Source organism: Dyella tabacisoli (assembly GCF_003350925.1).
Classification (GTDB): Bacteria; Pseudomonadota; Gammaproteobacteria; order Xanthomonadales; family Rhodanobacteraceae; genus Dyella_C; species Dyella_C tabacisoli.
Genome location: NZ_KZ857175.1, coordinates 115344 through 336327, shown reverse-complemented (window position 1 = coordinate 336327; position 220984 = coordinate 115344). Strand labels below are relative to the sequence as shown.

Annotated in this window: 185 protein-coding genes (1 of these 185 running past the window's edge); 85 read left to right on the top strand and 100 right to left on the bottom strand. The window is 61.3% G+C overall.

What is annotated here, in order from left to right:
• The first annotated feature begins 196 nt into the window (after positions 1–196).
• The 4 genes from DVJ77_RS08365 to tal all read left to right on the top strand — a co-directional run bounded on the left by DVJ77_RS08365 (position 197) and on the right by tal (position 6527).
• Complete coding sequence (locus DVJ77_RS08365; protein ID WP_114845026.1) at positions 197–1408, top strand: DUF3667 domain-containing protein; 1212 nt, start codon at positions 197–199, stop codon at positions 1406–1408.
• Positions 1409–1913: 505 nt separating this feature from the next.
• Entirely contained in the window at positions 1914–4082 is a 2169-nt protein-coding gene (locus DVJ77_RS08360; RefSeq protein WP_114845025.1) for a primosomal protein N', read from the top strand.
• Between the two features lie 158 nt (positions 4083–4240).
• The gene (locus tag DVJ77_RS08355; protein WP_380038992.1) at positions 4241–5527 is read left to right on the top strand and encodes an NAD(P)/FAD-dependent oxidoreductase; all 1287 of its coding nucleotides are present in this window, start codon (positions 4241–4243) and stop codon (positions 5525–5527) included.
• A 46-nt stretch (positions 5528–5573) separates the two neighbouring features.
• Positions 5574–6527 carry a transaldolase gene (tal, locus tag DVJ77_RS08350; RefSeq protein ID WP_114845023.1) on the top strand — a complete coding sequence of 318 codons (954 nt, stop codon included), beginning with the start codon at positions 5574–5576 and terminating at the stop codon, positions 6525–6527.
• 200 nt (positions 6528–6727) lie between these two features.
• Here the strand turns inward: tal and DVJ77_RS08345 are convergent, their stop codons facing one another.
• The 17 genes from DVJ77_RS08345 to DVJ77_RS08265 form a co-directional block, all read right to left on the bottom strand.
• A complete protein-coding gene (locus DVJ77_RS08345) occupies positions 6728–7222 on the bottom strand; it encodes a hypothetical protein (protein ID WP_162791415.1) in 495 nt (164 codons plus the stop codon).
• Between the two features lie 8 nt (positions 7223–7230).
• On the bottom strand, positions 7231–8118 hold the full coding sequence (locus DVJ77_RS08340) for an FAD:protein FMN transferase (RefSeq protein WP_162791414.1): 888 nt from the start codon (positions 8116–8118) through the stop codon (positions 7231–7233).
• Positions 8099–8629, bottom strand: a complete 531-nt coding sequence (locus DVJ77_RS08335; RefSeq protein ID WP_114845020.1) for an FMN-binding protein — start codon at positions 8627–8629, stop codon at positions 8099–8101. The genes DVJ77_RS08340 and DVJ77_RS08335 overlap by 20 nt, the downstream gene beginning before the upstream one ends.
• An 8-nt stretch (positions 8630–8637) precedes the next feature.
• On the bottom strand, positions 8638–9567 hold the full coding sequence (locus DVJ77_RS08330) for a DUF6662 family protein (protein WP_114845019.1): 930 nt from the start codon (positions 9565–9567) through the stop codon (positions 8638–8640).
• Positions 9568–9702: 135 nt separating this feature from the next.
• A complete protein-coding gene (locus DVJ77_RS08325) occupies positions 9703–11163 on the bottom strand; it encodes an efflux transporter outer membrane subunit (RefSeq protein WP_114845018.1) in 1461 nt (486 codons plus the stop codon).
• Positions 11147–12370 (bottom strand): efflux RND transporter periplasmic adaptor subunit, encoded by a 1224-nt coding sequence (locus DVJ77_RS08320; protein ID WP_114845301.1) that lies wholly within the window; start codon positions 12368–12370, stop codon positions 11147–11149. The genes DVJ77_RS08325 and DVJ77_RS08320 overlap by 17 nt, the downstream gene beginning before the upstream one ends.
• Positions 12360–15566: an efflux RND transporter permease subunit gene (locus tag DVJ77_RS08315; protein WP_114845017.1), complete on the bottom strand. Its 3207-nt coding sequence runs from the start codon at positions 15564–15566 to the stop codon at positions 12360–12362. The genes DVJ77_RS08320 and DVJ77_RS08315 overlap by 11 nt, the downstream gene beginning before the upstream one ends.
• 148 nt (positions 15567–15714) lie before the next feature.
• Positions 15715–17133, bottom strand: a complete 1419-nt coding sequence (locus tag DVJ77_RS08310; protein WP_114845016.1) for a sensor histidine kinase — start codon at positions 17131–17133, stop codon at positions 15715–15717.
• Positions 17134–17137: 4 nt separating this feature from the next.
• Positions 17138–17830: a response regulator transcription factor gene (locus tag DVJ77_RS08305; protein ID WP_114845015.1), complete on the bottom strand. Its 693-nt coding sequence runs from the start codon at positions 17828–17830 to the stop codon at positions 17138–17140.
• Positions 17831–17932: 102 nt separating this feature from the next.
• Positions 17933–18790 (bottom strand): RNA polymerase sigma factor RpoH, encoded by an 858-nt coding sequence (rpoH, locus tag DVJ77_RS08300; protein ID WP_114845014.1) that lies wholly within the window; start codon positions 18788–18790, stop codon positions 17933–17935.
• 414 nt (positions 18791–19204) lie between these two features.
• Positions 19205–20194, bottom strand: a complete 990-nt coding sequence (locus DVJ77_RS08295) for an alpha/beta hydrolase family protein (protein WP_114845013.1) — start codon at positions 20192–20194, stop codon at positions 19205–19207.
• Positions 20195–20407: 213 nt separating this feature from the next.
• On the bottom strand, positions 20408–21319 hold the full coding sequence (locus DVJ77_RS08290) for an SPFH domain-containing protein (protein ID WP_114845012.1): 912 nt from the start codon (positions 21317–21319) through the stop codon (positions 20408–20410).
• Between the two features lie 369 nt (positions 21320–21688).
• Positions 21689–22390, bottom strand: coding sequence for a uracil-DNA glycosylase (ung, locus tag DVJ77_RS08285; protein ID WP_114845011.1), 702 nt, complete (start codon positions 22388–22390; stop codon positions 21689–21691).
• Positions 22387–23229, bottom strand: coding sequence for a response regulator (locus tag DVJ77_RS08280; protein ID WP_114845010.1), 843 nt, complete (start codon positions 23227–23229; stop codon positions 22387–22389). The genes ung and DVJ77_RS08280 overlap by 4 nt, the downstream gene beginning before the upstream one ends.
• Before the next feature lie 162 nt (positions 23230–23391).
• Positions 23392–24366 carry a permease-like cell division protein FtsX gene (ftsX, locus tag DVJ77_RS08275; RefSeq protein ID WP_380038806.1) on the bottom strand — a complete coding sequence of 325 codons (975 nt, stop codon included), beginning with the start codon at positions 24364–24366 and terminating at the stop codon, positions 23392–23394.
• Complete coding sequence (ftsE, locus tag DVJ77_RS08270; protein WP_114845009.1) at positions 24363–25040, bottom strand: cell division ATP-binding protein FtsE; 678 nt, start codon at positions 25038–25040, stop codon at positions 24363–24365. Before ftsE ends, ftsX begins: the two co-directional genes overlap by 4 nt.
• Positions 25041–25247: 207 nt before the next feature.
• Entirely contained in the window at positions 25248–26981 is a 1734-nt protein-coding gene (locus DVJ77_RS08265) for a DEAD/DEAH box helicase (RefSeq protein ID WP_114845008.1), read from the bottom strand.
• A gap of 439 nt (positions 26982–27420) precedes the next feature.
• On the opposite strand from DVJ77_RS08265, the gene trxA reads away from it, so the two are divergent.
• The 5 genes from trxA (at position 27421) to DVJ77_RS08240 (ending at position 33390) form a co-directional block, all read left to right on the top strand.
• Positions 27421–27747: a thioredoxin TrxA gene (trxA, locus tag DVJ77_RS08260; protein ID WP_114845007.1), complete on the top strand. Its 327-nt coding sequence runs from the start codon at positions 27421–27423 to the stop codon at positions 27745–27747.
• A gap of 151 nt (positions 27748–27898) precedes the next feature.
• The gene (rho, locus tag DVJ77_RS08255; RefSeq protein ID WP_114845006.1) at positions 27899–29701 is read left to right on the top strand and encodes a transcription termination factor Rho; all 1803 of its coding nucleotides are present in this window, start codon (positions 27899–27901) and stop codon (positions 29699–29701) included.
• A 149-nt stretch (positions 29702–29850) separates the two neighbouring features.
• Positions 29851–30516: a response regulator gene (locus DVJ77_RS08250; protein WP_114845005.1), complete on the top strand. Its 666-nt coding sequence runs from the start codon at positions 29851–29853 to the stop codon at positions 30514–30516.
• Positions 30503–31927 carry a sensor histidine kinase gene (locus DVJ77_RS08245; RefSeq protein WP_114845004.1) on the top strand — a complete coding sequence of 475 codons (1425 nt, stop codon included), beginning with the start codon at positions 30503–30505 and terminating at the stop codon, positions 31925–31927. The genes DVJ77_RS08250 and DVJ77_RS08245 overlap by 14 nt, the downstream gene beginning before the upstream one ends.
• A 95-nt stretch (positions 31928–32022) precedes the next feature.
• Positions 32023–33390, top strand: a complete 1368-nt coding sequence (locus tag DVJ77_RS08240; RefSeq protein ID WP_114845003.1) for a glutamate--cysteine ligase — start codon at positions 32023–32025, stop codon at positions 33388–33390.
• A 170-nt stretch (positions 33391–33560) separates the two neighbouring features.
• On the opposite strand, the gene DVJ77_RS08235 is transcribed toward DVJ77_RS08240, so the two are convergent.
• The gene (locus DVJ77_RS08235) at positions 33561–34022 is read right to left on the bottom strand and encodes a DoxX family protein (RefSeq protein WP_225427899.1); all 462 of its coding nucleotides are present in this window, start codon (positions 34020–34022) and stop codon (positions 33561–33563) included.
• A 275-nt stretch (positions 34023–34297) separates the two neighbouring features.
• Between DVJ77_RS08235 and bufA2 the strand changes: the two genes are divergently transcribed.
• From bufA2 to DVJ77_RS08215, 4 genes are all read left to right on the top strand, one after another.
• The gene (bufA2, locus tag DVJ77_RS08230) at positions 34298–34576 is read left to right on the top strand and encodes a BufA2 family periplasmic bufferin-type metallophore (protein WP_114845002.1); all 279 of its coding nucleotides are present in this window, start codon (positions 34298–34300) and stop codon (positions 34574–34576) included.
• A gap of 50 nt (positions 34577–34626) precedes the next feature.
• Positions 34627–35478, top strand: coding sequence for an MNIO family bufferin maturase (gene bufB / locus DVJ77_RS08225; RefSeq protein WP_114845001.1), 852 nt, complete (start codon positions 34627–34629; stop codon positions 35476–35478).
• A complete protein-coding gene (locus tag DVJ77_RS08220; protein ID WP_114845000.1) occupies positions 35475–36257 on the top strand; it encodes an HvfC/BufC N-terminal domain-containing protein in 783 nt (260 codons plus the stop codon). Before bufB ends, DVJ77_RS08220 begins: the two co-directional genes overlap by 4 nt.
• Before the next feature lie 73 nt (positions 36258–36330).
• Positions 36331–37248 (top strand): helix-turn-helix transcriptional regulator, encoded by a 918-nt coding sequence (locus DVJ77_RS08215; protein ID WP_114844999.1) that lies wholly within the window; start codon positions 36331–36333, stop codon positions 37246–37248.
• Positions 37249–37255: 7 nt separating this feature from the next.
• Here DVJ77_RS08215 and dcp read toward each other — a convergent pair whose 3' ends face one another.
• The 4 genes from dcp to DVJ77_RS08195 all read right to left on the bottom strand — a co-directional run bounded on the left by dcp (position 37256) and on the right by DVJ77_RS08195 (position 41352).
• The gene (dcp, locus tag DVJ77_RS08210; protein ID WP_114844998.1) at positions 37256–39445 is read right to left on the bottom strand and encodes a peptidyl-dipeptidase Dcp; all 2190 of its coding nucleotides are present in this window, start codon (positions 39443–39445) and stop codon (positions 37256–37258) included.
• A 117-nt stretch (positions 39446–39562) separates the two neighbouring features.
• Positions 39563–39913 (bottom strand): hypothetical protein, encoded by a 351-nt coding sequence (locus DVJ77_RS08205; RefSeq protein ID WP_114844997.1) that lies wholly within the window; start codon positions 39911–39913, stop codon positions 39563–39565.
• A 57-nt stretch (positions 39914–39970) separates the two neighbouring features.
• On the bottom strand, positions 39971–40663 hold the full coding sequence (gene bioD / locus DVJ77_RS08200) for a dethiobiotin synthase (protein ID WP_114844996.1): 693 nt from the start codon (positions 40661–40663) through the stop codon (positions 39971–39973).
• Positions 40660–41352: a TMEM175 family protein gene (locus DVJ77_RS08195; RefSeq protein ID WP_114844995.1), complete on the bottom strand. Its 693-nt coding sequence runs from the start codon at positions 41350–41352 to the stop codon at positions 40660–40662. The genes bioD and DVJ77_RS08195 overlap by 4 nt, the downstream gene beginning before the upstream one ends.
• A gap of 67 nt (positions 41353–41419) precedes the next feature.
• On the opposite strand from DVJ77_RS08195, the gene DVJ77_RS08190 reads away from it, so the two are divergent.
• Complete coding sequence (locus DVJ77_RS08190) at positions 41420–41914, top strand: GAF domain-containing protein (protein WP_114844994.1); 495 nt, start codon at positions 41420–41422, stop codon at positions 41912–41914.
• Positions 41915–41976: 62 nt separating this feature from the next.
• Here the strand turns inward: DVJ77_RS08190 and DVJ77_RS08185 are convergent, their stop codons facing one another.
• Positions 41977–44160 carry a TonB-dependent receptor gene (locus DVJ77_RS08185; protein WP_114844993.1) on the bottom strand — a complete coding sequence of 728 codons (2184 nt, stop codon included), beginning with the start codon at positions 44158–44160 and terminating at the stop codon, positions 41977–41979.
• A 219-nt stretch (positions 44161–44379) separates the two neighbouring features.
• Here DVJ77_RS08185 and DVJ77_RS08180 point away from each other — a divergent pair, with 219 nt between their 5' ends.
• Both DVJ77_RS08180 and DVJ77_RS08175 read left to right on the top strand, forming a co-directional pair.
• Complete coding sequence (locus tag DVJ77_RS08180) at positions 44380–45021, top strand: EcsC family protein (RefSeq protein ID WP_114844992.1); 642 nt, start codon at positions 44380–44382, stop codon at positions 45019–45021.
• 65 nt (positions 45022–45086) lie between these two features.
• Entirely contained in the window at positions 45087–45833 is a 747-nt protein-coding gene (locus DVJ77_RS08175; protein WP_114844991.1) for a pteridine reductase, read from the top strand.
• 34 nt (positions 45834–45867) lie between these two features.
• On the opposite strand, the gene DVJ77_RS08170 is transcribed toward DVJ77_RS08175, so the two are convergent.
• The 4 genes from DVJ77_RS08170 to tsaD all read right to left on the bottom strand — a co-directional run bounded on the left by DVJ77_RS08170 (position 45868) and on the right by tsaD (position 49095).
• Positions 45868–46725, bottom strand: coding sequence for a DUF6159 family protein (locus DVJ77_RS08170; RefSeq protein WP_114844990.1), 858 nt, complete (start codon positions 46723–46725; stop codon positions 45868–45870).
• 84 nt (positions 46726–46809) lie between these two features.
• Positions 46810–47301, bottom strand: coding sequence for a 2-amino-4-hydroxy-6-hydroxymethyldihydropteridine diphosphokinase (folK, locus tag DVJ77_RS08165; RefSeq protein ID WP_114844989.1), 492 nt, complete (start codon positions 47299–47301; stop codon positions 46810–46812).
• A 293-nt stretch (positions 47302–47594) separates the two neighbouring features.
• On the bottom strand, positions 47595–47954 hold the full coding sequence (folB, locus tag DVJ77_RS08160; protein ID WP_114844988.1) for a dihydroneopterin aldolase: 360 nt from the start codon (positions 47952–47954) through the stop codon (positions 47595–47597).
• Positions 47955–48018: 64 nt separating this feature from the next.
• Positions 48019–49095: a tRNA (adenosine(37)-N6)-threonylcarbamoyltransferase complex transferase subunit TsaD gene (gene tsaD, locus DVJ77_RS08155; protein WP_114844987.1), complete on the bottom strand. Its 1077-nt coding sequence runs from the start codon at positions 49093–49095 to the stop codon at positions 48019–48021.
• A 211-nt stretch (positions 49096–49306) separates the two neighbouring features.
• Here tsaD and rpsU point away from each other — a divergent pair, with 211 nt between their 5' ends.
• Positions 49307–49522 carry a 30S ribosomal protein S21 gene (rpsU, locus tag DVJ77_RS08150; RefSeq protein ID WP_055999514.1) on the top strand — a complete coding sequence of 72 codons (216 nt, stop codon included), beginning with the start codon at positions 49307–49309 and terminating at the stop codon, positions 49520–49522.
• A 198-nt stretch (positions 49523–49720) separates the two neighbouring features.
• Positions 49721–50167: a GatB/YqeY domain-containing protein gene (locus DVJ77_RS08145; protein WP_114844986.1), complete on the top strand. Its 447-nt coding sequence runs from the start codon at positions 49721–49723 to the stop codon at positions 50165–50167.
• A 184-nt stretch (positions 50168–50351) separates the two neighbouring features.
• Here DVJ77_RS08145 and DVJ77_RS08140 read toward each other — a convergent pair whose 3' ends face one another.
• Positions 50352–50993, bottom strand: coding sequence for a GNAT family N-acetyltransferase (locus DVJ77_RS08140; protein ID WP_114844985.1), 642 nt, complete (start codon positions 50991–50993; stop codon positions 50352–50354).
• 88 nt (positions 50994–51081) lie between these two features.
• On the opposite strand from DVJ77_RS08140, the gene dnaG reads away from it, so the two are divergent.
• Both dnaG and DVJ77_RS08130 read left to right on the top strand, forming a co-directional pair.
• Positions 51082–52818, top strand: coding sequence for a DNA primase (dnaG, locus tag DVJ77_RS08135; RefSeq protein ID WP_114844984.1), 1737 nt, complete (start codon positions 51082–51084; stop codon positions 52816–52818).
• Positions 52819–52914: 96 nt separating this feature from the next.
• Complete coding sequence (locus DVJ77_RS08130) at positions 52915–53550, top strand: DedA family protein (RefSeq protein ID WP_114844983.1); 636 nt, start codon at positions 52915–52917, stop codon at positions 53548–53550.
• Positions 53551–53597: 47 nt separating this feature from the next.
• Here DVJ77_RS08130 and DVJ77_RS08125 read toward each other — a convergent pair whose 3' ends face one another.
• From DVJ77_RS08125 to DVJ77_RS08095, 7 genes are all read right to left on the bottom strand, one after another.
• Positions 53598–56333 (bottom strand): Ig-like domain-containing protein, encoded by a 2736-nt coding sequence (locus DVJ77_RS08125; protein WP_114844982.1) that lies wholly within the window; start codon positions 56331–56333, stop codon positions 53598–53600.
• Positions 56334–56535: 202 nt separating this feature from the next.
• Positions 56536–58017 (bottom strand): efflux transporter outer membrane subunit, encoded by a 1482-nt coding sequence (locus tag DVJ77_RS08120; RefSeq protein ID WP_114844981.1) that lies wholly within the window; start codon positions 58015–58017, stop codon positions 56536–56538.
• A gap of 2 nt (positions 58018–58019) precedes the next feature.
• On the bottom strand, positions 58020–61115 hold the full coding sequence (locus DVJ77_RS08115) for an efflux RND transporter permease subunit (protein WP_114844980.1): 3096 nt from the start codon (positions 61113–61115) through the stop codon (positions 58020–58022).
• Positions 61108–62235, bottom strand: a complete 1128-nt coding sequence (locus tag DVJ77_RS08110) for an efflux RND transporter periplasmic adaptor subunit (protein WP_225427898.1) — start codon at positions 62233–62235, stop codon at positions 61108–61110. Before DVJ77_RS08110 ends, DVJ77_RS08115 begins: the two co-directional genes overlap by 8 nt.
• A 331-nt stretch (positions 62236–62566) precedes the next feature.
• Positions 62567–64231, bottom strand: coding sequence for a Na/Pi cotransporter family protein (locus DVJ77_RS08105; RefSeq protein ID WP_114844979.1), 1665 nt, complete (start codon positions 64229–64231; stop codon positions 62567–62569).
• Positions 64232–64406: 175 nt separating this feature from the next.
• Positions 64407–67064: a magnesium-translocating P-type ATPase gene (gene mgtA, locus DVJ77_RS08100; protein ID WP_114844978.1), complete on the bottom strand. Its 2658-nt coding sequence runs from the start codon at positions 67062–67064 to the stop codon at positions 64407–64409.
• A 139-nt stretch (positions 67065–67203) separates the two neighbouring features.
• On the bottom strand, positions 67204–67464 hold the full coding sequence (locus DVJ77_RS08095; RefSeq protein WP_114844977.1) for a hypothetical protein: 261 nt from the start codon (positions 67462–67464) through the stop codon (positions 67204–67206).
• Between the two features lie 470 nt (positions 67465–67934).
• Here DVJ77_RS08095 and DVJ77_RS08090 point away from each other — a divergent pair, with 470 nt between their 5' ends.
• The 3 genes from DVJ77_RS08090 to DVJ77_RS08080 all read left to right on the top strand — a co-directional run bounded on the left by DVJ77_RS08090 (position 67935) and on the right by DVJ77_RS08080 (position 70985).
• Entirely contained in the window at positions 67935–68954 is a 1020-nt protein-coding gene (locus DVJ77_RS08090) for a radical SAM/SPASM domain-containing protein (RefSeq protein WP_162791413.1), read from the top strand.
• Between the two features lie 6 nt (positions 68955–68960).
• Positions 68961–70040, top strand: a complete 1080-nt coding sequence (locus DVJ77_RS08085; protein ID WP_114844975.1) for an amidohydrolase family protein — start codon at positions 68961–68963, stop codon at positions 70038–70040.
• Between the two features lie 63 nt (positions 70041–70103).
• Positions 70104–70985, top strand: coding sequence for an alpha/beta fold hydrolase (locus tag DVJ77_RS08080; RefSeq protein ID WP_191983676.1), 882 nt, complete (start codon positions 70104–70106; stop codon positions 70983–70985).
• 21 nt (positions 70986–71006) lie between these two features.
• On the opposite strand, the gene cyoE is transcribed toward DVJ77_RS08080, so the two are convergent.
• Genes cyoE through DVJ77_RS08060 form a run of 4 tightly spaced genes read right to left on the bottom strand, consistent with a single transcriptional unit; the run spans position 71007 to position 74425 of the window.
• A complete protein-coding gene (gene cyoE, locus DVJ77_RS08075) occupies positions 71007–71942 on the bottom strand; it encodes a heme o synthase (protein ID WP_114844974.1) in 936 nt (311 codons plus the stop codon).
• 1 nt (position 71943) lies between these two features.
• Positions 71944–73110, bottom strand: coding sequence for a COX15/CtaA family protein (locus tag DVJ77_RS08070; protein WP_114844973.1), 1167 nt, complete (start codon positions 73108–73110; stop codon positions 71944–71946).
• A complete protein-coding gene (locus tag DVJ77_RS08065; protein WP_114844972.1) occupies positions 73110–73679 on the bottom strand; it encodes a hypothetical protein in 570 nt (189 codons plus the stop codon). Before DVJ77_RS08065 ends, DVJ77_RS08070 begins: the two co-directional genes overlap by 1 nt.
• Complete coding sequence (locus DVJ77_RS08060) at positions 73676–74425, bottom strand: SURF1 family protein (RefSeq protein WP_114844971.1); 750 nt, start codon at positions 74423–74425, stop codon at positions 73676–73678. Before DVJ77_RS08060 ends, DVJ77_RS08065 begins: the two co-directional genes overlap by 4 nt.
• A gap of 59 nt (positions 74426–74484) precedes the next feature.
• On the opposite strand from DVJ77_RS08060, the gene DVJ77_RS08055 reads away from it, so the two are divergent.
• Positions 74485–74700 (top strand): twin transmembrane helix small protein, encoded by a 216-nt coding sequence (locus DVJ77_RS08055; protein WP_114844970.1) that lies wholly within the window; start codon positions 74485–74487, stop codon positions 74698–74700.
• Between the two features lie 132 nt (positions 74701–74832).
• On the opposite strand, the gene DVJ77_RS08050 is transcribed toward DVJ77_RS08055, so the two are convergent.
• The 6 genes from DVJ77_RS08050 to DVJ77_RS08030 form a co-directional block, all read right to left on the bottom strand.
• Complete coding sequence (locus DVJ77_RS08050) at positions 74833–75720, bottom strand: cytochrome c oxidase subunit 3 (protein WP_114844969.1); 888 nt, start codon at positions 75718–75720, stop codon at positions 74833–74835.
• Between the two features lie 114 nt (positions 75721–75834).
• Complete coding sequence (locus tag DVJ77_RS21600; protein WP_263853818.1) at positions 75835–75966, bottom strand: hypothetical protein; 132 nt, start codon at positions 75964–75966, stop codon at positions 75835–75837.
• A gap of 47 nt (positions 75967–76013) precedes the next feature.
• A complete protein-coding gene (gene ctaD / locus DVJ77_RS08045) occupies positions 76014–77630 on the bottom strand; it encodes a cytochrome c oxidase subunit I (protein WP_114844968.1) in 1617 nt (538 codons plus the stop codon).
• A 57-nt stretch (positions 77631–77687) separates the two neighbouring features.
• Positions 77688–78662, bottom strand: coding sequence for a cytochrome c oxidase subunit II (coxB, locus tag DVJ77_RS08040; RefSeq protein WP_114844967.1), 975 nt, complete (start codon positions 78660–78662; stop codon positions 77688–77690).
• Positions 78663–78682: 20 nt separating this feature from the next.
• The gene (locus tag DVJ77_RS08035; RefSeq protein ID WP_191983675.1) at positions 78683–79183 is read right to left on the bottom strand and encodes a DUF2244 domain-containing protein; all 501 of its coding nucleotides are present in this window, start codon (positions 79181–79183) and stop codon (positions 78683–78685) included.
• A gap of 269 nt (positions 79184–79452) precedes the next feature.
• Positions 79453–80490 (bottom strand): YiiG family protein, encoded by a 1038-nt coding sequence (locus tag DVJ77_RS08030; protein ID WP_162791412.1) that lies wholly within the window; start codon positions 80488–80490, stop codon positions 79453–79455.
• Positions 80491–80642: 152 nt separating this feature from the next.
• Here DVJ77_RS08030 and putA point away from each other — a divergent pair, with 152 nt between their 5' ends.
• The 6 genes from putA to DVJ77_RS08000 all read left to right on the top strand — a co-directional run bounded on the left by putA (position 80643) and on the right by DVJ77_RS08000 (position 91594).
• Positions 80643–83795 carry a bifunctional proline dehydrogenase/L-glutamate gamma-semialdehyde dehydrogenase PutA gene (gene putA / locus DVJ77_RS08025; protein WP_114844965.1) on the top strand — a complete coding sequence of 1051 codons (3153 nt, stop codon included), beginning with the start codon at positions 80643–80645 and terminating at the stop codon, positions 83793–83795.
• A 144-nt stretch (positions 83796–83939) separates the two neighbouring features.
• Positions 83940–85043 (top strand): AraC family transcriptional regulator, encoded by a 1104-nt coding sequence (locus DVJ77_RS08020; protein WP_225427897.1) that lies wholly within the window; start codon positions 83940–83942, stop codon positions 85041–85043.
• 132 nt (positions 85044–85175) lie between these two features.
• The gene (locus tag DVJ77_RS08015; protein WP_114844963.1) at positions 85176–86426 is read left to right on the top strand and encodes a parallel beta-helix domain-containing protein; all 1251 of its coding nucleotides are present in this window, start codon (positions 85176–85178) and stop codon (positions 86424–86426) included.
• Positions 86372–87622 carry an SO2930 family diheme c-type cytochrome gene (locus DVJ77_RS08010; protein WP_225427896.1) on the top strand — a complete coding sequence of 417 codons (1251 nt, stop codon included), beginning with the start codon at positions 86372–86374 and terminating at the stop codon, positions 87620–87622. The genes DVJ77_RS08015 and DVJ77_RS08010 overlap by 55 nt, the downstream gene beginning before the upstream one ends.
• Positions 87623–87700: 78 nt before the next feature.
• The gene (locus tag DVJ77_RS08005) at positions 87701–90157 is read left to right on the top strand and encodes a TonB-dependent receptor (RefSeq protein WP_114844962.1); all 2457 of its coding nucleotides are present in this window, start codon (positions 87701–87703) and stop codon (positions 90155–90157) included.
• 30 nt (positions 90158–90187) lie between these two features.
• Positions 90188–91594: a coniferyl aldehyde dehydrogenase gene (locus DVJ77_RS08000; protein WP_114844961.1), complete on the top strand. Its 1407-nt coding sequence runs from the start codon at positions 90188–90190 to the stop codon at positions 91592–91594.
• 82 nt (positions 91595–91676) lie between these two features.
• Here the strand turns inward: DVJ77_RS08000 and DVJ77_RS07995 are convergent, their stop codons facing one another.
• Positions 91677–93113 (bottom strand): OmpP1/FadL family transporter, encoded by a 1437-nt coding sequence (locus DVJ77_RS07995; RefSeq protein WP_114844960.1) that lies wholly within the window; start codon positions 93111–93113, stop codon positions 91677–91679.
• 412 nt (positions 93114–93525) lie between these two features.
• Between DVJ77_RS07995 and DVJ77_RS07990 the strand changes: the two genes are divergently transcribed.
• Positions 93526–93819 carry a YcgL domain-containing protein gene (locus DVJ77_RS07990; RefSeq protein WP_114844959.1) on the top strand — a complete coding sequence of 98 codons (294 nt, stop codon included), beginning with the start codon at positions 93526–93528 and terminating at the stop codon, positions 93817–93819.
• Positions 93820–93904: 85 nt separating this feature from the next.
• Positions 93905–97369: an ankyrin repeat domain-containing protein gene (locus DVJ77_RS07985; RefSeq protein WP_114844958.1), complete on the top strand. Its 3465-nt coding sequence runs from the start codon at positions 93905–93907 to the stop codon at positions 97367–97369.
• Positions 97370–97451: 82 nt separating this feature from the next.
• Here the strand turns inward: DVJ77_RS07985 and DVJ77_RS07980 are convergent, their stop codons facing one another.
• From DVJ77_RS07980 to DVJ77_RS07955, 6 genes are all read right to left on the bottom strand, one after another.
• Positions 97452–98561: a polysaccharide deacetylase family protein gene (locus tag DVJ77_RS07980; protein ID WP_114844957.1), complete on the bottom strand. Its 1110-nt coding sequence runs from the start codon at positions 98559–98561 to the stop codon at positions 97452–97454.
• An 84-nt stretch (positions 98562–98645) separates the two neighbouring features.
• Complete coding sequence (locus DVJ77_RS07975) at positions 98646–99836, bottom strand: tetratricopeptide repeat protein (protein WP_114844956.1); 1191 nt, start codon at positions 99834–99836, stop codon at positions 98646–98648.
• A gap of 105 nt (positions 99837–99941) precedes the next feature.
• Complete coding sequence (locus tag DVJ77_RS07970) at positions 99942–101036, bottom strand: glycosyltransferase family 9 protein (RefSeq protein WP_225427895.1); 1095 nt, start codon at positions 101034–101036, stop codon at positions 99942–99944.
• A 24-nt stretch (positions 101037–101060) separates the two neighbouring features.
• Complete coding sequence (locus DVJ77_RS07965; protein WP_114844955.1) at positions 101061–102173, bottom strand: glycosyltransferase family 9 protein; 1113 nt, start codon at positions 102171–102173, stop codon at positions 101061–101063.
• A 236-nt stretch (positions 102174–102409) separates the two neighbouring features.
• Positions 102410–104260 (bottom strand): monovalent cation:proton antiporter-2 (CPA2) family protein, encoded by a 1851-nt coding sequence (locus DVJ77_RS07960; protein WP_114844954.1) that lies wholly within the window; start codon positions 104258–104260, stop codon positions 102410–102412.
• Between the two features lie 94 nt (positions 104261–104354).
• Positions 104355–105251 carry a LysR substrate-binding domain-containing protein gene (locus DVJ77_RS07955; RefSeq protein WP_114845293.1) on the bottom strand — a complete coding sequence of 299 codons (897 nt, stop codon included), beginning with the start codon at positions 105249–105251 and terminating at the stop codon, positions 104355–104357.
• Positions 105252–105356: 105 nt separating this feature from the next.
• Between DVJ77_RS07955 and DVJ77_RS07950 the strand changes: the two genes are divergently transcribed.
• From DVJ77_RS07950 to DVJ77_RS07940, 3 genes are read left to right on the top strand one after another with little or no spacing between them, the layout of a single operon-like run.
• On the top strand, positions 105357–105686 hold the full coding sequence (locus tag DVJ77_RS07950; protein ID WP_114844953.1) for a carboxymuconolactone decarboxylase family protein: 330 nt from the start codon (positions 105357–105359) through the stop codon (positions 105684–105686).
• Positions 105683–106255, top strand: coding sequence for a DUF4865 family protein (locus DVJ77_RS07945; RefSeq protein WP_114844952.1), 573 nt, complete (start codon positions 105683–105685; stop codon positions 106253–106255). Before DVJ77_RS07950 ends, DVJ77_RS07945 begins: the two co-directional genes overlap by 4 nt.
• A 41-nt stretch (positions 106256–106296) precedes the next feature.
• Positions 106297–106677: a tautomerase family protein gene (locus DVJ77_RS07940; RefSeq protein WP_114844951.1), complete on the top strand. Its 381-nt coding sequence runs from the start codon at positions 106297–106299 to the stop codon at positions 106675–106677.
• Between the two features lie 93 nt (positions 106678–106770).
• Here DVJ77_RS07940 and DVJ77_RS07935 read toward each other — a convergent pair whose 3' ends face one another.
• On the bottom strand, positions 106771–107637 hold the full coding sequence (locus tag DVJ77_RS07935) for a TorF family putative porin (RefSeq protein WP_114844950.1): 867 nt from the start codon (positions 107635–107637) through the stop codon (positions 106771–106773).
• 3 nt (positions 107638–107640) lie between these two features.
• A complete protein-coding gene (locus tag DVJ77_RS07930) occupies positions 107641–109269 on the bottom strand; it encodes a BCCT family transporter (protein ID WP_114844949.1) in 1629 nt (542 codons plus the stop codon).
• Between the two features lie 436 nt (positions 109270–109705).
• Between DVJ77_RS07930 and DVJ77_RS07925 the strand changes: the two genes are divergently transcribed.
• From DVJ77_RS07925 to DVJ77_RS07910, 4 genes are all read left to right on the top strand, one after another.
• On the top strand, positions 109706–110872 hold the full coding sequence (locus DVJ77_RS07925) for an acyl-CoA dehydrogenase family protein (protein ID WP_114844948.1): 1167 nt from the start codon (positions 109706–109708) through the stop codon (positions 110870–110872).
• 1 nt (position 110873) lies between these two features.
• Positions 110874–112976 carry an acetate--CoA ligase family protein gene (locus DVJ77_RS07920; protein ID WP_114844947.1) on the top strand — a complete coding sequence of 701 codons (2103 nt, stop codon included), beginning with the start codon at positions 110874–110876 and terminating at the stop codon, positions 112974–112976.
• Positions 112973–113413 carry a thioesterase family protein gene (locus DVJ77_RS07915; RefSeq protein WP_114844946.1) on the top strand — a complete coding sequence of 147 codons (441 nt, stop codon included), beginning with the start codon at positions 112973–112975 and terminating at the stop codon, positions 113411–113413. Before DVJ77_RS07920 ends, DVJ77_RS07915 begins: the two co-directional genes overlap by 4 nt.
• A gap of 73 nt (positions 113414–113486) precedes the next feature.
• The gene (locus DVJ77_RS07910) at positions 113487–114281 is read left to right on the top strand and encodes an SDR family oxidoreductase (protein ID WP_114844945.1); all 795 of its coding nucleotides are present in this window, start codon (positions 113487–113489) and stop codon (positions 114279–114281) included.
• On the opposite strand, the gene DVJ77_RS07905 is transcribed toward DVJ77_RS07910, so the two are convergent.
• Positions 114217–115215, bottom strand: coding sequence for a GlxA family transcriptional regulator (locus DVJ77_RS07905; RefSeq protein ID WP_114845292.1), 999 nt, complete (start codon positions 115213–115215; stop codon positions 114217–114219). The two genes, DVJ77_RS07910 and DVJ77_RS07905, sit on opposite strands and share 65 nt — an antisense overlap.
• 115 nt (positions 115216–115330) lie before the next feature.
• On the opposite strand from DVJ77_RS07905, the gene DVJ77_RS07900 reads away from it, so the two are divergent.
• Together DVJ77_RS07900 and DVJ77_RS07895 are read left to right on the top strand one after the other, a co-directional pair.
• Positions 115331–116116 (top strand): enoyl-CoA hydratase-related protein, encoded by a 786-nt coding sequence (locus DVJ77_RS07900; RefSeq protein WP_114844944.1) that lies wholly within the window; start codon positions 115331–115333, stop codon positions 116114–116116.
• A gap of 222 nt (positions 116117–116338) precedes the next feature.
• Positions 116339–117505: an acyltransferase family protein gene (locus DVJ77_RS07895; protein ID WP_114844943.1), complete on the top strand. Its 1167-nt coding sequence runs from the start codon at positions 116339–116341 to the stop codon at positions 117503–117505.
• 3 nt (positions 117506–117508) lie between these two features.
• On the opposite strand, the gene hemB is transcribed toward DVJ77_RS07895, so the two are convergent.
• From hemB to DVJ77_RS07860, 7 genes are all read right to left on the bottom strand, one after another.
• Entirely contained in the window at positions 117509–118501 is a 993-nt protein-coding gene (gene hemB / locus DVJ77_RS07890; protein ID WP_114844942.1) for a porphobilinogen synthase, read from the bottom strand.
• Positions 118502–118726: 225 nt separating this feature from the next.
• Positions 118727–119545 carry a heme ABC transporter ATP-binding protein gene (locus DVJ77_RS07885; RefSeq protein WP_114844941.1) on the bottom strand — a complete coding sequence of 273 codons (819 nt, stop codon included), beginning with the start codon at positions 119543–119545 and terminating at the stop codon, positions 118727–118729.
• Entirely contained in the window at positions 119542–120594 is a 1053-nt protein-coding gene (locus DVJ77_RS07880) for a FecCD family ABC transporter permease (RefSeq protein WP_114844940.1), read from the bottom strand. The genes DVJ77_RS07885 and DVJ77_RS07880 overlap by 4 nt, the downstream gene beginning before the upstream one ends.
• Before the next feature lie 5 nt (positions 120595–120599).
• A complete protein-coding gene (locus DVJ77_RS07875; RefSeq protein ID WP_225427919.1) occupies positions 120600–121424 on the bottom strand; it encodes a heme/hemin ABC transporter substrate-binding protein in 825 nt (274 codons plus the stop codon).
• 88 nt (positions 121425–121512) lie between these two features.
• Positions 121513–122601 carry a hemin-degrading factor gene (locus tag DVJ77_RS07870; protein WP_225427894.1) on the bottom strand — a complete coding sequence of 363 codons (1089 nt, stop codon included), beginning with the start codon at positions 122599–122601 and terminating at the stop codon, positions 121513–121515.
• Between the two features lie 15 nt (positions 122602–122616).
• A complete protein-coding gene (locus DVJ77_RS07865) occupies positions 122617–124932 on the bottom strand; it encodes a TonB-dependent hemoglobin/transferrin/lactoferrin family receptor (protein ID WP_162791410.1) in 2316 nt (771 codons plus the stop codon).
• Positions 124933–125222: 290 nt separating this feature from the next.
• Positions 125223–126314 (bottom strand): ABC transporter ATP-binding protein, encoded by a 1092-nt coding sequence (locus tag DVJ77_RS07860; RefSeq protein ID WP_114844937.1) that lies wholly within the window; start codon positions 126312–126314, stop codon positions 125223–125225.
• 185 nt (positions 126315–126499) lie between these two features.
• Between DVJ77_RS07860 and DVJ77_RS07855 the strand changes: the two genes are divergently transcribed.
• From DVJ77_RS07855 to DVJ77_RS07840, 4 genes are all read left to right on the top strand, one after another.
• Positions 126500–127867 carry a GH1 family beta-glucosidase gene (locus DVJ77_RS07855; protein WP_114844936.1) on the top strand — a complete coding sequence of 456 codons (1368 nt, stop codon included), beginning with the start codon at positions 126500–126502 and terminating at the stop codon, positions 127865–127867.
• 65 nt (positions 127868–127932) lie between these two features.
• Positions 127933–128952 carry a glucokinase gene (gene glk, locus DVJ77_RS07850; RefSeq protein WP_114844935.1) on the top strand — a complete coding sequence of 340 codons (1020 nt, stop codon included), beginning with the start codon at positions 127933–127935 and terminating at the stop codon, positions 128950–128952.
• Between the two features lie 91 nt (positions 128953–129043).
• Positions 129044–129727: an HAD family hydrolase gene (locus DVJ77_RS07845; protein WP_114844934.1), complete on the top strand. Its 684-nt coding sequence runs from the start codon at positions 129044–129046 to the stop codon at positions 129725–129727.
• 79 nt (positions 129728–129806) lie between these two features.
• A complete protein-coding gene (locus DVJ77_RS07840; protein WP_114844933.1) occupies positions 129807–130127 on the top strand; it encodes a hypothetical protein in 321 nt (106 codons plus the stop codon).
• A 14-nt stretch (positions 130128–130141) separates the two neighbouring features.
• Here DVJ77_RS07840 and DVJ77_RS07835 read toward each other — a convergent pair whose 3' ends face one another.
• The 3 genes from DVJ77_RS07835 to secB all read right to left on the bottom strand — a co-directional run bounded on the left by DVJ77_RS07835 (position 130142) and on the right by secB (position 134837).
• The gene (locus DVJ77_RS07835; protein ID WP_114845290.1) at positions 130142–133171 is read right to left on the bottom strand and encodes a DEAD/DEAH box helicase; all 3030 of its coding nucleotides are present in this window, start codon (positions 133169–133171) and stop codon (positions 130142–130144) included.
• 124 nt (positions 133172–133295) lie between these two features.
• The gene (locus DVJ77_RS07830; RefSeq protein WP_114844932.1) at positions 133296–134324 is read right to left on the bottom strand and encodes an NAD(P)H-dependent glycerol-3-phosphate dehydrogenase; all 1029 of its coding nucleotides are present in this window, start codon (positions 134322–134324) and stop codon (positions 133296–133298) included.
• A gap of 9 nt (positions 134325–134333) precedes the next feature.
• A complete protein-coding gene (gene secB, locus DVJ77_RS07825) occupies positions 134334–134837 on the bottom strand; it encodes a protein-export chaperone SecB (RefSeq protein WP_114844931.1) in 504 nt (167 codons plus the stop codon).
• 303 nt (positions 134838–135140) lie between these two features.
• Here secB and rpmB point away from each other — a divergent pair, with 303 nt between their 5' ends.
• Positions 135141–135377: a 50S ribosomal protein L28 gene (gene rpmB / locus DVJ77_RS07820; protein WP_114844930.1), complete on the top strand. Its 237-nt coding sequence runs from the start codon at positions 135141–135143 to the stop codon at positions 135375–135377.
• Between the two features lie 10 nt (positions 135378–135387).
• Positions 135388–135552: a 50S ribosomal protein L33 gene (gene rpmG, locus DVJ77_RS07815; protein WP_114844929.1), complete on the top strand. Its 165-nt coding sequence runs from the start codon at positions 135388–135390 to the stop codon at positions 135550–135552.
• A gap of 173 nt (positions 135553–135725) precedes the next feature.
• Here rpmG and DVJ77_RS07810 read toward each other — a convergent pair whose 3' ends face one another.
• The gene (locus DVJ77_RS07810) at positions 135726–136919 is read right to left on the bottom strand and encodes a DesA family fatty acid desaturase (protein WP_114844928.1); all 1194 of its coding nucleotides are present in this window, start codon (positions 136917–136919) and stop codon (positions 135726–135728) included.
• Positions 136920–137101: 182 nt separating this feature from the next.
• Between DVJ77_RS07810 and DVJ77_RS07805 the strand changes: the two genes are divergently transcribed.
• The 6 genes from DVJ77_RS07805 to mutM all read left to right on the top strand — a co-directional run bounded on the left by DVJ77_RS07805 (position 137102) and on the right by mutM (position 143251).
• Entirely contained in the window at positions 137102–137890 is a 789-nt protein-coding gene (locus DVJ77_RS07805) for an ABC transporter ATP-binding protein (RefSeq protein ID WP_380038745.1), read from the top strand.
• Positions 137887–138672, top strand: a complete 786-nt coding sequence (locus DVJ77_RS07800) for an ABC transporter permease (protein WP_114844926.1) — start codon at positions 137887–137889, stop codon at positions 138670–138672. Before DVJ77_RS07805 ends, DVJ77_RS07800 begins: the two co-directional genes overlap by 4 nt.
• Entirely contained in the window at positions 138672–140042 is a 1371-nt protein-coding gene (locus DVJ77_RS07795) for a GldG family protein (protein ID WP_114844925.1), read from the top strand. The genes DVJ77_RS07800 and DVJ77_RS07795 overlap by 1 nt, the downstream gene beginning before the upstream one ends.
• Positions 140039–140533, top strand: a complete 495-nt coding sequence (locus DVJ77_RS07790) for a hypothetical protein (RefSeq protein ID WP_114845289.1) — start codon at positions 140039–140041, stop codon at positions 140531–140533. The genes DVJ77_RS07795 and DVJ77_RS07790 overlap by 4 nt, the downstream gene beginning before the upstream one ends.
• Before the next feature lie 450 nt (positions 140534–140983).
• The gene (gndA, locus tag DVJ77_RS07785; RefSeq protein ID WP_114844924.1) at positions 140984–142393 is read left to right on the top strand and encodes an NADP-dependent phosphogluconate dehydrogenase; all 1410 of its coding nucleotides are present in this window, start codon (positions 140984–140986) and stop codon (positions 142391–142393) included.
• Positions 142394–142423: 30 nt separating this feature from the next.
• Positions 142424–143251, top strand: coding sequence for a bifunctional DNA-formamidopyrimidine glycosylase/DNA-(apurinic or apyrimidinic site) lyase (gene mutM / locus DVJ77_RS07780; RefSeq protein WP_114844923.1), 828 nt, complete (start codon positions 142424–142426; stop codon positions 143249–143251).
• A 16-nt stretch (positions 143252–143267) separates the two neighbouring features.
• Here mutM and DVJ77_RS07775 read toward each other — a convergent pair whose 3' ends face one another.
• Both DVJ77_RS07775 and DVJ77_RS07770 read right to left on the bottom strand, forming a co-directional pair.
• A complete protein-coding gene (locus DVJ77_RS07775) occupies positions 143268–144035 on the bottom strand; it encodes a hypothetical protein (protein ID WP_114844922.1) in 768 nt (255 codons plus the stop codon).
• A gap of 63 nt (positions 144036–144098) precedes the next feature.
• Positions 144099–144731 carry a thymidine kinase gene (locus DVJ77_RS07770; protein ID WP_114844921.1) on the bottom strand — a complete coding sequence of 211 codons (633 nt, stop codon included), beginning with the start codon at positions 144729–144731 and terminating at the stop codon, positions 144099–144101.
• Between the two features lie 139 nt (positions 144732–144870).
• Between DVJ77_RS07770 and DVJ77_RS07765 the strand changes: the two genes are divergently transcribed.
• Both DVJ77_RS07765 and DVJ77_RS07760 read left to right on the top strand, forming a co-directional pair.
• The gene (locus DVJ77_RS07765) at positions 144871–146853 is read left to right on the top strand and encodes a UvrD-helicase domain-containing protein (protein WP_114845288.1); all 1983 of its coding nucleotides are present in this window, start codon (positions 144871–144873) and stop codon (positions 146851–146853) included.
• A 91-nt stretch (positions 146854–146944) separates the two neighbouring features.
• Entirely contained in the window at positions 146945–147442 is a 498-nt protein-coding gene (locus DVJ77_RS07760) for a lysozyme (protein ID WP_225427893.1), read from the top strand.
• Positions 147443–147454: 12 nt separating this feature from the next.
• Here DVJ77_RS07760 and DVJ77_RS07755 read toward each other — a convergent pair whose 3' ends face one another.
• Positions 147455–148486, bottom strand: coding sequence for an AI-2E family transporter (locus tag DVJ77_RS07755; protein ID WP_114844920.1), 1032 nt, complete (start codon positions 148484–148486; stop codon positions 147455–147457).
• A 523-nt stretch (positions 148487–149009) separates the two neighbouring features.
• Between DVJ77_RS07755 and DVJ77_RS07750 the strand changes: the two genes are divergently transcribed.
• The 3 genes from DVJ77_RS07750 (at position 149010) to plsB (ending at position 153841) form a co-directional block, all read left to right on the top strand.
• On the top strand, positions 149010–149891 hold the full coding sequence (locus DVJ77_RS07750; protein ID WP_114844919.1) for a 5'-nucleotidase, lipoprotein e(P4) family: 882 nt from the start codon (positions 149010–149012) through the stop codon (positions 149889–149891).
• 290 nt (positions 149892–150181) lie between these two features.
• The gene (locus DVJ77_RS07745; protein ID WP_114845286.1) at positions 150182–151129 is read left to right on the top strand and encodes a hypothetical protein; all 948 of its coding nucleotides are present in this window, start codon (positions 150182–150184) and stop codon (positions 151127–151129) included.
• A 99-nt stretch (positions 151130–151228) separates the two neighbouring features.
• Positions 151229–153841, top strand: coding sequence for a glycerol-3-phosphate 1-O-acyltransferase PlsB (plsB, locus tag DVJ77_RS07740; RefSeq protein WP_114845285.1), 2613 nt, complete (start codon positions 151229–151231; stop codon positions 153839–153841).
• Positions 153842–154172: 331 nt separating this feature from the next.
• Here the strand turns inward: plsB and DVJ77_RS07735 are convergent, their stop codons facing one another.
• Both DVJ77_RS07735 and DVJ77_RS07730 read right to left on the bottom strand, forming a co-directional pair.
• Positions 154173–155765, bottom strand: a complete 1593-nt coding sequence (locus DVJ77_RS07735; protein WP_114844918.1) for a T6SS phospholipase effector Tle1-like catalytic domain-containing protein — start codon at positions 155763–155765, stop codon at positions 154173–154175.
• A gap of 17 nt (positions 155766–155782) precedes the next feature.
• A complete protein-coding gene (locus DVJ77_RS07730; RefSeq protein WP_114844917.1) occupies positions 155783–156313 on the bottom strand; it encodes a hypothetical protein in 531 nt (176 codons plus the stop codon).
• Between the two features lie 496 nt (positions 156314–156809).
• Here DVJ77_RS07730 and ubiE point away from each other — a divergent pair, with 496 nt between their 5' ends.
• Genes ubiE through DVJ77_RS07715 form a run of 3 tightly spaced genes read left to right on the top strand, consistent with a single transcriptional unit; the run spans position 156810 to position 158891 of the window.
• Positions 156810–157577 (top strand): bifunctional demethylmenaquinone methyltransferase/2-methoxy-6-polyprenyl-1,4-benzoquinol methylase UbiE, encoded by a 768-nt coding sequence (ubiE, locus tag DVJ77_RS07725; RefSeq protein WP_114845284.1) that lies wholly within the window; start codon positions 156810–156812, stop codon positions 157575–157577.
• A gap of 13 nt (positions 157578–157590) precedes the next feature.
• Positions 157591–158238: a Pr6Pr family membrane protein gene (locus DVJ77_RS07720; RefSeq protein WP_225427892.1), complete on the top strand. Its 648-nt coding sequence runs from the start codon at positions 157591–157593 to the stop codon at positions 158236–158238.
• A gap of 23 nt (positions 158239–158261) precedes the next feature.
• Positions 158262–158891 (top strand): glutathione S-transferase family protein, encoded by a 630-nt coding sequence (locus DVJ77_RS07715; RefSeq protein WP_114844916.1) that lies wholly within the window; start codon positions 158262–158264, stop codon positions 158889–158891.
• Between the two features lie 34 nt (positions 158892–158925).
• Here DVJ77_RS07715 and DVJ77_RS07710 read toward each other — a convergent pair whose 3' ends face one another.
• The 3 genes from DVJ77_RS07710 to DVJ77_RS07700 form a co-directional block, all read right to left on the bottom strand.
• Positions 158926–159609 (bottom strand): glutathione S-transferase family protein, encoded by a 684-nt coding sequence (locus tag DVJ77_RS07710; protein WP_114844915.1) that lies wholly within the window; start codon positions 159607–159609, stop codon positions 158926–158928.
• 626 nt (positions 159610–160235) lie between these two features.
• The gene (locus DVJ77_RS07705) at positions 160236–160532 is read right to left on the bottom strand and encodes a cupin domain-containing protein (protein ID WP_225427891.1); all 297 of its coding nucleotides are present in this window, start codon (positions 160530–160532) and stop codon (positions 160236–160238) included.
• A gap of 7 nt (positions 160533–160539) precedes the next feature.
• Positions 160540–161466, bottom strand: a complete 927-nt coding sequence (locus DVJ77_RS07700; protein WP_114844914.1) for a DMT family transporter — start codon at positions 161464–161466, stop codon at positions 160540–160542.
• Between the two features lie 122 nt (positions 161467–161588).
• Here DVJ77_RS07700 and DVJ77_RS07695 point away from each other — a divergent pair, with 122 nt between their 5' ends.
• From DVJ77_RS07695 to DVJ77_RS07665, 6 genes are all read left to right on the top strand, one after another.
• Positions 161589–162080 carry an Lrp/AsnC family transcriptional regulator gene (locus tag DVJ77_RS07695; RefSeq protein ID WP_114844913.1) on the top strand — a complete coding sequence of 164 codons (492 nt, stop codon included), beginning with the start codon at positions 161589–161591 and terminating at the stop codon, positions 162078–162080.
• 42 nt (positions 162081–162122) lie between these two features.
• Entirely contained in the window at positions 162123–162977 is an 855-nt protein-coding gene (locus DVJ77_RS07690) for a LysR family transcriptional regulator (protein WP_114844912.1), read from the top strand.
• Positions 162978–163368: 391 nt separating this feature from the next.
• Complete coding sequence (gene pip, locus DVJ77_RS07680) at positions 163369–164319, top strand: prolyl aminopeptidase (protein ID WP_114844910.1); 951 nt, start codon at positions 163369–163371, stop codon at positions 164317–164319.
• Positions 164320–164537: 218 nt separating this feature from the next.
• A complete protein-coding gene (locus DVJ77_RS07675; protein ID WP_114844909.1) occupies positions 164538–166403 on the top strand; it encodes a M1 family metallopeptidase in 1866 nt (621 codons plus the stop codon).
• Positions 166404–166637: 234 nt separating this feature from the next.
• The gene (locus tag DVJ77_RS07670) at positions 166638–167627 is read left to right on the top strand and encodes an alpha/beta fold hydrolase (RefSeq protein WP_114844908.1); all 990 of its coding nucleotides are present in this window, start codon (positions 166638–166640) and stop codon (positions 167625–167627) included.
• A gap of 90 nt (positions 167628–167717) precedes the next feature.
• Positions 167718–168689 carry a hypothetical protein gene (locus DVJ77_RS07665; RefSeq protein ID WP_225427890.1) on the top strand — a complete coding sequence of 324 codons (972 nt, stop codon included), beginning with the start codon at positions 167718–167720 and terminating at the stop codon, positions 168687–168689.
• 26 nt (positions 168690–168715) lie between these two features.
• On the opposite strand, the gene DVJ77_RS07660 is transcribed toward DVJ77_RS07665, so the two are convergent.
• Positions 168716–169486 (bottom strand): M48 family metallopeptidase, encoded by a 771-nt coding sequence (locus tag DVJ77_RS07660; RefSeq protein WP_114844906.1) that lies wholly within the window; start codon positions 169484–169486, stop codon positions 168716–168718.
• 286 nt (positions 169487–169772) lie between these two features.
• A complete protein-coding gene (locus DVJ77_RS07655; protein WP_114844905.1) occupies positions 169773–170690 on the bottom strand; it encodes a recombination-associated protein RdgC in 918 nt (305 codons plus the stop codon).
• 462 nt (positions 170691–171152) lie between these two features.
• On the opposite strand from DVJ77_RS07655, the gene DVJ77_RS07650 reads away from it, so the two are divergent.
• Positions 171153–174188 (top strand): outer membrane beta-barrel protein, encoded by a 3036-nt coding sequence (locus DVJ77_RS07650; protein WP_114844904.1) that lies wholly within the window; start codon positions 171153–171155, stop codon positions 174186–174188.
• A 42-nt stretch (positions 174189–174230) separates the two neighbouring features.
• Here the strand turns inward: DVJ77_RS07650 and DVJ77_RS07645 are convergent, their stop codons facing one another.
• Positions 174231–175433, bottom strand: coding sequence for an amino acid aminotransferase (locus tag DVJ77_RS07645; protein ID WP_114844903.1), 1203 nt, complete (start codon positions 175431–175433; stop codon positions 174231–174233).
• Positions 175434–175480: 47 nt separating this feature from the next.
• On the bottom strand, positions 175481–176344 hold the full coding sequence (gene ttcA, locus DVJ77_RS07640; protein ID WP_114844902.1) for a tRNA 2-thiocytidine(32) synthetase TtcA: 864 nt from the start codon (positions 176342–176344) through the stop codon (positions 175481–175483).
• A gap of 112 nt (positions 176345–176456) precedes the next feature.
• Here ttcA and DVJ77_RS07635 point away from each other — a divergent pair, with 112 nt between their 5' ends.
• From DVJ77_RS07635 to DVJ77_RS07625, 3 genes are all read left to right on the top strand, one after another.
• Complete coding sequence (locus DVJ77_RS07635; RefSeq protein ID WP_114844901.1) at positions 176457–176663, top strand: YdcH family protein; 207 nt, start codon at positions 176457–176459, stop codon at positions 176661–176663.
• 11 nt (positions 176664–176674) lie between these two features.
• Positions 176675–177316, top strand: coding sequence for a GNAT family N-acetyltransferase (locus tag DVJ77_RS07630; protein ID WP_114844900.1), 642 nt, complete (start codon positions 176675–176677; stop codon positions 177314–177316).
• Positions 177317–177459: 143 nt separating this feature from the next.
• Positions 177460–178047, top strand: a complete 588-nt coding sequence (locus tag DVJ77_RS07625) for a YdcF family protein (RefSeq protein WP_225427889.1) — start codon at positions 177460–177462, stop codon at positions 178045–178047.
• 6 nt (positions 178048–178053) lie between these two features.
• Here DVJ77_RS07625 and DVJ77_RS07620 read toward each other — a convergent pair whose 3' ends face one another.
• The 4 genes from DVJ77_RS07620 to DVJ77_RS07605 are packed head-to-tail and all read right to left on the bottom strand — an operon-like array spanning position 178054 to position 181904.
• Complete coding sequence (locus DVJ77_RS07620; RefSeq protein ID WP_114844898.1) at positions 178054–179049, bottom strand: HlyD family secretion protein; 996 nt, start codon at positions 179047–179049, stop codon at positions 178054–178056.
• Positions 179050–179059: 10 nt separating this feature from the next.
• Entirely contained in the window at positions 179060–179275 is a 216-nt protein-coding gene (locus DVJ77_RS07615; RefSeq protein ID WP_225427888.1) for a DUF1656 domain-containing protein, read from the bottom strand.
• The gene (locus DVJ77_RS07610; protein ID WP_225427887.1) at positions 179265–181394 is read right to left on the bottom strand and encodes an FUSC family protein; all 2130 of its coding nucleotides are present in this window, start codon (positions 181392–181394) and stop codon (positions 179265–179267) included. The genes DVJ77_RS07615 and DVJ77_RS07610 overlap by 11 nt, the downstream gene beginning before the upstream one ends.
• A gap of 3 nt (positions 181395–181397) precedes the next feature.
• The gene (locus DVJ77_RS07605; protein ID WP_114844897.1) at positions 181398–181904 is read right to left on the bottom strand and encodes a MarR family transcriptional regulator; all 507 of its coding nucleotides are present in this window, start codon (positions 181902–181904) and stop codon (positions 181398–181400) included.
• A gap of 228 nt (positions 181905–182132) precedes the next feature.
• On the opposite strand from DVJ77_RS07605, the gene DVJ77_RS07600 reads away from it, so the two are divergent.
• A complete protein-coding gene (locus DVJ77_RS07600) occupies positions 182133–183101 on the top strand; it encodes a hypothetical protein (protein ID WP_114844896.1) in 969 nt (322 codons plus the stop codon).
• 733 nt (positions 183102–183834) lie between these two features.
• Here DVJ77_RS07600 and DVJ77_RS21080 read toward each other — a convergent pair.
• On the bottom strand, positions 183835–184032 hold the full coding sequence (locus DVJ77_RS21080; RefSeq protein WP_162791409.1) for a hypothetical protein: 198 nt from the start codon (positions 184030–184032) through the stop codon (positions 183835–183837).
• Positions 184016–184804 carry an N-acetylmuramoyl-L-alanine amidase gene (locus tag DVJ77_RS07590; protein WP_114844894.1) on the bottom strand — a complete coding sequence of 263 codons (789 nt, stop codon included), beginning with the start codon at positions 184802–184804 and terminating at the stop codon, positions 184016–184018. The genes DVJ77_RS21080 and DVJ77_RS07590 overlap by 17 nt, the downstream gene beginning before the upstream one ends.
• 112 nt (positions 184805–184916) lie before the next feature.
• On the opposite strand from DVJ77_RS07590, the gene DVJ77_RS07585 reads away from it, so the two are divergent.
• Positions 184917–185159 carry a DUF6868 family protein gene (locus tag DVJ77_RS07585; RefSeq protein ID WP_114844893.1) on the top strand — a complete coding sequence of 81 codons (243 nt, stop codon included), beginning with the start codon at positions 184917–184919 and terminating at the stop codon, positions 185157–185159.
• A gap of 14 nt (positions 185160–185173) precedes the next feature.
• Here the strand turns inward: DVJ77_RS07585 and pgaD are convergent, their stop codons facing one another.
• From pgaD to DVJ77_RS07550, 7 genes are all read right to left on the bottom strand, one after another.
• Positions 185174–185635 (bottom strand): poly-beta-1,6-N-acetyl-D-glucosamine biosynthesis protein PgaD, encoded by a 462-nt coding sequence (gene pgaD / locus DVJ77_RS07580; protein ID WP_162791408.1) that lies wholly within the window; start codon positions 185633–185635, stop codon positions 185174–185176.
• Positions 185632–186879: a poly-beta-1,6-N-acetyl-D-glucosamine synthase gene (gene pgaC, locus DVJ77_RS07575; protein WP_114844891.1), complete on the bottom strand. Its 1248-nt coding sequence runs from the start codon at positions 186877–186879 to the stop codon at positions 185632–185634. Before pgaC ends, pgaD begins: the two co-directional genes overlap by 4 nt.
• A 10-nt stretch (positions 186880–186889) precedes the next feature.
• Positions 186890–188776 carry a poly-beta-1,6-N-acetyl-D-glucosamine N-deacetylase PgaB gene (pgaB, locus tag DVJ77_RS07570; protein WP_225427886.1) on the bottom strand — a complete coding sequence of 629 codons (1887 nt, stop codon included), beginning with the start codon at positions 188774–188776 and terminating at the stop codon, positions 186890–186892.
• 65 nt (positions 188777–188841) lie between these two features.
• Positions 188842–190926, bottom strand: coding sequence for a tetratricopeptide repeat protein (locus tag DVJ77_RS07565; RefSeq protein WP_114844889.1), 2085 nt, complete (start codon positions 190924–190926; stop codon positions 188842–188844).
• Positions 190927–191346: 420 nt separating this feature from the next.
• Complete coding sequence (locus tag DVJ77_RS07560) at positions 191347–191604, bottom strand: HigA family addiction module antitoxin (protein ID WP_225427918.1); 258 nt, start codon at positions 191602–191604, stop codon at positions 191347–191349.
• Between the two features lie 425 nt (positions 191605–192029).
• Positions 192030–192899 (bottom strand): DUF7687 domain-containing protein, encoded by an 870-nt coding sequence (locus DVJ77_RS07555; RefSeq protein ID WP_114844887.1) that lies wholly within the window; start codon positions 192897–192899, stop codon positions 192030–192032.
• Positions 192896–193132, bottom strand: coding sequence for a helix-turn-helix domain-containing protein (locus DVJ77_RS07550; RefSeq protein WP_114844886.1), 237 nt, complete (start codon positions 193130–193132; stop codon positions 192896–192898). The genes DVJ77_RS07555 and DVJ77_RS07550 overlap by 4 nt, the downstream gene beginning before the upstream one ends.
• Positions 193133–193187: 55 nt before the next feature.
• Here DVJ77_RS07550 and DVJ77_RS07545 point away from each other — a divergent pair, with 55 nt between their 5' ends.
• A complete protein-coding gene (locus DVJ77_RS07545; RefSeq protein WP_225427885.1) occupies positions 193188–194078 on the top strand; it encodes a DNA adenine methylase in 891 nt (296 codons plus the stop codon).
• 98 nt (positions 194079–194176) lie between these two features.
• Here the strand turns inward: DVJ77_RS07545 and DVJ77_RS21075 are convergent, their stop codons facing one another.
• The 5 genes from DVJ77_RS21075 to DVJ77_RS07530 all read right to left on the bottom strand — a co-directional run bounded on the left by DVJ77_RS21075 (position 194177) and on the right by DVJ77_RS07530 (position 209424).
• A complete protein-coding gene (locus tag DVJ77_RS21075; RefSeq protein ID WP_162791407.1) occupies positions 194177–194446 on the bottom strand; it encodes a hypothetical protein in 270 nt (89 codons plus the stop codon).
• Between the two features lie 431 nt (positions 194447–194877).
• Positions 194878–195165 (bottom strand): hypothetical protein, encoded by a 288-nt coding sequence (locus DVJ77_RS21070; RefSeq protein WP_162791406.1) that lies wholly within the window; start codon positions 195163–195165, stop codon positions 194878–194880.
• Between the two features lie 282 nt (positions 195166–195447).
• Complete coding sequence (locus tag DVJ77_RS07540; RefSeq protein WP_114844885.1) at positions 195448–195717, bottom strand: antitoxin Xre/MbcA/ParS toxin-binding domain-containing protein; 270 nt, start codon at positions 195715–195717, stop codon at positions 195448–195450.
• Positions 195717–207503 carry a hemagglutinin repeat-containing protein gene (locus DVJ77_RS07535; RefSeq protein WP_162791405.1) on the bottom strand — a complete coding sequence of 3929 codons (11787 nt, stop codon included), beginning with the start codon at positions 207501–207503 and terminating at the stop codon, positions 195717–195719. Before DVJ77_RS07535 ends, DVJ77_RS07540 begins: the two co-directional genes overlap by 1 nt.
• Before the next feature lie 196 nt (positions 207504–207699).
• Positions 207700–209424 (bottom strand): ShlB/FhaC/HecB family hemolysin secretion/activation protein, encoded by a 1725-nt coding sequence (locus tag DVJ77_RS07530; RefSeq protein ID WP_162791404.1) that lies wholly within the window; start codon positions 209422–209424, stop codon positions 207700–207702.
• Positions 209425–209791: 367 nt separating this feature from the next.
• Between DVJ77_RS07530 and DVJ77_RS07525 the strand changes: the two genes are divergently transcribed.
• The 3 genes from DVJ77_RS07525 to DVJ77_RS07515 all read left to right on the top strand — a co-directional run bounded on the left by DVJ77_RS07525 (position 209792) and on the right by DVJ77_RS07515 (position 212590).
• On the top strand, positions 209792–210178 hold the full coding sequence (locus tag DVJ77_RS07525; RefSeq protein ID WP_114844882.1) for an HU family DNA-binding protein: 387 nt from the start codon (positions 209792–209794) through the stop codon (positions 210176–210178).
• A gap of 201 nt (positions 210179–210379) precedes the next feature.
• On the top strand, positions 210380–211747 hold the full coding sequence (gene glmU / locus DVJ77_RS07520) for a bifunctional UDP-N-acetylglucosamine diphosphorylase/glucosamine-1-phosphate N-acetyltransferase GlmU (protein ID WP_114845278.1): 1368 nt from the start codon (positions 210380–210382) through the stop codon (positions 211745–211747).
• A gap of 42 nt (positions 211748–211789) precedes the next feature.
• Positions 211790–212590 carry a DUF4850 domain-containing protein gene (locus DVJ77_RS07515; protein WP_114844881.1) on the top strand — a complete coding sequence of 267 codons (801 nt, stop codon included), beginning with the start codon at positions 211790–211792 and terminating at the stop codon, positions 212588–212590.
• 14 nt (positions 212591–212604) lie between these two features.
• Here DVJ77_RS07515 and DVJ77_RS07510 read toward each other — a convergent pair whose 3' ends face one another.
• The gene (locus DVJ77_RS07510; protein ID WP_114844880.1) at positions 212605–213597 is read right to left on the bottom strand and encodes a chorismate transformation FkbO/Hyg5 family protein; all 993 of its coding nucleotides are present in this window, start codon (positions 213595–213597) and stop codon (positions 212605–212607) included.
• Between the two features lie 120 nt (positions 213598–213717).
• Here DVJ77_RS07510 and DVJ77_RS07505 point away from each other — a divergent pair, with 120 nt between their 5' ends.
• The 5 genes from DVJ77_RS07505 (at position 213718) to DVJ77_RS07485 (ending at position 216364) form a co-directional block, all read left to right on the top strand.
• Positions 213718–213987 (top strand): phosphopantetheine-binding protein, encoded by a 270-nt coding sequence (locus DVJ77_RS07505; RefSeq protein WP_114844879.1) that lies wholly within the window; start codon positions 213718–213720, stop codon positions 213985–213987.
• 16 nt (positions 213988–214003) lie between these two features.
• Complete coding sequence (locus tag DVJ77_RS07500) at positions 214004–214354, top strand: ApeI family dehydratase (protein ID WP_114844878.1); 351 nt, start codon at positions 214004–214006, stop codon at positions 214352–214354.
• On the top strand, positions 214351–215322 hold the full coding sequence (locus tag DVJ77_RS07495) for a lysophospholipid acyltransferase family protein (protein ID WP_114844877.1): 972 nt from the start codon (positions 214351–214353) through the stop codon (positions 215320–215322). The genes DVJ77_RS07500 and DVJ77_RS07495 overlap by 4 nt, the downstream gene beginning before the upstream one ends.
• A 7-nt stretch (positions 215323–215329) precedes the next feature.
• Positions 215330–215776, top strand: a complete 447-nt coding sequence (locus DVJ77_RS07490; RefSeq protein WP_114844876.1) for a hotdog family protein — start codon at positions 215330–215332, stop codon at positions 215774–215776.
• 81 nt (positions 215777–215857) lie between these two features.
• Positions 215858–216364: a hypothetical protein gene (locus tag DVJ77_RS07485; RefSeq protein WP_114844875.1), complete on the top strand. Its 507-nt coding sequence runs from the start codon at positions 215858–215860 to the stop codon at positions 216362–216364.
• A gap of 109 nt (positions 216365–216473) precedes the next feature.
• Here DVJ77_RS07485 and DVJ77_RS07480 read toward each other — a convergent pair whose 3' ends face one another.
• A complete protein-coding gene (locus DVJ77_RS07480; protein ID WP_114845277.1) occupies positions 216474–217235 on the bottom strand; it encodes a glycosyltransferase family 2 protein in 762 nt (253 codons plus the stop codon).
• Between the two features lie 238 nt (positions 217236–217473).
• On the opposite strand from DVJ77_RS07480, the gene hemF reads away from it, so the two are divergent.
• Positions 217474–218376, top strand: a complete 903-nt coding sequence (hemF, locus tag DVJ77_RS07475; RefSeq protein WP_114844874.1) for an oxygen-dependent coproporphyrinogen oxidase — start codon at positions 217474–217476, stop codon at positions 218374–218376.
• 53 nt (positions 218377–218429) lie between these two features.
• On the opposite strand, the gene DVJ77_RS07470 is transcribed toward hemF, so the two are convergent.
• A complete protein-coding gene (locus DVJ77_RS07470; RefSeq protein ID WP_114844873.1) occupies positions 218430–219089 on the bottom strand; it encodes a DUF4097 family beta strand repeat-containing protein in 660 nt (219 codons plus the stop codon).
• 142 nt (positions 219090–219231) lie between these two features.
• Between DVJ77_RS07470 and gpmA the strand changes: the two genes are divergently transcribed.
• Together gpmA and DVJ77_RS07460 are read left to right on the top strand one after the other, a co-directional pair.
• A complete protein-coding gene (gene gpmA / locus DVJ77_RS07465; protein ID WP_114844872.1) occupies positions 219232–219975 on the top strand; it encodes a 2,3-diphosphoglycerate-dependent phosphoglycerate mutase in 744 nt (247 codons plus the stop codon).
• Between the two features lie 118 nt (positions 219976–220093).
• Entirely contained in the window at positions 220094–220627 is a 534-nt protein-coding gene (locus DVJ77_RS07460; RefSeq protein ID WP_114844871.1) for a CcdC protein domain-containing protein, read from the top strand.
• Positions 220628–220663: 36 nt separating this feature from the next.
• Here DVJ77_RS07460 and glnK read toward each other — a convergent pair whose 3' ends face one another.
• Positions 220664–220984, bottom strand: partial view of a P-II family nitrogen regulator gene (gene glnK, locus DVJ77_RS07455; RefSeq protein ID WP_114844870.1) — the 3' portion only. 18 nt of this gene lie beyond the right edge of the window; the window shows 321 of its 339 coding nt (coding positions 19–339); its start codon lies beyond the right edge, outside the window — the gene reads right to left on this strand; it ends in the stop codon at positions 220664–220666.

Here is a 220984-nt window from a genome sequence, read left to right as displayed (position 1 = left end):
GAACGGGGAACGGGGAACGGGGAAAAGCCTAAAAAGCAGGAGCAAAAAAGCAAGAGCAAAAACAAAGAAAGGTCAAAAAAGAACGCAGACCCACCATATCCCCTCGAACTTCATGTTCCCCGTTCCCCGTTCCCCGTTCCCTGCCCTACAGCCCTTATGCCAAGATCGCGCGCTTCGGGGGATGGAAAAGCACCAAATGAAAGAACTGACCAGCGCCAGCGAGTTGTGCTGCGCGAACTGCAGCACCTCGATGCGAGGCGACTTTTGCCACGACTGCGGCCAGTCGATCCATAGCGTACTCAAGCCGGTGCATGGCGTCGTGGAAGACGCGCTGGAAATGGTGCTGCACGTGGATGGCCGCATCGCACACACCGTGCCACCGCTGTTCATTCGGCCGGGCTTTCTGACGCTGGAATATTTCTCCGGCCGTCGGGTGCGCTATGTAACGCCATTTCGGCTGATGTTCATACTGTGCCTGCTGGCGTTCTTTGTGGGCCACATAGCGCTGGATCAGGTCTCCAGCACTACCGACAGCATCGGCCATATCTCGGTTGGCGAAGGCGAGAATGCATTCGCCAAGGCAACCACGCCCGCCGAAGTGCGCCGGTCCCTGAAGGGGCAATTGGCCGGACTTGAGATTGCGCGTCAAACTGGCGTCACTGCCGGCCTGGACACCGCCGAGCAAGCCTTGCGCAGACAAGCGCGCGAGCGTCTGATCGCCTTGGGTGAAGCACCCGCCGCAAGCACCTCTGCCGCCACGCCGGCCCATGCCAGCTCCACCGCAGCAAGTAACAGTCAGCCGGCCACGGAGGAGCTGAGCAAGGACGATGGTGCATTGAATAACCATGACTGGGGCAGCCGCCACGACCCGGTATCCATTGCCTGGCTACCGGATTTCGTCAACGCCAAACTGGATCGTGGGCTGATGCACCTGAAAGCGAATGTGCAAGCCCTTCGTGCCGGCGGCGATTCCAAGCGTGAAGCTATTGAACGCTTTAAAGCCGGCACCTTCGCTGTGCTGCCGATGACCATGTTCATTCTGATGCCGGTATTCGCCTTGCTGCTGAAGGTGGTCTATCTGTTCCGGCGTCGGCTGTATATGGAGCACCTGATCGTGGCGTTGCACAGCCACGCTTTCCTGTTTCTCACCTTGTTGCTGATATCGCTGGTCAGCATGTTCGGCGTCTGGTTGGTGCCTCATGCCGCATGGCTGGCTGCGCCGCTGCGCTGGATCGAAGCCGGGCTGGGCCTGTGGGCGATGGCCTACCTGCTGCTGATGCAAAAGCGGATCTATCGCCAGGGCTGGATCATGACCGTGCTGAAATATCTTCTTGTCGGCTGGTGCTATCTCTGGCTCCTGACGATTGCCTTGGTCATCGCCATAGCATTCGGGGCTGCGAGCTACTAGAGGCGAACCGACCTGCTTGGCCTTCCGCCCCTCTGCGGGGGCGATTTATTCGCCGAACAGTTAAGGATTCGTCGGCGTATGGTGAAAGGCCTGTTGGTGCGGCTTTTCGTCACATACAAGCGGCCCGAATCAGGGTTTTTCACAGCGTCGCAAAACTGTCAAGAGTTGTAACGACTTGATGGCAAGCAGATGAACGCCAGCCAAGCGCCAATTGCAACATATTGAAATAAAAGACTATTTCAGCATGGCTAAAACTTGCACACGCTGTCAGGAAAGCCGTTCTTATGCGCCTAAAGACACCCTCTCCAAGCTGCATCCACAGACTTATCCACAGGGTCTGTGGATAAGCGAAAAAGCCCCGCCCGAAGAGTCACTTACCTGTGACTCCTAGATGACAGGGCAGCAAACATGCGCAAGCACACCTGTCACCTGCCATTCGCCGCCGCATGCCGGTTCGCACGCTTGACTCTTTGGATAAGTCTTGACGCGGTTACACTGTTTCTCCATGCCCGCCGTACTCCGTGTCGCCCTACCCGTACCTTTGCCCACCCTGTTCGACTATCTGCCGCCTGCGGTAGGTAAGTGCGACGCCGGTAGCCGAGTGCTGGTGCCATTTGGCCGCGGCAAAATGGTCGGTGTCGTGGTCGCCGCCGATGTCGAAGCCAGTGTTGGCGGCAACCGGCTCAAGCGCGTACTGCGTCTGCTCGACGACACTCCCTTGCTCGACCCTGAGTTGATGAAGACCTTGGCCTGGGCCGCCGACTACTGGCTGGGCGCACCCGGCGAGGCCTATGCCAACGCACTGCCGTTAGCGCTGCGTGAAGACAAGCCCCTGCCCGCCACCGGCGAAGAAATCTGGACCCTGACCGTGGCCGGTCAAAGCGCGCGCGACGCCGGCAGCCGGCGCGGCAGCAGCAAGCTCTTGTTGGATGTCCTGGCCACCGGCCCGCTCGCTGCCGGTGAACTGGACGTGCATCTGCCGAGCTGGCGCACCGCCGCCCGCCGCCTGGCCACCAGTGGCTTGATCGAGCGTGGTGAGCGCATCGCCGCCGTCGATCAGCAGATCACCACGCCGTGGCCGCTGACCGAAGAACAGCAGCACGCCGCCAGCGAAATCAGCGCTACGCTCGGCAGCTTTCAGCCGTTTCTGCTCGATGGCGTGACCGGCAGCGGCAAGACCGAGGTCTACCTCGCCTTGATCGAACAGGTGCTGGCGCAAGGCAAGCAGGCGCTGCTGCTGGTACCGGAGATCGGCCTGGCGCCGCAGACGATGCGCCGCCTGCGCGAGCGCCTGGGCGTAGCGATCGAAGTGCTGCATTCCAACCTGGCCGAAGGCGATCGGGCACGCGCCTGGTTGCGCGCCCGCTCCGGCGAAGCCAAGGTCATTCTCGGCACTCGCTCAGCGGTGTTCACCCCTTTGCCGCAGGCCGGCATCATTATCGTCGACGAAGAACACGACGGCGCCTACAAGCAACAAGATGGCTTTCGTTATCACGCGCGCGATCTGGCTCTGCTGCGCGCGCGCGCGCTGAATGTGCCGGTGCTGCTCGGCTCGGCCACGCCCTCGCTGGAATCACTGGCCAATGTCGAAGCCGGCCGTTATCGCGCACTGCATTTGCGCGCACGGCCAGGCACGACACGACCGCCGCAAGTGCAAATCATCGACATGCGTGCGCAGCGCCTGGAACACGGCTTGTCGCCGGCGCTGCTCAGCGCGGTCAGCGAAACCGTGGCGCGCGGCGAACAGGTGCTGGTATTTCGCAATCGACGCGGCTATGCCCCGGTGTTGCTGTGCCATAGCTGTGGCTGGCACGCCGAATGCCCGCGCTGCGAACATCCGATGACCTTGCATGTCGGTCGGCGCCAGCTAATCTGCCATCACTGCGATTACCAGACGCGGGTGCCGGAAACCTGCCCGGCTTGCAACGCGCCCAATCTAAAACCGCAAGGCCAAGGTACCGAACGATTGGAAGAAGCGCTGGTCGCGCAGTTTCCCGATGTGCCCGTGCTGCGTATCGACCGCGAAACCACCCGTCGCCGCGACGCTTTTGAAGATTTGCTGGAGGGGTTGCGTGCCGATGGGCCGGCGATCCTGGTCGGCACGCAAATGCTGGCCAAAGGCCACGACCTGCCTAACCTCACCCTGGTCACCATTGTCGGGGTGGACGAGGGTTTGCTCAGCGTCGATTTCCGCGCCAGCGAACGACTCGCGCAATTGGTGGTGCAAGTAGCCGGCCGCGCTGGCCGTGCACGCAAGCCCGGACGCGTGCTGTTGCAAACCCATCATCCCGAGCATCCGCTGTTGCGCGGCCTGCTTGCGCAGGGCTACGCCGCCGCCGCGAAAGAGTTGCTGACCGAGCGCCGCCTGTCGCAACTGCCGCCCTATAGCCATCAAGTCTTGCTGCGCGCCGAAGCCCATCAGCGCCCTCATGTCGACACCTTTCTCGCCGAAGCGCATGCCGCGCTGAATGTCGATCAATTGCAGATTGCCGGGCCAATGCCCGCACCGATGCCGCTGCGCGCGGGCCGCTATCGCGGTCAGTTGTTGATCGAAGCCCCTAGCCGCAGCCTGCTGCACAACGCGCTGCGACCTTGGCAACGACTGCTGTCCGCGATGCCGTCGGCACGACGCGTGCGCTGGTCGCTGGATGTGGATCCGATTGATTTGTATTGAGCCCTTTTTTTGCACACAGAACGCGCTCCCGCAAATCACACTAGGTCATCCCCACATCACATCACAGCACCTCTCCCCTCGAATGGAGGCATGACATGGCAGACCTTGGAACACGGCCATCTGATTCAATTCAATCTGATTCAATTCAACCCGATTCAATTCCGCCCGACGCCAAACCTCACGTAGTGATCCTCGGCGGCGGCTTCGGTGGCCTTGCCGCCGCCAGCCAACTCGCCAACGCCAACGTGCGCATTACCGTTATCGATCGGCGCAACCACCATCTGTTTCAGCCGCTGCTGTACCAGGTGGCCACCGCCGGGCTCTCCGCCCCGTCGATCGCCGCCCCGCTACGACAGATTCTGCGCAAGCAACGCAACGTCACCGTATTGCTGGATGAAGCGCTCGATGTGGATTGCACACAGCGCCGTGTAAAACTCGCCAACGGCACGCTCGATTACGACTTTCTGATCGTCGCCACCGGCGCCACGCATGCTTACTTCGGCCACGACGACTGGGCGGCTTACGCCCCCGGCCTGAAGACCATGGACGATGCCTTCACCATTCGCCGCCGCGTGCTGCTCGCCTTTGAACATGCCGAGCGCGAAGACGACCCCGCGCGCCGGCAAGCCTGGCTCAATTTTGTCATCGTCGGTGGCGGCGCCACTGGCGTGGAACTGGCCGGCGCCCTGGCCGAAATCGCGCGGCATACCTTGCCGCGCGAGTTTCGCCGCTGCGATCCGCGTCAAGCCAACGTCTTGCTGGTGGAGGCCGGGCCACGCCTGTTGCCTGGGTTCGACCCCACACTGTCGGCCAAAGCTCAGCGCCAATTGGAGCGCCTCGGTGTGCAGGTACGCACCGGCACCGCAGTCACCGCGATTGACGATAGCGGGGTGATGTTGGGTGAGCAGCCCTTGACCGCACGCACGGTGCTGTGGGCGGCCGGTGTCGCCGCTTCGCCGCTGGGCCGTTTGCTGGGCGCACCGGTGGATCGCGCCGGCCGGGTACAAGTGAGCGCCGACCTCAGCCTGCCTGAGCATCCAGACGTCTTTGTGATTGGCGACCTTGCCAACGTGATGCAAGACAACGGCAAGCCGGTCCCCGGCGTGGCGCCTGCAGCCAAGCAAATGGGCCGCCATGCCGCCAGCCGTATTCGTGCGCGCCTGAACGGCGACAACCGGCCGCAACCCTTTCGCTATCGCGACGATGGTGCCCTGGCGACGATCGGCCGGATGGCTGCGGTAGCGCAGTTCGGCCGGGTGAAGTTCGCCGGCGTGGTGGCCTGGTGGATCTGGCTGACCGCGCACGTCTATTTCTTGATCGGCTTTCGCAACCGCCTGGTGGTGATGCTCGATTGGGCCTGGGCGTACTGGACCTATCAACGCCACGCGCGCATTGTCACCGGCTCGGATGATGCAAAAAATACCCATTTATCCAACGACGCATAGCGGCACAATAGGCTGCTATACACCCACGCCCCTGACGGAATTCAACGTGTCTTCCCAACTCGAACAACTGCGCCAATACACCACCGTAGTCGCCGATACCGGTGACATCGAAGCGATTGCCCGTTACCAGCCGGTCGATGCGACCACCAACCCTTCGCTGCTGCTGAAAGCGGCCGAGCTGCCGGCGTATGCGCCGCTGATCGACGAGGCGGTGGCATGGGCCAAGAGCCGGGCAAAAACCCGGCAGGAATACCTGGCCGACGCATCGGACAAACTCGCGATCAGCATCGGCAAGAAAATCGTCGGGCTGGTGCCTGGCCGCGTGTCCACCGAGGTGGATGCGCGCTTGTCATTTGACACCTCGGCCACGATCGCCAAAGCCGAACGCTTGATTGCGCTCTATGACGACATCGGCGTGCCGCGCGAGCGCATCCTGATTAAGATCGCCTCCACCTGGGAGGGTATTCGCGCCGCCGAGCAGTTGGAGCGCCGCGGCATCCACTGCAATCTCACCTTGCTGTTCTCGTTCGAGCAAGCGGTGGCTTGCGCCGAAGCCGGTGTGTTCCTGATCTCGCCTTTTGTCGGCCGCATCATGGACTGGTACGTCGCCAACACCGCAACCAAGTCCTACACGCCCAGCGACGATCCCGGTGTGCAATCAGTGCGTCGTATCTATGCCTGGTACAAACAGCACGGCTTCAGCACCGTGGTCATGGGCGCCAGCTTCCGCAATCTCGGTCAGATCCAGGCCCTGGCTGGCTGCGACCGTCTCACCATCAGCCCGGATCTGCTGGAAAAGCTTGCGGCCGACCACACCGAACTGCCGCGCGCACTGCACGACGAAAGTATTCGCGAGGCCAAGCCGGCACCGATCAATGAAGTGGCTTTTCGCTGGGGCCATAACGAAGATGCGATGGCGACAGACAAGCTTGCCGACGGTATTCGCAAGTTCGCTGCCGACCAACGCAAGCTGGAAACCTTGCTGGCGGCAAAGTTCTAGAGCACTACACGAAAAGCCCCCCCTCCCAACCTGCCAAGGGGGAGGGGCAAAGCGCTGCCACCTCAGCCGTGATGGCGAGTGCGCCATATGTTCGATGACCACCCAGCCCACGCGACCTGCCCCATCCCCTGCTCGCAGGGGAGGGCTGGGGAGGGGTGCGGACTGGCGAAAAACTTCACCCCGCTCCCTGCGTCACCGGCTCAATCGTTATGCCGAGCAAAAGCGGGACGCTGTCGCGGGGCGCGGCGGCGACCGAGTATCACGTGCGCCACGAAAATCGCCGGCAGACTCAAACCCACGGCCCAATGCGCCACCGAAGTGATACCGCGCCAGCGTTCGTCGCCAAGGTAGTAAAGCAAAAAGCCGGTGACGATCAGCCACACCAGCAGTGCTACCGACAGGCCACCGGACACGCGCTGGCGGTTGGTGCGCCAGCCGGCAACGATATGTACGCCCCAGACCAGGCCAAAGCTCCACAGGGTGGCGAAAGCCATCGCCGCATGCAGCCGCAGCCACCACGGCTCCAACGGATGCGGCGTATCGCCGAATTCGCCCTTGCTCATCAGCAGATAGTGGAACAGCAGCCATAACGCGCCGCTCAACCATAGCGTCCAACCGATGCCATAGACGGTGTAACGGCGTTGCCGCGACAACCGCAACGGCGTGCGATGTCCAACGACCGCGTGAGGGTTCACATGGGGGCTCATGCAGCGGCACCGAGGCTGCTCTGACCGAGCGCGCTCCAGTTGCCGTGGGCATCTTGGCAGTAAGCGGCCGCTCCGAAATGCTCAAGCAGATCAACGCTGGCCGCACCGCGCGCCATGACCAGCTTGGTCAGCGCATCGGCATGCATGCATTGCGGGGCGACGACGGTGACGCAGTCGTGGCGGCCGATGCTGCTGCGGGTCAGGCCGTGCACGTGCGGGCTCGCGCGGTGATCGTCGGTGACATGCGCCCGTCCGCTGCTGGTCGCCACCGCCGCCTCGCCAAGCTCAAGCAACGGCCGATGCGATGGCGCCGTCTCGCCGGTATCGATGGCAATGATGTGCGGGCCTTCGCCGAGGGTGCGCAGATCGCCACCGGCATTCACACAGGCATGTTCGATGCCATGGGCGCGCAGCCTGTCGATGGCGCAATCCACCGCATAGCCCTTGGCGATGCCGCCCAGGTCGACCCACAACGGCTGCCCCAGGCGTACGCCGTTATCGTCGTCGATATGAATATCCCGCCAGCCGGCGCCGGGAGTCGGCCATATCGCACCCGGTGGCGGCGGCAACAAATCCCAGGCCACCAATTGCGCGGCGACGGTGACATCGAAAACTCCATCGCTGAGCGCGGAGAGCGCCAGCGCCGCCCGCAGCACGTGGGCGGTTTGCGCATCGACGATGACTCGCGCACCAACCGGCGCACTGTGCAACCGCGTGAGATCACTGTCCGGCTCATGAAAGCTCATCAGCGTGTGCACGCGGGCGATATCCGCGAACGCTGCGCTGATGGCGTCATGAGCAAGCGCGGCGTCCGCTGCCTGGACACGGATAGTTACCGTGGTGCCAAGCAGCGGACGGGCGCGCTCAATCGTGTTGATGGGCAAGCACGAGAGCATGGGTGGTAAGCAACCGTTTGACACCGTCGGTAATGTGCCGGCTCGACAGTGTGGCACCGGACAGGTTCTTGATGTCGTCGTTGAGCTTGAGCGGCGCATCGTGTGTCTTGCCGGTGAACTGCGCACGCCATGCCGGATTGCGCACCTGATCGCCGTAGGTTTCGCGGTATTCGAGAATTTCCACGCTCTTTACCGTGCCATTCGCGTCGATGGCGAGCGCAAAGGGGATGAACTCGTGCTTGCCCACCACCTGATCGGCGATAAACCACCCGCCGCTGGATACGCGCCATGCCTTGAGGTTCGGCGAGAGCACGTTGACGTCAGAAGCCTGCTCGATCGCCTTCATTTGATCCGAGCTGAGCGTAACGAAGGCCGGCGTGAACGTGGCACCCGGAAACATCAACGCCTGCGCCTGTTCGACACTCAGGTAGACGGTGGCTTGCACCGGCGCACTCATCACGAGGGCGTACGCTGGAATAAGCAGGAAGCGCGATTTCATGGCATTCCTCAGAAATAGAAGCCGGCTTTGATGCGCAGGCGATATTTTTCAAAGTCGTTATCGTAGATGCGACGGCCGACAATGGCACCGGGTACCGTATCGGAATGAGAGGACGCCCATGGCATCTGCTCCAGAAAGGTTGCCGTGAGGAAGAACTTCTTGCCACCGTAATGCAGAACAGGGCCGAAGAAATAGCCGTTGTTGGATTCCTTGCGGAAGTCGTAGCTGTTGTATTCGTGCTCGTTGAGAAGCTCCAAACCCGCCGACCAGTTTGGCGCGAAGCGATACGACGCCGCGAAGTTCGCATTAATGTCGGTCTCTTCCTGCCACTTCTTGTGGCCGGGATTATTGTCGTCGAGGTCGTAGCGCCATTCCGGCGCATAGGTAAAGTTGAAGGCCGTCACCAGGCGATCATCGAAGAAGTTCTTCTGCAGAATCAGCTTGGTTTCCAGCTCGCGGAAGGCGGGACCGACGGTGGGCTCGACGTAGATAGCTACGCCCAGCGGGTCGGTGTAAGGGCTCCACAGGCGATAAATCGCCTCGCCGGAAAAACCGACGAAGCGCTTGGCGCTGTAGTGGTCGTCCGGCCCTGGCCGATCATAGGAAAGCGGCTCCGGCGAGGTGGTCTCGCCAAAGGGGCCGTTATGGTAAGCCTGAGCCCAGACATAATTGGCGTAAAACGCCACCTGCAGCTTATCGGTGAGCCCGTATTCGAACTCGGTGCGGCCATCGAGCTGATTAAAGTAGCCACCCACTTTCTGCCGCCGCCACGTCACCCATTGCTCCACTTCCTTGGCGCCCTTGGGCAGCAAATCGGTGGTGTAGACGTAACCGAACTGGCTCTCTTCGGCACTGGCCCTGGGCTGCCATCCCAGGCTGAGTACGGCGATAAAAAGAGCGAGCAGGCCGGCAACGCGCCGGGCAGTGACTTGCAACATGGAATACCCCAGAGGCGAGATGATTACAGACGCGATTATCATTGATAGTGATTCGCATCCGCAATATAAGCTAATGAAATCGCAATATATTGCGACTCACCTCTGATTAATTCCTTTAACTTCGAGTAGCGCCCATTAGTGTTTGTTATGCGTCTGGGCGAGCTGTTCGCTCGACCAGCCGCCGCCCAGGGCGCGAATCAACTGCACACTTGCGCGCAACCGCCGGGTATCCAGATCGAGCAAGGTACGTTGCGATTCCAGCGACGCGGTCTGCGCCTGCACCACATCGAGATAACCGACCGCACCCTGGCGATAGCGATCCATCGCCAAATCCAGCGAGCGCTGCGCGGCGACCGCGGCATCTTGTTGATCGACCCTGGCCGTGCCGAAGCGATCGAGTTGAGTCAGGTTATCTTCGACTTGCTGGAACGCACCCAGCACCACGCCGCGATAATGCGCGCCGGCCTCGTCGGTCGCTGCCTTGGCCGCCTCGACGGTGGCCTTGCGACGGCCACCGTCAAAAACATTTAGCAACAGGTTCGGGCCGATCGCCCAGAACCGGTTTGGCGCAGTCAGCAGGCCACCGTAGGCAGCACTTTGATAGCCACCGAGCGCACTCAAGCTCAACGACGGGAAATACGCCGCGCGCGCCACGCCGATGCGTGCATTGGCAGCGGCCGTGCGACGCTCCGCAGCGGCAATATCTGGACGACGCTGCAACAGTGTCGATGGCACGCTGGCCGGGATCGACGGCAGCGCAATGCCCTTGGTATCGGCAGCGACATTGAATTGCGATGCCGACTCACCCACCAGCACTGCAATCGCATGCTCGGTCAGCTCACGCTGCGCCAAGGTTTGCGACCACTGCGACTTGACCGTGGACAACTGCGTTTGCGCACGCGCCACATCCAACCCGGAGGCGATCCCACCGCCATGCCGGGTCTGGGTTAGCTGCAACGCTTTTTGGTACGCCTCGATGCTTTGCTGCAAAAGCTGGATCTGCTGATCGAGTCCACGCAACACAATCACGTTGTCGGCCAACTGCGCCTGCAGGCTCAGCCTGACCGAGGCGAGATCGGCTGCCGCAGCCAACGCATCGTCTTTGCCGGCTTCGACGGTTTGACGCACGCGTCCCCACAGATCCAACTCGTAATCGAACGTGCCGCTCAAGGTGTAGGAGTCGTACAGCGGCGGCGATGTAGCTCCACGCAGCGGCTTGGTGTCGGACTGTCGGTCGCGCTGCGCGTTGCCACTGATACCGATCTGCGGAAACAAGCCCGCTCGCGCTTGCGCGCTGAACGCCTGCGCTTGCTGGTAGTGCGCCAGCGCCGCGGCGAGATCCGCGTTATTGGCAAGCAGTTTTTGTTGTAGCTGATCCAACTGCGCATCGCTGTACAACGTCCACCAGCCATCGCGCGGCAACTGATCGGCTGGCTGCGCCGGCACCCAGCTCTTATCAAGCTCGGATCCGTGTTTCTGATAGCTATCGGCTACCGGCACCTCGGGCGCGTGATACGTCGGCGCCAACGAACAGCCGCCGAGCGCGACAGCCAAAGCCAAAGCCAACAGAAGCGCGCGTTCAGGCCTTCTTTTCATTGGCTTTCTCTTGCGGCTTATCCGCCGTCTTGCTGGCAATCTGCACCTGGTCGCCGTCGATAAGACCATCCGGCGGGCTATCGATAATGCGGTCGGCGGCGTCGAGGCCGGAACCGACTTCGACCGATTTACCGTAGTCGCGCACGATGGTCACCGTCTTGAAGGCAACGCGATCGCCGCTGCCAAGTGTCGCCACACGCAGACCCTTGCCGTCGAACACCAGCGCACTGGCCGGCACGCGCAACGCCGCCGTATCGACCGGCAGTTTCAAGCGCACGCTGGCGTAGCTGCCCGGCATCAATTGACCGTCGCCATTGTCCACCGCCAGTTGCACCAGGGTCGTACCGGAGCTGGCATTGACCGCCTGCGCGCTGGCTTCGACCTTGGCGGCAAAACTGCGTCCGGGGTATTCGGGCAGGGTCAGCTCGGCGCTGGCGCCAGGACGAATCGACGGTGCATAGTTCTGCGGCACCTGGATATAGACGCGCAAGCGGCGCACGTCCGACACCACGAACAGTTCCGGGCCGCTGCCGCTGCCCGCATTTATCAGCGCGCCGACGTCAGTCGTGCGCGCGGTAACCACGCCGTCGAACGGCGCCACGATCCGGGTAAAGCCTTTCATGGCGACGATGCGGTCGACATTGGCACGCGCCGCCTTGGCCATCGCCTGCTTCGCCGTGAGATCGCCGGTTTTCTCGTCCACCTCCTGACGCGATACCGAATCGGAGCCAAGCATCGACTGCCAGCGCTTCGCCGTCGTGGTCGCCAAGGCCGCATTCGCCTCGGCGCTGGCCAGATCGGCCTTGGCCTGCAGCAACTGCTGGTCGAGATCGGGGGTCTCGATTTCGGCGAGCAACTGACCGCTCTTTACCGGCGCGCCGATATCCACTTTCCACGACTTCAGATAACCGCTGACGCGCGCATAGATAGGCGCGCGCGCATAGGCTTCCAGACGTCCGGGCAACTCCAGCCCGGAGCCGATGCCGCTGCGCTCGGGCAGCGCGACATTGACGGTTGGCACGGCTTGCACGTCAGTCCAGCGCTTGAGCTGGCGAGCATCATTGGCGCGGGTAGCTAAACCCGTCAGCACGATCACTACCGCCACGACGGCGATGACCAGACCGGCCAGGCGCAACCGGCGCTTCGATGGTGCGCTGCTAGACGGCGAGTTGGACGGTGAGTTGGAGATATGGATATCAGACGACATGAGCAGGCCCTCCGGTAACAGATGCCGGGGCAGACGCGCGGCCATGCCGCGCATGAATGATGCGGAACACCACCGGGACAAAGAACAGCGTTGCCACCGTAGCGAAAATGAGACCACCAATAACCGCGCGACCCAGCGGCGCATTCTGCTCGCCGCCTTCGCCCAAACCTAACGCCATCGGCGCCATGCCGATAATCATCGCCAGTGCAGTCATCAAGACCGGGCGGAAACGGGTGAAGCCCGCCTCCGACGCGGCCTTGAGCGCATCACCGTGCGCCGCCAGGCGTTCGCGCGCAAAGCTGATGACCAGCACGCTATTGGCCGTGGCCACGCCCATGCACATGATCGCGCCGGTTAGCGCCGGCACCGACAGCGTCGTATGCGTGGCGAACAACATCCAGATGATGCCGGCCAGCGCGGCGGGAAGTGCCGTGATAATCACGAACGGGTCGGACCAGGACTGGAAATTCACCACGATCAGGAAGTAGATCAGCACGATCGCGCCGAGCAGGCCGAACAACAGACCGGAGAACGCGGTATTCATGGTCTGCACCTGGCCGATCAAATGGGCCGAGGCACCCTTGGGCAGATCCTTCGAGGTGTCCTGCAGAATCTGCTGGATCTCCTTCGCTACCGCATCCAGATCGCGCCCCTGTGTGGTCGCGTAGATCTGCACCATCGGTTGAATATCGTATTGCGAGACGACGGCATTCGAGCTGGAACGGCGGATCTGGGCGATGCCGCCGAGCACCTGCGCCGAACTCGAACCCGATGCGCTGATCGGCAGATTCTGCAGCGCCGTCAACGAATCGACGGAGTACTGCGGGGTCTGCATCACGATCGAGTACGAAACGCCGTTCTGCGGGTTGAGCCAGAACGTTGGCGCGACCTGACTGGAGCCGGCCAGGTTCACCACCATGCTATTGGTGACATCGCGCTCGGTAAGCCCGACGAATTGGGCGCGCGTGCGGTCCACGTCCACATTGAATTGCGGATTGGCCTGTGATTGCTGAATGCGCGCATCGGCGATGCCGGGAATGCGCTTGATCCGCCGCAGCACCTGATTGGCATAGTCGAAACTGGCGCTGAGGTTAGGACCGCGAATCTGCAGATTGATCGGCGCCGGCGAACCGAAGTTGAGAATCTGGCTGATGATATCCGCCGGCGGGAACGAGAACGTCACGCCGGGAAATTGTCGTGGCAGCTCTTCGCGCAGCAGGCGTACATGCTCATCGGTGGGACGATGGCCTTCCTTCAACGCGATCTGGATGTCGCCATCCTGTGCGCCCATCAGGCCGGTGTTGTTATACGTGGTGTTGATGCCGCTGATCGGCATGCCGATGTTGTCTGCGATCGTAGCCAACTGATCGCCTGGAATCAGCCGGTGAATCGCCTGCTCAATATCGGCAAATTGATGCGCGGTCTGCTCCACCCGAGTACCGACCGGCACCCGCACATGCATCAAGATCTGCCCGCCGTCGACGCTTGGGAAAAAGTTGCGCCCCAGAAATGGCACCAATGCAAACGAAAGCAACACGCAGGCCATGAAGCCAATGACGAACTTGCGGCGCGCACCCAGCGCAAGACCAAGCAGGTCGTGATAGCCGGCGCGAAAGCGCTCGAAACGAGCCTCGAAACCACGCTGGAAACGCACCAGCGGATTACTTGACGGCGGCAGCGCCGCATTGCTGCCATGCTCGTCAGTGTGCGGCGCGTGCGGCTTCAACAAGTACTTCGCCATCGTCGGCACCAGGGTGCGCGACAACAGGAACGAACAAATCATCGCGAACATCACCGCTTCGGCCATCGGCACGAACAAGAAGCGCGATACGCCTTCGAGGAAGAACATCGGCACGAACACGATACATATGCATAGCAGCGAGACGAAGGCCGGCGTCACGATCTGCTGGGCGCCGTCCATGATCGCCGTTTCGACGTCCTTGCCGTGCTCAAGATGCCAGTTGATGTTCTCGATGGTTACCGTGCCGTCGTCGACCAGGATGCCGACCGCCAGCGCAAGTCCGCCCAGCGTCATCAAATTCAGTGTCTCGCCGAATAGAGCGAGCAGGATGATCGAGCCGAGAATCGCCAAGGGAATGGATACGGCGATGATGATCGTCGAGCGCCAACTGCCGAGGAACAGCAAGATCATCAAACTGGTCAAGGCCGCGGCGATCGCGCCTTCGCGCACCACGCCGGCAATCGCCGCACGTACGAACAGCGATTGATCGCCGAGCGGCGCGATGTCCAGCGTGTCCGGCAACACGTTCTTCATCTCGGCGACTTTCTTCTTGACGTTCGCCACGATATCCAGGGTCGATACCGAGCCGTTCTTCAGCACGCTCATCAACGCCGAACGGCTGCCGTTGACGTGCACGATATTGGTCTGCGGCGGATTGCCGTCGTGCACATGCGCCACGTCGCGGACATAGACCATCGCCCCATTGACGGTCTTGATCGGCAAATCGCCCAAGGCCTCGATCTGCGACGGCGCATTGTTGAGCTGAATCGTGTATTCGAGATCGCCGATCTTTTGCGTACCGACCGGGATAATCAGGTTCTGTGCCGCCAGCGCATTGGCAACGTCCTGCCCGGACAGCCCGCGTGCCTGCATCGCGGCCGAGTCGAGGTCGATCTGCACCTGACGGGTTTTACCGCCGTAGGGGTACGGTATCGACGCTCCGGGCACCGTCACCAGACGCGTGCGGACCACGTTGAGACCCAAGTCGGCGAGGTTCTGTTCGGTCAGCCCCTTGCCGGACAGCGCAAGCTGGATGATCGGTACCGTCGACGCGTTGTAATTAAGAATCAGCGGCGGCGTGATACCGGGTGGCATCTGTTTGAGAATGCCCTGCGAAATCGCGGTGACCTGCGCATTGGCCGTACTGATATTGACGCCCGGCTGAAAGAAGATCTTGACCACGCCGATGCCGTTGTACGAGTTCGCCTCGATATGTTCGATATCGTTGACCGTCGTGGTCAGCACGCGCTCGTACACCGTGGTAATGCGCCCGGACATCTGGTCGGGCGGCAGACCGGTGTACTGCCAGATCACCGCCACGACCGGAATCTTGATATCGGGGAAGATATCCACCGGCGTGCGCATCGCCGCCAGCGGGCCGATAATCAGCAATAGCAGGGCGAATACCACAAAGGTATACGGTCGCGAGAGCGCGATCCGAACAAGACCTAGCATGCGAGGGGATTCCGTGCGCGGGGGAAGCGGCGATGCAAATTTTGACACGCCGCAGCATGCTCCCGAACATCCGCTTCGATGAAGATATTTTCATCTTGCCGATGGCACCGGTCGAACGGCCGGCACAGGTGCTAAGCAGGCCGCCTTCTCAAGCGCTCACTGTGCGTGCCAGGCAGGTACCCGGTACCTCGCCCGCTTTCACCGGATAGCAATACAAGGTGATGCGCGCACCATCGGCGGCATCGCCGATGTCGAGCGCGAAACCGTGCAAGCGCACAATCGCACTAACGATGCTCAAGCCCACACCGGAACCTGGCGTGGTGCGACTGTTATCGCCACGGTAGAACCGTCGCGTCACCGCATCGCGCTCGTCGGCCGGGATACCTGGGCCACTATCGAGAATATCGATGCGCGGGCCATGCCGATCCATGCTTGCGCGCAGCATGACGCGACCGCCCACCGGGGTGAATTTGATCGCATTGCCGACCAGGTTGGCGAGCGCTTCAAATAGCAAATGCGCATCGGCACGCACCGGCGGCAGCGGTTGAACATCCAGCTCGAAAGGCTGTTCGCGATCCTCGGCCACCGGCATATAAAACTCATGCACCTCGCGCAGCACCTGCGCCAGATCGACTTCGCCGAAGCAGGCGCTGCGATGACGATCTTCCAACTCCGACACCCGCAGCAAGGCGCGAAAGCGTGCGAGCACGGCATCGATGTCGACCAGGCAGGCATCGACCAAGGCGGCCTGAGGCTGGTGCTCTTGTAACTGCTGTTGTGTGCGATATAGCCGCGCGCGCAAACGCGTCAGCGGTGTACGCAGGTCGTGTGCGATGTTGTCGCAAACGCCTTTGACCTCATTCATCAATCGCTCGATTTCACCGAGCATGGTGTTGACGATGCCGGCCAGCAGATCCAGCTCGTCGCCACGCCGACTTACCGGCAAGCGCTTGGTCAGATCGCCCTGCCGAATGGGCGCGGTCGCCAACTGCAGCTCGCGAATTCGCTGGGCCGGGCCGCGCCGCAGCAGGAAACCACCGAGCAAGCCCGGTATCACGGTCAACGAAATGCCCCATAGCAGCGCACGCCGAGTGATCGCCCCCAGACCATCGATCGTGCTGGTGTCCTTGGCGATCAGCAGCACGTTTCCGCTCGACAGCTTCAGCGCCATCGCACGCACCCGCACAGTGCCGGCGACACGATCCGGGCGCGGCATACCGCCGTTCAACAAATGCACCTGGCCGTCAAGTTGCAGCTCTGCGGGAATGCGATCGACATTGCCGGCCAGCGCGTGTCCCGCGCTATCGAATAATCCGACCGACATGATGCCGTGCGGATCGATGCTGCTGGCCGCATCCACCGTTGCGGGCAATCGCTGCGCATCGGTAACAGCCAGATAGTGCATGCGTTGCGCCAGCATCTGATCGATGACGCCATTGAGGTAGCGCGTGGTTTCCCACTGAATTACCGCCACCAGAATCAAACCCCACACGGCGAACAGCACGCCATAGATCACGATCAAGCGCGAAGTGGTCGAGCGCCAGGCATTGGAATTAAGAAATGACATAGGCCTAGACCGTGACGACATGCGGCGCCGATACGAGCATGTATCCCGTACCGCGCACCGTGCGAATCAATGGTAGTTGCCCTGCACCGTCGATCTTGCGGCGCAGGCGGCCGATATGCACATCGATGATGTTGGTGCCGGGGTCGAAATGAAAACCCCAGACCGTTTCGAAAATCATCGTGCGCGTCAGTACCTGGCCCGAGTTGCGCATCAAGAATTCCAGCAAACGAAACTCGGTCGGCAACAGGTTGAGCAACTGCCCTTTGCGATGAGCGGTATGGCGTACCAGATCCAGCTCCAGATCCGCCACACGCAAGCGCGGCTCCGACTGTGGTTGACGCCGGCGCAGCAGCACTTCAACACGTGCCGCCATTTCGTCGGGAGCAAACGGCTTGGTCAGGTAATCGTCGCCGCCGGCGCGCAGTCCACGCACCCGCTCATCGACCTCGCTCAAGGCGCTAATCATCAGCACCGGCGTATCTATCTGGCTTTGCCGCAAGGCAGCCACTACATCGATACCGTCCATGCCGGGCAACATGCGATCAAGCGTAATCAGGTCGTAGCCCTCGGTGATCGCCCGATTCAAGCCGACCCGACCGTCACTCACCCAATCGGCGAGGATGCCGTGCACGCTAAGCTCGGCCACGATCTCGCGGGCCGTGACTTCATCGTCTTCGATAACCAAGACACGTGGCATGACAGAACCTATCGATGCAATCGAGCGCCGGCAAACTCAAACCATGACGAACGGCCCCGCGATGGAGGCCGTTCGTCCAACTTCGTTGAGCGTTGCGAAAAATCAGGCGGCGAACAAGCCGCGCATCTTCTTCATCGCGTTCGCTTCGACCTGGCGAATACGCTCAGCGGAAACACCATACTCGTCGGCCAGATCCTGCAGCGTGGCCTTTTCATCGTTGAGCCAGCGGCGCTGAATAATGTCGCGCGAGCGCTGATCCAACTTATGCAAGGCAGCCGACAAGGTTTCCATCTGGTTGTCGACGTGATCGGCATCGGACACGTTGTCGTACGGGTCGGCGCCATCGTCGATCAAGAACGCGGCGGGTGCCGGCTTGGCATCGTCATCGGCATCGGCCGGTGCTTCAAAACCGATATCGCGACCTGACAGACGCGACTCCATCTCGCGCACCGTGGCTTCGGGCACGCCAAGATCCTTCGCTACCGTGCGCACCTCTTCGGCGTTCATCCAACCCAGGCGCTTCTTGCTCTTGCGCAGGTTGAAGAACAACTTGCGCTGTGCCTTGGTCGTAGCGACCTTGACGATGCGCCAGTTACGCAGGATGAACTCGTGCATTTCCGCACGGATCCAATGCACCGCAAAACTGACCAGGCGCACGCCCTGATCCGGGTCGAAACGCTTGACCGCCTTCATCAGGCCGATATTGCCTTCCTGAATCAGGTCGGCCAGTTGCAGGCCGTAGCCGTTGTAACCGCGGGCCACATGCACCACAAAGCGCAGATGCGACATGACCAGCTTCTTCGCCGAAGCGAGATCTTCTTCTTCGTTATAGCGGCGCGATAGCGCCTGCTCTTCATCCTGACTGAGCACCGGAATCCGGTGGACCGCCGAAATATACGCATCCAGACTGCCGACGACACTCGGCACCTGCAGGTTTGCGGTCACCAAAGCTTGAGACATGTGTGGAACCTCCTAAAGCAGGGATCAGCTTAGCACTCGGGTACTGAGAGTGCTAAAGAGCTCACGAGTTCAAGCCCTTTAATGAACCGAATCGTACAGGAATGATGGGCGCCTGTCGAGTCCATCCAGACAGGCTATCTAACGCATATGACTCTATCGGGGCATAAACATTTATATTTATAAATCAAATGCTTATAAAGCATCATCCGAAAACCGATATATCCAGCCGCCACGGCAGAGTAGACCGCCAAGCCGCTTCCAACCTGGGCCAGAGGTCACACCAGTATTCCCAGGGGCCGACTGTAGATGGGCATGAAACCGACATGTGTACGGGCTGTACGAGCATTTGCCTCAGCCGACTCACCTGACGATGAGATTCCACGATCACCTCCCCGCAAATGCGCCACTTAATCCTCAAGGCAGCGAATGCTCCTTGAAAAACTCAAGCATCTCATTGGCCAACACCGCTTTCTGCGGCCAACGAATGTGCTCGTACAGACCGCGCGCTTTACCGCACGATTGGACGCACTGCGCGTTCGGCCCGGCGTCCTTGCCGTCCAACGTCAGATTGACGCGCTGCAGCGGCCAGCTCCGCTTCTCCAGCGTGTCGCTCCAACTGCTGGTGGCACTGCACGTGGCGAGTGCGTCGCACATGTTTCGTAGCAGCGTGAGCGGCACCTGCCTGCCCGACGGCATATCCACCGGGCAAGGCGCGCGCTGCCATGGATCGGTGCCGGCATACTGGCCCACTGCGGCGACGCGGTCGGCTCGCCACGCGCCGTACAGCACCGCCATATCCGCACCGTTGCTCCAGCCGAACACGTAGATCTGCTTCGCATCGACCAGACCCGTCGAGACGGCCTGGTCGATAAAGTGGTCGATCGCTTGCACGTCAAGATTCTTCGCCGGGTCGCGCTGCCACTCGTCCCAGTGAAAGCCCGTTCCCGTATGCGGGCCCTCCGACGCCCATGCCTTGGCGCGCCGACCTTCCGGTGCCAGCAAGATGAACCCCTTGGCGTTGCCGTGCGCCGACAGCGGATAACTGCCGCTCAACTTGAACAGCTCGTGGCCGGCTCGATACAGGCTGTCGGGCGTGGTCATCGAGCCGTGCAGGTACACGATCATTGGCCATGTAGATGTGCCGTCGATGGCGTGCGGCGGCTGGTTAAGGCAGGCGTAGCGCGTCACGCCATCTTGATCGAACGACAGCACCTGACCCTCCTTGCAGGCCGGCCGCTCAGTGACAGGCTCGACCGTTTCGAGCGGCGGCGTGCCCGTTGCCGAGCACGTCGGTTGAGCAACGGCGGTGCTGGCTGCATTGACCGCAGCGGCGAGAGTGAACGAGATGAGCGGCACGAATGCGCGGACGAGTGCCGCGGCATAGACAAAGCGACGTTTCGGCATGGCCTTCCTCGTCTAGCTTGAATGGTTCAATGGATTGTATGGAAAAGACCCATGAAGAAATCCTCAACTACAACGCGAAACATTCGGATATTCCACTTGCCGAGGGCGGAGCAAACGACCTCCGCCAACAGGCTACTGCCGTGGCTTTCGCAGGGTGAACCATTAAACCAGCCACTATTCGCTATCGGCCGAACGCAATGCACCGATCTCTTACTACTTGTTCTCGCCGGGCATTCTCAGATCGACCATGGGCATCGAGCCGCCGGTGACCTGCGGGAGCGAACCGTTCCAGCGCTGCAAGCCGTAATAGCGCACATAGTCAGGATGCTCTTTGATGGCATTGCCGACGATCAGTGCGGCCTTGGCCTGCGCATCGGCCTCCAGCAGCAATGAGTCAGCCCTGCCTTTGGCCGTCTCGACAGCAGCCTGTGCTTCGGCCGCGGCCGTCACGGTCTTCTGTTCGCCCTCAAATCTCTTCTGCGCCACCGCATTCTGCGCCTGCACAGCATCGGCCTTGGCTTTCACGGCTTCCTCGATGGAGTGCTCGAACCCTGGCGAGTAATGAATGCCGGTCAACTGAACATCGATAACGTCCACGCCGAAAAGTGTCTCCAGTCCGTTGCTGATCGATTTTTTCATTTGCGCGGTGATCTGCCCGCGCTGATCGGAAATCGTCAAGGTGTTGTATTTGGCGAATGCCTCCAACGCGCGATCGCGCACGACGGGCAGCAAAGTGGAGTCGATATCGACGTTGCCGGCGCGCCCCACTTTATAAAGCAGGTTGAGAACCGACCGGGACGGAATCTGGTAGATCACCGAAATATCGATCGACACTTTCTGGTTGTCGTTCGTATACACATCCAATCCGCCCAAGGTGTAAACGGATCGACTCGTCTGCAGTCGATCGACCGTTTCCAAAAAGGGAACCTTGAAGTGAACACCAGTGCCCAGCGGCGTCGCCGTGACTACAGTGCCACCCATCCAACGCTCACCCGCCATCTCACTCGGGGAGACCACGAAAATACTTCCAGTGATAAGAACGATAGCGATCAATGCAATAACCATGACGCGCACAGTCTTACCGCCCACGGCATGATTGCCGGGCTCGAACGGTTTAAATGTCATACAACGCTCCGTACTGATGAAAGGTCGATCAAGCTGGATGACCGAACAGCTAATCCAGGAATGGAGAAACCTGATAAGTCCCGCGCCCCTGGCTCCGCTAATGGCGTGTCGCACGCGGCTAAGCTGGCGGCGCCGCAAGAGGGATGGAGCGAGTCATCGATACGATCGCAAACGGATTCGTCGAATCGATCGGGAGTAGCGGACATGTGCTTATTATCGCACCGACTCTTTTAGCGCAGATGCAAAAGCAGCAAAAATATATATCGCGAAAACACCCCGTCCTGCCCTTGACAGAGGCTCCGAACAAGCGCACCCAGGGCTCATCTAAAAGCTTCGAGCAACCTTTCTCGCGGCACTTACAACGACATCTCAGGCCAGTTGGTTGCGCGGTGGCAAGGACCAATCGATCGGCGTTTGCCCATGCGACTCAAGATAGTGATTGGCCGCCGAGAAATGACCGCAGCCGATAAAGCCGCGATGTGCCGACAAGGGCGACGGATGTACCGAGCGCAGGATGCAATGGCGGCTTGAATCGATCAACTGGCCCTTGCGCTGGGCGTAAGAGCCCCATAGCAAAAATACCAAGCCTTCGCGCTCGCGATTAAGCGCGTCGATGGCGGCATCGGTAAAGCCTTCCCAACCTTTGCCCTGATGCGAGGCGGCGAGACTGCGCTCCACCGTAAGCACGGCATTGAGCAGCAATACGCCACGATCGGCCCAGGGGGTCAGGCAGCCATGGTCGGGCACGGCCAAGCCAAGATCGCGCTTAATTTCTTTGTAGATGTTTTGCAAGGAAGGGGGCGTCGGTACACCGGGCCGCACCGAGAAGCACAAGCCATGCGCCTGGTCAGGTCCGTGATACGGATCTTGCCCGAGGATCACCACACGCACCGCATTGAACGGGGTATGTTCGAACGCGGCGAAAATTTCCGCGCCGGGCGGATAGATCACTTTGCCGGCATGTTTTTCGGCGCGCAGAAAATCCGCCAGCGCCAGCATATCGGGGCGTTCCAGATAGCCGCCGATCCGATCTTTCCAGGAAGGCTCCAGCTTGATACGTCCTTCGCTCATACCGCGATTTCGCGCTCGCGCAAATGTCGCGCCACGCGCAACTGAAACAGCAACTTGGTAACCAGGAGTTTTTCCTCAGCGGGTTTTTCGACCAGATCATTGGCGCCAGCTTTGAGCAGCGCCGCTTGATTGGCCGGATTTTCATCACCGGTCATCACCAGCACCGGCAAACGACCCTTGCTGTAACCATAATCGCGCCGGATCCGTTCAAGCAAATCGCCACCGGTAAGCTCGCCTTTGAGGCTGACGTCGGTAAGCACCACGTCGGCGCCTATTTCACCCTCTGCCTGCGCCGCATCGAGCAAGGCCAGCGCGTCTTCGGCGCTAATCACGTGGCGCACGGTAAGGCCATATTTTTCCAGCATGCGACGCGTCGCCAGTGCAACGACACGGCTATCTTCGACATACAACACCACGCCTTCGGCCATGCTCTCTGGCCGCACGTAGCCGCGAATAAACTCGGCCAACGCCTGAAAGCCCAGCGATTTATCGAAGTAATCGGTCACATGCTCGCCCAGCACACGCCGATGCAAGCGATCGTCGACATCGCCCGACACCACCACAATGGGCACATAGATCTGCGGCGCCGATTCGCGCACGTAGCGCGCCAGCTCCAAGCCGTCCATGTCGGGCAAGCGCAGCGAAATGGTGATGAAGTCGAACACGCCGCCTTCAAGTAACGGCTGCGCTTCGGCGCCACTGGCACAGCCGACCACTTCAGCTCCCGGCAGCTCGACGTTGAGCACACGGGTAATCAATTGACGTACCACTCTTGAGCCATCGACGACCAACACGCGCGGCGCGTCGCTAACGACTCGATGACTGAAACTTGCGTTCATTCCCTACCCGCCCAACTGACACGCGGCATCCCAGCCTTAGAAACAACGAACGCCCCCCGCGCTCGCCCAAGCCGCCATCTTGCCCTGACAGCCGCCTTACCGCCTGCGACCGGCGTCACTACTACACTCCCTCGCGCTGCCGGCTGCGGCACTCGCATGGACTTACGCCGCCTTGCGTAGTTGCCAGGCACTAACCAATCGCGCGCCGAGCCAGCCCAGCACGGCAGCGGCGAACGGTACGGCGATCAACAGCCATAGCGGCAAGCCGCCGATCTGCAAGCGACCCTCATAGGCCGAGCCCAAGCGCGACACCGGCTCGGCCAAGGCCAGCTCGACCAGCACCGCCAGCAACGCGGCCAGCAAACCGCTGAACAAGCCGTACCAAATGCCGGCATAGAGATAAGGCCGGCGCACAAAGGCACGACTGGCCCCTACCAGCATCAGCACATCGATCTCTTCACTGCGGCTGGAGATATCCATCCGAATGGTATTGCCCACTACCAGCAACGCGGCCAGGGTCAACAAGGCGGCCAACACCATCGCGGTGCGCTTGCCGACGCCAAGCAAGGCATCCAGTCGCTGCCGCCACGTGCCGCTGTCCTGCACCAGGTCGATACCTTGTATAGCGCGCAAGTCGGTGACCAATTGCTCGACCTCATTAGCCGCCAGCCCAGGCTTCGGCAATACATCGAGCACATAAGGCAACGGGTTATCGTCCAGCGCGTGTAGCGCGCCACCGAAACCTTGCATCTTGGCCAACTCGTCCAGACCCTGCTGTGGCGTTTTCACGGCCACCGCGGCAACGTCGGCGCGATCGCGCAACTTGGTCGCGATCAGCTCCGCTGCCGACCCCGTCTGACCCGACTTCAGAAAGGCGCTCACGGTTTGATTCTGGCCCAAGGCATCGCCCATCTTCTGCACATTGCCGAGCAGCAGATAAAAGGCCAACGGCAACGCCAGCGCCAAACCCATCACAGCCACCGTCAGCAAGGTGCCGAGCGGGCGCGACATCAAGCGTCGCAAACTGGCTCCGGCGCTCCAGCCATGGTGTTCGTGCCAGCTAGCAAACTTACGCGGGCGATGACGCTCCGCATGCGCCGGCGTCTCGTTGTGCGGCAGCTCGGTCGACGTGTTCACAGCACCTCCTGCGCCGCGATATCGGCCACCAGCCGGCCATGATCCAACACCACCACGCGCTTCTTCATGCGCTTAATCAAGGGTAGGTCGTGGCTGGCGATCAGCACGGTGGTGCCGACCTGTTGGAATTCGGCAAACAGCTCCATGATTTCCACCGCCAATTGGGGATCCAGGTTGCCGGTGGGTTCGTCGGCGATCAGCAAGGTCGGCTTGGCGACAATGGCGCGGGCGATACCCACGCGTTGCCGCTCGCCGGCCGATAGCGATGCCGGTAGCTGGCGTTCGTAGGCGAGCAAGCCGACCTTCTCCAACGCCGCACGCGCACGCCGGCCACGCTCGGCCGGCGCGATGCCGCCGATCACCAGCGGCAGCTCGACGTTGGCGTAAACCGTTCGGTCCATCAGCAGGCGATGATCTTGAAACACCATGCCGATCCGGCGCCGCAACTTGGGGATACCGGCGCGGCCGACTTTGGCCAGGCTCTGCCCGTCCAGGGCGATCAACCCATGAGAAGGGCGCTCGATCAATCCCAGCAGCTTGAGCAAGGTGCTCTTGCCGGCACCGGAGTGGCCGGTGACAAAGGCCATTTCCCCAGGAGCCACGTGAAAAGAAAGCTGCGACAACGCCTCGTGGCCGCCCTCGTAGCGTTTGCTGACTTGCTCGAAGCGAATCACCGATGCTCTCCCAATCCTGATGGCGCAATCGTGACAAGGATAAGCGGCACCTCGAAAAACTTCGAGGTGCCGGAGCTATTTCGTTTACGAAAATAGCCGCTTACGAAACCGCTTGAGCAGGCACGTTACCCCCAACCGGCACGCCGCAGGAGGAACCTTGCAGCGACATCCCTCCCTTGCCAGCAAGAAAGGGAGTTTGTGGCGTGCTTAGCGGCCGGTGAAAAGCCGGGTCAGGCGACGGAAGAAGCCCGGCTTTTTCGGCGCCGTGTGCTCGGCGGTATGACCCGCACTCACCACGACCTGGCGTGACGGACGAGCACCAGCCTGCTCGTTCGCGCCACGCTCGCGCGGCGGACGGCGTTCACCGCGCGGGGCGCGGTTGTCGGCAGTGACGGCTGCATTGCCGTTCACCTCGGCGTTCGGCGTGCCGTCTTCACGGCGACGATTGCGGCCACCGCGACGACGGCGGCGCTTGCGCTCGGCCTCGGCCGCCGCACCGGCTTCGCTGTTTGAACCCACGGCAGGCGCGGGCTTGGCGGCGGGACGCGCAGCTTCGGTGCTTGCGGCAGCGTCATGGCTACGCGCCGGGCGCGAGCCCTCACGTGCCGGCCGCTCGCCATCACGGCCACCGCGGCCACCACGACCACCTGGGGAACGACTACGCGAGGGGGAGCCGTCTTTCTCGCGCGCCACCACCTTGTCACCGAACTCCGCGCTGTCGGCCGCAGCCGCCGCAGCGAACTGCGCGTCCATTTCGCGCGGCTTCGGCATCACCAGCAACGCCGGATCAATCGCGGCGACGGGAATACGCTGGCCGATATAGGTCTCGATATCCGGCAGCGACATGGCGTAGAGGTCACAGGCAAAGCTGATCGCATCGCCCTCGGCGCCCAGGCGGGCGGTGCGGCCGATGCGGTGCACGTAGTCTTCGGCATCCTGCGGCAAGTCGTAGTTGAATACGTGGCTGACCGCCGGAATGTGCAGGCCGCGTGCCGCCACGTCGGTACACACCAACATGTCGAGCTGACCTTCCTGGAAGCGCTGTAACAACTTTTGACGCTTGAGCTGCGGCACGTCGCCGGACAGCGCACCCACGCGGTAACCCTGTCGCTTCACCCGGTCGGTGATGCGCTCGGCCGCGGCCTTGGTATTGACGAAGATGATGCTGCGCTCGGCGCTGGTGCGCTCAAGCAAGTTCAGCAGCAACGGCATCTTTTCTTCTTTGGCGGGGAAATAGACCAACTGACGCACGCGATCGGCAGTGACGTTCTCGGTCTCCACCACCAGCTTTTCGGCGTTGTGCATATGCTCGTAGGCCAGCTCCAACACGCGATGGCTCAGCGTGGCGGAGAACAGCAGCACCTGGCGCTGTTCGCGCACCGGCAGGCGGCGAAAAATGAAGCGAACGTCTTTGATAAAGCCTAGATCGAACATGCGATCGGCCTCATCGACCACCATCACTTCAACGCCGTTGAAGCCAAACACGTTCTGCTTGTAGTAATCGAGCAGGCGACCCGGCGTGGCGATGATGATGTCGCAACCGTCCTTGAGCTGCTGGCGCTGCTTGTCGTAGTCGACGCCGCCGTAGATCAAGGCCGTGCGCAGGCCGGTGTGGCGGCCGACGGCCTGAGCGTCTTTCTCGATCTGGATCGCCAGTTCGCGAGTCGGCGCAATGATGAGCGCGCGCGGATCGCTGTCCTTGCGCTCGGCCACGGCCGGGTTGGTCAACAGGCGATTCATCAAGGCGACCAGAAAGGCGCAGGTCTTGCCGGTGCCGGTCTGGGCCTGGCCGGCGACGTCGCGCCCGGTCAGGGCTACCGGCAGGGTCAGCGCTTGAATCGGGGTGCAGCGGGTAAAGCCGCTATCGTCCAGACTTTTCTGCAACAGCGGGTGCAGATCGAAATTGGTGAAAAAGGTATCGGTGAGTACGGTTTGTGACATGGAGTGAGTAACCAGAAGATACGGGTATCCGCATAGGGCGGCTTACCCGGCCCCAGGGCGATCAGACAGCCGCGGGACAGGTGGATAGATGCGGCGCGGTGCGGCGGTCCGGCGACAGGGCGGCCTGGAGGGGCTACGCTGCCGGTGGCACGCTCAACGCTGGCGCCGAAGTGGCGGGCGACGGCAACTGGCAGCCCCGCTGGCATAGGTGAAGGGGCTATGGGCCATGGGGCCAACCACTTCACCTATGTCAACGGAACCACCTGCTGCTGCCCTTGAATCGCTTGAATCGCGCCTCGACTTACGCTGGAATGGAGGCTTGCCGCAACGGCATCACCTTCTCAAACCTGAACCGACCCGCGCTTCATGGGCGCCCAAGTGTAGCTGATGCTGGCCGCGTGGTCGTCATACCTTCCCCCGCCTACCTTCGGAGAACCCGGTGAGCGAACTGATTACCCATGTGACTGACGACGCCTTCCAAAAGGAAGTACTCGAATCCGATACCCCGGTCCTGCTGGATTTCTGGGCTGAATGGTGCGGCCCCTGCAAGGCCATTGCGCCGGCGCTGGAGGAGCTGGCCAAGCAGTACGAGGGCAAGCTGCGGGTCGTCAAGATCAATATCGACCAGAACCAGAAAACCCCAAAAGACTACGCTGTGCGCGGCATTCCGACCTTGATGGTATTCAAGAACGGCAAGGTCGAGGCGACCCAGATCGGCGCCGTCAGCAAGGGCCAATTGGCCAAGATGATCGACAGCGCCATCTAAGCGTTGTGAACCAGATCCCGCCGCCGCGCTTTACTGCGCAGCGCGGCGGGTGCTAGATTGGCACGTCCGTCGGGACTCTCCTGTCCCCTGCGCCTTCCGCGCGACGCACATCCTCCCTCCTGTATTAACGGCGCCCCCATGAGGTTTGCCCGTGTCCGATAGCATCGATACCAAAGAATCCAACGACGTCAAGAGCGCCGATACCAAGCCTGCTGCCGAGCCGCGTCCGCGCGCGCCACGCAAATCGGCCGCCGCTACGGCAGCCGCTGCGGCTAACGCTGAAAACGCTCCCAAAGCGGAAAAAGCCGTAAGCGCACCGCCGCCCGCGCCAGCTCCTGCCATGGAGCGCGTCGCGCCAACTCCGTCAGTGCCGGTGCAAGCCAGCCTGCCGGTCGAACAGGCCAACCCGCCTGCCCCATCGAGCGAAGGCTCGCCACGCCCGCCGCAGGAATCGCGCGAAGGTGGCCAGCCCGCCAATCCAGGGCAGCCTGGGCAGAACAACCCCAATAGCGGCGACCGCCGTAACGACCGTAACAATGATCGTAACGACCGCAATCGCCGGCGCCGCCACGAGCGCGGCGGCAACCCGAATCAGCCGCAGCAGCGCGGCCCAGGCGGCGGCAATCACCCGCGCAATAACAATGGCTTACCGGTAGACGACGAATTCGCCGACGCCGGCAGCAACGACCGCCTCATCAATCTCACCGAACTCAAGCGCAAGAATTCGATTCAGCTACTCGAATTCGCCGAGTCGCTGGGCATTCAAGAAGGTGTCGCTCGCGCCCGCAAGCAAGACGTGGTGTTCAACATCCTCAAGGCGCATGCCCGCTCCGGCGGCGGCATCTGGGCCGAGGGCGTGCTGGAGATCCTGCAGGACGGCTTCGGCTTCCTGCGTTCGGCCGATGAGTCCTACCTGGCCGGACCGGACGACATCTATGTGTCGCCCAGCCAGATTCGCCGCTTCAACCTGCGTACCGGCGACTACATCACCGGACGCGTGCGCCACCCGAAGGAAGGCGAGCGTTATTTCGCCATGCTCAAGGTCGACGACATCAACGGCGATCCGCCGGAAGCGTCGAAGAACAAGCTGCTGTTCGAGAATCTCACCCCACTGTTCCCGCGCAAGTCGTTCAAGCTGGAGCGCGGCAACGGCTCGACCGAAGATATCACCGGACGCATCCTCGACCTGGTCGCACCGATCGGCCGTGGTCAGCGCGGTCTGATCGTGTCGCAGCCCAAGTCGGGTAAGACGATGATGCTGCAGAACATCGCGCAGGCCATTCAGTACAACCATCCCGACGTGCATCTGATTATGTTGCTGATCGATGAGCGTCCCGAGGAAGTCACCGAAATCGCCCGCACCGTGCGCGCCGAGGTCATCAGCTCCACCTTCGACGAGCCGGCGGTACGCCACGTGCAGGTCGCCGAGATGGTGATCGAGCGGGCCAAGCGCCTGGTCGAGCATAAGAAAGATGTAGTGATCCTGCTCGACTCGATCACCCGCCTGGCCCGCGCCTACAACACCGTGGTACCCAGCTCCGGCAAGGTGCTTACCGGCGGTGTCGATGCCAACGCCCTGCAGCGTCCCAAGCGCTTCTTCGGCGCCGCGCGCAACGTGGAAGAAGGCGGCTCTTTGACCATCATCGCCACCGCGCTGACCGATACCGGCAGCAAGATGGACGAGGTGATCTACGAGGAGTTCAAGGGCACCGGCAATATGGAAGTGCACCTGAGCCGCCGCATCTCCGAGAAGCGCGTGTATCCGGCCATCGACATCAATCGCTCCGGCACCCGCCGCGAAGATCTGCTGATCGAACCGGACATGCTCGCCAAGATCTGGATTCTGCGTAAGCTGCTGCATCCGATGGACGAGTTGACGGCGATGGAGTTCATGCTCGACAAGATGAAGAACACCAAGTCCAACGACGAGTTCTTCAACTCCATGCGGCGCTAAAACAACCGCATCGCTCCAATAGCAAAAAGCCGGCCTCGTGCCGGCTTTTTGTTGATCCCGTCCTCCCGGCGGGAAAGAGGATGCAATACCGCTATTTCGCAATAACCCGCTACTGCTAGCATGCCGCCTCCCCCCCAGCCGTTATCCCTATGCGCATTCTGCTCGTCGAAGATGATTCGCTGGTTGCCGATGCCATCGTCCGTGGCCTGTCGGCGGAAGGCTATGCCGTCGACCGCACGGCCGCAGCCGAACCCGTCCCTGGCTTGATGGAAGGCACCCACTACGATCTGGCCATCATTGATCTAGGGCTTCCGGGCGAAGATGGCTTCGCCTTGGTCCGCCGGTTGCGCCGTGCCGGCAACGGGCTGCCGCTGCTCATCGTTACCGCCCGAGATGGCCTGGACGATCGCGTCAGCGCGCTCGACCTGGGCGCCGACGACTACATGGTCAAGCCCTTTGCCCTGCCCGAACTGGCCGCCCGCTGCCGCGCGCTGATCCGCCGCGCCAGCGCCGCGACCTCGAACGAGTTGACGATCGGCCAGTTGCGTATCGACCTGGCTGGCCGCCGTGCGCTGAGTCCGGCCGGCCAGGTGCTCGAACTCACGCGCCGCGAATGGTCGATCCTGGAATGTCTCGCCCACCACAGCGGCCGTGTCGTGAGCAAGGAACGCCTCATTCAAGCCATCGCCGGCTGGGACGAAGACATTTCCAGCAACGCCATCGAGGTTCACGTATCGCGCCTGCGCGGCAAGCTCGAAGGCGCGGCCACCGTGCGCGGCATTCGCGGGCTCGGCTACCGCCTTGAAGACCTCTGACACACCCAGTATCCGCCGCCGCTTACTGAGCTACCTGCTGGCTCCGCTGCTATTGCTGCTGGTGCTAGGTGTCGCGGTCGACCATCAAGTCATCGTCAATCCAATCTACAGCACCTTCGATCGTTCGCTGTCGCGCGCGGCGCTGGCGATTGCCGCGCATATTCGCCGCACGCCCGATGGGCAGTTGGACATCCCGATACCGGATCGCCCACCGGCGCCGCTGCGCGCCCCACCGCAAGAAAAATTCTTCTATCGGGTCAGCACTCTCGATGGCAACACCATCGCCGGCGATGCCCAGTTGCCGATCGTCGCCGCAGGCCGAAACAGCAAAGGCCTCGACTACGCCGATGTGACTTACCAGGGCCTGCAACTGCGGCTGGTCAGCTATCGCACCACCGAGGCGGGCGAGCCGCTGGTGGTCAGTGCGGCGGAAATACCCTTTCGCCGCGATCGTGCCGTGCATCGCATGGATGTCTCGTTCGGCATCAACAATAGTATTCAGATGCTGCTGATGCTCGGCACCGCGCTGCTCGGCATTACCATCGCACTGCGCCCGCTGCGGCGCTTGCGCGAACAAATTGTTGGTTGCGCGCCACAAGCATTGAATCCGATATCGACCGCCGAGGTTCCCGCCGAGGTCCGGCCCTTGGTCGATTCGCTTAACACCCTGCTGGTTTCAGTGCGCGATGCCACACTTGCGCAACAACACTTTCTCGCCAATGCGGCCCACCAACTGCGCACACCGCTGACCGGACTCAAGGCGCAACTGGAAGTACTCGGCCAGGAAGCCAGCGGCAGTCCGCTGCAGGCACGGATCACTCAATTGCATGGCGGCATCGACCGGCTCGCCCACACGGCCAATCAGTTGCTGGCATTGGCGCGCGCCGAACCCTCGGCACACTTGGCCAGTCACTTCACCCAGATCGAGCTACCTGCGTTGATCGGCGCGGTCATCGGCAACTCGCTGGACCACGCTCTGCAGCGCGATATCGACCTTGGCGCCGACTGCCAGCCGGCGCAGGTCTATGGGGTGTATTGGCTGCTGCGCGAGCTACTGCTCAACTTGCTCGACAATGCCATTCGTCATACCCCGCTTGGCGGGCATATCACGCTACGCTGCGGCATCGAACTAGGACAACCGTTTCTTGAGGTCGACGATAGCGGTCCGGGCATTCCGATCGCCGAACGCGAGCGTGTGCGCGAACGTTTCTATCATGGCACCGGCAGCGAACGCGACAGTTGCGGCCTGGGCTTGGCGATCGTCGATGAGGCGGCACGCGCGCATGGCGCTCATTTCAGTATTTTGGATAGTCACGACTGTCAGGGCGCACGCATGCGCATCGACTTTCCCGCACCGAGCAACGTCAGCCCCGCGGGGGCACTTCCGAGCGAAAAACCAAGCAAACGATGATGTGCGGCGCGCCCGGCCGCATGCCGGACAGATGGGCCTTTGAATTCTCCACCGCCACCCCCACAGTGAGTCGCTGACTCGACGAGGAATCACCCGTGTCCATACCCAGTGCCGTTCAGAGCACGCCGATCGGCGATCGCAAACAACTTGTCGATTACCTTGCCGCCGGCGAAAAACCGCCCGAGGCGTGGCGCATTGGCACGGAGCACGAAAAATTCGGCTTTCGCAATGACGACCTGCGCCCGCCCACCTTCGAGGGCGAGCGTGGTATCCGCGTGCTGCTGGAAACCATCGCCACGCGCTATGGTTGGTCGGTCGCACGCGAAGGCGAGAATCCGGTAGCGCTGTCGCGCGACAACGCCTCGATCACCCTGGAGCCCGCCGGCCAGTTGGAGCTTTCCGGCGCCCCGCTGGAAACCATTCACCAGACCTGTTGCGAAGTGAACTCGCATCTGGAAGAAGTTCGCTCGGTCGCCGACGAGCTTGGCATCGGCTTTCTCGGCATGGGCTTTCAGCCCAAGTGGCGTCGCGACGAAATGCCGTGGATGCCCAAAGGCCGCTACAAAATCATGCGCGAGTACATGCCCAAGGTCGGCTCGCTCGGCCTGGACATGATGACGCGCACCTGCACCGTGCAAGTGAATCTGGATTTTTCCAGCGAAGCGGACATGGTGAAGAAATTCCGCACCAGCCTCGCACTGCAGCCGATCGCCACTGCATTGTTTGCCGACTCGCCCTTTACCGAAGGCCGTCCAAACGGCTATCTATCCTATCGTTCGAACGTGTGGACGGATACCGATGCCGACCGCACCGGCATGCTCGACTTCGTCTTTGAAGATGGCTTCGGCTATGAACGCTATGTCGACTACATTCTCAATGTGCCGATGTATTTCAGCTACCAGGACGGCCGCTATATCGACCTGTCCGGTCAGGACTTCAAACAGTTCATGGCCGGCAAGCTGGCCGCCTTGCCCGGCGCACGGCCTACGATGCGCGATTTCGCCGATCACCTGACCACCGCATTTCCTGAAGTGCGGCTCAAGCAGTACCTGGAGATGCGCGGCGCCGACGGCGGCCCATGGGGTCGCCTCTGCGCCCTGCCCGCGCTGTGGGTCGGCCTGCTTTATGACGACCAGGCACTGGATGCCGCCTGGGATCTGGTCAAAGATTTCACCCGCGAGGAGCGTCACGCCCTGCGCGACGGCGTCCCCAAGCAGGCGTTGAAGCTACCGTTCCGCGGCCATCGCGTGCGCGAACTGGCACAGGAAACCCTGAAGATCGCCGTCCATGGCCTCAAGCGCCGCGCCCGGCTCAATCGCCACGGCGCCGACGAAAGCCTGTTTCTCGAACCGCTGATCGAAATCGCCGAAGCCAATCAAACGCCGGCCGAGCGCAAGCTGGAGCTATTTCATGGTGCGTGGGGCGGTAGCGTCGATCCGGTGTTTCGCGAATTCGCTTACTGACTCATGGCGCCCCTCGCCATGCGGGAGCCTGATTAGCGTCGAATCTCACCTGATGTTTTTTCTCCTCCCCCTGCTTGCAGGGGGAGGTTGGAAGGGGGTCAACACTTGTAAGAACCTCTCCTGAGGCACTTTCATGCTACTCAGCCAATCAGGATGCAGGTGGTGGCACATCACGCTTGCGCGCGAACACCCAGCCAACGCACTACCAGGGTATCCAGGCTCGCTTTGCCGGGCCCTGCAACCAGCAGCCAGAAGAAGATCAGGATATACAGCACTTCGTTCGTCTCGACGTAGTCGTCCAGACCCGACAGGCTTGCCGAAACCACCAGGGCAATCGCCACCAGCATGTTCACAATCATCGGCACACAGATCAGCCGCGTGAACAAGCCAAGCATCAGCAACAGGCCGCCGAGCAAATCGGTCCAGGCCGACATCGTCGCGCTGAAAACGGGAAACGGGATCCCCCAGCCGACAAAGCGCTGCGTAAAGCCATCCAGGTTATGCACCTTGGCGATACCCGTCTCCAACCAGAAATAGCCGAACCCCAAGCGCAGCACCAAGGGGCCGACCCAGCGGCCGGCGTATAGCACTTCGAGCAGGCGCGAGGCCAGTGCAGCGAGTATTTGACGCATAAGATACGACCTATGAAATGATGGTGGCTGCATGATGCGTGCGGCAGTCACCCATCGACCATGGTCGTGCGTCCATGCTTTCTTGCTTCACGTCCAAACCCGCCAGGTGCAGGACGATCAGGCATAAAAGTGGGATGAACAGATGCAGTCAACGCTTTTCGAGGCAGTCAGAATCTCATTGTCGATGCCAGTCTTCGCATAATGACAACGAAGTTTGGCGAGACATGCTCACGTCGCGTTTCATAGCGGCTTCCACGACCCAAAAGGACTCAGATATGAAGATGAATAAGCTCAATGGTGGCGCCATGGCTGTCATGGTGGCTGGCCTGTTCGCCGTGACCGCACTGTCCGCCGCCCCGGCCGACAAAATGGCAAAAGGCAGCACGGCCGAGGTCAAGTGCATGAACTCGTCGTCCTGTAAAGGCCATGGCGCTTGTAAGCAGGCGAGCAACGCTTGCAAAGGCCAGAATGCATGCAAGGGCCAAGGCTTCACCATGCAGAAAGACCAGCAGGCTTGCGACGCTGCCGTGGCCGACGCGAAGAAAGCATCTTGATGTGACTGGCGAGGTATTTCGATAGCTCTCGGAATACCTCGCCCCATCTTATGACCATCGAAACCACATCCAGCCGGGCGCCTTATCTGGGTTATGGACTAGGCTTGCGCGTCGAGCATTACGAAGCGCTGCTTGAACAACCGGGTAACGTTCAATGGCTTGAAATCGTTTCCGAGAATTATCTGGTTCCCGGTGGCCGGCCGCTGGTATGGCTGGAACGATTCCGCGAGCGCTTTCCCCTGGTGATGCACGGCGTGTCGATGTCGATCGGCGGCACCGATCCGCTGGATGACGATTATCTTGCACGGCTCGCCGCACTGGCGCGGCATATCGAACCGGCCTGGGTCTCCGATCACCTGTGCTGGACCGGTGTGCAAGGCATCAACCTGCATGACCTCATGCCATTGCCCTATACCGAGGAAGCACTCGCCCATGTGGTTGAGCGGGTCACGCGGGTGCAGGATGTTCTAGGCCGCCGCATTTTGCTGGAGAACGTTTCCAGCTATATCAGCTTCGCCGATTCGCAGCTAACCGAGTGGCAGTTTCTTGCTGCCGTAGCGGAGCGTGCGGATTGTCTTATCTTGCTCGACATCAACAATATTTATGTCAGTGCATGCAATCACGGTTTTTCGCCGCTGGATTATCTGGACGGCATTCCGGCGCAACGCGTGCAACAGTTTCACCTGGCCGGCCATGAGCATGGCGGACCGCTCATCATCGACACCCACGATGCGCCCGTCGCCAACGCGGTATGGGATCTCTATATCGAAGCGGTAAAACGCTACGGCCACGTATCGACGATGATCGAGCGCGATGACCACATCCCCCCGCTCGCCGAACTAATGACCGAACTCGATCACGCCCGCACATTGGCGGCGCCGTGGCTGCAGCGTGCCGCATGAATACGCTGCAGACGCTTCAGCAGCGCTTGCTACAAGCCGTGCTTGCCGACAATACCCCTCGATTACGTGAACTGCGCGGCGATGCTCACGCCGACGCGGTCACCCGCCTCGCCGTCTACCGGCATGGCTACCGTATACGACTGCGTGATGCATTAAGTACGGAGTTTCCCGGCCTGCGCCTGATGGTCGGTCAACGCTTCGACGCCATGCTCGATAGCTATGTGCAAGCGCATCCATCCGGTCACTACAACATACGCTGGCACGGCGCCGGCCTCGCGGCCTTTCTGGAGTTCAGCCGCCCCTGGCGCGACAAACCGGCACTCGCCGATATGGCGCGACTGGATTGGGCTATTTCCACGGTATTCGATGCCGCCGACGAGCCGACGATCAACGCGGCCGATCTGGCCGATATTCCGGCCGAAGCATGGGCCGAACTTTGCCTGCGTCCACAAGGCCATCTACAAATCTTGCCGGTCACCTGCAACGTAGACAGCTTCCGTCGCGCTGCCGATCGGCAAGAACCTCGCCCACGCATGCGCAGTTACCGGCAACCACGACACCTGCTGGTGTGGCGCCAGGCGCTCACCGTGCACTATCGACCGCTCGCTGAAGACGAACGGCAGCTATTGAACGCCGCCATGCGTGAAGAGCCGTTCACCGCTCTATGCGAACGCCTGGCCGAATACCACCCCCCGAGCAAGGCGCTGCCGCGCATGACGGCCCTGCTGCGGCAATGGCTGGAGGCGGGCCTGATCGGTGCCTACCGTCTTAAATCGTAAGAACTAGACCATGTAACCATCCATCCTCCGTCGGCGAATAACAGTGCAGAGCCACTCGACGGAGGGATTTCCCTTGTTTATCGAACACACTGCCGCCTCACTCTGCGGCGCACCACCGGCTTTCGTCGAACCCGCGCTCGAATCACTTTTGAATCAATCCATGCTGCGCGTCGATGTGCTCACCGGACAGCATCAACCTGGCCGGTCGCTTCACGGCGAAGCCAATGACGCTTGTGGGTTATTTCATTTGATCGGTACGGGCCATTACACCGTAGAGAGTTCCGCACTCGAAAACGCACTGCATCTGGAAGCCGGCGATCTGGTCGTACTGGCGCATGGCGATTCGCATCGCCTGAACATCGACACTCGCCCACACCCCTCCGATTCCAACACCTTGATCTGTGGCGAACTGCATTTTTCCACCAGCACGCAGCATCCGCTCAGCCAGGCCTTGCCGGCCTGCTTTGTCGTGCGTGCGAGTGAGGCCAGCGATACCTTCCGGCAATTGTCGAGCATGATGATCGGCGTCGCGCATTCGGCCATCTCCGGCCGGCAATTGCTACTGAACAAACTGGCGGACACCTTGTTCACGCTCGCCATATGCGACTACGCCAGCCGCACGACGGAGCGCCGCGGCCTGTTCGCCGCGATCACCGACACACGCATCTGCAAGGTACTGCATGCCGTACACGAAGCCCCTGGCCATGCCTGGACCATGCAAGCCATGGCCTCGCGCGCCTGTATGTCACGCTCTGCCTTTGCCGAACGATTCACCCGCTTGATGAAGATGCCGCCGATGCAATACGTGACCCAGTGGCGGGTCAGCGTGGCCGAACAATTGTTGCGCGACCGGCAACTGTCTGTAGCTGCCATAGCCGAACAACTCGGCTATGGCAGCGAAGCTGCCTTTAGACGTCTATTCAAACGAGTCAGCGGCGTCAGCCCTGGCCGCATTCGCGCCGAAAGAGATGGCAGCAAGCTGTTGAACTAAGCGCCTTTTAGTGCTTCGGCGCTTCTTTCAACCCGCGATTGATAAGCATCGGCTCGACCACCGGGTCCTTGCCGCGCCAGTCGTGGTACAGCTTGCTCAGCTCCACGGTGTTGCCGCGCGAGAGAATCATGGCGCGGAAGCGATCGCCGTTATCGCGCGTCAGGCCGCCATGCTCCTTGAACCATTCGAAGCCGTCGTCAGATAGCATCTGGGTCCACAGATAGGCGTAATAGCCGGCGGCATAACCATTGCCCCAGATATGCTGGAAGTAGCTGGAGCGATAACGCGGCGGCACATAGCTGAGATCGATCTTGTCTTTCTTCAGCGCTTCGGCCTCGAATTTATCGGCATCCTGCTTGGGCGCATCCGCACTCAGGCTGTGCCAGTTCATATCGAGCAGGGCCGCGGCAACCACCTCGGTCATGTCGTAGCCCTTGTTGAAGGTAGCGGCCTTCTTGATCTTATCGACCAGAGCCTGCGGCATCGGCTCGCCGGTTTTATTGTGCTTGGCGTAGTTGGCGAAGACCTTGGGGTCGGTCGCCCAATGCTCGTTGAATTGCGAGGGAAATTCGACAAAGTCGCGCGCCGTAGCCGCGCCCGACAAGCTCGCATATTGGGAGTCGGCAAAAATGCCATGCAAGCCGTGGCCAAACTCATGGAACATGGTGATGACATCGCCGAACGACAGCAGCGCCGGCTGGCCCGGTGCCGGCTTGGTGAAGTTGGCGACGTTGTAGATCACCGGCTTGGTGCCGAGCAGCTTGGACTGATCGACGAAATTGCTCATCCAGGCGCCGCCGTTCTTGTTGTCGCGCTTGAAGTAATCGCAATAGAACAGCGCCATCGAAGTGCCGTCTTTGTCGAACACCTCGAATACGCGCACATCGGGCTGATACACCGGAATGTCTTTGCGCTCTTTGAAGGTCAGGCCATAAAGCTGATTGGCGGCGAAGAACACGCCGTTTTGCAGCACGTTATCAATCTCGAAGTACGGCTTGATCTGCGTCTCGTCCAAGTCGTACTTGGCTTTACGCACCTGCTCGGCATAGATCGGCCAATCCCAGGCCTGCACTTTGAAGCCGCCCTTTTGCTGATCGATCACCGCCTGAATGTCCTTGGCCTCGGCATGCGCACGCGCGGTGGCGGCAGGCACCAGGTCTTGCATGAACTTGATCGCCACATCAGGCGTCTTCGCCATCTGGTCTTCGAGCTTCCATGCGGCATAGCTCGGGAAACCAATCAACTTGGCCTGCTCGGCGCGTAGCTGAGCCAGACGCGAGATCAGCTCGCGCGTGTCATTGGCGTCGCTCTTCTCCGAGCGGCCCCACGAGGCATTGAACAAGGCTTCGCGCGTGGCACGATCGGTCAGGCTTTGCAGCTCGGGCTGCTGCGTGGTGTTCTGCAGCGGAAGTACCCACTTGCCGTCAAGCTTGCGGTCTTTGCCGGCTTGCTCGGCGGCGGCCAGATCGCCCTCGGAAAGACCGGCCAATTTGGCCTTGTCGTCCAGCACCAGCGCGCCGGCCTTGGTTGCCGCAAGCAACTTGTTGGTGAATTCGGTGCTGAGCGTGGACTCTTCCTTGTTGAGCTCTTTCAACTTGCTCTTGTCGGCATCGGACAACTTGGCGCCGCCACGTACAAAATTCTTGTAGGTCACTTCGACCAGACGCAGCGACTCGGGATCGAGCTTGAGCGACTCGCGCTGGTTGTAGACCGTCTCCACCCGCTGAAACAGCTTACCGTTCAGCACAATGGCGTCATCGTGAGCGGCCCGCTTCGGCGCTTCTTCTTTTTCCACGTTCTGCAAAAAGTCGCTGGTATTGGCGCCGGTTATGCTGTCGAACACATGCGTGACACGGCTCAGCAAAGCGCCGGATTTTTCCATCGCCACAAAGGTGTTCTCGAAGGTCGGTGGCTCCGGGTTGTCGGCGATCTTCTCGATCTCCGCCAGATGCTGCTTCATGCCCTCTTCGATGGCCGGCTGGTAATCGGATTCTTTGATCTTGTCGAAAGGCGGCGCCTGGAACGGCAAAGTGCTGGCCACGAAGAACGGATTACTGGCGCTGGCCTCCGCACTCGGCGCGGCGGCGGTACTGGCCGGCGCAGGCGGTGTAGCCGGCTTGGCGGCATCATTGGACGGCTGCGAACAAGCCCCGAGGGCAATCGAGGTGGCAATGACAAGTGTGCGAAGACGAAGCATGTGAGGGTTCCTTAAAACGAGGCATCCGATGGCGGGTGCCGTAAAAATGGCTTTCGACTGTAACCACACTTGGCCCTTTCTTCCAAGGGCCGAAAGTTGGGAACTGATCTATTCAGCTCAAGCCGACCGCATATCGCGCAACTGCCACGCGTGGCCAATAAGCAGATTCAGGCGATGGCGCACGATGCTCATCGGCAGGCTGGTCAAGAGTTCAACGTCGGTATGAAGGTCATCTACCTTGGCGCTCGCCTGCGCATTCGAGTCGGTAGCGGCCAGCGCCATATCGACCTCATCGGGCTCCGGCTGCATCGATCGCCAACGTTCAAACAAGTTCGGATTGCGCAGCGCCTCCTGCAAGGTCACGGCGAAATCATTCGGGCCGGCTCCCTCGTAGCTCAAGGTGGGCTCGCTGCCGCGCGCACGGGCCAGATCGGCGATCGAAAGAAAATAGTGGTAACGCTGGGTCATAACCGCCTCCTGCAAATTAAGAGTGTTCATTGCCCGTGTTGAATCGATGTGCGGCATTCATGCGGATGCTCCACGCAACACTGCGACGGCCATATCCAGCTCACCGGCAGCCTCGGCTGGAGATACGCCATACGGCAATACACCTAGACAAGGTGCCGGCAGCAGAGTGCGCAGACTGTCCAGATTTTCCTCCACCGCCTCCATGGCCGGGTCGACACGATTGCCGATCCAACCCAGTAGACGGCAGCCATCCGCTGCGATCGCCTGCGCGCTGAGCAGCGCATGACTGAGACAACCCAAACGCAAACCGACGACCAGAATCACCGGCAACCGCCATTGGCTGGCGATGTCGGAGGCGAACAGATTCGGTGCCAGCGGCACTAGCCAGCCACCGACACCTTCGACCACGACGACCTGACAACCCGCCTGCAGCACATTGAACGCGTCGCGCAGTGGTGGCAACGTGATCGTCACCTTTTCGCGAGCCGCCGCCAGGTGCGGGGACAGCGGCGCACGCAACGCCATCGGATTAATCAACGCATAAGGCAACGGCAAGCTGCTGGCGGCCTGCAGCGCCAAGGCATCCTCATTGCGCAGGCCATCGGGTGTCGCCACGCAACCGCTGGCTACCGGCTTCATGCCGCAAGCGGTATGTCCGGCGGCACGCAGGGCATGCAATAGCGTGCAGGCGGCGTGTGTTTTGCCGATGCCGGTATCGGTGCCGGCGATGAAGACGGCCGGCTCGCTCAAGTAGCCGCCTGCTGCAAGCGGCGTCGGTAGCTCTGCAGCAGAAATCGCATTAAGACGAGCAAGAAGTAGCAACTACCCGGCAAGATCAACAACATCCCCGACCCCTGCGATGGAATCAGCAGCGCAACGATGATCGATAGCAGACCCACCGCCGCAGAGATCGCCCATACCATCGTGGCTACTCGCGCTTCGTCGCGCGCCGCCGGACTCACGTGTATGGCATGCCGCGCACCATGCCGGTACAGCAACGCCAGCGTGGCCGACATGCACATATAAGCTGCACCGTAGCAAACGAAGACCCCCTTCACCTCATTGATCGTCTGCGCCTGAAAATCGCTTGGCAAGATACCGCCGCTGATGAAGGAGAACAGACTGGCAAACACCATATGCAGCGGATAGACAAAAATCAGTACGAAAAACACCAGCACCAGCGACAGTATCAAGCTGGTGCGGTCGGCTAACCTGCACTGGCTGCGCCAGTGCACATGAGCGTGCCAAAACAGCGCGATCTGCATGAAGCTGCAGGCAAACGCCGGAATGCCGCCTAACGCGTGCAGCAGCATGCCTAGATTGCGCGGGATCTCAGTCCCCGAAATAGCCAGCAACGTCAATGTGAAAGCGAACGCGCCGTCCACGAATATATCCAACCGCCCGGCCTCGATGCCTTCGCGTTGCTCGATCAAACTCATACCGCGCTCTCCCCTGGTGACCGGCGCATAATACGAGCTTTCCCATCCCTACCGATGCGTCTGGGCCATGACTTACGAACTTAAATCGCTTGTTTCCGGCAGCAAACGCGAACATTACGCGGAATTGGCGCAGCAAGCCCACGGCCTGCTTGCCGACGAACGCGATCCGATCGCTAATGCAGCGAATTTCGCCGCCCTGGTGTTTCACAGCCTGCCCGATCTGAATTGGGCCGGCTTTTATCTGTATGACGGCAGCGAATTGGTCGTAGGCCCGTTCCAGGGCAAGCCCGCCTGCATCCGTATCGCACTCGGTCGCGGCGTCTGCGGCACCGCCGCGCAGTCACGGCAAACCCAACTGGTTCGCGACGTGCATGCGTTCGACGGTCATATCGCCTGCGATGCGGCCTCCAACTCGGAGATCGTCGTGCCGCTGGTGAAACCCGACGGCAGCCTGTTCGGCGTATGGGACGTGGACAGCCCGCTGGTCGCGCGCTTCGATGAAGACGACCGCACTGGCATGGAGGCGCTCTGCGCGGTGTTCATGGCGACGCTGAAGGCATAAAAATAGGGCGCCCTTGCGAGCGCCCGACTTTTTCATTGCTCCGCAGTGACGCGAGAGGTGATTTAGAAGTCTTTCTGCACGCTCAGGTACAAGCCGCGACGCGGCCCGAACTGTGGCGCGCCGACGCCGACACCGGTGCCGTTGCGTAGCTGATAGGTGCGGTCCAGCGCATTGAGCACGGCAAGCTGGGTGTGCAGTTTGCCGGTGCTGTCGAAGTTGAAATCGTGCGACACGCTGAGATTGAGCTGGAAGTAATCCGGCATCGAATCGCCGTTCGGCACCAAGCCGCCCTTGCGCAGGCCGCTGCCGAAAATGTAGTTGGCGCCGACCTTGGTGTCGCTGTTGATGGCATAGCTGACGCCGCCGGACGAGGTGTAGGTCTGGTCGTGGTCGAGATGAATGTAGTTGTTGGCGATATAAGCCAATTCATCAACCCCGAAGTTGTACTGGCTGGTGATGACGTTCTTGCCCATCGACCGGTTGTAAGCGAGGTTGAAATAAGCCGAGATCGGACCCTCATCGTAGTTCGCGGTGAACTCGATGCCGCCGATATGGCCAAGGCCGTAATTGAAGGTGGTATAGATCAGCGCGGAGCCGAACTGGCCCTCGTCCTGCAAGCGCTTCACCTTGCGATAGTAAGCATCCAGGCCCAAGGTCAACGACGAGCCGAAGTTCTGCGCCACGCCCGCATCGAAATAATCCGAACGTTCGGCCAGCGGCGTCGCGTTGCCGGGATTGGACACGGCATTAGTGGTGCCGTCGAACTTGGAAATGCTGGAGGTGGTAATCATCTCCGTCGCCGGCGGGGTAAAGTAGCGCGAGTAGCCGGCATGTATCGTCGTGCTGTCGGTGGCCTGATAGACCACGCCCAGGCGCGGGCTAAGCTGGCTTTCGCTGCGGACCAGCGTGTACTTGTCGCCGCGCACGCCGTAGTTCACCGTCCACTTGTCGCCGATGCTCCATTCGTCCTGCACGTAGGCGGACCAGGTCTTTGCGGTCAGACGGTTGTTATCGATGATGTTGATCGGTGTAGTGCTGCTTTGCGCGCCGGTAGCATCGACCGGAAACACCCACGCATTATTGCCGCTGCCCGCATGCTCGAAGCTACCGTAAATACCATAGCGCAGCGTATTGCTGCCGCCCAGCGGCGTAGCGAAATCCGCCTGCAGCGTGCTTGAGCGATTGTTGCGGGTGACGTTGGAGGCGACGCCGTTGAACATCAGATCGCCGATCGGGTCCGGGGCGAAGTTGACACTGGTATAACGCTGCCCCACCGAGACCTGATAGTCCGTGGTGCCCAGCTTGCCCTGCAAGGCGAGCACACCGAAACGGGTTTTTTCGCGCTGCTGGTCGTTGAGTTTGGAAGAATCGAAATTGACCGTGTCGAGATAACCGAACTGCGGCGACTGACCCGGCCTGTTCGGAATCTGAAAACGGCTGTTGCTGACGCCAAAGAGGAAGCTCAATCGCGTGTCGCTATTAATCAGATAAGTAATATCGCCGAAGCCCTTCACCTGATTGGTGTGATCGTGAATCGGCTTGTGGCTGGACGTAGGGTTCTCGATGCCGACATCGTTTTCCAGATAGTTCGCCGTGAAGAATCCACTCCACGCACCGCTGCTGCCCCACACCGAAGCATTCGGATTGAGCGTACCGAACGAGCCTCCCGTGATGCCCACGCTGCCACCGTTGCCGAGCTCATGCGCGCCCTTGGTGGTGATGTCCACCACGGCCGCCGTGCGCAGACCGTATTGTGCCGGCAAGGCGCCATCGAGCAGCTTCACGTTCTGTATGGTGCGCGCATCCAGCGTCTGGCCAAAACCGGAGATCGACTCCGGGATGATGACGCCGTTGATGCGGTACTGCAGGTCCGCATGGTCGCCGCGCACATGCATGCCGCCGTAGGAATCCTGCACCACGCCCGGCGCCTGCAGCAGCACCTGGTTCAACGGCGAGGAATCACCGAGCGGCAACGCTGCGATAGCCTTCTGATCGATCACGTACTGACTGCTGCCGGTATCCGGCGACAAGGCGTTGCGCGAGCGATCCAGCGCTGCCGTCACATCGACCGTGCCCAGATCTTTCACCTTGGTCGGCGGCTTGTTGCGGGTGCCGCTGTTATCCGTCACCTCTGTCCCGGTCGTATCTGCAGCGGTGCTTTTTTCAACGGGCGCGCCATCGGCGGCGTACGCCGGCGCGGCGCTCAGCGCAGCGGCAAGGCTCAAGGCAAGCAAAGACAATTTCATGGGCAAGATCCGGGAGGTGAATAGAGGCAGAGGCTGTTTTTGATACGTTATAACATTCCCATTAAACCACGCCTCAATGCCTGCGCCATAAGTCATGCCCATCGTCGCAATATCTTGCGTAAGGCCTGCTTGCCCGGATATCTACTCAGACCCACTTCACCTGCACGTCATAGACTCACCGCTATCGGCAGCAGCTTCGCTGCCTTATCCGGTGTCGCCATGAGTGAAAACTCCAAGCAGCTCCCCGCGGTTATCGTGCCGGTCGAGCCAAACCGTGTTACCCAAGCCATTCTTGATTTCGTCAGCCGGATTCCCGACAGCAAAATAGACGACAGCAAAGATCCACATCACGAAGCGCTCCGACTGGCCAGTCGCGCTGCCCAGCGGGCCGCATTGACGGCGGGCTCACTGGCCCTGCCGCCAGGTCCCCTCGGCTGGCTTACGTTGCTGCCCGAGCTGATCGCGATCTGGAAAATCCAGGCGCAGATGGTCAGCGACATCGCCGCCGCTTACGGCAAGCACGCCAGCCTGGGGCGCGAACAGATGCTGTGGTGCCTGTTTCGGCATACCTCGGCGCAAGCCTTTCGCGATCTGGTCGTGCGCATGGGCGACCGCCTGCTGTTTCGGCGCATGTCCTATACCGTGGTGGAACGCGTGGCGAAAAAAATCGGCATCAAGATTTCGCAAAAAGTGATCGGCAAAGGCGTGGCGCGCTGGCTACCGGTCGTCGGCGCCATGGGTGTCGGTGCTTATGCCCACTACGACACGCGGCAAGTCGCCAAAACGGCGATCGCGATGTTCAGTGGCGCGATCGAAATCGAAACTCCCGACGCGGAATTCACCGAGACATTGGCAAGATAGAGAGATGACGTAGCGCGACGTTTACGGCAAGCTGCTGCGAGCAACGAATCACGCAGGAGCACCGCATGAGTTCACGACACGAACGTCCCGTCGCGCTGATTACCGGTGCCGGCAAACGGGTTGGCGCAGTGATCGCGCGTTGCCTGCACTCCGCGGGTTACGACCTGGCCCTGCACTACCGCCGCTCGGCGAATGAAACGCAGGCGCTGGCGGCAGAGCTTGAGCGCTGGCGCCCTCACAGCACCTTGTGCGTGCAAGCGGAACTGGCCGAACTCGAACACCTGCCGACCTTGGTCGATACCATCACCGCGCATTACGGCCGGCTCGATGCTCTGGTCAACAATGCCTCGGCGTTTTACCCCACGCCCTTGGGCACCGCGACGCCGGCGCAATGGAACGAGTTGTTCGCCTCAAACGCACAGGCACCTTTCTTTCTCACCCAGGCCGCGTTGCCCGCACTGCGTGAAGCGCACGGCGCCATCGTCAACCTGATCGATATTTATGCGGAGCGGCCGTTGGCCGAGCATCCGCTGTACTGCATGGCCAAAGCCGCGTTGGCGGCAATGACCCGTTCGCTGGCGCTCGACCTCGGCCCGGTAGTGCGCGTCAATGGCGTGGCGCCGGGCGCGGTGATGTGGCCCAGCGACGGCAAACCTTATGACGACCAGCAAGCCATGCTGACGCGAACCCCGTTGCACCGCGCAGGCTCACCCGAAGATGTCGCCGGCGCAGTGCTATGGCTGCTGCGCGATGCGCCGTTCGTTACCGGGCAAATTATTCGCGTCGATGGTGGCCGCACGCTGTCGGTGTGAGAGCCTGCTCCACCAAGCCGATGAAGCAATCACATCACTTCTTCGGCTTGAATGCCTGCTCCAGCAGCGCCTGATCGAAGCCGCCGCCCACCTGGCCTTCTTCCGCATAACGGTACAGCGCCGCTGCGTAGATACCGTGCAGCGAAGCCTGGATCAAGCTGAGAAAGGTCAGTCCAACCACCACGACCGCCACGGCCACTACGATCGCAAGCGCAGACTGCATCGCCATGGCGCCAGCGACCAGTCCGGCCGAAATCAGCAAGGCGAAAAACCCCAGTAGACCGAACACCACGCCGATACCGGCGCTGCCGATCAGGTTTTCGCCCCAGGTGCGCTTGAGCAATTCCACGCTGCGCTTGACCGCATCGACCGGACCCACGTCCTGACTGGCCAGCACCGGCACCACCAGAAAGGTAGCCACCGTCCAGGCCAGACCCAGGAAACCGATAACCAGTCGCCCGATCAAGCCGAACCGCTCCTGCAAGGCGCGCAGAAACAAGCCCACCGTGGCGGAAATCAGCGCGTAGCCGAGAATGCTGCCGGCACGCGATTTCGCCACGGCAAAGCCCTCGGCAAAACTGGTCGGCTCGCCGCGCAAGCGTTGCAATGCGGCCCCGGCCAAGGCCGCATTGAAGAAAATAATGACGAAGTACTGCACCAGGTAGAACGCGAACAGCGCTGCATAAGCTAGCGGCGGCAGTCCATGTTGGTAACGGGTGCCGGCACGTTCGGCGCCGATCACTAATACACCGACCGGGATCAGAAAGCTCGCCGCGACCAGCAGGCTGCACAGCCCGGACAGCAATGGAAACGCCAGCAATGATTTATCCGAGCGCAACACGCCCGCACTCGCTTTGACCAGACCCCAACTACGCGAAAATTTGCCTGCCATTCCCCTGCCCTATCCCTAGATTATGTGGCGCCCTTTCTAACATTCGCCCATCACCGGCGATAGTGCGAAACGACGCCTGACGTCTTAGCTCGATTCCAGCGGCTCAAGCGTGAGCGGCTCGCTGTTCGCCGGAAAAGCCGCCCACAGTGCCGCCATGCTCAATCCGCTTACCGGGTGGCGAAGATCCGGCGCGATATCGGTGATCGGCCGCAGCACGAAGGCATGCCTGAGTTCTTTGCGTGGAATATCCAGATGACCCTCGCCCTGCCGCACCAGATCGTCGTACAGCACGATGTCCACATCCAGCGTACGGTCGGAGAATCGCGGTACGTCGCGGCGGCGACCGTGGCGATCTTCCAAGGCATGCAGCCAATCGTTCAGCACCTCCGGTGAAAGCTCGGTATCCAGCGCCACCGCAAGATTGACGAAGTCCGCGCCGTCGAAGCCGACCGATTTGCTGCGATAGGCCGGCGATATCGTGATCGAACCGAAGCGAACCCGCAGTTCGTCCAGAGCGGCACGTAGATGCCGCTGCGGCTCAAGGTTGGAGCCAAGGCTTAAATAGACTGTCGCCATCTTAGGGGTGCTCTGATCTATGGGGCGTAGGCGGCATGATGTCCAGAAGGCCCGCAGGTTGAGTTGCTCGGCGCCGGGAAGGGTGGCTCCCTTGGCAAGCCGAGCGGCACGGGCTGCGGGCCTTCTGGACATCACCCCGTCCTTTCATTTTTATACGTTGGGGCCGTAGCTGTCTGCCCGCATCTCTTCGGTGCGCTGACTCGACAGCCAGCCAGGCTGCCTTCGCCAACACCCCTGTGATCTGCGAGCAGACAGCTACGGTGACGCCTGCGCCCCATAGATCAGAGCACCCCTTAGTGCGTCGGCGTGCCACGCTCGATGCGTACACCAACGGCTTTCGCACCACGCACCGCGCCTGGCTTGGATAACTTCAAACGCACCCAGCTCACCCCGAACTCTTCGCGGATGATCGCCACGCAGCGCTCGGCCAACGTCTCCACCAGGCCGAAACTGGATGCGCCCACGTAGTCGATCAGGCGCTTGGAAACGTCTTTGTAATTGAGCGTATCGGCAATGTTGTCGCTGGCCGCCGGGCGGGTGTTGTCGAACGCCATCTCGATGTCGAATGACAAGGTCTGGCGCACTCGCCGCTCCCAGTCGTAAATACCGATAACGGTGTCGATGCGCAGGTCTTCGATGAAAACGATGTCCATAGGGAGCCAAAAATCGGGATGAGGGGCGGGATAGGAAACAAAGCGTCGTGCAGGTTATCGCGTTTCAACCATCGCCTATGTCCGCTGTCTCGCTCACCGACTGCAACGTCTGCAAATCCCAACGTGGAAACACTTGCACGGTCTCGTCTTGTTGCTGGCCGCCGGCCAGGCGGATCGCACCGGCCAGCGCAATCATCGCGCCGTTATCGGTGCAAAACTCAAGCCGCGGAAAATACACCCGGAAACCATCCTTTGCGGCCGCATCGGACAACGCGGCGCGCAATCGCTTGTTGGCGCCGACACCACCGGCAATCACCAGTTGCCGCGCCCCGCTGACGTCCAGCGAACGGCGACATTTGATTAGCAAGGTGTCGACCACCGCATCCTCGAAAGCGCGGGCAATATCGGCGCGCGTCTGCTCGCTTTGATCGGATTGCCGCCATGCCAGCAATACCTGGGTCTTTAGCCCCGAGAAACTGAAATCCAGCCCTGGCCGATCGGTCATCGGCCGGGAGAATCGAAACGCGCCGGGGCGCCCCTGCTCGGCCAGCAGCGCCAGTGCCGGGCCACCCGGATACGGCAAGCCCATCAACTTGGCGGTCTTGTCGAAGGCTTCGCCAGCGGCATCGTCCAGCGTATCGCCGAGAATCCGATACTCCCCGATCGCTTTTACCTCGACCAGCATCGAATGGCCGCCGGACACCAGCAAGGCCACAAAGGGCGGCGACGGCGGGTCGTTCTCCAGCAACGGCGCCAGCAAATGACCTTCCATATGGTGGATACCGATGGCCGGCACGCCCAGCGCCCAGGCCATCGCCCGCGCGGCCGCGGCGCCGACCAGCAAGGCGCCGACCAGGCCGGGACCGGCGGTATAGGCCACCCCGCCCAGATCCTGCGGCGTCAGGCCGGCCTCGGCCATCGCTTCGCGCACCAGCGGCAGCAACTTGCGCACGTGGTCGCGGCTGGCCAGCTCAGGTACCACCCCACCGTACTCGGCGTGTAGCTTGATCTGGCTATACAAGGTATGGGCAAGCAGACCACGGCCCGGTTGACCCGGCTCCCAGCGCAGCAAGGCCACCCCGGTCTCGTCGCACGAGGTTTCGATACCCAGGACGGGCTTGGTCACAGTGAAAGTGGACATGTGTTACCAGATAAGGGCAGAGTGAGGCGAATAAAACGTAGAGGGCCGCAGGCGAAAGCTTACCTTGCCACCTGGCTTTAAAGCCCGTTCAAAGCCCTTGCAGCCCGCTTTCAGCCTATTCATCACTATTCGCTTTGAAAGTAGCCACGCATTGCGGCTATACTTCGCGGCTCGCCCGATTCTGCGGGCAGATTTACCACTCGGAGTTTCCATGCCCAGCGTAAAAGTTCGCGAGAACGAGCCGTTCGAGCTTGCCCTGCGCCGTTTCAAGCGCACCTGCGAAAAAGCCGGCGTTCTCGCCGAAACTCGCAAGCGCGAGTTCTATGAAAAGCCGACCCAAGAGCGTAAGCGTAAGCGCGCTGCTGCGGTGAAGCGTCACCTGCGCCGTTTGTCGCGCGACGTCTCCCGCAAGACCCGGATGTACTGAGTTTCCGAGCCTGCCGGCTCTTTTGAGCCATTGGCAGGCCGTGCGTAGCATTATTGTTACGCCTTGGATTCACGGTTGGCGCGGTTCGGGTACGCCCTCGCAGCCACCGCAAGCACTCGGGTTACCATCGACCGGTGTTGTCCTTCTGGGATAACGCCGGTCTTTTTCGTGCTTTCAATTTTATTCGTGGAGATCGCCATGACGCTTAAGCAACAGCTCACCGAAGACATGAAGACCGCCCTGCGCGGCGGCGACAAGCACAAACTGGCCGTGGTTCGGCTGATGCTGGCCGCCATCAAGCAACGCGAAGTGGACGAGCGCATCGAACTCGATGACGTGCAGGTCCTCGCCACGCTGGAAAAGATGCTCAAGCAGCGCAAAGACTCGATCAGCCAGTTCGATGCCGCCAACCGCACCGACTTGTCCGATATCGAACGCGCCGAAATGGTGGTGATCGAGACCTATCTGCCGACCAAGCTGAACGAGGCCGAGGTGGAGGCGCTGATCGACGCCGCTATCGCCGAAACCGGCGCCAGCTCGCCCCGCGACATGGGCAAGGTCGTTGCCCTGGTGAAAGAGAAGGCCGCCGGCCGCGCCGACATGGGTGTGGTTTCGGGCCGGATCAAAGCCAAACTGGCTGGCTGAGTGGTGCCCTCCCTATTTGGCAGACCTGATTAGCGTTGAATCTCAGCCGTAGTGGCTCGCCCCCTCCCTTGCGACCGAAGGGAGTCCCCTTTTCGGGACAAGCAGGGGGAGGAGAAAAAACATCAACTGAGATTCGACGCTAATCAGGTTGAGGAGAAGGGTGAAATCAACACAGCCATGCCGGTCAATCCAACTGCCGCTCCATGCGGTGATGATCCGGCACCTGCCCCTGCGCATTCGCCAAGGCGGATCGGCGCTCGCCGGTAACCGCGAAACCACAGCGCGCATAAAGCGCCTCGGCGCGGGGATTGCTCGCCGCTACATCCAGCACCATGCGCTGGCGCCCCTGCGCCCGGCCCTCGGCCATCAAGCGCTCGATCAAGGCCTGACCGATACCATGGCCGCGCCACTGCGCCGCCACGCCCAGATGGCCGAGATAATGCATCGCGCCGCTCGGCGGCGGGATCACCGCCTCCACCCGTAAACCGCGCGCCATCACTCCACCGGCATGGCGTATGCCGTAAAAACCCAGGATCTGCCGTGCCGCAGCCAACGTAAACGGCCAATGGGTATGACCGCCGTAGCCCGCCCCCACCGCCACTACCTGGCCGCCCTGCTCGCCCACCCAGTGATTGCGCCAGCCAAATTCACCGGCGCCATCGAGAAAGGCGTAGCGTAGAAAGTCCTGCGCGCCGCCGCGGCCAGGCACAGTGAACACGTAATCGAATGCGGCCGGCCCTGAACTATGAATCAGCGGTACCGCCAGCCCGACATCGCCCGAGTGCGCAGGCCGAAAAACCAGCATGCTGTCGCTACTAACCCCCATGAACCTCACCCCCTGACCAAGCTTGCCCCGAGGTTACCCGAAAGCCCGGCACCCCCTAGTCACTGCTACCGTTTAAACTGGCGTACTTATGCGCGGCCGTATCCCCGATAGCTTCATCGACGAACTGCTGGTTCGCGTCGACATTGTCGATGTGATCGAGCGGCGCGTGCCGTTGAAGAAAGCCGGCCGCGAGTGGACCGCCTGCTGCCCGTTTCACAACGAGCGCTCACCCTCGTTCTATGTCAGCCCGACCAAGCAGTTCTTTCATTGCTTCGGCTGCGGCGCGCACGGCAGCGCGATCAAGTTTCTGATGGACTACGAGCGGCTGGAGTTTCCCGATGCGGTCGAGGAGCTGGCCCAATCGGTCGGCTTGAAAGTACCTCGCGAAGGCGGCAACGAGGCCGCACCGCGCGAAGACAAAACCGACCTCTACGCCCTGCTCGACTCCGCCGCACAGTGGTACGAAAGCGAGCTGCCGGGGAACACCGAAGCACAGGCCTATTGCAAGAAGCGCGGGCTGGATGCGGAAACGATAAAGCGCTTTCGTATCGGCTGGGCACCGGCCGGTTACGACGGCGTCATCAAGTCGCTCGGCGGCAGCGAACGGCGCATGCAGTTGCTCAACGAAGCGGGCATGGTCGCCAGCAGCGAGCAAGGCCGTAAGTACGACCGCTTCCGCGAACGCCTGATGTTTCCGATTCTCGACCGTCGCGGCCGGGTGATCGCCTTCGGCGGGCGCGTACTGCAAGCCGACCAGACCCCGAAATACCTCAACTCGCCCGAGACACCGCTATTTCACAAAGGCCGCGAGCTGTTCGCGATGTGGCAGGTGAAGCAGGCCAATCCGAGCCTGGCGCGGATCGTGGTGGTCGAGGGTTATATGGACGTCATTGCACTGCATCAGGCCGGCCTGCCGATTGCCGTGGCCACCCTGGGCACGGCAACCACCCCCGAGCATACCGAGGCACTGTTTCGCGCCGCGCCCGATGTCGTGTTCTGCTTCGACGGCGATCGCGCCGGCCGCGCGGCCGCATGGAAAGCCCTGGAGTCGGCGCTGCCGCGCCTGCGCGATGGGCGTCAGGCCTATTTCCTGTTTCTGCCTGACGGCGAAGATCCCGACAGCTTGATCCGTAAAGAAGGCAAGGCAGGTTTCGACAAGCGGTTGAAGGAAGCCACGCCGCTATCGGAATATTTCTTTGGCGAGCTCGCGCACGAGGTCGACATGGGCAGCCTCGACGGTCGCGCCCGACTCGCCGAACGCGCCCGCCCGCACATCGCCAAATTGCCGGACGGCGCTTTCCGCGACCTGATGGCGCAAGAGCTGGAAAAACGCAGTGGCGCACGCGCCATATTAGCCGCCGACCCGGCCACTCATCGCGCGGTGCAACGCCCGGTAGCGGCACAGCAACGCAGCCTGGTGCGCAGCGCCATCGCCCTGCTACTGGCGCAGCCTGGCCTGGCCGACCAGGTGGAGCGCCCTTACCGTTTTCTGAGCCTGGATAAACCCGGCGTAGGTTTGCTGGCCGAGCTACTGGATCAAGCCCGAGCCCGGCCCGGTATTAACCCGGCGATGCTGATCGAGCACTATGCCGAACGGCCGGAATATCCCGCACTGCAAAAACTGATGGCGGCCACGGTGGTGGGCGAGCCGGAAATTCAGAGCATCGAATTTTTCGACGCCCTCAAACGCATGGAACAACAGGCCACCGTACTGCGCCGTGAAGCGCTCACCGTCAAACACCGCGAAGGCACGCTCGACAGCGCGGAGAAAGCCGAGCTGCGCGAGCTACTGGCCGCGCGCGTACAGCCGGCGCCCGCCGATTGATGCTCCTGCGGCGCGGCAAGCAGAACAAGACAGGTCTGTGGGATGATGCCCCACGATTTCCACGGCCAGGCATAGGCATGACAGGTATGGACGTAGATGGATCTGCTTGAACGACTCGTGACCCTGTTCGCCGAGAACGGCTACGCCTCGGTTTTTATCGCATTGATTCTATGCGGCGCCGGCATACCGTTACCCGAGGATGTCACCCTGGTCGCCGGCGGTGTCATCGCCGGTCTCGGCTACGCCAATGTGCACGTGATGTTTGCCGTGTCCATGGTCGGCGTGCTGCTCGGCGATGCCGGCATGTTTCTGCTCGGCCATCACTACGGCGCGCGAATCTTGCAGTGGCGGCTGGTCGCACGGCTGCTTACTCCGGCGCGCTACGCCAAGGTGCAAGAAAAATTCGAGCGCTACGGCAATCGGCTGATGTTTTTCGCCCGCTTCCTGCCCGGCATGCGCACCGCCGTGTATATCACCGCCGGCACCACGCATCGCGTGACGTTTATGCGCTTTTTTCTGCTCGACGGTTTCGCCGCACTCATCAGCGTGCCGTTCTGGGTTTATCTCGGCTACTTCGGCGCCGATAACCACGAATGGCTGGTGATGTGGATACGCCGTGGCCAGAGCAGCTTGTGGGTACTCGGCGGCATCTTGCTGTTGACCGTGCTGGTGCTGTGGTGGCGGCATCGCCGCCGCGTCGCCGCCGGGCACGCACCGAGTACTGAGGCATAGCACTGAGGCATAGACAGGAGGCCGCAAGCGGCCTCCTGCCGTGACGCTTACTGAGCCTTTACGCTGACATCGTCGATCACGAACGAGGTCTGCTTGGTGGAGTTTTCCTTGCCGTAGAAATTGATCTGAATGGTCTGGCCGATGAACGCGGACAGGTCCACCGTGTGCTCGACGTAGCCGGCGGCCGCGTTGAGGTTCGACCAGGTTGCCAACGTCGTGTACTTGCCGCTGGCATCGAGCACCTGCGCGCTAAGCGTGTCGTTTGCGGTGGTGGTCGTGGTCTCGGCCGTGTCGATATGCAAGAAGAAATCCAGCGTGGCCTTGGTCGCCGTGGCGGGAATGGTGATCTGCTGGCGCACGTAGTCCGTATGCGTGGTGCCGTAGCCGTTCAACCATGCCTTCCAACTGCCGGTGTGGGCCGCCTCGCTGCTGTTGTTGGTAATCACGCCGCTGGTCTGTGTCCAGGGCGTGGTGCCTCTCTCGAAGCTGTTGTTCTGCACCAGCTCAGTGCCACCGCCACTCGTGCTATTGGAAACGCTGAAGTTCACCGTGCTGCTGGTGCCGACGTTGCCAGCCGCGTCGTAGGCCTTGGCGATCAGGTTGTGCGTGCCGTTGGCCAAGGTCGTGGAGTCCAGGGCCATCTGGTACGGCGTTGCGGTCAGCGTACCGGTCAAGCCGTTGTCGACGTAAAACTCGACCTTGGTCACGCCAACATTATCGGTGGCGTTGGCCGACAGCGTAATCGTGCCGCTGCTACCGCTCTCCGCTGCACTTACCGTCGGCGGAGTGGTATCGCCACCCGTGCTGTTGGCAATGCTGAAGTTCACCGTAGTACTGGTGCCGACGTTACCGGCGGCGTCATAAGCCTTGGCGACGAGGGTGTGGGTACCGTTGCTCAGCGTGGTGGAGTCCAGCGTCGTCTGGTAAGGCGATGCCGTCAGGGTCGCATTGAGACCGTTGTCGACATAGAACTCGACCTTGGTCACGCCGACGTTGTCAGTAGCATTCGCCGACAGCGTAATCGTGCCCGCACTACCGCTCTCCGCGGCGCTCACCGTCGGCGGCGTGGTATCGCCACCGCCCGCACCCTCGGTGACCCATACCGGTGCGGACCATAAGAGGTTGCCGTCATCCTGGGTGATCTTGGCGTAGTAGAAGTGATCGCCAATTGCCGGCGTGATGGTGGTGGTTGCCGTGCTCGACATTTCGGTAACCGCGCCGTTGCTGCCCGGCACGCCTTCGAACACTTGCACGCGCTGTGCGGTACGGCCCGAGCTGCTGGCGTAGTTGACGGTCAAGGTCAGCGCACCGGAATTATTGAAACGCTGGCCCATCAGATTGCCATTGGCCGTCAACACCACTTGCCCGGTTTTATCCTCGGTCGCGAACACGCGGCGGGCGCGCAATGCATCGAGGAAGCTGCTCATGCTGAGCGCCGTGCCATTGGGAATCAGCACGCCGGTGCGGTTGGTATAACTGGCACCCCAGTTGGCGCAGTGATTGTCCTGATCGGAACTCGGCGCCACGTGATAACCGCGCGCCAGCAGAATATTGAATGCCGGCTCGTAGCTGGTGCGGCTGGTCTCGGTCTGGGTGGTATTGCTGGAAAACGCGGAGCTGTTCAACACTTCGGCCAGCACCATTACCTGGTCGCCATCGGCGCTGTAACCCAGATCGGTGGAGTTGACGTTGAACTGGCCGCTGCTGGACGGATGATTGAACTGGCCGATCCAGCCGTTCGTATTCATCAGCGTATACAGCGAACCGTAGTCGCTCTTCGCGGTGAAAATGTCACCGATCAATTGACCGGAGCTGTTGTATTCCCACTCAAGCAAGCTTGGCGTGTTGAAGATATTCAGATGCCCGCCATTGCTGATAACACCCCACTCCAAGCCATAAATAGCCAGGAAGTTGGAATGCGCTGCATTGAACGTGCTCGCCGCCTGCAAACCCGACTGATAAAGATTGTGCGCCGTGGTCGGATTGGCCGAGGTATTGGTGCCGGTCGAGCCGTCGTACATATGGTTGTGCTCGGATGTCATCAACATATCCAAGCCTTGGTTGGCCGCATACTGATAAGCATCGGCCGGGCCAAACGCACCGCTTTGCGGCGACTGCGCGCCAACGCAGGTGGATAGGTTGCCGCCACCGTCGCTGTGATTGGTCTGGCTATGCAGGTTGCCGAAATAAATCGTGTACGGCAGACCACCGGCACCGACCGACTGCGCCTGCACGGCCCGTGTGGAGACAGCGTCACCGTGATGACGCAAACCCACAAAGGCGGGCATCTTCGGCGCGGCGACCACACCGGCCAGCACATCGTAGCTTTGCTCTTCGATCAGCTCAGGCGCATGCGTTTTAGCTTGCTGCAACGCATTCGCCGTGAGGCCGGTACCGATGCGCGCCGTCGTGGCGTTATCGAGCGCAATGGCCCGCATGCGCACGGTGTAGTAGCCGCTCGCCAATGCCTGCCCATTGCCATCGCGGCCATCCCAAAGCACTTGCGCTTGCGAATTGCCGCTGCTGATCGCGCTATGCCCTTGCCACTGGCGCAGCACACTGCCGTCACGACGCAACAAGGCAACTTCCCACGCTATCGGCGTGCCCACCGTTGCACCGGGATAGGCGAAATTCAAAGTAATCGGACGCGCCCCCGCGCTCCGAAACGGCACATGCAACGCTGCCTCGAACTCTTCGTGATCCGGCAGCGCGCCGGCAAACACTGCTCCCGCAGTGAACATACTGGCAAGCACCAGGCTTGCGCGTATCGTCTTCCGCAACATGAATACCCCTCCATAGTTAATGCGAAGGATTCCCCCTGGCACACCATCGCCGTGCCAGCTGACAGGATCATGACCGCGCGACTTCTTGCGGGTGACCGAACGCACAAAATGTTTCATGCGCAGTCGAAAGTTTGTGCGGCCAACGCAGCCGGCCAACCCTCTCCAATGAAGAGAGGGTTGGCCGGCAAGCCTTCAACGATGACTATTTCTTTACCGTCGCCGCATCCTGCCGATTCCACCAACCACCGCCGAGTGCCTGGAACAACGCCACCGTGTCGGCATAGCGACTGGCCCGTGCCTGCACCAAGGCGATGCTGGCCTGCCGCCAAGTCACTTCGGCATTGAGCAACGCCGTAGTGCTGATATCGCCGAGGGCTTGCTGACGTTGCGCGATAGCGAAACTGCGGGCGGCGGCACGCTCGGCAGCTTCAGCGGAAACCAACGCGTTGGCATCCGCTTGCACCGCTTGCAATACGTCAGCGACGTTTTGCACTGCGGTGATGACCGTACCCCGATACTGCGCGGCGCTTTGTCGATAGCTGGCTTCGGCGGCGCGTTGTTTGTGTTTCAGCGTGCCGCCATCGAACAGCGGCGCGGTGATGCTGGCGCCGAGATTCCAGAAGCTGGTGCCGTCTCTGAACAAGTTGCTCGCTTTGGTGGAGGTACTGCCCCCGCTGGCGGCGATTTGCAGGTTGGGCAGGCGGGCCGCGATAGCCACGCCGATACCTGCGCTGGCGGCGTGCAGTTGTTCGGCGGCAGCACGCACGTCCGGGCGTTGCTCGATCAGCCGTGCGGGCACGCTGAGCGGCAACTCCGTAGGCAGCTTGAGGGCGTCCAGTTGAAACTCAGCATCGAGCTTATCGCTGGGCATGCGCCCACTGAGCGCGGCGAGCAGGTGGCGCTGTTGCGAGAGTTGCTTCTGCAACGGCGGCAAAGTAGCGCGACTTTGTTCGAGCGCGGCAACCTGGGCGGCAACGGCGGCTTCGGACACATCGCCCAATGCTTGTTGCCGGCGTAGCGCGGTAAGAATGTTGCTTTGTGCCTCGACAATGCGTGTCGTCGCATCGATCTGCGCGCGCAGCGAAGCTTCCGTGATGGCCGCATTGACCAGGTTGGTCGTCAGGGTGAGATAAGTCGCCTCCAGCTCGAAGCGCTGCGCATCGGCCTGTGCAATCAGCGACTCGACTTGCCGACGATTGGCGCCCCACAGATCGAGCGTGTAACTCACACTGACTTGCGCCGTGGTGAGGTTGTAGAACGTTGCACCGGACGATGCCGGGCTGGCGAGATCGGGGGCAATTTTTTGCCGGGTCGGATTGAGGCCGAGATTGACGCTTGGAAAATACGCGCCGCGTTGGGCGTAGGCGTTTTCCCACGCCACTTGCAGCGCGGCTTGCGCCGCTTCGGCGTCGGCGTTGTGTTTGAGCGCGTCGTCGATCAGCGCATTCAACGGCTCCGAATGGAACAGCGTCCACCACTGGCCGGGAATATCCATATCGCGCACCAGATGCTGCGCATCACCGCCAGGCCCATGGGCAGCGGCGGTAACTTCCGGTGCTGGGGTCGACTCGTAGTCGCGGGCCTGCGGTGCGGCTGGACGATGGTAGTCCGGCCCGACCGCACAGCCGGCAATCAGCAGGCCGATACTTGCAGCCAGCAGTGTCATCACGGGGAAAGTGCGCATACTCAAAGCTCCCTCGCCGGCCGCTGATGGCGCTGGCGGCGCTCGACATAGCGTTCGAGCACGTAATAGAAAGTGGGCAGGATAAATAACGTGAGCAAGGTCGCGATGACCAGACCGCCCACCACTACCGTAGCCAGGCCGCGCTGCACATCGGTGCCGATACCGGTCGCCAACGCCGCCGGCAACATGCCGACACTGGCCACCGTCGCGGTCATCAATACCGGGCGAAAACGTTCTGTCGCACCCAACAGCACCGCGTCGCGCACGTCATGTCCGTCTTTGCGCACGCGATTGAAGTTGGCGACCATGATGATGCCGTTTTGCACCGCGACACCGAACAGCGCGATAAAGCCCACCGCGGTGGCGATGTTCAAGGTCTCGCCTTTCACATGCAGTGAAATCAATCCACCCAGGGTCGCCAGCGGCACTACGGCGAGAATCAAAAACGCCTGCCGCAAACTGCCGAACTCGGCGAACAGCAACACCGCCATCACCGCCAGCACCAAACCCATCACCAAGATCAACCGTGCTTGCGCGCGCTGCTGATTCTCGAACTGACCCGCCCATTCCAGCCGGTATTTCTTGCTGTCGAAATGCACGTTGGAGCCGATCTTTTGCTGCGCCTCGACCAGATAATCAGACAACGCGCGATCGGCATTGTCGATGCGGATGGTCAACTGGCGATGGCCGCCTTGATGGGCGATCGTGCTTTCGCCGGTCTGCAAAGTGATCTTGGTCAGCATCGCCAGCGGCACTTTCGCACCCGAGGGCGCGGTGAGCGTCAGCTTACCGAGTGCCTCCGGGCTGGCCGCCACCTGTGGCGAGACCTTGGCGGTAACGCCATACACGCGATCTTCGACATAGGCCTGGGTGATCGGCGAGCCACCCACACCGTTCTGAATCACACTGTCGATATCGGCGATATTGATGCCATAGCGCGCGGCGGCACCGCGATCCACCTTGATGGTCAACTGCGGTACCGGCGGCTCCTGAAACACCGAGGCATCGGCGGTACCGCGTATGCCATGCAGCACATCGACGATCTCGCCGCCGATGCGTCGCAGTTCCACGAAATCATCGCCATAGATACGCAATACCAGCGGACTATGCGCGCCGCCGACCATATCGTTCACACCATCGATGATCGGCTGACTGATGCCGACGCTGATGCCGGGAATCTGCTGCAGCCGGGCGTTGAGGCGACGCACGAAACTCTTCTTGTCCTCGCCCGCCGGCCAACTGTCGTAAGGCTTCAAGCCAACGCCCGATTCAATATGCGAAGGCGTCCACGGATCGCTGCCGGTGTCGTTACGGCCCATCTGGGTGACCACATAGGACACCTCGGGAAACTCGCTGACCACATGGCGATATTCGCTGGCCATCTCGCTGGCTTTCTCCAACGACAGGCCACTGGGCAACTGCACTTGCACCCACAGCGAACCTTCGTCCAGATCCGGCAGAAATTCACGGCCGATACTCATGCCCAAAACCAGTACCGCAACCAAGGCGGCACCGGCAATGCCATAGGCGATGCGCGGACGCCCCAGCAGTTTCTCCAGCGTGTTGCGATAACCGGCCTGCAAACGCTCCAGCGGGCGGTTGTGGAAAATCTTGCGCGGCTTACGCAAAGCCATATAAGCCATGCCAGGCACCAGGGCGATGGTGCACAACAACGCGCCCAGCAAGGCGTAACCGACGGTGTGCGCCATCGGCGAAAACAAGCGGCCCTCGGCGCGCTCGAACGCCAACAACGGCGCATAAGCGGTAATGATGATTAGCGTGGCGAAGAAGATCGGCCGCGCCACCTGGCCGGTGGCGCTGAGTACATCGGCCGGTTGCAGTAATGCATTGGGACGACTCTCGCGCTTGCGCAGAATCGCCTCGGTGACCACGATCGCACCATCCACGATCACACCGAAGTCGATCGCGCCCAGCGAGAAAAGGTTCGCCGGCATCTTGGTGAAATGCATGACGATAAATACCGCGACCAGCGCAAACGGAATCGTCACCGCCGCCACCATCGCGCTGCGCGGGCTGCCCAAGAACAGAATCAGCACGATGCAGACCAGGCCGACACCCTCCATCACCGTATGCGAAACCTTGCCGACGGTGGCCTGCACCAGTTCATCGCGATCGATATACGGCACGATGCGCACACCCATCGGCTCAAGCCGCTGGTGCAGTTCATCGACCTTGGCGTGAATGCCATCCAATACCTTGGATGGATTCTCGTACTTCAACAAATCGACAATGCCTTCGATGGTGTCCGGGTTGTTGTTCTTGCCGAGAATGCCTTCGCGTACCTGATGCCCATACTGCAACTTGCCCAGATCGCTGACTCGCACCGGACTGCCGCCGTGCTGGGTCACCACGATGTCGCCCATATCCTTGAGCGTGCGGATCAGGCCGACCCCACGAATGACATACGACTGATCGCCACGCGAGACGCGGCCGCCGCCGGCATTGGCATTGTTGGCGTTGATCGCGCTCACCACATCGTTGATGCCCAAGCCGTAGCGCAGCAATTGTTGCGGGTCGACCTCCAACTGGAATTGCTTGGTGAAGCCACCGAAGTTGTCCACGTTGGCCACGCCCGGCACCTGCTGCAGCCCCGGTATGACGATCCAGCGCTGAATCTCCGACAGCTCCATCAAGTTCTTGGTATCGGACTCAAGGGTGTAGCGATAAATCTCGCCCGCCGGACTGGATACCGGATCGAGTCCCGGCGTGATGCCGGGCGGCAAGGTCACCTGGCTGATGCGCTCCATCACGCGCTGACGCGACCAGTAGTCCTCCGCGCCATCGCGAAAAACCAGGGTAATCAGCGATAGTCCAAAGGTGCTGCTGGAGCGCATCGATACCAGCCCCGGCGTACCCGCCAGCCCGCGCTCTAGTGGCGTGGTGATCTGCTGCTCGATCTCCTCCGCGGCCAGGCCCGGCACCTGCGTGGTGACCTGGGCGGTGACGTCGCTCAGTTCGGGATATGCCTCTATCGCCAACTGAGTCCAGGAGTAGTAACCGAAAATCATCACCAGCACGGCAATCCCGATCACCAGCATGCGCTTGTGAAAGCACCACTCAATGATCCGGTTAATCATTGATAAGCACTCCGCCTGCCACGACCACGCGATCGCCTGCCATCAGGCCTTTGACGATGCGCGCATTGGCGCCCTCGTCGCTGCCGAGCACGACCGTGCGGCGCGCAAACGCCCACGGCGATACTTCGACGAACACGGTGACGCTGTCGTTGTTCATCAGCAGCGCCGATTGCGGCACAAAGGCCGCTTTAGGCTGCGGTACCTGGAAATTCGCCGTGGCGAACATGTTGGGCTTCAGCGCGCCGTCGGCATTGGCCAACGCAATACGCGCCTTCAAGCGACGCGAATCGGGATCGAGCACGGTACTGACAAATTGCACGGTGCCGTGAAAACTGCGCTCCGGCCACGCCGGCAGCGTCACATCGACCGGCTGTCCCGCGGCGATCTGCGCCGCCTCGTTCTCGGCGACATTGGCGGTGATCCACACATGATCGAGGTTGGTTACCGTCATCAACACGGCATTGGGATCATTGGCGTAGGCACCCGCCGCCGTCGCCAGCGTGGTCACCGTGCCGGACTGCGGCGCGGTGATCTCGATACGCCGCGAACCGCCTTTGTCGTGCGTGGATGCCCCCAGCACGGCAAGCCGAGTCTGCGCGCGAGTCGCTTCGGCCTGCGCCTGGACATAGGCGCTTTGCGCGGCCTCCAGATCTTTCTGCGCCGAGCCACCCGCGTCTTTCACGCCCTGTGCCCGCTCCAGCGATTTCTTGGCCAGCCCGAGCACGTCGGCTGCTTTTGTTGCATCGGACTGGGCTTGGGCAAAGTCGCCCGAGGCGATCACCGCGAGCAATTGTCCCCGCGTAACTTGCGCACCCAACCCCACCTTCAGTTCGACGACCCGCCCAGTCAGCGGCGCCAGGATATTCACCGTGCGCGCCGGGTCGGCTTCAACGACAGCCGGCGCTATCAGGACATGCGGTGTCTCGCGCCATTCGACCGGCGCCACCTTGATGCGCGAACGCAACGGCGATTTCTCCGGTATCCGCAGCACACCATGATCGGCGACTACCGCCGGTGCATCCGCCGCGCCACCCGGCGTATTTGTACAGGCGGCCATAAGCAAGGTAAGCGCCACGGCGAGGGATACACGCGGCAGGCTATCAATCAGACGAAACGACATAAAACTTCCCCCAAGCGGGATAAAAACGCATGTTCATCAACGATCTCTGGGCCTCGCGCAGGCGCGAACACCCTCACTGCAATCAAGAGACCACAGAACTTAGATACAGGTAGAGATCATCGGCGTCGCTTTGACATAAGCGACGATGCGTTCTCTGCCCACGGTCAGATCAGCACTGGCGTGCACGACCGGGCAGGTATGCGCGGCGGTGCGGCTAATGTGTCTGGCTTACTCTCAATCGAGCTTGCTGTAATGAATGTGATCTAGGGCAACTGTCCAATGACAGGGATCCTCCTATGGCCTTGCCGCATAACGGCTATGAGTGAGTGGATCAGTGAGAAGAAACTACCGTCGGCGTACTCTCGCGCACTAATCGATTCTGTAATAGGCCGGCACGCTCCAGCGGCAGATAAGCCAACGCCGCCAGATGTGAGTGGATGCGCTTGAGATCACGCAGAATGCGCAGATAAACGTCGCCGCCACCGCCGCCGTCGCGTTGTTCGCGCAGTGCGCGGATATGCCGCTCGGAGGCTTCGTTTTCCATCCGCCACAAGATCTCTTTGTTGGCGATCAATTGCTGTGCCGCGCGCAAGTCGCCGCGCATAAACACCATCAAGCCGAGCCGCAGACTCTCCATCACCTGATGCTGCATGGCGGCCAGGTCTTGAATGTCCTCTGCACTGAAATCCTGTCCGCGCTGGGCTTTTTTCGCGGCGAACTCCATCAAGTTATTCGCCGTGATATCGCCGATATGCTCGATATTGATGACGAAGGCGAGGATCTCCTGACTGCGCTCGCCGTCTTCTTCGTTGAGCGCTTCGTTGCTGAGTTCGGCCAGGTATTCGCGTATCGCCATACCGAGGCGGTCCGTGGACGAATCCATCCGGCCGATCGCAGTCGCCCGCACACGATCGTCTTTGCCAAACACCTCGACCAAACCTTTCAACATGCTCTCGACCATGTCGGCCATGCGCATGGATTCGCGCGCGGCATTGGCCAACGCCACATTGGCGGTATCCAGTGCCGCCTCATCGAGGTATTGCGGTACGCCGGGATCGGACGGCTGCGGCGGCTCCGGCAGCAAACGCACCAGTAGTTGCGCCAAGCGCTCCACCGGCAGAATGAACAACAGCGCCAGCGCCAGGTTAAAAGCGGTGTGGAAGTTCACCACGATGCGTGCCGGCGACGCGCCCAGCGGCGCCAGCAGAGCGGCGAGCTGCGGCAGGAAAGGCAGACACACGATGCAGCCGGTCAAGCGCACCAGCAGATTGCCCAACGGCAAGCGACGGGCAACCGGGCTATGCGCATCGAACAGCGCCGGTAGCGTGGCGCCGAGATTGGCGCCCAAGACCAAGGCCAGCGCACCGGGGGCATTAATCACCCCGGCATTGGCCAGCGACACGATCAACAACACCATCGCCACACTGGAGTGACAGGCCCAGGCAAGCAGCGCCGCCACCAGCATCGCCAGCACCGGCTCGCCGGACAGGCTCTGCAATACCGCATGCAAGGCCTGCGCACTCTCCACCGGCGCCAGTGACAGCACCAGCAAGTGCAGCGCCAGCAACATCAAGCCAAGCCCGATCGCCACCCGGCCAAGATTTTCATAGCGCGCATCGTCGCTGCGTCGGTGCACCACAAAGCCAAGCAAGATCAACACCGGCGCGATCACCGCGATGTCGAACGACATCACCTGCACGATCAAGGTCGTGCCGACATTCGCGCCCAGCATCACCGCCAGCCCCGGCGCCAGACCGAGAAACCCGCTGGCAGCGAACGAAGCCGCCATCAAGCCGGTGGCGGTACTGCTCTGCAGCACGGCGGTAATGCAGACACCGAAGGCAAACGCAGCCGGCCGCCGGCCGAGATAACGACCCAGCCAACGGCGCAGCGCGCTGCCATAGCCACGCAGCACACCGCTGGTGACCATGTGCGTACCCCACAACAGCAGGGCGACGTAGCCGGCAATGTCGAGTAAGGCGAAGGTGCCTTTCATACCCAACTCCAAATAAATAATGGCTCTGCATTCCAGCCTTCCCCTCTATTAAGGGAGAAAGCTGGAATGAGCAGCGGTTGCTTGCGGGAGCGCTGATCGTTGCAGGCTCCTATGCAGCAAAACCGCAGGATAGCCCCTCACCTACTCTCTCCCCCATGGGAGGAGAGAACTGACGTCAGAGCCAGCGTCCGTACCGGCGAATGTAGACCAGCTTCACCAACTGGGTCAGCACGCAGTACGTAAACACGGTCAAGGCGACCCAGGCGAAATACACCGTCGGCAGCGGGACCATGCCGAACTTCGCGCCCAGGCCCGTGAACGGCAGTACCACGCCGATAAGGATGGCGGCGGCGGTCAATGCCAGCACCGGTGCTGCCGCGATGCTCTGCACGAACGGGATCTTGCGCGTGCGGATCATGTGCACGATCAAGGTCTGCGTCAGCAGGCTTTCGACGAACCAGCCGGTCTGGAAGAACGCCTGGTGATCGGGCGAATTCGCACCGAAGACATGCCACAGCAACAGATAGGTAGTGATATCGAAAATCGAGCTGACCGGACCTATCCACACCATGAAGCGGCCGATGTCGCTGGCGTCCCACTTGCGCGGCTTGCGCAGGTATTCCTCGTCCATGCGATCGAACGGAATCGACAGTTGCGAGATGTGATACAGCAGATCGAGCACCAGCAGTTGCAGCGGCAGCATCGGCAGGAAGGGCAGGAACGCGCTCGCCACCAGCACCGAGAACATGTTGCCGAAGTTCGAGCTGGCGGTCATCTTGATGTATTTGATGATGTTGCCAAAGGTGATGCGCCCTTCGATCACACCCTCTTCGAGCACCATCAGATTCTTTTCAAGCAAGATGATGTCGGCCGACTCCTTGGCGATATCGGTGGCGGTATCCACCGAAATGCCCACGTCCGCCTCGCGCAACGCCGGCGCGTCATTGATGCCATCGCCGAGGAAGCCTACGGTGTGACCCTGGCGCTGCAGCGACTTCACCACGCGCGCCTTCTGCAGCGGCGACATCTTGGCAAACACCGTGGTGCGCTTGACCAGTTCGTCCAGCTCATCGTCGTTCAGCGGCTCGATGTGCTTGCCCTGCGCCGAATGTTCGACATTCAGACCGACTTCGCGGCAGATCTTGCGGGTGACCGCCTCGTTATCGCCGGTAATGACCTTCACTTCCACGCCGTGGTGATGCAGCGCGGCGATAGCGGTGCCGGCGGTGTCCTTCGGCGGATCGAGGAAAGCCAGGCAGCCGACCGCGATCAGGTCGCTCTCGTCAGCCACGCCGTAAGCACGATCAGCCGGGGCTTGGCGCTTGATCGCCACCACCAGTACGCGCAAGCCGTCCTCGTTGAGATGACGGGTCATCGCCTTGATGTCGGCGCGCTGCGCCTCGTCCATCGGCAGAATTTCATCGCCTGCCTTGGCATAGGCGCAGATCGACAGCATCTCCTCGACGGCGCCCTTGCACACCAGCAACTCGTGACCATCGCCATTGGCCACCACCACCGACATGCGGCGGCGCTGGAAGTCGAACGGGATCTCGTCAACGATGCGGTAGTGCGCGGCAGTAGGTTCAAGGTCACGATGCGACAGCACCGCCTTGTCCATCAGATTTTTCAGGCCGGTCTGGAAACGGCTGTTGATGTAGCCGTACTCCAACGCCTCGTCGGACTCTTCGCCGTACAGGTCGAGATGCCGCTCCAGTACGATCTTGTCCAGCGTCAGCGTGCCGGTCTTGTCGGTACACAGCACGTCCATCGCTCCGAAGTTCTGGATCGCGTTGAGGCGCTTCACCACCACCTTGCGGCGCGACATCGCCATGGCGCCCTTGGCCAGGTTCGCGGTGACGATCAGCGGCAGCATTTCCGGCGTCAGGCCGACCGCCACCGATAACGCAAACAGAAACGCCTGCACCCAGTCGTGCTTGTCCAGGCCGTTGATGACGAAAACGATCGGCACCATCACCGCCATAAAGCGGATCAACAACCAGCTCACGCTCTTGACGCCGCGATCGAAGCTGGTCTGCACGCGCTGGCCAACAACCGTGCGTGCCAGCGAGCCCAGATAGCTGCGCGAACCGGTAGCCACGATCACCGCCGTGGCGGTGCCGCTGACGGCGTTGGTGCCCATATAGCAAACGGTAGCCAGATCGAGCGGACTATCGACCGCGCTTTGCTCCGCCGCCTCGTCGAAAGCCGGCCCACGCAGCGGCGCCGATTTCTCCACCGGCAGCGATTCGCCGGTAAGAATGGCCTGGCTGATAAACAAGTCTTTGGCACTGAGCAGGCGCAAATCGGCTGGCACCATGTCGCCCGCCGCCAGATGCACGATGTCGCCGGCGACCAGCTCGGCCACCGGCACTTCGATGCGCTCGCTATGGCCGTCCGAGGCCCGGCGCGTCACCGTAGCGGTGTTGCGCACCATCGCCTTCAGCTTCTCGGCGGCCTTCGAGGAACGGTATTCCTGGCTGAAACTGAGCAGCACGCTAATCAGCACCATCACCGAGATGATGGTCGGGCCGGTCAGGTTGGTGTGATCCGTAGCCAACTGCACGCCAGCCAGCACCAGCAGCACGACGATGAACGGGTTCTTGAATGCGTGCAGCAACTGCAGCGTCCAGTGCGGCGGCTTCTCGTGCGATACCTCATTCAACCCGTCGCGATCCAACCGCTCGGCGATCTGCTCTTCATTAAGGCCAGCCACGCTGGTATCGAGCGCAGCCAGCAGCGCCTCGTTGTGGCGGAACGCCTCCATGGCCACGGCAATACGAACCGGGGTGCCGGCCGCTTTGCTTGCAACGGTCTGGGTGGAATGCTTATTCATGACTCGCTTCCGTGGATTTCGATAACACTTGCGGGGCGGACCAGCGAGCCGGCAGGATCAACCCACGCGCTCAGAGTGATCTTGAGTAAGCGCCGCGGAGTTGGCACAGGCCAACCCCGGCGGGCGCACGCTGCTTCATCTAGCGACTAGATACCAGCTGCAGATGACCGTGCGTTTGCGATAAAGCATGTTGCGACGGCGAGTGGTCATGCCAATGCGCTACCGGACGACCGCCGGCCGAGTCGGCATCCCAATGCATGTCGATGGCGTGCGCGCCCTCTGGCTTAAGCAGCGGCTCGGGCACGGTAATGGTGAAAGAGCGACGCACAGCGTCACGGCGACCGAACAGCGGCAAGCGAGCCGCGGTACGCAGACGAATAAAATCGCGAAGGAGCTTCATAGCCCATCTCCTCGTAACGACGCCGACGGCGTCGTCAGGGGTGGGCCGGACTTCCCTAGTCTAGGAAAGCGCCAGCCGACCGCAGGCGGTCGCCGCAGACAATCAGCTTGTTATGCAATGCCGGCACCCGATGCTCGCGGATGTCGACGTTGCGACTAGGGTAAACGTCCATATGCCTTGGTTTGGTAAGACAGGAAGCCAACGGACGCGGGACGCGACCGGCAGCCGGCGTATTGTCGTGCTGCAATGCGGGAGTGTCAACCCTTGTAAAGCCCTTATTTGGCGGGCGGGAGTGACGCATCGGATGGGCCTTTTGGGCTTATCCACGGCGGCTACTCCAACCTCGCGCCGGCGCCCGGCGGTGGCGACATAGGACTATGCTCTTGCCGCCAGCTACTGATCTACCGCAACCCACTCGCCAGACCTGCCCGTTTTCAACCGACGTCATTGCAGCGCAGAGGAGAAGGGCCATGCAGCAGGCTATCGATAGACGCGAACCGCTCGATTTCATTTGGCTGGAGCTGACCGGGCGCTGCAACCTGGAGTGCGTCCACTGCTACGCAGACTCCGGCCCGCAGCGGCCGCTTTCCGAAGGCATGAAACTCGACGACTGGATCGACGCGCTCGACCAGGCCGCGGCGCTCGGCTGCAAGAAGGTGCAGTTTATCGGCGGCGAGCCCACGCTCTACCCTGGCCTGGCGCAACTGATCGCGCATGCGCGCAAGACCGGTTACGAGCATGTTTGCGTTTATACCAACGGCACTCATTTCACCGACCACCTGAAAGCGGTTTTTCTTGAGCATCAGGTCAACCTGGCGTTCTCCGTCTACGGCTCAAGCGAAGCGGTGCACGATCGAATCACCCAGCGCAAAGGCAGCTTTGTCAAAACCGACCGCGCCGTGCGCTGGGCCAGCGAAGCCGGCCTGCCGGTACGCGCCAGCATCATCGAAATGCACGCCAATGCCCACGATGTGGGTGAAACAGAACGCATGCTGCGCGAAGCCGGCGTTACCTCAGTTTATGTCGATCGAGTGCGCGGACTCGGACGCGGCTCCCAAGAGCGTCCGGCGCAACCCGCATTGAAAGAACTCTGCGGGCGCTGCGGCGACGGCAAGGTGTGCGTCAGTTCGAACGGCGAGATCTATCCGTGCGTGTTCGCGCGGTTCGCCGCGCTCGGAGAGATCAAGAACAACGGTTTGGCAGAAGTCTTTTATGGACGGCCATTACACGGTTTTCGCAACGCATTGATCGACGCGCATGGCCAGGCGACATCACTTACAACCCATGCATCGGCATGCGGCCCCGAGCCTGGTGAACCCTCGACAGGGTGCTCACCCGAACAGCCAGCACCTCCATGTACGCCGGAGCGTGACCCAGGGCGATGCGGACCCGAGATCCCGCCGCCGGACTGCGCGCCGGAAAAACCCAGCATTTGCACGCCGGAGAAGGCGGCCTTCCATCCAATGTCATCTACCGCCAAACCGTTCTGACTTGAGATGAAAAACGGCTACCGCATCTTCGATGCCGACCTGCATACCATCGAGCCGGATGATCTGTGGTCGCGTTATCTCGATGCGCCGTTCAAGACGCTTGCGCCTCGCCCCAGGCCCATTCCGGCCGCGGCCACCTACTCATCGCCGATACCGCGGCATGAGCACTATCGCGTGGCCGCAGCCGCTGGCTACAACGCACCCTCGCACTTGCGGGCGATGGCGATAGAGGGAATCGACATTGCGGTGCTGTTCGGCACACGCGGCCGGCATGTGCAAATGCATGACGACCTCGATCCTCCCTTTGCCGATGCGCTGGCGCGTGCACATAACAATTGGACCTACGACTTCTGCGCCCATGATCCGCAGCGACTCAAGTTCGCCGCGCAAATCGCTTATCACGATGTGACGCTTGCCGTGCGGGAGGTTGAACGCGCGGTCGAAAAACTCGGCGCGGTTGCGGTGATCGGCAACCCCAACCCAGTAAACGGCCGGCATATTCACGACCCTTATTTCGAACCGCTATGGCAGACCATTGAGGGCCTTGGCGTACCCGTGTGCTTTCATCCGACCGGCGTTTGGACGCTGCACGATGACATCGGACGTCGCTTTATCGATCATGTCGGAGCACGCATGATTACTAATGCCGCGCGCAATCCATTGGAACTGATGCTCGCATTCGCAAGCCTGGTCACCGGCGGCGTGCTTGAGCGGCACCCGCAACTGGTATGCGCCTTTCTTGAAGGCGGTTGCGGCTGGGTGCCCTGGTGGCTGTGGCGCCTGGACGATACCTGGGAGAAATTTCCCGAGGATATCGAGATCCCATTGTCGCTACGGCCAAGCGAATACTTCAGCAGGCAATGCTATGTATCCGTCGATGCCGGCGAAAAGTATCTGGCCGATGTTGTCGCCGCCATCGGCGATACCAACATCGTGATCGCCACCGACTATCCGCATCGCGACAGCATGTTTCCCGATGCGATCGGCAGCTTTATTGCGCGTGAGGATATTTCCGCGCAAACCAAGACGCGAGTCTTGTGGGACAACGTTGCACGCCTATATGCCTATACCGTGGAATGCGCGTGACTTGTTCTTGCGTATGCTCGTACAACGCATCGATTACTATCCGAGCATCACCCAGGAAACTCGATGCTCAGCTCACGGCTCGATCACTGGCTCACTCGTCGAGCCACACAAAACCATCCCGGCGGCAGCTCCACGACCCGCATGCTGAGCACCAGCGCCGGCTTACTGCGAGTGCTCGATACCACCACACCAGGCCCTAGCGTGGTCCTGGTACCCGATGGCCCCAATACCATCGAGCACTACAGCACTCTGATCGCACGACTCTCGCCACATCGACGCGTGATCTGTTTCGACATGCCCGGCTTCGGCTTTTCCCGCCCCGCAGCCAATTACGGTCACTCGCTCGACCAAGGCGCGCGTGCCGTGCTCGATGTACTCGACCATCTCGGTATCGAGCGCACCACACTCGCATTCAGTTGCGCGAATGGCTTCTATGCCATGCAGGCAGCGCAACTGGCACCATCGCGCATAGCCAGCCTGTTTCTGGCACAAACCCCATCGCTGGCGGCGATGCACGCCTGGACCGATCACGTCATACCTCGGCCGCTGCATATCCCCGTGCTCGGCCAAACCATCGCGCGAGCTTTTCGACGCAAGATGGTCGCAAGCTGGTATCGCTACGCTCTGCCTGAATCCACCGATCCAAAACCATTTCAACAAACAGCCATGCATGCACTCTCGGCCGGCGGTTGCTTCTGCCTGGCCGGCGTGGTGCAAGGTTTATCGAGAGAACCCATCACCGCACTTGCCGAACTAAGCGTGCCCTGCACCATGCTATGGGGCACCCGCGACCGCTCCCATCGGCACACCGCACCGGAATCCTTGCTCGCCTGCGCACCCCGCGCCGAGATCATCCGCGTCGACGACTGCGGCCACTTTCCCGATATCGAACAACCCGAGCGCTATGTAGAACTGTTGCTGGCGCATTTGCGGAAATATGCGTGACCGCGCGCCACCATCGCTCAATCAAGTCGCCGGCTGAAATACCCAACCCTGCTGCACCATCGGTGCCACCAGCCAGTGGTCCGCCAGGAGGAAGGCGAACAGCGCCATCAGGTAGACGATGGAGTAGTTGAATACCTTCATCGCGAACAACTCATCGGGCGGATTCAGCAAGCGCACGGCGTAGTAGAGAAAACCCGCGCCAAGCACGACGGCGCCGCCGAGATAGACCAGGCCGCTATAACCGGTGAGCGTCGGCAGCAGGGTCACCAGCACCAACAGGATGGTGTAGAACAGCACGTGCCAGCGGGTGTACACCACGCCGTGAGTCACCGGCAACATCGGCACCTGCGCCCGCGAGTAATCGTCACGGCGGAAGATCGCCAGGGCCCAGAAATGCGGCGGCGTCCACACGAAAATAATCAGGCATAGCTGCAGCGCAAAGGGGTGCAGCGAACCGGTAACGGCAGTCCAGCCGAGCACGGGCGGAATCGCGCCGGCCAGGCCCCCAATCACAATATTTTGCGGCGTCGCGCGCTTGAGGTAGGCGGTATAGACCACGGCGTATCCGATCAAACCGCCGAAGGTGAGCAACGCAGTCAGTGCGTTCACCAACAACACCAGCACCAACATCGAGACCACGCCCAGGCTCAGCGCGAACAACAACACCTGGCGCGGCGTGAGATGACCTGTAGCGAGCGGCCGGTGCGCGGTGCGCGCCATCAGCTTGTCGATGCGCTGGTCGATCAAGTGATTGAAAGCCGCCGCCGAAGCCGAGGCCATCCAGATGCCTATCGTGCCGAACACCAACGCACGCCAGGGCGGTATGCCGGGTACGGCGAGGAACATGCCGATGATGGCGCAGAACACCAGCAGCGCGACGACACGCGGCTTGGTCAGCTCAAGATACTCACGAAACATATTCAATGGCATCGGCTGTGATTTAGTTTGCTTCGCCATCTCAGCGTGATCCCAGGTAGCGAAAACTCGATTCATCGGCACGGCGCTGCGTACGCGCCAACAACGTCAACAACGTAAGCAAAAGCAGTGCGGCAACGCCATTGTGCAAGGTTGCCACCGGCAGTGGCAGGCCGTAATGCACGTTACTTACACCTAGCAGCACCTGGACCAGCAGCACCGTGATAACGGCTAAACCGTAGCCGCGCAGGCCACGCCGCGAGACCGTGAAGGCAAGCCAGGCGAGATAGCAGAACACCACCAGCGCACCGATGCGGTGCGCGATCTGGATCGCGCTGCGCGCGGCCATATCGAGCACACCGCCTTCATAGTTGACGCCAATGCCGCGCCACAGCACGAAGCCTTCCTTGAAGTCGGTAGGCGGCGCCCATTGACCAAGGCATAGCGGAAAATCCGTACCGCAGGCCAGCGCCGCATAGTTGGCAGACGTCCAGCCGCCCAAAGCGATCTGCGCCAGCAACAGCACGATGCCGACAACCACAAGCTTGCGCATATCGGCATAGCCGTCGTCGCGCGCGCCCACTCCGGCGAAACGCAGCGCGGCATAAGCCAGCAGACCAAAGGTTGCGATACCGCCAAGCAAATGCCCCATCACCACAATGGGCTTGAGCAGTAAGGTCACCGTCCACATGCCGAGCATGGCCTGGAAAATAATCACCGCCAGGGCCAGCACGCTGATTTTCCATGCCCCCGACTGCTTCAGACCTATGGCTGCGCACAACGGCAAGCCAATCGCGAAGACCGACAACAGGGAGGACCAGGCGTGCTCTCCATGCATGTACAGCCACACGCCGAGTGCGGCAAAGACCGCGCCCATCATCACGGCATTGCGCACCCACGGCTTGCGCCAACTGGCGATCAAAGCGAGGGCCAGTACCAGGACGCCAAGCGTGCCGGCGAGAAAACGGTGTACTTGTTCGCGCCAGGCCTTATGCGTTTCATAGGGGCGATCGGGGAATGCCTGGTTCGCCTGCGCGATCTCGTGCGCATGCCCCGGCCAGCTCGCCTTGCCGTAGCAGGTCGGCCAATCCGGGCATGACAAACCCGCGTTGGAGAGACGCACGAAGGCGCCGAACATCACCACGCCAAAGGCGAATACGGCGGCAAGCAAGGCAAGGCCGCGCAGAATTTTTATCGTGCGGGCGGACATCAGCGAATGACCTTCTGCAGATCTTTGCGCAGACCGGTGGGGTCGAAGCCGGCGGAGTACAGCGACAATGCCGTGCCGTTGGATTCCACCAGTAAAGCGGCAACGCTATCGGGTTCGCTCGGCCGATAGCCGGCAAGCTTGCCATCGGTATCCGTACCCAGCGCCCAGTAATTCTTCATGCCGTCCTGCCCGGCGTCCACCGGCGGCGTGCCCAGATAGAGCAGGCGCAGACGCGGTGCGTTGCGATTCAAGGTAATCCGCGCCGCGGCCATCTTGGTCAACGTGTCGATGCAACGCGCCGCGCAATCGGGGCCGGCCAAGGCGATCAAGGTCAGTTGCGGCTCGGTTGCACGCCATGCCCACCACTGCCCATCGCTCACCTGCACGCGCAGATGCTCGTCGGCGAAATTGCGCTGCGGGAATATGGGTTGACCGTTGGCCTTGCCGATAGGCTGCCAACCGCTGAAGGTAAGCAAGGCGGCAGCGATGATCGGCGCAGCGAACACCGCCATGATGAGAAGCAATTTTAGACGGCTATGGCGCAGCGTCGGGTTGGCGGGCTTGTTCATGGACTATCCGTACTTTTGGGTCGGCTCGGTTTACGGCGGCGATGCAGGATCAAAAAGATCACCACGGCTGCCACGGCAAAAGTGAACCACTGAAAGGCATAGGCACGATGCCGCGCCGGCGGCATCGCAGAGAAATCGAGCGTGTGTTCGCGCACGTAGATCGAGGCCGGATCGGCATCCAGCGCGAGCACCAGCGGATACAGCGGGCTGCCAAGATCGGCCGCCACTTGCTTCACATCCAGGTAAATCGTGGTCTTGGGCCAGCGCGTCTGTTTCGCCAAGGCATTGCCGCCCATCTGGTAGCCCACGCCGGGTGGCGGCAAGTAGAGACCTTGCAGGGTGCGTTCATCGCCAGGCAATGGCGGCAGTTGCGGCGTCTGGTCGGTGCCGTTGCCGGGCAGAAAGCCGAGGTCGATCAGCACGAGATGCTCGCCGCCGTGGATTCGAAATGGCGCGTATACCTCGACCCCGCCGCGCTGATCGTGTTTGGGGTTGTCCAGCAGATAGATGCGATCGACCAGATATTCGCCCCGCACTTGTACACGCGCGAAGGCATCTTTCGGCGGTGCCTCGGCTACTGCGGCAAAATCGCGCACAGGCGCGGTTGCCGCTGTGGCATACCGTCGCAGAATTTCCTCTTTCTCGTCCGCGCGATGCAACTGCCACATGCCCAAACGCAGGAACAGCAACGTTCCGGCGAGGGTCAGCAGCACGGACCACCAGGCAGGACGGCGCAGTCCGTTCACGCGGAGGCACCGCGTACGGCCGTTATACTGCCGATGTCATCATCGTTTGGATCAATCACGTGGAAACCGTCTACAAATATGCGCTGGTGATCCTGCTGCTGGTCGTGCTGTTCAATCTCGGTCAAGCGCTGTACTTCATGATGATCGACAAAGACGGCAGCAAGCGCACGGTATGGGCGCTGACTCGTCGCATCGGTCTATCGATCCTGCTGATCCTGATGGTCGTGCTTGGCATCTGGATGGGCTGGCTGCACCCACACGACGTGGGTCAGTGATTGTAGCGGCCTGCCGGGCTTTGCGCCCCCACCCGCGACAACCCGTCGAGACACCGTCAGTAAGCTCTGGCAAAAGCAGATCAACAAAAAGCCCGCCATTGGCGGGCTTTTTGTTGGCAGCAACCAGGTTGCTCAGAGAATGTAGACGAACATGAACAGGCCCAGCCAGACCACATCGACGAAGTGCCAGTACCAGGCCACGGCCTCGAAACCGAAGTGGTGGTCCTTGCTGAAGTGGCCCTTGGCGCAGCGCAGCCAGATCACCGCCAGCATGATCGTGCCCAGGGTCACGTGCATGCCGTGGAAGCCGGTGAGCATGAAGAAGGTCGAACCGTAGACGCCGCTCTGCAAGGTCAGATTGAGCTGGTGGTAAGCCTCGATGTACTCGTGCGCCTGGAAATACAGGAAGGTCGCACCAAGCAGCACGGTAAGCCCCAGGAACACCAGAATCTTGCCGCGATGGCCCACCTTCAGCGCATGGTGCGCGATGGTGATGGTCACGCTGGAGCTCAGCAGAATCAGCGTATTGAGCAGGGGCAGGCCCCAGGCCGCCACGGTCTGGAAGTTGCCGCCGATGCGATCGGGACCGCCACCGCCATTGGCGCCCCACGAAGCGGCGTAATCGCTCCACAGGAACTGATGGGTCAGCACGCCATGGCCTTCGCCGCCAAGCCACGGCACCGAATACATGCGGGCGTAGAACAAGGCACCGAAGAACGCACCGAAGAACATCACTTCGGAGAAGATGAACCACATCATGCCCATGCGGAACGAGCGATCCACCTGGCTGTTGTAGCTGCCGGCCAGCGATTCGCGAATCACCGAGCGGAACCAGCCGAAAAACATCAGCAGGATGCCGGCCACGCCGATTTTCAGCGTCGTGCTGCCGAAAAACTCCTCGCCCGGCTGTGCATTCAGCCAGTGTGCGGCACCGAATACGGTGACGAACATGACCACAGCGGCCACGAACGGCCAATAACTCTTGGTCGGTACGAAATAAGCGTCTTGCTGGTGACCCATGGTGAGACCCCGTGGATATTCTTGTTTCCATCCGCCCCGCCGGACTGCGCGAGGCACTTCAACCCGAATCGCCATACCCGGCGACTCGGAGGGATACCGCTTTACGTAACCGCCTTACGACAACTTCAACATCTGCAGAATCGAGAGCAGGAAGATCGCCACCGCGACCACGGTTACCACCAGTGCGGTACGCCGGGCATTCTTCAATTGCGCCTGCTGTGTCGGATCTTTCACTTGCTGCGTCATCGCTTGCGGTTCCGCATGCCCAGACCGCAAACGGCCTGGGCACTCAATCAATCGTCAATATGACCGTGGGCCAATTCATCGTCATTGATGACCGGCGGCACGTCGAAGGTATGGAACGGCGCCGGCGACGGCACTGTCCACTCCAAGCCCTTGGCGCCTTCCCACACGCGGTCGGTGGCTTTCTTCTTGGAGAACCACACCGCATGAATGATGACGCCGAGGAAAATCAACTGCGAGGCGCCGAACCAGAAACCGCCGATCGAGCTGATCATGTTGAAGTTGGCGAACGCCACGTTGTAATCCGGGATGCGGCGCGGCATGCCGGCCAGACCCAGGAAGTGCTGCGGGAAGAACAGCACGTTGACCGAGATCACGCTGGACCAGAAATGGATCTTGCCCCAGGTCTCGCTGTACATGCGGCCAGTCCACTTCGGCAGCCAGTAATAGCTGCCCGCGATGATCGCGAAGATGGCGCCGGTCACCAGCACGTAGTGGAAGTGCGCCACCACGAAATAGGAGTCGTGGTACTGGAAGTCGGCCGGAGCCAGCGCCAGCATCAGGCCGGAGAAACCACCGATGGTGAACAGGATCACGAACGCGATCGCCCACAGCATCGGCGTCTCGAAGGTCATCGAGCCGCCCCACATGGTGCTGACCCAGTTGAACACCTTCACGCCGGTCGGCACCGCGATCAGCATCGTCGCGTACATGAAGAAGATCTCGCCGCCCAGCGGCAGACCCACCGCGAACATGTGATGCGCCCACACGATGAACGAGAGGAAGGCGATCGAGGCAATCGCGAACACCATTGCCTTGTAGCCGAAGATCGGCTTGCGGGCGAAGGTCGGGATGATCTCCGAGACCAAGCCGAACGCCGGCAAGATCATGATGTAGACCTCGGGATGCCCGAAGAACCAGAAGATGTGCTGGAACAACACCGGGTCGCCGCCGCCAGCGGCATTGAAGAAGCTGGTGCCGAAATATTTGTCGGTGAGCAGCATGGTCACCGCACCGGCCAACACCGGCATCACGGCGATCAGCAGGAAGGCGGTAATCAGCCAGCTCCACACGAACACCGGCATCTTCAACAGATCCATGCCCGGCGCACGCATGTTGAGAATGGTCGCGATGATGTTGATCGCGCCCATGATCGAGCTGATACCCATCAAGTGGACCGCGAACACCACATAGGCAACCGAATCACCCTGCAGCGACAGCGGCGGGTACATGGTCCAGCCACCGGCCGGGCCGCCACCTGGCATGAACAAGGTGGACAGCAGCAGCGTGAAGGCGAACGGCAGGATCCAGAACGACAAGTTGTTCATGCGCGGCAACGCCATATCCGGCGCACCGACCATCAACGGAATCATCCAGTTGCCCAGGCCGACGAAGGCCGGCATGACCGCGCCGAAAATCATCACCAGCGCATGCATGGTGGTCATTTCGTTGAAGAAATACGGCTGTACTAGCTGCAATCCCGGCTTGAACAGCTCGGCGCGGATGACCATGGCGAAACTGCCGCCAATGAAGAACATCGCCAACGAGAAGATCAGATACAGCGTGCCGATGTCCTTGTGATTCGTGGACATGCACCAGCGCGTGAAGAAATTCTTCGGCGCGCCGTGATGATCGTCGTGGTGATCGTGGGTGGCTGCGTGGGCCATGGCCTTGCACCTCTACCTAAATGCGAATTACGTGAACATGAGTGAGCGGAATTCCGCTCAACCCTTGTGATTGTCCGTTGCCGGGGTTGCTTCTGCCGAGGTTGCTTGCGCAGTCGCCGGCGCGGCGACGGTGGAAGCAGCCGCTGGCGCGGCAGCCGGAGCGGGCTGCGACGCCTGTGCCTGCTTCTCAGCCAGCCACTTATTGAACTCGTCTTTCGTTACCGCCTTCACCACGATCGGCATGAAGCCGTGATCCTGGCCGCACAGCTCGGCGCACTGGCCACGGTAAACGCCAGGCTCGTTGATATTGGTCCAGGCCGCGTTGACGATGCCCGGAATGGCATCCATCTTCCAGCCCAGCGCCGGCACCCACCAGGAGTGGATCACGTCACCGGCGGTAATCACGAAACGCACCTTGGTGTTGATCGGCAGCACCAGCGGCTCGTCGACATTGATGAGATAGGTGTTGTAGCCATCCACTTTGACGGCATTCGGGTCCATGCCCGATTTGAGCTGGCGCGTCTCGTCGCTCTCGCGATCGAGCTTGGACATGAAGCCGACCTTGTCGATCGGCTTGCCCTGGTAATCGACGTAGTCGTAGCGCCATTTCCACTGGTAGCCGGTGACCTTGATGGTCATTTCCGAGCCGGTGGTATCGGCGAACAGCTTCAGGCCATTGGTGGCCAGATAGGCCAGCACGACCAGGATGATGACCGGAATCGTGGTCCACACGATTTCCAGCGTGGTGTTGTGCGACCACTTCTCCGCCACGGCGCCACGCGACTTGCGGAAGCGGAACATGGCGATGAACATCGCGCCGAACACCAGGATGCCGATGACAACGCAGACGCCGAGGGCGACGTTGTTCAGGAAATACGGCACGTGGGAATACGTAGTCACGCCGCGCGGCATGTTTAGCTGTCCGGGTTCGGGGTTCGCCTGAACCACGCTGCCGAACAACGCAAAGGCGGCCACCGCCAACGCTGTAACTGCTCGTTTGATGCCGCCAGGCCTGATGCCGCCAGATGTCATGTCTTGCACCTTTGTTGAACCTACCTGCGCGACTGGCCGTTTAAATCCGCCAGCAGCACCATGAGTTTCCTCGAAAGCTCGGCACGCTCCTCGTCAGCGAGGAAGGCCCCGATCTCCAACACACGCCCATGCGACCTCAGCAGCAAACGACGGCGTGGATGATCGAGCCGCCCGTTATCTAGCCCGAACTGCACGCGTACCCAATAGGGCTGGAAACGCATACAGCGCCGGCCTGGCAGAAATCGCACCTCCAGCGACGATTCGTCGAGGGTGATGCGCTCGCTGCGGTCGCCGGCTCGCCAAGCTATGCCTAGCGCGAAAGCTACTGCGGAGGACTCGACCAAGGCGAACAGCGGGGCAAATACATTCCCCTGCCACGCGCCCAGCCCGGCCGTTGTCAGCGCCAATGCCGCCAGCCCCCCGATCAAACAACGCAGCCCGCGCCGACTGAGTGCGCGATTGGGCTTGAGCCACAACGTCACGCACGGCAAGCCGGCAGAAGCTGGTCGAAGCACGATCATGGGGATCCGGCGTGCCTGGAACGCGCGAATGATAGGCCGCAGCGGCCAAACGGGCAAGAATGACGCACCCACTTGACGTGATTCATTCGCTCACAGCGCGGTTATCTGGCCGCTATCGGGGTAAAAATGGCCGGGACGACGGAAGCTGGCGCCCGATCCAAGGATGCCGGCCCAAGCTGGCGGGTGCGACACTTTGTCCAAAACGCGAAGGGCGCACATTCGTGCGCCCTTTTGTTTCGACTTACCGGCGGGGCACGCCCCGGCCGTGATTAATGCCGCATGCCATGCAGTGAATTACCCGCTTCGACCAGACCGTTGTAGGCCTTGGTCGCGCTGCCGGGGCTACCCTCGACCATCCAGTCGGAGCCTGGCTTGAGCATCATTTTGTCGCCCTCGGTATAAGCGACGTTGTCGCGAATACGGCGAATCCGCTCCTTGGTCGCCTTGCGGTAGGTCTCCGTCGCCGAGACATAGCCACTCCAGAACATCGGGGCTTCATCTTTGTGTGCCGTGGCATAAGCCAATAGCTCGTCGGCGCTTTTTTCGTAGGCATCCTGCCGCTCGGCTGCCTTGGCGGCATCGAAGGTGTCGGCCTGGACCACACCGATTAGCTGTTTGGCCCGGAACATGCTGGCCATTTGCAGATAGGGCAAGGTCCGACCCTGCTCCTTCTCCAGCTTCTGCATGCGGGCCTCAAGCATGTGATCGTTTTGCACATCGAGCTCATCGGAGAACTTCTCGCTGGCCGCCTCGAATGCCTGCTTGCGCTCCATCAACTGCGGATGCAGTTGCTTGCCCTTGGCAAAGGCATCGTCCTTGTAGTTGCCACGGTCGTAATAGGTAAACGCATCTTGCACCACGGTATTCAGCGCATCGAGCGTCTGGAAATAGACCTTGCCATCGGCATCGAGCGCGGCCATGGCCGGCGCCTGGCTGGCTGCCTGCGCAAAATCCTTTTTGCACGACACCATGGCGGCAGGGTCGATCTGACTGGGACCGTAGACGATGGGCTCATTGCCGACCGGGCCGACCTTCATGTCTTTCACCCAGACGTCATAGCGGGTGAAGCTTTCGTGGGCGGAGCTGTCCAGGCGATTAAAGCATTCGATGTACAGCCCCAGTTTTTGCGATGTGGCCTGATCCGCATCCGACTCGGCGGCCGGCGCCTTGGCCGAAGCGGCGGCTGTCGTGCCGGCTGCAGTCGCGGCCGGCGCGGGCGCTTCCTTATTCGAGCAAGCCGCGAGCAAGGCGGTCAGGGCCAGTGCCAGTGTCGCGGCCGACAACGGCTTTATATGGGTAATACGCATAAGAGTAGAAGTCCTATTCCATTGGAGAGAGAAAGATCCGGGGCACCAACCCACACCCCCTGCTATGGCTTGGCGCGCCGGCGACATTACACTAGGCAGCTTCGCTTCACCTCCCACTTCACCCCACGCCTGCGCAGGATGACTCCCCCGCTGTGAGCCAGATCATCTTCTCCGAACTCCCCACCGGCACCGAGCCGGCCCGTGCGCGCATTACGGCGGCCTGGCTGCGCGACGAAACCGAAGCGGTCAACGACCTGCTCACGCAGGCCACGCTGGCGCCTGCCGAACGCGAAAAAGTGATCGACCTCGCGGCCGACCTAGTCAGCCGGGTACGCACCCGCGCCAAGGATCAAAGCGCGGTCGAATCGTTCATGCGCCAGTACGACCTTTCTTCCGAGGAAGGCGTGCTGCTGATGTGCGTGGCCGAAGCGCTGCTGCGCATCCCCGATTCGGCCACCGCCGATAAGCTGATTCGCGACAAGCTCGGCGACGCCGACTGGAAAAAGCACCTCGGCCAAAGCGAGTCGCTGTTCGTCAACGCCTCCACCTGGGGCCTGATGCTGACCGGCAAGCTGGTCAACCTGGCCGAAGACACCCGCCACGACTTTGCCAGCGCCTTGCGCCGGCTGGTCGGCCGGGCCGGTGAGCCGGCTATCCGTCTAGCCGTGCGTCAGGCCATGCGCATCATGGGGCATCAATTCGTGATGGGTCGCACCATCAACGAGGCGCTGGACCGCTGTGCAAAGAAGGAATACGCGATGTATCGCTATTCCTACGACATGCTGGGCGAGTCGGCGCTGACCAGCGAAACGGCTGAGCGCTATCAGCAGGACTACCGCAACGCGATTGCCGCCATCGGCGCGCGCGGGCCGTTCGCCAATCACACCGACGCGCCGTCGATCTCGGTCAAGCTGTCCGCGCTGCATCCGCGCTACGAAGTGGCCAACCGCGCCCGTGCACGCCGCGAGCTCACCGAAAAGTTGCTGGAGCTGTCGCAACTGGCGATGAAGTACGGCATCGCGCTGTCGGTAGACGCCGAGGAGGCCGATCGCCTGGAGCTGTCGCTGGACATCCTCGGCGATGTGTTCGCGCATCCTTCGCTGGAGGGCTGGAACGGCCTGGGCATCGTGGTGCAGGCCTACGCCAAGCGCACGCCGTTCGTGATCGACTGGCTGGTCGAAACCGCCCGCGCCAGTGGCCGCCGCTGGTATGTGCGCCTGGTGAAGGGCGCGTATTGGGACGCCGAGATCAAGCGCGCGCAAGAAAACGGCCTGCCCGGTTACCCGGTGTATACCCGCAAGCCGAACACCGACGTGTCTTATCTGGCCTGCGCCAACCGCCTGTTCAACGCCGGTAGCGCATTGATCTATCCGCAGTTCGCTACGCATAACGCGCACACCATCGCCGCGGTACATCACCTGGCGCAGGGACGTCCATATGAGTATCAGCGCCTGCACGGCATGGGTACGGATCTCTATGCCGAAGTGATCGGTGCGAAGAATTTGAACGTGCCTTGCCGCGTGTACGCTCCGGTCGGCAGCCACGAAGATCTACTGCCCTATCTGGTGCGCCGCCTGCTCGAAAACGGCGCCAACACCAGCTTCGTCAATCGGGTGGTGGACGAGAGCGTGCCGGTGCGCGAACTCGTTGCCGACCCCTGCGAAACCGTTCGTGCTTTTGCCTCTATCCCGCACCCGCGCATCCCGCTGCCGGTGAATCTCTACGGTGAACTTCGGAAAAATTCCATGGGCGTCAACTTTGCCAACGATAACGAACTGAAAGCCCTCGCCGAGGCGGTTGCCGCGAAGTCCGGGCCATGGAGCGCCAGCCCGCTGGTGCCGGGCGCCAACAGCACCGGCGCCTCTGTGCAGGTGACCAACCCGGCCGACCGTCGCCAGGTCGTCGGCAGCTACGTCACCGCCGACAGCGGCACCGTGGATAAAGCGCTGGCCAATGCCGTCGCCGCTCACCACAACTGGGATCGCCTGCCCGCCGCCAGTCGTGCGGCGATCCTCGAACACGCCGCCGAACAGCTCGAAGCCCGTCGCGGCGAATTCATCGCGCTGTGCGTACGCGAAGCCGGCAAGAGCGTGCCCGACGCGATCGCCGAGATCCGCGAGGCCGCCGACTTTCTGCGCTACTACGCCACCATGGCGCGCCGCCTGTTTGGCCATCCAGAACAGTTGCCCGGCCCCACCGGCGAAAGCAACCAGCTATTTCTCAACGGTCGCGGCGTGTTCGTCTGCATCAGCCCGTGGAATTTCCCGCTGGCGATCTTTCTTGGCCAGGTCAGTGCCGCGCTCGCCGCCGGCAATGCCGTCATCGCCAAGCCGGCCGAGCAGACCTCGCTGATCGGCTATGCCGCGGTGAAGCTGCTGCACGACGCCGGGGTGCCGGCCGACGTGCTGCAATACCTGCCCGGCGACGGCGCCACCGTCGGTGCCGCACTGACCCGCGACCCGCGCATCGCCGGCGTGGCCTTCACCGGCTCTACCGACACCGCCTGGGCCATCAACCGCTCGCTGGCCGCGCGTAATGCGCCGATTGCCGCGCTGATCGCCGAAACCGGTGGCCAGAACGCGATGATCGCCGACTCCTCGGCGCTGCCCGAGCAAATCGTCAAAGACGTGATCGCTTCGGCCTTCCAGTCCGCCGGCCAGCGTTGCTCCGCCGCACGCGTGCTGTTCGTGCAGGAAGACATCGCCGACAAGGTAGCCGCCATGCTGACCGGCGCCATGGCCGAGCTGAAGGTCGGCGACCCCGGCCTGCTCTCGACCGATGTCGGCCCGGTGATCGACGAAGATGCCAAGAAACTCCTGGTCGACCATGCCGCGCGCATGGACAAAGAAGCCAAGAAGATCGGCGAAGTGGCGCTTGATCCGGCGCTCACCGGTCACGGCACCTTCTTCGCTCCGCGCGCCTACGAGATCGCCTCGCTCGGTGTGCTGCAACGCGAAGTGTTCGGCCCGGTACTGCACCTGATCCGCTGGAAAGCCAGCGAGTTGGCCAAGGTGGTCGACGAGATCAACGCCACGGGTTACGGCCTTACGCTGGGCATCCATAGCCGCATCGACGACACGGTGGAGTTCATCCAGAGCCGTGCCCGCGTCGGCAACTGCTACGTCAACCGCAATCAGATCGGCGCGGTGGTCGGCGTGCAGCCGTTCGGCGGTGAAGGCCTGTCCGGCACCGGCCCGAAAGCCGGCGGCCCGCACTACCTGCTGCGTTTCGCCGGCGAGCGCACACTCACCATCAACACCACGGCCGCCGGCGGCAACGCTTCGTTGCTGACCATCGGCGAGTAATTCTGCCCAGCTTTGCCACCCCTCCCCCCTGCGCACGGGGGAGGGGTGGGGAGGGGTAAGCGGGGTGGTGCACCGCGCCAACCACCTCGGCATCACACGTGCTAGAACATGCGCAACTGGCGGGGGCCGGTATCGGGGGGTGACATGTCCATGGCACAGGCAGCCAGCAGAACGGCTCGACATCTGCCGCATCCCTATGAGCACGATCCGCGCTATCTGGCGGCCGACATCTCGCCGAATATCCCCGTTCACCTGATCGAACGAGCGCGTGCGCGCGGCATCTGTTGCGACTCGTGGTTCAGCGGACTTTCGCTGAGTCACGCCCAACTCAACGACCCCACCTTGCGCGTCTCTTATCGGCAAGCACGCACCTTGGTCCTGCGCGCGCTCGATGCTTTGCGCGAACCTGCCCTGGGGTTGGCGATCGGCCGCAACGAAACCATCGGCAGTTTTGGCCTGCTGGGCCTGGCAATGATGACCTCGCGCACCTTCGGCGACGCCATGCGCGTAGGCATTGAGAACCACCGCGTCTGCGGCAGCCTGCTTGATGTGGATTTCGCCGTCATCGACGAACACAGCGTAGCGGTGCAAACCTGGCCGCGCTTTGGCGAAGTCGAGCTGCTGCCGTTTCTATGCGAGGAGCTGTTTTCCAGCTCGCTGGCGATCGCCCGTGAATTGATCGGCCAGTCATTGACGCCGATCCGCATGGAGCTGACCTATCCCGCACCGCCTTATGCCGAGCAATACAGTGCGCTGTTCCAATGCGAGGTACGCTTCGGCGCGCCGTACAACCGCATCCTCGTCGATGCGAGCTGGCTGGCCCATCCACTACCCAGTTACAACCCCCTGACCTCGCGCCAAGCCTCGGCGTTGTGTACTCAGCAGCTAAGCGCACGCAGCCATGACGGTGAAATCGTCGGCTCGGTCGAACGACTATTGCGCAGCCGCCTGCGCGAGCATCCACGACTGATCGAAGTAGCCCGCACGCTCCATCTCAGCGAACGCTCCTTACGCCGCAAACTCGCCGAAAGCGGGCGCGTATTCCGTGAGATCCATGACCGCGTGCGCGCAGAACGAGCTTTTGAACTGCTACGCGCCCAGCAACTCAGTGTTGCCGATATCGGTAGCGAACTCGGCTTCAGCGATCCGCGCGAATTCCGCCGGGCATTTAAACGCTGGACCGGCATCTCGCCGCAAAGCGCACGCCGAGAAGCCAGGCCCGTGCGAGACCACGTTCTACCAAGGTAATCGGACCCAGGTTGGCCGCTTTGCCCCCCTCTTGCGCTACTGCCGCCCTCCCGCTGCCCACATAAGTTAAGCCAGAGTGATGGCTTGGCCGCCGACGCGCGGCATTCGCAAGGCCTGGGGAGGCTCAATCACATGCGCAAGAAATTACTATGCGTTGCGTTGGGGACGATTGCTGTGGGGGCGACGCTAACCGGTTGCGGTAAAGGCCAGCCTGTCGCGCAAAACCAAAGCGACCTGACCTTCCAGGCCAAACTGCAACAGCAACTGCTGGATGCCAAGCCAGGCAGCGTGATCGAGATTCCCGCCGGCCACTACGCCCTCAACCGTGGTTTAAGCCTGCGCACCGATGGCGTCACGATCCGTGGCGCCGGCATGGACAAGACCGTGTTGTCGTTCAAGGGACAGGTGTCCGGCCCCGAGGGGCTGCTCGTCAATGCCAATGACTTCACTATCGAAAACCTTGCCCTGGAAGACACCAAGGGCGATTCGCTGAAGATCAATCAAGGCAAGAACATCACCATTCGCGGCGTGCGAGTGGAGTGGACCGGCGGCCCGCAGACCAGCAACGGCGCCTACGGCCTGTACCCGGTGAAAACGCAGAATGTGCTGATCGAAGACTCGGTCGTCATCGGCGCTTCCGACGCCGGCATTTATGTCGGTCAATCGCACAACATCGTGGTGCGCCGCAATCGCGCCGAATTCAACGTCGCCGGCATCGAGATCGAGAACTCGATCAATGCCGACGTCTACGAAAACACCGCGACCAAGAACACCGGCGGCATTCTGGTGTTCAACATGCCCAATCTGTCGCAGGCCGGTTATGCCACGCGCGTATTCAAGAACAAGGTGTTCGACAACAACACTGACAATTTCGCCGCCAAGGGCGCAGCGGTAGCCAGCGTGCCGCGCGGCTCGGGCGTGGTGGTGAACTCCAACGACAAAGTGGAGATCTTCGACAACGACATTGCCAACCATCAAACCACCAACGTCATTATTTCCAGTTACTTCTCGACCAATTACTACAACGCCAAGGGTGTTGCAGCCGACTACAACCCGTACCCGAAGGGCATTTACGTCTACGGCAACCGCTTCAGCGGTGGCGGCGATGTGCCTGACGGCATGAAGTTCAAAGTGCTGAAAACCGCGGTGTACGGCCTCAATGGCCACTTCCCCGATGTGTTGTGGGACGGCTATGCAGACGCCAAGTCGCTAGTGAACGGACTGCCGCCGGCGAATGACCGCATTTGTATCGAAGGCGCCAGCGGCGTGCTCAATGCCGATGGTCCCAACGATTACAAAAACCCCAGCACCGACACCAAGCCCTATCAATGCACGCTGCCGAAGCTGCCGGCGGTGGTGCTGGACCCGGCACCGAAAACCTGATGCTGACGAAAGTGGATTCGATGGCCTTGTTTTCGAAAAACCGGTGGCTACGCATACTCATCATGTTCGCCTTGGCGGTGCCGGCTTTATTACTGACGGCATGCAGCAATCAGATGCAGCCGGTGGCGTTCCAAGCCGATGGGCGACCACTCAAGCTCAGCGACTGGCATGTGGTGGAAGCACGCGACGGCAAACTGGTGTTGAACCAGGGCGTGGTGCCGTATGACCTCAACACGCCCTTGTTCACCGACTACGCGCATAAGCTGCGCACGATCTGGATGCCCAAGGGCGTGTCGGCGACATACGACCCCGTCGATACCTTCGATTTTCCAGTCGGCACCATCATCAGCAAGACTTTCTACTACCCAAAAGTTGGCGGCAAGGACGGCAACCCAAGCGATGTCGCACGCAGCTACGACAGCTCGCACGACTTCGCCGGCGAAGGCCTGGATCTGGCGCAAGTGCACCTGGTCGAGACACGCATCCTGGTGCGCCGTAGCGATGGCTGGGCCGCCATGCCCTATGTGTGGAACGATGCGCAAACCGAGGCCAGCCTGGCGCGCACCGGCGCGGTGCTGCCGCTGACCCTGGTTGGCGCAGGCAGCACACGTGAGGATTTCAACTACGTCGTGCCGGATGAAAGCCAGTGCGCCAGTTGCCATGCGCAAGATTGGATCAGCCGCAAAATCCACCCCATCGGCCCGAAAGCACGTCATCTCAACCGAGATTACCGCTATGCCCAAGATAGCGAGAATCAGCTCGAACATCTGATGAAGGTGGGCTATCTCAGCGGCGCGCCAGCACCGGCTTCGGCACCGCGCAATGCCAACTGGATGGACACCCACGCCTCGCTCGACGCACGTGCACGCGCTTACCTGGACATCAATTGCGGCCACTGCCACAACCCGAAAGGTGCGGCAAACACAACCGCGCTGACGCTCGACATAAGCGCAGCAGCGGATCGCCATCTAGGCGTCTGCAAACCACCCGTCGCCGCCGGTCGCGGCACCGGCGATCACTTTTTCGACATCGTGCCGGGCAAGCCTGACGACTCGATCCTGCCCTATCGCATGGCATCGGCCGATCCCGGCGAAATGATGCCGGAGATCGGCCGCAGCACGGTGCATCGTGAAGGGGTGGCACTTATCAAAGCCTGGATCGCGGAGCAGTCGGGGAGCTGCATCACGATCCATTAAAAGCGAGCCGCTTCCCTGCAGACAGGGGAGACAGTTCATCGCATTGCGTCACGACAACGATTGAGGGGAGATACCGGAATGAGCATTCGTCAACGTCCGCTGACCACCTGTTTGCGCAGGCTGCTACTGGGAAGCACGGTATTGCTGTGCGGTACGCATGCCGCATGGGCCGCCGACCCGCAGAGCAGTACGGACACTGACAAGCCCCAGGCCGCCGACCCGGCCAAGGCCAAACTGCTCGGCAATATCACCGTTACCGCGCAAAGCCGCAGTCAGGAAATGCAGGCCGTACCGATTCCGCTGCAAATCCTCACTGCCCAGCAAATGGACACCCATACGGCCACCGATCTGAGCAAGATCGACATCTTCATTCCTGGCCTGGTGGTGAGTGCCACGCAGCCGACCCAGCCCAACTATCAACTGCGCGGCATCTCCACCAGCGATTTCGGCATCGGCACCGAATCGGCGGTGGGCGTGTATGTGAACGGTGTTTATGCCGCGCGCTCCGGTGGCGCCTTGCTCGCCTTCAACGATATTCAGCGCATCGAAGTATTGAAGGGTCCGCAAGGCACCTTGTTCGGCCGCAACGCCGCCGCCGGCGCGATCTCCATCATTACCAATGAGCCCAGCGACCGCTTCGAAGGTAAGGCCCGCGTGCGCCTTGGCAACTATGGCAAGCGCTATGCCGATGCCTTGTTGAACATCCCGATCAACCAGGACATGGCCTTCCGTTTCAGCGTGCTGGACAACCAGAGCAACGGCTGGATCAAAGACGCCGCCACTGGCAAGCATTACGGCAAGGACGACGATTGGGGCACCCGCGCCGTGTTGCGCTGGAACATCACCCCCGATACCCGCGTGCTGCTGTCGTGGGATCACGAAAAACTCAAGCAACCGCCACACCCGGCGATCGGCCTGATCCCGATGCCTGGCGATCCCAGCCAGCGCCCGCCGTTTCCGCCTGACCCGTCAACGTATCTCAACCCGCTGCATGCGCCACTCTTCAACGATGCCGTCGGTGCCGCCGAAACACGCCGATTCGACGGCGTCACGCTGTCACTCGACCACTCGTTCAGTTGGGGCAGCCTGGTTTCCACCACGGCCTGGCGCGGTTTCAACACCTTCAATCGCGGTGACTACGACGGCACCAATCGCATCACCTCGTATCTCGATACCACCAATGTCGAGCACAACAACAGTTGGTATCAGGAGTTCAAACTTTCCGGCAACACAGGCATCGCCGACTGGGTCGGCGGCATCAGCTATTACCAAGAGCAAGCGCGGCAAACCAGCCAGACCAATACCTATACCGACAGCATCGACACCATCGCGCAAAACGTGATGGGCGCAGGCACTCCGCTGACCGATATCAGCAACGGCCTGGCCGCGATGGGCCTGCCCTATAGCTTGCTCGGCGATCCATGGCATGAAGCGATCAGCAATATCGGTCACTTCAAGGCCTATGCGGCGTTTGGCGATGTGATCTGGCATATCAACGATCGCTTCAACATCACCACCGGCATCCGTTACACGCGCGACCAGAAGACCTTCTCCTGGTACAACATGCCGCGTCGCGCCGACCAGTTCGACGCTACCGTGCAGGCACTCAATCAAGCGGGCGTCATCGGCATGCTGCCGCCCGATGCCCAGGCCGCCTTGGCCGCCTTCGGCAACAACGTTATTTTCACCGACGCCATAGGCACGCCGGTGCAATACAAGAACACCTGGAACAACCTCAGCCCGCGTGTAGTCGTGGACTATAAGTTCACCCCCGACGTAATGGGCTACGCCTCGGTCACCAAGGGTTATAAGGCCGGCGGCTTCAACAGCGTGCAGGTCGGTTCGCGCTTTGCGCCCGAGAAAGTCATTAACTACGAGGCTGGCGTGAAAACGCTGTTCCCCGAACAAAACCTGCTGCTCAATGCCTCGGTCTACTACTACCGTTACGACAACAAGCAATCCTTGGTGCTGGACCCCAACAGTGCCGGCTCGGGCGTGCCGCGCTACCTGGTCAATAGTGCAAACCAGGAAGCCAAGGGCCTGGAATTCGAGGCCCTCTGGCAGCCGGTAGATGCGCTCAAGCTCAATCTGGTCGGCAGTTATATCGATGCCACTTATCGCAAAGCACATGCCGATTCCGGCGCCGACCTGAGCGGACAACCTACCGGCGAACCACGATTCTCCTTTGCCGGCGGACTGACCTATAGCTGGCACAACGTGCTCAACGGCAACCTCGACTTCAACCTGTCGCAGGCCTATCGCGGTCGCGCACGCTGCAATACCGATTCGCAACTGCAAGGCCAGTGCTCGGCCAGCCCGAACTTTCGGATCGGCACGGCAACCCAGCGCACCGATGCACGGCTGGACTGGAGCTCGGCAGGCAATCGCTGGGGTGCTGCCTTGTTCGTCAACAACCTGTTCAATCGTCGCTATGTGACCGGCATCGATAACATCAGCGCCACGGTCTTTGGTACACCGTATGCTTCGATCACACCGCCACGTATGTGGGGGGTCGAGTTACGCGCCAAGTTTTAAGAGCCCGTTCGCCATGAGGTCGAGATCAAGATGAGTAACAGCACACCCACCCAATGCCTGCAACGGATGCGCGAGGCACATGCGCGCGCGCCGTTGCCGGCATGGCCGGCACGCGCCGCACGGCTGCGTGCGCTACAGACACTCATCATCGAGCATCGCGCCGATATCGCCGCCGCTATCCATACGGATTTTGGCTGCCGGCCCAGCGAAGAAACCGAGCTGCTCGAAATATTTCCCAGCCTCTCCGCGATCCGCCATACGTTGCGTCATGGCCGCCGCTGGATGAAGCCCCGGCGACGGTTCGCCGGCATGGCCTTTCTACCGGCGCGCATCGAGCAGCGGCCACAGCCGTTAGGGGTGGTCGGCATTGTCGTGCCATGGAACTACCCGCTTTATCTGGCCACCGGCCCGATGATCGACGCACTGGCCGCCGGCAATCGCGTCATGGTCAAGATGAGCGAATACACGCCGGCTTTCTCGACCTTGTTCGCGCAACTCATCGCGCGCTATTTCAACGCCGACGAAGTCCACGTAGTGAACGGCGATGCCGAGGTGGCGCAAGCTTTCGTCGCCCTGCCATTCGATCATTTGTTGTTCACCGGCTCCACCGCCGTAGGCCGCCACGTGATGCGCGCCGCCGCCGCCAACTTGACCCCGGTGACGCTAGAGTTGGGCGGCAAATCGCCCGCCATCATCGGCCCCGGCGCACGCATGGATCACGCGGTGGAGCGCATCCTCATCGGCAAGATGTTCAACGCCGGTCAAACCTGCATCGCCCCCGACTATGTCTTGCTACCGCGCGAACACATCGGAGATTTCACGGCCACCGCGCGCAGCACCCTCGCGCGCCTGTATCCGGCGCTGAAGAGCAACGCACAATACGCCAGCATCGCCTCAGATCGGCAATATCAACGATTGCTCGCGCTGCGCGATGGCGCGGTCGCAGCCGGCGCCCGCCTGGAATCGCTCAGTGAAGCCATCGACGAGCCGGCACGTCGGCTACTTCCGCCGGCCTTGCTGACCGGTGTGCGCGACGACATGGCCGTGATGCAAGAAGAAATCTTCGGCCCGTTGCTCCCGCTGGTGCCCTACGACACCGTGGACGAAGCCATCGCCTACATCAACGCTCATCCACATCCGTTGGCGCTGTATCTGTTCGAGCACGATCGGGCGACGGTCGAACGCGTGCTGTCGCACACCCAGGCCGGCGGTGTCACCGTCAACGACACGCTGTATCACATCGCCCAGCATGGCCTGGCTTTTGGCGGCGTCGGCCCATCGGGTATCGGCGGCTATCATGGCGAAGCCGGTTTTCGCACCTTCTCGCATATCAAGCCGGTATTTCACCAGGCCCGACTCAACGGCGCCGGCCTGCTCAATCCGCCTTATGGCGCGCGCTTTCGGCGCATGCTGAAGTTGCTGCTGCGGCACGGCTGAAACACAACCGGACCATAAAAAAACCTCCCCGCTTGCACGGGGAGGTTTTGTTTTCTGCAGCGTCGCGTGACGACGTTATTGCTTAGAACTTGTACTGCGCCGAGATGCTCAGCAGGTTGCCGTAATCATCCGATTCGCCAGTCAGCACATCGCCGGTCGAGCTAACGGCGCCATTCATATGCGCGCTGTTGACGAAGACATGCACGTAGGACGCATTCAACTCAAAGTTCTTGCTGGCCTTGTAACCCACACCGAAGGCAAGCCACTTGCGAGTCGAATCGGGCACGCGCGGGCTGCGGGTGGAGGCATGGGTCGGCGTGGTGTCGATGGCGATACCGCTACGCAGGGTGATCTTGTCGTCGAGGTAGTAATCGCCACCGATCGACGCGAACCAGGAGTTTTTCCACTGGTAGTTTTCTGCGCTCGGCGGCTGCGCCGAGTTGGCAAAATTCACCTGGAGCTTCTTGAACTCGCTCCACTGGGTCCAGGACAGATCCATACCGAGGCCGAATTTCTCGTCCTGGTGCCAGAAGCTCAAACCTGCCGTGGCCGGCGTCGCGAAGGCAGCCGTGCCGGTCGTGTGCTGGAACGGCACACCGCCGCCAAGCAAGGCACCAACGGTCGGATTGCTCAGCAAGGCCTGCACATTGGTCGGCACGGTGAAGTTGCCGGTGCCTTCGATCGTGTGCGAGATCTTGCCGCGGTAGTTGAAGGCGAACTTGTCGTTGGGGGTCAGCTTCCAGAAGGCACCGACCTGATAGCCGTAGGCCCAGTCGTCGCCCTTGATGCGGGCGGTGCCATCCGAACCCTGCGGCACGATCGCGCTGACCTGCTGTGCCAGCGCCCCGGCTTGCGCCGGACTGATCTTGCCGGCCGCGGCAGCTTGCTGGATCACGCCCAGGCCGACCATGTTGTAGTTGATCGCGCTGGTCAGTTCGGCCGCAGTCTTCTGCGCAATACCGCTGACGCCCACGGCGAAGGTGTCAGTAATGTCATACGACAGCGACAGTGTGGCGTCGTAGGACTCGAACTTGGACTTGATGCCGTTGTAGCGACCGACCCAGTTATTGTCGTATTCGGTCTGGAAACCGAACGGCACCGAGAGGCCGCCACCGATATGCCAACGGTCGCCAAGCTGAGTGACGACAAACAACGCCGGCACCGGCAGCGTGGTGCCGGCATCGCCGCCGTTACCGCCGCTGATCGGACGACCCAAAGCGTCATGGGCCGAACCGCTGAACTTGGTGCTGAAGTTGATGGCGGTGACATCGGCCTGGAAATAAGTGCCTTTGAGCTCGGTCATCGCGGCCGGGTTGTTGACCGCGACCGAGGCGTCGCCACCGGCGGTGGCGGAGCCGGCAAAGGCGCGGCCCATGCTCTTGGCACTGTTTTCTTTGAGCTGGAAGGCACTGGCTTGTGCATTGCGCGGCGCAGCCAGGGCGCCAACGATAGCCAGGCTCAGTGCGGCAACCGCGAACGGGTGCGCAACACGCGATATGTTTGGGAAAGACATCTGCATCGATTTGCTCCTGCTTATCGTTGATCCGGCTCGAATATCTTGCGAGGGGCTGGGGCTTGACCGCAGGCTGGATTCATACGCGCGTTTGATACCCCTGGCCGGCACTGTGCCGCCTCGGATAAAGGCATGCAAGTGCAGTTGCAGCAATTTCGTGGTGGATAGGGTTCGTTGCCTGCCGTTGCCTCATCAATGTCGGAAGATCGCGGGAGTGGGCCGTGGCGGCGCCACCCACCGTTTTTGCCACTTGTATTTTCAACGTTAAAAGTCCGCGCAACGACTTAATGCTGGCTTCACTTCCTCGTACTGCACGCATGTTTACCCCGCCCCGCTTAGGGCCGCAGGCTGTTACGCTTTACTGCCTGCGCCGACGCTTGTGCGTCCAGCGCTTTTCGTCGCTGTCGGGTACTCACCTATGCATTGTTTCGTCTATGCCAGCCTGCGCAAGGCCGACACGTATCTATGGTTAGCCAAGCGTGATGACTTCAACGTGATGTCGGAGTCATTGGCGCAGTTGCTCGGCGGTTTGCGCTTCGTGATGGAAATGGAACTGAGCGAACAGCGTCGCCTGCCGCAGGAGGATGCCCGGCAAGTGCTGACGCACCTGCGCAACCAAGGCTGGCATCTGCAGCTACCGCCGAAAGAAACCCTCGCGAGTGCCAATCACCTCGCCTATAAAAGCGCTCCGCAGAGCGACCGCAGTCACTAAACCGCTCTACTCGCCGATCGCCTAGCTGATCTCTGTTAACAAAGGATTACCGTCTGATCGTCGGACGATTCCTATACTGCCGCCCATGTCCGAACCCAAATCGCGCCGCCGCCCGCCAACCCTCCTCAAAGCCCTTGCCTGGTTCGTGCCCGGTTTGATCGCCGTGGCGCTCGCCGCGCTCGGCGCGCATCCACTGGCCCTGATCCCGCTACTGGCTGCCAACGCACTGACCATGGCAGCGGTTTGCCATGCGATCGGCTTTGATCCCGAGCCGCGTTTTGGCCGCACCGTGTTACGTCGAGGCGCAGCGCATCTGGTGATGTTTACCGGTTATGTCGCCCTGGTGTTTCTGTTGATCGCCTGGCCCATGTTGAAACTCAACCAGGAGCACGGCCTCGGCGCTACCTTGATGCTGGCTGCGGCCCTGGTGCTTGCGCTCACCGCCTTGTGGCGCATATGGCCGGCATTCGGCCTGGTCTTCGTATGGGACGACGCTTATCCCGCAAAAAGCGATGGCTCGTGGATCTTCACCGCCACGGCACGCAGCATGGCCTTCGGCCGGCACCTGTCGCGCGAAGAGCGTTTTTTCACCCATTTCTTGCCGGCCGCGCTGGCGCTGCTGGTGCTGGCGTTTGGCGCCATCACGCTGACCGGCCTTTACGGCGCATTGCCGAACGAGCTGCGCATCAGCGCACTGGTGCTGTACGGCGTGGTGCTGCTGCCGCTGGGTTGCCTGGTGATCGCCAATCGCACCTTGCGCGCCCTGCTCTGCGAAAACCGCACACCCTTGCGCCGTCGGGCTGACAGCACTGACCAGCCTCGCCCACCGGCAACGGCCACCCTGCCGCCGCAATTAAGCGAAGAAGAACGCACCGCCGGCACCCCGGAGCAGGCGCAGGCACTGCTCCGAGCTACTCGCGAAAGCGACATCGAGCGCGCTATCGCGCTGGTCGAAGCCGGTGCCGATCCGAATACCGCGCCAGCCACCGGCGACCGCGATCAGCGTCCGGTACTCATGCTCGCCGCGCTCTTGCCCGATACGCGCCTGCTACGCGCGCTGATCGCCAAAGGCGCCGATGTGAACCGAGCCAGCGGCGGCCTCACGCCCTTGCTGGCCGCCACCCGCGACAGCCGGCATGGACGCGCCGAAGCGGTGATGACCCTGCTGGCCAACGGCGCCAACCCACTCGCCACCGACACGCAAGGCAACAGCTCATTGCACGGTGCGGCGCTTAGCGCCGAGCCGATTGTCGCGGCCATGCTGCTGGACGCCGCGGCACCCACCAACGTACTGAACCGTGCCGGCATCAGTCCGCTGGCGGCGGCTTGCCACGCCGCCAATTGGCCGCTGGTGAAATTTCTGCTGGAACACGGCGCCAAGCCGACCCCGCCCGATGGCGAACCCGCCCTGGTCGCCGCGGCAGGCATCGCCGACGACGATGTCGAAGGCGTGAAACTGCTGCTCAAGCATCGTGCCGCCGTGAATGCGGTAGACGCGCGCCATCGCAGCGCACTGATGACCGCCGCCGCCGAAGGCCACGAACAAATCGCCCGCGTGCTGCGCAACGCCGGCGCCGATGTCACGCTGACCGACCGTCACGGCAGCACCGCCTTGATGGAAGCCGCGCGTGCCGGCGCGGTCGGCATCGTGCAGTTGCTGGCTGAAGCGCAACCCGATGCGCGCGCGCGCGACAGCCACGGCCGCGACGCCCTGACCCTGGCCTGCCAATCGCCGCATGCCCACGCCGAAACCGTGCGCGCGCTGATCGCACTCGGCGCCGAACCCAAAGCCACCGGCAGCAATGGCCGCAGCGCGCTCGACCACGCCGCCGCCGCCGGCCGCTGGGATCTTGTCGCCCTGCTCGATCCAGAAACCCCGTTGCCGGCCAACCTCAGTTTGGACGCACTACCCGAAGGCGCCGACACGCCGGCGCATCTGCTCGACGCCTTGCGCTTCGGTCATTGGGCCATCGTCTCCACCTTCGTCCATCGCGTCCGCGACTGGCCGCAAGCCCAGTTGGCACAGCTCTATCTCGAACTGTCCGCCGCCGGGCAAAGCATGGCCCGTCGCTGGCTGCTCGATCACGCGTTGAGTCCCGAGGCACGCCTGCAGGCGCAGCTCATCGATGATGCGGAAACCGTCCATGCCACCGAACCGTCGCCCGCACCGCTGGGCCGGCGCCTGTTCGACGCCTTGTTGCAGCAACTGCCGGCGTCGACCGAGGCGATCGACGATCTGCTCCAGGCCGGCGCCAGCCCGGCCGGTGCCGGCTTGCTGGCGCAAGCACTGCTGCGGCTGAACGAGGGCGCCCAAGACGCCGCACTGCCGCTGGCTCTGCTCGAACGCGGCGCCGATCCTTTCGGCCCCGACGCACGTGAACGCACGCCGCTGCATCTGGCCGTCATCAATGGCCAGCTACCGCTACTGCAGGCCTTGCTCAATCGCGGCTGCAATCCCAATACCCGCGACCCCAACGGCCACACGCCGCTGTTCGCCGCGCTTGAGCATGGTGAAAAAGCGCTGCCGTTCGTGCGTGCATTGATCGCGCACGGCGCCGACCCCGAAGCTGTCGATGCCAATGGAGTCACCCCGCTGGGCCTGTCGCTGGAGCACAGCGAGATCGAGCGCTGGCTCAACTGGGGCGAATGGCCGCGGCCGCGTCGCCCGCTGCGCGCCGACGACCTGCCCGCTGCCGCGACCACCGGTGCACTGGTCGCGGTGGAACGCTTGCTAGAGCTAGGTTTTCCGGTAGACACCCGCGACCACAAAGGGGTCAGCGCGTTGTTGCATGCCTGCGGTGCAGGCCATCGCGAGGTCGCCGCGCGTCTGCTTGACGCCGGCGCCGATCCTGCCTTGACGGCCACCAATGGCATGACGCCGCTGGCCGCCGCCGTCGCGGCGCGGCGCGAGGCACTGGTCACGCTACTGCTGGAACGCGGCGTCAACGCCGACCAGCGCCTGCCCAGCGAAGCCACCGCATTGATGGTGGCCGCCAGCATGGGGTATCCAGAGATCGTCGAGAAACTGCTCGATGCCGGCGCCGACATCAACGCCGTCGACGCACGCGGCCATAGCGCACTGCACGCCGCCGCGCAGTTTGGCTTTGAGCACAACGATAGCCTGCGCGCGCATCGCTTATTCGACACCCTGCTCAAGCGCGAGGCCGGCATCAACCGCGCCGACAACGAAGGCACCACGCCACTGTTGCTCTTGCTTGGCGCGCAAGAGCGCCCTGGCAGCGCCTGCGATGCCACGCATATCGGCGCCCTGCTGCCGGTGCTGCTGGATGCCGGCGCGCAACTGGAACATGCCGACAAACGCGGTGTTACCGCCCTGCACGCCTGCGCCATGCATGCGTTGCTGCCACCTGCACGGGTATTGCTGGCACGGGGCGCCGATCGCAACGCCGTCGATGCGTTCGGCCGCACCGCCGCCGATGTAGCGCGCCAACTCGGCTATATCGATATCGCGCATGAATTGACCGCACGCAGCGGCGCCATTCCCAGCGTGCGGCAAATGCTGCGGCAGCCGGCGCAACCGGCGGATTGAGCGGCGGGTTGGCGTTAAGGGCCTTCACCCCCTCCCAGCCTCCCCCTGCACGCAGGGGGAGGAGCGAAAGCAAAAGCTCGCCTCAGCCAGCCAACTCATGGCAATCGGCCCACACCACGCCACTATCGCGCGTCTGCTGCAACAACCACGGCACCGCCTGCTGCGCCTTGTTGTGCACGTCGTGAAACAGAATCACGCCACGCCGCCACAGCAGCATCAACGTCAGCACGCGTTGACTGACTTGATCGGCGTCGACCTTGCTGCTCCAGTCTTGCGAGTCGATATTCCATAGCGCTACGCGCAGGCCCTGGGCATCGAAGAATGCGCCGCTGTCGGCACGGCGCTGGCCATAAGGCGGACGAAATAAAGGCGTCTGCACCTCCGGCAACTGTGTGCGTATCAGCGCCGTGCTGCGGCTTACCGAATCCTGCCACTGCGGCCAACTGCTGTGCGATTTATGTTCCCAACCGTGCGAACCCACGCACATGCCCTTATAAGCTTGGGCCATCGCATCGCGGCCGCCCGCCTCCAAGCGCGGCTGCAAGCGCTCACCCAGGACAAAAAACACCGCGTGCAGTTGATGCTCGCGCAGCATATCCAGCAGCCGATCCGTTCCGCCACCGATCGCCGTGGGGCCGTCATCGAAGCTCAACTGAAAGTGACGATCAGGCCAGTCGCTGCCGGTGATCTCCCGCGGCGAGAAAACATCGACCTCACTATTGGTACGCGGAAACAAGGCGGCCAGGCGCAGCAGCTCATCGAGATAGGTGCGATGAAATTTCAGCGCGTTGTCATACCAGGGCGCATAACGCGCATCCCCAGCTCCGGCAAACGCCGTTGCCGCCTTGCGAAAACCACCCAAGTCATGCACCGGCAAACAGAACGGCTCCTTGGCTGCGCACCCTGCCGCCGCGGCCTGGTAGTTCACCGCCAAACGTTGCCACCATTGGTTGCGTAGACGCGCTACCGAAGCCTCATCGACCTGCTTGATCTTCAAACGGGTCGCCAGCGTCGCCGCATCGATGCTTTCGCTTTCAGCCAATACGTGACCGAAAACGAGCAACTCGGCGCGCGAGGCTCGGTCGAAACCCGCATTAGAACCCAATGAATCAGGCCAAAGGTCACGCTCCGGTGCTGCCACCGCCTGTGGTCCGGCAGCATGCGCGGCGAAACTCAACAACAAAGACGACATGATTAACCAGCATGAGCGCATCGCGAATTCCTTGGATATGCGAACGGGGCCGCATGGCGGCCCCGTGAAAAACGATCATTCGATTCAATGCGCCTGCTTGGTGCGAACGCGTTCGATCGCCTTGTCATAGACCGGGTTGGCCTTCGACTGCTTGGCCGACTGGTAGTTGTCCAATGCCTGCTGCAGGTCACCGGCGTCTTCATAGAGACGTCCAATGTTGTAGAAGGAACTCGCACGTACCGTAGCGGCAGTGGCGCCACTGGCCAGCGCAATAGCCTTGCGCGCGGCCCAGATCGCCTCGGCACTGCGACCGGCCTTCTGATAGAACAGACCAAGATTGCTATAAGCCTGGCCGTAGTTCGGGTCGGCATCGACCGCACGACGCACGGCATCGATGGCACCGTTCAAATCACCCGCGTGATACGCCCGCTCGCCTTGTGCATTGAGCGTGCGGGCACTGGCTTCGTCAATGACTTGATTGGCCGCAACCACCATCGTGTGTTCATCGCTGTAATGATCGATCTGGCCCAGCACGTCAGCCGGGTCATCGACCGTCACACCGCTAAGCGTGTTGATGTCTTGAAACTCACCCTCGCCGGTAATGCGGAACACCGTCCACAAATTGCCCTGCTTACCGGTCGGCACGTAATAGGTGCGTACCAGCGATTCGCCGACATAGACATGGATCTTGGCCTGACTGTTGGACAGCGCCGTAGTGAATTGACGACCGCGATCGCTGTAGTCGTGCACCGCATAAACATAGGTCTGACCGGCGTGCTTGCGCTCGACGGTAATCGTCTCGGGACCGTAGCTCTGGGTGTTGTCGACATCGAGGTTGGCATCTGGGCCGACCTTTTTACCGAAATAGATGTTGCCGCCGGGGTACACCAGGTGCGAGTCCAGATCGCTCGGCTTGGCGCCCCAGGTGAGCACGATGCGCATGCCGTCGAGGCTTTGCATCACCGGACTGAGCGCATAGGTCATACCCGCGCAAGGACATTTGGCGACCAGATCGGAGTAGCCCGGCTTTTTCACGATGATTAGCGCGTTGGCGTCATCGGCAAACTCGCTGACCAAGCCTGCATGACCTTGCACATCGGTCGTCGTCTGCACCGAACGAGCGCCGTTTTTCTGCACGATCACGTTAGCGCTTTCGATCTTCTGGTCTTTGACTGTCGCGCTGAGAACCTGCACCGACAACTGCTCGGCATACACCGCAGGAGTACCGAACGCGCACAGCAGAGCAACCACGGGCAAGACGGGAGAGCGGAACATAAAGCGCTTCCTTGCGTTAGAGGAGGGATGTTGCCGCGCATATTGGCTATATGAACGGGCGTTTACCTTACCGGATTGTGTCCGATTGCGGGCAAGTCGCCACGGCTACCGACGCAACGGCAACCGATGCCAGGCATCCACCACTTGGGCCGTTTCGATTTCATCCACGCGATGGATCGATGGCAGCCCGCCCAGCACAGAGACCGCACTGTCGCGCGCGCTGCGCGGCGCCCATTGCGAGGGCGATCGCGCACCAAACAGCACCACCAGGGGACATCCCATCGCAGCGGCCAGATGAGCCGGCCCGGTATCTACCGACACCATGCTGTGCGCGACTTCGAGCAAGGCGCGCAAACGGCCCAGCGGCAAATCGGCCGCAGCGACCGAAACCGCGGCATGAGCGGCAGCCTGCTGGATCGAATCGAGATAGCGAGCCTCGGCCGGCGCACCGCAAAGCAGTACCCGCACGCCGGGTAGCCGATCGATGATGGCGCGTGCCAGCGCAGCCCAACGGGAAACCGGCCACGATTTGTCGTCGTCCGCGCCTTTGCGCACGCCGTTCCAGCGCATGGTGCGTTTGTTGGCTGGCTGCAGTAGCACCAACGGGCTGTCATTCAAGCCGCGCGCATACAACCAGGCGTCGCAATGATTACGCTCGTCCGCACTGGCCTGTAACTGTGGCGCTGCGCGCACGGACGCGATGGTCTGTCCATGCGTTTGGCGAAAAGCCGCCGGCGTCGTTTCAGCAAAGCGCACCAGCCAATCGGCCCAATGCTCGTCTTGCTGCAACGGCGTATTTTCAATAAAGACGCAGTGCTCGGCCGGGATGCCGGCGAGCGCCAGCATCGGGCGCACTTTGGTTTGCGTACGCAGCTCCGGCTCGCAGATGTAGAACGGCGCCTCACGCATGCTCCGCAACGCGAGAGCCGCGCGCAATCGCAGCGGACTCATCCATAAGGGTCGGTGCTGGGTACGGAAGGTAATCACCCTGGACACATCGCGTTGCCCTGCATAGAGCGCCGGCGGCCAGCCCCCCAGCGCCAGCAATCGGCACGGCCGGCCGTAACGCAGATGCAATTTATGTAGCAGCGGCTGCAGCAGCACCGTGTCGCCCAGACGACCGAAGCGAATCACCACAGGGCTGAGAGCAGGTTGTACGGCGCGGCTGGACGGAACTTGGGCGAGTGCCATGTCTTGCATGTGATCTATGCTGCATCAGCCGAACTAGCCGGCGGAGTGATCCATAACGCCCGTGCCTGCAGATTGGTATACAGCCTCCGCGATATTTAATGCACGCGGCGGTAACTGCTGCCACGCCACGATGACTTGCGCCAAGGTAATGGCATCCACACGCCGACTGAGCGGCGGCCCACCAAGCGCGCTCACCGCACTTTGGCATGCGCTGCGCGGCATCCATTGCAAAGGCGAGCCGGAGCCGAACAGCACGACCAGCGGGCAACCCACCGCAGCGGCGATATGGGCCGGCCCGGTATCCACCGAAATCATGCTGTGGGCTATCGATAGCAACGCTTTGAGTCGACCAAGCGGCAATTCTCCCGCGACGGTTATGACCGCTGGATCGCCGCAGGCGATGCGTATCGTTTCCAGATAGGCCGCCTCGGCCGGTGAACCGCACAGCAGCACGCGGGCATCCGGCCGCCGCGCTAGAACAGCCTGCGTCAGCGCCGCCCAGCGCTCGACCGGCCAGGATTTATCGTCGTCGGCGGCGTGACGTACACCGCTCCAGCGTATGGTGCGTTTGTTCGCCGGTTGCAGCAGCACTAACGGATGGCCGCGCAAGCCATGGGTATCCAGCCAATGATCGAGGTCCGCACACTCGGCAGCACATACCTGTAATCGAGGCGCCGCTACGGTCGCGGCGGCGGGCTTGGCCACCGCGGTGAACGCCTTCGGCGTATGCATGCCAAAGGCCAGCATTCGATCGACCCAGTGCACCTCGCTCATCGCCGAGGTCTCGGTGATAAACACGCAGTGATCTTGGGCAACACCGGCCAAGGCCAGCATGCGGCGTATTTTGGCCAACGCACGCGGCTCGGGTTCGCAGATGTAAAACGGCGCATCGCGCATCCGCCGCAGCGCCAGCACGGCGCGACAACGCTGCACGCTCAATAACAAGGGCCGATGCGCCGCCTCCAAGGCAATGACTTCGCCGACCTCTGGCTGCTTCGCATAGAGCGGCGCCGGCCATGTGCCTACCGCCAGCAGGCGGCACGGCATGCCATAGCGCCGATGCAGCTCTTGCAGCAAAGGCTGCAGCAACAAGATGTCGCCGAGGCGACCGAAACGGATCACCACCGGGCTATGCGATATGGACATGGTCACCCATGGATAAAAAGCATGTAGTCAACTCCCTGTATGACTGATTTCACTTATCGCCCGCTTTGCTACGCCAACCTGCGTAGAAATGCGATGACTCACGAACTCACACGCAAATTTTTGCGACACACGGCGCCATCCCGGCACACCGCCCCTGCAGTCAGAGCCTACAACCTGCGCACTACGGGGGTTGTTACAGAAGCATCTAATTACGGCCGCATCTAACTTTGCCGCATCTAACCTTGATCGGACAGCGGCTCAGGCGTGGTCTTTTCGCGCTCGCGCTCCGCACTGGGTTCGTCATCGGCATCAAACAAATGCAGCAAATCGTTGAGCGCTTCCTGCGAGGTTTGCACCAAACGTGTCTCGTCGTCGAACACCAGGTACTGCGCCTTGAGCACTTTGATGTCGTGCTGGCGGAACCGCTCTACCCGATCGGCGGCCAGTTCGCTCGATAGACCCAGCGCCTCCAGTGTTTTTCGCGTCATCTTGAGGCTGGAGTAAAAGGTCTCGCGCACCGGCTCATCCACACCCAGGTCCATCAGCTTGAAGCTGTGCTGGCGATTGCGTGCGCGCGCAATCAGCTTCAAATGCGGGTACTGCCGCCGCACCAGCCGGGCAATCCGCAGATTCGCCTCAGGGTCATCCGTGGCCAGCACAAACACCTCGGCCTTGTCCGCTTGCGCGGCGCGCAGCATGTCCGGGCGTGCCGGATCGCCGAAGAACAGCGAGGTGTTATTGAAATTACGCTTGGTATCGAAACGACGTAGCGTATCCATCTGTTCCACCGACGATTCCAGCGCGACAAAAGGAATGCGCTGCGCACGCAGCACGCGGCCGACAATCTGTCCGACCCGGCCGAAGCCGGCAATGATGACGCGCGGCGCCTCGGTATTGATTTCGTCGTACTCGCGCGTCGATTTCTTCGCGCTGACATCGAACAACTTCGCCACCAGCATCACCAGCAGCGGCGTCAAGGCCATCGACAAGGTAATCGCCAGCACCAACAAGCCGTGTTGCGGCAAGCTTATCAAATGCTGTTCGTCGGCCTGCTTGAGAACCACGAAAGCAAACTCGCCGCCACAAGCCAGCAGCACCGCCAGTCGTAGCGCATCGGCACGATTGAGCATGCCAACCACCCGCCCCAGCGGCCATAGCAATACGCCCTTCACCAGCAATACCGCCAGCACCAGCGCCAACACTTGCAAGGGTTGATGCAAGAGCAGCGACACATCCATCGACATGCCTACGCTGATAAAGAACAAGCCCAGCAGCAAACCTTTAAACGGTTCGAGGTGCGATTCCAGCTCGTGTCGATATTCCGAATCGGCCAGCAGCACGCCGGCAAGAAAGGCGCCCAGGGTCGAGGACACGCCGACCAGTTCCATCAACCAGGCCGTGCCCATCACTACCAGCAGCGCCGTTGCCGTGGAAACCTCGACCGCCTTGGCTCGCGCGACAAAACGAAAGACCGGCCGCAATAGATAACGGCCACCGACCACCACCGCCACGATGGCTCCCAGCGTGCGCAGACTTTGCTGTAGATCGAAACCATGCGGCGAATCGGAACTGGCCAGCAAGGGCACCGCGGCGATCAGGGGAATCGCCGCCAGGTCTTGAAACAGCAAGATCGCGAAGGCCTGCCGTCCATAAGCCGAACCGGCTTCTTTACGCTCGGCCAGAATCTGCAAACCGAACGCGGTGGACGACAACGCCAGGCTGCCGCCGATGATCGCCGCGGCATGAATAGCGAGACCAAACAGGTAATAGCTCGCCAGGCCGATGACCAGACTGCAACTGAGTACCTGCAACAGGCCGGTGCCGAACACCGCGCGCCGCATCACCCACAAGCGCTGCGGCGATAGCTCCAGGCCGATGACGAACAGCATCAGTACGACGCCGAACTCGGAGATGGTGGCAATACCCGCGGTATCGCCGACCAAACTCAGCAACTGCGGACCGATCACCACGCCGGCGATCAAATAACCCAGCACCGCGCCCAGTCGAAAGCGCTTGGTCAACGGCACCGCAATCACGGTCGCCAGCAAGAACACCAGCGCAGTCTGTAGAAAATGATGATTGTCCATGTGCGCACGGCTCCGCTCGGAAGAATGGGATTATTCCATGCGTGCGCGACTCCACGAAGGTCGGATCACGCGCCGCTCGCCATCCATGGCGCCATCATGCGCGGCCAAACTCGGAAAGCTGCTGCAGACTCTGCAGCATGATGTCAGCCAAACGCGCAACGGCGGGGGTCGGCTCGGCTTCGGCGCGGTGCAGGGCCAAGCCAAGCATCGGCAGCGGTGGAAGCTCGAGGTCGGCATGCGCCAGTGCATGCACGCTGCCCGGCAGGCCGACGGTCGTGCGCAAGGCCACACCCAAACCGGCCGCTACCGCTGCCCAGATACCCGCCAGGCTCGCGCTGGTAAATGACATTCGCCAGGGAATCCCTGCGCGATCGAGCGCCGCCGTCGCGGCGGTTCGCAGCAGACACGGCGCCTCCAGCGCCACCAGGGGCAACGGCTCGCCGCTGTCGCGATGCCAGCCGACCGGCTCGTCAGCCGGTCCGATCCAGCACATCGGCACCTCCCCGATACGTTCGAGATGCGCCGAGCCCGCCCCGGCATCCCAGGCAAGCGCAAGATCCAGGCGACCCGAGCTGATGCGCTCCAGCAACTCGGCATTACGTGCGATTCGCGCTTCGATCCGTACCTTTGGATGAGCCCGCGCGAAACGCCCCAGCACCTGGGGCAACAGGGCCTCGCCAAAATCCTCCTGCAGGCCAAGACGGATCCAACCTTCCAGCTCGCCGCCGTGAATCGCCACGGCGGCCTCATCGTTGAGGTCGAGCAGGCGATGCGCGTAGGCCAGCATGGTTTCGCCGGCCTCGGTCAGCGCCATGCCACGACCAAGCCGCCGCAGTATCGGGGTACCGGCCTGATCTTCCAGTTTCTTGAGCTGCGCGCTCACCGCCGAGGTGGAGCGTCCCAGCCGGTCGGCTGCCTTGGCGAAACTGCCCAGTTCCATACCCAACGCGAAGCTACGCAATACATCGAGGTCAAAGGTTACACGGCGCATGGCAATCATCCCGTTTTTATGGATGGTCAATTCCATATTTACCAATTTTCAGGATTGAATTGTCGCGCTACCTTTAGCGCCTGTTCAAGACCCGGAGGCATTCCCATGGATAAAACAACGAATCTCGCCCAGCAGGCGATGGGCGACATAGCCCCCAAGCTGGCGGAACTGACCGACCAGGTTCTATTTGGCGATATCTGGGAACGCCCTGGCTTATCTCCACGTGATCGCAGCCTGGCAACCGTGGCGACGCTTATCGCCCTGAACCGCACCGAGCAGTTGCCGTTTCACTTGCGCCGCGCGTTGGACAACGGCATCGGCCATGACGAGCTGGTCGAATTGATTACCCATCTCGCCTTCTACGCCGGCTGGCCGGCCGCGGTATCGGCGGTGAACGTGCTGCGCACGCTGAGCGCAGGAGCGAGTAGGCCATGATCGCGATGCAGTACAGCTTCGTACTGCCGGCCGACTACGACATGGCCATCATCCGGCAGCGCATCGCCAGCAAAGGTCATTTGCTGGATAACTTCCCCAACCTGCTGTTCAAGGCCTATCTCAGTGCCGACCGCAGCAAGCCGGGGCTACCCAGCCAAGACAACCTGTATGCGCCGTTCTATCTATGGCAGAACAGCGATGGCATGAATGATTTTCTCGGCAGCGATGGTTTCGCCGCGCTCACTCAATCGTTCGGCTGGCCATCGGTGCAGACCTGGTCGGTGTGGCAGGCCAGCTTGTCGCCGGATCTACCCAAAGCGGTATGCGCAACGCGCGAAATCGTCGCCATACCCGCTTATGCCGCGCTCGACGAATGGCAGCACCAAGAACGCGATGTCGCACAGCGAGACCTTGCCGACGGGGCACTCGGCACGGTCACCGCGTACGAGCCGGCCCATTGGACGCTAGTACGCTTTCGTCTATGGGGCGAACCACGTGCCGATCTCGCCAGCGAAGGCCGGCAGATGTATGACGTCGGCCATATATCGATGCCGAACGCAAAGAACTGATCGATTCTTTCTCCACCAACATCACTGCAACAGGAATCCCCATGCCTCTCGTCCGCATTGCTCTGCGCCGTGGCAAATCGCCACAACAGCTTGCCGCCCTGCGCAACGGCGTCTATCGCGCCATGCGCGAAACCTTCAACGTGCCCGAGAACGACCGCTTTATCTTGGTCGACCAGTACGACGCCGACGCATTCGACTACGACAAGAATTATCTGGATATCGAACGTAGCGACGATCTGGTGATCGTGCAAATCACTTGCAATAACACGCGCACGGTGGAGCAGAAGCAGGCGCTGTATCGGCGCATGGCCGAATTGCTCGCAGCCGATCCGGGACTGCGGCCGCAAGACCTTTTCATCAACTTGCTGGAGACGGCAAAAGAGAATTGGTCATTCGGCAATGGCATTGCACAGTACGCTTGATGAAGTGCGATGGACTTAGTCGATCGCGGCACACGCTGCTCCGGGTCAGTGCCGTCAACAGAAGACGGCATTGCTTGAACAAGCGAATCCGATTCAGAACGTGCGCGTCAGCGTGACGAAAAACGTACCGGCGATGCTGTTGCGATAGTGAATACGCCCGGATGAATCGGGCACGCCGGTCGTGTAGTTAGTCAGCACACCATGTTTGCTCCATGCCTTCATATAGGTACCGCGCAATTGCCAGTTCTCCCCGAACCTGCGCGTGACTTCGACTTTGGCATTGAACAGATTATTGCGCTGGAAGCCGCGCACGTAGCGATAGCCAACGCGTGCCGCGAGGGCATAATCACTGCCGATGTCCACCGTGGCGCCGATGTCCGCCAGGCTCGACCCGCGGCTATGCCGATTCACTCCACGCCCCATGACCACGCTGTTGTATCCGAAATAGTCGCGCGTGTATGTCCACAGATAGCGTACGGTCAACCATCGATAGCTCGCCGTGGCGGTAATGTCGCCATAGTCGTAACTTGCACCGCCGGCATAAGCCATGCTGGCTCCCGGATACATGTAGTACTGGATCGATCCGCCCAGGCGAAAATCGCCCAGCGTGCGGGCATAGCCGAGCTGCACGTCCCATTCGCTGCCGGCGCCTTCAATCGCATAAGGGCTTACCGTGCTGGCCCATAGGCCGGCATACCAGCCGGAAGGATGCGAATAATCGATACCGCCCTGCAGAGCCGGCTGACCCCAGCTCATATGAAAACCGCCGGCAACGTATTGGCTGGCCAGGGACAACGTGCCGCCCCAGCGCTTATCCGACTCGGCCGGAGATGTTCTGTGGCGCTCCACTGGCCCGTCTTCGTCGATACCGTGATCCTGTGCCGCCACATCGCCGAATATGGCGAGTAATGCGCAACCCAAGAAATGTCTACTTGCTTTGAGGCGGTGTGTCCCTGACATGGGCTATGTCTCCTCTTGCGGTTTTGGAAATTTGCCCTGCGATGCCTCTCGCACCGAAGTGGGCAGACTCAACGAGGTTGCTGAAATCCGGCTGCCGAAATCCTCACGCGCCCAGCGCACCAGGGCCAACGCGAGACAAATCAAGACGGGAATCATCGGCACAGCGACGATGACCGTGGAAATTTGCGCAGCCTTGAGTCCGCCCACCGACAGCAGCCCCACCCCGACCACGCCAAGCAGAGCAACCCAAAGCACGCGATGTCCGCGCGAGGGTTGTTGATAGCCGTCGATCTCTCGTGTGGCGAGCGATGCCAACGTGTAGGAAGCGGAATCCACGGTGGTCGCCAGAAATACAAAGCACAGCACTGTAAACAGCAGCAATACCAGCTTGGGCATCGGCAACGTACTCAACACCAGGATCACCGTGGCCGAAATGCCCTCCTTGTCCAGGGTGGCAGTCACCGGCGCAATACCATTGGCTTCCAGATAAAGCGCGTAGCCACCCCAGATGGCAAAAAACACTATGCAGCCGAGACTGCCCCAGGCCGTGCCATGCACGACAACTTGACGGATCGTGCGGCCACGCGAAATACGCGCGACAAACAAACCCATCATCGGGCAGTAAGCGATCCACCAGGCCCAGTAGAAGATCGTCCAGTTGCGCGGGAAGCTCCCATCTCCCAGTGGATCGGTCCATAAATTGATGCGGAAAAAATTATCGGCCAGCAAACCCATGCTGTTCGATGCCAGATTCATCAGAAACGTGAACGGGCCCACCAGCAACACCAGCAACAGCATGGCGATGGCCAGCACGGCGTTGATATTGGACAAATAGCGGATGCCCTTATTGAGCCCGCTGTAGACGCTGTAACCGATCAAGCACAGCCATATCGTCAACACGGTGCCCTGCAGCACTATGCCGTCGCCGGCGCCAAGTTGATGTGCGATCAAGCTGGACACTAGCGGCACTGACAAGCCCAGCGAAGTCCCCACGCCACCGACGATCGAAAGAATCACCACGATATCGATCACGCGCCCCAACCAGCCGCGGTGGCGCGCCGGCAGCACGCCGGTACAAATTTCGCCGAAGCGCATGGATTTACCACGACGCACGTACAGCAGATAACCGATCGGTAGCGACGGCAGCAGATACAGTGCCCACGGTACCAGCCCCCAATGCTGCATCGGATACATGGCAGCCCACTCCATCGCCGTCGGTGTCTTGGCATCCATGCCAAGCGGCGGGCTCATATAGATATAAAGCGGCTCGACAAACGCCCAGTTGACGATGGAGATGCCGATACCGCCGCAGAACAGCATCGCGAACCACGACAAATTTCCGAACTCGGGCGCCTCGTCGGCGCTGCCGAACTTGATGCGGCCCAACGGGCCAAACGCGAACCAGGCCATCAATGGAAGACTGCCCAGGCCGGTCCACAGAAAAAGCCAGCCGAATCGCTGAGTGATCCAGGCCAATACGCTATCGACGATGCGCTTGCCGTCCTCTGGGTACAGCGCAAGCGGAATGCAGGCGACGAGCACAATTAGCATCGCTGGCACGAGCAACGCATAGTAGATGCCTGAAGTACGGTGGTCGCGGCTGGATGCGGCAAGCAAACTGTCGTTGCTCATTGCCGGCCCTCGCTAGCCGGCTCGCAAAGGTCAACCTTTGCCATTGAATGATAGTGAGCGGGAAAGAAACGTTTCAGGTCGAGCATCATGCTGGCCACCTCGTGACGGATACATCGCATACGCCCATGGCGCACTTGCGTTGTCAGGCATTAACGCAGGTAGCCACGGCGATAACTTGACGATATGCGACACAAAGCGCGCGGAAACGGACCTATCTCGCCTGCCATGCGCGTACCGACATGCTTCAGAAGGATATGCGTCCATACCGTCGTGCTCGCTCGCTACCTCGCGGTAACGCCGCATGTTCAACCTGTCGCATTCATGACACTTTGCGTCGCCCCTGGTGCGTACCGCGATGACGCGGCTGCCGAATAATGCAATACCTATTCGTCGATCGCCGCACTCGCGGATCGGCACTCAGCACCGGAGAACCCGCATGGATTTCGCTCTTTCCCGAGAACATCTCGCCCTGCAAGCAAAGGCAAGACGGTTCGCCGACGAAGTGCTGATGCCTTATGAGATGGAATGCGAAGACAACGATGGTTTGTCGGCGGCGAGTCTGGCGGCGATCAACCAGCAAGTACTGAGCTGGGAATTCAACGCAATCAACCAGGCTCGCGAAGACGGCGGCCAAGGCATGAGCATCTTTGAACAAATGCTGGTGGACGAACAGCTCGGCCGCATCACCGGCGCGATCTGGGACACCGTATTTCGCCCAGCCTATCCCTTGCGATTCGCCAGCCAAGCACAAAAACACGAGTACCTGATTCCCACCTGCCTGGGCACTCGCCGCGATGCCTACGCCATCACCGAAGCCGATGCCGGCTCCGACCCTCGCCAATGCGTTACCCGAGCCGACCGTACCGGTAACGGCTTTCGCATCAGCGGCGAGAAATGGTTCGTGACGGTAGGCGATGTCGCCGACTACATTCTGGTGCACGCACATGTTGATGGCGACGCAGATCGTGCGGCGGTCTTCTTCGTCGATAAAAACCTGCCTGGGGTCGTCGTCAAGCGCACCCCGAAGTACACGCATCATTTCGCCTACAAACACCCGGAATTCATTTTCGATCAAGTGGAGGTCGGCGAAGACAAGTTGCTCGGCCGCATCGGCGATGGTTTTGAACTCACCAAAGACTGGTTTGTCGAGGCCCGGCTCGGCATCGCCGCACGCTGCGTCGGCGGCGCCACCCGCGTCCTTGAAGAAGCCAATGCGTTTGCCGCACAACGCACGCAGTTCGGCAAATCCATCCGCGACTTTCAAGCCATTGAATTCATGCTGGCTGACATGGCGGTGGAAATCATGGCCGCCAAAAGCATGCTGTACCGCCTGAGCTGGGACATCAGCCAGGAGAGCGACCGCAAACGCAACCATGGCCGCGCCGCGGCGCTGAAATTGTATTGCTCGGAAATGGTCGGCCGCGTCTGCGACCGCGGCGTGCAAATCCTTGGTGGCCGCGGCTATATGCGCGAACAGGCGGTGGAACGCCTATGGCGCGATACCCGCGTGGACCGCATCTGGGAAGGCACTTCAGAAATTCAGCGCATCATTGTCGGCGGCCAGATCAAGAAACGCGGCACCGGCACCTTCACGGAATGGTGAGATGCTGACTCACGATTCCACGGCGCAGCAAACCCGTCGGCAACATCTTCGGCGCATGCTCTGGGCGCGGCACATCGCCTTCATCGGTGGCGACACGCTGATACCGGCCATCAAAATATGCCGTGAGCTTGGCTTCGTCGGGACGATTTCCGTCGTCAATCCAAACAGGGCGGAAATCGCAGGGCTGCCGTGTTATCCCTCGGTTGAAGCGCTTGAACATGTCCCCGATGCCGCCTTTGTCGCCGTGCGCAGCACACAGTGCGTAGCGATAGTCCGCGCCCTGGCCGCACGCGGCACCGCCGGTTGTGTCTGCTATGCGGCCGGCTTCGCCGAGGCCGGCCATCCGCAACTTCAAGCCGAACTGGTCGATGCGGCCGCCGACATGGCCTTGATCGGGCCTAACTGCTACGGCTTCATCAACTACTTGAACGGCGTAAGCCTGTGGCCGGACCGCCACGGAGGGCATCGCGTCGAACACGGCGCGGCGCTTATCAGTCAAAGCGGCAACATTACGCTTAACCTGACCATGCCACCGCGCTCGCTGCCCCTGGCCTACGCGATCAGCGTAGGCAACCAAGCCATGCTTGGCATCGAGGACTACATCGATGTACTTGCCGACGACCCACGCGTCAGCGCGATCGGCCTGTATATCGAAGGGATCAAGGACATCAGCGCTTTCTGCCGCGCCATTGCCCGCGCGCAAGCCAACGGCATCCCTATTGTCGCGCTCAAGGCCGGACGCTCTGCCCTGGGTGCCCAGGTGACCTTGAGTCATACAAGCTCGCTCGCCGGCGCGGACCGCCTGTATGACGCATTGTTCGAGCGCCTGGGCATTGCGCGCGCCGACTCGCAGCCCGAGTTACTGGAAATACTCAAATGCATGACCATCGCCAGCCCCATTCACGGACGGGCACTGGGCGTGCTGACCTGCTCCGGTGGCGACTCCGCGCTCGCGGCCGATTTCGCGCATGCCACCCAAGTCACCTTGCCGCATCTACCGGAGTCCATCGCAGCCGAATTGAAGTTGCTGCTACCGGCGCATGCCAGCGTCGGCAATCCACTCGACTACAACATCGGGCTTTGGGGCGACCGCCTCGCCCTCGAACATTGCATTTCTACATTCATGCGCAAGCGTACTTTCGATGCGGTGATGCTCGTGCTCGATTACCCACGGCAAGACGGTAGCGATAGCTCGGCCTGGGATGCCGCCGTCGACGCGATGATCGATGTGCGCCGCAAGACGGATATACCCATGATGGTGGCGTCGAATTTCCCCGAGGGCTTGCCGGTGAACGTGCGCGAGCGGCTCTGCGCCGCAGGCATCGCACCATTACAAGGATTAGATACCGCCATTCGCGCTGTCTCCGCCACTTACCTCGCTCGAAGCATTCGCGCCGAACCCGTCTCCGCACCCTCGCTAAGTGAAGGGACACCCATCGTGCTGGACGAATGGGAAAGCAAACAATATCTGCACGATGCCGGCATACCGTCGCCGGGTGGTGCGCTATACGAATTGCACGAGGCGTTGACCGCATTACCTGACTTGTCCTACCCCGTAGTCGTCAAGGCAGTAGACCGGCAGTTCAGCCATAAGACCGAATGTGGCCTGGTGCAAGTGAACCTGCAAACGCAAGAGGCCGCGGAGCAGGCACTGCGCGATATCGCGTTCGCGGGTAGCCGGCAGCTTGGCTATACGCCACGCTTACTGATTGAGCCGATGATCCGGGGTGCGGTAGCCGAGCTTATCGTCGGCGTTAGCCGTGATCCGGTATTCGGGCCGGTGCTGATCGTCGGCGCGGGTGGCGTGCTGGTCAATCTTTTCGATGACAGTCGGCCACTGCTTCTACCCACCGATGCGGACAAAGTGGAAAGCGCATTGCGCGCATTGCGTTGCTTCCCTTTATTGGATGGCTATCGTGGTGGCCCCAAGGGCGACATCCAAGCCGTGGTGGATGCCGTACTAACCGTCGCCAGCTTCGCTCAACAGTTTGCAGATTGCTTGCTCGAACTGGATATCAACCCACTGTTCGTCATGCCCGAAGGGCGCGGCGTAGTCATGGCAGACGCGTTGATCCGCATGCAGGTGGAAACATCCAACCCATGAAACCGCAACGTTTGCCCTACACCTTCATCGTTCCGCAGGCCTGGTGCGACTACAACAATCATTTCAGCGACGGCTACTACATGGTGGCATTCGGGCATGCCACGGATGCGTTCTTCGAGCATGTAGGTCTTGGTCATGCTTACCGCAAGAGTTCACGCGACTATTCGACATACACCGTCGAGGCGCATGTGCACTACATCAAGGAGGCGCGAGTCGGCGACACCTTGCAGGTGCATTACCACGTACTGGATGTCGCGCCAAAGCGCTTGCGCCTTCGGCATCAGATGTACCTGGGCGAAAACTTGATTGCGACGGTTGATTTCATCTTTCTTCACGTGGACGTGCGCATACCCAAGTCCGCCGCCTTTCCGCCGCAGATTCTGCAGCAGTTGCAGCAACTGTGCGCGGAAGACAAAGCCCACACCGCATCGCTCTGACGGCTGCTGCGCCACGGTACGAAAACCATCCGCCGCCCTTCACTACGAACTCACTCACTTCGGACCCACTGTCATGCCCACCTCGATATTTCGACCGCAGCTTTTCTCCGGGCGAACGGTGCTTATCAGCGGCGGCGGCAGCGGCATCGGCTTTGCCATCGCCAGCCTGTTCGGCGAACTTGGCGCACGCGTGGTGCTGACCGCCCGCAACCGCGCCCGGCTGGATCAAGCCACCGGCACGCTCACCGAACGCGGCATCGAAGCATTCGCGTACGACATCAATATCCGTAACGAGGGCGAGGTTGAAGCACTATTCGAGCAGCTCGATGCCGATGCGTTGCAGCCGGATGTACTAATCAACAATGCCGGTGGGCAATTCGCTGCGCCTGCGCTGGATATTTCACCCAATGGCTTCCGCGCGGTGGTCGACCTGAACCTTACGGGTACATGGCTGATGTGCGGCGCTTTTGCCCGCTCCGCGCAACGCCGCGAACATGGCGGCCGCATCGTCAACATCGTGCTTGCCCTGGATAGTGGCATACCCGGTATGGCGCACGCGGCGGCCGCACGCGCCGGCGTAGTCAATCTGACCAAGACCCTCGCCTGGGAGTGGGCGCCACTCGGCTTGACCGTGAACGCGGTCGCGCCTGGCATCGTGCGCACCGACGCGTTATCGCAATACGACGATGCACAACTGCGCGCGGATGTTGCCGCCCTGCCCTTACCGCGCATGGCCGAACCCGAGGAAGTGGCGCAAGCCGTTGCCTATTTGGCCTCGCCCGCAGCGAGCTACATCACCGGCGTCACCCTGGCGCTGGATGGCGGCGAACACCTGACTGGTGCGACCCCGCAGCACGCGGCGCCGTGAAACCTGAGCGGTCGCTGCGTGGGCATACGCCAAATTGCACGCGATACGCACGCGAAAAGTGCGATGAAGACGAAAAGCCGCAGGTCATGCCAACCTCCAGCACGTTCATGTCGGTGTGCCTCAGCAATTGACGCGCGCGTTGCAGACGCATGCGCATGTAGAACTCCCCTGGGGTGATCCGCATATGCTCGCGAAACAAGCGCTGCAATTGGCGACACGTGACCGCCACGCGCGCCGCCAAGGTCTCCGCGCCGAGCGGCACTTCGAGGTTGTCTTCCATGATGCCGATGGCTTGCACCAGCTTCTTGTTGTGCACCTCGTAGCGCGCCGAGACCTGCATACGCTGGTGATCGCCATGATCGCGGATACGTTCGCGCACAAACTGCTCCGATACCGCTGTCGCCAACCCCGCACCATGCCGCTCACCGATAACCTGCAGCATCATGTCAATCGACGTCGTACCGCCTGCCGAGGTGAGACGCCGGCGACCGATCTCGAACAATGCCCCGCTTACGCTGACATCCGGGTATCGCTCTTCGAAGGCCGACATGGCCTCCCAGTGCAAGGTCACTCTCACCTGTCGGAGCAAACCCGCTTCGGCGAGGCAGAAACAACCTGTATCGATGGCGCCAAGGGTCGCGCCATGGCGATCGGCATGGCGCAGCCAATTGGCCAGGGCCGGCGTGTAGTGCCGCAATGGCTCGAAACCAGCAACCACGATGATGCAGCCCTCGCTCGGCGCTGCGTCGATGGCGCAGTCCGCCGGCAAGGACAAGCCATTGCTGGCACGCACAGCCGCCCCGTCCGCAGAAAGAAAACGCCAGCGATAGACCTCACCGGCAAAGCGATTGGCGACACGCAGCGGCTCCAATGTCGCCATCAGCCCGATCATCGAAAACCCTGGAAGCATCACGAATTGGAAAAGTTCGGCCACCAACACTCCCTTGTTTGAGCACCGCATGCAGGCGATGCATGGACATGACTCTATGTGCCACGAAACGCCCTCTATGCACCATGAGAAAAATCTGATTCCACCGGAACCCAATCCTATGAGTACTGCCGTACGTACAACCATCGAAGGTCATATTCTGCTGATCGAATTAAACCGCCCCAAAGCCAATGCCATTGATGCCCGCACCAGTTGCGAGCTATATGAAGCATTCGCGCATTTGCAGGAAAACGCCGCATTGCGGGTGGCGATCATTACCGGCCATGGCGAGAAATTTTTCAGCGCCGGCTGGGATCTCAAGGCCGCAGCGGCCGGCGAGGCCGTGGATGCCGATCATGGCCCCGGCGGGTTCGCCGGACTGACCGAGTTCTTCGCCCTGCACAAGCCGGTGATCGCCGCCGTCAACGGCCTGGCTTTCGGTGGTGGCTTCGAACTCGCCCTGGCCGCCGACCTGATCGTCGCCGCCGAACATGCGCAATTCGCCTTGCCCGAGGTGGGGCTGGGGATCATTCCCGATGCCGGTGGCGTGCTGCGGCTGCCACAGCGGCTGCCGCGCGCGATTGCTGTCGACATGCTACTGACCGGCCGCCGTATGAGCAGTACCGAAGCCGCCCAATGGGGGCTGGTCAATACCGTCGTCCCACCGGCGCAGCTACTGCGCACCGCGTTGGATCTCGCCCACCGTATCGCCGAGGGCGCACCGATGGCGGTCGCTTCCATTAAAGAGACCCTGCAGCACACCGCGCATCTGCCTGCAGAAGACGGCTACCGCCTGATGCGCGGCGGTACCTTGCCTCGCTACCGCAGCATGCTCGCTTCGCAAGACGCGGCCGAGGGCATCCGTGCCTTTGCCGAGAAACGCAAACCACAATGGCGCGGCCGCTGATCGAATAGAGCTCGCCCGATACCCCGCGCACAGCCTTGGCGAACAAAACCGACACTTGAGGCCGGCGCGGCTAAGCGCAAGTCAGGCACGGGTCATCGCAGCGGCCGATATAAGCCATAAATTCTCTCACTGCTTCCCGCTATAGTCCGGCCAGCTCGGCGGCATCGCTCACGCCGCCGATGGGTTCATCCCATCTCTGTCGATCCCAATTCAAGGAACACGATGCGCCGCTTGCCTGGGCTCGACTTATTGCGCGCCATCGCCATCGTATGGGTCATGCTGTTTCATTCGTATATCGTCGGCGGACTCGGCGAACGCTTTGCCATGCTGGAGCATTACGGCTGGATGGGCGTCGATCTGTTCTTCGTGCTCAGCGGTTACCTGATCGGCTCGCAGTTGCTCATGCCGCTCAGCCGTGGCGAGCCCTTGTCTTTTACGGACTTCTATCTGCGCCGGGCCTTTCGGGTACTGCCGGTCTTATGGGTGATGTTGGCCTTGTATTTCGCCTGGCCGGCCTTTCGCGAGGCGCCGGGCATCCAGCCGCTATGGCAGTTCCTCACGTTCACGCTCAACTTTCTGATCGACTACCAACATAACAAAGCGTTCTCGCACCTGTGGTCGCTGTGCGTCGAAGAACATTTCTATGTGTTGTTTCCATGGCTGGCCTGGTGGCTGACGCGGCGTCCGTCGGCGACCAAGTTCATCGCCGTTTGCGCGGGCCTGGTCGTTGCGGGCATGGCTATCCGCGGCTATGTCTGGCTGTATGAGATGGCGCCGGTACGCGAGCTGGACGATGGCCGTTTTGGCCTGCGTTTTATCGAAGGTATCTACTACCCTACTTACGCTCGTCTGGACGGCCTGTTGGCGGGCGTGCTGCTGGCGACCATCAAGGCTTATCGGCCGTCGATTTGGACGCGGCTGCAAACAAGCGCTAACGGGCTGATGCTGGCCGGATTGACGGTAGTGGGCGCGGCCATCTGGCTTTTTCAGGACCGCACGGGTTTCTGGCCCTGTGTTATCGGCTACCCCTTGCTCTCGGCCGGCCTGGCCCTGCTCGTCGCAGCGGCAACCAGTGCAAGTGGCCTGCTCGGCAAGATACGCGTGCCGGGAGCAAGCTGGATCGCGCTTGTCTCCTATAGCTTGTATCTGAGCCACAAGGCCGTATTCCATCTGGTCGAAAGCGCATTTGGCGCATCGTTTGAGGGACACGGCGCACTGGCCTTCGCCACGTATGCCATCGCCACGATACTTGGCGGAGCCTTGCTGTATTACGGCGTAGAGCGACCGTTTCTGCGGCTGCGTGAGCGGCTTGGCGCAAGCAAGGCTAAACGTCCACGCGAACCAAGCCCTCTTGGCTCGCGCCTCTCTCCAGCAGGGGAGACGGAGTAGCCGCTACTCCCCGCGCAGCCAACGCGCCGCGTCGATCGCGAAATAGGTGAGGATGGCGTCCGCGCCGGCGCGCTTCATCGCGGTAAGCGACTCCAGCACCACCCCGCGCTCGTCCAGCCAGCCGTTTTGCGCAGCGGCCTTAATCATCGCGTATTCGCCGCTGACCTGATAAACGAAGGTCGGCACGCCGAAGCTGTCTTTCACGCGCCGCACGATGTCCAGATAGGGCAGGCCCGGCTTCACCATGACCGCATCGGCGCCCTCGCTGATATCCAGCTCGATTTCACGCAACGCCTCGTCGCTATTGCCGATATCCATCTGATAAGTGTGCTTGTTGCCCTTGCCGAGATTCGCCGCCGAGCCCACCGCATCGCGAAACGGTCCGTAGAACGCCGAGGCGTACTTGGCCGAATAAGCGAGGATGCGCGTGTGGATATAACCGGCTTCTTCCAATGCATCGCGAATCGCGCCGATGCGTCCGTCCATCATGTCCGACGGCGCGACGAAATCCATGCCGGCTTCGGCTTGGGCCAGCGACATTTTAATCAGCGCCTCGACAGTCGGCTCGTTCACCACATAGCCGTGTTCGTCGATTAAACCGTCCTGGCCGTGCGTGGTGTAAGGGTCGAGCGCGACGTCGCCGATCAGGCCCAGCTCGGGGTACTTCGCCTTCAGCTCACGAGTCGCACGCTGCATCAGCCCCTGTGGGTTCCATGCCTCGCGGGCGTCCTCCGTCTTCACCGACGCGTCGGGCGATGGGAACAACGCCAGCGCCGGAATACCCAGCCGCACACATTCGCCGGCAAGCTTCAGCAACTCGTCGATCGAGACCCGATCCACTCCCGGCATTGACGGTACCGGCTGCCGTTGGCCGGCACCCTCGATCACGAAGGCGACCATGATGAGGTCACTTGCCAGCAGGGTGTGCTCACGCATCAACGCGCGGGAGAAAGCATCGCGGCGCATACGGCGCATACGGACGGCGGGGAAGCTCATGGCGGATTCTCTTGGATCGGTATCGGCGCAGTTTAACGCTGTGCCGAGCCCCTGCTGACAGGTTGGGCACTTTGTCGCGGCCAGGCGAACCGGGGCCGGCACCCCTCCCCTACAGGCAGGGAAGGGAAGCGTTTGCTCCTCCCCCTGCTTGCAGGGGGGCTGGGAGGGGGTTCGCTCTGGCGACAACAGTCCGCAGAAACAGCCCATCCTTCTATCGCGCTTGCATCAAACCGGACCCAGCATCCAGCCACCGTCGTCCAGCGGCACGCGGCGCAACGGCAGGCCGTATACCGCCGACAATACCTGCGGGTCCAGCGCGTGACTGGGACTGCCATGACGCAACAATCGTCCCTGCGCCAGCAGGGCCACCTCATCGGCATAGCGCGCAGCCAGGTTCAAATCATGCAGCACGGCGATCACGCCATAACCCTGTTGCGCCATCTTGCGTGCCTGTTGCAGCACGAAATGCTGATGCGCGATATCCAGCCCAGCCTCGGGTTCATCGAGCAGCAGCCAGGCGGGGCCATCGCTACGCTCCCACACTTGCGCCAGCACGCGCGCCAATTGCACGCGCTGGCGCTCGCCGCCGGAGAGCTCCAGATAGTTGCGCTCGCGCAGATGCCAGGCCTGTGCGGCACGCAATGCGGCGTCGACCACCGAACCGTCTTTAGCGCTCGCACCTCCCGTGGCATGCGGGCTGCGGCCCAGCATCACCACTTCGTCCACGCGAAACGCAAAGCCAAGCTGCACGTGTTGCGACAGCATCGCGCGGCGACGCGCCAAGGCCGGCAATGACCATTGCGATAACGGCAGATCATCCAAGCTGGCACGGCCCAGCGATGGGGCGAGTAAACCGGCGAGCACGCCGAGCAAACTGCTTTTGCCGGCGCCGTTGGGACCAACCAAGACGAGTAATCGCCCAGGCCGCGCGGTGAGGCTGACTTCTTGCAGCACACGCCGGCCGCCACGGCTTAGATGCACATCGTCGGCAATCAGTAATCCCGTCGGCTGGTTTTGTACGCGCCAGTCGAGCGCCACATTCATGATTGCACCTCGCCGATGCGGGCCCGCAGCAACAGCCATAAAAAGAACGGCCCGCCAAGCAAGGCCGTAAGCACTCCAATCGGTAGCTCGGCCGGCGCCACGACGGTTCGCGAGAATGTGTCGGCTGCGGTGAGCAATACCGCGCCGCCAAGAATCGAGCCGGGTAGCAACATACGGTGATCCGATCCCCACAGCATGCGCAGCAAGTGCGGCACGACCAGGCCGACAAAACCGATCACACCGGTGGTCGCCACGGCAGCGCTGACCGATAACGCGACCAGAGTGACCAGCAACGGCTTTAGCCGCTCCGGGCGAAAGCCGAGCAAGCACGCCTCTTGCTCACCCAGCAACAGAGCATTCAACGCAGCCGCCGAACGCGGCAGCAACAGCAAGGCCAGCAACATGGGCAGTGAAATCACCGCCAGCCGTTGCCAACTGGCCCCGCCGAGACTACCCAGCGACCAGAACGTCAGATCGCGCAACTGGTTTTCGCTGGCGAGAAACGTAAGCAGTCCGACACCCGCCATCGCTATCGCACTGATCGCCACGCCGGCAAGCAACAGGGCGCCGATGCCAGGCCGTCGCCGTCCCAGCATATAAACCAGGGCGGTGGCCGCCAGACCACCGGCAAAGGCAGCGCCAGCGATACCGAATGAGCCCGCCAGTTCGGACATGACGCCAGTAAACGCGCCGCCAAGCACAATCATGGTCACTGCGCCCAGCGCCGCGCCGGCGGATACACCGATCAATCCGGGATCGGCCAGTGGATTACGGAACAAGCCCTGCATCGCGGCACCCGAGCATGCCAGCGCCGCTCCCACCAGCATCGCCAGCAACACCCGTGGCAGGCGCAGCATTAAAACCACGTGGTCATCGCCGCTCAGTTCACTACCGCTTAGCCAGCGGCCCAGCGCGCCAAGTACCTCGCTTAGCGGAATGTTCATGGCGCCGCAGCTCAAGCTCCATAACGCTACTGCCGCCAGCAATACAGCCAGGCCACCGAATGCCAGCGGCTTCCCTGGCCGCGCACGGCTGCGAGGCAAGGCCATGCTATTCACGGTGCCAGCCCCGCCAATGTTCGCTGCAGTGCCTGAGCCTGCTCAGCGCTGCGTGGACCAAAGCCGAGCAACGCCTGACCATCGACAAAGATCACTTGCTTCGCCTTGCCTGCGGGGGTCTGCAATACCCCCGGCAGTTTCAGCACGCCGTCGACACCGCCCACTTGCTCACTCCGCTCGCACATCAGCACGATGACCTCCGGCGCCAGGCCCACCAGGGCTTCGGCGGAAATGGGCTTATAGCCGCTGTAGCCATCCACCACGTTGTGACCGCCGGCCAGCGCGATCGCGTGCTCGGCGGCGGTATCGCGCCCAGCAGCCATCGGGCTGCCCACGCCGGTAGACATCAAGAACAGTACCCGCGGATGTTTCGCCATCGTCTTGGCGCTGACTGCCAGGGCGGCGTACTGCTGCTCGATTTTCGCTGCGAGCACATCAGCCTGCGCGGCACGTCCGAGCAAGCGGCCGATGTCGCGTACTTTGCTTACGACGTCAGCCGGGGTATGCGACACCGGCAATATTTCCATCCGTACACCGGCACTGCGCAGTTGCGTAATGACCGATGGCGGACCGGCATCGTGAGTCGCCACGATCAGTTGCGGCCGCAGTGCCAGCACGCCCTCGGCACTGAGCTGGCGTACATAACCTACGTCCGGCAGCTTGCGTGCCGCGACCGGCCATTGACTGGTGCTGTCCACGCCGACCAGCGATGCGGCGGCATCCAGCGCGTAAATCGTTTCGGTGATGTCGCCGCCGAGGGCAACGATGCGTTGTGGGGGAGCTGGCGTATTGGCGAAAGCGAGTGCGGGGAGTAGCAACATCACGATGCTTGCTAACGCCAACCCCCATCGCCGTCGAAGAACCCCCTCCCGGCCTCCCCCTGCTAGCAGGGGGAGGAGAAAATCTCGCTTAGCCATGAGTCGTCTCCATCGGCGGCAGGCTCTCAGCCAGTGCACGCCATGCTTCAAGCTCGGGAATTCCCGGCTTGCGCTTGCCGAACAACTGCACGATCTGCCCGCCGCGCGCGTCGTACAGCTCCAACGAAGTCACCGGGCCTTCCGGTGTTGGCTTACGCACTACCCAGCTTTCGACAATGTGATCCACGCGCAGATGCAGATTGAAATCTTCATCGAGTACGTTCAGCCACGGCCCCATCGGCTTGATGTTATGCACGGGACCGGTATGGATCTGCACCACGCCGGGCGAGCCGACGAATACCATGATCGGCAAACCGCTCGCGGCAGCGGACTCCAAGGCGAGATGAATCGCATCGTTGCGCACCTGCCTGGCGAATTCGCTGCCGACCAGATGCAAAGCTTGCACGCGTGTGACTTGTCGCTTCTTCAGCAGCGCGAAAAAATCGTGCGGATCACGCATGGCGCGCCAGCCGGCGCGTAGCGATTCGATATCGACGGCTTCATCGCACAACATATGCGGCAATGGCTCGGCCACGGTACGCAATTCCAGCAAGGGCGATTGCACACCGGCGGCGAAACGGCTGGTCAAGCTGCGCCACGCATCGCGGTTGCTATCGTCGGTGAGGTAGATTTTGTGCACCGCGCGGCCATCGCCGTCGAAGAACTGCATGCTTTGCAACATGCGGCCACGCGATGTTTCGCGCACGGCGAAGCCATGTTTCCAATGCGTCAGAAACAGACGCAAGTCGATGGCTTCGTCCAAGACCACACCCATCGCGCCGCCGATCTCGATATGGGCGAAGGTGCCTTTCTTTTCGTGCACGCAACTGTCGTTACGCGTCAGCACCATGACTCGGCCCAACTCGGGTAAGGCATGAATCAGCTCAGGCCATGGTGCTTGCAAGCGCGTGACGCCATCGCCGCAACGGCTGGCGACCAGCTCGCCTTCGCTCACCCCAAGGCGCTCGGCCAGATCGCGTGCGCGCAGATTGGGTTCGCTTTCACGCAGTTGTCGCCACGCCGCCAGCAAATGTGGAATGGGCATGCCTGGCTCGTTCAAGCGCTCGGTTTCATTAAACATGAAGATTTCTCCGTATCAGAAAGTAAAGCGCGCCGAAAAATTGAAGCTGCGGCCGGGCATGCTTAAGCGGTCGATTTGAGCCGAGCGCATTTGCGCGTCGTCGATGCCGCTGCCATTCATGCTGCCGACGTTGGCGAGTACGCCACCGTGCAAACCGCCCCAGTCCCAGTAGCGGCGATCGGTGATGTTGCTGATGCCAGCCGATAGCTCCAGCATCGATAGCGGCTTCCAGTGCGCATACATATCCAGCGTGGCGTAGCCCGGCGCGCGAAATAGCTCGGGGGCATCCAGGCGGTTTTTGCGGCGCACGCCCTTGCCGATCAACTCCGCGCCCCACCGCTCGGTGTCGTAGGCGATGCCGAGCACGGCAGTGCCCGGATCCACGCTATTGAGTGGCGTACTGACGCCACTGCCGTAAACCGTCTTGTCGCCACGCTCGGTACTGAGGCTGCCCTGCAGCCGCCAGCCGTGCAGGCTTTCGGTAAGAGCCCCCAACTCCAATCCAGCGGAGGCTTCAATGCCTTTTACCGTGGCCTTGGGGAAATTTACCGACTGCATCACGATCAGCAGGTTTTGATCGCGCGCCCATTGCGGCCATTGCTCGGGTCGCAATGCGTAACCGCCAAAGATGAAATCGCGATAGCGGTTGTAGTAGACACTGGCCGAGTAGTAACCGAAATCACCACGGCCACGCACACCAAGCTCCAAGCCCTTGCTGGTTTCCGGTTTCAGTTGCGGATTGGGCACGATGCCGTATAGCCGCGGTGTACCCCAGGCCACCGCCAGCTCGCTATACAGCGGCGGGCGGAAGCCCTGCGCGTAATTGGCATACACATTGACGCTGTCGGTGGCCGCGTAGTCGATGCCCAGCTTGGGCGAGAAGCGATTGTGGGTGACTTGATTCAAGCCGCCTTGCACGAAGCTGCCGGCGAAATAGCGGTCGCCGCTATCGGGCTTGAACGAATAGCGATCGAAACGCATGCCCGGCACGATCTTCAAGCGATCATCCAGCAAGCCGATTTCATCTTGCACAAACACCGCATAGCGGTCTGTGTTGTTTTTGGGGAAGAAGCTCAGCGGATAATTCTCCGGCATATACGGCGTCTTGCTGGAGGTGATGCCGGTGGCTATGTCAGTGCCCGTGCCGCCTAACTGTCCCGTCGGTGTGGTGCGCGAGACTTCGACACCGTAAGCGAAGCGATGCTCGGCTGCGCCGATGGCGGCATCTTTGCGCAGCGTGAGTTTGCCGCCGAATAGCCGCTCGCTGAGCGAGCTGAGATACAAACGGTCATACACCTTGCCACGCAGCGGCACGGAAGCCAGCGTGCGGGTGTCGGATTCAGTCTCGGTTTTTTGCCAGTAGACGTTCCAATCCAGTCGGTCGGCCAAAGCACTGTCGATCTTGCTATAGCGTTGCTCGAAAGAAACGCGCATGCGTTTGGAGGTGTCTTCCGCGTGATCGTCCAACAATTGCACCTGCGGAGCTTTCGGATTGAGCGCGCTGTACACCTTCGTGTTCACGCGATTATTGAAGATGTCTGCGGTGAACCGATCTTCGCGACCGGAGGTGGCGGTGTGCACGTACTTAGCCAGCACGCTGTCGGTGCGTGCGTCGAGTGGATCGGGGCGCGTGCGGGTGTAATCGGTGCTGCGAATATCGCCCTGGTTAGCCAGCTCGTGCGACTGGCGATGCGTGGCGACGATCATGATGCCGTTGGCGCGGTCACCGCCAGCCACAGTCAGGCTGGTGGTGAGGCCACGATCTGCGCTGCCGTATTGCTCTTTCAGCGAGACATAGTTGCGGCTGTCGCGCAGATAATCGGCCGGGTCCTTAGTGACATATCGCACCGTGCCGCCCAGCGCATCGGAGCTATCCAACGCCGAGGCCGGGCCGCGCACAATCTCCACGCTCTTGATGGTGTCCAGATCCACATAGTTGCGCCCGGCACGCATGCCGGTGGTGGAGAAGCCAAACGAATTGGCCGCGGTCACGCCATCGGTCTGGATGCTTACGCGATTACCGTCCAGGCCGCGAATGCTGAAACTATCCAACCCCCAACGGCCGGCGGTGCCGATGGCCGACACACCCGGCTCGTAATTCACCAGGTCGCGAATATTGAGTACCAGGCGACGATCCATCTGCTGGCGATCGATCACCGAGACGGTGCCCGGCACATCTATCTTGATCGCGGAACTGAGCGCGGTGACTTTCACTCGGGGCAGTTCGGTGGTGTTGTCCACGCCAGGCGCCGCGTCATCATTGGCCCATACGGGTGCCGCCAAGGCCACGGAAATCACCGCGGCCAACGGCGTAAATCGCAGAATCGACATCATGTATTCCTTCGCCATGCTTGAGGTTTCAAGCGGCTGGCTGGCGAAGGAGGCGGGAAGAAACGCCTGCGGCTGGCGGCCGGTTATCTAGAACTAGGTGCGAACGTTCTGCGCCAGCGAAGACTTGCGCAAGGCAGCAGTGGCTCACATCGATAAATGAGAATGTATCTCATTTGTAAATTTCTGCGCAAGCCGCCTCCCCGCCTCATCTCCCTGGCGACGATTCGTTGATCTCTTAGTGCGCGCGTCAGCCCAACCTGTTTCAGTCCAGCCCGTTTCAGTCCAGCCCGTTATTGAATGCGCAGCCCCCGCTCCGCATCGAAAAAATGCAGCCGCTCGGGATCGAAACCGAAATGCATGATGCTCCCCGGTGTCGGCAGAACTCGCGGCGGTATGCGCGAAACAAGGGCGAGGTCGCCGTAACGCAGGTTGAGGAAAATCTCATTGCCGACGGGTTCGAGTACTTCGAGCTGCGCGCTCAGCAGCGCATCGTCGGCATGGGCGCGTGGCTGCATATCTTCCGGGCGCAGACCGAGCACGATCTCGCGGCCATGCCAGGCTTGCAGCGCCTTTGCCTGTAGGGGCTCACCGAGCGACAGCTCGCCTTGCGCGGCAACCAGCCGAAAACCGTTATCGATCTGCAATGTGCCGCGCAGCAGATTCATCGCCGGGCTACCGAGAAAGCCGGCGACAAACAGATTCGCCGGCCTGTCGTAGAGATTCATCGGCGTATCGATTTGCTGGATGACACCGCCATTGAGCACGACGATACGTTGCCCCAGCGTCATCGCCTCGATCTGGTCGTGGGTGACGTAAATCATGGTGGCCTTGAGCTGGCGATGTAGCCGTGCAATCTCCACCCGCATCGACAGGCGCAGCTTGGCATCGAGATTCGACAACGGCTCATCAAGCAAAAAAACCTTGGGATCGCGCACCAGCGCGCGGCCTAACGCAACCCGCTGGCGCTGGCCGCCAGACAGTGCCGCGGGGCGGGAATCCAGGCGCTGCTCCAGCTCCAGGGTCTGCGCGGCCTCGCGTACGCGGCGTTCGATCTCGGCCTTGGGCTGGCCGCGCAGGCGCAGACCGAAGCCGAGGTTTTCCGCCACCGTCATATGCGGATACAAGGCGTAGTTCTGAAACACCATGGCGATGTCGCGATCCTTGGGTGCGACGTCGTTGACCACGCGACCGTCAATGCTCAGGCTGCCGCTGCTGATCGACTCCAGCCCGGCGATCATCCGCAGCAAAGTGGTCTTGCCGCAGCCGGAGGGCCCGACCAGCACCAGCAGCTCGCCATCGGCGATCTCGAAACTGGCCTCGGCCACGCCGACATGTCCATTCGGGTAGACCTTGCGCAGCTTGTCGAGGCGGACACTGGCCATGCATGCATCTCCTGCGGCCTGGCCCTGGGCTCAGCCATAGTGTTGGGGATAGCGATCGCCAGCCTGACGGCCCACGCGCATGATCCATGCTTGTACGAAACCGGCTGCACAAGTAGGGAACATTCGGATATTCTCGCAATGTAATCGTTTACATCAAGCCGCAATGCGGCACGGGAACCCAGTCGATGAGCCGTAGCTACCGTTTTCCTGAAGGTTTTCTCTGGGGTGCCGCCACCTCGGCTTATCAAATCGAGGGCTCGCCGCTGGCCGATGGCGCCGGCCCGAGCATCTGGCAACGCTTCGCCCATACCCCCGGCATGATGATTAACGGTGACACCGGCGATATCGCCTGCGACCACTATCGCCGCTACAAAGACGACGTGCAGTTGATGAAGGCGCTGGGGCTGCAGGGCTATCGCTTAAGCATCAACTGGGCACGCGTGCTGCCCGAAGGCACCGGCCGGATCAATCAAAAGGGCCTGGACTTCTATTCGCGACTGGTCGACGAGCTGCTGGAAAACGGCATCGCACCTAACGTCACCCTGTTTCATTGGGATCTGCCGGCGGCGCTGGATGATCGCGGCGGCTGGCTCAACCGCGACGTCGCCAACTGGTTCGCCGATTACGCCAGCGTGATGTACAAGGCGCTGGATGGCCGCGTGCAGCACTGGTCCACGCTCAACGAGCCCTGGGTTGTTACCGATGGCGGCTACCTGCATGGCGCGCTGGCGCCGGGACATCGCAGCAAATACGAAGCGCCGATCGCCGCGCATAACCTGATGCGCGCCAGTGGCGCCGGCATCCTGGCGTATCGCACCTTCGGCAAGCATGAGATCGGCGTGGTGTTCAATATCGAGCCGAAATATCCGCACTCCGATAGCCCGGAAGATCTGGCCGCCACCCGCCGTGCTCATGCCTATATGAATGAGCAGTTCGCCGACCCGGCGCTGCTGGGTAGTTATCCGCCGGAGTTGAAGGAAATCTTCGGCGACGCGTGGCCGGATTTTCCCGACGACGACTTCAATCTGACCAAGCAAAAAGTCGATTTTGTCGGCATCAACTACTACACCCGCGCGGTGGTGAAAAACGATCCGCTGCAATACCCGCTCAAAGCCTCGCCGGTGCGCCAGCCAAACAAGACCTACACGGAGACCGGCTGGGAGGTCTTCGAGCAAGGGCTGACCGACACCCTCACCTGGTTCAAGAGCCGCTACGGCGACATTCCGCTATACATCACCGAGAACGGTTCGGCCTTCTACGACGCACCGGTGGCCGAGGGCGGCGTACTGGACGATCCGCTGCGCACCGACTATCTGCGCAAGCATTTGCGGGCACTGCACCGGGCGATCGACGCCGGGGTGAACCTCAAGGGTTATTACGCCTGGTCGCTGATGGATAATTTGGAGTGGTCCCTAGGTTTCTCCAAGCGCTTTGGCCTGTACCATGTGGACTTTGCCACGCAGAAGCGCACGCCCAAAGCGACGGCGAAACTTTACGCCAAGGTGATCGAAAGCAACGGCACGGCGCTGGACGATGACGGCCTATCCGCATAGGCATCATGTCCGCCCATGGCAGGCTTGCGTGACCAGGCTTGCGTGACCCGTTGCCAGGATTGTTCATGAGCTTTTCCGCTAGTGCCGCCCCGACCCTGCTCGCCGATCTCGGTGGCACCAATGTCCGCTTCGCCCTGACCCACCCCGACCGTACCGCACCGCTGCTTGAAGGCAGCGTGCGGCGTTATCGGGTGAAGGATTTCACCTCGTTGGCCGAGGCGATCCGCCAATATTTCACCGATACGGGTCTGACCGCCAAGCGCGCGGTGATCGCCGCCGCCGGCCGCATCAGCGATGGCGAAACGGTAAAGATCACTAACAATCCCTGGTCCATCGCCGCGCACAAACTGCAAGCCGAACTGGGCATGGACTCGGTGCATCTGGCTAACGACTTTGCCGCGCAAAGCATGGCGGTGACCCTGCTGCAGCCGGGAGATCTCGTGTCGGTCGGCAGCCTGCCGATACCGGTCATCAGTGCCCGCGAAGAGCAGACCTTCGCTATCGTCGGGCCCGGCACCGGCCTGGGTGTCGGCGGCCTGTTGATGCGCCAAGGCAAAGCCAGTGTGCTGCAGAGCGAAGGCGGCCACGCCGGCTTCGCCGCGCACAACCCGGAGGACATCGAGATACTCAACTATCTCAACCACCGCTTCGGCCGCGTTTCCAACGAGCGCCTGATCTGCGGTCAGGGCCTGGTGAACCTCTACGATGCGGTCTGCAATATCGCCGGGCAAACCCCCGAAGCACTGCAACCCGAAGACATCACCCAGCGTGCCGAGAACGGCAGCGATGCGATTTGCATTCGCACGGTGGAAACCTTTGCCGGCATCTTCGGCAGCGTCGCCGGCGACCTGGTACTTACACTCGGTGCGTGGGATGGCGTCTACCTCACCGGTGGCCTGATCCCGATCCTGCTGCCATGGCTGGAACGCCGCGGGCATTTCCGCGAACGCTTTGAGGCGAAAGGCCGCTTCCGCGACACCATGGAACACATCCCCACCCAGGCGATCATGAACCCCGAACCAGGCCTGGTCGGCGCCGCCGCGCTGGCGATGATGGAATCGGACAAGTCCTTTCCGTTGAAGTGATATCCATTGAAGTGATGAATAATCAGCGGTAGATCATACGACTGCCGCGATACTGCTAAACCGTCCAACGCTGGCATTGGAGATTCCCCTCATGTCCCGCAGCGATACCGCGTTTCTGTTCGATCTCGACGGCACCCTGGTCGATAGCGTCTACCAGCACGTGCTTGCCTGGAAGGAGGCGCTGGACAAGGAGGGCGTCGAGTTATCGGTGTGGCGCATTCATCGCAAGATCGGCATGAGCGGCGGACTGTTCGCCAACATCTTGTTGCGCGAGACCGGCCTGGAAATCACCGAAGAGCGACTGGCGCGCCTGCGTCAGTGGCATGCCGAGGCCTACAACCGTCAAGCCAGTCAAGGCTCAGTGCGGCCACTGCCCGGCGCGCGCGAACTGCTGGCCTTTCTCACCGAGCAGAAAATTCCCTGGGCGATCGCCACCAGTGGCCGCATGCAAACGGCCGCGCACAATCTCGAAGCGCTTGGCGTCGATCCATCGAAGGTACCCGTGGTAACCCGCGATCAAGTGCGCCACGCCAAGCCCGACCCCGATCTGTTTATCACCGCGGCCCATCGACTCGACTGCGATATCCATAAAGCATTGGTTATCGGCGACAGCATCTGGGACATGCTTGCGGCGCAACGCGCGCGCTCACTCGGCATCGGCTTGCTTTCGGGCGGCTACGGCCAGGAAGAACTCGAACGCTCGGGCGCGTTTCGGGTGTATGAAGATCCCGCCGATTTGTTGTGGCATATCGACGAAGTCGTTGCGCGCAGTTGATGCCCGGATGTCAGGCGCGATTCATCCCCGCGCCAGTTCCAGCGGTTAGGCTCGGCAGTCTCTCGTTCGGAGCCGCCTTATGCGCCGACTCGCCAGCAGCCTCTCACTTACCCTGCTACTCGCAGCCTGTTCGCCTTCTGCACCCGCACCCACGCAGCAGGCTGCGCAACCCAGCCCCGCCCATGTCACGCTTGGCTCGGCCCAGTGGTATGCCTGGGTCGATCAAACCCTCGGCATCAGCGATGACAGCGGCCATGGCCCGGATCCTGGCTCCGACGAATGGAATCAAGCTGTGCAGCACAAGCTCGACCAAGAAGCACCGCAGTCGAAACCGGGTTCGCCAGAGTGGCAGCAAGCGGTGGATGCTCTACTGCGCACGCGTGCCACGGCCGAACGCTAACTACATCGAAACATCTACGAAGCCGGCGCCAGCAACGCGTCCAAATCGTCTTGCTCGAAGCTGAGCCGCTCGCGGCTACCGCCACCTTCCAGCACCGCCTCGGCCAACTCGGCCTTGCGCGCTTTCTGCTCTTCGATCCGCTCCTCTACCGTGCCTGAGGTAATCAAGCGGAAGACGAAGACGGGTTTGTCCTGACCGATGCGATGCGCACGGTCGCTGGCCTGTGCCTCAGCGGCGGGGTTCCACCAGGGGTCGTAATGGATCACGGTATCGGCGGCGGTGAGGTTGAGGCCGACGCCGCCGGCTTTCAGCGAGAGCAGAAACAGCGGCACTTCGCCCTCCTGGAACTGGCGCACTGGTTCGGCGCGGTCGCGCGTTTCGCCAGTGAGCGTGACGTAGCGGATACGCCGACGATCCAGCTCGTGCGCGATCAGCTTGAGCATCTCGGTGAACTGCGAGAACAGCAGCACCTTGCGGCCCTCGGCGAGCAGCGCGGGCAACATGTCCATCAGCAATTCGAACTTGGCCGAATCGCGCACGCCGCGCGCGGCTTCCAATTTCACCAGCCGCGGATCGCAACAGACCTGGCGTAGCTTCAGCAGTGCATCGAGCACGATGATGCCGCTGTGGGCGATGCCGCGCTGGGCGATCACTTCGCGCAATTCGTCGGCCAGCGACAAGCGCAGGCTTTCGTATAGCTCGCGCTGACGGCCTTCCAGCACCACGCGACGCGTGATCTCGGTTTTCGGCGGCAGTTCAGTGGCGACCTGTGCCTTGGTACGACGCAGAATAAAAGGCGCAAGGCGGCGGTTAAGACGCTCTTGGCACTCGGCATCGCGCTGCTTTTCGATCGGCACCCGGTAATGGCGACGGAACGCGCCTTCGTCGCCCAGCAAGCCGGGTACGGCGAGGTCGACCTGCGACCACAATTCGCCGAGATGATTTTCCAGCGGCGTGCCGGTGAGGCAGATGCAGCGCGGGGCACGCAAACTGAGTACCGCACGCCGTGCTTGCGTGCGGGGGTTTTTCACTTGCTGTGCTTCGTCTAATGCGATCAAGGCGAAGGCTTGCTTGCGCAGCGTGACGACATCGCGCGGCAACAAGGCGTAGCTGGTCAGCACGATATCTTGACCGCCGAGCTGGGCGAATTCACCGCCGCGCTGCGGGCCGTGCAGGGTGAGCACGCGCAGCGACGGTGCGAAGCGCGCAACCTCGGACAGCCAGTTGGGAATCAAACTGGTCGGCACCACGATCAATGCCGGCTGAGTCAGTTCGCCGCGTTCTTTCAATGCAAGCAAATGGGTAATCAATTGCAGCGTTTTGCCCAAGCCCATGTCGTCGGCAAGTACGCCGCCCACACCGGCCTCGGCAAGCGCATTCAACCAGCGCAGACCCTCGCGCTGATAAGGCCGCAGCTCCACCGTGAGGCCCTGCGGAATCGCATCGCTGGCGCGCTCGGCGGCATCGCGCAGACGCGCGGTGAATCCGCGCAGTTGCTCCGGCGCCTCCAAGGCGCCGCCGCTGGGCAGCGCATCGATGATTTCTTCCAGACGGCCGGCCTGCACGCGTGGCAGGTGCAGTTTTTTCTTTGGTTTTTCCAGGTACTCGGCCAAGGGCGCCAGCAGGCCGCGCAACTCTTTCAGCCGCACCGGCACCCGGCGACGCTCATCGACCGGCGCGTACCACACGGCGTCTTCCGGTTCGTTCGGTGCCGGACTCAGATTGAGCTGATGCTCGGCCAGTGCCTGCGCCACGGCGGGCAGCAAGTTGTGTCGCTTGCCCTCGACTTCGATGCCGATCTCCAGATCGAAGGCGTGGTCGTCGGCGTCTTCAACGGCGTTGCCGTACCAGCGCACCGGACCTTCCAGCACCTCGAACGGAAAACTGGGCGCGTAATCGAGCTGAAAACCTTCGGCCTCCAGTTTTGGCCGCAGCGCCAGCCAACGCGCCGGCGTGTTTACCTCCAGCGCACCCGCATAACCCTTACCGGGGAACAGCCAGGCGTCTTCGGGCAAGGTATCGGCTACATCCCAAGGCAGGCCTTCGGTATCGACGCCTGGGGTCAGGCCGGCGTGTTCAAGCTGCTCCATCGTCGACAGCTCTTCGGCACGACGCCGGATGATCTCGATCAGTTGACCATTGCGCACGCGCCGCACCAGCGGCTCGCCGCCGCGGCCGGGCAAGCGCTCGCCAGCGTAATCGAAGGCCAGCCGCGCATAGGCCAGCGGCGGTGTGCCGGCGCCCAGGCGCGCATGGCGCGTCAATGCATGCAAGGTCAGCACCGGCTTGGGCGCCAGTTCGGCGCGGCGCAGCTCACTGAACACTTGCGGCAACGGCACACGTTGAGCCAGGCGACTATGAGGCAAGGCGTCGCGCAGACGGCGGCTGTGCTCGTGCTTCAGTGCAGGCAGATCGAGCCAATGGGCTTCTTCGGCACTGGCTTCCAGATGCCCCAATTCGGCGCGCTCAGGATCGAGAAACCACAAGCCGTCGATCCGCAGCAAACGCTGATTGTGCGGCAGCAAGGGCAGCAAGCGCTGACTGCCATCGACCTCCAACTGCCATTGCCAGCGCAGCGGATGCGATTTGCCGCGCGATAGCCGCAACCCGGCCAGGCCACCGAGGAAGCACGGCGAGGTATCCAGAATCTCGGCCAGCAATGCATCGCCGACATGACCGGCCAGCCGGGCGTAACTGCGGCTTTTGCGCAGGCTTTGCGACAAACCGAGCACGGTGGCGGCAAGACGCTGCTCGTGGGGCTCCAACGGCTGATGCGACAGGTGTTTGCTATCCAGCGGTGTCGGCCGTGTGAAACGGCCATGCTCGCCGCTGGCCAGCAGCACCGGCGCCACATCGAGCCGCGCGTTCGGGGAGCCTTCCTCCGGCATCACCTCAAGAAAAAAGCCGAGTACGCCGCGTTCATGCGTGGCCCCTGAGGTGGGGGCATCAAGCAAGCGCCGCCACACGCCGGGTAGCGGCTCGTCACGGCCGCCGCTACTGCGCGAAATCAGATCGCCTTGCTGCTTCTCATCGGGTTGCTGCATGCGCATGCGGTCCGCGGTGGCGACCAAAACGCCGAGCTTAGCAAGGCCAGCGTATTAGTGTTCGTCGGCTTTGCGCGGAGATGCAAAAAAGAGCTGAAGAGCCCCCCCCTCCCCAGCCCTCAGTTCACGGACTCGACCCAAACAAACCCTGCGGATACTCCGGCTTCTGCTCACGCGACATCAGGGCTTTCAGCCCCTCCGCGGGAGTCACCTCGCCATGTAGCACCGCACGCACTCCGGCGCTGATCGGCAGATCCAGCCCGTGCTTGATCGCCAAACGGGTCACTTCATCGGCGGTAACGACACTTTCGACCACCTGGCCGATCTCCCGCACCGCCTCGTCGATCGCCTGGCCACGGCCCAGCGCCAGACCCAATCGACGATTGCGCGAGAGGTCACCGGTGCAGGTAAGCACCAGGTCGCCCAGGCCAGATAAGCCCATCAAGGTCTCAGGCCGCGCGCCCAGCGCTACGCCCAGGCGCAACATCTCGTTCATGCCGCGGGTAATCAGACCGGCGCGGGCGTTTAGCCCCAACTCCATGCCATCGGCAACCCCGGTGGCCACCGCCAGCACATTCTTCATCGCACCGCCCAATTCGGCACCGAGTACATCGCTGCCGGAATACGCACGAAAATTCGGCGCATGCAGTAGCGAAGCCACCTGATGGGCAAAGGCGTCATCGTCGGAATGCACGGTAACGGCACTGGGTAAGCCAGCGGCAACCTCACGGGCAAACGAAGGCCCGGTGACGACCGCCGCGGCACGCCCCGGCAAACGCTGCTGCACCAGTTCATGCAGAAAGCGCCCGGTACCGGGTTCGAAACCCTTGGTCGCCCAGGCAATGGTCGCCGCAGGTTCGAGCAGGGGCGCGATTTCGTCCAGCATCGCGGCAAACGCGTGGCTTGGCACCACGATCAAGACAATCTCGGCGCCACGCAGGGCGGCGGCGAGGTCGCTTTCATAACGTAGCTCTGCCGGCAGTTCGAGATCCGGCAGATAGCGCTGGTTGCGATGGCTTTCAGCCATGGCCGCCAGCGCCCTGGGATCGCGACCCCATAACCGGGTCGGCACTCCATTGCGCGCGGTTAAGGCCGCCAGTGCGGTGCCCCAGGAACCGGCACCGAGGACGGCCAGGGTCGGATTTTCAACCATGACGTGCGCTCAGCTATTGAGCGTCGGGGCCTCGTCACCACCGATCGTGCGGCGCTGCTGTTCGGCGAACAATGCGTCGAAATTGATCGGCTGCAGCAAGAACGGCGGGAAACCACCCTCCAACACCAGACTCGAAATCACCTGACGGGCATACGGGAACAGCAGATTCGGGCAGTAGCTGCCGATGATGCCGGCATGATCGGCCTCGCTGAACCCGGCTACGCCGAACAAACCAGCCTGCTGCACCTCGGCCAGGTAGGCCGTGCGCTCACCCACCGTGCAAGTCAGGGTCAGGCTCAGGATGACTTCGTACAAATCGCCACCCAGCGCCGTAGCCTTGTGACCAAGATTGAGCTGAACCTGGGGCTGCTGATCGGTCTCGGCGATCTCCTGGAAGATCTGCGGCGCATTGGGCGCCTCGAACGACACATCCTTGACGTAGATCTTCTGCAACATTAGCTGTGGCTGACCGGCCTGGCCATTGGCCTGACCGTTGGCGGTGACTTCTGCCATGGGATTCCCTCGCTCTTGCGCGTAAGTGGTTAGAACCAAAGGGGTCGATTGTTCCACAAATGAAGACAGCCCCGCCATGCCCAAACATCATCAAAAACCACTTAGTTTGCGCACAGCCCTGTTTTTCTGGGAGAATACGCGGCTCAACTGTGCCGGCCCGATGTTTCGGGTACGTCCGCGACGCGATGCGGGCCTCACGATGCACACTGAAAGCACCACCCTCCAGCATTGCGTGGCGCCAAGCGCCGCTGGGCCGATGTCGCCCTGGCTAACGGGCGTACACAACTAATTACGGAGGTCCTCATGGCCCGTAGATGCCAAGTCACCGGAAAGGGTGTGCAGACAGGCAACAACGTCTCGCACGCCAACAATCGTACCCGTCGCCGCTGGTTGCCCAACCTGCACGAGCGCCGCTTCTGGGTCGCCAGCGAAAACCGCTGGATCAAACTGCGCGTTTCCAATCAAGCGTTGCGCACCATCGACAAGAATGGCATCGAGGCTGTGATTGCCGACCTGCGTGCTCGCGGCGAAAAGGTCTGAGGAATCAATCATGGCTTCTAAAAACGACAAGATCCGCTTGATCTCCTCGGCCGGCACCGGCCACTTCTACACCACGCAGAAGAACAAGAAGAACACGCCGGAAAAGTTCGAGTTCAAGAAATACGACCCGGTTGTCCGCAAGCACGTGATCTACAAGGAAGGCAAGATCAAGTGATCTGCAGCTAGCAGATCATCCCCGCGAAAGCCGGGATCTGACCTTCACAAGAAACCCGCCGCAAGGCGGGTTTTTTGTTGCCGGCCATTCGGCCGAAGGCTCTGCTGAGACGACTCGCTAAAAAGAAAGGCCCGCGATCAGCGGGCCTTTCTTTTACTCATGGCAAAGCACGATCAGGTAGCGCTGACGGCATAGCCCTTCAACCGCTGCGCAAACTCCTGCAGTGCGCGGATACCGCTCTGCTCGGCCTCGTGGATCCACTGCTGCAGGCCCTTCAAGGCCTGGTCGGCACCACGCTGCTCCATCAATGCCGCCAGACGCGCACGGAACTCGCATACGACGCTCAGGGTGGGGCGCTTGGCCAATACGGCCTGGAGACGATCGCGACCTTCGTTATCGAGCCAGCGGCCGCCATCGGCCATGGCCCGGCGCAAACGGCGCGGCATCGACTTGATGTTCTCGCCGGCGTGCTGAGCCTCGTCGCGCATGGTCGGCACGATCACGCCCTGGTAGTAGTCGGTCATCGCCTGGAAGCGATGGGTAAGTACGGCTTTCAGCGTCTCGGCATCGGGCAGATGCACGTTCGGGCGAACGTCCAGGCTTGGCGCCACGCGCAGCACCTTGGCCAGGCCAACCGCGCGCAGCATGCAAATCGCCGCCCAGCCGATGTCGAACTCCCACTTGCGCAGGGCGAACTTGGCCGAACTCGGGAAGGCATGGTGGTTGTTGTGCAGCTCTTCGCCGCCGATCCAGAAGCCCCAGGGAATTAGGTTGCGCGCGGTGTCGGCGCTTTCGAAGTTGCGATAACCCCACCAGTGGCCGACGCCGTTGACGAAACCGGCAGCCCAGAACGGGATCCAGATCATTTGCACGGCCCACAAGGCTGCGCCGATCACGCCGAATAAGGCCAGGCTGATGATGAGCATCAAGGTCGGGCCCCAGTACGGGTGCGCGCTGTACAGCTTGCGCTCGATCCAGTCGTCCGGCGTGCCGCGACCGTATTTTTCGAGGTCTTCTTTCACTTCGCTGGCATCGCGATACAGCGACACGCCATCCCAGAAAACCTTCTTGATGCCGTAGATCTGCGGGCTATGCGGATCTTCTTCGGTCTCGACCTTGGCGTGATGCTTGCGATGTACCGCCACCCATTCCTTGGTCACCATGCCGGTGGTCAACCAGCCCCAGAAGCGAAAGAAGTTCGCAATCAGCGGATGCAGGTCGACGCCGCGATGCGTCTGGCAGCGGTGCAGATACAGCGTCACCGTGAAAATGGTGATCTGCGTCATCACCAGCACATAGATCAGCATGGTCAGCCAACTGGCGCTGGTCAGGCCGTTGGAAAGGAAATTCAGTACTGCATCAAGCATGGAAGCACCCAGAGGATTGATTACTTTGATTCGCAAAGCAGTCTATGCCGTCGGTTTCCGTACCCGCCAGCATGGTCGTTCGTTATTACATCTAAACGTGTCGATGATCGCACGACTCGTGTATAGCAGTTGTTACCCCGTTGTGCTGGATATGTGGACACCCCGACAATCGCGCAATGACCATGCCTAACGCCGTTTTGCCGCAAGACATCTTGGAGCCGGATTTATTACGGTTAGATCGACTCAGCCGCCACCGGGCCGGACGTCCAGCCGTTCAGGATCTGAGCCTGACCCTGAAACGCGGCCAGGTGCTGGGCCTGCTGGGGGTGAACGGGGCCGGTAAATCAACGACGTTATCGATGATTGCCGGCGCGTTGCGCCCCGATAGCGGCACGATCGCGCTTAATGGCGAGGATTTCCTGGAACACCCTGAACGCGCGCGCCGGCTGATCGGCTGGCTGCCAGAGCGGGCACCGCAATGGCCTGAACTGACCGTTGGCGAGCATCTGGACACGCACGGGCGCCTGCGCGGCCTGAACGGCGTCGCGCTGAAGCAAGCCCGTGAGGCCATTGTCGAACGGCTGGAACTAGGCCCTTTGCAGCGGCGACTCGCCGGCGTGCTGTCGCAAGGCCAGCGCCAGCGGCTTGGCCTGGCCTGTGCCCTGGTGCATAAACCGGCGCTATTGGTGCTGGATGAACCAGCCAACGCACTCGACCCGATCCAGGTGGCCGCCCTGCGCACCTTGATCCGCGAACAGGTCAGTGCCGGCACGACGGTCATCCTGTCGACTCATTTGCTGGCCGAGGTGACCGCCGTCTGCGATCGTGTCGCGATCTTGCATGAAGGCCGACTGCATCACGACGGCCCGATTACCGATGGCGACCACAAGGCACTGGAACAGACCTTTTTCGATATTGCGATGCGTGGCGGCGACAGCACACCCTCCGCCGACAGGAGCCGCGCCGCATGAGCGTCATCGCCGTTGCAAGGCTGGAGCTTCGCCGCCTGTTCGTACGCCCGCTGACCTGGGTACTCGCCGCATTCACCTTGGGCGAATTGGCGTGGCGCTTTATTTTGCTGCTGGGCCAATTCCTGGCCAATCAGATCAAGTTGGCCGCACTGCCCGGCGGCCCCGGCTATACCGACCTGGTCGCCGTGCCCATGCTTAGCAGCCTGCTTACCGGCGGCCTGCTGCCCTTTGGCCTGGCCGAACTGGCCTTGGTCATAGTGCCGCTACTGACCATGTCGACACTTGCCGGCGAACGCAGCAACGGCACCCTGCCCCTGCTGTTTGCCAGCGGCTTGTCCGGTTCGCAAATCGTGCTCGGCAAGTATCTGGCCCTGCTGTTGTGGCTGGCCTTATGGCTGTTGCTGGTTCTGGCGATGCCCTTGAGCCTGGCTCATGGCACGCATCTGGACTGGGGCAAGTTCGCTGCCGCATCGCTAGGCCTGCTGCTGATGCTGGCTGCATTGGCCGCGCTAGGCATCGCCTGCTCCGCCTTCGCCTCGCATCCGGCGATCGCCGCCACCGCCAGCCTGATGCTGGGCCTGGGCCTGACCATCGTCAATCTGGGCGCGCAGATGGCCGGCGTCGGCAACGGCGCGGTCAACTGGCTGGCGCTGAGCACACATCTTGAGCCGCTGCTGCGCGGCCTGGTCTCCAGCGTGGACCTCGTATGGTTCGCGCTGTTGATCGCATTCTCGCTGATGCTGGCGATACGTCGACTATCGGCAGAAAAGGAGCGCGGCTGATGACGACGCTATTCAAGCAAGGCCTGTTTAGACGTCTGGACGGCTGGCTGTTCGCGCTGGGACTGTTACTCGGCGCGGGCGCTATCGGTTATCTATCGACGCGCCATGAATTTATCGCCGACTGGACCCACGGGCGGCGCGCCAGCCTTTCTCATGAAACCGCCGCGGTGCTGGCCACGTTGCCCGGCGCAGTGGAGATTGTCAGTTACGCCAGTCCGCAGGGCGATCTACGCCAAACCATTGCCGGCTTTGTACAACGCTATCAGCGGATCAAACCGGATCTCGCCCTGCGTTTCGTCGACCCGCAGCTAGATCCGGCAGCGATGCGCGAACTCGGTGTCACCGTCGATGGCGCGCTTATCGTCCATTACCAGAACCGCGAGCAGCGCCTGGAAGAGTTGTCCGAACGCGGCCTCACCAATGCATTGGAACGGCTCGCGCGCGGCGACGAGCGCATCGTCGCCTTTGTCACCGGTGACGGCGAACGCCGCGCCGACGGCAAGGCGAATGCCGACCTGGGCACTTTCATCTCGCAGTTGGAAGGCCGTGGCATGCGCGCGGTACCGCTGAGTTTCACCCAGGTCACGGCGGTGCCCGAGCACACCGACCTGGTGGTGCTGGCCAGCCCCGAGCTGACGCTGCCCGCCGGCGCGGTGAAGGCACTGACTGACTATGTAGCCAATGGCGGCAATGTGCTGTGGCTAACCGAACCGGCAAACGAGGACCTGGGCCTGGCGCCGTTGGCGAATGCACTCGGTGTGCGCGTACTGCCTGGTGTCTTGGTGGACGGCCAAGGCGCCGCGCTGGGCCTTAAGGACCCGCGCCTGATCGCGCTGGGCGACTACCCGCCGCAGGCGATCACTCACGGCTTCACGCTCACCACGCTGTTTCCGCAAGTCTCCGCATTGGCTCAGCTAGCGCAGAGCGGCTGGGACGTACAGGCGTTTCTCCGTTCGGGACCGCAGAGTTGGACCGCGTTTCACCCCATCGATAACGAGCATCCCACCGATGTCCGCTTCGACGCCGCCGCGGGTGAACTCAAAGGCCCGTTGGATTTCGGCTTCGCACTGAGCCGGCTTTCGCCCAGTCCCACCAAGCGTGAACAACGCGCCGTGGTGATCGGCGACGGCGACTTTCTCTCCAATACTTTTCTCGGCAACGCCGGCAACCGCGCCTTGGGCGAACGCGTATTCGACTGGCTGCTCGGCGACGACGCACTGGTCAACCTGCCGCCACGCGGCGCACCCGATCGCATTCTGCAACTCTCGCAAAGCCAGCTCAACGCGGTCAGCATGGGCTTCATGATTGGCCTACCACTACTGCTGCTGACGATCGGCGGATGCATCGTATGGCGGCGCCGCCGCGCATGAAGCGAGCCACCCGCACACGCCTGAGCTTGCTGCTCGGTGTCAGCGCCTTGCTCGCGCTGACCGGATGGCAACTACAGCGCGACCAGCAACACGCGAAAGAAACCCTGCTTAGCATCGCCCCTGAGGCCATCACCCAGATCGAACTAAGCCTGCAAGGCACCCCCACCGAGCATTACGCCAAGCGCGACGGTCACTGGTGGCGTACCGACGGCACCCCAACACGTGCCGATGAAGGCCGCCTCGGCGAATTGACCGAAATCGCGGCAGCGTCGGTGTTGAGTTGGCGCCCGCTAAGCGATTTCGATCCGGCGAAAATCGGCCTGACCAAGCCATTGGCCGTGCTGAGCCTGGATGGTCAACGACTGGAATTCGGCGAAGTTTCAGTCACCGGACCACAGCGTTACGTGCGCGTGGGCACACGGGTAGCGCTGGTTTCCATGCGTTATACGCCACGCCCCGCGACTGGGCTGAGAAAAAAACCTGACGCTTAGTTGTCTCCGCTGTTTGCAGGAGCTGGGGCAAGTACTCACCCCCTCCCAGCCCCCCCCCCTACACGTAGGGGGAGGAGCAAAAGCGCAGCGCTCGCTGCTTTTGACGTTGCTTTTGACCTTGCTCTTGCTCTTGACCTTGGGGCCCCTGTGCGTCGGTGAGGGTCGGACGACAAGGCCCGCAGGGGCATCGACAGGGATGTCGATGCCTTTTCGCCAGTGCATGGATGCACTGTCGAAAAGCCCGGCCGACCCTCACAAGCCCGAAGGGCGACGCGCGGGGTGGCCTTCTCTTTGGTTACTTTCTCTTGGCCACTCAAGAGAAAGTGACTCGGCCTCCGGCAGGAGGTCGAAAGCCCGCCGCAGGCGACCAACCCAGCCCAAACCCCCGCTTGCACAAACTCCACCCCCTCCCCATATCCTTCACCACCCATACACCCCAGGAATCCCCCCATGACCCAACAAGCGATCGGCGTAATCGGCATGGCCGTCATGGGCCGAAACCTCGCCCTCAACATCGAAAGCCGCGGCCACGCGGTATCCATCTACAACCGCAGCCGCGAAAAAACCGATGAAGTAGTCGCCGCCCATCCAGGCCGCAAGCTGATCCCCGCCTACACACTCAAAGACTTCGTCGACTCATTGGAAAAACCACGCCGCATCCTGCTCATGGTCAAGGCCGGCGAAGCTACCGACGCCACCATCGCCGAACTAAAGCCGCTGCTGGACCAGGGCGACATCTTGATCGACGGCGGCAATACCTTGTTCAAAGACACGATACGGCGCGAGCGCGAACTCAGCGCGGCCGGCCTGCACTTCATCGGCACGGGCGTCTCCGGCGGTGAAGAGGGCGCTCTGCACGGTCCCTCGATCATGCCGGGCGGGCCACGCGATGCTTACGACTTGGTCGCGCCCATCCTTACTGAAATCGCCGCCCGCGCCCCCGACGGCGAACCCTGCGTGGCCTATATGGGCACGGATGGAGCGGGGCATTACGTCAAGATGGTGCATAACGGTATCGAATACGGCGATATGCAATTGATCGCCGAAAGCTATGCCGTGCTCAAGCAAGTGCTTGGTCTGTCCAATGCCGAGTTGGCCAAGGTCTATACCGATTGGAACGAGGGCGAGCTGGACAGTTATCTGATCGCGATCACCGCCGATATCTTCGGTAAAAAAGATCCACAAAGCGGCAAGGATCTGGTCGATGTGATTCTCGATCGGGCCGCGCAAAAAGGCACCGGCAAGTGGACCAGCCAGAGCGCACTCGATCTCGGCGTGCCGCTGCCGCTGATTACCGAGTCGGTATTCGCGCGACTGCTATCGGCACTGAAAGACGAGCGCGTCATCGCCAGCAAACTGCTGACCGGGCCGGCGCCCTCGGCATTCAACGGCGATCGCGGCGCCTTTATCGAGGCCGTGCGCCGTGCGCTGTATCTCAGCAAAATCGTTTCCTATGCCCAGGGCTTCGCGCAATTGCGTGCCGCCTCCGACGAGTACCACTGGCAGCTACCTTACGGCACCATTGCGAAGATCTTCCGCGCCGGCTGCATCATCCGCGCCCGCTTTCTGCAAAAGATCACCGACGCCTACTCGCACGAAGCGCAACTGGCTAATCTGCTGCTCGATCCGTATTTTCGCGACATCGCCACGCAATACCAGCAAGCCCTGCGCGATGTCGTAGCCGGCGCGGTTCAAGCCGGGGTGCCGGTACCGTGCTTCGCCTCCGCCATCGCTTACTACGACAGCTACCGCGCCGAACATCTGCCCGCCAACCTGCTGCAAGCGCAGCGCGACTACTTCGGTGCGCATACGTTCGAACGTATCGATCAGCCCGGCAGCTTTCACGCGGATTGGTCGTGACCACGCCGCTCCTTTGCCGATCATCTCACCGTGCCTGAACTCCCCGAAGTCGAAACCACCCGCCGCGGCATTGCTCCGTATCTCGTCGGCCGACGTGTCACGGCGGTGGTTTTGCGGCGCCACGATCTGCGCTGGCCGATCCCGCGCGAAATCAGCGAGCTGCTGCCCGGCCAACGCATCGAAGCCGTAGAGCGGCGCGCAAAATATCTGTTGCTGCAAACCGAAATCGGCAGTGCGCTGCTGCACTTAGGCATGTCCGGCATGTTGCGTGTGCTGCCGCCGGATGTGCTGCCCGGCAAACACGATCACGTCGATATCGCAGTAGAACCAGGACCGAGCGGGGGACCGCGCATATTGCGTTTTACCGACCCGCGCCGTTTCGGCTGTCTGCTATGGCAATGGCCCGGCGAAACCCACTCCCTGCTTGCCGCACTTGGCCCCGAACCACTGACCGACGCCTTCGACGGTGATTTGCTATGGCATCTCTCGCGCGGTCGCAAAGCGGCGGTGAAATTATTCTTGATGGATAACGCCATCGTGGTCGGCGTGGGCAATATCTACGCCAGCGAAGCCTTGTTTGCCGCCGGCATCGACCCGCGCCGGCCCGCCGGCACGGTTTCGCGCGCCCGTTATGCGCAACTTGCCGCCGAGGTGAAGCGCATCCTGGCCTGGGCGATCGAGCGCGGCGGCACAACCTTGCGCGACTTTCTCAACCCCGACGGCGCACCGGGCTACTTCTTTCGCGAGCTCAATGTTTATGGCCGCGAAGGCCAGTCGTGCAACACCTGCGGCACGGCGATCCGGCAAGTCACGCTAGGGCAGCGCTCGACCTTTTTCTGCCCGCGCTGCCAACGCTGAACCCGCTCAAGATCGTTCAAACCGGCCAACGGAACTCGACATAGGTGTTGTTGAACTCGGGGTCTTCGATGCTGCCGCCCAGTTTCGCCACCAAGCCGCTGGGCACGCCTTCGGCCTCAAGCGCCTGCCCATCCTTGAAATGCGCACCCAGCGCCTGCAGCTCGACCAGACGCTCGCACAATGCGCCAGCCCGATCGCCTTCGCGCTCAGGCACATTGCGCAGGCTGATGTCGGGGCGGCCGAATTTACGCAGGCCGCGGGTGTGGACCCATAGGCGATCCTTCCCTTCGTCTCCGTCGCGCAGAATCAGCACGTGGCTGCGAATCGGTGCGCCATCGCGTACCAGGTACTGCCGGCGCCAGGTAGCGGCATCGAACAAGGTCAGCACCTGCGGGTCGAGTATCGCCACGCCGCCGATATCGAGTAGCGCAGCGAGCACGCCAAGCGTGTCGCGCAGATAACCCGTCTCGCCGCTGTCCTTGATGCGGCCACGCACGACCAGCACTTCAGGCGCGTCGAGGGCAACCTTGTATGCCTCCGGCGCGTCTTCTTTCAGCATGCGGCCCAGGCGGCCTTTGAGCGGATAACCCTCCCACTGCCGCAACGTGCTGTGGTGATGGCTCGTCAGCTCGATGCCTGTGGGCAGGCCGTCACTGCCGTAATCGGCAGAGGGCGCACGCACGGCCTCAAACTTGCCGAACACGTAAAACTGCAGAACGATCTCTTCGTCGCTCGGCTGCCAATGCGGACGCTGCCAGGCAGGGATGGTGATCGGCTCGTTCATGCGCATTTCCTTGAGTAAAACACTGACCTGGGGTTGCCAAGCGTGGGTAATCGCGGGCTGGGCTTAATGCCCTTTGCCCAGCGGCAGCATCGGTTGCTGCAGTTCAATACGTCCGTGGCCTTCGGTGATGTTCTTGAACTCGGCCCGGCTGACCGAGACATAGCGGTCGTTGCCGCCAATCTCAACCTGCGGCCCTTCGGTCACCGCACGTCCATGTTCATCTACGCGCACCACCATGGTGGCCTTGCGGCCGGTATGGCAGATGGTCTTGATCTCTTCGAGATTATCGGCCCAGGCCAGCAAATAGCGGCTGCCCTCGAACAGCTCGCCACGAAAATCGGTGCGTAAACCATAGGCCAGCACCGGAATGTTCAGCCGATCGACCACATCGCTGATCTGCCACACCTGTGCCTTAGTCAAAAATTGCGCCTCATCGACAAAAACGCAATGCAGCGCGCCACGCACGGCGATGTCGGCCTCGACCTTGGCGAGCAGATTTTCGTCGCCGCTGAAGCGATGCGCATCCGCCTTTAGCCCGATCCGCGAGGCCACCACACCTTCGCCATAACGGTTATCCAGCGCCGGGGTCAGAATCAGCGTGCGCATGCCGCGCTCGTGATAGTTGTAGGCGCTTTGCAGCAGCGTGGTGGTCTTGCCGGCGTTCATTGCCGAGTAATAGAAATAGAGCTTGGCCATGACTAAGAGCCTGTTTACGATCTCAGATCGAACGAATGCGGTCGCGCATGGTATCGCGGGCACGGCCAACCCGCGTAACCGGTCCGTTTGCTACCATCGCCCACCGCGCCTGCGCATCCCAACCCATCTGCACGCCCCCATGCTGAACCCGCAACAATTGGCCGCCGTCGAACATTGCGATGGCCCGCTCCTCGTGCTGGCCGGCGCCGGCTCCGGCAAGACCTCGGTCATTACGCAAAAGATCGCGTATTTGATCGCGCGTAAGAAACTGGCGCCGGCGAAGATCGCCGCGATCACCTTTACCAATAAGGCGGCGCGCGAAATGCGCGAGCGCGTCGGCAAGCTCATCAGCTCCGAAGATGCGGCAGCGCTTACCGTGTGCACGTTCCACGCGCTGGGGCTGAAGTTTTTGCAGATCGAGCATGCGCGCGCCGGCTTGCGCCGCGGCTTTTCGGTGTTGGATGCGGACGACAGCGAAAGCATCGTCAAAGAGCTGGCGCCCAAAGGCATCAAATCGGACGCGCTGTTCGGCATTCGCAACCTGCTCAGCCGCGCGAAAAACGCAGGGTTATCGCCGGAGCAGGCGCAAGCCGCCGCACGCAGCCCGAAAGAGCTGGACGCGGCGATGATCTACCAGCTCTATCAAGCGCGCCTGGCCGCATTCAACGCCGTCGATTTCGACGATTTGATCCGCCTGCCGCTGCAAATCCTCGAAACCGACGAAGAGGCCCGCACGGCGTGGCAAGAGCGTCTGCGCTACCTGCTGGTAGACGAATACCAAGACACCAACGACGCGCAATATCGCCTGCTCAAGCTACTGACCGGCGAGCGCGGCCGCATTACCTGCGTGGGCGATGACGATCAGTCGATTTATGCATGGCGCGGCGCCAATCCCGAGAACATCGACCAGCTCGGTAAAGACTGGCCGAACCTGCGCGTCATCAAGCTGGAGCAAAACTATCGTTGCGGCAAACGCATTTTGCGCGCCGCCAATATGTTGATTGCCAACAACCCCCATCTGCACGAAAAAAAGCTGTGGAGCGACCACCCGGAAGGTCCGCCGATCCGCGTTCTGGAGTGCAAGGAAAACGAACACGAGGCCGAACGCGTCGCCGCCATCGCTACCACCCTGGCCGAGAAACACAAGGCGCGCTGGCACGACATCGCGATTCTCTATCGCGGCAATTTCCAGGCCCGCCCGCTCGAAAAAGCGCTGCGGCTGGCACGCATCCCCTACCACCTCACCGGCGCGCTGAGCTTTCTCGACCGCGCCGAGGTGAAGGATCTGCTCTGCTATCTGCGCCTGCTGACCAACCCCAGCGACGACGCTGCGTTTCTGCGGGTGGTGAACGTACCCAAGCGGGAAATCGGCGCGACCACCCTGGAAAAACTCGGCCAGATCGCGCAGACCAAACACGCCTCCTTGCTCGATGCCGCCCGCAGCGACGCCGTGCTACGCCAGCTCACCCCGCGCCCGGCCGCCGCGCTGTCATCGTTCACCAACTTGCTCGACGAACTGCGCAGCGCTTCGCTGCATCAAAACGCCGCCGACCTGGTGGATACCGTACTCACCCGCACCCGCTACGCCGAACAAATCGCCGCCAGCACCACTGATGCCGCACTGCGCGATCGCCGACTCGGCAACTTGCGCGAACTGGCCGACTGGTTCCGCGCCATGCAGAAAGGCGGCAACAGCGTCGGCGACCTCGCCAGCCAGTTGGCCCTGCTCAGCCATGCCGACCGCGACGAGCCCGGCAACGCCGTGCGCATGATGACCCTGCATTCGGCCAAGGGGCTGGAATTTCGCTTCGTTTTTATCGTCGGCTGCGAAGACGGTACCTTGCCGCACGAAGGCGCCCTGGACGAAGGCCGCATCGACGAAGAACGCCGCCTGATGTACGTCGGCATTACCCGCGCCAAAGAAATGCTCACCTTGTCGTGGTCGGCCAAAACCAAGCGTTACGGCGAGGTCCACAGCAACCAACCCAGCCGCTTCCTGCATGAACTGCCCCAGGTCGACTTGCATTGGCAAGGCAAAGACCCCGAGGCCGATAAAGAAGTCGTGCGTGAAACCGCCGAGTCGCATATGGCGAAAATCGCGGCGATGCTGGCCGGTAAGTAAGCGTTGACATTTCGTGGGTGCCAGCAGTGCTAGTGTTCGCAACGCGCTGGGATCGGGGGGCGCTTTAGAGGCTCTTAGGGGGAGCGAACGCATGAACATGCAAAGCATGACGGTCAGTGCCACCGGTATCGCGCTGATACAGCGCTTCGAGGGATGTCGCCTGGTCGCCTACCGCGACAGCGTAGGGGTATGGACCATCGGTTACGGCCATACCGGACCCGATGTACAGCCAGGCATGAGTATCGACGCGGCACAGGCCGATTCATTACTGCAAGCCGATCTCGCCCACGCCACGGCAGCTATCTTGTCCTTGGTGACGGTGCCATTGCGGCAACCGCAACTGGATGCGCTGGCCAGTTTCGTGTTCAACCTGGGCGCGAAAGCATTTGCGGGGTCCACCTTGCTGCGCAAACTCAACGCTGGCGACTACGCTGGCGCCGCCGCTGAGTTTCCACGTTGGAGCAACGCCGGCGGACAGCCCGTGGCCGGCTTGCTGCGACGGCGTATCGCCGAACGCACGCTGTTCTTGACGCCCGATACCGCAGCGCCGGCAGTCAATACTTCAGCGGGAAATACTTCGGCGGGATAGGAGCGGCGCGCCTTAAATCAAGCGCTCCGCTTCCAGCTCGCTCTTCAAATAGGCGTAGTAAATCGGTGCGGCCACCAGGCCCGGCAGGCCGAACGCGGCCTCCATCGCCAGCATCGCCACTAACAACTCCCACGCGCGAGCGCGTATCTGGGTGCCGACGATGCGGGCATTGAGAAAGTATTCGAGCTTGTGAATAAGGATCAGAAAACCGAGTGCCGCAACGCCGACCCAAAGCGATACCGATAAACCGGCAATGGTGATGGCGGTGTTGGATACGAGGTTACCGATGACCGGCAGCAGACCGACGATAAAGGTGATGACTACCAGGGTCTTGGTCAGCGGAATATGGATATCCAACAGCGGCAGCACGCCAAGCAGAAAGATCGCGGTGAATACCGTGTTGATAAGCGAAATCTTGATTTGCGCGAACACGATGTTGTGAAAGGCTTCGGCCAATCGCTGGCAACGCTGTCCCAGCATTGCCGCCAGTGGGCCGACCTGATGCGCGGGGCGTGCGCGACTGAGTGCCACGATGGCGCCGAGCACCATACCGATAATGATGTGTACGAAAACCCGCGCGGCTTCTTTTCCAAGCAACTGCAAACTCAGCGAATGCTTGCTCACCAGTTGCATCGCCATGATGCGCAGGTCGTCCACGCTGTCAGGCAGCCACTCCACTACCGTCGGAGGTAATTGCTGGCGCGCTTTTTCCACTAGCGGCATCAACTGTTGCTGCCACAGTAGTTCGGGATTACCTATTTCGGTACGAAAGAAACTGACGGCACCGAGAATCAACAGCGTCAACAAGCCCACCACGATGACGCCGAGCAGCGCGACCACCAACACCCTTGCCCGATCGCTTGGAATGCGCTTACCCAGCAGCGGCGCGGTGGCTTGCACCAGTTCATAGACCAGCAGACCCGCCAGCAGGGCGGGTAGCAGACGCAGCCACATCACCATCAGCAAGGCCAAACCCGCGAGCGCATAGCTGACGATGCGGACGACGGGCGAGGGTTCGCGTGGGGCCGGTTGGGTGGAGTCCATTCGATTCAGTTGAGTGGGTGGGGTGGGGTGCAGTCTGTCAGTAGGTTGCTTGGGCCGCCAGCCTATGGGGTGGGGGTTGTTCATGATCTTGCGGATGATCTCGCGGGTTGGGTCGCCTGCGGCGGGCTTTCGACCTCCTGCCGGAGGCCGAGTCACTTTTCTTTGAGTGGCCAAAGAAAAGTAACCCAAAGAAAGGCCACCCCGGTGCGTCGCCCTTCGGGTGCGTGAGGGTCGGCCGGGCTTTTCGCCAGTGCATCCTTGCACTGGCGAAAAGGACTCGGCATCCATGCCGAGTCCCCTGCGGGCCTTGTCGTCCGACCCTCACCGACGCACAGGGGCCCCGAGGTCAAGAGCCAAGAGCAACGTCAAAAGCAGCCGCTTCGTTGCTTTTACCCCTCCCCCGCGACCGAAGGGAGTCCCCTTTTCGGGACCTGCAGGGGGAGGTTGGGAGGGGGTAACCCCATCACCCCTCTGTCGTAAACTTTCCCGTTTCAACTCCTCCGCCATCTCTAGGGGAATCTGCATGTCCATCCGTCTGCCGGCGACACTCGCCGCTCTTGCCCTGCTCAGCGCATGCTCCACTGCGCCGACTCAATCCAAGAAGCTGACTGTCCCGGAGGCTGTAGCGGTCGCCACTGCAAACGATAACCTCAATGCCGTCGCCTGGAGTCAGACGGCGATTGAGCATGATCTGATTTATCTGCAGACCTATCGGGACGCTCAATCGCGCTTGCTGGCCGCGCTCAAAGATCCGCGCTGGGATGCACTGCCCAAAGACGATCGCGTCGCGCCGCTCAAGGGGCTCAAGCCAGCGGTGGTGCTGGATATCGACGAGACCGTATTGGATAACTCGCCTTATCAGGCGCGACTCATCCAGAGTGGCAGCGGCTTCGACGAGGCTGCTTGGGCCGCCTGGTGCAAGGAAGAGAACGCACATGCTTTGCCGGGTGCGGTGGAGTTCACTCAATTCGCGGCCAAGCACGGCGTCGCCGTGATTTATATCTCCAACCGCGCCAAGGATCTGGATACCGCCACGCTGGCGAATCTACGCAAAGCCGGTCTACCGGTATCCGGTGCCGAGGCTTTTCTGGGCCTGGGCACGGTAGTTCCCGGCTGCGAGCAGGTCGGCAGCGAAAAGGGCTGCCGTCGGCAACGGGTCGGTCGCAGCTACCGTGTCTTGATGCAATTCGGCGACCAGATCGGCGACTTTGTCGACGTGCCGGCCAATACCGCCAAGGGTCGTCAGCAGGTGATCGCACCCTACCTGCCATGGATCGGCAGCCGCTGGTTTGTCTTGCCGAACCCCACTTACGGCTCCTGGGAGCCAGCGTTGTTCAACAACGACTGGTCTGCTCCACGCGAGCAACAGCGACGCCAGAAGATCGACTCATTGCGCTTGCAGTAGATATATAAGCAAATAAAAATCAATTACTTACACTATTAAACATAAAGCATTGCCTTAACTTTGGCGAGCCGCTAACATGACCCACGCCAACACCTGCTGACCTCAATATTCTGCGGGCAAGGCCATTTCCCTTCCGGCTCTGCCGGATTACCCCGCGAGGCTCAACGCCAGCGGGGTTTTCTTTTTGTGCAGCCGCACATGATTGGGACTAACGGCCCTTGTTTCGCCGCCATCGCCGCCCTTACCCTCGGCATCCCGCTTGGCGCACCGCCACCTACCGCGAGATACCGATGCGTTTCCACTCTTTGCGCCATCTCTTGCTTGCGTTTGTCGCCGTGTTGGCGCTCGCCGCCTGCCATAACAAAGACAAAGACCAGCAAGAAGCTGCCAAGCCAGGCGGCGATACCCCCGAAGCGGCGATACAGCAATCCATCGATCTCATCAAAGCGAATGACTTCGCCGGTTTCTGGAAGCACGCGCTGCCGCCGGCCGAGTACGCCACCTTGCGCGCCGACTGGACCCGCCCAAAACCAGAGCAACAGCCGATCACCGATGAAGATCGCGCCAAGTTCGCCGAGAATCTACGGCAATTCACCGAGGTCGACGCGGAAACCAAGCTCTACGCTCAGTTCAAGCCCAAGCTCGCCCAGATGCAACTGCAGTACAAAGACCAGTTGCCGATCATGATCGGCATCGTGCAGCAGATCGCCAAGACCGGCATCGACCAAGACAAGCAGATGGGCGATACGCAGAAACAGCAGGCGCGCGATGTGCTCGGCGTGCTGGCGCCCTGGGCGCAACAAGTGCCGTGGTTCGATCAGGACAAGGCCAAGCAAGCGGTCGGCACGGTCGTAACCACCGCGCGCAAACTCGGCCTCAAAAGTGCCGACGACACGCGCAAGCTGGATTTCGACAGCGCCATGCAGAAATACGCCATCGGCTTTACCGGCGTAAAGCAACTGCTCGGTATCTATGGCTTGTCGGTGGATGACAGCCTGAATTCGGCCAAGGTCACTCCCATGGAAAGCAAAGATGGCCACGCCCGCGTAAAGATCGACTACACCCTGCTCGGCAAGCCGCTATCGACCGAGTACGCACTCGTGCAGCAGGACGGTCGCTGGTACAGCGAAGACATGCTGCGCCATGTGCACGAGGCGCATGCGCGATTGCTGGCGCCAGCCCCCAGCGCCAGTACACCCGCCCCGGCAGCCAGTGCGGCAATCGCCACAAAAATGTAGTAGCTCGGCCAACAGGCTGGGCAGCTCACGGACTTATCTCATCGCGTGCAGGGTGATTTCCAACAAAAGCCTAACCGACGCAGCGGTTACAATTGGCCGATGCAGAACACGCCGACTTTAGATTCCCCCGCACGCAGCCGCTCGCCCTGGTGGTTCCATCTAGCCGGGCAGTTGCTGCAGCCCTGGGTACGCCTGCGGCGCGATCCGGCCGAACCGGCGACCTTGCTGCAACCCGGCACGCCGGTTTGCTATGTGATCGAGCGCGACGGCTTTTCCGACGCGCTGATTCTGGAGCGCGCCTGCCGCGAAGCAGGCCTGCCCAGCCCGATGCAACTGTTATCGGGCACTCGCCGCAAGCGCTCGATGTTCGCATTGACGCGCCGCGACGGCGGCTTGTTTGGACGCAACCGTCATCGCGTGCCGAACGAATCGCTCAATCAACTGCTGCGTTCGCTCGAAGGCCAGCCTGAGCGCGATATTCAAATCGTGCCGGTGTCGATCTATGTCGGCCGCGCGCCCAATCGCGAATCTGGCTGGTTCAGCGTGCTGTTCTCGGAAAACTGGGTCATGGTCGGCCGCTTCCGCCGCCTGCTGGCACTGCTGCTCAACGGCCGCGATACCGTGGTGCATTTCTCAGCCCCGGTATCGCTGCGCACGGCCTTGCAAGAGGCCGGCGACATTCGCCCGGAACGCTTTACCCGCAAGCTGGCCCGCGTGCTGCGCACGCACTTTCACCGCATCCGTGCGGCGGTGATTGGCCCCGATCTGTCGCATCGCCGCACCGTGGTCGATGCGGTACTCAATGCCGAGCCCGTGCGCGCGGCCATTGCCTCGACCATGGCCAAGGAAAACATCAGCCATGCCAAGGCATGGCATAAGGCAAAGAAATTGGCGATGGAAATCGCCGCCGATTATTCGCATCCGGTCGTGCGCTCGGTGTCGTTCCTGCTGTCCAATTTCTGGAACAAGCTGTATGACGGCATCGCCATGCACCATTTCGACAAAGCCCGTGCCGCCGCACCGGGCCACGAGGTGGTTTACGTACCCTGCCACCGCAGCCATACCGACTATCTGCTGCTCAGCTACCAGCTGCATAAGGCCGGCGTGGTGGTGCCGCATATCGCCGCCGGCGTAAACCTCAACCTGCCGGGCATCGGACCCATTCTGCGGCGTGGCGGCGCGTTCTTCCTGCGGCGCAGCTTCAAGGGCAATGCCTTGTATTCGGTGGTGTTCAACGAATATCTGGCGCAATTGATCGATCGCGGCGTGCCGATCGAATACTTCATCGAAGGCGGTCGCTCGCGCACCGGTCGCTTGCTGGCGCCGCGTGCCGGCATGCTGATGATGACGGTGCGCGCGTTCCTGCGTGCGCCGCGTCGTCCAGTGCTGTTCCAGCCGGTATATATCGGCTACGAGAAACTGATGGAGGGCAAGTCCTACATCGGCGAACTCAGCGGCAAACCGAAAGAGAAGGAATCCCTGTTCGGCCTGTTGCGCGGCTTGAAGGTATTGCGCCAACGCTACGGCCATGTCGCATTGAATTTCGGCGAACCGATCGAGCTGAACCCGTTGCTCGACGCAGCCAGCCACGACTGGCGCAGCGCCGATACCGACCCGGATGCCAAGCCCGAATGGCTCAACGGTGTGGTCGACCAGCTATGCGAACGCATCCAGGTCAATATCAACCGCGCCGCCGACGTCAACCCGATCAACCTGCTGGCGCTGGCTTTGCTAGCCACCCCCAAGCACGCGATGGCGGAAAACGACCTGCTCGCCCAACTGGAGCTGATGAAGACCCTGTTGGTCGAACTGCCGTATTCCGATCGCGTCACTATGACTCCGATGGACCCGGCCGGCATCATCGCCTATGGCGAACAAATGGGCTGGATACGCCGCGTACGCCACCCGCTTGGCGACGTACTGGTCACGGAGGACGAGCAAGCCGTATTGCTCAGCTACTTCCGCAACAATGTGCTGCACCTCACCGCGACAGCCGCGTGGGTGGCCTGTTGTTTCCTCAATAACCGCCGCATGTCGCGCGCCTCCGTGTTGCGCCTGGGCAAGATCATCTATCCATTTATCCAGGGCGAGCTGTTCTTGCCCTGGGATACGGACGGCTTCGCTACCCAGTTGCAGGCAACCATCGACTTGTTCGTCCGTCGCGGCCTGCTCGAATCGGCCGGCGAGGGCCGCCTGCTTGAGCGCGGCCCCGGCCAGGACGATGCGGCCTATCAACTGAAAGTGATCGCGCGCAGCCTGATCCAGGCGTTCGAGCGCTACTACATCACGATTGCCGCCTTGGTAAAAAACGGCCCGCACACGCTCACCGGCGCCGAGCTGGAAAACGCCTGCACGCTCACCGCGCAGCGCTTGAGTCTGCTCAACGAATTGTCTGCGCCGGAGTTCTTCGACAAAGCCCTGTTCCGTGGCTTCATCCACAAACTGCGCGAGAGCCGCGTGGTCTGGACCGACCCCGACGGCAAGCTCGGCTACGACCAGGTGCTGGAAGGCATGGTGCGCGATGCGCGAGTGATCCTGTCACGCGAAGTACGCCATTCGATTCTGAAAATCACGCCGGGCGGCGATACCGAGGCGGCCAAGCCGCAGCCCGTCGAAGAGGTCACCGCTGTTGCCACCGAATCTTCGACCAGCGATGAACTGCATCGTCGCCATGTCGAGACTGAGCATCGGCAGCATCACGGTAAGGATTGAATGCCCTTGCCTTGCAGAGTTTTGAACGACGGCTTCATTGCATAAGGCAAGAACGCACCCCCTCCCAACCTCCCCCTGCTCGCAGGGGGAGGAGCTAAAAGCCTGCCTCAGTCGGCCAACGCGCCGACGTCATCGCCGCTCCAGGCAACCCGCTCGACGACATCACCGCGATGCGGCGGGTCAGCCTCGTGATGAAGGATGGCGTGGTTTAAAAGAAGGCGGCAAGCCTGCCGCACTGTGAGAGACCGGAGCACATCTGGATGTACTCCGGTCAATCAGGACACTCCATACGGCCGAAGCGATGCCTTTCTCCAAGCGTCGCAAGGCAGCTCTACCGCTGTTGTGGTGCGCGCGTCGGAGCTTGCTCCTGCTGTGCTTGTACGGGCTGCCCTGCTTGTGCCTCGTTGGCTTGCCGCTGCCAGGCCCTGCTGCTCTGCTCGATGGTCGTCTTGACCGCTTGATCGGTGTTGACCTTGGCGAGTTTATTGAGCGCCGAATTCAGCTCGCCTTGCACGGCGAATGCGTAGGAGCCAGGACGGTTATTGTCGCTCAGCACTACGTGATCGATCTGCGTCAAACCTTTCTTTTGTGCGGACACGGTCAGGGATGCGGCCAACCTGTCGCTGCGCTCATCAGGCTTGTGGCCGAGTTGCGTATCCAGTCGATGCACGGCAGCGCGCGCTTGCTGATACAACGCGTGATCGGGATGCTCCGAGTGACTCAAAAGAGTGGTTGCCGGCGGCACCGGCTGGATCCCTACAGCCTGCCGTCGAAACTGCCTATTCAACTCATCGTCGCGCGGTTCGGCGAGCATGGGGCGATCGATATCCTTCGCCTGGCTTTTCGGCACCAGCAGGTCGTGCTGGCCCTCTGGCTTGGAGCGATCGACCTTACTCAGCAATTTGAATAGCGCGCTCTCTTCCGAGCGGTGTATGACATTCAAACTCGGATTGTCCGGCTCGACGCTTTTGGCAAGAAACGGCCGGTTGCTCAATCCATTGAGATAGTCAGTCATCAGGTTGTGGCTGCGTGCAGCAAGACCGTCGCGATGGTAGCTGCCACCAATATCCGAATGCGCACCGGCCACGGTCAGCCCCAGGAAACGCCCGTCGGGCGACAGGCCGGGGCGGATAATGCGATCGGACGGAAACGTGCCGCGACGCTCGTCCGCGGCAATGATGTGGATGCCCGAGATTACCGAGGGTGGTGGGCGCCGGTCGCGTTTATACGGTGTGCCGGTACCGACCGCGTCGAACAGACCCTCAACCTGGGCCACCTGTTTAGGCTCCACCAACGCAGGATTGTTGTATTTAGCATCGGTAATAAGTCCGTCGAACCCGAACGTATACCTGGCACCGGTCGGGTCTTGGATACCACGCTCATGCACTAAGCGCGCAAACCCGGCAGCTTGTTCCGCGCCGCGGCTGAAACCAATACAGGCGACACGAATCTCGGCATCGGGGTTGTCCCTTTTCCACTCCCAAGCTTGATCCGTGAACTGCTTGTACATCTGTTCGAGACGCTTGTCATAGGTATGCCCTCTCGCACTATCAAAGAGGCGCGTGGCACCGTTGTCCTGCGTACCGGGACCAGCGAAATAACCGACCTGAATGTGGCCATTGTTTCCGGTTGAGGCTGCGATCTGGTCTGCGATCTTGGCAACGTTGGTCGCATGCAGAGGGTCTTTATCTTTATCGTTACTGGTGCCGTCGAACGCAGCTACATACAGCCGGTCGCAGGGTCTATTGTTTGCGCCTAGCCTGGTGTCGTCAAACAACACCGGCACCTGAAAATGCGACAGTGCCTGGCTGGCATCCTGATAGGTTTGTAGTTTCTCGGGGCTTGCTACGTAATGCGGCACGCCGTCTTGCAGAACGCCGTCCTCGCCGAGCTTGTGTGTTTCTTTGGAATCCTTACCACTCATCTCATTCACTCCCTGAATTAGTAGGTATGGCTCCAGGCCAGGAAAAGATCGTCTCGGCCATAGCTATATTTATTTCCCGGAATTTGCTCGGTCCTGGTCGGAATGAGCATCTTCATATAGGCATTAATGGTGCGATCATTCACTTCAAGGAAAATGTTGGGAATGCCGGCGACCGGCCCTTCGTAAAAATCCTTCATGTCCGCTTTCGGCACGTTATGCCAGATAAGCTCGTTCTTGAAGATATCGCCGATATCCACTTCGGCCTCATGCTCGACACCGTCGCTGGACGTCCAGCGCACCTCGGCCGGAGGCGGAAAGTTACCAATGCCCAGGTATGAAGCGGTTCCCCAACGACGCTTGTAGTCTGGGGCGTCCGGCGCGCCAGATGGCTCGTCTTCATAGGTCCGGGTGAAGTTGTGGTCGTCGTAGATAACGCTGCAACTTTGCGTGTTGTAGCAGTGCGCCGCAAAATTATGTGCCTTGAACCGCAGCGGAACAGCGCTGGTCTGGGCGGGCGGCTCGATTCTGGTATCGACTTGAGTAGACATAGCGTGACGGCATCCTGTCATCAGAAAGATGGATACAGTAATCGATAGGACAGTGCGACGATGTGAAACCATGTCGTCAGCGGGCCACCCAGCCCAAAACTGTAATGGCGTCGAATATAGCTCTCGATATTACGGCCGGGCAATGCTCTCGCGGTCAACCCACCGCGCGAGCTGCCATTACTATGGCGAACCTGTGACGGCATCCTCATAAACACGGAAATAAAACAACTTCGGCCTGGTCAATACCTTGATGCATCGTCGATTATTGAATGGCACGCTCTATTTTCACCGCTTTTGGCCGCCCCTTACCCACACTTGATTAGCGTCGAATCTCTGATGGCGTGGGTCGTTCACTCCCTCCCCCGCGACCGAAGGGGAGGAGAAAAAGCATCAGCCGAGATTCGAGGCTAGCCAGGTTACCCACAGCCGTTACCCACAGCCCCCTGGCGGCAGGCGATAGCTGAGTTCAGGCACCGCCTCCTGTAGCATGTCGCCCATGAACGAGCAGCCCAAAACCACCGAGATCCCGACCACCCATTTCGGTTTCCGCGACGTCCCCCTCGCCGACAAGCAGAAGCTGGTCGGCCAGGTGTTTACCTCGGTCGCGCGCAACTACGATTTGATGAACGACTTGATGTCGTTCGGCATCCATCGCTTGTGGAAACGCCACTTTGTCGCCGTCAGCGGTGTACGCCGTGGCGACCGCGTGCTGGACCTGGCCGGCGGTACCGGCGACATCGCCGCCTTGCTCAAGCCCGTCGTCGGCGATGAGGGCGAGGTGGTGGTCGGCGATATCAATGCGGCCATGCTAGGCGTCGGCCGCGATCGCATGACGGATCGCGGCCTGGTTTCGGGCCTGCGCTGGGCTCAGCTCAATGCCGAAGTGCTGCCGTTCCCCGATAACAGCTTCGATGCGGTCACCATGGCGTTCGGCCTGCGCAATGTGACCGATAAAGACAAGGCACTGGCCGATATCTGCCGCGTACTCAAGCCCGGTGGCCGCGCGCTGGTGCTGGAGTTCTCCAAAGTACAGAGCGAATTCTTCGGCAAGCTCTACGACTTTCATTCGTTCAAGCTGCTGCCCAGGCTGGGCCAATTGTTTGCCGGCGACGCCGACAGCTATCAATACCTGGCCGAGTCGATCCGCAAACACCCGGATCAGCAAACGCTCAAAGGCATGATGGAGCGTGCCGGGTTCGGCCGCGTCGAGGTGCGCAACCTCAGCAACGGCATCGTCGCCATCCATCGGGCATACAAGCTGTAATGCTTCGCGGGCCATGATGCCGTCAGGCAACCATCGCCTCTTTGCGGCCGCCGCAGCCCTGCTCGGATGGTTTGCGCTGGTCGTGCAGCTTTATCTGTCGATTCAACTGACCCGCTCGAACGGTGACGGCGCATGGGCCGGCGTGTGGATTTATTTCGGTTTTTTCACCATCCTGACTAACCTCCTGGTGGCCTGCGCACTGACGGCCGCCGCGCTTGGTCCGCGCGGACCGATCAGCCGGACCTTTGGCCGTCCCGGCGTACATACCTGTATCGCGATGAGCATTGTCGTCGTCAGCGCGCTCTACAACGTATTGCTGCGCCAGCTATGGCACCCCGAGGGCTGGCAGTTGGTCGCCGACGTGATCCTGCACGACGTGATGCCCGTGCTGTTCCTGCTGCATTGGTGGCTCGCCGTGCCCAAGACCAGCTTGCGCTGGCGGCAGATCGGTTTCTGGCAGCTCTATCCGGCCGCCTACTTTGTCTACGTGCTGGCGCGGGGCGCGGTGAACGACTGGTATCCCTATCCTTTCCTCGATGTATCCAAACTTGGCTATGCACAGGTCTGCATAGATGCCTGCGCCGTGTTGCTGGCCTTTATCGCGGTGGCCTGTGCCCTGCTTGCGCTCGGTCGCCGGCAAACCCGCATAACGCATAGATAAACCCCTATCCCGAGGTACACCCCATGTACACGCTGTACTACTCCCCCGGCACCGCAAGCATGGCGGTACATCTGGCGCTGCTGGAAATCGGCGCGCCGTACCAGCTAGTGACGGTCGATATCGATACCGGCGCACAGCACGACCCGGCCTACCTCAAGCTCAATCCGCTGGGCAAGGTACCGACCCTGATAATCGATGGACGGCCACGCACCGAGTCGGCGGCCTTGTTGATGATGCTGGCCGAGCGGCATCCCGAGGCCGGGCTGGCGCCGCCACCGGGCAGTGCCGAGCGTGAAGCCTGGCTGCAATGGATCGTCTATCTCAGCAACGCGCTGGCATCGACGTATCGATTCTGGTTCTACCCCGCCGACCTCGGCGCAGCGGAGCACTCCCCGCTGCAGCGCAGCGCCTTGCAGCACAAGATCGAAGCGGTCTGGGATCATCTGCAATCCCATCTCGCCGCACATGGCCCGTATCTGCTGGGCCGGGATATTTCCGCTGCCGACCTGCTGCTCGCCATGCTGATGCGCTGGTCGCGCAATATGCCGCGACCAGCCACCGAATGGCCTGCACTCAAGCTGCTGGCGGATTTACTTCGCGCACGCCCGAGCTGGAAAAAACTCTACGAGCTGGAAGGCTTGAGCGGTTGGTAGTGCGAGCGATTGGGCCCGAACTACCGGGCCCAAATTAGCCGTGACGCAGATCCTCCAGCCACGTGCCCGCATGCCTGGCCTCCTCTTCATGGGCCAGGTCGCGCCAGGTTTCGCCAAGCGCAGCCGTCAGCCAATCGCGCATGGAAGGCAGGCCGAGTAAACGCGTCACATAAGCCGCGGCCTGCGGGCTCATCGCCAACCCATAGGTCTGAATGCGAAACGCCACTGGCGCATAGAACGCATCGACTGCGGTAAACGCATTGCCGGCAAGAAAGGGGCCGCCAAAACGCGCCAGCCCCTCGCTCCACAGTTCGTCGATGCGCGCGATGTCGGCCTGCAACGCCGCCGGCATGTCGTGCAAACGAACGCGGATACCGCAATTCATCGAGCAATGCTGGCGCAAGGCTGCAAAGCCGCAATGCATCTCCGCTGTTGCGCAGCGAGCCCAGGCACGCGCTGCTGCATCGGCTGGCCAGACTCCCGGATGTCGCTCAGCCAGATATTCGGCAATCGCCATCGAATCCCACACCACCGTATCGCCATCGCGCAGGCACGGCACCCGCCCGGTCGGGGAAAACGCACGAAACGCAGCCCAGTTGGACCCCTCCCCGAAAGGCAGCAACTGCTCTTGAAACGGGATGGCAAGCTCACTCAACAGCACCCATGGCCGCAGCGACCAGGACGAGTAGTTCTTGTTGGCGATATGCAGCACGTACATAAAAATCCCCTGGCCGTTGAATTGACGATGACTGAAAAGTGATGCTCGTTACAAAGAGTGTATGGACGTCTATTCGATGTTTACGCGCCGATGACGTCGCAGCGCGGCCATGCATTTTAGGAAGAATCTCAGTCATATATAAGACGAATCTTATTTATCACTCGGTGCATACATCGCAGACTCAGCCCAACAGCCTTAGGTCGACATCCAAATCGCACCCACGCGATTGAAGCCGGTTGAATGCGCAGACAAGGTGTTGCTGGCGCAGGGCTATGGATAGCCGGGTCATGGATGGCCCACCGCAAATCAGGCGGGGCTAGTGCCTGGTTTGACGTAACCGAGTTCGAGCATGGGCCGGACTCAATGCAGCAATCAGTACGGGAACCTTTGAACATATTCATTAAACCCATTCATTGAGCATGTTCAGAGGGAAGCGCGCCGAGGTGGTACGCATGCGGATCAAGCACTTAGTGTCTGATGCTATTGGAGCAAGTTTGAGCGTTCGCTGGGCTTGCAGGGCCTGAACAATCCCATGGACTGGCTTGTTTAGACCTCCTCTATGGAGGGAGAAAGTAGAGAGAGAGGAGGAAAACCGGGCGCCAGCAGGCGCCCGGTTTTTTTTAATTCTAGACATCGAAAATAAGCAGCACGCCATGGCTTCCCGCCTCCACACGATGCGGAACGCCCGCCGGTACCAGATACATTTCGCCACTGCCGACAGGTATCAGCCGTCCATCGACGTTAAGCATCATCTGCCCGTCAAGCACAAGCAGACCTTCCGTAGTGTCATGAGACTCCTCGGGATAAGCCGTGCCGTCCATCCGCACAAGCTTGAGCTTTGCCGCTCCCACCGTGCCGATAAGTTTTGAGGTCCATGTTTGCGACAGCTCTTGCGCCGCTTCGATCAATTTAATGTGGGCCACGACTTAATCACTTACACGCATCGGCAACGACCCCTTGCCCTGCCACTGCCGGCACCGCCCGCCGGCGCGCGTTCACCAGCACTACGCCAGCCACCGTGAGCGCACCGCCAGCCAAGGTCAGCAACGTGGGCTGCTCGTGCAGCCAGAACCAACCGATCAACACCGCAATCGGCGGCGACAGGTAGATAAAACTACTGACCTGAGAAGCCGGCGCACGTTTGAGCGCGAGGTTCCAGGCGATATAGCCGATAAAAGTCGGTGCTACGCCGAGCCAGACCAAGCCTGCGATATGCGACGCGGGAGCGGCCGCGAAGGCTGTCCATAAACCACTCATGCCGAAGGGTGCCGCCCCCACCGTACCGACGAAGAACGTGAACGCGGTGACGCTCATGGTGCTGCTACGGGCGAACAACGGCTTTTGACCGACGAAGTAAATCGCCGAAGCGAGCACGCTAATCAGCACCAGTGCGGCCATCGGCTCAAAACTGACCTGCTTGCCGCTGGTCAATACCACCAGCACCACGCCCGCCAATGCGACGCCCAGGCCAAGCAGCTTGCGTCCGCTCAAACGCTCGCGCAGCCAGATCGCCGACACGGCCGCCGTTGCGCCAGGCACCAACGAGATCAAGATCGCCGCGGTACCGCTGGGGATACGTGTTTCGGCATAGCAAAGACATACGTGATACACGGTCAGGCCAATCAAGCCGAGCAGAATCAGTTGCGGCCAATCGCGCCGGCTCGGCATCGGCATGCGCTTGAACAACATCAGCACCGCGAAGCACAACGAGCCAATCAGCAAGCGCGCAAACGCGACCTGCCCTGGTGTGAACGAAGCCAGGCTAAAGGCGATCGCGGCGTAAGCCGACGACCAGGTCAGCAAGGCTACAGCGATGGCTCCTAGCGCTCGTCCGTCCAAACGTTCGGTGGGTTCCATGGGGGGAATTCCTACTGCGGGGAAGCGCTCATCGTAGTCGTGACCTCCATTTCGGTGAATAATGATTCATAGGCTTCCTGGCCCTTTGGCTATGGATCAAATGAAGATGAGGCCATATCACCATGGAATCGAAAGTCGAACTGGACAACAAGGACTGGCAGCTAATCGAGGCGCTGCAGCAGGATGCGCGCCTGGGCTACGCCGAACTGGGCCGCAAAGTGCGGCTGTCCGCGCCGGCCGTGGCTGAACGAGTAAAGCGGCTGGAAGAGGTCGGGGTGATTCGCGGCTATCGCGCCGTTATCAACCCCAAACAGCTTGGCTTCGCCCTTGATGCGATGGTGCGACTACGCTGCGATGGCGGTGTTTGCGCACGCATCGGTGCCTTGGTGGCGGATATCCCCGAGGTACTCGAATGCCGCCGCCTCGCCGGTGAGGACTCGGCCCTGCTGCATGTCGTGGCGATGTCCATTTCGCATCTGGAAGCCGTGCTCGATCGCTTGCTGAAGATCCATCCCAGCATCAGCACCACGACCCTGGTGGTGCTGCAGACTCCGCATGAGAACCGTCCGGTGACTCGCGCCATGTGGAATGCCGCAAGCACACTGTCACTTTGAACTAGAACATTTCAGTCATCGCGACACGACATGGCTCAATACATGAAAACGCTCGACCTCGACGCCGTCAAAGCTTTTGTACTGATCGCGGAGCTGCAAAGTTTCACACGCGCGGCGGAAGCACTCGACAGCACGCAGTCCGCCATCAGCCTCAAGTTGCGCCGACTGGAGGACCGCCTGGGCCGCCGCCTGCTGGAGCGCACGCCGCGCCAGGTACGTTTGTCCGCCGAGGGCACCGCCTTTCTCGATGCCGCCCGCGAACTGGTCGGTGCGCACGAGCGTGCCGTCGCCTCATTCGATATTGAACAACGCCGTATGGTCATCGGCATCAGCCATCAAATCGTCGGCGGCGAGTTACCGGCTTTGCTGCGCCGGATGAGCGAACACGATCCGCATCTGCTGATCGAGCTGCGGGTAGCCGGCTCGCGCGAAGTCATGCAGGCCTACGAAGAAGGCAGCCTGGATGCCGCCCTGGTACTGCAAGCGGAAGAAAACCGCCGCAACGGCGAGGCGCTGTTTGCCGAAACCTTCGGCTGGATCGCCGCCGCCGATTGGCTGCATCGCTCCGGCCAGCCTCTGCCGCTGGCGACCCAAGGGGAGTCGTGCAGTATCCGCATGGCGGCTGTACGCGCACTCGATCAAGCCGGCATCCCCTGGACCGAAGTTTTTATCGGCAAAGGTGCGGCAGTGGTCGGCTCAGCCGCGGCAGCCGGCCTGGCGGTAGCCGTCATCGCGCGGCGCACCGCACCGGCCGGCACGATCGATATCAGCGAGGCACTGTCCTTGCCTGCGCTGCCCACGCACGAAGTCGTGTTGTATTCCGCCTTGCATGACCCACGCTCGCGCCATGCGCTACGCACCCTTGCCGTGGCATTCAAAAGCCTCTCGCTAGCTTAGAGCTTGCGTAGGTTGGGCTGAACAAAGTGATGCCCAACGTTGCGCAACATGGAAGTTCGCCGCGATACCCAACGGGCACACGTTGATGTTCGCAGTAATACCCAACATTGCTTAATGTTGGAACTCGCGGTGATACCCAACGTTGCCTAATGTTGGGATTCGCGGTGATGCCCAACGTTACGCAACGTTGGGGTTCGCTTGTGCTCACCCCAACCTACGCGCTCAGTTCGCATTACGGCCATGTCTCGCTCGATCCTGTCACGCACGTCGTCACATTCGCGATCGAGGCGGCGTACTCGCCGAACTGGAAACCGACCGGAGCAAACCGATGACAGGGGCGTAAGTCCATTGATGATTGATATGCTCGCGCAAGTTCATAAGGGCCTTACCCATGCGCGAGCTTTACCCCGAGATCGAGCCGTACCGCACGCACCACCTCGCCGTCGATGCCATCCACACCCTGCGCGTGGAGGAATGCGGTAACCCGAACGGCCTGCCGGTGATCTTCCTGCATGGCGGCCCCGGCGCCGGGCTGGCTACGTATCACCGCCGCTTCTTCGATCCCGCGCGCTACCGCATCGTGCTGTTCGATCAGCGCGGTGCCGGCCAATCCACCCCGCATGCCGAACTACGCGACAACACCACCTGGCACCTGGTCGCCGACATCGAAGCGATCCGCGAAAAACTGGGTATCGAACGCTGGGTGGTCTTCGGCGGCTCCTGGGGTTCGACCCTGGCGTTGGCTTATGCGCAAAAGCATCCGCAACGTGTACTCGGCCTGGTCATCCGCGGCATCTTTCTATGCCGGCCGGAAGAAATCCGCTGGTTCTACGAAGAAGGTGGCGCGTCGTGGATCTTGCCGGAGAAATGGCAACGCTACGCCGCGGCGATTCCGGTCGAAGAACAGGCCCATATGCTGGAAGCCTATTGGCGCCGGCTCACCTCCGACAACGAACAGGTAAGGCTGGCCGCCGCCCAAGCCTGGGGCGCATGGGAGGGCGGTAGCATCACCCTCGCCGAAAGCCCCGAAACGGTCGCCGCCTTCGAAGCGCCCGAAGTCGCCCTGAGCCTGGCGCGGATCGAAGCGCAATACTTCCGCAACAACGCTTATCTCGAACCGAACCAGCTACTGCGCGACGTCGACAAGATTCGCCATATCCCCACCACCATCGTGCATGGCCGCTACGACATCATCTGCCCGGTGAAAAACGCCTACGATCTGGCTGCCGTATGGCCCGAAGCCGACTTTCACATCGTGCTTGCCGGCCATGCCGCGTCGGAGCCGGCGATTGCCGATGTATTGGTGCAGGCGACGGACAAGCTGGCCGATCGCTTTAGCTGAGGAACGGGGAACGGGGAACGGGGAACGGGGAACGGGGAACGGGGAACGGGGGGGAAGCCTAGAGAGCAAAGGCAAAAGAGCAAGAACCAAAGACAAAGAGCATCAGAACAGAACGTGGCGTCTCAATCGCTACTCAAACTTCACGTTCCCCGTTCCCTATTCCCCGTTCCCAGCCCGCCATTTGGCATACTCGAATCTTTCCCGCCGGAGCATCATCTATGCGCCCTGTCTATCTTCTTGCTATCGGCACGCTCGCGCTGCCGCTGGCCGCCCAAGCCGCCGACCCGCACTCGTACGCGCAGCCCGATCAGGTGCGTGTTACGCATCTCGATCTCGACCTGAAGCTCGACTTCGCGCACAAGGTGCTCGATGGCGAGGCCACGCTGACACTGGACTGGAAAAACCCCAAGGCGCCGTCACTGGTACTCGATACCCGTGACCTGAAGATCGCCAAAGTAGAAGCGCTCGATGCCAGCGGAAAGGCCACCGCGCTGAAATACGCCCTGGCGCCACGCGACAAAGAGCTTGGCAGCAAGCTGACCATCGAAACTCCGCAACACCCGACCTCGCTGCGCATCGGCTACGTCACCTCGCCCCAAGCCAGCGGCCTGCAATGGCTGACACCGGCGCAGACGGCCGACAAGAAGCTGCCCTTCATGTTTTCGCAGTCCGAAGCCATCCACGCACGCTCCTGGGTGCCGCTGCAGGATTCACCGGCGATCCGCTTCACCTATAACGCCCACGTCAGCGCGCCTAAAGATGTGCTCGTCGCGATGAGCGCGATCAACGACACCAAGCATCCGCTCAATGGCGATTTCAAGTTCGAGCAGCCGCATCCGATTCCGTCCTACTTGTTGGCGATTGCCGCGGGCGATCTCGCCGTGCGCGAAACTGGTGCGCGTTCGGCCGTCTATGCCGAACCCAGCGTCGTCGACAAGGCCGCGCACGAATTCGAGGACACGGAAAAGCTGATCGCCGCCACCGAGAAGCTATACGGCCCCTATGCCTGGGACCGTTACGATCTGCTTGTGCTGCCGCCTTCGTTTCCTTATGGCGGCATGGAAAATCCGAACATGACCTTCGCCACCCCGACGGTGCTGGTCGGCGACAAGAGCCTGGTCTCGCTGGTTTCGCATGAGCTGGCGCATTCGTGGTCGGGCAACCTGGTCACCAGTGCCGCCTGGCGCGATATCTGGCTCAACGAAGGCTTCACCACTTACGTGCAGGGCCGCATCACTGAGGCCGTCTACGGCAAGGCGCTTGCCGACGAAGAAGCGCTGCTGTCCGCCCGTTCGCTGCAAAAAGATATCGGCGAGCTGCCGACCAACGCACAGAAGCTGGCCCCCGATCCCGAGGGCATCGGCGCCGACGACTCCTTGTCCGATCTGCCCTACAGCAAAGGTTCGTGGTTTCTGCGCACGCTAGAGCAACGCTTCGGCCGCGAAAACTTCGATGCCTATCTGAAGGGCTACTTCGCTCACTTCGCCTTTCAAAGCATCACCACCGAGCAGATGCTCGATTACCTCAAGCCCAATCTGCTGGACAAATATCCGGGCAAGATGAGCATGGATGAGGTGAAAGTCTGGGTCTACGATGCCGGCCTGCCGAAAGACGCACCGCTGCCGGACTCGCCGCGCTTCAACGCGATCGACAAGCAACGCAGCGACTTCCTCGCCGGCACACTGGCCGCCGACAAGCTCGATACCAAGGGTTGGAACACGCAGGAGTGGATGTACTTCCTCGACCGCCTGCCCGACGTCACCCCACTCGACAAGATCAAGCAAATCGACGCCGCCTGGCACCTCACCGGCACGCCAAACGCCGAAATCGGCATGCGCTGGTATAGCCATGCGATTGCCGCCGGCGACAAAGACGTATGGCCGGCCGCCGCCGAACATATGACGCGTATTGGCCGTCTGTATCTCACCACGCCGCTATACAAAGCCTTCGTCAAGACACCGGCAGGCCTCGCCTATGCCGAGCAGGTCTACGCCAAGGCCAAGCCCGGCTACCACCCGATGACCCAGGCTGCGGTCGAAGGGATCATCGCCAAGGCCAAGCCCAAGGCAAAGAAAAGCAAATAAGGCGGGTTGGGGTGAGCGCATGCAAGCCCCATCTCCTGCACACCTTTTGCCCCTCCCCCCTGTTTGTCCCGAAAAGGGGACTTCCTTCGGTCGCAGGGGAGGCTGGGAGGGGGTGAACACTTGCGAACACCTCTCCTGAGGCGCTTTCTCATGTACTCACCCCTCCCCAATCCCAACCCTCCCCTGCGACCAGGGGAGGGAGCAAGTTGTCGCTAACGTATTGAGCACTGCATCATGACCCAACCCAGCAACACCCCGACCCGTCCGCTGTGGCAGCGTCTTTTCATACGCCGGCTGAAATTTCTGCTGATCGTCGCGGTCATCCTCGGCGTGGGGCTTGGCGGTAGCTATCTGTTCGCGCCGCAATGGCTCATGCGCGCCAACACCATGCGCGAAGCCATGGCCGCACATGTGGAAAAACACGCTGTGCAAGCCGGCGATACGCGCTGGAGCTACTACGAAGGCGGCGAGGGCCCCACCTTGGTGCTGCTGCATGGTTTCGCGGCAAATAAAGAAGTGTGGATGGATGTGGCCAAGCAGTTGACGCCGCATTTCCACGTCATCATTCCTGACCTTCCCGGCTGGGGCGAGTCTTCGCGTAACGATGGCGCCAGCTACAGCGTCGATGCACAAGCATCGCGCCTGCAGAGTTTCGTCGACGCCTTGCGGCTGCAACGCTTTGTCTTGGTGGGCCATTCGCTGGGTGGCGCCATCGCCGGCGTTTACTCTGCGGATCATCCCGAGCATGTGGCCGAGCTTGCCCTGGTCGATTCGTTTGGCCTGAAAGTGGACGAGAACGATTTTTCCCGTACGGTCATGGCCGGCAAAAATCCATTTCTGTTCGACGATCGCGCGGGATTCGACCGCGCCGCCGCGCTGGCCTTTGCGAAAGCGCCATCGCCCCCCAGCCGTTTTGTCGATGTGCTTATCAAAGAAAACCAGCGCGACCGCAGCTTTATCGAGCGTAACCTGAGCGAGTTGCGCGAGCCGTCGCAATACCTTGCCGTGCAGAGCCGCCTCGACCGGCTCACCATGCCCGTCATGGGTTTGTGGTGCCATGCCGACAAGATCACCGACATCTCAGCACTCGACAGCCTGCGTAACGGCCTCAGCCATTCCAGCGCCATCAGCTCCAGCATCCTCAATGGCTGCAATCACATGCCTATGCTGGAAAAAACCGACGAAACCGCACGCATTTTGACCGGGTTCGCGCTGTCGCATTAACTACGTCATCAGCCAGGCGCGGCACTCTGTCGCGGCCCGGCCCAAAGCAGTTAGTGGGATGATGCCGCCGTCTTCTCGGGGAGAGCCCACGTGATAAGCCCAACTATCTATCGGCCATGGATCGCCGGGCCCGCCCTGATGGCGCTCGCCCTGCTGCCCACATTCGCCAACGCCTGCTCCACCTGCGGCTGCTCGCTTAATTCGGACTGGTCCAGCCAGGGTTATGCCACCAGCACAGGCCTGCATCTGAGTCTGCGCGAGGATTACTTCGACCAGTCCCAATTGATCCGCGGCACCAGCACGGTCAGCCGCTCCGCGTTTCAGTACCCGACCGACAGCGAAGTGCAGCGCAAAACGCTTAACCGCAACACCTTGCTCGGCGCGGACTACAACTTTTCGCGTTACTGGGGCCTGTCGCTGCAATTGCCGTATACCAACCGCCATCACGAAACCATCGCCGGCGGCGATACGGACGTCTCGACGTCTAATGCGCATGGCATCGGCGACTTGCGCGTACTCGCACGCTACCAAGGCTTGAGTGACGATGCCGGCATCGGCTTGCAGTTCGGGTTGAAACTGCCCAGCGGTCGCTTCAAACAAGATTTCGACGCCGGCCCGCAGGCAGGCCAACTGCTGGATCGCGGCCTGCAGCTAGGCACCGGTACCACCGATGCCTTAGTCGGCATCTACAAGTTCGGTTACCTCAGCCCATCCGTCGGCTACTTCGGACAGGCCATGGCACAGATCGCGTTGGATGCCCGCGACCATTTCAGGCCCGGCAATTCACTCAATATCAATTTTGGCCTGCGTTATCTCGATGCCGGGCGCTTCACGCCGCAACTGCAACTGAACCTGCACAGCGAGCAACGCGAAAGCGGCAATCTGGCCGACCGCCCCAACAGCGGCGCCACGCTGGCCTATCTCAGTCCGGGTATCGGCGTAAAAATCACCAAGCGCCTGGATGCCTTCGCCTTCGTTCAACTGCCGGTTTATCAGCGGGTCAATGGCCTGCAGCTAGAGCCGCGCCGCCTATGGTCGGTCGGCGCGCAGTATCGGCTCTAAGAGCCTGTCAAAGGCAGGTACTGCGCTCAATCGGCGACGTCGGCAATCAACCGATCCAACTCGGCCTTCAGCATGGCGCCGTTCTGACGCAGCCAATCGCGTTGCTCGCGCCAATGCGGAAAGATCGTTTCGACTTGGGCCCAGAAGCGCGGCGAGTGGCTACGCACCTTGAGATGGCAAAGCTCGTGTGCCAGCACGTAGCGCAAGGCGGCTGGCGGCGCCAGCGCCAGCGCCAGATCGAGGTTGATGCGATCGCGTGTATCCAGGCTGCCCCATAGGCTTTTCAGCGGGCGAATCCGCAGTGCCGTAGGCGCCAACCCTAGCTGTGGCACGTAGGCTGCCAACCAGCGCGACACGTCACGTCGAATTTGCGACTCAAAATACGAAGCAAGCAAGCCGCGCGCTACCGGGAGCGCGCGCGTATGCGGCCGGGGTATCACCAAGGTCAGGCCATCGTCGTGGGGCTCGACGCGTGGATACGGGCCCTCGGCCCAATCGAGCATGCGCACCTCGCCGCGCAAAGGGAATTCAGCGGGATGCCCCACACGCAGGGGCGGCAACGGTTTGACGATGAGATTGAGCTCATCGAGCTTTTTCTCCAGCCAGTCCGCATGGCTGCGTAGAAACGCACTGACCTGAGCCGGGTGGGTGCCGTGAGGGTAGGACACCCGCGCGCCCTTGGGAGTCACCGTGAGACGCAAGCGGCGCGCTCGTGGATGGGAGGCTTTTTGCACGCGTATCGTGCTGCCGCCCGTCGTCGACAATTCCAGCCAATCGCCTTCCAAATGCTGCGTCATGGTTCTGCCCGCTTACGAGCTTGTCTACGATCCCTTCCGTCACACCGGGATCGTAGACAGGTTCTTAGTCGTGGGCCGTGCCGGCCCGCCGCGAAAGTCCATCATGCCCGACGACGGCATCGAGTAGCTAAAGCCTGATGTCGTCGTTTACTGCCAAGCGGGGTTATTCAGCCAGCCTGTTCAGCGAAAAGCTTGAGGTGCCACTGCGATATGGGGAAGCATGCCCGGATCGCAAGACTGTTGGGTTACCGTGGCCGGTACTGTGGACGGGTTATCGCGGCCGGGGTCAACTGTCGGCCGGGCGCGGCAGGCCAAACCACTCCTCCAGCTTGCCCAGCAGCCGCTCCAGCTCCAGGGTAAGCAGGGCAAAGCTAGCGTCCATCTCGGCTGCCGCGTCTTGCTGGCTATCGCCCAGCTCGTCCATGACCACGTCGAGAAACTTCAGCTTGCGCAGGATCAAATCCTCGCCCAGCACGAAACTCATCCGCTCATCGAAGATGAGACCAAGCTGAAACACCTGTTTGCCGTTACGCAGATGTTCTTTGACCTCCTCACTGTCCAGATCTTGCCGGCGGCAGCGGGCGATCGCGCCGGTGGCCGTGGCGGGGTCCTTCAGCTCGCACTCGTCGCCGAAAGTCAGGCCGGCAGGCAGATTGTTATTGGCCAGCCAATCGGTCATCAGCACGCGTGGGCCTTCCTCGGGCGCAAGCGGCACGGCCGGAAAACTGCCCAATGCCTCGCGTATCTGGGTCAGCGCGTTCTCGGCCGATTTGCGACTGGAGGTATCGAGCACCAGCCAGCCGTGCTTTTTATCGACATAGGCCGACATGCGCGAGGTGCGCACAAAGGCGCGCGGCAGCAGCTCGGTGAGCAAATCCTCTTTGATTCGCTTGCGCTCGCGGCCACCGACCTTGCGGCCTTCCTCGTCGGCGATCTTCTGCACTTTGCGATATAGCTCGTCGTTGATAACGGCCGCCGGCAACAGCTTGTCCTCGCTGCCCACAGTCACCAGCGTGCAGGCCTTGACCGCATGGGTTAGTGCGGCCTCTTCGCCGCGCCCCACCGGCGGTACAAAGCCCTTGGTACCCATTTCCAACGGGCCGCAGGGCCGCAGACGGTGTTCGGCCAGGGCCTCATCGAGGCGGTTGAGATCATCGGCGACAGCGGGGGAAAAACGAAACAACGTGAGATTGCGAAAAAACATAGGTCGATCGTATCCGGGTCAACAGCGGTGTACGGCCACTCAGGCGAGCGCGCCAAAACGAACATCATACCGGATGCGCTCCGCCCCCCTCGTCGCCAGGTCATCGGGCCAGCCCCCAACTCAATGCGCAGCAGCGAGCCTCATCCGTGGACCACATCGCTGAATCCACAAGTGCCATTGGCGGCGGAATTTTTCCTATAAAAAAATATTTTGGACATCTATACATCCAAATAAATTTTCTATATAAAAGACCCGCATGCCGCATTGCAGCACTCGCTGCTATCGGAGCGGCGGCATGCCTCTTCCGAGTATTACCGGCCGCTAAATCGCTGCCGGGCGGATTCGGCCGCCCAGGAAACGTGTCACCGAAACAAAAACAAACCTGTGCCAGCATGCGCGGTTCCACATGGCCATGGGGCCGGCTGGCCGTGCGCGGCAATCGACTTGGGGGCATAAATCGCTATGAAGAACGGCAAGCCATTGAGCAAGCGCATGTTGACCTGGGCCATCGGCCTTGGTTTGAGTTGCAGCGTGCTGGCGCAGTCCACTACCGGCAGCATCTTTGGCCAGGCGCCCTCCGAATCCGGCGATAGCGTACTAATCAAAAGCAGTAGTGGCCTTACCCGCGAAATCGCCGTCGACAATCGCGGCCGCTATGCGGCAACCCAGCTTCCTCTTGGCAGCTATACGGTCACCCTGCAGCACAACGGCCAGACGGTGGAAACACGCGAGAACATCGCCATCAAGGTGGGCGCAGGCACCGAGGTGTCGTTTACCGTGGACAAGGCGAAAAATCTCAGCGGGATAAATGTCACCGCCAACGCGCTGCCGGCCATCGACGTATCCAGCGTGGACTCGCGCACCGTGATAACCGCCGATCAGCTAGCCAAAATTCCACTCGGCCGCAGCTCCGAAGCCATCGCCCTGCTCGCGCCCGGCGTGGTCAACAACGGCGGCAGCTTCACCGGCCCCACCGGCAATTCGCTGGTCAGTTTTGGCGGTTCGGCGGCGAACGAAAACGCTTATTACATCAATGGCTTCAACACCACCGACCCATTACGCGGTTTCGGCGGCCTGTCGGTGCCCTACGGCGCGATCGACCAGCAAGAGGTCTATACCGGCGGCTATAGCGCCCAATACGGCCGCTCCGACGGCGGCGTCATCAACGTGGTCGGCAAGCGCGGCACCAACGACTGGCACTTCGGCGCGCAACTGCTATGGGAGCCTTCGTTCGCCCGCGCCAGCACACGCGACCGCTATTACGCCAACGGCCTGCCCGCCACCCCCAAGGCCGGCAATCTCTACTCGCCGGACAGCGAGAACAAATCCTGGGCCACCACCGTCAGCGCCTATGCCGGCGGCCCGCTCATCAAAGACAAATTATTCTTTTTCCTGGCCGGCGAATATGAGCGCCAGCAAGGCAACCAGGTCAACCCGGTCAGTGGCTACGCCAGTACCAAGCCTTATGTGGACTACCGCAACAGTGATCCTCGCTGGTACGGCAAGCTGGACTGGAACATCACCGACAGCCACATCCTTGAACTCACCGGCGCTTCGGACAAACAAAAAACCTCCGGCTCGGTCTACCGCTACGACTTCATCAACCGCAAGCGCGGCAGCTTCATCAACTACAACGACAACACCAAGACCGGTGGCGACATCTATACGGCCAAATACACCGGCTATCTCACCGACAACCTGACCGTGACCGCGCTATACGGCCAGCTCAAGACCACCAACTACGACGTACCCGGCGGCTACAACAGCAGCCTTACTTATATCGATGGCCTGACCAACCAGAACCCGGCCTTGAATCGCGGCATCGCACGGGGCAACGGCCAGACCGTGCTGTCGCTGTTCAATCCTGGCCGTGGCAACAAGACCACCAATACGCGCATCGATATCAGCTACAAGCTGGGCGAGCATACGCTTAGCGCAGGCATCGATAACCAGGGCTCGCGAGCGATCAAGCAGGGGTCCGCCACGTCGGGGCCGGCGTATTCGTGGAGTTACGGTCAGGGCGATCCGAACACGCCGATCTCCACCGGCCTGGGCGTTCCGGCAACCATCGGCTTTCCCAACGGCGCGGGCGGCTATTACGTCATCAGAGACGTCGCCAGCAGCCTGGCTACCGTGCGCTCCAGTCAGCGCGCGCAATACATCGAAGACAAATGGCAGCTCAATGATCGCTGGCTGCTCTCGCTAGGCCTGCGCAACGATCAGTTCAAGAACTTCAACAGCCATAGCGAGGCCTTCATCACCCAGCACAAGCCGCAATGGGCACCGCGCCTGGGCGCCGGCTGGGACGTCTATGGCGATTCGAGCTTCAAGATCTACGCCAACGCGGGCCGCTATTATCTGGGCCTGCCGCTCAACCCCGCGCTCAACGCCGCCGGCGGCGCACTGAGCACCTCGCAGTACTTCACCTATAGCGGCATCGCCGCGGACGGCACCCCGACCGGTCTCACCGCCCTCTCGGCACCTGTCTCGGCGAACAATTATTTCGGCCAACTGCCCGATCCAAAAACCGTCGCCGCGCAGCATCTGAAGTCCGAATACCAAGACGAATTCATCGTGGGCTTCAGCAAAACCCTCGACACGAATTGGGTCTATGGCGCCAAACTGACCCAGCGCATTCTGCGTAATGCGATCGACGACTACTGCGATATCGACCGCGTGCTGGCCAAGGCCGGATCACTCGGCTATCAGGTCACGACCCACAGCAATCCAGTCAGTTGCTGGCTGATTAATCCGGGCCGGGCCAATACCTTCACCCTGGTCGATACCTCCGGCCATCACGTCAGCGTGCCGCTCACCCATACCGAGTTCGGCTTTCAACAACTGAAACGCCGCTACTACGGACTGGAGAGCTTTCTCGAACACCCCTTCGACGGCCATTGGTACGGCAAGCTCACGTACGTGTTCTCACGCAGCTACGGCAACACCGAAGGCCAGGTCCGCTCGGATCTTTACAGCGAATCGCGCGGCACCGGCCAGACCGCCGCCTCCACCACGGAAGACTGGGACAACGCCTATGTCATGGAGTACACCAATGGCGTGCAGAACAACGATCACAAACATCAGATCAAGCTCTTCGGCTACTACCAGATCGCGCCGGAATGGCTGGTCTCCGGCAATCTGAGTGTGATCTCCGGCGCACCCAAAGCCTGCCTCGGCTATTACGGCGCCAGCCATGCCGACCCTGCCGGCTACGGCAACACCTATCACTACTGCAACGGCCAACCCTCGCCACCGGGCAGCCATGGCAGCCTGCCGTGGATTCATCAGCTCGATCTTGGCGTCACCTATCGCCCCGCCTTTGCAGCGAGCCGGCTGGCCTTTAGCGCCAATGTCTTCAACCTGCTCAACGAGCAACGGGTGACCGGCATTTTCCCCAACGCCGAATCGTCACCCAACAAAGCCAACCCCTTGTACGGAACGCCGACCTCGCGCCAGTTGCCGCGCTACGCCCGACTCAGCGTGAGCTACGACTACTGAGCTTGCTGCCCCCTCCCCTTGCAGGGGGTGGAGGAGAAAACATCAGAGCCTGCTGACCGCGCCCACCGCCGCCACCACCGTTTCCAGGTTGCCGCGGTTAAGCGCGGCCACACAGATACGGCCGGTGCCGATCGCATAGATCGCGTATTCCTCACGCAGGCGATCCACCTGGGCCTTGCTCAAGCCCGAGTAAGAGAACATGCCGGCCTGACGCTGGATAAAGTCGAACTGCGGTGCGCCGTTGGCGGCCAGTTTTTCCACCATGCCGGCGCGCATCGCGTGAATGCGCTCGCGCATCTCGCCCAGCTCGGCCTCCCACATCGCACGCAGCTCGACACTGTTGAGTACGCCGGCGACCAAGGCGGCACCATGTGTGGACGGGCTGGAGTAGTTGGAGCGAATCGTGCGCTTCACCAGCGACTGCACGCGCAGCGTCTCTTCGCGATTGGCGCCGACGATAGACAACGCACCCACGCGTTCGCCGTATAGCGAGAACGATTTGGAATACGAATTGGCGACCACGAACGATTCGATCCCCGATTCGGCAAACAGGCGCACCGCCACCGCATCGGCATCGATGCCCTTGTCGAAACCCTGATACGCCATGTCGATAAAAGGCAGCAGCCCGCGGTCTTTCACCAGCGCCACGACCTGCTTCCACTGCTCTACGGTGAGATCGACACCGGTCGGGTTATGGCAGCAGGCGTGCAGCAACACCACGGTACCCGGCTCAAGCTTGCCGAGATCGGCCTGCATGCCGGCGAAATCCAGCCCATGCGTGGACGGATCGTAATAAGCGTAATCGACCACCTCGAACCCGGCCGCCGTAAACACCACGCGGTGGTTTTCCCAGCTCGGGCTGCTGATGGCGACCTTGGCCTCGGGCAGGGCTTTCCTCAATAAATCGGCACCCACGCGCAAAGCACCGCTGCCACCTACCGTTTGCGACGTCGCCACACGCCCCGCCGCCAACAACGGCGACTCGGCACCAAACACCAGCCGCTGAGTGGCCTGGTCGTAGGCCGGCATGCCGTCGATCGGCAAGTAGCCGCGCGACTTCGCTTCCAGTGCCAGCGCCTGCTCCACTTCACGCACCGCGCGCATCAACGGAATACGGCCCTGTTCGTCGTAGTAAATGCCTACGCCGAGATTGACCTTGCCCGCACGGGTATCGGCCAGATAAGCCTCGGTAAGTCCCAGGATCGGATCGCCCGGGGTCATTTCAACGGATGCAAAAAGAGACACGGCGTTATTCCCTGGATTAAAGAGTGGGGTGGAAAGATAAAAGCGGCTTATGGCTCGTCGGGTGCGCCGGCCAGCCAGCCATGCACATCGACGGGTACGGCATCTTCGCGCGCGCCGAGCGCAACGAAGTCGAACAACTTGCGATCGGCCAATTGCGATGGCGACACCGAACCAAGCGCGCGAAAAATATTTTCGCTACGCCCCGGCTGCTGTTTTTCCCAATCGTCCAGCATGCGCTTGACGGCCTTGCGCTGCAGGTTCTCCTGCGAGCCGCACAGATTGCACGGGATGATCGGAAAAGCACGTTGCGTCGCGTATTCGGCGATATCGCTTTCTTTGCAATAAGCCAAGGGACGGATCACCACATGGCGACCATCGTCCGAGCGCAGTTTCGGCGGCATCGCCTTTAACTGCGCCTGATAAAACAGGTTGAGAAAAAACGTGCCCAGAATATCGTCGCGGTGATGGCCAAGCGCTATCTTGGTCACCCCGTTCGCCGCCGCCCACTGATACAGCGCGCCACGGCGCAGGCGCGAACATAGGCTGCACATGGTTTTGCCGGCGGGAATCACCCGTGTCACCGTGCTGTAAGTGTCTTGCTCGATGATGTGAAACGGCACCCCGCGCTCAGTTAAATACTGCGGCAACACGTGCTCGGGGAAATCCGGCTGCTTCTGATCCAGATTCACCGCAATCAGCTCAAAACGTACCGGCGCCTTCGCCTGCAATGACAGCAACATGTCGAGCAAGGTGTAGGAGTCCTTGCCGCCGGACAGGCACACCATCACCTTGTCGCCGTTTTCGATCATGTTGAAATCGGCAATCGCCTGGCCGACCTGATGGCGCAGGCGCTTGGCGAGCTTGCCAGCCTCGTAGACTTGTTTGCGATGGGGTTCGATCTGGGCGGACATGCAGCGGCATCGGGCGAACGGGCGCCCATTGTAGCCGCCTGTCCGGGCCGCGGCTGGCGGCGTTACACTGATGCTCTTTCGCCCGCCTCCGCCGCCCCCAGCAGGCCACCCCATGCAGGTTCAGGATCCCATCGAAATTGCTCACATACTGACCGAGTTACGCATCGAACACCGCGACCTGGACCTGGCCATCGAGCGCCTGGTCGAGACCATCGGCATCGACGAACTGGCACTGAGCCGGCTTAAAAAACGCAAGCTGCTGCTGAAAGACACCATCGCACGACTCGAAAGCAAGCTGATCCCCGACCTCGACGCCTAAGAGCCTCTTCAATGCCGCTTACCCCGACTCGCCTGGAAGACGACCACGTCATCCTTGAACCCCTGCGCCCGGAACACGCCCCAGCACTGGAAGCCGCCGCCGCCGACGGCGAACTATGGAAACTATGGTTCACCAGCGCGCCGCCCCCCGGCCAGGCTGCCAGCTATATCGCCAAAGCACTGCAAAGCCAGGCCGACGGCCAGCATCTGCCGTTCGCCGTGCGCGAGAAATCCACCAACGAGATCGTCGGCAGCACCCGCTACTACGACTTCGCCGCCGAGCTGCCGCGCATCGCCATCGGCTACACCTGGTACGCCAAGCGCTGGCAGCGCAGCCATCTCAACAGCGCCTGCAAGCGCCTGCTGCTCAAGCATGCCTTTGAAGCACTGGACTGCGTTGCGGTGGAGTTTCACACCGACCACCGCAACCTCGATTCGCAACGCGCCATCGAGCGCCTGGGCGCCTGCAAGGACGGTATCCTGCGCGCCCACAAACGCCGCCCTGACGGCACCCTGCGGGACACCGTCTGTTACAGCATCCTTGCCGGCGAATGGCCGGATGTGAATCGTTGGCTAGGTATGCGGCTGGAGCGGCTGACAAAGGCCCTACCCCTCCCCAACCCTCCCCTACAAGCAGGGGAGGGAGCCGACTGAGGCGAGCTTTTAGCTCCTCCCCCTACTTGTAGGGGGAGGCTGGGAGGGGGGCACACGCCCGCATCACGCCACACTACAAGCGCAAACTCACTAGCCCCACCACCACACCTTCCCGCATGCCCCGCCCACACCGCCTCCCATCCTTGATTCAGCGCCACGCCGGATGGCGCCACCTACGACAAGGCGTTCTTGCCGCAACCAGCCTATGGCTGCTCGGCGCATGCATCATTGCCGCGACCGGCATTGCCACCCGGCCACAACCGGCCGAGCTGGCGCTGGTCCTGGGCAACACCGTCGATCGCGTCAATCGCCCGCTGCCGCGACTCGAAGCACGGTTACAGGCTGCCCAGGCGTTATACCAACGCGGCGGATGCGGCACCGTCATGGTCAGCGGAGGTGTCGATTCGAGCGACGGCCGCGACGAAGCCATCGGTATGCGCGACTGGCTGGTGGCGCATGGCGTGCCGGCGCAGCACATCGTCGTCGATTCATCAGGCGACAACACCCGCGCATCGGCCCTGCACGCGCAAGCCTGGCTGGCCGCGCACGGCCAGCACCGCGTGGTCGTGGTATCGCAATATTTTCATCTGCCGCGCGCGCGTCTTGCGCTGCGTCAGGCCGGCGCCGAAGACGCCGGTGGCGATTACCCCCGGCGCTGGTTCATACGAGATGTCTATTCGAGCCTGCGCGAAGTGCCTGGCTACCTGGCGTACTGGGTCGGCTGGAGCTAGGGGCACTTATTTGCGCGGCCGCACTTCTATCGTGGCCGTCATACCTGCCGCCAACACCGTATCAGGCGGCAATGACGATGTATCGATCGCAATGCGCACCGGCACGCGCTGCGCCAGACGCACCCAGTTAAACGTAGGATTCACATCGGCCAGCAGATCGCTGCCGGTGGGATTGTCGCGATCGGTGATACCGCGTGCGACACCTGTGATGCTGCCTTTCAAATACACGCCGCCGCTCATCAGGCGAATTTGCACCGGATCACCGACATGCAGATGCGGCAATTTGGTTTCCTCGAAATAGCCGTAGATGTAATAGCTATGGCTATCGATAAGCGCCAGCCGTGGGCTGCCGGTGGCCGCGTAGTCGCCGGCGCGGATGTCGAGGTTGGTGACATAGCCGTCCACCGGCGCACGTATCTCGGTGCGCTCAAGATCGAGCTTGGCGCGATCAAGCGCTACTTGCGCCTGCTCCACCGCGGCCTGGGCCTGTTCGCGCGCGGCGCCGGCCTGATTGCCGCTGGCCTGGGCCTGCTGCCAGGTGGCCCGAGCTGAATTGGCGGTGGAAACCGCGTCCGTGCGGGCCTCCTGCGCAATCACGTCGCCCAGGCGCTGACGGCGCAGCGACTGCTCGGCGCGCATGTCGTACTCCGCCTTGCGCGCCGCCGCACTGGCTAGCGCCGCATTGATATTGGCGCCGGCGGCGCGCGCACTTGCCTCACTGGCGGCGAGATTGGCCTCGGCCTGCGCCACGGCATTGCGGAAGCGCTCGGGGTCGATCGAAAACAGCAGGTCGCCTTTGCGCACCAACTGGTTATCGATCACCGCCACGCGAGTCACCAGGCCGGCGACATCCGGCGCTATACGCACGACTTCGGCGCGCACCCGGCCGTCGCGGGTCCATGGCGCATACATGTAGTGTCGCCATAACGCATGCCCGAGCAGAGCAGCGATCACGACAACCGCGGCGGTAATCAAAAAGCGCAATACAGATTGGATTTTCATGTCATGGACTTCAGCGCAAGAGCCACAGTCCGGCGACACCGAACATGCAGGCGAATAAAGCGAGACGGAACAGCGACGGATGCCATACGTAGCGATACAAACCAAAACGGCCGACCACCGCATCCACCGCCCATAGCAACGCCAGGCAACCTAGAAAAACCAGCAGCAGGCCAGGCACCAGCGCGTCGAAGAGCGCGATCTCGTGTGGAATGATTTCATGTGGCATGAACAGGCTCCACCGCTGGGGTGATGTATACGGCCAAAGCCGACTCGTCGTCGCGCAGCGCACTGCGCAGCAAATGCAGTTGCAGCAGCACGGGCCGGCAACTGGCATGCGAGCTGTCTTGCACCGTCGCCACGATAGCCTGCTCCACGGCTTGCTCGGCCCGCAGCCAGCGCGCGGCATCGGGCGCGTCATATAGCTGCGCCATCGCCGCCACGGCAGCTTGCACCTCCCGGTGCACGGACGGTGGCAGCTCGCTATGCAGTAAATCCTGGCGCAACTCGATCACTGCACGACCGCACTCGTGCACCGACAGCGCCCAGGCCAGCAGACTGCGCGACTCATCGCTACCCGGCCGGGTGTGTGCCACCACTTGCTGAAACAAATCGCGATTGATGCTCTCGAACCGATACAGCAAACCTTCCAACGGATCGGTAGCCGCCAGCACCACTTGCCGACGCAACTGCTGCAATTGACGACGACGCTGCCAACCGGTGCCGGTCACCGCCGGCACAAACACAAAAGCCACGCCCGTCATGCCCAGACCCACGAGCTGCGAGATCGCATCGTTAAAGAAATGCTCCGGGTCATAGACCATCGGATTCTTCAGCGCCAGGATGTAAACAAAACCCAGCGTGTAACCCACACCCACGCCAGGCAACGTATTGCGGGTTATCAGGTACGGGCCGATCAACAGCAATGGCATGCTGGCCGCGATCAACATCACAAAGCCATCGCTGCCCGGCAGCAAGAAAAACGTCGTCACGAAGGCGGCCAGGATACCCAGCGCATAACCGCACCAGGTTTTCACCGTGGCCGTCACCGGATGGGCCGCGGCGGCATAGAGTCCACTGAAAATCGTCGCCAGCAACATCGCGCCGGCACCGAACGACCAGCCGCTCAAGATCCACAGCGTACTCAACGTCGTCATGGTGAGAAAGGTACGCAGCACCGCAATCGCGGTGCCCGCGTAGTCATTGCCACGGCGAAAATGCACGCGCTCCACGCTGCCACGCACACGCTGACCACGCAACGAGGCTTCCAGCGAGGTAAAATCACGCAATTCGGCGGCAAAACGGCGCAGCAAGGTCGTACCCGTATCGAACTCAAGCCACGCGGCCGCATCGGGCAATGTGGCGCGTAGTTGCTCGGCCAGCAGCGGCAGTTCGACCTCGCAGGCTTCCAGGCGAGCGGTCAGCACCTCGGGCTGATGGCGCCAATGCATCTCGGGCGACAACGCCGCGCCAATAGGCGCATACAACGCAATCAAGGCATCGGCCACGGTGTGGCGGCCGCTACGCTGCAAGCGGTTAATCAGATGATGCACCGACTGAAAGCTCGTCGATGCCGCCATATGCCGCTGATTCAGCAGACGCATACGGCTACTGCGCGCACGCGCTTCGGGATCTTCGAAAATCACCGACGCGCGCAAATCCTCCAGCTCCACCGCCGCGCGAACAAAGCGCAAATGCGCCTGCTCCATATCGCGACGCGCCATGCTGCCGCCGGTGCTGTCACGCGCAAAGTCGATAAAGTGCGCGAAATGCTCTCGCAAACGGCGCCGCAACACCTCGCGCAGACGACCGGGCAACACCACGTCACTAACCACCCCTGCCACCACGATACCGAGCATCACCTCGCTGACGCGCATCACCGCCGAGTCAAACACATTCAAGGGATTGCCGATCGTCGGCAAGGCGACAATGGCCGCGGTGTAACCGGCCAGCACAAAGCCGTAAGACATAAAATTGCGGTACAGCGTGGCGCCACCGGCGCACAAGGCCACCCATAGCGACAGGCTGAATAGAAACAACTCGCGCTGCTGCGGAAACACACTCATCAGCGCCAGCCCAAACAGGCTGCCGCAAAGTGTGCCAATCGCGCGATAAAAACTCTTTGCCAAGACCATGCCGCTATGCGGATGCATGACCAGCGTCACCGTAATCATCGCGGTTGCCGGCTGCTCCAACTGCAGCCACATCGCCAGCCACGCGGCGACATACATCGCCAGCAATGACTTGCCCACGAACACCCACGCCTCGCGTTCGCCCGCCAGAAACTCGGCCAGCCAGGGCCAGCGACGCAGCGGCGCAACGGATTCGTTTTTGAGCACCGTAGACACGTTTCAGCCTTGATCGGTCTGGTTATCAAGCTGAGTCAGAAACTTCTTCAACAGCCGTTCCAACTGCACCATTTCACGCGACTGCAAACTGGCCGTCTCCTGTTCAAGCAAGGCGCAAACGTCGGGCAGAAATTTCTCGATCAGCGCCACCCCCTTGGCCGTAAGGGTAAGCGTCACCTTACGCCGATCCTCGGCGTCGGCGGTACGCTCGATCAGCGCCTTATCGCACAGCTCATTGGTAAGCCGGGTGATATTGGCCGACTTCTCCCCCGCCGCATCAGCAAGCTGCGAAGGGTTCAAGGTGAAGCCTTCGGTGCCGTACATCATCATCAAGATGTTGTACTCAGGATGGTTGATACCCCATGGCTTGAGCATCGCATTGGCGTCATCGTGCACACGCTTGTAGATGTGCTTGATAAGCCGCACCAACACCGCCGGCTCACGCGGAAACGCGGGATACAGCCGGCAAGTGATGGCCAGACGCTGCTCAGTGGGAAGAAAACTGTTCATAGCGAAGCCCGGAAAGTGACTCATTTAGTACATTTATGTACTATCGATTTGTGAATCATATGCCGATGCCGGGCAGCACGCAAGCTGCCGAGTGCAAGCAGGCATCTCCGCTCAGTCGCCACAGCATTGATTTAAAAGCGCTGAGTCTTATGTCCGCATAGCTAAGCCATGGACTCCCATATAGAGTGCGGCCACGCATTAGCGTTATCAGTCCGAAGGGGGGACCGAATGTTCCGATGGATATTGGAAATCTGGGCAGGTTCTAGCCCCGTCGAATTTGAAAGCTCATTCGGATTGACCGAATCTGTTCAACGCCTGAAGGCTGCCACGCGTCGCTGGGCACTTTTTAACGTGTCGCAAGAAGCGGCCGCAGGCACCGTGACCCAGTCTCGTGTCTCGCTTCAACGGGTCATCCCCATGGTGGGCAACTCGTTCAAACCATTCTTTACTGGTCGATTCCAGGAGAGCCACGGCAAGATCATTCTAAGCGGGCGTTTCACGCTGCACTGGCTGGTAAAAATTTTTCTGGGCTTCTGGTTCGGCTTTTGTGTGCTATTTACCGCCCTGGCCGCATTTGCCGCCATTCGTTCACAACAAGTCGCCGCCATGCCCCTGGCCGGAATAGTCATGCTCGCGCTCGGCCTGGGTATCGTGCGAATTGGCGGATGGTTTTCTCGTAACGACCCTGCCTGGCTATCCGATGTCATCCGCCATGCTTTAAGCACGCCGATGGTGGCTCCGCCCGTGGGATCGGGCATGGGATCGAACGTGGCTCAGCTTGGCAAACCCTCGACGAGTGGGCCACCCAAGGTCATTTTAGTCGTCACGGCCGTGCTTGCCCTGCTCGGCGTCATGAGCTTCGCTTCCGCAATCACGGGTATCCAATCCTATCAAGGGTCGGCCACGGGATCCGTCGTGACGCACTATGCGAATGATGGACTGCGCTATGGCGTTGCAGCCTATGGCCTCCTGATGCTGGCATTGTCCTATGGCATCTACCGAAGGCGATTGCTCGCCTGGCGCATGGGCTTCGCCATCCTGATTGTTGGCGTGGCCATCCAGGCGCTCACTCTGGCAACCAGCAATGATCTCGGCCAAGCGCGTGCGTCAGCCCTTTTCTTCTGCGTCGCGTCCGCCTTTTTCACGATAATCTGGGGACGCTGGTGGTACGCACAGCGCATCCATTTTCATGATTGATCGAGAATGTAGTATGCGACGGGCTCGCCGTTCCCGATCCGTCACGTCGCAACGTCCACTTTCATCCGAAGCGCACATTCGATGACGATGCGGCAGTCGTAGGTTGGGGTGAGCGCAAGCGAACCCCAACATGTGCTACCAACATCCGCCACGTTGGGTATCACTTCGTTCAACCCAACCTACTTGCTATACAGCAAGTTCCGATAGCGCCATGCCGGACTTACATCTGCGCGAATATTTCGTCCGCGTGAAGTAGATTTCCACAGACTGAAGTATCCAGCACGGGCCAATCAGCGATTGAAACAGGAATCGCTAGGCCGTGGGAGAAGGGCGGCGTCTGGCCTGCAGGCAGCAGAATAGATAAAGCGAGCCCAGGGCGGCTCCGCGCCAGGGACCCGCAAAACCGCCAGCGTCCATCGCATCACGATGGCCGGCTGCCGGTGCACTGATTCGTTGGTCGGTTGATCCGCTGGGTGGCTGTGCCAGATGCAGGACGGATGTCGTGAACAGCAAGCCTGTCGCGATCAAGCCGACGTGTCGTATTCGATCGTTCATGGGATAACCCGAAGCGATGGATTTTTCATGGAGGAACTCTTCGACCGTACTGCCTGAAGTGCGCTATCGAAAGGCTCGCGTCGCCGTATAAACCCCGTAAAAACTTATCGGGTCGAGCTGGCGAAATCATTACCGCGCAAGACTTCGTATGGTTCAGAAGGTTTGCAGCCGGGGCCGTTCAGCACAAGGTAGCTGCCCGCTCACCAAGCGTGGCGGCCTCCCGGCTGCAAGCCTTCTGAACATCGGCAAGCCGCACGCCTGCCGCCGATGCAGAATGAATTTTGGCGGCAGCGACATAAAGAATCGAGTAAGCAATCGGGTCGATCGCGTACAAAATTCGTAATTTTTTCGTGGCTTGCTTATGGCGCTTGCGCACCGCTTAACTGGCGAGCAAGCGCATACAACACCCGCAAGTCTTGCGCATCGAGTGTGTCGCCCTCGATGCCGCGAAAGTGGTGATGGAAGGAACGCACCGCCGCGTTGCGGTCGTCCAGCGGATAACCCACCAGCCCCAATGCCATCCATGGATCGAACCCCGGCGGCGGATCGACCAGCGCCCCCTGCGGCCACAGCCCGAAGCCGGCATCAGCCAGTTGATTCCATGGAAACCTGGGGCCGGGGTCGTCTTTGCGGCCGGGGGCGAGATCTTCGTGGCCGATGATTTGCGTGCGAGGAATGCGCCAACGCGCAGTGAGATCGTCAAGCAGGCGTAGCAAGCTGCTGATCTGTGCTGGCGCGAACGGCTCCTGGCCGGTGTTATCCAGCTCGATGCCGAGCGAGGCGGAGTTAACGTCGGTGATGGTGCCCCAACGCCCCACCCCGGCATGCCAGGCGCGCTGCTCATCAGCCACCAATTGGTAAATATCGCCATCGCTGCCAATCAGATAATGCGCGCTAACCGGCCCGCCACTGTTGCCCGTGCGCAGCGTCTCCAGGCTTTTCTGCACCGCATGCTGGTTGGTGAAATGCAGCACGATCAGCACCGGCCGGCGAACATCGACATTAGGCGATGGCACCCAATGCGCCAGCGGATTGCGGGCGGGCACCGGCGCACAGGCGGCAAGCCAGGTCACTGACAGCAGCCATAGCAGACAGCGGCAGGCGCATTGCCCACGGGGGTACCTTGGCGGGGAAGTAGGCAAGGCCATTGCTTGGCAGTGAGGATGCCGCGAACGTGCCGCATCGCCGCGGGTACGTCAAGGATGTATAACCTGCGTGCGGAATCGTTCCATAAGCTGCTGGATGCTTTGGAGGTATGTCATGGCCGTGCATGAGATCAAAGACATTCTGCTGTGGTGTGTCGGCATTAACTACGCAGTTCTACTCATCTGGTTCGGCGTTTTTGTGTTTGCTCACGACCGGATGTACCGCACGCATAACCGCTGGTTCAAGCTCTCGCTCGAAACTTTTGACGCCATTCACTACTCGGGCCTTGCCGTTTACAAGATCGGCATTCTTTTGCTCTACCTGGTGCCGTTGATTGCACTCTGCCTGGCTATGTGAGCTGGCCTACGAGTTCACACCTTGGGCAAGCCGCCGTCACCCGCTTGATGCGCCACCGTGCCGTCATCGAGAAAATCCAGCACGATGCACGATGCCAAACCCATCTGTACCGCCGTTGCCTGTTGTACATGCAGGGCTCGCGCCATCGTCGCGCGATCGACGACGTGTCTTCCCGTACGGCGTTTCATCCTGCCGTAGCGCAGCCGGTTGTAATTGGACCAGGCCAGCGCAAGGGCGGCGCTTATCAGGCTTATCAACACCATGGTCAGCATGTCGTGCGCACCCTGGCCATGCTTGCGTACCACCATCTCCACATAACTGCTGTGTGCGCCGAGGCTCCACGCTATCAGCGTAAGCAACGGCAACCACAGCGAACTCCAAGCCAGCCATGCCAGCAAGGTAATGACGGTAAACAGCCAACGCTGTACCGGCCGCTGACGATGGGGACGTTGGATAACAATCGCTTCAGCTCTCATCGCACACCTCGGTCCGGGCTGACCCATACCGCTCGCGTGCCCTTGCGCTTCAGCAGCGCTTTGGGCAAGGCGACCACGGTGGTGGTCGTACTCAATAGCCAGTACACCAATGGATACCAGATCATCCAGTAGTAGTTGCGACCCATGCGCGTTTCATAACGCCGGTCGATCAAGGTGCTGATACCGAACTGAATCAGGCAGACCAGCCCAAGCACCACACCGTGCCACTGCGGCAGCAAAGTCGGGATAGACAGCCATGCCGGCATCGACAAAAACAGGCCCAGAAACCAGAGCGCGATAATGCCTAGCATCGTATAAGCCCATACCAGGCTGCAGATGTATTCCAGCGCGACCAGCCACTTGCGTCGGGCGCGCCAGTGGAACAGATCGGTGGTGTAGCGCAGGATCACCTCTACCCCACCCTGCGCCCAACGCAGCCGCTGCTTCCACAGGCCGCGCAAGGTCTCCGGCATCAGAATCCAGCACAGCGCATTGGGCTCGTAGCGAATGTCCCAATGGCGCATCTGCAGACGCCAACTAATATCGATGTCCTCGGTGACCATGTCGGTACTCCAGTAGCCGACATCGTGGATCGCGCTCTTGCGAAAGCAGGCGATCACCCCGGACACGGTGAAGATGCGCCCATAGACGCGCTGCGCCCGCTTGATGAGGCCGACGATCGAAGAGAACTCGCCCACCTGCAACTTGCCCAGCAAGGTCGAGCGATTGCGGATGCGCGGGTTGCCGGTGACCGAGCCCACCCGTGGCCCGTCGACCATGTGGCTCATCATCCAATGCGTGGCGTATTCGTCCAGCAACGCATCGCCATCGACGCACACCAGAAACTCGCCGCGCGCCGCCATGGCCGCCATCCGCAGCCCCATGGCCTTGCCCTGATTGCTGCTGAAATGGATCACCCGCAGCCGTGGATACTCAGCCTGCAAGGCTTCAAGCTGGGCGCCGGTGTCGTCGGTGGAGCCGTCGTTGACCGCGATGATTTCAAAATCGGGGTAGCACTGCGCGTCGAGATGCGCGATGGTCTCGCGCACCTGCTCGCCCTCATTGTGACAAGGCACGATCAAGGTCACCAGCGGGTAACTTTCCAGCGGCGGCGGGTTGGTACGAGTGGGCCGTTTGCGCTCCCACTGCAGGTAATAGATAAGGCTGCCGCTCATCCAGGTGAACGACATCACCAAGGGATAGTAAAAGGCGTAGTCCAGCAGCAAGGCGACGATGTTGTGCATGCGTGCCTCCTCAGCGTTCCCGGTACGGATATTCAGCGGCCGAGATATACGGCCGAATCGCTTCCAGCGCCGGGTGCCCGGTAATGAAGTTGTCCGGGTAGTAGCCGATATGCCTGGCGCCTTGCATCTGCAGCAGGCGAATACGCGCACCGAGTACTTGGGCCGATACCGGCTTATTACCGTTGCGCCAATCCACCGTCGCCAACTCGAACAGAGTGCGATCCAGGCCCTGCGGCTGGGCGGCGACTACCGCGACGAGGCGGCGGAACCAGGCAGCCGTCGCCGGCTGTTTATCCAACTGCGGCATCGCCATCAACGCGGTGTAGTCGTAGGCGGCATTAAACGCCGGCAGGCTCTGCGCGAACCAGGCTTCGGCCTGCGGCTCCAATACCGGCCGCGCATAAATATTGCGCGCGGTCTTGATCTGCGTGCGCCACTCGCGCGTGCGCGCCGTCAGCTCGTTGGTGAAATCGATCAGATACTGCGTGCGCTGCGCCGGCGTGCTGCCCGCCAGCGGCCCCAGGTTATCCGTATCGCGTATATAGGCGTCGTCGGAAAACAGCAGCCCGTGCATCGACGCGTGCATGGCGAGGTCTTCGTAGACCTCGCCGATCATGCGGCGCACGGCAGGGTCCCACGGGGCCAGGCGATAGTGATCCCCATCCTTGCGCTGATCGGAGCGGCCCAAGCTGGGCAATGCCGTCGCCTGTGGAAAACGGAAGGCCAGCACCGGCATCCACGCATATACCTGCACACCGGCGCGCGTGCGCAATTGCCACGCCACGCGCGAGAACAAATCGGCGCGCATCGGCAGATGACGGTTCGGGAAATACACCGCGTTAACCACGCCATTGCCGTCCGGGTCGGCATAAGCCTGCAACCACACCTGGGTGGGTTTCATGCGTTTGATGCGGTCGAGCAGCGCCGAAAGGTTTTTCTCCTGCTGCGCCGGATCGGCGTCGTAGACGTAATCCAGATCCACTTGCACGACCCGCTGCGGCTCCACCACGCGCTGCCGGTAAATCAAGGTGGCGAGTCCATCGACGCCGATGTTGTCGGAAATCAGCAAACGCGGAATGCTCGCGCCCACGGTTAGCTGGGCGGGGTTGTCGTCCAGGCTGAGCGACACGGTGAGGCCCACCGCGGCAGCCTCCTTTTCGGCCGCGCGATTGAAGCTGCCGTAAGGCCAGACCACCGCACGCGGGCGACGGCCGGTTTCGTGCTCGATCTCGTCGGCGCTCCGCTTGAGATCGGCGTGCACGCGGGCGCGATAAGCGGCCGCGGTCTCGTAGCCCTGCTTGGCGTCGTAGGCCAGGCTGACCGCCGCCGGCATCATATTGCCTTGTGGATTAGCCACGATGCCTTGGTGCAAGTCATACGTATGCGAGGCCAACTCGATCAGGCCCGAAACCTGCATCTCACGCGCCTGTTGCCAGCTCACAAAACACTCGTGACCGCATTTTTCACCGTTGTAGTCAAAAGTCTTCCCCGCCGGCAAATCCATCCACGAGCCTTCCAGCGCGAACAACGCGGGGTAGCCATAAGCGCGCAGCAACGGAAACACCCGCGTATAGGCACTGAGCAAACCATCGTCGAAGGTCAACAGCACCGCCTTGTCCGGCAAGACGCGCTGCCCACGCTCGGCGGCCAGCACGTCGTCCAGGCTGACCATATGAAAGCCATTCGCGCGCAGCCAGTCGAAATGCGCGATCAAGTGATCGGTACTGATCGCGGTGCTGTCCAGGCGACCGGCATCGCGGATGTCATCGCGCACATCGTGATAATTGAGCACGATCAGCGGCGGCAACGGCAACCGCGCCGGCAACGGCTGGCTCAACATGCTCAGGCGATCCAGCGCCGAGGCGGTGCCCGCGGCGAACAGCAGCAGAAGCAGCAAGGACAAAAGCCGTAGGGAAATAAGCCATGGGGAAATAAACCGCGGGGAAATAAGCCGACGCATGGTCACTCCCCCCAATGCGCGGTGAGGTCAAGCATCACCCGCGCCTCTCGCCTGCCGGCATAAGGCTGGCTGTTCCAGCTCAGCCCCCAGCCGAACGCCAGCCCACCGCGTGGCTGAAACACTTGCCCGTAACGCGCACTGGCCGCCCAGCTCGAACCGAAATAGCGCTCTTGATACGAACCGATCGCCACGTCGAGGCGCTGACGCCAGGCGCGCTCGTAGCGCTGGTACAGCATGTTCTCCAAGCGGCCGGTAAGCATGCCCCAATGCGCTGAACTCGGGCTGTAATACGGCACCGAAGCAAGCCGGTTGCGCGAGGTGCCCAGTTGCACGCCACCATCGAGCGTGAGATACGGCGCCGTGTACAACCGCTGTACCACTTCGCCCTGCCAACCCGTGCGGCGATTGCCGTCGCTGAAGCGATCATGCGACGCGGTGAGCTTGGCCGAGGTCATTTCACTCGCACGCCATTCCACCCGCACATCGAGTGTCTTCGCCACCACACGGTAAAAGCTTGCACGCAGCGGGACATCGGCATCGCCCTTGCTGCTCCAATCGGCGCCGAAGGTCCAGTGATCGCTCGGAAACCACTTCACCCCGGCCTCTAGCGCCGTGCCATAGGTATGCTCGCCCAAGCCCGGCAAGGCCTGCACATAGGCTTCCAGACCGCGCGCGTAGGCACGCACACCCACGCCAAGACGCTCTCGCTCGGCATGGCCTTCCTGCAGCGAAGCGCCGGCGAGCCGGGTGATTGCATACACCCGCCAGTAGTCGGCCAGCAACGGACTCAGCAAAGTCGCCTGGGTTTCATGATCGTAATCGCCGAATGTGGCGGTGCCACCCTTGCCGCGATCATGTTCGAAATCGAACTGCCAGCCGCGCTGCCGCTCCCATTCGGTGCGGGTCAATTGCACATGCGGATCACGCGGCGTCACCGCTTCTACCTCGCGCAGCGCCGGCTCGACCCGAGCGAAATCGTTCAACTCGCGCCATGCGTCAATCGCATCCAGACGCATGCCCATATCGCTGGGGTCGAGCCCCGCCGCACTCACCAAGCTGTTTTCCGAGCGACGCGGCCAGCCGCGTGTGCGCTCCGCATGCGCCAGTGCGCCCCATAGCTCCTGATTCGATGGCGCCTGTGCGTGCAGTGCATCGATACGTTGCCAGGCATCCCGGTATAGCCATACGTTTTCACGCGCCTGTGCCGCGCTGAGATCGTCCTCGACCTTATGCACATTCGAACGAGGCACCGTGGAACCCGGTGCCGGTAGCCACGCCGGTTCGTTCGCCGCCGTCTTATCGATCAGCGCCAGCGCCTCGCGATGACGCCCCGCTTCGAGATAGGCATGCATCAATGACACGTGCGGATCGGATTCGTTATCGGCATAGGGCCCAGGCAGACGCTTGACGCTGTCCTCGTAAAGCGGAATCGCCTGCTCCGGCAAGCGTTGCTGTAGCAACGCGTTGGCCACTGCCGCTTCGGCATAGAGCGGCGGCTGTTTGCCGGCTTGCCGCATGACCTGATAGTCGCTTACGGCCAGAGCGCTGCGCGACGCCTCATCGTAGGAGACCAGACGATCCGCACCAACGCGCGTGGCGACATCCGGCAGGCTGCCGTAGTGCGCAAGCGCGTCATCCTGGGTCGCAACGGCGCGATCCGCTTCGGCATAGGGCTGGCGAGCATCGGCCGGCATGGCCTTGGCCCAGCGCGCTTGATGCGCCGCCAGATCGGCTTGCAGCTTTGCCATCTCCGTGGCCGCCAAAGGCGGATCAAGCTGACGCGCCAACTGCAAGGCCTGGTTGGCGGCGCCCAGTTCCGACAGCAACCGAACCCGCAGCCACAAGGCATCGGGGTCGTTCGGCCAACGCTGCAGCACGTCTTCACACAACGCCAGGGCCTGGATGCGGTTTCCGCTATCGCGCTGCTTTATGGCGCTGGCCAGCAACGGCCCGCGCCCCGTGCTCTGCATCGCCGGCGTGGCCGCATGCGCCAGCAAAACGCCCGATGCCAGCGTCCAGGCAATAGCCAGCCTCAGGCGACGACGCCCGCTATACGAGGCGAAAGACGGCACTCCAGATATCGGCATAGCACCGCTCCACGTTCGAGAGTCGTTCCTTATCGGTAAGGCAACGAAAGCCCACTGGGCTCGTTAATTAACCCGCATCCCTAACGACGCTTTCCCTGCGACAAGAACCTGACGCACCGCTTCTAACCATCCCCCGTCGGGACGTTGTTGAGACCTCAAGCAAGCCCCCGCTCGCGGGCGGCGCGTAGCCAGTCCAACTCAGGGCGTCGACGCCGACCCATCCCTGGTATGACGTCATTCGCCGCGAAGTGTGGCGAGCCAACGCCATGCCAGGAATCAGACAATTCCTAGATATGTATACGCCAAACCAGGTCGACTCGGCGTGTATGGCGTCAATGTCATGGGGAAAGGGGCACTTGAAGCCGCCTGGCGGCTCGGCGGCTGCGACAGGCAATCAAGGCCTCGCCCTTATCCCGCGCGCTATGCCGCGCGTGGATGGAGGCGCTGTAGCGCGTCGCCCGGCTTGCGGCGCGGTGTCTCCAATTCGAACCGCTTCTGTAAGTTGATCCATACCCCCGCCGTCGTGCCAAAGTAACGGCCGAATCGCAAGGCAGTATCAGCGGTGATGCCACGCTTCTCGTTCGCGATATCGTTAACGCGCGCTGGCGTTACGCCGATAGCACGGGCGAGCGCATGGCTCGAAAGCTTCATCGGAACCATGAATTCCTCGCGGAGAATTTCGTGACGTTCGTCCGCCGCGCGTCTTACGATCCATTGAATATCCGAGCAAGCGTAAGTTGACCTGATGACAGCAACGTCTTGAGTGACTGATCAGTCACGGCATCTCACGATGTACACCATGCGATGGCGATGGGCACATTTGGACAGACTTTTGGTGCAAGCTCGCGGCAGACTCAGGCTGTCTCTATCTGGCTTCATCAGATCCACTACACAGATAGCGACAGCGCCATAGGTTGGGGTAAGCACACCCGAACCCCAACGCTGAGTAAGCAAGAGAAACAAGCAAGCTAAGCCGGTAACGTACGCTCCCCCGCCACAGACGGGGTGCGTTTGGAAACCCTATGCCAAAGTGCCCGAGAAATCGAGGGCAATCCTATTATCAGAGGTGGTCCAGGCTGTTTACTCTATGCCGTGCGCATGGCCTAGCCGGTACCAAAGCGTCCACGATAAACGCGTGCCCACTCGGCACCCAACTCCGGGATACGGTCTAACACTTCTCGCCCAAAAATGACCTCGGTCGCACACCCCATATTGAGCATGTCGATTAAGCGACACAGGTAAGAACGACCACATTTCCACCATGTAAAGCGACTATCGACAAACAGATAGTGCATGGCGGAAATACCTTCGTTCCGCTCCATTTCTTGGAGCTCTAACCCATCGAGTAGCGTTTCGTAAACACCATCCGCAACGCGGCTTCCAAATGTGGTGGTGTAGTAATACTCCTTGATCTCCCACAGAGCGATAGGGTTGACCGCAGACGGAAAAGCGCCGTCAACGCGGCGTGCCAGGGTACGCACTGGCACGCCATCCCTTGTGAAAGTCGTAAGTTCGCGAGGGTCGTAGTTGCAAGGAAGATCGCCGGTTGCTTCCTGAACGAGCATGTTCACAAGACCAGTCAAGAACGCTGGCGCGCGCTTGTCGTTCTTCTGCTTGTTCATTGGGATGGGACAGGTTGGATTTAGCCGCGCGAAATGTTTCTCAAAAAGTGGCCGCACATCTTCTTTGTCCATTAGCAACGGCTGAACATACCCATTCAATACTTCGGCGCGATAACGGAAATAGGCTTCAAGTTTGAGCCCTTCCGCCGTCGGTCCAAGCTTTGTCAGAACAGCCTCTGGGTTGAGCCCTAGTTCAAAAAGAGCACGGGCCTGGGCGGCAACGCTATGAATGGCAACCTGGCCTTCTTCGCCACGCCGCCCGCGTTCCGTATAGCCAAGATGTTGCGAAAGAGTGCGCACCAACGCCCAGAAACTCTTGGGGCTCGATAAGAAACGAGGGTCTGCTTTCAACGCGATTTCCTCTCGAACTCATTGACGAGTTCGGAAAGCGATATGCGCAGTACGGAGCAAAGTTCGGCCAACTCCACTAAGTCAAGGCGACGTTCGCCACTCTCATACTTGCTCACATAGGATTGCGGCTTACCTAATGCTGCCGCGACCTCCGTCTGTGTAAGTTCGGCGTGAGTGCGTATATCACGCAGCAGGCGCGCCAAGTGTTCATGTCGATCGATATCGCTATTCATCGACCAAGGTTACGAGGGAGTTGAGAGCTATCCCAAAACAGGATACTGTTGCGCCATGAACGCAATGCTTTCCCCGTCGCTCTTCCCAGACACCGACCAGCCAAAGATCGCGCCTTTTCGTGGGCAGTTATTGAAGTGGATCGGAAACAAGCAGCGTTTCGCCGCGGAAATCATCGAGCATTTCCCCGCTCGCTTCGGCACCTATTACGAGCCTTTCATCGGTAGCGGGGCAGTGCTTGGCACGCTGGCGCCCAAGCGCGCAGTGGCGGGCGACGCATACGCCCCATTGATCGAAATCTGGCAGGCGTTGAAACAGTCACCCGAGACTGTCGTTGACTGGTATGCAGAAAGGCATGCCCTTGTCGGTGAACTTGGAAAGAAGGCTGCGTATGCCTCCGTTCGCGACGCCTTCAACCGTTCGCCCAATGGTGCGGACCTGCTATTTCTTTCGCGGACCTGCTATGGCGGCGTGGTGCGTTTCCGCAAGAAGGATGGCTTCATGTCAACCCCTGCGGGCGCGCATAGTCCAATGCCCCCCCATCGGTTCGCCGAGCGCGCTCGCGCATGGCATGACCGTATCCGCAAAGTCGAGTTCGTCAATGCGGACTACCGCCTTCTGTTCGATCGTGCGCAGTCTGGCGACCTCATCTATTGCGACCCTCCGTATCAGGACAGCCAAGCGATCCTCTATGGAGCCCAAGCATTTCGCCTCTCGGAGTTGTTTGACGCGATCGGACTGGCAAAACGCCGTGGCGTCATTGTTGCTTTGAGCATAGACGGCACTAAAAAATCCGGCGGGAATGTCGTTGCAATTAAACCCCCTTCGAAGTTGTTCGCTCGGGAAGTATCAGTTCATTGCGGGCGGTCGATGCTGCGCAGATTTCAGATGGGTGGGCAGTCTCTCGAAAGCGAAGAAGTGTCGGATCGACTCTACCTGACGGTATAGCGGTTATATTGCCATGTACGCAAAACATAAAGGGTCAGTGACTGAGGTATCTTTTACACTTTGGACGGGACATCTTGCCACTTTCTACTTTCGATCATTTATTTTCCAATTGGAAATGAAATTCCCACTAAGTCGACTTCGGATATATATCCTTCCGACGGTGCATCATGCGGTGTTTCTGATGCAAACCAATAAACTAATGATGGAATCTCCTTAGAGATACTATTCTTAACCTGATCAGTCAAAGGCAAATGCATGCGAACAACCTGCCTAACCTTGGTCCAACCATCACTAATATCATCAACAGAATTTCCATCGGCCATAGCCAAATTAACAGCTTGCCGCACCGCATCTGAAATAATATTCATATTAATGACCAAGTGGCACCTTGCCTTTGGGTCAGCAACATTATCCCTTAGAAATAAATGTCACTGACCCTTTATTTTACCGGCCCTCCCCCGGCCAAGCCCATTACATCCTTCGCTTGGTAGGCGGCATACAGTGCTTTCAAGCGACCATCTTTGACTTCACTGCCGCGCTTCACCGAAGCGATAAGGCGGAAAACATCCGGGATATGGCATACATTTGCGACAGGACTATCCACGGACAGACTGTACCCTGTACCGAAAACCATCGAAAAACACCTGGAAAATCGTTACTTCACAGACAACCGAAGCCAACCTCAGCCAAAAAACAACTTAGCAATCTTCATTAGCTCGAAAATCGCCGTGTTCAATCATGGGAATTGGCCTTGGACACCCTGGAAGGGATGCTCATGTCATTTCATTTCATTTCATCATTAAAATGAGGCTATTAGTTTACTCTCACTATATTCAGCAAAATGACTGAAATAAGTAATCAATTCATCATTCACAAACGAACATCCGAAAATATATCTACGCCCTGGAGCACGCCAAAATGCCGTATCCATATTGGCCATAGCAAAGTTAAATTCGCAAACAATGCATGGCTCATCAGGCGAATACAGGAATCCAATATATGGATCAGCACCTATTTTACCACCCTTTATCCATTGACCTATATCATCCCAATGAATTTCCGATAAATTAACGCTTATACCGCTCAATAAACTCCAGTCAAGTCCACTCCCTGCAGCGCTTCAAGGCAATGACTCAAGGTAATCACCAAACCTTCGCGAAACATCAGCGGGAATAATTCTTGCGACACCACTTTCAACCCACTCATTAATTTGCGGCTGTGAAATATACATTTCAGTTCTTTCCAGGAAAATGCTGCATCAAATTGTAATAATCATCCATCGCCCCATTAATTTTATCAAACAAAGGTGTCAGTGACATTTTCCTTAGAAATAAAATGTCACTGACACCTTATTTTACCAACTCGTATCCTATAACCAAGGATTGCTCATCAAAAATTGTCTAATCAAATCACCACCATCTTCACTCTTAATAAGATCCAAAGGGGAGTTCATATTTAAATCTCTATTCGACTCGGTCAAAAAACTTACCGACCCCGCACCGAAAAGAGAGTAAACAACTCTCGCAATATCTTCCTGCGCGACTAAGCGAGCAATTTCCTTGGTCGCCTCATTATCAACCCACGGACGATCTGTAGTTATAGAAAGAACAAATTTCATCCAATCATCTGACTTAATCATTACTCACCTTTAGACTTTTCCGACAAAGATCGAAATGATATTAGATTTACACCGCTAGAATTCTGAGAGGATGGCGCAAGAATTGCTTGATAACCTTGATCTCTTGCCCATGCGCTGATTCTTTGTGAGGAATTGTATGCATCACCCCCATGAGTCGGATTGGTAATATCCTCCAACGTTACGCCCAATGCCTTCCGTGCAGCTGGATCTGTGAGGTCAAGGACGTTGTTTATGATTACATTCTTAGACACGAGAACCTTACCCTCAAGTGCCGATTTGTAGCTCGCAACTTCCGCAGCAGCAGTCTCCGGCGTCGTTCCCGCGTAAACAGCCCCCACTCCTGGTGGAGAATACCTGTGATCAGCAGCCACATTGCCCGGATATATATCCCATGTTCCGCTTGCATACTCCGGTAATGTATAGCGATGAATACTGCCATTGAAAGTTGATAAGCTCTCACTCGTATAAGTACCTCGAGCCCACGCGCTGGCCGCAATCTCAGCATTTACCGCCTTGTTTATCAGCACCCCCTTAATTGCACCCGGCGAAAGCCCGGCTATGCCATAAAAAAGTTCTGCGGCTGCAGGCGACAGTCCCGTTTTCTGCAGAAGAAATCCACCTAAGGTCTCTGTAGGTGCGCCATATAAGGCAGTGTTGAAACCTGCTTGGTAGTTATCTGCTCCGTATACGCCCAAGCCCCCCCCGACCAAGCAACCGAAGCCGGTAGTACACATGGCACCGCCCGCAGCAATGTCTGCCGCGCCACCAATTGCCTGCAAGGCACCCAAACCACGATTACCCAACTGATATGTATTGTTCAACAAAGATGTCTTGTCCCCCAACCAGTCCGTCGCCCCATAGGCGAACATTGACTCTCTTGCCACACCGCCGTAACTGGTCGCCACCGGAGATGCAGCTCTCGTTTGCTGGGCAAGCATGGTGCGCTCGCCAACGAAAGCATCCGTACCACCCATGTCCGCCAATGCCTTGAGCACTTTGTACTGCTCACTATCTGCAGGATATTCCACGTAGCACTTCACCATGGAGCACGCAGCCGCCGTTAAACGCGCCTCTTTCTCTTTATCTCCATTAGCCAGCCACTTAATTCGAGCTTTCTCGTCTTCATGCAGCTCACGATTAAACTGCTCACCCTGTAACGCCGTCGCTCCGCCCGCACCACCACCTACTGCCCCGCCAATAGCCGTACTGGCGAGCTGCATTAGTGTCTTGCCCTCAGGGCCATTCGGATTGATGCCCTGCTTGACGAGATAATCCTGCATCGCTCCACTGGCTTTTTCACTGGCCGCCGCACCCAAGGCACCGCCTAGTGCATCACCACCACCCAATGCTGCCGTCGCAGCGCCCACCAACCCGTGCAGGATAGTTTTGTTGGTGCCGCCATCGCTCCACTTGGCACGCTCGGCATCGCTGCTGGCATGGTCAGCCATGTAGTTGGAAAGAGTGCCAACCGAACGCATGCCGACATACCCACCCACCTGCCCCAACTCCGTGCGCTCTTGCACCTTCTGCTCATCGAAGATGGTTTTGAGTCCCTTGGCATCGATATCGGGGTTGCGATTCAATCCGCTGAGGTCTTGGCTTGGGTTATTGCGCACACTGATCGCGCCTTGCGCGATACCGGCTTTGGTGTCGCTGCTGCTGTTCTCATGTTGCGGGATGCTCATGCTCGGCATGGCGTTGAAGCCGCCGCCACCGTAGCTGGCGCTGACACCCACACTGCTTGCGCTGTACTTCGCCTCGTTGTGAATGTCACTAAAGGTAAGCGAGCCGGTGCTCAAGATATTCTTGGCGGCATCCGCCGTACTGGCAATCACCGCGCCCTTGAGATCGGTATTGCCGCCAACGCGGATGTCATAGCCACCACTACCTGCACTGATGCCGCTGACGTCAGTCACGCTTTTATAGTTGCTGGTGACCTTGCTTTGGTTGTAGCTGGCACTGGCGCTGCCACCATAGCCAATAACCACCTTGGCACCAGCTTGCCACTGCTGGCTGGCATAGTCGTTGGTGTCTTGTTCGCTAGCGAGGTTGAGGTTGCCGCCGATGTTGGCCAGTACCGTATTGCCCTTGGCTTGTGCGCCCTGGATGGTGGTGTCGTTGCCACTGATGATGCTTAAGGTGTCTTTGGCATCGATCACTGTCTCGGCATGCGTTGCGCCGTTACCGTGAGCCTTGCCTTTGCCCATGGATGCCTGCGCATAGAAGCCGACACCATCGGTGCCGATTTGCAAACCAATACCGCCACTCGCATTTTTATTGCTGCTTTGTAGGGTATGGTTTTCGGCCTGGCTGAGCAGGTTGATATCGTTCTTAGCCGCAAGCGCCACGTTGTTGCCGGTGACTTGGCTGCCAATGATGTTGAGGTCGCCGCCGGTCGCGGCGATAACGACATTGCCTTGGCTGCGGATGTGACTGCCGTAGGCTGTTTCATCATGCGTGGTGCTTTGACTGCTGGCGCTGCTGCCGCCAATGCCTACTTGCAGATTAATACCGCCATCGCCACCGTTTTTGCTCGCGCTGGCACCGCCACCGTTGTACGCCTTCATCCCATCGCTCACCTGATAAGCAGCCTGCGCCGCATACAAGGCTTTCAAGCGATCGTCTTTGACTTCACTGCCGCGCCTGACCGAGCTGTACACACCTTGCGCCGCCTCCGCCAGCGCACCACCAATACCCACATTGATACCGCCCTGACTCATCTTCTGGGTCTGGCGGGTATCGGTGGTACCTACGGCCGCATCGATGGTGACGTTCTTACCGACAATAGCCGTGCCGGTTTGGCTGATGACATCGCTGCCGGTGATATGCACGTTGTTGCCGGCACTCAGCGTGACCTTGCCGTCGGTGCTGCCGACCATGCTGCCGGTGTAGCTGGTGTCGTTGACGCTGCTGGTGGTTTGCAGGGTGCGGTTGCCGATCAGCACGCTGAGGCCGCCGTTGTTCATCAGGCCGGTGTGGCTGCTCTTGCTACCTTGAGTTTCGGTGTAGGTGTTCTCGCCAGCCTTGATATTGAGGGTGTTGCCGGCGGCCAGGGTCACGTCGTGGGTGCCGGCGATTTGGGCGGCGGTGGCGCTGAGGTCGTGGCCGGCGGCCACGGTAACGGTGTCGCCGCTGAGCAGGGTGCCGACGCTGGTGGTTTGGGTAAGGCTGCGGCTGTCCTCGCGGCTGCGCTTTTGCGGATCGACCGAGCCGAAGCGCTTGGAGCTGGTGCTGAAAAAGCTGGTGCTGGTGGTTTGCTTGTCGTGCTCTTCGCTGTGGACGTCATGCGCATCGGTGAGGTTCACATCGTTTCCGGCGGACAACGCAACCGCCCGCGTCGCCGTCACCTGCGCCGCCTGTGCGGTGAGGTCATGCCCGGCGCTCAGCACCACGTTGTTGCCGCTGAGCTTGCTGCCGATGACGTACTCGTCGTGGCTGACGTCGTGGGTGGTGGTTTTGCTGCTGCTGAGGAAACCACTCTTTTTGGTGACGGTGTCGCGGCTGCTGTCGTGGTTTTCCTGGCCGGCGTTGAGGATGAGGTCGCGGCCGGCGCCGAGAACGACATTGCCTTTGTCGCTGTTGATCGCCACGGCCGTAGCAGCAAGATCGCGACCCGCCGTCACGCTGACGCCGTTAGTACCGCTTAGCGTGCTGCCGCGCAGGCTTTCGTCGCGCTGCGTGGTCTGCACGACGGTGTGGCGTCCCTGAGCACTCTCGGTCTGCTTGAATTGCACATCCGTGACGGCGTTGAGGGTCGTGTCGCGGCCGGCGCTGAGGGCGAGTTGATCGCCGGCTTTGAACTGGGCGCCCTGGCTGGTTAGATCCCGACCCGCTGCCACCAGCAGGTTGCCACCCGTGTTGATACTGCTCACGGTGTGGGTGGTGCTTTCAGTACGGGTGTTTTGGGCGCCCTGCGCCTGCATGTTGGCGATGGTGCGGCCCGCAGCATTGAGGCTTAAGTCACGACCCGCCAAGAGCTGGGCATCTTTACCGGCGCTGATGGCAGTGGCGGTGGCGGTTAAATCGCGACCTGCCGCCAGGCTGAGGTTGCTGCCGGCAGAGACCGGGGCGGCGTTGAGGCTGAGATCGCGGCCGGCGCTGATGGCGAGGTTACCGCCGGCGCTCATGCTGCCAGGCTGCGCCATGCTCAATGCCACGGTACTTACCGGTGCGCCGAGATTGGTGAGGTTTACCGCACCGAGTGCCATCGCGGCATCGAGACCGCTGCGCACATCGTTGCCGGCGACCAGGCTGACGTTGCCGCCGGCCTTGAGCGTGCCGCCGTTGAGAATGTTTTGTGCGGCGGTGACGCTGAGGTTGTTGCCGGCGTTGATGGTGCCGCTGTTGAGCAAGTTGGCGGCGGTGAGTTGCGCGCTGTCGCTGGCCTTGATGGTGCCTTGGTTGGTGAGGTCACCGGTGGCGGTGAGGATGACGTTTTTGCCGGCGATGGTGGCGCCGTTGGCGGCCAGCTCTTTGGCATGCGCCTCGGACAGATACACCACTGGCACCAGCACGGTTTGGCCGTCTACATTGGCGTTGACCATCCACACGATGTCTTGAGTCAGGCTGGCCATTTGCGCGGAGGTCAGCGCCACGCCCACGCTGAGCTGGAAGGCGCCGGCCGCTTGTGCGCCGGCATCCATCAGGTCGCGGTATTGCGCCATGGCGTTGCTGTTGTCGGTGAGAAAGCGACGGCCGGTCAAGGCGGTGATCTGGTCGAGTACGCTGCGCTGTTCGTAGAAACCATCGCCCAGCCGCTTGCGAATACTGCTGGGGTCGAAGCCCAGCTTGCTCATCATGTAGTCGCTGCTGGTAAACGCGGTGTATTGCGCGAAACGCGGGTCGGTTTCGATCAGATACTTGCTGCCGGGCTGGCTATGCACGGTGTACAAGCCCGATTGCGGCAGGTTCACCGTGGGGTTGGGGCCGGCCAGGGTGGCGACGACTTGTGGTGCGGCGGGGTTGGCGCCGGTGGGGGCGTTGGGGTTGGCAGTGCTGCCACCGTTGGTGCTGTGTGCTGCTGGCGCGGTACCGGCATCGACACCGGTGCGCCCGGTCGCCACGCTCAAGGCGCCGCCACTGCTGGCGGTAGGCGCCGCGCCTAACGCGGTGCCGGCCACACTGCCAGTGTTACCGGCAACACTACCCACCGAGCCGACGCCGTTGCCGCTGACCGATTGACCGCCGCCGTTGGCGCCCAGGGCAATCGCGTTGCGCACGGGCTGACCATCGGCACCGACTACGCTGTTATCAATGGTATGCGCGGTGATGTTGACGGTTTGGCCGGCGCTGATGGTGGCATTGAGGCCAACGCCAGGATCCAGCGTGACCCACGCGGGCACCTGGCCCGCGCCCAATCCCAGCACGACCGACGTATCCCCGGTGTTCCAGGTTTCATAACGCCACCACGCCCAATGGCGACCGCCATCGTAGGCCAGGTGCGAGATACCCACTTGATAGTCGGTATGGCGTTGCACGGTGCCGGTCGGTGCCCATGCGATGTTTTGCACGGCGGTGTTGCCCGCGCTGCCGGCGCCGTTGATGGTGAGGTTTTGACCGGCGGCAATGGTCGACTTGTCGTTTAACACCGAACCGTTGAGGGTAATGTTGCCGCCTGCTACCAGCTTGCCTTCGGCGCTGGCGCGATTGAGTTTCTCCACCGATACCAAGGTGTCGGTGTTGATCGCCTGAAAATCGTAGTGGTAGAGATCGTGCGGGTCGTGTCCCGGCTGCTGATTGCCGTTGCACCACGCGCCATTGCTACCCGGCTCGCCCCGGCTGGCGCACCAGCTTTCGGAGAGTGCCAACTCCTGCGCACCGATCACCTGGCTGGCATCGACGTAGGGTGGATGGTGCAGCGGATTGGGATCGTCGTAGCGATAGCGCACCACCGGCGCGCCGATGGTGGTGTTTTGCAGCCTCTCGGCAGCGCTAAGCTGGTAGGTGCTGGTCTCGAACACTCGCCGCTGATTGGTGAAATTAGTTGCCGCCAAGGTGATGCTGCCATCGGCTTCGATGTCGCCAGAGCGGTTGATGACCGCCGCGCTGCGGTTACCGCTGGCGTCGGCGCCGATGCGCATATCGCCCAAGGTAAAGATCGTGGCGTCTTGATTGAGCAGGGTGCCGCTGACGAACAGGTCGATGCTGCGGGTGGCGGCGATCAGCGCACCTTGGTAGGCGGCGTTATCGACCGCCGTGCCCAGATCGGCGCCGTTGGTGAGATTGCTCGCGGTCACGGAAACCGCACCGCCGATGATGGTGCCGGTATTGCTGAGGCTGGCGGCATTGAGCGTGATCGCATCGCCTTCGATGCGGCCTTCGTTGCTGAGATTACCGCGCGCGTTGAGCGTGGTGCCGGTGCTGTTGATAGTCGCGTTGGCGGCGTTGTCGATAGTGCCAGCGTTAACCGTCAGATTGCGCACCGCTTGCAAGGTGGCGCCACCGGGGTTGCTGAGGTTGCCGCCCACATTGAAGGTGAGATCGCGGTTGGCCTTGAGCGTGTTGCCGGCTGCATTGGTGTAGTCACCACCCACGCTGAGGCTGAGGTCTTGTCCGGCCACGGCACGGCCGATGCCGTTGAAACTGGCGAGATTGAGGTTGAGGTTGCCACCGGCGGCGAGGTCGCCGCCGTTGTTGTCGATGGTTTGCAAACTGAGGCCAAGCTGGCCGCCAGCGCTCAAGGCGCCGCTGGCATTGGCCAGCCATGCACCCGCGTTGCTCCAACCGAGGTTGTTGGCCGCATAGGTGGTGCCGCCGGCATTGTTCATGCCGTTGAGGGTGAAGTTGAGGTTTTGCCCGGCGACGACGTTGCCGCCCTGACTGTTGTCGAGGCTGGCAGCGTTGAGGTTGAGATCGCCCTGCCCGCCCAGCGTACCGCCTTGGTTAGTGGCGCTACTGCCGGCGTTGATCGTGCTGATGCCACGGCCTGCGTTGGCGAGACGGCCGCTGCTGTTGTCGAGGCTGGCGGCGTTGATGGTAAGCGTCGCGTTGCCATCGCCCGCACCCGCTTCGATGCGTCCACTGCGATTGCTCAGCCCCCCCGCGCTATACGCGTTCAACCACGACAGCGCTTGCAGCGCACCGCCGTTGTTGATGAGCGCGCCTTGCGAGCTGACGTTGAGCGTGCTGCCGGCATAAATCTGCCCGGCATTCGTAAGGCCACCGGCTTGCACCACGACGGCACCGTTGCCGCCGATAAAGCCGCCGCTGCCGTTGGTCAGCGTGCCGGTGGTGGTTACAGCGACTGCCTGAGTACTGGCTGGGCCGCCTTGGGCGGTGTTCTTGAGGAAGCCGCCGGTGTTATCCAGCGTGTTGGCACCCACGGTAAGCGCACCGCTGGCTTGCACGGTGCCGCCGTTATTGCTTAGTGCCTGGCTGACGGTAAGGCCGACATGGCCCGCCGCTACCGTGCCGCTGTTGTTGGCCATGGCCAGGGCGCGAATCGAAGCATCGCTCGCCGCGCCGATGCTGCCGGCGGCATTACTTAGCGTGCCGCCAGACTGCATGGTCAGTGCGCCATTACCGACGATCTGGCCGCTGTTGTTGCCGAGGTCGCCGCTGGTGGTGAGGCTGAGATTGCCGTTGCCTGCGTGTTGAATGGCGCCGCCGGTGTTGTCTAGCGAGGCCGCGTTGATGGTGATGTTGCCGGCGTTGCCGGCAAAGCGGCCGTAGGCGTTATCGAATGCTCCGGCCAGGGTCAGGGCAATGTCTTGGCCGCCGCTTTGGCTGATGCTGCCGTAGCGATTGAGCACACTGGCGGCATGCAGGTTCAGCAGCTTGGCGCTGAGTTTGCCGCCGCCGTTAATCAAGGCGGCTGGCGTGGCAAGCGTGAGAGCGCCATTGGCGGCAAGATCGCCGCCCTGGTTCGATAGATTGCCTTGCGTGGCGGTGAGTGTGGCGTTGCCACCGGCGCGGGTCTGGCTGTTGGATAAATCGATGCCGCTGCCGCTGAAGACCAGATCGCCACCGGCCAGCGCACGACCGTTGGAGGCGAGGTTGTTGCTGGTGGTGATGTTGAGCGCACCGGTGGTGCCAAGACTGCCATCGCCCTGCAAGCCGGCAGCGAGGGTGCCGGCGCCACTAAGACTATAAGCGGTGAGGGTGTTGTTGCCGGCTGCGGCAAGCACGCCGGCGTTGGCGAGTGCGCCGATTACGTTCCATATCGTGTCGCCGACGGCATAGGCGCTGCCGTTATTGCTGGCGTCGCCTTGCACGCTCACTTGCAGCGCCATGCCGCTGCGCAAGCTACCGGTGTTGCTCAAGCCGCTGGCGCTGAGGGTAACGCCCTGACCGCCATAAACGGTGCCGGCATTGTTCAGCGCTGCGCCGAGTTGCAACTGGGTTTGTCCGCTGCCGTACAGGGTGCCGCCGGCCTGATTGTCGATGGCGCCCGTGCCGTGGACGACCAAGGCAGCGCCCGCCTGGATCACGCCTGCATTGGTGAGTTGGTCGGCGGTGTCGCTGCTGAGATCGCCGGCGGCCAGCAGTTGGCCGTCCGCTTGATTGGTTAGTGTGCGGTTGCCGCTCAGGGTGAGCGCGCTGCCGGCTTGCACACGGCCACGGTTATCGACATGGGCCGCTTGCAACAGCGTGGCGGTGCCGCTTTGGGTCTGCCCGCTGTTGTTGAAGCTGGCACTGGCAAGCGTGAGCGCCTGACCCGTCACTACACGGCCACTGTTGCTCAGGCTGGTGGCGCCACTGAGCAGGGTGTTGCCTGTGGCGCTGAGCGCGCCTTGGTTGGTGAGTGTGCTGCCGCTGAGGTGGAGGTCGCCGCTGTCGGCCTGGATGCTGCCGCTGTTGCTGGCATCGCCCTGGGCGCTGAGGCTGATGGCTTGCTTGGCTTCGAGCAGGCCCGCGTTGGCAAAGCTGCCGCCGTTGAAGGTGATGTTTTGACCGCTGTAGATATCGCCACTGGCGTTGGATGCCAATGCACCGGCAACCTGTGCGGTCAGTGCGCCAGCGACTGCATACAGTTTGCCGCTGTTGGTAAAACCACCGCCGCTGACCAGACTTAGATTTTGTTGCGCCTGGATAGCGCCACTGCTGCTGACATCGCCTGCGCTGTTCAAGCTCAAGATGCCGCCACTGCGCATCGTGCCGCTGTTGCCGACACGGCCCGCAGCCAGGGTGGCCGCCTGCGCGGCGTAGAGCGTGCCGGCGTTGGTCAGTGCCTGGGTAAGTGCGAGGTTCAGATCGTGTCCGGCATAGACCGTGGCGCCTTGCGCATTGCTGAGCGAGGCTGCCTGGGTCAACGTGAAATCGCTGCCGGCTTGCAGCACGCCGGCATTACTGACGGCGCCACTGTGACCGAGCGTAAGCGCACCATCGGCGAGCAACTGCGCGCCCGTGGCGTTACTGAGATCGACGCCACTGATGTTGGCGTTGCCCTTGGCATGCAGGCTGCCGGCGTTGTCGAGCGTCACGGCGGACAGCGTGAGATCGCCGCCGCTTTGCAGTTGGCCGCTGGTGCTGTTGCCAAATCGGTTGGCCGCTAGCGTGGCCGCCTGACCGCTGATGACGGTGCCGCTGTTGCTGGCCGCATGAGCAATCCGCCACTGCAGGTTGCGTTGCGCGCTGATTACGCCGCTGTTGTCGAGCGCGTCGGCGACGAGCGTGACATCGCTTTGATCGGCTTGGATATGGCCGCTGTTGCTCAGCGCACCGCCCAGCGTGATGTTGGCCGCCTGCTTGGCCTCGATGCTGCCGGCATTGACGAGCGAGCCCGCATTCAAGGTGATGCTGTCGCTGGCGTAGATATCGCCGCCAGGGGCATTGCTGAAGGCGCCACTGAGTTTGGCCGTCCAAACGCCAGCCGCCCCGCCTTGACCCAGGGCATAGAGCTTGCCGCTATTGCTTAAATCGCCACCACTCAGGCTCAGCGCCTGACCTGCTTGCACGATGCCGGCAGTGACCAGGCTGCCGCCATGGAGGCTGACGTTGCCATTGGCAACGGCCTGGCCGGTGCTGGTGAGTAGGTTGCCGGCGTTGAGCGTGAGGTTGACCGCTGCGCTCGCCACGCCGCTGTTGAGCAGGCTGCCGCCGCCGACCAGGGTGAGATCGCCGCCATCCGCTTGCAGGGTGCCGCTACTGCTGAGATCGCCGGCACTGTTGAGGGTCAACGATTTTTTGGCTTCGATCGCACCCGCATTGACCGCGGAGGCCACACCCAGGCTCAGCACGCCGACGCTGTAGATGTCGCCGCCGACGGCGTTGTTGAAAGCGCTACTGAGCGTGATCGCGCCGTCACCGCCCAGCGCATACAGCTTGCCGCTGTTGCTGAGACTGCCGCCGTTGATGGTCAACGCCTGGCCGGCTTGCACGGTGCCGGCGGTGGTCAGCGCCGGCGCGCTGAGAGTGACCGCACCGGCGGCGAGCAGGTTGCCGCGAGTGTTCAACGCGGTGCTGGCCGTCAATGCGGCGTTGCCGCCTGTGCTGAGCGTGCCGGCGTTGTCGAGGGTGTCGGCGGTGAGGGTGAGGTCGCCGTGGTCGGCAAGCACGGTGCCGCTGTTGCCGGCATGGCCACGCAATTGCAGGTTGACGCCTTGCGCGGATTCGATCGTACCCGCGTTATCCAGCGATGCCGCGCTGAGGTTGATGGGGCCATTGGCGAGTGTGGTGCCGGTGGATGCCTGCGTGAGCGCGCCGTTCGCTTGCAGGGTAAGGGCGCCTTGCGCTTGTAGCTGTCCGCTATGGCTCAGCGCGCCGCTGGTGGCGACGAGACTCATTGGACCGCCGCCGTACAGCGTGCCACTGAGGCTGATGTCGCTACCAGCCAGCGTAACCGCACCGCCGCCGGCCAACGTGCCGCTGTTGGATAGCGATTGCGCCGCGTTGATCGCCAGGTTGCCGCTAGCGGTGGTTTTGCCGCCGAGCACCACTTGGCCGGCGTTGGTCAGCGTGAGGTCGCCACGCTGCGCGGCGATCTGGCCTTGATTGTTGACGCCCAGGCCGGCCTCGGTGCCGATCAATCGGATCACCCCGGCATACATGCCGCCGAGTGCCGAGACATCGAGCGCGACCGCCGGCGAGGCACCGCTGTTGCTGAGTTTTTGTGTCGCCAGGCTGGCGTAGTCCACCTGATTGGCGCCGGTGACGACGTTAAGCTGATTGGCCCAGACGCCGGCATTGACCGCAACGGCGCGGGCGATCAAATCGACCCGATCGATCGCACTGGCATCGAGCTGCCCATTGATCGCAATGCGCCCGCCGCTAACGCGAAAACCGTTGAGCGCGCCGTCGGCGCCGAGCATCGGCGTGCCGGTGGTGAGTACGCTGTGCGGCGCGTTGATAAAACCGCCGCCATTGACGGTGATGCCATTGGGGTTGGCGACGATGACGTCAGCCGCGCGCCCGGCCACCTCGATCATGCCGTTGAGTTGGCTGGGTAGGGTCGAGGTGACTTCGTTGAGGATGAGTTTTGCCGCGGTGTCGTTCGGTAAGTTGGTATTGCCGTAGATAAAACCCGCCAGCTTGGTGCTGGTAATGGCGCCACTGTTGTTGAGGATCAGGCCCTGGCTGTTGACGTCGAACTGCTGGTAGCGGTTATGCGACAAGCCGGCTTGATTGGGCGTCGCGATGTTGACCACCGGCACGCCGTTGGCGGCCTGGATAACCGTGGTGGTCGTGCTGCCATCGGGGTGCTGCGGCGGCGCACTTTGCGCGTAGACGCTAGGCAGACCGCAGGCGACGGTAAGTGCGGCCCAGAGGGCTTGGCGGCGCAGTAGCTGCGACCGGCTCGGCCGTGATGTGCGATGTGTGATGGTGGTGCGCAGAGTGAGATCCGACATGATGAAAGTCCTTGGTGTCCGTTCCACAAACTGTTGAGTGATGCCTGAAGCTCCCTCCCTTTTTGGGGGAGGGCTGGGGTGGGGTCGGACTTTGCGGCCAGGCCTGCCCCCCTCCCAACCTCCCCCTACAAGCAGGGGGAGGAGCGTGTTGCGTAATGCTTGTGCTCCCTCCCCTTGCAGGGGGAGGGGCAGATGTCTAAAACATGTAGATCCACTGCATGCCGGCAGCCGGTCGGCGTGTCTTGAAACCCTCTGGCGCATGCCAGGCCCAACCGGCGAACAGATCCCAGCTCAAGCCCCAGCGGCTGCCGCGCACACCCAGCACGCTGCCGGTCAGGCTGTGACTGCTCAGGCCCGGTGTGGGCGCGCCGCCGGCGCGGCCGGTATCTACGCCGCCGTACAACGCGATACCGCTGTCGCCTATGGGCCAGCTCACGGTGTTGCGCCAGTAGTAGCCATGGCGCCCGCCGATGCTGGTTTCGCCATCGAAGCCACGCACGGTGTAACGGCCGGCTACGGTGAGGTAATCCTCGGCGTAGACCTGGCCACTGGTGGCTTGTGCGCGCAATTCGGACGTCCATAACCAACGCTGACCGATCGCCTGGAACGGCAAGCTGAGGCTGGCATCAAATGTGGTGATGCCGACGCGGAAACCGGGACCGCCATGCGCGCTCGCGCGCCAGTCACCATCGAACCACGGCACATTGCGGCGATGGGCCAGACGCAGATCCAGTTGCGCGTTGCCGAGATAGCGGCGATGGATCAACGCCAGCTCGGCGGAGCGCGTCTGCCGCCGCTGATTTTCGATCTCGACACCATTGACGTAGCTGTGTGCCTGGCGACCGCTGACGATCAGTTGCAGCGAGGTCTTGCTGTTGGCATCGCGCTGCATCAGTCGCGTGGCGCTGACACTGGTGGTGCGCGAGCGACCGGTGAAACTGAAGGTTTGCTGCGCGCCGGTGACCGGCTGGCGGTAACCGTAGCCGTTGGTGGAAGCGCTGAAGGTCCAGTTGTCCCACGGCAGGCTGTAATTGAAATTGGCGCCGGTGGTGCCGCGGATACCGTGATAACGGCCGACCGAATGGGTGGCGCCGGCGACAAACAAATCGTTGAGACCCAGCGGTTGATCCCACGCCAGGTTCACGCCGCCCTGCTCGCGCCCGGTGGAGCGAGCGCCGCTGTCGTCCTGATTGAGGGTGACGCGCCAGGGTCTGCTGCGCGTCACCGCGAGTACCAGATCGGAGCTGCCCGGCTCGGTGCCGGGTGCGATATCGATCTTCACGTCTTGTGAAGGGACCCGCTTCATCTGCTCAAGGCCCTGCTCGATATCGCGCAGATTAAGCAGATCGCCCGGACGCAAGGGCAGCGCATTGAGCCAGTTCGCGTTGACTGAGCCGGGCGCGAAACGCACCGCGCCGACGGTGCCGGGAATGAGCAATAAGCGCAACTGCCCTTGGGCGAGGTTTTGCTCGGGTGTGACCAGGCGCGTGGTGACGTAGCCGTGCGCCAGGATCAGATCGGAGGCGCGATGGGCGATCAGCTCCAGCCCCTGTTGCCCGACGCATTGGCCGGCGTAGCGATCGAGATAGCTCTGCACGAAGCCGAATGCGTCGCCATGCGAGCCCCCAGGCGACCCTGGGTGGTCCAATTTCAGCGAAATCAGCTCAAAGCACGGTGTTTCCTGCGGCAGGCTGGTTTGCCGGTAGTCCGTCGCTTGCGCAGGCTGCAGGCGCACATCCGGCGCTGTGCGCAATTGCTCACGCTGTTGTGCTTCGCGCTGCGCGCGTTCGCGTTGCTCTTGCTCGCTCGATGCGGTCTGTGCAAACGCCGTACTCGATGCCAACAACAACGCGCCGGCCCAGACAGATAGCCACAGCCGTTCGCCGCTCACGGCATGGCGACCGGAGGTCCGATATATCACTAGATTGTCCCTGTTCCTGATTCGCTGGCGGCGGCTGGCCGATGCGACTGTGTATCGGCCGACGCAATATTTTCTCGAATGCATTCTACTGGCGCCCTCCTGGCTATAGCTGTCGCGGCACTGACAAAATGCCTCAGCCGAATCCGTTATCGGCTGTAGGCATGCGCCTACAGCCCTGCACCCACAACCGCCCGTACAGCGTGACCACCCTACCCCGCCGGGCAAAATGACTCAACAAATTTGCCCCAACCTGTCTCTTTTCCGCATAAAAAACCATTCGGCAGTTGGTGTGATCGCAAACTTGCCCTACATTGCGCATGCCGAGAGGCATATCAGCCAAATTCATCCAACAAGCACGGGGATACCCATGGCGAAGACGCAGAAAGCAGCAAGCAAAAAGACAGCGGCCCCCAAGACCGCAGCTAAGCCGGTCGCTCACAAGCCGATCAAAGAGGCGTTGAGCAAGTCCGGGCTGGTCGCCCACCTCGCTGAGGTGAGCAATGTGGTGGCCAAGGACGTACGTGCGGTTCTGGCAGCACTGGAAGGTGCCGTGGCAGGTTCCGTCCATAAGAAAGGCGCCGGCTCGTTCACCCTGCCGGGCCTGTTGAAGATCTCTGCCATCAGCGTGCCGGCTAAGCCCAAGCGCAAAGGCATCAACCCGTTCACCAAGGAAGAGCAGTGGTTCGCCGCCAAGCCTGCCTCGGTGAAGGTCAAGGTGCGCCCGTTGAAGAAGCTGAAAGACGCGGCAGCCTGATAGGCTCACCGCAAGTCTGCTGTAAAGACTGCAAAAACGCTGGCCTTGCGCCAGCGTTTTTGCGTTATGCGCCACCTGCTTGCCCTTCACTGGCCGGCATACCGCCAGAAAGCGCGAGCATCATCCACGACATCGACATCGGCGTAACCGAGCCCGGCTGGCTGTTATGCTCGCCGCCCTGCCATGGCCGCCAACTTCGTCATGAATAATCCCGCTCTTCACGTCATCGTTCTCGCCGCCGGCGAGGGCAAACGGATGAAGTCGAAACTGGCCAAAGTGCTGGTGCCACTAGCTGGCCGCCCTTTGCTTGCACACGTATTGGATGCCGCCCGCGCACTGCAGCCGCAGGCGATCCATGTGGTGTACGGCCATAACGGCGAGCAAGTGCAAGCAGCCTTTGCCGAGCAGGCCGACCTGCGCTGGGTGCAGCAGGCTCAGCAGCTCGGAACCGGCCACGCGGTCGATCAAGCCTTGCGCGAGGTACCCGATGGCGCGCAGGTTCTGGTGCTGTACGGCGATGTGCCACTGACCCGAGCCGACACCCTGTGCCAACTGGTGCAGGCGGCGAGCGGATTGAGCCTGCTGACCACACGGCCGGCCGATCCCCACGGCTATGGCCGCGTGCTGTGCGACGACCACGGTCTGGTGCAGGCGGTGGTCGAAGAGAAGGACGCCAACGATAGCCAGCGTGCGATCAACCTTATCAACACCGGCATTGTTGCCGGCGAAGCGGCCGCGCTAAAGCGCTGGATCGCCCGGCTCGATCGCAACAACGCCCAAGGCGAGTACTACCTCACCGACATCTTCGCGATGGCGGCGGCAGAAAAGCGCGCCGCGCTGAGTGTCGAATGTGATGACCCGGTTGAAACGGCCGGCGTCAACAACCCATTGCAACTGGCTGGGTTGGAAGCACAGCACCGGCAACGCGCCGCATACGAGCTGATGCTGGCCGGGGTGCGCCTGGCCGACCCGATGCGCCTGGACGTGCGCGGCCATGTGGAAGTGGCGCGTGATGTCGAGATCGACATCGACGTGATCCTGGAGGGCCAGGTGCAACTTGGCGAGGATGTGCGAATCGGCCCGTTCACGCGGCTGAAAAACGTGCGCCTCGCTGCCGGTACCATTGTGCAGGCGCACTGCGACCTGGAGGGCGTGATTACCCATGGCCCTTGCACCATCGGACCGTTTGCGCGGCTGCGCCCAGGCACCGAACTGGATGCCGGCGTGCATGTGGGCAACTTCGTCGAGACCAAAAAAGCCAAGCTGGGCGCGGGTAGCAAAGCCAACCACCTGAGTTATCTGGGGGACACCGAAATCGGGCGTGATGTAAACATTGGCGCCGGCACCATCACCTGTAACTACGATGGCGTGCACAAACACCTCACGCAGATTGGCGATGGCGCTTTTATCGGCTCCAACAGTGCGCTGGTGGCACCGGTAAGCATCGGCGCACAGGCCACCATCGGCGCCGGCTCGGTGATTACCCGCGACGCCCCCGACGGCGAACTGACCGTGGCGCGTGCGCGGCAAGCGACCCTGCATGGCTGGCAACGGCCGCAAAAGAAATAATCCGCGCCAACCTTGCCCACCACTCGCGTCTAAGGATTTGCCATGCATGGAACAAAGCACGGGATGGCGCGCAGCCTCGGTTTCGCCGCTGCCGGGTTGCTACTCGCCATCGGCCTGAATAGCGCATCGGCATCGGCCGCGGAAAATATCCATCAACTGGCCGGCGCGCCAAGCCGCTTCAGCTCGGTCGAAGGGCGCGACTATCGGCTGGTGGCGGCTCACCCCAAAGATGCCTCGGGACAGGTCTTGACCGATATCCCGGCCTGGCGCATCGACGTACGCGATAGCGAAGGCGAGTGGGAGGAAAATTCAGACGCGAAGCTGCCTGCATGGCAGCCCTCGATTCCAGCAGCGCTGCGTCCACACATTACCTTGATGCATGCCAATGCCGTCGGCTGGATCATCGTGCCGCGCGGTTGGCGCGTGCAGCGCGCCGTCGTTGGCGACGACGGCAATGCGATTTTCAATTTTATAGCGCCCGCCGGCGCGGCGACGGGCTGGCTGACCCTGGAGGAGATACCCGCCTGCATGGGCTGCATGTACAGCGCGGCCGATGGCATTCTCCCCGATGCGCACAAGCTGCACGACGCGTTGATGGAAACCTCTACGCCCAAGCCGACGTTATCGCCCAAGCCCGACTCGTTGAGCTATCCCAATCGCTGCACCGCACGCCTGGCTTACCGGCCAGCGCAGTCGCCGGCCGTGCAGGCGGTGCTGATGCTTGACCAGCGCAGCGACCCCAACTTCAGCGCTATCTATGCGGCATTGCCTGGCGACCAGGTGGCATTGACGAATTTTATTCTGGCGACGCATCGCACCGCGCACACGGACTGCGCGCTTTAGGGATGCTCACGGTCTCAGGCATAACGCCAGCCATCAAACTCCACCAGCAATTCGCTGCGGCAGACGTCGCCATGCAACATCAGCACCGGCACACCGGGGAGACGCTGGCGGAGAAATTCGCGTACGCGCGGCGCATCGGCCGGATCGCGCACATAAACCTTTAGCGGCGAATGGGTATCGAAACCCGCTGCCATATCGGCATGGCGCAGCAGCGCCTCCAGATTGGCCAAGGTTTCTTCGAGCTGCGCATCGAGATCGTCCCGGTGCGCCGAGGCATGACCGACCACCGCCGCCGTACCGGAGATAGCCAAGACATCTTGCGCGGGCAAGGTCATCGCACGCGCAAACCCCGGTGGAGTACGACCGTATTGCCGCGGGTAATGCCAGGAGCTGACCTGGCGCGGATTTTCGACCCGCATGCCGGGTTGGTCGCAGGCCAGCAGATAAACCTGCAAACGATGTTCGTCGGCGTGATGGCCGATCGCCGTGGCGGCCGGAAAACCATCGGCGAAAAAATCACCGGCACCGGCGGCACGGCCATCGCAAAACTGTTTATAACGCTCGGCATCGCCTTCGCCACGGTTGATCGCGCCAAGGTAATTCCAGATGCGCAATACATGCCGTTCGGTGCGCTGGCCGACAAACTCGCGGAGCCGCCGATAGGCCAACGCCGCGGTTTCGCGGATGCCACCGTGTTCGCGCTCATCCAGCGGGACGGCGACGAACAACCAACCGCCGCCAGCAGCCCACTGCAGGGCACCTTCGGTACCGTGGCGCACAACCCCATCCACCTGCCAGAGCTCCAGCGGCGCGGGTGCGTCGAAACACTCCAGATCGACCCGCAAATAACGTGGATCGCCGCTAAGCGCAGCGCCTGCGCCGAAACTGAATACGGCCAGCGCGCCTGCTTCACTCAGTGCAGCGTCAACATCGACATGACGATAGGACACGCGCGGCGCCGGGTGAAATGCAGGGGCGTTCAGCATGTCTTCACAACTTTGGACCATATGAAATGCTCTGATCTATTGGCATAGCCAACCAGGAATAACAGGGGGGCATGTTACACTCCGCGCCCTGCGCCGCCGGGGGGAGGCCAAGTAAACGCATATCGAAGTACGGGATCGCGCATGGCCGAACAGACTGCCGCACAACACGAATTGGCCATTCTCATGGTGAGCGCCCTGAAGCTGGAAACGGTCAGGCCCGAACAAATCGACGTGGATATGCCGCTATTCGGTAGCGAACTGGGCCTGGATTCCATCGACGCGCTGGAGATCGCGCTAGCCATCACCAAGCGTTATGGCTTTCAGTTGCGTTCGGATCATGCCGACAATCGCCAGATATTCAGCAGCCTGCGCGCACTATCCGAATACATTGAATTGCACCGCACCACCTGAGCGGTATCGCCACAGCATGAACACATCCCAATACAACGCGCCGCTTTGTATCGCGGCCGATCACCCGAGCCTGCCCGGACACTTTCCCGGTCATCCGCTGGTGCCCGGCGTGGTGATGCTGGAACAAGTGGCCCAGGCCTTGCGCGCATGGCGCGGCCTGCGTTTGACCGGTGTGCTTGAGGCCAAATTCATGGCGCCGCTATGGCCTGCGCAACAAGCCGAATTGACGCTGACCGAAATAACGCTGAATAACACCACTGATGCAAGCACCGGCGAGCGCATCCGTTTTGAAATTCTCCGCGATGGCAAACGACTGGCGCGCGGCATCGTCAGCGCCTGTTCCAGCGTGTCGAGTCCTTCGCGTTGAGCGGGCATTGGCAAAGCCGTCCTGAAGGTGGCGGACGTTTCGCGCTATGGCTTATCCGAACCATCGCGCTGCGTGGCGGGCGCGGTATGGGGCGACTGCTGCTGTATCCGATCACGCTGTATTTTTATCTGCGCCGCCGGCCCGAGCGGCTAGCCTCGCAACAGTATCTGCAACGCGTATTTGGCCGACCGGCCACACCGTGGCAGGTGATGAAGCATATCCACTGCTATGCAGCGACCACGTTGGATCGAATTTTTCTGCTGGCACACGGCGAGCAGGCCTTTGAGATCGAGACAGAAGGGCTGGCGCTGCTTGAGCAACGCATCGATTTAGGCCGCGGCGTATTGCTGCTCGGCTCGCATCAAGGCAGTTTTGAAGCCTTGCGCGCGCTGAGTGCACGCTGCCCGGATCGACTGCTGCGGGTGCTGCTGGACAAACAAAAAACCCCGGCCATGACCGAGTTGCTGGAGGCATTGGCGCCTGACGTGGGCGCGCAAGTCATCGACGCCTCGCGCGATGGTGCCTCGGTCACCCTCGCCATCGCCGAAGCCTGTGAGCAGGGGGCGATGGTAGCCATGCTGGCCGATCGCGGCCGCGAACACGAAGTACTGCGCCGCACCGATCTGCTCGGTACGCCGGCACCTTTTCCGGTAAGCCCGTGGTTGCTGGCGCATGCGTTGCAGGTGCCGGTGGTGCTGTGTTTTGGCATCTATCTCGGCGGCAACCGTTACAAGCTGGTATTTGAGCCTTTCGCCGACCGCGTGGAGGTGCCGCGCCATTGCCGGGCGCCAGCGCTGGACTTGCTGCTCGCCCGTTATGCGCAGCGCATCGAGCACTACATCCATGCCGCACCCTACAACTGGTTCAACTTCTACGATTTCTGGCAAGACAACGACGATTCGCGGGAGCCTCATCTGTCGAAAGCCGAGCCGCTGAGCATGATGCTTTCGCGCGAACGTTCCTCCTGAGAATCCCATGCTCGACAAGACCGATTGGGCACATTTGATTCCGCATGCCGGCACCATGTGCCTGCTCGATGCCGTCGTGAGCTGGGATAAAACGACGATCCACGCAATCAGCGCCAACCACATGCATGCCGATCATCCATTGCGTGGCGAACACGGTTTGCATGCGCTGCATCTGGCCGAGTACGGCGCACAGGCCATGGCCGTGCACGGCGCGCTGCTGGCACGGTCGCAAGGGATAGAAACCGTGCGTCATGGCCAATTGGTCAGCTTGCGCGACGTTACCCTGACCGAAGAATACATAGATGCGCTTGGCGGTCATTTAGACATCTATACCGAATGTCTCTACAGCGACGACAGCGGTTCGCAATACGCATTCCGGGTCGAACATGACGGCCGCCTGCTGGCTCATGGGCGGACCGCGGCGATGCATTCACGCATCGACAGCACTCTCTGATTCGTCGCCGGTTTACGGCATACTCGCCTCCGCGAGTCGCAAGGACTCCGTCATTCCATCAAGGAAAGGGAAGGGGAAAACATGCATAAGTTGTTGTTTGCATCCATCATGATGCTTGGTTTTTGGCAGTCGGCCCATGCCGATAACGTGGTGCTGATCCAGCGCCCAGTGCCTTTCAATGAAGATGCCGATATTCCAGGCGCCGTCAAACGCGAATGCAAGCTGGAAGAGAAGCTGCCTGATTCCATTGCCAAGTACGGCCGTGACACAGGCATCAAGACCGAATTCGCCGCCGAGGTCGCCAGCGACCATGCCGGCCGGGTGCTGGTCATGGAAATCACCAGTGCGGTGGCCGATGGCAATTCGTTCACCGGGCATCACAAAGCCATGTCGGTGAAGGGCAAGCTGTACCAAGACGGTCAACTGGTAGGCAACTTCAAGGGCCGCCGCACGTCGATGGGTGGCGTCTTTGGTGAATTCAAAGGTAACTGCGGGGTGCTTGAGCGTACGTCCAATGAACTGGGCGAAGACATCGCCAAGTGGCTGGCGGCACCGAAAATGGACGCCAAATTGGGCGACCTCGAATAATTCAACAAACAAGACGAGCCTTTGACTCCTCCCCCTACTTGTAGGGGGAGGTTGAGAGGAGGTGAACTATTCAGACTCAACGCTAATCAGGCTGCTCGCAAGGCAAGGCTCACGAACTTGTCGCGTCATCTCCAAAAATCAGCGGCGCCGTGCGAGAGCGCCGATAACTAGCCCAGAAATTGCCGTAGTGAATGGCTCGACCAACGGTATATATCGTGATGCGACTGACATCACGCACCGGGCTGAAGTGGCTATGGCGAAATTCGCCCTCATAGCGCGAGGCAATCGGTACCGAGACCACGCCAAGACCTTTTTCGCGCGACGCTGCGATCAGGATCGCCGCCTCGAACACGAAGTTCTCCGCCGGCAGCTCCACCAGATCCAATGCGGCACGCGGATACCAGCGCTGGCCGCTCTGGGTGTCTGCTACGGGCTGGGCGCAGGCCACGGAAATACCCCAGTCGGCCACCGCATTGGCGCGGCGGCGGCCTTTCGGCTGCTGCGTACGGTCAAGCAAGCGCGCACCGATGACGATGTGACCGGGATAACACCGAGCCGCCTCGACGATGCGCGGCACATCGGCCGCCAGATGCTGGCCGTCGCCGTCCATCGTTAGCACCGCATCGAAGCCTTGCCGCAGCGCTTCGCGGAAACCGTTGCGCAGAGCCTCGCCCTTGCCGCAGCGTTGCGGGTGACGCAGCAAGGTCACCGGCAATGCGCCGACGATCTCCGGCGTGCGGTCATCTGAACCGTCGTCAATCACGATGATCGACGCACCCAGCGCCAGCACCGATTCCACCACACCCTGGATAGCTGCCTCCTCATTGAGGCAGGGAATTAATACGCACCAACGTGCTTGGGGAGCATTCAAGTCGAATTCTCGGTAGGTACGGTGGGGTTTAAGCGAATAAGCGATAGTGACCATTTAGTGACAGCCATAGTGCGAGCCTAGCGAGCGGCTGCTGGCTTGCCTAGTCGGGCCTGTCAAACCTGCGCGACGCCTCGCCGCACCGGCGCCGCCCCAAGGCTTGCTAAGCTCACCGCGTTAAGTAGCGCGTCAACAACATGCCAAGCGTCAGCAATAAGTATTAAATCGAGGATGAATTGCCATGAGTGAGCAGGCCGATCGAGCCGAAACCTTTCTGCGCGAACTGCAGGACCGTATTTGCTCGGCTATTGAAGCGATCGATGGCTCAGCACGCTTTGAAGAGGACGCGTGGGTGCGCGCCGCCGGCGGTGGCGGGCGCACTCGCGTACTACGCGGCGGCACGGTGTTCGAACAGGCGGGCGTCAATTTCTCCCGTGTTCATGGCAGTCAGTTGCCGCCAAGCGCCACCGCTCATCGCCCTGAACTGGCGGGCGGTAGCTTTATCGCCACTGGCGTTTCGTTGGTGCTGCATCCGCATAACCCGTATGTACCGACCACCCATGCCAATGTGCGCTATTTCGAGGCGAGCAAGCCCGGTATGGAGCCAGCCTGGTGGTTTGGTGGCGGCTTTGACTTGACGCCGTTCTACCCCTACGACGAGGACGTGGCGCACTGGCACAAGACCGCGCATGACCTGTGCGCACCGTTCGGTGCGGACGTCTATTCGCGTTACAAGAAATGGTGCGACGAGTATTTCTATCTCAAGCACCGCGGCGAAACGCGCGGCGTGGGCGGCTTGTTCTACGACGACCTCAGCGAAGGCGGTTTCGAGGCATGCTTTGCGTTCACCCGCGCCGTTGGTCAGGGGTTTCTCGACGCCTACCTGCCCATCGTCGATCGCCGCAGAAACATGCCTTTTGGCGAACGCGAGCGTGAGTTCCAGTTGTATCGGCGCGGCCGCTACGTGGAATTCAACCTCGTCTATGACCGCGGCACCCTGTTTGGCCTGCAATCGGGCGGCCGTACCGAATCGATCCTGATGAGCCTGCCGCCGCGCGTACGTTTTGAATACGCCTACCAGCCCGAGCCAGGCTCCGCGGAAGCGCGATTGGGCGAATACCTGCAACCGCGCGACTGGGTATAACGCCAGGCTCTTTGCCCCCTGACCCGCTCACGCGAGTCGGGGGCTTTGCCAACTCAGGGCTGATCGCCGCTGAACGGCACCGGCGTAGCGCCCTTTACCGGGCCGATCTGCGCCGTGCTGCTGACGTCGAGCACCACGTCGCGACGAAACTCCAGCGGTCCCTGCACCACCGCATGCGGGCCAATCACCACGTGTGGCTTGCGGCTATTGGAATTGAACCAGCCACCGGGCTTATCGACCAGGATGCCCCCTTCGACCCGCGAGTTGGCGCCCACCATGATGTCGCCGCTGACGGTCTCGATACCGCCGCCGATATGCGCGCCATCCAGGCTGATGATGCCATTGACGTTGCTGGTCTTGCCGGTGACATCGGCATTCTTGCCCAAGCGGATGCTGCCGTTGACGGCTTCGACCGTACCGCTGACATGACTGCTCGAACCTATGGTGATCGCGCCATTGACGGTGCCGATCTCACGGGCCTGCACCTTGTCGCCCAGCTCCACCGAACCGTTCACGGTGCTGGCCTTTTGCACGCCGGCACCATCGGCGATGTGCACGCCGCCGTTGACGGTGCTGACATCGCCGGCCTGCTGACCGGCCTCGACGCGTACCGCGCCGTTGACTTTGTCGATGTCGTTATCGCTATGGGCGGCTGCCGTCAGGGATAGTGCCAGAACCGGAATGAGGGCAAGAACAAGCAGGGTGCGACGCATAACGAACTCCATACCGATGTTGTGTGGTCAGTAGGATGCCTCCAATCAACAGCGGGTTTAGCATGACCTTCGGCAGGGTCGATTTGACGGGCTCTCATCAGCGCTTCACCATCCCAGGTTTTAGCGCACCTAGACCACCGCCATGCATAAGCTCGTACTGATCCGTCACGGCCAATCCCAATGGAACCTGGACAACCGCTTTAGCGGCTGGGCCGACGTCGACCTCACCGCCCAGGGCATCGCCGAAGCGCAGGAAGCCGGGCGTCTGCTGCAAGAGGCGGGCTACAGCTTTGATGTCGCGCATACGTCCCTGCTCAAGCGCGCCGTGCGCACCTTGTGGCATGTGCAGGACACGATGGATCTGATGTGGATTCCCGTGCTCACCGACTGGCGCCTCAACGAGCGCCATTACGGCGCGCTTACCGGCCTCAATAAAGCCGAGACCGCCGCCAAGTACGGCGACGACCAGGTCAAGGTATGGCGCCGCAGCTACGACATTCCGCCGCCGCCGCTCGATCGCGCCACCAACGAATCGGTGCATGACCCGCGCTATGCCACGCTGGACCCCAAAGACATCCCCGACACCGAGTGCCTGAAAGACACCGTAGCCCGCGTCATGACGTATTGGCACGAGCTGCTGGCGCCGGCGATACGCACGGGTCAGCGCGTGGTGGTGGCTGCTCACGGCAATTCGCTGCGCGCGCTGGTGAAGTATCTGGACGGCATTTCCGATGACGACATCGTTGAGCTAAATATCCCCAACGGCGTGCCCTTGGTTTATGAGTTTGACGCCGAACTCAAGCCGCTGCGCCGCTACTACCTGGGCGATGCCGCCGCGATCGAGGCCAAGATGGCCGCCGTGGCCAACCAGGGCAAGGCGAAGTAAGCCCTTTGTTGCGCTGTTGCGGATGACGATTGTCAACCGCAACGGCTTTACTGCGTCAATCGTTATGTCCCCGGCGTGCAGCTAGCCTGCACCTACCTTCACCGATGCGAGTTAGCTCATGACACCCCATCTGCTTGTGCCTGCCATGATGATTCCGCTGATGGCTTTCGCTATCTGGCGCCGCGTGCGCAGCCATTTCGGTCCACAGCCGATTCGGCGCAAGCGGATGATCGCGCGCATCGTCATTCTGAGCGTACTCGGCGGCTTGAGCGGCCTGGCCGGCTTACAGGACATACGCCTGCTGGAGGGGTTGCTCGGCGGCGTGCTGGCCGGCTCGGTCTTGGGATTCGCCGGCGTGCGCCTGACCCGCTTCGAGCGCGATGCCAACGGTGCCGATGCGTATATTCCCAACCCGTGGATTGGCGGTGCACTGACGGTATTACTGGTCAGCCGCCTGGCCTGGCGCTTCCTGGTGACCTTGCCGCAAATGCAGGACTCTGCCGCCGCGTCATCGGCGCCGCCGTTCGGCAATAGCCCGCTGACCCTGCTCGTATTCGGCTTGATGATTGGCTATTACGTCGTCTACTACGCCGGCCTGATGATTCATCACCGCCGTTTCGAGCGCGCACAGCTACTGCCGGACGCGACCTGAGGCTGGGCGGCGCAAACCTGGGACGGCAGCTCGGAACTACAGCGCGTCGTTATCCAATTCGCCGGTGCGGATGCGGATCACCTGCTCCAGCGTGCTGACAAAGATCTTGCCGTCGCCGATCTTGCCGGTACGAGCGGCGTTCTGGATGGCATCCACCACCCGCTCAAGCTGATCGTCAGCCACAGCCACCTCCAGCTTGATCTTGGGCAGAAAGTCGACCACGTACTCGGCACCGCGATACAACTCGGTATGCCCCTTCTGGCGACCAAACCCCTTGACCTCGGTCACCGTGATGCCCTGCACGCCGACCTCGGCTAGTGCCTCACGTACATCGTCCAGCTTGAAAGGCTTGATGAC

What these genes read in the sequence shown, in the direction of transcription:
- DVJ77_RS08365 (WP_114845026.1), top strand. Translation starts at nt 197, where the DNA reads ATGAAAGAACTGACCAGCGCCAGCGAGTTGTGCTGCGCGAACTGCAGC.
- DVJ77_RS08360 (WP_114845025.1), top strand. Translation starts at nt 1,914, where the DNA reads ATGCCCGCCGTACTCCGTGTCGCCCTACCCGTACCTTTGCCCACCCTG.
- DVJ77_RS08335 (WP_114845020.1), bottom strand. Translation starts at nt 8,629, where the DNA reads ATGAAATCGCGCTTCCTGCTTATTCCAGCGTACGCCCTCGTGATGAGT.
- DVJ77_RS08330 (WP_114845019.1), bottom strand. Translation starts at nt 9,567, where the DNA reads ATGTTGCAAGTCACTGCCCGGCGCGTTGCCGGCCTGCTCGCTCTTTTT.
- DVJ77_RS08325 (WP_114845018.1), bottom strand. Translation starts at nt 11,163, where the DNA reads ATGAAAAGAAGGCCTGAACGCGCGCTTCTGTTGGCTTTGGCTTTGGCT.
- DVJ77_RS08320 (WP_114845301.1), bottom strand. Translation starts at nt 12,370, where the DNA reads ATGTCGTCTGATATCCATATCTCCAACTCACCGTCCAACTCGCCGTCT.
- DVJ77_RS08315 (WP_114845017.1), bottom strand. Translation starts at nt 15,566, where the DNA reads ATGCTAGGTCTTGTTCGGATCGCGCTCTCGCGACCGTATACCTTTGTG.
- DVJ77_RS08310 (WP_114845016.1), bottom strand. Translation starts at nt 17,133, where the DNA reads ATGTCATTTCTTAATTCCAATGCCTGGCGCTCGACCACTTCGCGCTTG.
- DVJ77_RS08305 (WP_114845015.1), bottom strand. Translation starts at nt 17,830, where the DNA reads ATGCCACGTGTCTTGGTTATCGAAGACGATGAAGTCACGGCCCGCGAG.
- rpoH (WP_114845014.1), bottom strand. Translation starts at nt 18,790, where the DNA reads ATGTCTCAAGCTTTGGTGACCGCAAACCTGCAGGTGCCGAGTGTCGTC.
- DVJ77_RS08295 (WP_114845013.1), bottom strand. Translation starts at nt 20,194, where the DNA reads ATGCCGAAACGTCGCTTTGTCTATGCCGCGGCACTCGTCCGCGCATTC.
- DVJ77_RS08290 (WP_114845012.1), bottom strand. Translation starts at nt 21,319, where the DNA reads ATGACATTTAAACCGTTCGAGCCCGGCAATCATGCCGTGGGCGGTAAG.
- ung (WP_114845011.1), bottom strand. Translation starts at nt 22,390, where the DNA reads ATGAGCGAAGGACGTATCAAGCTGGAGCCTTCCTGGAAAGATCGGATC.
- DVJ77_RS08280 (WP_114845010.1), bottom strand. Translation starts at nt 23,229, where the DNA reads ATGAACGCAAGTTTCAGTCATCGAGTCGTTAGCGACGCGCCGCGCGTG.
- DVJ77_RS08265 (WP_114845008.1), bottom strand. Translation starts at nt 26,981, where the DNA reads ATGTCACAAACCGTACTCACCGATACCTTTTTCACCAATTTCGATCTG.
- DVJ77_RS08250 (WP_114845005.1), top strand. Translation starts at nt 29,851, where the DNA reads ATGCGCATTCTGCTCGTCGAAGATGATTCGCTGGTTGCCGATGCCATC.
- DVJ77_RS08235 (WP_225427899.1), bottom strand. Translation starts at nt 34,022, where the DNA reads ATGCGTCAAATACTCGCTGCACTGGCCTCGCGCCTGCTCGAAGTGCTA.
- bufA2 (WP_114845002.1), top strand. Translation starts at nt 34,298, where the DNA reads ATGAAGATGAATAAGCTCAATGGTGGCGCCATGGCTGTCATGGTGGCT.
- bufB (WP_114845001.1), top strand. Translation starts at nt 34,627, where the DNA reads ATGACCATCGAAACCACATCCAGCCGGGCGCCTTATCTGGGTTATGGA.
- DVJ77_RS08220 (WP_114845000.1), top strand. Translation starts at nt 35,475, where the DNA reads ATGAATACGCTGCAGACGCTTCAGCAGCGCTTGCTACAAGCCGTGCTT.
- dcp (WP_114844998.1), bottom strand. Translation starts at nt 39,445, where the DNA reads ATGCTTCGTCTTCGCACACTTGTCATTGCCACCTCGATTGCCCTCGGG.
- DVJ77_RS08205 (WP_114844997.1), bottom strand. Translation starts at nt 39,913, where the DNA reads ATGACCCAGCGTTACCACTATTTTCTTTCGATCGCCGATCTGGCCCGT.
- DVJ77_RS08195 (WP_114844995.1), bottom strand. Translation starts at nt 41,352, where the DNA reads ATGAGTTTGATCGAGCAACGCGAAGGCATCGAGGCCGGGCGGTTGGAT.
- DVJ77_RS08190 (WP_114844994.1), top strand. Translation starts at nt 41,420, where the DNA reads ATGACTTACGAACTTAAATCGCTTGTTTCCGGCAGCAAACGCGAACAT.
- DVJ77_RS08185 (WP_114844993.1), bottom strand. Translation starts at nt 44,160, where the DNA reads ATGAAATTGTCTTTGCTTGCCTTGAGCCTTGCCGCTGCGCTGAGCGCC.
- DVJ77_RS08180 (WP_114844992.1), top strand. Translation starts at nt 44,380, where the DNA reads ATGAGTGAAAACTCCAAGCAGCTCCCCGCGGTTATCGTGCCGGTCGAG.
- DVJ77_RS08175 (WP_114844991.1), top strand. Translation starts at nt 45,087, where the DNA reads ATGAGTTCACGACACGAACGTCCCGTCGCGCTGATTACCGGTGCCGGC.
- DVJ77_RS08170 (WP_114844990.1), bottom strand. Translation starts at nt 46,725, where the DNA reads ATGGCAGGCAAATTTTCGCGTAGTTGGGGTCTGGTCAAAGCGAGTGCG.
- folK (WP_114844989.1), bottom strand. Translation starts at nt 47,301, where the DNA reads ATGGCGACAGTCTATTTAAGCCTTGGCTCCAACCTTGAGCCGCAGCGG.
- folB (WP_114844988.1), bottom strand. Translation starts at nt 47,954, where the DNA reads ATGGACATCGTTTTCATCGAAGACCTGCGCATCGACACCGTTATCGGT.
- tsaD (WP_114844987.1), bottom strand. Translation starts at nt 49,095, where the DNA reads ATGTCCACTTTCACTGTGACCAAGCCCGTCCTGGGTATCGAAACCTCG.
- rpsU (WP_055999514.1), top strand. Translation starts at nt 49,307, where the DNA reads ATGCCCAGCGTAAAAGTTCGCGAGAACGAGCCGTTCGAGCTTGCCCTG.
- DVJ77_RS08145 (WP_114844986.1), top strand. Translation starts at nt 49,721, where the DNA reads ATGACGCTTAAGCAACAGCTCACCGAAGACATGAAGACCGCCCTGCGC.
- DVJ77_RS08140 (WP_114844985.1), bottom strand. Translation starts at nt 50,993, where the DNA reads ATGGGGGTTAGTAGCGACAGCATGCTGGTTTTTCGGCCTGCGCACTCG.
- dnaG (WP_114844984.1), top strand. Translation starts at nt 51,082, where the DNA reads ATGCGCGGCCGTATCCCCGATAGCTTCATCGACGAACTGCTGGTTCGC.
- DVJ77_RS08130 (WP_114844983.1), top strand. Translation starts at nt 52,915, where the DNA reads ATGGATCTGCTTGAACGACTCGTGACCCTGTTCGCCGAGAACGGCTAC.
- DVJ77_RS08125 (WP_114844982.1), bottom strand. Translation starts at nt 56,333, where the DNA reads ATGTTGCGGAAGACGATACGCGCAAGCCTGGTGCTTGCCAGTATGTTC.
- DVJ77_RS08120 (WP_114844981.1), bottom strand. Translation starts at nt 58,017, where the DNA reads ATGCGCACTTTCCCCGTGATGACACTGCTGGCTGCAAGTATCGGCCTG.
- DVJ77_RS08115 (WP_114844980.1), bottom strand. Translation starts at nt 61,115, where the DNA reads ATGATTAACCGGATCATTGAGTGGTGCTTTCACAAGCGCATGCTGGTG.
- DVJ77_RS08110 (WP_225427898.1), bottom strand. Translation starts at nt 62,235, where the DNA reads ATGTCGTTTCGTCTGATTGATAGCCTGCCGCGTGTATCCCTCGCCGTG.
- DVJ77_RS08105 (WP_114844979.1), bottom strand. Translation starts at nt 64,231, where the DNA reads ATGAAAGGCACCTTCGCCTTACTCGACATTGCCGGCTACGTCGCCCTG.
- mgtA (WP_114844978.1), bottom strand. Translation starts at nt 67,064, where the DNA reads ATGAATAAGCATTCCACCCAGACCGTTGCAAGCAAAGCGGCCGGCACC.
- DVJ77_RS08095 (WP_114844977.1), bottom strand. Translation starts at nt 67,464, where the DNA reads ATGAAGCTCCTTCGCGATTTTATTCGTCTGCGTACCGCGGCTCGCTTG.
- DVJ77_RS08090 (WP_162791413.1), top strand. Translation starts at nt 67,935, where the DNA reads ATGCAGCAGGCTATCGATAGACGCGAACCGCTCGATTTCATTTGGCTG.
- DVJ77_RS08085 (WP_114844975.1), top strand. Translation starts at nt 68,961, where the DNA reads ATGAAAAACGGCTACCGCATCTTCGATGCCGACCTGCATACCATCGAG.
- DVJ77_RS08080 (WP_191983676.1), top strand. Translation starts at nt 70,104, where the DNA reads ATGCTCAGCTCACGGCTCGATCACTGGCTCACTCGTCGAGCCACACAA.
- cyoE (WP_114844974.1), bottom strand. Translation starts at nt 71,942, where the DNA reads ATGGCGAAGCAAACTAAATCACAGCCGATGCCATTGAATATGTTTCGT.
- DVJ77_RS08070 (WP_114844973.1), bottom strand. Translation starts at nt 73,110, where the DNA reads ATGTCCGCCCGCACGATAAAAATTCTGCGCGGCCTTGCCTTGCTTGCC.
- DVJ77_RS08065 (WP_114844972.1), bottom strand. Translation starts at nt 73,679, where the DNA reads ATGAACAAGCCCGCCAACCCGACGCTGCGCCATAGCCGTCTAAAATTG.
- DVJ77_RS08050 (WP_114844969.1), bottom strand. Translation starts at nt 75,720, where the DNA reads ATGGGTCACCAGCAAGACGCTTATTTCGTACCGACCAAGAGTTATTGG.
- DVJ77_RS21600 (WP_263853818.1), bottom strand. Translation starts at nt 75,966, where the DNA reads ATGACGCAGCAAGTGAAAGATCCGACACAGCAGGCGCAATTGAAGAAT.
- ctaD (WP_114844968.1), bottom strand. Translation starts at nt 77,630, where the DNA reads ATGGCCCACGCAGCCACCCACGATCACCACGACGATCATCACGGCGCG.
- coxB (WP_114844967.1), bottom strand. Translation starts at nt 78,662, where the DNA reads ATGACATCTGGCGGCATCAGGCCTGGCGGCATCAAACGAGCAGTTACA.
- DVJ77_RS08035 (WP_191983675.1), bottom strand. Translation starts at nt 79,183, where the DNA reads ATGATCGTGCTTCGACCAGCTTCTGCCGGCTTGCCGTGCGTGACGTTG.
- DVJ77_RS08030 (WP_162791412.1), bottom strand. Translation starts at nt 80,490, where the DNA reads ATGCGTATTACCCATATAAAGCCGTTGTCGGCCGCGACACTGGCACTG.
- DVJ77_RS08020 (WP_225427897.1), top strand. Translation starts at nt 83,940, where the DNA reads ATGTCCATGGCACAGGCAGCCAGCAGAACGGCTCGACATCTGCCGCAT.
- DVJ77_RS08015 (WP_114844963.1), top strand. Translation starts at nt 85,176, where the DNA reads ATGCGCAAGAAATTACTATGCGTTGCGTTGGGGACGATTGCTGTGGGG.
- DVJ77_RS08010 (WP_225427896.1), top strand. Translation starts at nt 86,372, where the DNA reads ATGCACGCTGCCGAAGCTGCCGGCGGTGGTGCTGGACCCGGCACCGAA.
- DVJ77_RS08005 (WP_114844962.1), top strand. Translation starts at nt 87,701, where the DNA reads ATGAGCATTCGTCAACGTCCGCTGACCACCTGTTTGCGCAGGCTGCTA.
- DVJ77_RS08000 (WP_114844961.1), top strand. Translation starts at nt 90,188, where the DNA reads ATGAGTAACAGCACACCCACCCAATGCCTGCAACGGATGCGCGAGGCA.
- DVJ77_RS07995 (WP_114844960.1), bottom strand. Translation starts at nt 93,113, where the DNA reads ATGCAGATGTCTTTCCCAAACATATCGCGTGTTGCGCACCCGTTCGCG.
- DVJ77_RS07990 (WP_114844959.1), top strand. Translation starts at nt 93,526, where the DNA reads ATGCATTGTTTCGTCTATGCCAGCCTGCGCAAGGCCGACACGTATCTA.
- DVJ77_RS07985 (WP_114844958.1), top strand. Translation starts at nt 93,905, where the DNA reads ATGTCCGAACCCAAATCGCGCCGCCGCCCGCCAACCCTCCTCAAAGCC.
- DVJ77_RS07980 (WP_114844957.1), bottom strand. Translation starts at nt 98,561, where the DNA reads ATGTCGTCTTTGTTGTTGAGTTTCGCCGCGCATGCTGCCGGACCACAG.
- DVJ77_RS07975 (WP_114844956.1), bottom strand. Translation starts at nt 99,836, where the DNA reads ATGTTCCGCTCTCCCGTCTTGCCCGTGGTTGCTCTGCTGTGCGCGTTC.
- DVJ77_RS07970 (WP_225427895.1), bottom strand. Translation starts at nt 101,036, where the DNA reads ATGCAAGACATGGCACTCGCCCAAGTTCCGTCCAGCCGCGCCGTACAA.
- DVJ77_RS07965 (WP_114844955.1), bottom strand. Translation starts at nt 102,173, where the DNA reads ATGTCCATATCGCATAGCCCGGTGGTGATCCGTTTCGGTCGCCTCGGC.
- DVJ77_RS07960 (WP_114844954.1), bottom strand. Translation starts at nt 104,260, where the DNA reads ATGGACAATCATCATTTTCTACAGACTGCGCTGGTGTTCTTGCTGGCG.
- DVJ77_RS07955 (WP_114845293.1), bottom strand. Translation starts at nt 105,251, where the DNA reads ATGCGCCGTGTAACCTTTGACCTCGATGTATTGCGTAGCTTCGCGTTG.
- DVJ77_RS07950 (WP_114844953.1), top strand. Translation starts at nt 105,357, where the DNA reads ATGGATAAAACAACGAATCTCGCCCAGCAGGCGATGGGCGACATAGCC.
- DVJ77_RS07945 (WP_114844952.1), top strand. Translation starts at nt 105,683, where the DNA reads ATGATCGCGATGCAGTACAGCTTCGTACTGCCGGCCGACTACGACATG.
- DVJ77_RS07940 (WP_114844951.1), top strand. Translation starts at nt 106,297, where the DNA reads ATGCCTCTCGTCCGCATTGCTCTGCGCCGTGGCAAATCGCCACAACAG.
- DVJ77_RS07935 (WP_114844950.1), bottom strand. Translation starts at nt 107,637, where the DNA reads ATGTCAGGGACACACCGCCTCAAAGCAAGTAGACATTTCTTGGGTTGC.
- DVJ77_RS07930 (WP_114844949.1), bottom strand. Translation starts at nt 109,269, where the DNA reads ATGAGCAACGACAGTTTGCTTGCCGCATCCAGCCGCGACCACCGTACT.
- DVJ77_RS07925 (WP_114844948.1), top strand. Translation starts at nt 109,706, where the DNA reads ATGGATTTCGCTCTTTCCCGAGAACATCTCGCCCTGCAAGCAAAGGCA.
- DVJ77_RS07920 (WP_114844947.1), top strand. Translation starts at nt 110,874, where the DNA reads ATGCTGACTCACGATTCCACGGCGCAGCAAACCCGTCGGCAACATCTT.
- DVJ77_RS07915 (WP_114844946.1), top strand. Translation starts at nt 112,973, where the DNA reads ATGAAACCGCAACGTTTGCCCTACACCTTCATCGTTCCGCAGGCCTGG.
- DVJ77_RS07910 (WP_114844945.1), top strand. Translation starts at nt 113,487, where the DNA reads ATGCCCACCTCGATATTTCGACCGCAGCTTTTCTCCGGGCGAACGGTG.
- DVJ77_RS07900 (WP_114844944.1), top strand. Translation starts at nt 115,331, where the DNA reads ATGAGTACTGCCGTACGTACAACCATCGAAGGTCATATTCTGCTGATC.
- DVJ77_RS07895 (WP_114844943.1), top strand. Translation starts at nt 116,339, where the DNA reads ATGCGCCGCTTGCCTGGGCTCGACTTATTGCGCGCCATCGCCATCGTA.
- hemB (WP_114844942.1), bottom strand. Translation starts at nt 118,501, where the DNA reads ATGAGCTTCCCCGCCGTCCGTATGCGCCGTATGCGCCGCGATGCTTTC.
- DVJ77_RS07885 (WP_114844941.1), bottom strand. Translation starts at nt 119,545, where the DNA reads ATGAATGTGGCGCTCGACTGGCGCGTACAAAACCAGCCGACGGGATTA.
- DVJ77_RS07880 (WP_114844940.1), bottom strand. Translation starts at nt 120,594, where the DNA reads ATGGCCTTGCCTCGCAGCCGTGCGCGGCCAGGGAAGCCGCTGGCATTC.
- DVJ77_RS07875 (WP_225427919.1), bottom strand. Translation starts at nt 121,424, where the DNA reads ATGTTGCTACTCCCCGCACTCGCTTTCGCCAATACGCCAGCTCCCCCA.
- DVJ77_RS07870 (WP_225427894.1), bottom strand. Translation starts at nt 122,601, where the DNA reads ATGTTTAATGAAACCGAGCGCTTGAACGAGCCAGGCATGCCCATTCCA.
- DVJ77_RS07865 (WP_162791410.1), bottom strand. Translation starts at nt 124,932, where the DNA reads ATGTCGATTCTGCGATTTACGCCGTTGGCCGCGGTGATTTCCGTGGCC.
- DVJ77_RS07860 (WP_114844937.1), bottom strand. Translation starts at nt 126,314, where the DNA reads ATGGCCAGTGTCCGCCTCGACAAGCTGCGCAAGGTCTACCCGAATGGA.
- DVJ77_RS07855 (WP_114844936.1), top strand. Translation starts at nt 126,500, where the DNA reads ATGAGCCGTAGCTACCGTTTTCCTGAAGGTTTTCTCTGGGGTGCCGCC.
- glk (WP_114844935.1), top strand. Translation starts at nt 127,933, where the DNA reads ATGAGCTTTTCCGCTAGTGCCGCCCCGACCCTGCTCGCCGATCTCGGT.
- DVJ77_RS07845 (WP_114844934.1), top strand. Translation starts at nt 129,044, where the DNA reads ATGTCCCGCAGCGATACCGCGTTTCTGTTCGATCTCGACGGCACCCTG.
- DVJ77_RS07840 (WP_114844933.1), top strand. Translation starts at nt 129,807, where the DNA reads ATGCGCCGACTCGCCAGCAGCCTCTCACTTACCCTGCTACTCGCAGCC.
- DVJ77_RS07835 (WP_114845290.1), bottom strand. Translation starts at nt 133,171, where the DNA reads ATGCAGCAACCCGATGAGAAGCAGCAAGGCGATCTGATTTCGCGCAGT.
- DVJ77_RS07830 (WP_114844932.1), bottom strand. Translation starts at nt 134,324, where the DNA reads ATGGTTGAAAATCCGACCCTGGCCGTCCTCGGTGCCGGTTCCTGGGGC.
- secB (WP_114844931.1), bottom strand. Translation starts at nt 134,837, where the DNA reads ATGGCAGAAGTCACCGCCAACGGTCAGGCCAATGGCCAGGCCGGTCAG.
- rpmB (WP_114844930.1), top strand. Translation starts at nt 135,141, where the DNA reads ATGGCCCGTAGATGCCAAGTCACCGGAAAGGGTGTGCAGACAGGCAAC.
- rpmG (WP_114844929.1), top strand. Translation starts at nt 135,388, where the DNA reads ATGGCTTCTAAAAACGACAAGATCCGCTTGATCTCCTCGGCCGGCACC.
- DVJ77_RS07810 (WP_114844928.1), bottom strand. Translation starts at nt 136,919, where the DNA reads ATGCTTGATGCAGTACTGAATTTCCTTTCCAACGGCCTGACCAGCGCC.
- DVJ77_RS07805 (WP_380038745.1), top strand. Translation starts at nt 137,102, where the DNA reads ATGCCTAACGCCGTTTTGCCGCAAGACATCTTGGAGCCGGATTTATTA.
- DVJ77_RS07800 (WP_114844926.1), top strand. Translation starts at nt 137,887, where the DNA reads ATGAGCGTCATCGCCGTTGCAAGGCTGGAGCTTCGCCGCCTGTTCGTA.
- DVJ77_RS07795 (WP_114844925.1), top strand. Translation starts at nt 138,672, where the DNA reads ATGACGACGCTATTCAAGCAAGGCCTGTTTAGACGTCTGGACGGCTGG.
- DVJ77_RS07790 (WP_114845289.1), top strand. Translation starts at nt 140,039, where the DNA reads ATGAAGCGAGCCACCCGCACACGCCTGAGCTTGCTGCTCGGTGTCAGC.
- gndA (WP_114844924.1), top strand. Translation starts at nt 140,984, where the DNA reads ATGACCCAACAAGCGATCGGCGTAATCGGCATGGCCGTCATGGGCCGA.
- DVJ77_RS07775 (WP_114844922.1), bottom strand. Translation starts at nt 144,035, where the DNA reads ATGAACGAGCCGATCACCATCCCTGCCTGGCAGCGTCCGCATTGGCAG.
- DVJ77_RS07770 (WP_114844921.1), bottom strand. Translation starts at nt 144,731, where the DNA reads ATGGCCAAGCTCTATTTCTATTACTCGGCAATGAACGCCGGCAAGACC.
- DVJ77_RS07765 (WP_114845288.1), top strand. Translation starts at nt 144,871, where the DNA reads ATGCTGAACCCGCAACAATTGGCCGCCGTCGAACATTGCGATGGCCCG.
- DVJ77_RS07760 (WP_225427893.1), top strand. Translation starts at nt 146,945, where the DNA reads ATGAACATGCAAAGCATGACGGTCAGTGCCACCGGTATCGCGCTGATA.
- DVJ77_RS07755 (WP_114844920.1), bottom strand. Translation starts at nt 148,486, where the DNA reads ATGGACTCCACCCAACCGGCCCCACGCGAACCCTCGCCCGTCGTCCGC.
- DVJ77_RS07750 (WP_114844919.1), top strand. Translation starts at nt 149,010, where the DNA reads ATGTCCATCCGTCTGCCGGCGACACTCGCCGCTCTTGCCCTGCTCAGC.
- DVJ77_RS07745 (WP_114845286.1), top strand. Translation starts at nt 150,182, where the DNA reads ATGCGTTTCCACTCTTTGCGCCATCTCTTGCTTGCGTTTGTCGCCGTG.
- plsB (WP_114845285.1), top strand. Translation starts at nt 151,229, where the DNA reads ATGCAGAACACGCCGACTTTAGATTCCCCCGCACGCAGCCGCTCGCCC.
- DVJ77_RS07735 (WP_114844918.1), bottom strand. Translation starts at nt 155,765, where the DNA reads ATGAGTGGTAAGGATTCCAAAGAAACACACAAGCTCGGCGAGGACGGC.
- DVJ77_RS07730 (WP_114844917.1), bottom strand. Translation starts at nt 156,313, where the DNA reads ATGTCTACTCAAGTCGATACCAGAATCGAGCCGCCCGCCCAGACCAGC.
- ubiE (WP_114845284.1), top strand. Translation starts at nt 156,810, where the DNA reads ATGAACGAGCAGCCCAAAACCACCGAGATCCCGACCACCCATTTCGGT.
- DVJ77_RS07720 (WP_225427892.1), top strand. Translation starts at nt 157,591, where the DNA reads ATGATGCCGTCAGGCAACCATCGCCTCTTTGCGGCCGCCGCAGCCCTG.
- DVJ77_RS07715 (WP_114844916.1), top strand. Translation starts at nt 158,262, where the DNA reads ATGTACACGCTGTACTACTCCCCCGGCACCGCAAGCATGGCGGTACAT.
- DVJ77_RS07710 (WP_114844915.1), bottom strand. Translation starts at nt 159,609, where the DNA reads ATGTACGTGCTGCATATCGCCAACAAGAACTACTCGTCCTGGTCGCTG.
- DVJ77_RS07700 (WP_114844914.1), bottom strand. Translation starts at nt 161,466, where the DNA reads ATGGAACCCACCGAACGTTTGGACGGACGAGCGCTAGGAGCCATCGCT.
- DVJ77_RS07695 (WP_114844913.1), top strand. Translation starts at nt 161,589, where the DNA reads ATGGAATCGAAAGTCGAACTGGACAACAAGGACTGGCAGCTAATCGAG.
- DVJ77_RS07690 (WP_114844912.1), top strand. Translation starts at nt 162,123, where the DNA reads ATGAAAACGCTCGACCTCGACGCCGTCAAAGCTTTTGTACTGATCGCG.
- pip (WP_114844910.1), top strand. Translation starts at nt 163,369, where the DNA reads ATGCGCGAGCTTTACCCCGAGATCGAGCCGTACCGCACGCACCACCTC.
- DVJ77_RS07675 (WP_114844909.1), top strand. Translation starts at nt 164,538, where the DNA reads ATGCGCCCTGTCTATCTTCTTGCTATCGGCACGCTCGCGCTGCCGCTG.
- DVJ77_RS07670 (WP_114844908.1), top strand. Translation starts at nt 166,638, where the DNA reads ATGACCCAACCCAGCAACACCCCGACCCGTCCGCTGTGGCAGCGTCTT.
- DVJ77_RS07660 (WP_114844906.1), bottom strand. Translation starts at nt 169,486, where the DNA reads ATGACGCAGCATTTGGAAGGCGATTGGCTGGAATTGTCGACGACGGGC.
- DVJ77_RS07655 (WP_114844905.1), bottom strand. Translation starts at nt 170,690, where the DNA reads ATGTTTTTTCGCAATCTCACGTTGTTTCGTTTTTCCCCCGCTGTCGCC.
- DVJ77_RS07650 (WP_114844904.1), top strand. Translation starts at nt 171,153, where the DNA reads ATGAAGAACGGCAAGCCATTGAGCAAGCGCATGTTGACCTGGGCCATC.
- ttcA (WP_114844902.1), bottom strand. Translation starts at nt 176,344, where the DNA reads ATGTCCGCCCAGATCGAACCCCATCGCAAACAAGTCTACGAGGCTGGC.
- DVJ77_RS07635 (WP_114844901.1), top strand. Translation starts at nt 176,457, where the DNA reads ATGCAGGTTCAGGATCCCATCGAAATTGCTCACATACTGACCGAGTTA.
- DVJ77_RS07630 (WP_114844900.1), top strand. Translation starts at nt 176,675, where the DNA reads ATGCCGCTTACCCCGACTCGCCTGGAAGACGACCACGTCATCCTTGAA.
- DVJ77_RS07620 (WP_114844898.1), bottom strand. Translation starts at nt 179,049, where the DNA reads ATGAAAATCCAATCTGTATTGCGCTTTTTGATTACCGCCGCGGTTGTC.
- DVJ77_RS07615 (WP_225427888.1), bottom strand. Translation starts at nt 179,275, where the DNA reads ATGCCACATGAAATCATTCCACACGAGATCGCGCTCTTCGACGCGCTG.
- DVJ77_RS07605 (WP_114844897.1), bottom strand. Translation starts at nt 181,904, where the DNA reads ATGAACAGTTTTCTTCCCACTGAGCAGCGTCTGGCCATCACTTGCCGG.
- DVJ77_RS07600 (WP_114844896.1), top strand. Translation starts at nt 182,133, where the DNA reads ATGTTCCGATGGATATTGGAAATCTGGGCAGGTTCTAGCCCCGTCGAA.
- DVJ77_RS07590 (WP_114844894.1), bottom strand. Translation starts at nt 184,804, where the DNA reads ATGGCCTTGCCTACTTCCCCGCCAAGGTACCCCCGTGGGCAATGCGCC.
- DVJ77_RS07585 (WP_114844893.1), top strand. Translation starts at nt 184,917, where the DNA reads ATGGCCGTGCATGAGATCAAAGACATTCTGCTGTGGTGTGTCGGCATT.
- pgaD (WP_162791408.1), bottom strand. Translation starts at nt 185,635, where the DNA reads ATGAGAGCTGAAGCGATTGTTATCCAACGTCCCCATCGTCAGCGGCCG.
- pgaC (WP_114844891.1), bottom strand. Translation starts at nt 186,879, where the DNA reads ATGCACAACATCGTCGCCTTGCTGCTGGACTACGCCTTTTACTATCCC.
- DVJ77_RS07565 (WP_114844889.1), bottom strand. Translation starts at nt 190,926, where the DNA reads ATGCCGATATCTGGAGTGCCGTCTTTCGCCTCGTATAGCGGGCGTCGT.
- DVJ77_RS07550 (WP_114844886.1), bottom strand. Translation starts at nt 193,132, where the DNA reads ATGAATAGCGATATCGATCGACATGAACACTTGGCGCGCCTGCTGCGT.
- DVJ77_RS07545 (WP_225427885.1), top strand. Translation starts at nt 193,188, where the DNA reads ATGAACGCAATGCTTTCCCCGTCGCTCTTCCCAGACACCGACCAGCCA.
- DVJ77_RS21075 (WP_162791407.1), bottom strand. Translation starts at nt 194,446, where the DNA reads ATGAATATTATTTCAGATGCGGTGCGGCAAGCTGTTAATTTGGCTATG.
- DVJ77_RS07540 (WP_114844885.1), bottom strand. Translation starts at nt 195,717, where the DNA reads ATGATTAAGTCAGATGATTGGATGAAATTTGTTCTTTCTATAACTACA.
- DVJ77_RS07535 (WP_162791405.1), bottom strand. Translation starts at nt 207,503, where the DNA reads ATGTCGGATCTCACTCTGCGCACCACCATCACACATCGCACATCACGG.
- DVJ77_RS07525 (WP_114844882.1), top strand. Translation starts at nt 209,792, where the DNA reads ATGGCGAAGACGCAGAAAGCAGCAAGCAAAAAGACAGCGGCCCCCAAG.
- glmU (WP_114845278.1), top strand. Translation starts at nt 210,380, where the DNA reads ATGAATAATCCCGCTCTTCACGTCATCGTTCTCGCCGCCGGCGAGGGC.
- DVJ77_RS07515 (WP_114844881.1), top strand. Translation starts at nt 211,790, where the DNA reads ATGCATGGAACAAAGCACGGGATGGCGCGCAGCCTCGGTTTCGCCGCT.
- DVJ77_RS07510 (WP_114844880.1), bottom strand. Translation starts at nt 213,597, where the DNA reads ATGGTCCAAAGTTGTGAAGACATGCTGAACGCCCCTGCATTTCACCCG.
- DVJ77_RS07505 (WP_114844879.1), top strand. Translation starts at nt 213,718, where the DNA reads ATGGCCGAACAGACTGCCGCACAACACGAATTGGCCATTCTCATGGTG.
- DVJ77_RS07500 (WP_114844878.1), top strand. Translation starts at nt 214,004, where the DNA reads ATGAACACATCCCAATACAACGCGCCGCTTTGTATCGCGGCCGATCAC.
- DVJ77_RS07490 (WP_114844876.1), top strand. Translation starts at nt 215,330, where the DNA reads ATGCTCGACAAGACCGATTGGGCACATTTGATTCCGCATGCCGGCACC.
- DVJ77_RS07485 (WP_114844875.1), top strand. Translation starts at nt 215,858, where the DNA reads ATGCATAAGTTGTTGTTTGCATCCATCATGATGCTTGGTTTTTGGCAG.
- hemF (WP_114844874.1), top strand. Translation starts at nt 217,474, where the DNA reads ATGAGTGAGCAGGCCGATCGAGCCGAAACCTTTCTGCGCGAACTGCAG.
- DVJ77_RS07470 (WP_114844873.1), bottom strand. Translation starts at nt 219,089, where the DNA reads ATGCGTCGCACCCTGCTTGTTCTTGCCCTCATTCCGGTTCTGGCACTA.
- gpmA (WP_114844872.1), top strand. Translation starts at nt 219,232, where the DNA reads ATGCATAAGCTCGTACTGATCCGTCACGGCCAATCCCAATGGAACCTG.
- DVJ77_RS07460 (WP_114844871.1), top strand. Translation starts at nt 220,094, where the DNA reads ATGACACCCCATCTGCTTGTGCCTGCCATGATGATTCCGCTGATGGCT.